Here is a 230,686-nt window from a genome sequence, read left to right as displayed (position 1 = left end):
GTTGATTTACGGAGTTGCCTGTTAGAAAATCCTCATTTTGATTTGGGGGAGTTCTCACCTTCGGGTAAATTGTTTAATCAACGCTCCATTTTATTACAAGAGCTGCGTAGAAGATTACAAAAAAAAATAGTTAAAAATGTTGATGAATGGCGTCAGTTTATTGCGGATAATGATTTAAAACGTATCCTTCATGAACATGTTTTCAACTATTATAAGGAAGAATTCCATGATAAATGTGAGCGGGTTGGTACTTTAAGATCGAATCCCGGCGAGACGAATGACGGACAATTTCAACGGGTTATGCAACGTAAGGAAGATCTTTATCAGCAACTTGTTACTCAATTGAAAATTGAATCGATTATTGCAAGAGTTATTATGGAATTGGTTAATAATCAATCTGTTGCTCCATTGAATAAAATATTTTATTCCAATGCCAAATACAACAGCAAGGAAGCATTTTGGGCCATTGTAAAGAACTATTCTGAGGATTACAAAGACCCCTACCTGACGTTTGATCCTAAAAAAGATATCGATAATGTCTCTTTATCACCGTTAGGTATCGTACACTTATTTCGACAGTATTTTTTTGAATTTGATACGTTTCTTGGCTCACCGACAGGTCATGTTTGGTTAGCCCCAGGATCCACAGTAGAGCTCATTGAAATGAGTACACGGAAAACAATTACTGAAAAAACATATGAAACTGAATATGAATCGATTACAAAGACGGAAAAAAGCACCACTGATCAAGATGAAATCAGCGAAGCTGTAAAACAGGAGAATAAAAACGATTTAAAATTAGGTTTTTCAACTACTGTTAACCAATCATGGGGAACGGGCAGTGCTTCTGCTACGGGTAGTTTAAATATGGATAGAACGCAACAGACAGCACGAGAAACAACGCATAAAAAAATGCGTGAACAAACGCAAAAACTTTCTTCAGAAATTCGGGAAAATTTCAAATCTACCTTTAAAACCATCACTGAAGAAATGAATACTTCTAGCAAACGTTATGTTCTATCCAATAATACCCCTGATTTGATTAATTATGAATTACGTAGAAAAATGCGTCAGGTGGGGGTACAGGTTCAGGATATTGGTAGTTTTTTATGTTGGGAAACTTTTGTCGATGAACCCGGTGAGGATTTAGGATTGTCTACATTAGTGCATATTGCCAAGCCTGCTGATTTAATTCCTAAACCAGTCATAACAGAAACTGTACCTCCTCCGGATACATCAACTAATTTTACTGCGCAAGCTGTTTGGGATTTTGGTGATAACAGAAAGAATAATAAAGATTTTCCTGAATTAGGATTTGTTCCCTTGACTACTTTTCAAGTTCCACCTCCTCCTGATGGTTTTGAACTGCAAAAATCAAATTATCCTGATCGTTATATTAATATTAAATATGTCTCACATAGTGGTGAAGATTCTGAAAATGCAATTTGGGCTTTTAATGGCAAATTTACTCCAGATTTTTCACAAATTGAAATAGGGGTTATCACTGCACCAGACGGATTGGAATGGGATGAGCGAATTGATTTTGTTGTAGGAGGGACACTGCATTACACTACCTCAGCAGCAAAACTTGCTGAAATTGCTGCAAGTAATGCGTCCAAAAAGGCTGCAGCCGTTGATATTGATATTGCTAATGCTGAGAAAACGCGACAAGCTTTTCTGGCCGCTGCTAAAGAACGAATCGAGATGGCGAGCAATATTACCAAACGTAAATATGAAGATTTACGAGAAGAAGAACGTATTATTGTTTATCGTCGTTTGATTAAATCCTTGATGACCGATATTCATTATCAGGTAAAAACAGAACCTAAAACCTTACATGTATTATCCGAATTAATTAATTCTATTTTTGATGTCAATAAAATGCTTTATTTTGTTGCTCCTGAATGGTGGAAACCACGTAAAAAATTCAGTCAATATTTGGGAGTAGGTGATTTTCAAAGTTTGACCGCGGACTCGGTAAATTGGTCAGATAATGTGGCAAGAGAAGATAATTATTTAATTACTGATAAGTCACAACCCGCGCCAATGGGAAGTTCTCTTGGATGGTTATTGCAATTGGATGGAGATAATTTGCGAAATGCATTTCTCAATGCGCCTTGGGTAAAGGCAGTTATCCCCATTCGTCCCGGCAAAGAACGTGCAGCGATAAATTGGTTAAAAAATGTCAATGTGGAAGGGGCTGATGGTTTGGATGCTGCATATGCCGCACCACAATCTGAATTGGACGAAATCAAAGCTAAATTATTGGCGATTGATCCGGCGGATGAAGTAGGATCCCATACCCAAGTAACTATTAATGATGCCATTCGCTTTTTGTGTACTCAAGTTGCACAAAAACATGAAGAATCCAATAAAACGGATCATTATCCTAAAGGGGCAGAAATTCATGATGATGATAAAGTTTCAGCAACCCCGATTGATAAAGTCTATGAATATGGCTTTTATCCTCTGCAAGGAAGCTTTCGTTATGATCCCGGGAATCCTGATCCCAATAATCCTGATAGAAATTTTCAGGTGTTTGATCAATGGATAGAAATACTGCCTACGGATCAGGTAGTACCCGTTAAGGTCACTTATAATCCTCTTACGGGAAGACAGGAACCTCCGGTATAAACAAGTTATTTATTTTTTGAAAGTTTTATAGAGCACAATTGAGTCGTGATTTAAGTTGATTTAAAAGAGGGGAATTCGATTATGGTCGGCCCAGTAGCACCTGCTGTTCGTCAAATGGATAATTATGGCGAGGAAGTCAGCAATGCTTTTGATGATGCTGAAAATGAGTTTTTTTCCTCGGGGAAGCATTTTATAAAAGATGATGTAATTAATCTGATTTCAAAATCAGGATATTTTAGAGTGGATTCCTATGAAAATACGTCAGCAATTGATCGCCACTATGTTGTTTTTTTCTTTAATAAGAAAAATTATGATATGACCAAAAATCCGGAAGTATTTGAAGTTCATGGTACTCTTGCTCAACGGTATATCGAACTTCATAGAAATCAGCCTAATATCACGGACTTTCCAATTGATAACGATCGTCCATTAAAAGTAGATAGCAATTATGTTATTTCAGTAGAAAGTGAATCAGCACTGGTATGGAGTAATGCCACCAATAAGGTAACGCAAAGAAAATATTCTGAATATAAACCGGCTAATGAAAATACATTGGTTGCTTTTACTGAAGAATATCCCATTACTGATACGAATATTAATTTTAAAAATTGGAAAAATTCTAACTTACAAAGCTTATCTACCAGAGGAGCCGGCAGACCTACGCAAATTCTTTTACACGAAACAGCCGGTATGAACATGGATGCTTCAGCTGCTTTCAATGTGCCCGCACACTTTTTGATTGGCAATATTAAGGATAACAAAGGAACTATCTTTCAAATGGTTGATATCGCGGCCAATGTTCCTCATGGGGAAATTACTAATAGCAGAGCCATTGGCATTGAATTTGTTAATGCGCCATTTGATATTTGGGAACAAGTTCAAGATCCGAATAATCCTCAAAGATCCATTGATAAAATACCCCGTGTTAAGTCCAATTTCGGTTTAACCAGCAGTACCCAGGGTATTTATCTTCATGTGGAGAAGATTAATATTAAAGATGTGACCATTAACAAACCGGTTCAATTTATTCCATTAGAGTTTTCTGATGTCGAGGAAAATGGGTTCTTTGAAGTTAAAATTCCTGAAGATAAGTTATTGAACAAAACAGCCTTATTGGCGTTCAAAATAAACGGCAAGGAGATCGCGATTGAGAAAGATAAAATTGTGACGATTCAATACTGCAAGCCTGGTAAATTTGAGCATTTAAAATACCTAGTTGAACTCTTGTATGGTAATGACTTAATTAAAGATGCTGATTTTGAAGAGGGAGAATTTTGGAAAGGTGTTTATTATGACCCTGAACAAGACAAGACCTTTTATATTTACCAAAAACTTTTTACAGAAACGATAACCACGACAGTAAATCCGGCAGGAAAAATGATCAAAAAAATGATCATGCATTTTACGATCAGTCTGGTAGAGCCTTGTATTTTTTGTCACGCCCAAATTGGTCACCATGTTGACGGATATTTACAAGGTTTATACTTGTATTTAAGAATTTATGAAGAATTATCGATTAAAGCAACCTTACAATACATGATATTTTATTTAACTTCAGAAAAAACAAGTGCAGAGAAGATCCCTTTGGAACTAAGCGAAGAAACTACAGTAACTAGAACTTCAGAAATCAATTCAGCAACTAATGCAGAAACTAATATTGATATTCAGTTTTCAAAGCCTGTAAGTCCAGCAATAATTAAAATTAATAATTTTCTAGAAATCGATATTGACGCTGCGAAAACCAAGTTTCCATAGATAAGAATTAATGATATATCTAAGGAAATTCAATGTCGTATTCTCATTAGGTTATGAGGGAAAATAGTATGAGAAAGATAGTTGTTTTATCATTTATAACTCTTGACGGAGTCATGCAGGCTCCTGGCGGCCCAGAAGAAGATCCCACGGGAGGATTTAAACATGGAGGCTGGGTCTTTCCTTATTTTGAGGAGTTCCTTGGCAAAGTGATGGACAAACAAATGGGACACCCCTTTGATTTATTGCTTGGCAGAAAAACCTATGAGATATTCGCTGCTTATTGGCCCTATAAAAGATGACCCGATCGCAGATAAATTCAATCGTGTAAAAAAATACGTTGTCTCGACAACGCTTGGGACTCTTAGTTGGCCGAATTCTGTACTTATCAATGAAAACATTAATGAAGAAATTAGAAGGCTTAAAGCGGAGGACGGGCCTGAATTGCAAATTTATGGTAGCGGTATTCTTATTCAAACACTTCTGGAGCAGGACCTCATCGATGAATTTTGGCTAAAAATATTTCCTATCACGCTTGGAGGTGGCAAACGTCTATTTGATAAAGGTACGCTCCCGGCTGGGTTCAAATTGTTGGAAAGTGGAGTTTCCCCAAGTGGGGTTATTGTTGCCTCTTATGCGCGAGCAGGAGAGGTTAGGGTAGGGTCTTTCGCACAGGATAAACCCTCAGAAGCAGAACTTATTCGTCGTAAAAAACTTAAAGACGAAACAAAGTAACTTGAGCATAAGAAAACAAATTGCTACGTATCAAATCGAGACAATTTGGTTGTTTTCTTCAGTCAGCGAATTTAGATCACAGGTTTTAGACCTCAGATTCAGCCGTATTAAAATGCAGAAGCTTTGCTGTAATTTTTTGAATTACTTGTGTTCTTATTTCTTTTTCTCTAATAAACAAATGTCCGCTATCAAATTGTTGAAACTCGCAACCTCCTAATGAATGCTCCGCCCACCCTAAATGGTCTTCAGGAGAGACCCAAGTGTCCTTTTTACCTAAGAATACCGTAGTCCCTAAGGTTAAGGGTGCTTCATTACGGTAAGAATAACTTTTCACAATGTTCATATCGCCGATAAAAATTGGTAATAACACTTTAATAATACTCTTATTCATTCGCTCATCGCTGTAATCAACAATACCATTTTCCTTAAACACTATGGATAAGGCGGTTAATTGTGCATCATCTAAGGCGCTGATTCGTTCTGAGTTTAAATCAAATAAATTAATATTCATTTGTTGCAGTTTATTGAGCAGATTATCCAGACTTTTGGAGGGGATGCGTGGATCTGGATAAGCCGATGCAAAAAGATGCGCAGGTTGAGGGAGATGATGACGACGTAAATATCGACTCAGTTCAAATCCAATCAGTGAACCAAAACTATGGCCAAAAAAAGCAAAGGGTAAACTAAGTTGAGGTTTGAGCTGATGGGCTAACAAAGAAACCAAGGTATGGAGATTATCAAGTGGTTGCTCTTCCAACCGATTTTCTCTGCCTGGCAATTGGATTGGACATACTTCTATGAAATCAGGGAATTCCTGTTGCCATTCGCGATAAATTGAAGCACCACCTCCACCATAAGGAAAACAAAATAAGCGTACTTGTGCATTTGTTTGTATTTTTCGATAGGCGATCCAGGCGTTATCAAAAGGGGGTTGAGATTCAGTAGTTTCTTCTTTGGAACCTATCCACTGACTCGCTAATACATACTCAGCAATCTCGCTTATGGAAGGGCCTTGCATTATCAAAGGTAAAGAATAGTTGATCCCAATGCTTGTTTCTATGACGCGAATCACCGCCAAAGCCATTAGCGAGTCCATACCTAATTCATGTAAAGACTGCAAGGGACTAATGTCAATTTCAGGCATTGAAAAAATCATGGCAAATTGCTTTGTTAAGTACTGGATCAATTCTTTTTTACATTGTTCATAGGGCAGGGATAAGTCCAGCTGGAATTGGGATTGAATTTCCATGATTTGATTGATTTGAATGGTATCATTGAGGACTGTCATACGTAGATCATGGCAGGCGGCAATCAAGCAGTGGTCTTTATCCAATAAGTACCAATCTGCAATGATGTATTCTCCTTTTGGATGCAGCTCTTTTAATTGGGTGTATACATATTTTTGGTCCTCCAGGGAACCATAAAATTCAAGAGTCCCCATATGGGATGCAATATAGGGTTTGGTGAATTGCTGCGGCAGCAATAAAAAGAGTGTCTGAATGCAGGCATCAATAATTCCGGGGTGCATTTGCGTTACAAATTGTTTCCCACGTTCTGCGGGTTTGGGCTCGCGTAACTCACAAAATAGTTCATCACTATTCGTCCAGTATTGATGGGCCCAACGAATCGTATTACCGGCAGGCATGCCCATGCTTGTTATTCGGTTATAAAACAGTTCCATAGTTCCACAGACCGGAAGTCGTTGCATGAGTTCGGTTTTGGTTTCAATTTTTTTGTAAGAATGGGTGTTATTCAGGACTAACGTACCGGTTGCATGCTCTATCCAGTTTTCTTTGCCATCATTGCTATAAAAGCGAAATGATGAATTGTCGCTTTTTTCATTGGGTTCTATGATGAGATGTACTACAACCGTTTTTTCATCTAAGACCAATATGGGTGATAAATAATTTAGGTTTTGAACCTTAAACGAAATGTGTTGCTGCAATTGTTTTGCTGCATACGCTAACATTTCCAGATAATAGCCGGCATGCAAAACATAAAAGGTATCTTGTACTTCAGGCATTACTTTTGTATCAAACACAAATTCAAATTGTCGTGCTGATAAAGGAGAGGAAAGAGATTTGCCACGCATTGGATAGGCAGTATTTTTTTCATTGAAACCTTGGTCTAGAATGGGCCAGTAAATTTTGCGTTGCCATGGATAAAACGGCATATCTAAAGGCGCATAAACCCGTCCCTCTTCATATTTTTTCCAATCGATGGGTACCTGTTCAACATAGTTTTTTGCTAAAGTGATTTCATCCATGTCGGAAAATTCAGATATTGGAGTGGAATAATTGGATTTCTTTGGTTCGTTATTAATAAAAACCCCCTCAATAGGCGCTACCGGATTTTTGCATAATTGAGCTAATTTTTGATAAAGATCAGCAATTGAATCAGTAATTATTACCAAGCGTTGAGTAAAGTGAGAGCGTCTGATATGGAGGTTATAACAAAGCTGTGCCAAATTGGTTTCGGGATGATTTTTTAAATATCCACACCAGCGGTCGATTAAATCGGTTAATGCAGCAGGTTCTTTTGTTGAAAGCGTAAATAACTCTTTATCCTTAGTAAGAGTGTTGGTACACGTGGGTTGTTCTTCAACAGAAGATTCACGTAACACCAGATGCGCATTAGCACCACCGAAACCAAAACCACTTACCCCAGCAATACTGACCTCCCCGTATCTGGGTAATGGTTCTGCTTTACAGGGAATACTCAAAGAATAGCGGTCAAACGGGATATGTGGGTTCGCATTAGCAAAGTTAAGATGAGGTGGAATTAAACGATTTTTTAGAGCTAAAGCTACTTTAATGACGCTCACAATTCCTGCGGCAGGTTCCAAATGCCCTACATTGGTTTTTACTGAGCCAATCCAACAGGGGTTTTCAACCGCACGATTTTTACCAAGTACTTCGCCTAATGCTTGAATTTCAATTGGATCTCCCAGAAATGTACCTGTTCCATGGCATTCAACATAGGAAACATGAGCTGGATCTGTTTTCGCCATTCGATAAGCAGATCGCAATAATTGTTCTTGTTGTAAACCATTCGGTGCGGTTAAACCATTCGTTTTACCATCTTGATTCATCGCGCTCCCAGTGATTACTGCATAGATCTTATCTTTATCCTGTAATGCTTTGGCAAGCGGCTTTAAAACAATAGAGCCTGCGCCTTCTCCTTGGACATAACCATCCGCCTTGGCATCAAAGGTATGGCATTGCCCGGAAGGAGAAAGCATGGTCGCTTTAGCCAAAACAGAATGGATCGACGGTAATAAATTGATATTTACTGCACTGACTAATGCAGTATCACAAAGCTTCGCTTGTAAGTTTAAGCAAGCTAATTGAATGGCAATAAGCGAAGAAGAACATGCAGTATCTAATACTAAGCTTGGTCCGCGTAAATCGAACAAATAGGATAAACGATTGGCTGCCATGCTGATGGCGCTTCCAGTTGGAATAAACAAAGCATCCATATCTGAGTCTAATTTTTGCAGATGGCTAAACTGACTTGCATATAAACTGGAGAAAACACCCATATTGGAGCCTGCTAAGGCATCAACCGTTAAACCTGCATCTTCCAGGGATTCATAGGCTACTTCCAATAAGATACGTTGTTGTGGATCCATCCGCATTGCTTCACGAGGACTAATACCGAAGAAATAAGCGTCAAATGCTTCAATTTGACGCAGATACCCTCCCCAATAAGGCAAATTAGGATCACGCTGAATGACTTCTCGGGTGCCTTGTAAAAGCTCCCAACGTTCCTCTGGAATTGGCGAAATAATGTTTTTGCTCTGACATAATAACTCCCAAAACTCTTGGGGATTATTGGCTTCAGGTAAACGACAACTCATGCCAATAATTGCAACTGGATCAAATAATTTGTCGTTTTGTTCTTGCAAAAGCTTTTTGAGCTTTTGGATCATTAATAATGATTTTTTTAAAGTCGTTGTCTCATTCATAAGCCTGCTCTAATTCTTTTAATTCCAATTCCAGTAATTCATTGAGTTGTGCTTCGTTTAATTGATCCAAATCAAGAGGTTCCTCTATTTTGAAAAGAGGGACAGGAGAAGGCTCAATATTAATTTGCACACGTTGCATGATGTAATCGGTGAGTTGTTTTAGTGTCGGGTAGCGATATAAGTCCATGGGGGCGACTACATCAGGGAAATGCTTACCCAGTTGCTCGGTATAATCGATGCCAGTAATGGAGTCCATTCCATATTGTTGAAAGGGAGATTCTCTATCAATTTCAGTCACTTCCAATCCGAGTACTGACGCAAAGAGATTCAGGACTAATGTGGTAATTTCCTCCGGGGTTAACGAAGAAACCACCGTTGTTGGCATATTAGAGGCATATTCAGCAACTAAATGTGTAAAGAAATCGAGTTGCTTGGCAGTGGTATTAACCTGTAAAAATTTCTTCCATTGTATCTTACATACGGTAATTTCAGCAGGATTTATTCTGAGAAGATTATGAAACACGGCAATGCCTTCTTTAATACTTAAAGAAGCCATCCCTACAGCATCTAAAAATGCATCATGATTGTGTCTGTGGCTCATTCCTTTTTCTGACCAGGCGACCCAGTTAATACTTGATGCTGGTAAGTTCAAACTACGACGATATAAGGATAGGCCATTCATAAATTCATTAGCTGCTGCATAAGCACTGAGGCCTGCCATGCCAAAATGAGGAACCGCCGCAATGGAAGAAAACAGCACGAAGCATGATAATGGAGCCTGCAAAAAGAGTTCATGCAATACCAAGGAACCGTGTACCTTTACACGTAACACATCCCTCCATAATGTTTCATCCATCTCGGCAATGGTGACATTATCGGTAGTGACGCCCGCTAAATGAAAAACACCATCAATGGAGTGTTGCCATGCTTTTTCGGCCTCCATAATGACCTGACGCATCTGTTCTTGATTGGCTACGTCCACTGCAGCATATCTGACTTGTGCCCCTTTAGCTTCTAACTGCTTGATCCAGTTATTTTTTTCAACTGTGTTAGAGCATAATTCTTTGGTTCCGGTAAGCAAAACAAAACGAGTTCCTTGTGTGACAATAAATTCTGCAACTTCATAACCTAAGGCTCCCAAACCTCCCGTAACCAATGCAGCAACAGGAGCCTTCCAGGCAGGAGGGATTTCATGATTTTGTGGCTCACTATGAGGAAGGAAACGAATGGTGTAACGTTCAGCGGCACGATAAGCAATATGGTTTTCTTTGACTTGATAACGTCCAATTTCCTTGACTAGGATTTTGATATTATGTTCCATCCCTTCATTTACATCCAAATCAAGCAGTAATGCTTGGTATTTTGCTTGTTCGGCGGCAAAAATACGGGTCATGGACCAGAGATAATGCTGCCAAATATTGATGCTATCTAAAGAGCTAACCTGTTGTGATGATTGCGATGCGAGACAAAAGGTTAATTGCTGCGGCCATGAATGCTGCACAATGGCCTGCAACAGATACAGTAACGCATGAGCAGGATCCTTTGAATCGTGTACAGAACATAACTGCTTGTTGCTGTCTATGTCCAGCAGCTTGTCGGCCGAATCTAACGATAATATGAGACCTGTGGATTCCGCGGACAAGCTACGGGGCGTAGTTTGTCGATGTGTAGCTATTTCAGGACATAAATAGACAACGCCTTTTAAATTGTCTTTATGCTGGGCGTGAATTGTGGCAAAGAGTTGTTCGTAATCGGATTTTTGTGACGCATTGACGGTGAATTTATTCTTCTCAATCATGGAGAATTGATCGCCAATAAAACAATAAATCCCTACATTCGTACCCAGTTCTTGTTCTAAGAAAGGTACTGACCCTGGTTCACAGAAAATAAGCCATGTTCCTTCTGTGTCGATTACCCCAAGATGGCATGTTGGTGGGTTTTTTTCCCACTTTGTATGGTAAAGCCAATCTTGAATATCAATCAGTACAGGGTTGTCATCAACAGGTTCAACTACTGGTTGTATTATAGACTGTGCCACCGGTAGGGGTTCTACTTCTTTTGTAGGTATCCAGCAGCGTCGTTTCGTAAATGGATACGTGGGTAAAGAGATAATATGCGGCAATTGTTGTGGGTATAATTGTTCCCAATCTATTTTTGTTCCATTAACCCAATGCTGGACCAACTCTTCATAGCGTGCATCACGGATTAATTGAGTCACCGATTGTGAATTACTTTGAGCATGATAATTCATCCAGGTGTTTGTACCCAGGTGATGAGGATAGTTTGCTAGAGCTACAAGTAATTCATCGGTGTTGGCTGCAATCACTGCAAATCGTGCCCCCATATGCTCACGTCCTGTTTGTAACGTAAAGCATGCATCTCTTAGCCAATTTTCATGTTCTAGATGTTTGTTTTGTTGTAAATAACGGTGCATTTGCTGTACTTTTGCTGTCAAACGGTCTTCATTTAATGCCGATAATAAAAAGATATATGGAATAGGTACCGTGTAGTGTTGTTTTATGGGGGGTATGTATTCTTCAACAATCATATGAACGTTCGCACCGCCCGCACCAAAAGAACTCACCCCTGCACGGCGAGGTACATTATGAGCAGGTTTCCAATCAGTGCATTCTTGTTGGACATAAAATGGGGAGTTTTTAAAATCAATAAATGGATTTAATTGTGTACTATGTAGTGTAGGCGCTAATTTTTTGTGGCGCATCTGTAAGAGTACTTTTGCCAATTGGGATACGCCGGCTGCAGATTCCAGATGACCAATATTGGATTTGACTGAACCCACGGCACAAAATTGTTTGTCTTCGGTATAGTATTCAAAGGCATCTTGCAAACCCCGAATCTCTATCGGATCTCCTAAGGAAGTTCCGGTGCCATGCGCTTCAATATAAGAAATGGTTCGCGCATCAATATTGGCATTTTTTAAGGCTTGTAAAATCACCGCTGCTTGGGCATTGGGATTGGGAACAGTATAACCACTGGTTTTGCCTCCATGGTTCATGCTGCTGCCTTTTATAATTCCATAAATCATATCATTATCGGCAATTGCAGCCGCTAAAGGTTTCAATAAGACTGACCCTACTCCTTCTGAGGGTACGTAACCGGTACCCCCGTCAGCAAAACTCGCGCATCGCCCTTGTTCGGACATAAAATTAAAACTACCCAGGAAGTGATACTTACTTGGATGTAATGACAAGTTAACACCGCCGGCGATTGCCATGGCACAATCACCACGCACGAGGCTTTCACACGCCAGATGAATTGCTGCCAGGGAGGAAGAACACGCTGTATCGACCACAAAACTTGGGCCGTTTACATCAAGGAAGTAAGAAATTCGGTTTGCTACTGAGAATGATTGAATATCCAAAGGCACCCGATTCCCTTTTTGCCACTCCTCTGCGATAAATAAAGGGTAAAAATTATAAGTCACTCCCGCAAAAACACCGACTGAGTTTTTGGCTTTTCGTTTTAATTTGTCGCGGGTATAACCTGCATCTTCTAGCGTGGACCATACAGATTGCATAAACAAACGTTCTTGGGGATCCATTAGTCCTGCATCGCGTGGTGAAATATTAAAAAAGAGGGGATCAAACTTATCGACATCAGGAATAAAGCCTCCATGTGGGAAATAATGTTCTTCACCTCCAACCAGGACAGGATAATCTCGATAATCCCAACGATCTGCTGGAACCTCACCCACACAATCTTGTCCAGAGCTTAAGTTGTGCCAAAATTCATCCATCGAGTTGGCCATAGGAAATGTGCCACTTAAGCCAATAATGGCAATATCCTGAGATGAAGGACTTGCGGGTTTGAAAGTAGATGATATGGGTTTAACCGCTTCCACCTCAAGAGAGGATGACGCCGGCATAACGTCGTTCGTACCTAAGAGCGTCGACAACTTGTCTTTATAATTTTTTATAAAGTATTGAGCTAAATCATTTAATCGATTACGTTCATAAAGTAATGTTTTGGGTAAAGTACCAAAGTCTTTTTCCAGACGGTTAGTAATTTCCAAACCAATTAATGAATCAACGCCATAAACTTCATAGGTCTCATCTTCTTGGATAAGTTCTGCTGAGGTATGTAATTTTTCTGCGAATATCTGTTGTAAATAAGCTAAAGTCTGACCCGAGAAATCCATTACTCCTTTAGTATTCACTGGAGCTAAGGATTGGGGACTTGCCAGAACCTTGGTTTCCTGATCATACCAATAGCGTTGTCTTATGAATGGGTAGGCGGGTAAGGAACCTACACGCTGTATTTTTTCCCCGAGATACACCTGTTGCCAGTCAATGACATAATGTTTCGTATATAAATCAGCCAGAATAAATAACTTATGACGGTATTGAGCGGAGTTTTCTGGTTGATGCAAGCCGTGGATTGCAGCCTGATACACTTCATCAAATACTGGTCCCTGGATCGTGCAGGTTTGGCCTTCATTCATCATGCAATAATCAGGTATTTCATGGTTACTTAATAAGTTTAAAGCATGACATAAAGCATCAACAGAACTCACCACCAATCCACAGCGGTACATAAAATGTGCTCGGCCCACATTTAGGGTAAAACTAAGTGAGGGTAAGGAAATCGTATCTTTATTCTGATTAAGCCATTGGTGCAGATCGACAATTTTTTGGGATAAACTTTGCTGCTGCTTCGCAGACAGGGTAATTAAATAATAGGGTTTAGCCTGATGGTTCTCCGCTATTCTTTGATGGGGGCGTCCCTCCTCAAGTACGACATGAGCATTCGTGCCACCAAATCCAAAAGAGCTGATTCCAGCGCGGAGCGGGATGTCTACCCCGGCATCATTTTTGATACGTTTCCAGGCTTGAGTTTCTTTGATAATAGTGAAGGGTGTATCGTTTAAATTGATGTACGGGTTTAATTCTTGTAAATGCAAAATACCTGGGAGCGTTTCGTGGCTCATGGCCAAAAGCAGCTTGATGATTCCTGCAATTCCGGATGCAGGTTCTAAATGACCGATATTTGTTTTTACAGAGCCTAACCCAATCCAATTTTGCTTTGTTCTCGATGTACGTAACGAGGAAAATGCCAGTTTTAAGCCTTCAACCTCAACAGGGTCACCTAAAGCGGTTCCTGTTCCATGAGTTTCAATATAGGATACAGTATCTGGATCTAAATTGGCTTGGGTGTAGGCACGTATTAATAACTCACTCTGCGCTTTAGCATTCGGTGCCGTCAAAGATTGGGCTTTGCCCCCATGATTTACTGTTGAGGCTTTAATGACTCCGTAAATATGATCCCCAGCTTCTTGAGCCTGTTTTAAAGGTTTGAGTAAAAGACTGGCGACCCCTTCTCCTTTAACATAGCCATTTGCGCTTTTATCAAAAGTCTTGCAGCGACCATCAGAAGATAAGGCGCCTAATTGGCCAGTAACTACTATGGTATCTGGACTCAAAATGAGGCTAACGCCGCCTGCAATGGCTAAATCGCATTCGCCCTGGCGGATTGCTTGTACTGCGCGATGAATGGCCACCAATGAACTTGAGCAGGCGCTATCGATGGCTTCACTCGGCCCTTGAAAATTGAAAAAGTAGGAAACACGATTAGCAATCATGCTGTGTGAGTTTCCGGTAGCAATAAATCCATGATGTTCTTTTTGCTGTTTGGCAATTAAAGTTTGATATTCACTAAATTCAACACCGGCAAAAACACCCACATTTTGTGAGGGAAGTGCAAAAGGGTCGTAGCCTGCATCTTCAATGGTTTTCCATACCGTTTCTAAAAAAAGTCGTTGTTGTGGATCCATAAGATTCGCTTCGCGGGCCGAAATGTTAAAAAATCCGGCATCGAATTGATCGAAATTGTTGATGAAAGCACCCCATTTGGAATTGCTTTGATGTGCTTCATTGCCATAATAATCCCGCCAGTCCCAACGTTCTTTAGGAATTTCAGTCACTAAATCATGGCCTTCCACTAAATGCTGCCAAAATGTGGCCAGGTCATCGGATTGGGGAAAAAGGCCTTGCATACCAATAATAGCGACTGCTTCAGTTTCGCTTGGGACAATACGTCTGGTTTTTATAGTAGGGATATTTATAGGCAGATAAGCTACTTCCTGATGTGCCTGTGCTACTGCTTGAGGAAATTGATTAATTAGGTATTCGCTAATCGCAAGTACACTACTGTGGGTAAAAAACACGGCAGGAGTGAACTCGATTTGGTAATACTCCGTAATTTTTTTTGCCAATTCAATAAAATGCACGGAATCCATCCCATATTCACCAAGATTTTTTTCCAGTGCAATTTTATGTTGGGTAATTTTTAGTATCTGGATTACTTGCCGAATAAGATAAGAATGAAGTTTATCAAGAAGTGCATTTTGAGTTAATGCCAGATTTGTTTGTTTATTATCGATAGAGGCGGGTTGTCCTTCATCAGAATACCAATAGCATTCCTTAGCGAAAGCATAAGTAGGTAGTGAGATTTTTTTCCTGGATTCACCCGCGTGAATTTGCTGCCAATTCAGATTTTGCCCTTCTACATAGAGTTTTGCCAACGAAAGTAATGTCTCTTTATATTGAGAAGGATTTGACAATTGCTGCATTATTACAGGTAAAACGCTAGAATGAATCAGCGTGTTTGCAGCATTTTGTCCTGCATTCATTTGCACGAACAATAGTGGAGAATGTTGGTGTGCTTTAAATTGTTGGATTATTTGTATTGCTTCATCAAGCGTGCTGACCACCATAGCGCAACGGCAATCAAAATGACTCCTACCTGCATTTAAGGTGTAACTCACTTGTTCTAGTTCAGCAAAAGGGTTTTGGCCTAACCAACTTAATAAATCATCGAGCCGTTGATTTAAGGCCAATTCTGTTTTGGCAGATACGGTGAGTAAATAATGCGATTTATTCCTGGTCGGGGTAGGTTGTATTTCCGGTGATTCGGATAAAATCAAATGGGCATTAGACCCTCCCGCACCAAAAGAACTGATCCCCGCAATTCTTGGTATATTGGGTCCAGGTTTTAGCCATTCACTCACATTTTGCTGCACGCGAAATGGTGTCTTAGACCAATCGATATTGGTATTTAAAATTTCTGAAAATAGGGAAGGTACTAGGGTACGATGTTGTAATTGCAACACCACTTTGGTTACTGCAGCAATTCCTGCTGCAGACTCACAATGTCCAATGTTAGATTTTACTGAGCCAAGGGCACAAGGAGATAGTCTTTGACTAAATACTTTATTTAACCCCGCAATTTCAATGGGATCGCCTAGTGCCGTTCCGGTTCCATGTGCCTCGAGATAACTCACTTCATTTGGATTAATATGAGCATTTCGGTAGGTTTCAACAAGCAATTCTGCTTGAGCGTTAGGGCTAGGTACCGTGTAACCGTTTGTTTTTCCACCATGATTAAGCTGGCTTCCTTTAATCACTGCATAAATGAGATCCCCATCGTCTAAAGCTTTATCTAAGGGTTTTAATAGGATTGCCCCCACTGCTTCACCGGGTACATAACCATCGCCGCCCTCACCAAAGCTGCGGCAATGTCCATCACGTGCCAAAAATTTCCCATGACTTAGCAACAGATATTTATTGGGATGCACAGAAAGATTCACGCCACCTGCAAGCGCCATATCACATTCCCCTTCGCGAATACTCTGGCAAGCTAAATGAATTGCGGTAAGCGAGGAGGAGCACATGGTATCCAGTGCCATGCTTGGACCATGAAAATCAAAAAAATAGGAAACTCGATTGGCGATGGAAGCAAATATTGAATTGGTTGGCACAAATGAATGAGCATCAGTCAATTCATTACCAAATAGCTGATATTGCCCATACATTACGCCGACGTAGACGCCTACTTTTTTTCCAGCTAAAGCTTCATGGGGATATCCGGCATCTTCTATCGTTTTCCAGGCTGTTTCTAAAAATAATCGTTCCTGGGGGTCCATCAATGCAGCTTCGCGTGGGGAAATATTAAAAAACAGGGGATCGAACTGTTCCACATCGGTTAAAAAACCACCCCATTTACTGTATGTTTTTCCCTGATTATTTTGATCCCCATCAAAATAATCTTCCAAAGGCCATCGTTCCTTGGGAATTTCGCGAATACAATCTTTTCCCGTATAGAGGTTATGCCAAAATGTGCTCAAATCCTTAGCTTCTGGATAACGACCGGTGATCCCAATAATGGCGATATCTTGCGATAGGGCAGTTTTTTTGGGCATCCTGGGTGAGATGACCAATGGGTGAACGGTATTTATCATTGGAGTGCCAATATCAGATGAATAGGACATTAATTGATGGGCATAATGCTCCATGAAATATTCCGCTAAATCGGCTAAGTTTCGGTATTCAAAAAATAATGTTTTAGGTAATTCACTAAATTCGCGTGCTAAGCGCTGATTGAGTTGCATGATCATCAAGGAATCAACCCCATAGCTTTCGAAAGGGGATTGGGGATCAATATGTTCTGACGAACATTTTAAGGTTTCTGCCAGTATGTTCCTTAAAAAATTTTCAGTGTGATTGCGAAAATTTGCGTTTACCACAGGGCGCTGAGTAGTTGTTGATTGGTTCAGCATTGCGTTATTTTGCAAGGCACTCATGAGTTTTTGTTGATAACCCGGGAGTACAATACAATTGGGGGTATTGTGCTGGAATGCCTGCAAAAATGCAGTGAATCCCTGTTGCGACGATAAACTGATAATGCCTAAGTTTTGCTCAAGCGCCTGTTGGTATTCAGGAGCAATGTGCAACCCTCCTTCTTCCCATAGTGGCCAGTTAATCGAAAGAGTATGTCCAAAACAATGGCCGAGTGCTCTTTGTTGTTCTCGTTCCCAGGCAAACTCATCCAGGAAACAATTAGCATAAGCATAATCACTTTGTCCGGCATTCCCGAACACGGCAGCGACAGAGGAGAACAGTACCAAGAAATCTAAAGGTTCATTAAGGGTCGCTGCATGTAAATTGCACATCCCATAAATTTTAGGAGCTAATACCTTGGCTACTTCGGAAATGGTTTTATGAACGATAAATCCATCATGGGTAAGGCCGGCAGCATGAATAATGCCATTAATTCCCCCGAAACGTTCTTTAGTACTTTGAATGAGGGCTTGGACCTCTTCGTAGGATGCTACATCCGCAGCCAGATAAACGACAGAGGCATTCTTCTTTTCTAATGCTGCAATTCGTTTTTGGTGTTGCTCCGATAGGGTTGAACGACCGGTTAATACGATTTTGGCCTGATAATGCTCTGCCAAATAGGTGGCGAACAAATAACCAAGTTCTCCCATACCTCCAGTAATCAAATATACCCCTGACTCCTTGAGAGCAGGAAACATTGTTATGGGAGAAGGAAGCGGTTCATATCGGCGAACATATCGCTGGTTGTTCCCATCGTATCGAACTTCAATTTCATTTTGAGTTAGTTCTGGTGCAAGGAGTCCAAGATCCTGCAGTTCAATAAAACGACAAGAGATTTTAGATTGTTCTTGATGCAGACTTTTTGCAAAGCCCACTAAAGCACGGGCATAAACACAAGGATTTTTACTAATACAAACCAGTTGTATTGGATTTTTGGGCTTTGATTGGCATATTTGGCGTGTTAGCGTTTGGAGAAAATAATAGGTTCGCTCTAAATTCTTTTGAATCGAATCAATTTCTGTAACTGAATAAGGCCCCTTATTGGAATCGTCCAGGGCAATAACAATACATTCCCGAGGTGAGTCGATTAATATATCTGTACTATAAGGATCAGTCACAAGTTGGCATGAGACCGTTGGAGCTGATACATGCTCCTTAATGGATTGGATTACTTGCGGGTTATTCCCTAAAATCAGGATGGATTCCGGAGACTTTGTTGAGGAACATAGGGATTGAATGCTCCATTGGGAAGAATAATAGGCTACCCTTGTCTCAGGTTTAGGAGATGCAGGCACTGCGCATAAGGTAAATCCCGTAATAACCAATAAGAGTGTTCCCTCTGTATCAGTCACTTGAATATTAAATACAGGCATGTGCTGATTATCTACAGCAGAAATCAAGTTGGCCCGTACGTAACATGTTTTGGTTAAAGCCTTGTAAATATCAATTTGTGTTATGGAAAAAGGCAGGTAGAGTAGGTCGCGATTTCTAAGTAATACCTGGGTAGTCTGTAAAATCCCATCGAACAAAGCGGGATGGAGTACAAATTCATGGTTCTTAAAAGGAAGAATTGCGGGAAGGGTAAGCTCGGCCAAAAGATTATTGTCATCAAAATTTAGGGTTTCAATAACCTGAAAAGCTGGACCGTAGACTATCCCTACCTGTTTAAAATAGGCATAAATTGCATCGGGTTCCTGAGTTTGGTCCAATGCTGATTTTAACTCCTGAATGTTAAGTCCGATGTGGGGGGCCACAGGAGCGCTCTCCGCACAATAGATAGAGCCACTCATATAGGAAATAGCGTGCTCTTTATCAGTTAACACAAACGATACCCAATCGCTTTCAGGAGCTAGATGAACATGCAGAGGATTGGACAAATCCGGAGTTTTTATCGGTTTTTTCCATATTATATTACTTAAGGTGAGTACGTGCTGATTGTTTGAAGCCAGACTTGCAGCAACACGAACCATCTCTAAACACACAGCACCAGGTAAGACCGCTTCATCATGTAACTGATGATCGTGCAAATAAAATTCATTTCCTGAAAATTGCTTACTAAAAATCGATGTCGAAAACGTAGACCTATTTTCATCGATCAATGGATGGATACTTTGATGCGTCTTACTTTTAAGCTCCACCCAATGTGATTCTCTGGCGAAGGGATAAGTAGGGAGCGATATTTTTTCCTGATAATTCCCATAGATGGTACGCCAATCGATGGGTTTGCCTTGTAAATACATACTCTGAATTTGTTTTAAATCAGCAGCCTGCTCATTGGTATTGGATTGTGCTGCTGCGAGCAGATATTGGTCGATATCTTCACTGGATGAAATAGAATTCAAATAGTCCTTTAACTCATCAATCGTCGTCACTATCACGCAAAAACGCTTGGGAAAATGTTGCCGTCCCGCATTCAAAGTGTAGCTGAGAGAAGCTAAAGAAGGAGCATTTTGTTGTCGATCCAACCATTTAAGCAGCTCAGCAGCTCGTTGCTGCAATGCAGATGTCGTGAGTGCAGATAAGCTAATTAGGTAAGCAGAGTTTTGAAATAAGCTTTGGACGCGCTGGGGACTCTCTTCAAGAATAATATGGGCGTTGGCGCCGCCAAACCCAAATGAACTTACTCCCGCTCTTCTAGGATTGTTCGCTGTTTTGGGCCATTGGGTCGGCTGATTCACGAGATAAAATGGGCTGTCCTCAATTTCAATATAAGGATTTAATTCATTTAAATGTAAATTAGCGGGTATCAGTTCATGATGCATTGCAAGTAAAGTTTTAATGATCCCCGCAATTCCTGCTGCAGATTCCAAATGACCAATGTGGGTTTTCACTGCTCCTAAACCGCAATAGTGCTTGGGTAAGGATTCAACCTGTTGTTCCACAGCCAGATGATGAAATGCTTTCTTTAAGCCATTAATTTCAATGGGATCCCCCAACGGCGTTCCGGTCCCATGGGTCTCGATGTATTGAATGCTGTGGACAGGGATTTGCGCGCGCTGACAAGCAGTGATGATCACCTCTGCTTGTGCATTGGGATTGGGCGCGGTAAGCGTATTGACATGTCCGCCATGATTGACTGCAGTTCCCTTAATTATCCCGTAAATATGGTCGCCATCCTCCAAGGCCTGAGTGAGTTTTTTCAATAAAATAGCGCCCGCTCCTTCACCACGTACATATCCATTGGCATCTTTATCAAAAGTTTTGCAACGCCCATCCTCACTTAACATTCCCGCTTGATTGGCAGCAATAAATGAAGTGGGAGTGATTAATATATTCACTCCGCCTGCAAGGGCAAGATCGCAATCACCATGTAAAAGCGCTTGGACTGCTTGATGAACAGCAACAAGGGAACTGGAACACGCTGTATCAATGGTCTCGCTCGGTCCGCGCAAATTTAAAATGTAGGAAATACGATTGGCAATCATGCTATTCATCGTACCTGTTGTAAGATAAGCATCCATAACTTCATTTTTTTGCAACAGTTCGGCGTAATCATGATTAAATACACCCACAAACAAACCTGTTTTCATTGTGGCTAGAGTTGAGGGACTGTATCCAGCATCCTCAATTGTTTTCCAAATGGTCTGGAGAAATACGCGTTGTTGTGGGTCAATTAACTCCGCTTCGCGGGGCGAGATATTAAAAAAAGTTGCATCAAATTGATCGATATGATCAATAAAACCACCCCATTGTACAGTCAAATCATGCCAGTTCCAGCGTGATAGAGGTACTTCACTGATGCAATCTTTACCCTGCAATAAATTAGCCCAAAAGGCATCAAGATCAGGCGCTTGAGGGAATACACCGCTCATTCCGATAATAGCAATATCATTCGATTCAGCAGATGCTGGTGTTTCCTTGTTAAACATGTTTACAACCCCAGGGGCTGCTAATAAATCGGTATAAAATTCTTCCAGAGTGGCATATTCATACAATGCAGCTGGAGATAAGGTTAGTTGATAGGCTTCATTGAGGATCGTAGTGAGGTGAATGATATTAATGGAATCGAAAGAATAACGGCTTAAGGGGGCATATAAGTCGATGTCGTTTTCATCTATGTTCAGTACATTGGCTACTAAAGTGATAAATTGATTTTGCTTACGATGATTTTCATTGGGGTTTGCTGAAATGTTCTGTGAAAAATTCTGAGCTAAAACTGCCAGATTGTGTTCATTATATAATGATTGAGCTTTTTTTCGTTGTAATTTGCCACTACCGGTTTTAGGAAGGGCTCCCTTAGGACTAAAAACTACTTCATGAATATCTACACCATGATGTTTGGTGATTGCATGACGAATGGCATTTTTGATCTCAGGCCATAGTGATTGAGGTGTTTCTTCTCCCAACTCCTGTACAATAATGATTTTTTCTTTGTTGGCAAGTTCTGTAGAAAAGGCGACTTGAGGAAGTGTTATTTTGAACGGGGAGAGGGCATGGGCCACCGTGATTTCCAAATCGAGAGGATAATATTTCTTGCCATACACCACGAGGACCTCTTTTAATCTGCCGGTTAAATAGATTTCATCCTCTTGAATCAACCCAAGATCACCCGTTCTGAAGTAATGGTGATCGATGCCAGGAACGGTTGCATGAAACACTGCTTGTGTTTCATCAGGACGTCTCCAGTATCCCTGAGCGAGTGATTTGCCGGATAACCAAATTTCACCCGTTTCTCCAGCTGCAACGGGACGTTGTGTTTCAGGATCCACAACAAGTGCCTGTAATCCGTGCAATAATTTACCGCTGCTGACTAATCGTCGTTGATGATTCGCATCGTTTTGCTGGATCAATGAATGCGGTTCCGAGCCAAAAGAGGTTACCGCAATTGCACCTGATAATTCGGACATCCCATATGCGGAACAAAACTGCTTTAATGAAAAACCGCAGGAGCCAAACTTAGTAGAAAAATCAATAAGGGTTTGATATTGCACAATATCGCCCCCATTAATTGCGACCTTCCAGTGTTTTAAATTGAGTGCTGCAATTTCTGTTTCTTTGATATCCCGTACGCAAATATCATAACCAAAGTTGGGGCAACCACTATGGGTAACTCGATAGGTTGAAATAGCGGATAACCAGGTAATAGGTTTATTAATGAATGCAGCTGGGGGAACGATAATTGCTTTGGTTCCGTGATATAGCGGTACTAATATTCCACATACCAGTCCATACACATGGGTATGAGGAGCCCAGGTCAAGGTGATGCTTTTTTTCGTGTAATGCCAAACTTTAATCGTTTCTTGCAAACTATGCTGTAAATTTCCATGCGTGATGATTGCGGCTTTGGGAGTCGAAGTTGACCCTGAGGTATATTGTAAGTAGGCTACGGTGTCGTCAGTAATAGGAATTGATTGATAATTTGTTACAGACTTAGTTTTAATTGTATCCGTAGTCAGTATCGGTACTTTTCTCTTTAGAATAGTTTTAATACCTGAGTGGAACGAAGATAAGCTTAAGACTGCGGCAATATCAGCATCTTCTGCAATACTGTTTAGGAATGCCTCATGTTTGGCAAATTCATCTTTTTTAGGGCAGGATACGGGCACGGCAATAATGCCAGCATACCAACACCCAAGCAAACTTGTTACAAACTCAACCCCTGTGGGGTAAAGAAGAATGACGCGTTTGCCAGTCATTTTTTTGGTTTGTAAATGGACGGCAATTATTTTTGCCTGGTAATCCAACTCCGCTAAGGTAAGTTCTGCTGTTTTATGTACACCATCTTCTAGGTAAAGAATTGCTTCTTGATGAGGATTTTTTTGCGCTCTGTTTTGTACTACATTAACAATGTTCTGCATGAGCAACTTCCATTTGCTAAGTCACAGTTGGGTTGCACCATGCTATCAATACTCGCAAATAATGTCATCCTTATCTTGAGAGATATTATTGTAGCTAGTGTGCAAGGGAGCGTAACCCAGGTTTACAACCCAAGAGAGCCCAGGTTTGGCCTCATTTTGCACTGTCGATAGATGTTTACCAATTAGTCAAAGCTTCATAGGTATTTGTGGCGTGTGCTTTTAAAAATTCAGAAAAATCTTTGACATCCAGTGGCTTACTAAAGTAATAGCCTTGCATGATGTAACAACCATTTTCTTTTAAAAATTTAATTTGTTCTAACGTTTCTACACCTTCAGCCAGACAATCAATATTCATTCGATGAGCCAAAGCAATGGTGTTTATTACAATATTTCTACTATCAATACTGACGTCAACATCTTGGATAAAGGTCTTATCAATTTTTATTTTATTGACTTTAAAGAGCTTAAGATTACCAAATTCAGAATAACCAGTACCGAAGTCATCAATGGCTAGGGAGATCCCCATTTCGGTAAATTTATTAATAATTGGGATGGCGTCGTTTTGAAATGCATTGGACTCTGTTAGTTCAAGTTCAAGAAACTTGGGGGATAGCTGCAGTTGATTTAAAATTTTCTCGATACGCTCAACCAGATCTTGTTGGACTAGCTGTTTTGCTGACAAATTAACGGACATAACTAATTTAAAGCCGCTGTCATGCCATTGTTTCAATTGATGGCATGCGGCGTTTAATACCCATTCACCAATCGGAAGAATCATACCGTTGGCCTCGGCTAAAGGGATAAACTCCAATGGGGAGAGCATTCCTAATATAGGATTTTTCCAACGTATTAAAGCCTCGGCACCACAAACTGTTCCCGTTCTTAAATCAATAAATGGTTGGTAATTTAAGATGAATTCGTTATTTTCAATAGCACGATACAGTTGATTTTCTATATTTAATTGTCTGGAGGCATCGGCAGTAATTACGGTATTGAAAATACGTACGCTATTTCCTCCACGCTCGGTAGCTAATGTTCGTGCGGCTTCTGCGTGCGTAATCAAGGTATCTACATCGCGGCCATCATTCGGAAATATACTGATACCCACACTTGCTGTTAAGTTTAATTCTTGTTGGGCAACATACACTGGATTTTCTAATACAACAAATAATTCCTGAGCACTGTCTTCTGCTTCCAGCGAATCAATGATTGGATCGATTAAAATAACAAATACATCTTTGCGTAATAGAGAAATGAAATATTTTTTATTCTTTTCTGCAAGTTGGGCAAAACGTTGGGCGATGCGGTGAATAATTGTAGCGGATGCTTGATGACCGATACTATCATTAATTTTCATCATATTGTTTAATGAAAAACAAGCAATGGCAAATTTTTGGTGTTCTCTAACCGCTCGTTCCGTTATATCCTGAATGTGATCAAAGAGAAAACGTTCATTAGGTAAATCGGTTAATAAATCATGTGTGGCTTGATAGGTTACTAATTTAAGCGATTGTTCTAATTCTTCGGTGCGTTCTTTAACTCGTTGTTCTAACAAAGTATTCATATCTTCGAGCTTATGGTTCAGTAAAGCATTCTCATAACCCAGACGAAATACTTTTAAAATGATTCTATTCCCTACAAAGCAAGCCACGAGCATAAATATCCCGAGCACGAAAAAGGAGCCCGTAACCGACATACTAATATGACTCGCCTCAGAATGAAATAAGTCAATGATTAGGAAGAAATGATATAAAATGGTAGGGGTGAGTAAACAAACAATACTGGTTACACCCATGGTTAAATCAATTGCCGTCGAGAAGGAAAAACAAATTAGAACAGCAGACAAAAAGATGATGGTGGTCATTCGTTGATCCATTCCATCATCCATAAACAAAATACCAATACTGCTCCATACCAGACAGATTAAAATAACAAGATAGAGGAATCCTTTCCGACATTTAAGAATTTCTTCGCGAGTTATATGCTTGTATTCAAAACGAAAAGCCCATAGGACATTGAGCAAGTTGGCAATCACCAAAATAGAGTACCATGAAATAATTAATACAGGTCGAGTTGTACTATAAACCGCTAAAACGTAAAGAAAAGCACCAACGATATTGGCAAATGCACCTAGCTTGACCATGCTGTGAAAGGATTTAGCTGTTTCAAATTCAATTTTTCGATCAATCTCGCGCTGTTCACTGGAAGTTAATTGCGGCGCCTCGATAAATTTATGTCCTGTAATGGGCTTTGACATATAAGCTCCTTGCTCTATCATAATATTGACAGAGTCATTTCCTAAACCCCTATATATAGTATATTACTATTTTATTTTCTTGCTTTGAGTACTCAAATTGTTAAAACATAGAGCATAACCTCCAAAATACTTTTATTTTGAACTCGTCCTGGAATTTTTTCCTGCAGGAGCAATCGAAACTGATTTTGTTCTGCTAGTTTTTTAATATAGTCAGGATGATGGCTGAAACGTGCACTCGTTTCAAGCGACCAAGGGATAGTCGAACTGATCTCAGTACTAAAGATAAAATAGCCTTTGGGTTTTAGATGGTGGTAAATAGTATGAAAGAGTCCGTCAAGTTCACCAAAATAAGGTAATACATCGGCTGCGACAATGAGATCATAAAATGCTTTATTTTGTATTAGAAATTGGTTGATTTCAGCTTTCACCAAATTGTCATAAATTTCTTTTTCTTTGGCCTGAGCCAACATTTTTTCTGCGATATCAACGCCGGTTAAGTGTTTACTTATATCTCGAAGAACGATCCCGGTTAAACCCGTGCCGCAACCTAAATCTAAAGTGTGGGTGTTCATTGGTAATTCGAGTTGATGAACTACACGTGCCACATGTTGCGGGATGGAATAATTTAGTGTCCCTTTCATATGTTGATCATAATAAAGCGCGTAGTTGTTAAATAAATTATGGGCATATTCGGGAGTAGTTTTTGCTTGCTCATCCCCAGTGATTGCGTGAAACATATGGGCACTTATTGTATCTTGTGGATTAATCGCCAGTGCACGCTCTAGATACTCTCTTGCTTTATCTCTTTGTTCTAACTTAATGTAAATTGCGGCCAGATTATTCAGCGATGAGGTATGGGTGGGTTCTAAGTCGAGTATATGGTCAAAAAGAATAACGGCTTCATTTAAATGACCTAAAGCCATTTGCGCTACGCCCGAATTATATAAGTATTCAATATTATCAGGTTCTTTTTGCAACAACACATCATAATGCATGAGCGCATTTTCAAAACGATCATGGTGCATGAATGTTGCTGCCAAATTATTACGGGCTTCAATATTCTCGTTGTCCAGGGCTAACGCTTTACTGAAATAATCGATTGCCAGTTGGTTTTGTTGTCTTTTTAAAGCAATGACGCCTAAGTTGGAAAGTGCCTCTATTTGCCTGCTATCTTGATCTAAAACATTTTGAAAAGCTTTTTCTGCTTCGACAAGTGCATTTTTTTCGAGGTGCAAAACACCGAGATAGAACAGTGCTTCCGTATGAAAAGGATTTAAAGAAACGACATTATTAAATTGAATTTTAGCCGCATCCAATTGGTTATTTTGCAACAACAATAAGCCCAAATTAAAATGAGCTGCACTAAAATCAGGTTCAGCATGAACTGCTCGAGTATAGTGTAATAATGCTTGTGGATAATTATTTTGCAAAGCATAAACTGTCCCTAAATTATTATGAGCTTGGGCATAATCGGGCTGCAGTTTTATGGCTTGTTGATAATACTCTGTTGCTTTATCAAGCTGATGTAATTTCTTGTAAGCGTTCGCTAGGTTATTGAGCAGACTGGCATTATCAGGACTTAAGGAAAGCGCTTGTAACAGATAGAGAATTGCGTTATCCATGTCACCTAGTTGAGCATAAGTGAGTCCTAAAAAATGCAGGGTATTTAGATGCTTGGGCTCCTGGGACAATATTTGTTCATAAAGGCTTATGGCTTGGGGCAGTTGACCTTCATATTGAAATTTATATGCTTGTGCAAAGAGTGCATCCGTATCCATCATCAATTCTTAAGTAGATCACGCAATTGCTTTAAGGCGTGTGCGCGGTGACTGATATTATTTTTAATTTTAGCAGGTAATTGAGCCACCGTGCATTCAAACTCAGGAATATAAAATATGGGATCATAACCAAATCCACCTTCCCCCAGAGGAATGTCCTGGATCACTCCTTTACATCGACCGGTTGCGATGATTGGAGTAGGATCTTTTGCATGTTGTACCACTGCGATGGCACAGTAAAACCAAGCTTCGCGCTGTTGTAAAGGAATATGGGCTATTTTTTCCAATAACAAATGGATATTCTCCGCATCGGTTGCATTGGCGCCTGCATAACGTGCGGAATAGATTCCTGGTTCACCGTTTAATGCAGGCACTACTAGCCCTGAATCATCAGCTAAAGCAGGTTTTCCTGCATGTAGACTAGCATGACGCGCTTTGATAAGTGCATTTTCAATAAAGCTTAAACCATTTTCAACCGCATCTGAAATTCCCAAATCGGTTTGTGGAGTACAATCAATAGGCGCTAATAAATCGCGCAATTCTTTAATTTTTCCAGGATTACTGGTAGCAAGAATAATTTCTTTCATCATTTAAACTATAAAAAGTGGAGTTACATAAACCTCTTAAGGTGAAGCACCGGAACCTTGAAAATTAGGCACTCTATGGCAGTTAAAAAGTTTTTTTTAAACTCCTTTCGAAAAGTTATCCAGTTTAACCTGATGGATTAAAAATAGAAATTAATTTTGTGATAATACCTGCCCTGTCTAACTTTATTAGCAACCAAAGTTTACTTTTTTTGATCACTTAAGTGATTAAAAATTAAACTAAACAAATAGCTTTATTACCGCATTTAGGCTAAAATATGGTTTTTGTCGGATCACTCAACAATGCCTATTTCACATCTTTTATTGGCTCTTTTAGTTGTGGTAATTTGGGGGGTAAACTTTCTTTTTGTTTCTTTTGGACTGGAAGAAATTTCACCGCTGTTGCTCTGTTCCCTCCGCTTTTTATTAGCAAGTGTTCCGGCTATATTTTTTATCAAAGTTCCTCAAGGCTCATTCAGAGTAATTGTCCTTTATGGCTTTGTTATGTTTGCTTTGCAATTTTCTTTTCTCTTTATGGGTATGAACATCGGTATGCCTGCTGGAATGGCCTCTTTACTCATGCAAACCCAGGTTTTCTTTAGTATGTTTTTTGCTGTGATTTTTTTAGGTGAGCAACCTAATATGGGGCAGATTATTGGCGCGTTAGTAGCTTCGCTTGGAATTGGCTTGGTTGCCATGCATTTTGATAGTGAAATCTCTTTGCCCGGTTTTATTTTAATTCTTGCCGCTGCTGCCACTTGGGGATTTGGGAACCTAATTACTAAGAAAATTAAAGGGACGAATGACAATATGATGGCAATTATTGTCTGGGGTAGTTTTGTTGCATGTCTACCGATGTTTGTCTTTTCTTTAATCGTTGAGGGACCTGCTAATTGGGTTTATACCTATGAACATATAAGTTGGCGAGGTGCTCTGTCATTAGCCTACATTGTATGTGCATCCACTTGGATAGGTTATGGAGTTTGGAACTGGCTCATCGCCCGTTATCCAGTTGGAGTAGTTGCTCCATTTACTTTATTGGTTCCTATTGTTGCTATCCTTAGTTCAGTTCTAGTTCTTGGGGAACCGTTTCAGTTATGGAAACTTGCTGCCGGATTATTAGTCATCGGCGGTTTGTGCATCAATATCTTGGGCGCCCGCTTTTTTACCGTTAAAGTACAATCTGAAACCGCATAGAATAAATCTGGCCATGGATGGTAATGGGACTTGGGTGCAGCAGCGATGCGCAACTTGAGTTTCACTTCTTGGCACCCAGGCTATAACTTGATTGAGAAAATGATATATTATATGCCTTTGTTATTAATATTGGCCTTCAATGATTCATTCGAAAACCATAACCTTGTGTGCAGATGATTTTGGCTTAGACTCCGGGGTTTCAGAAGGAATTCTTAAATTAATAAGCATGGGACGGTTGTCTGCTGTTAGTTGCATGGTGAATATGCCCGGTTTTATTTCTTATGCAAAACAACTTCTTGCTTTAAAAAAAAGCAAGCACATCAAAATTGGCTTACATTTCAATCTAACCGAAGGTTATTTAACCTCAATTCCGGGACAATCGAGCTTTACTTTAGCTGAATTGTTAATAAAAACACATATGCGCTCAGTGAAACTATCGTTCATTGCCAAAGAATTTTTAGCTCAATTGGAACAATTTACTAAAATCATGCAACAACCCCCTGATTTTATTGATGGCCACCAGCATGTTCATCAATTTCCTGTGATACGGAAAGTGGTGTTAGATCTTTATACTCAAGAATTGCGAAATTATGGGACTTATATTCGTTCCACTTGGCCTGCTATTAATCTGCCCCAATATCGATTTAAAGCGAAAGTGCTTCGATTTACTGGAGGAAAGGCCTTAACGAAACAATGCATTAAATTAAACATCCCACATAATCAGTATTTTTCAGGAATTTATGATTTTGCACCCAATACAAACTATAGAGAATTATTCAGAAATTGGATGCTTTTCGCGAAGAACAATACTTTGTTTATGTGTCACCCAGGCGAAAGTTTAAATAATTCCGATCCTATCGCTTTAGCGCGGATTAAAGAATTTAATTATTTTTCAAGTAATGATTTTTTAAAAGATTGCGAGGAGTTTCATATTCAGTTAGAGCAAGATGAACCTCTTGTGTATTCCTAAAGCAATTCAAGGTTAAATTTACTCGTTTACTCTTTTTATGTATGATCTTTTTAGACAATTATACTCTATTTGGAAAAAGGAAGAACCTTTGAATGACGTGTTTTGGATCTCTTGCGGGGCGATCATGGGTGCGAATTTACGTTATCTCGTGAGTCGTTTTTCCGTTAGATATTTATCAGCAGATATTCCTTTTGGAACCTTCATTGTTAATCTTACTGGAAGCTTCATTTTAGGCTTTTTTCTTGCTTGGACTTTAGAACGAGTGGAAGTCGATCCTCGATGGCGCTCCTTTGTAGCGGTTGGGTTTTGTGGTGCTTATACAACTTTTTCTAGTTACAGCTATGAAACCTATGTACTGATTGAACAAAGTGATTACGCACTTGCTGCGCTAAATTTTATTTGCAATAATCTTTTTTCATTATTGGCTGTGGTTGCGGGCATAGCGCTCGCTCGGGCAATCTAGTATGAATCATGTAAGCGTTTCTATCTATATTAATGAAGCAGATAAATGGCAACATCGTCCTTTGCACCTTGAGCTATTAAGCATGCTGGATCAGCACGAAATTGCAGGGGGAACAGTTTTACGCGCAATAGCTGGATTCACCCTTAAAAATCCTGTTGTTTCGACCTCATTGGTTGACATAGGAAGTAAGCTTCCCCTGATGGTGCAATTCATCGATACCGTCGAAAAGGTGGATGCCATTCTACCTAAAGTGAAAGAAATGGTGGGACATCGTCTTATCATTCGCGAGCCTGTTGAAGTAGTTCAGGGGATTCTCGCTGCTCCCTTTGAAAATCCATGAGCTCCAAAATCCTATAAAAAAGATAACTTTCGAGTTCTCTTCATTTCTACTAGGTGTCCACGTATAAATTGCTTGTAAAAATCTATTTATATACTATAATTATCTATAAATAGAGGGTTATGATATGAACCATTTACATTTGGCACCTTTTACCTCTCAGGATTTAACTGAAGATGTGCTGAAACGCAATACTCAGAATGTAGTTGCACTCTTTAAACATTGGCAATTGAAAAATGAAGAAGAATGTGAACTATTAGGAGGAATTAGTCCCGCGCAACTTGCCAAATTTAAAAAAGGTACTGCGCACATATCGGGCAGAGACACAATCGAGCGGGTAGGAAATCTCTTGGGAATCCACAAAAACTTGAGAATTCTTTATCCATACAATCGAGAAGTAGTCTATCAATGGATAAAAGGAAGAAATCAGAAACTTCACAATCTTCGCCCTTTGGACCTTATGCTGGAGCAAGGTTATATTGGAATTGCTCAAATAAGACGACTTACGGATTTTATGCGGGGGCAGTAGCGTGTCTTTGTTTGATACAGTCAGGGACTATTCACAAGATGTTTTTAGAAATATAAGGGGCATCAAGGTATCTCAAGATTTATTTGATGATCTCAGTGATGATCCAGTAAATTGGGATGCAGCCAATACCATAGAAAGTTATACTCATCCTGACTTAACCCACCAATCGTTAATTCAACGCGCATTTGACTACAGCAAGAATGATTTTATTGATTATCCATTTGAAAAAATAACCAGCTCCCGTTACAGCGACGGTACCATTGCGTGTTGGTATGGCTCAGAAACATTGAAAACGACGGTATATGAAACCAACTATCATTTTATTCAAGAAATAAAGGATTCCTGGGAAATTTTTCAAACCCAAGATATGATCATCATCGATAGAAGGGTGGCAAAGGTTTATTGCCAGGGACTAGGGCTTGATCTAACAGGAAAAAAAGAAGAGTTTCCTTGGCTTGTTGATTCGGATAATTATACTCAATGCCAAGAAACGGGTAGACGGGTAGCTCAAGAAGGACATCCTTTATTAATTGTTCCCTCTGCTCGTCATGTACAAGGAATTAATCTTGTCGTGTTTAATCCCAATTTACTTTCGAACCCTAGAGAGTATTGCAGACTACAATATGTTTTCGATGTAAAAAAGAGAACAATACAATGCATTCGAGGCGAAGAGGATATTATACTGAAACAAAGTGAGGTGGAAATTTGATTGGCTAGGTCAATTAGATGCAAGCTATCTCTTGATTCTACCTGTGTCCTCGAGTACTACTTTATAATCTGACGGCAAGCCCAAACTCTTGAAATGATGAAGCTGTAAACGGAAACACATCCCAAGACGAGAAATAAAGCAAACAGGTAATTTAAGGTGGTGTAACGTAGAAGTAAGAAATAAAGCATTTCATTAATTAGTCCTGCAGAAACAGCTACTAGAAAAAAATGCGGAAGGCTCAAGATTTTTTCATCATGCAATTGCGCAAAGGTTAAATATTTGTGTCCTAAGAAGCTGACATTGAAAGCAATTAAAAAAGCAAAAATGTTGGCTATTAGGGCCTGCACATGCATAAATTTCACTAAATTGAACACAGTAAAGAGGTGGATTAATGCAGCAGACCCACCAATACCTATAAAATAAATTAGTCTATACCTTAATTTTAATGGGGTTGTCATCAAAACTGGATTCCTCATCAATAACGTAATGGGGCCGGTGTTTGACTTCATCAAAAACTCGACCGATGTATTCACCCACTACCCCTAAAGCAAACAATTGTAAACCTCCAAAAAAAGTAATTGTAGTGACTATAGTGGCCCAACCCGGGGTTTCTATGCCAAAAATCATGGTACTGATAATAATCCACACGCCATAGAGTATGGCCAGGGTAGCAACGCTAATTCCACCAATAGCAATCATTCTTAAGGGGAATGCAGTAAAGGATGTAATTCCGGTGATGGCCAAATCCAAGAGCGAGTAAAAGTTCCATTGTGAAGTACCTGTTTTACGAGGTTGGACCTCAAAAGGAATGGCAATTTGTTTAAACCCCACCCAACTGTATAATCCTTTCATGAAACGATTTCGTTCAGGTAATTTTTGGAGTGCTTTTACGATCTTCCGATCCAGCAGTCTAAAATCCCCAGCATTTGCAGGGATGTTGATCCGGTTTATCCGTGAGGTAAATTGATAAAATGCCTTTGCGCACGTTCTTTTTAACCAGGATTCATCGGAACGATTTTGCCGGACGGCATAAACCATATCATAGCCTTCTTCCCATTTGGCAAGAAATTGACTTAAAAGTTCAAGGGGATGTTGGAAATCAGCATCTACTAGGATAACGGCGTCACCTTGGGCGTGATCAAGGCCTGCACTTATGGCATTTTCTTTCCCAAAATTTCGACTAAAACGGATGCAGCGAAGCACAAATTGAGATCTTAACTGCTGAATAATCAACGGGGTATTGTCCTGACTTCCATCATCCACAATAAGTATTTCATAAGCATATCCAAGTTTTTGCAAGGTATCAGTCAATGCAGCAATGAATTCGGCTATTCCTGCTTCTTCATTGTAGACTGGGACAACGCAGGAAACACGTTTTTTATGAGGTACTGATATGGACATTTTTGGGTTTAATAAGTACGGGAATGCAGTAAAGCGTCTATATTAACCCGAATCGAAAATTCTCGTAAGTGGATTTAAATTTTTTTTCTTCTTCTAAACAGAAACTGGTACTATGACATCCTGTTTTTTGCTTCAAGTGTTATGGACAAAATATGAAGTATACTGATTTTGATGTGGTATGGAAAAATAAGAGTGGCCCCATTTTCCTAGATAGTAAAGTGGCTAAATTTTTATTTAAACAAAAAGAAGGGGTAACTTTTCTACCTTCCTTGTTTAATAGTTCAATTTCAGAAAAATCGTCAAAATTAAGCCTTTTTTCGAGTGCAGCCCAATTTACTTTTAGTCATAATATAGTCCGATCAGGTGCCAATCAATGGCATATTATTGATAATACTCACAAGGGGAAAGGTGGGTTTGGCTCAGTAAATGAATCAAAATTTAAAATTGTTGTCACTCATGACTCCAAAAAAAAGGGATATTATGCCCAACTCATCCCTGTAAACGATGTCGTCAAAATACAACTGCCTAACGAGGATACACCCTATGCTGAACTTTTGTCGCGGACTTTAAAGGAAGCAGCACGGCAAAAAAAGCATGGTGTGAATGTTGTGGGTGTTGTTGGGGCAGGAGATAAAGTGCTTACAATCCTTGAAGATTGTGGGACCAGTCTTGATAAGCTATTACCTTTTACTCCTAGCTATAATTATCCGTTTCAATTCCGGTTGGAAGTGGCTGCACGCATAGCGAGTGAAAAACTTTTGTTGCAACAAAAAAATGTGGTGCATCGCGATCTTAAGCCCGCAAACATCTGCTATAAAAAATTAGAGAAGGGACAATTTCATATTATTTTTATTGATTTTGGATTAGCTGAAGACATCGACTCAAAGAATAATCTAAGACGATCAGGAACTCTGGCTTATATGGCTCCCGAGGTCATTCTAGGCCAGGGTAGTACTTATCAATCGGATATGTATGCTTTAGCAGCAATTTTTGGCGAAATTTTTGGCGCAAAGGAAATTTTAAAATTTAAGGAATTAGCATTAGATCTGAGAGATTTAGCTCGAGCCCCCTATTGTTTTGATGGTTTATTTACAGGTTATGATGTATCCAAAATTGATCCTCATCTTTTAGCAGATATTAAAACCTTACTGAGTCATCTACAAAGTGGAATCCCTGAAGAGCGTCCGACAATCGAACAAGTTAATAAATTTTTAATTACTCTGCCCGCAAGGATGGATGCTTATGAAGATTTCAATAATAAATGGGCACTCATGTCGCAACATTTTGCAGAATTTGAGGCCTATCATCAACGTATGAATTTATTAAAATCAAAGCATTCTTTACTCCCATTTAGGAATAATCAATTAAATGAAGAGAATTTATTGAGTCATGGATTTAATCGGGGAATGCTTCAGAAAAGACAGGCAATTTATAAAGAAATTTCAAAATTTGCTTTACCCCGTTCTCACTATGAATTGTCAAAAACATTGATAAAGGAAAATCGTAGAGCAGATTTTGAGGATGAAGATAATCCTTACCCTAATGTAGAAACAGTAATTCGGATGCTGCAACAGGAAAATTTGAAATTTAAAAACGCAATAGCTAGTTTTAATGAATGCGCCAAGGTGATAGTGAATGGGAACCAATTAACAAGAAAATTTATGAATACGAACAGCACCGGAATGAGAAAAATTGGGCGTATTTTAAGTTCATCCTTATCTCCTTTAGAGCAATTGGAACAATTACATCAAATTGGTCAAGCAAAAACGACAGCCGGATTCTTTTACTTCTTTAGCCATTCGAAAATTTTGGGTAAAGGCCGGCATAAGAACATGGAGAAACTGTACGAAAAGTTGGCTCAGATCGACCCGGAAAAAGAGCAAGATGAGTATTTTGCCAAAACTCAATTAGAGGAAATTACTCAATTTATTCAAACTACGGCAACATTTACGCATTAATTTTATAGGAGCCTAGTGCAGCGAGTCCGGTTACGAAAAGAAATGTGAAATAATAATTATAATCCACACAACAAGGGCATTAATAATTGTGACGAACACAGCAGCAGAGCCTAAATCTTTGGCTTTTTTTGTTAATGGATTCCAGGAGCTATCAATTCGATCCAAGGTTGCTTCGATAGCTGAATTCAATAATTCAGCTATGATAACGAGGAGTAAGGTACTGATTAATAAAGCCCGCTCAATGGAGGTTTTTCCTATAAAAATGGCAACGGGTAAAGCGATGATGCCAGCCAAAATTTCAAGGCGAAATGCAAATTCGTCTTGAAAGGCAGCTTTTAATCCATAATAAGAATAACCGCTGGCTTCTTTTAATTTCCGAATTGCTTTGACTGTGAATTTGGCCATTCCATTAGTCCTACGAAACTTTGTTTAACTTTCTTAGTTTGTCTGAGATTACTGTACTTTTCAAATAGATATTCCATAATAAATTACCCTTAAGGGTATTTATACAGTTCTCAATCAGTTCAGTCTTCATTTAGGGGTGTGGTATGGGGGAAAATTGTTACACAAGTTTGGTCGATTTACTTGAAAAAAAAGTAGAAAAAAATCCGGATTTTCCACTCTATACATTCATTCACAGAAAAATAAAGGAAACTAGGAGCCTCACCTATCGTGAGTTAGCGGAACAGGCAAAAAAAATAGCAAGCGTTTTGCACGAAGTAACCTCTCCAGGTGATCGTGTCTTACTTATTTATCCTCCCGGGCTAGAGTTTATTTCTGCTTTTTTTGGTTGTTTGTATGCAGGGACTATTGCCGTACCCTCTTATCCACCCTCTACAAAAGATTGGGCGGAGAAATCCCAACGTATTATTCAGAATTCAGGTGCACATGTAATTTTGACCACCAAAGAACTTATGCTGCATATCCAAAAATTAAGTTTAAAATATAATGAATATTCGGCGGTTCAATTCATCACAACAGAAGATTGGATTAATACCCCGGAGAACTGGAGTGCGCCTTTTCTTACTCAACATCATATTGCTTTTTTACAATACACCTCAGGCTCTACTGGAACACCAAAAGGGGTTATGGTGAGTCATGGTAATTTGCTGCATAATTTATTTGTAATCGAAAAAGCGAATCAGCTCACCGAAGAAGATATAAGCGTGTCCTGGTTACCTCATTATCATGATATGGGACTCATTGGGGGGATCTTACAGCCAGTTTTTAGCACGATTCCTGTAAAACTAATGTCACCCTTGACCTTTTTGCAGCGTCCAGCGATTTGGTTAGAAATAATCACCTATTATCAAGCCACAGCTACGGTCGCTCCCAATTTCGCTTACGATTTATGTACGTATAGAGTGACTGAAGAAGAAAAAGAACATTTGGATTTAAGTAGCTTGCAGTGTGCAATGAGTGGAGCAGAACCTATTCGCAAGGCAACCATTGAACGTTTTACAAACCGTTTTGAATCATGTGGGTTTTCGCCAAAGGTTTTTTATCCTTGCTATGGACTCGCTGAGTCGACATTGATGGTCACCGGAGGAAATCGCCAACAGGGAATAAGCTACCAATGGGTAGATAAGAAGACCCTTGAGCAGGGGGAGGTGCTTTATTGCGATGAATCCCATCCTGATGCCCGCAGTTTGATTAATTGTGGACAGCCCTTTGACAGTTGTTATCTTGCTATTGTAAACCCTGAAACCTTGCAGGAGTGTGGGCCACGGATGGTTGGAGAAATATGGGTGGCAGGTCAAAGTGTTACGCAGGGATATTGGCAATTAACTCAAGATACACAACACGCTTTTAATGCGCGTCTTAAAAGTAAAGACTTTCCTTTTTTACGCACAGGAGATTTAGGTTATTTGGATGAGGGATCACTTTATGTAACGGGTCGTTTGAATGATCTCGTGATTATTCGGGGTCGTAATTATTATCCGCATGATTTGGAAGATTCTATCCATGCATGCCATCCTCAGCTGCAGGAGTATGGTTGTGCCATTTTTTCCATAGAAGAACAGGATCGTGAATTATTGGTCATCGTTCAAGAAATTAGACAGGATGTTGAGAGGCTGGATTCAGAGGAAATAATTAAAACCATACGGAGCAATCTGCTGCAAACACATGGAATCGATGCTGACATTGTAGTTCTTGTGGCGCGTAAATCAGTTCCTAAAACAACCAGCGGAAAAACCCAACGTTTATTATGTAAGAAAAAATATCTCCAAGGGGATTTAGATATTATCTGCATCGATAAGAGTGCAAATAATGAAGCAGGGGAACCCATAAAGATCCTTCATGCAGAAGCTGTAGAGATTGCTCAGATACTCCAACCTATTTTTAATAAAAAGATTGCAGTTTTAGATAAAGATAAAAAGTTAAGCGAAATGGGGCTCAGTTCACTGAAACTGAGCGAGTTACACTACACCCTCTCCACAAGCATTGATGCAGAGCTATCCATTGAATTTCTACTCAAGGATCCAAGCTTGGGTGAAATTATGGATTTATTCACAGGTAAAACCAAAGAGCAACAGCTAACAAAAGAGAATCCAATTGATTTGGCTGCTGAGTTTAATCGATATAAAAACATCACCACCCATATTACCTCACTCCCCAAGGCTATTCCTCAACATGCTTTATTAACCGGAGCTACCGGTTTCTTAGGCGCTTATTTACTTCGCGAGCTTTTATCCCATACGGACTGGCGGATTACCTGTCTTGTTCAGGCCAATTCGCACGCCTTAGGAGTCAGCAGAGTCGTAAAAAATATGGAATACTATGGGATATGGAATCCAGCTTATCATGAGCGAATTAAAGTTGTTTTAGGCAATTTGGAAAAATCCAATTTGGGTGTTTCAAAGCATGATTGGTACTACTTGGCGGATACGGTCGATCTTATTTTTCATGGAGCCGCGGTACTTAATTTTATCTATCCTTATCAAAAAATGGCACCGAGCAATGTCTTCGGAACCAAACAACTCATTGATCTAGCTGGATACAGACAGTGCAAAGCACTGCATTATATTTCCACCGTAGGCTATTTTATGTCTGCTGACTTAAAGAATGATAGGGTAATTAGCGAGCGGACAGAACTTACACCGCAAGAGGGAATTTATGGGGGGTATAATCAAACCAAGTGGTTGGCAGAACAATTAGTATTTCATGCCCGAACCTATAACATTCCCACTGTGGTCTACAGACCGAGTCTAATTACTGGAGACCCTCATACCGGTAATTGGAATCAGGACGATATAGTTTGTCGTATTCTTAAAGGCTGTATTGAATCGGAAGCTCGCCCCCTATTGGATGTTGGATTCAATTTTGTTCCTGTCGATTACGTCGCCAAAGCAATTACTCGTTTGGCTATAGAAAAACCCCAGCAATCCGATACATATCATTTAATCAATCCACAGGAAGTCAGTGTAGATCAGTTATTTGAATATGTACGAGCCAAGGGCTTTAAAATAAAGGATCTCACATATCCTAACTGGAAACGAATGATAAAAGAGCAAAGTCAACTCTCTTCCTCCCTCTCTCCATTGCGTCCCTTTTTTACAGAAAAAGTATTGGATAAAGACAATTCATTGTTTGATTTATATCTTCACAATAATAAAGCGAAAATTGATTGTACTTATACAAAAACTCAGTTAGCTCATTATGACATTTATTGTGACAAAATAGATAAAACAGTATTCAATCAATATCTTAATTATTTGATTCAATGTGGTTATTTAACTCAATTAACTGAGGATGCTTTGGTCTAGAAGACCTATGTTAAGCCTTGTACTGATTCTAATAGCCTATGTGCTATATTTTTACAGGAATGAATGATTAGGAAAAAGCATGCAATGCATCCACTACATCACATCACTTCCTGTTGATGGAATTGATGTTAGTGAACGTGTCACAGACTATGGATTTGGTTTATATGAGACCATGGGAGCTCGCCCAAGCCAAGAAGATGCGGCTTTTGCATGTTGGTATGCTCCAAACCATTTTAATTCACTTACCCCCCAAGATATAGGTCGCCGTTTATGGACCAGTTATCATTTAATTAACATTTTAGGCCGTAATGTGATGTATGGAGGAACCACGGCGTCGACGACCGTGTATGATGGCCATGGGACCTTAATCACCGCAACCTTAGCGGATTCCCTCTCTTTTGCAGTGATTTACAATGTCTGGGATAAGTTAGCAGGTGTGGTACGGTTAAATAGTATCATTCATCACCCCGAGGTAGAGTTAGAGCGGATTCAAAGAGCGGGAGGCGTGGTCTTTTTCGATAGGATCAATGGTCAATTGGCGGTATCTCGAGCGCTAGGTGATTTTGATTTCAATGCGGAGGTAGTTTGTGCTGATGCCCATATCGACGTCAATCCTCTTGATAAAATTCATTCATCCCTGGGCATTTCTCCAGAACAGGTAGGAACGATGCAAATAATTACAACCTGCGATGGTTTTACAGAACCTTTAGCATTCCAGACCCAAAAAGAACAGGAACAATGGCTTTTTAATTGCTTAAACGAAATACCATTGGCAAATAAACTGGAAGAACACCAATTAGCAAAAATGCTTGTGAATAAAGCACTCGAAGAAGGATCTCGAGACAATATTTCAATTGCGATCCAGACGCTTTCGACTTCGCGCCCTTTTTTAATAGGGATCTATGACGGTCATGGAGGAAAGGGAGCCTCCCAGTTCACCGCGAAGAACATAGGTTCTGTGTTTGATTATCAGTGTTCTTTAACTCAAGAAGCCTACGTTCAGCAATCTCTAAGTGCGGAGAAGAACTTCATTACTTATTATCGGGATAATAAAGATTGGCAATGGTATGAATCTTTAGCTGAGGCTGTTCAACTAGAGAGAGAAGCTGAACTATCCAAATCCGCAGGAATTCGTGCCCAAATGCATTTATTGAGAGTTAAAACTAAAGAATATCTCGCTACGATGGAGGCAAGAAATAATGAATCTTCGGCACTTTTGAGCGCAGAAGTTCAAAATTTTTATGAGTGCATAAATACATTATGTAACCGCTATGTTGATTTGACGCTTAGCAAAGATGAGTTGCAAGAGTGTGTGAACTACATTCTTAATAGTAGTATGAGTCGATTTGAATGGACTAAATATTCATTTTTATCGTTAAATTTTAAAGAATGTAGGAACAATGCAGAAACAATTAAACGCAATTATTTATTGAAGCCAGTACTAGCACGCTTAACCACGGCCTTTGCCTCTATTTTTCATGTGAGTTAAATTCAGAACTTTTATACCCAGATTATCAGAAGCATCTCAAGATTGTGTTATTATTGCATTTTACGATTTTAGGGAGAATATTGTGCAAGAGTTTGTATCTATAAGTGTATTGATTATGTTAGCTGCAATTTCTCCGGGACCTGATTTTGCTTTAGTTACGAAAAATTCTTTACTTTACTCCAGAAGAGCAGGCGTTTATACCGCCTTTGGGGTTTCAGTGAGTCTTTTAATTCATGCGGGCTACTGTATTTTGGGATTGGCTCTAGTCATTTCTCAGTCATTACTTGCTTTTAGTATTATCAAATACTTGGGGGCGGCTTATTTGATATATATTGGTATCAAAAGCTTATTAGCGAAGGGTGACATGGAACAATTGGAAGTCAGCCATTCACCCTACTCCATTACAGGGTTACAAGCGTTTAATCAAGGTTTGTTGTGCAATCTGTTAAATCCAAAAGCCATTATGTTTTTACTGGCATTTTTTACTTTGGTAGTGAAGCCTGTTCATTCGGTTTTTACGGAGTTCGGTTATGCGGTTGAAATTGCTTTAATTCACATGATTTGGTTTTCTTGCCTCTCTTATATGTTTACCCATCAGTATGTCAAAACGAACCTGAATCGATTGCAATATTACATCGTGAAAATTATGGGAGGCTTACTCGTTGCTTTTGGTATCCGGATTGCCAGTTTAAGTCAAGCAGCGATGCTGCCAGTAGTCTTAGCGGAGTAGGAGTGAACGTCTAGGACTTTGAATTCCCCTACGGATTACTTTTAAATGCCTCATAATTAACCAACTTGTGGTCAATCTGCAAAAAATAAATTTCTATTGAAGACTTTCTTAAATAGGACCAATGTTTTGTAAAAGAGAAATTTTTTAATCAGAACTAAGTAAACAACCTGTATTTTGAACTAATATGATACTAAGTGAGTACTGATTTTTACGGTGCTTCATTATGGACATGAAGGATAGTTTGGACTGTAACAAGCGCATGCCATTAATCTTTATTGGTCATGGGTGTCCTATGAATGCAATTCAAACCAATAAATTTACATTGAACTTGCAGGCATTGGGGAACAAAATTCCACAACCTAAGGCAATCGTTTGTGTTTCAGCTCATTGGGTAACGGAAGGCACTTGGGTAACACATATGGAATATCCCCGAACGATTCATGATTTTTATTGTTTCCCCAAAAAGCTTTTTAATATGAACTACCCCGCAGCAGGTTCTCTCGAAACAGCAGAACTCATTAAAACTGTAGTAAGTCAAACTTCAATTAAACTAGATGACAACCAATGGGGATTGGATCACGGAACTTGGTCGGTGATGCGACATATATACCCCAAGGCAAATATTCCTATTGTCCAGCTTAGTCTAGACATCGAACAAACGGAAGAATTTCATTATCAAATAGGAAAGCAATTACAACAACTTAGAGAACAAAATATTCTTATCGTCGGTAGCGGTAATTTAGTACATAATCTTTCCAAGATCAGTTGGGAGTGCAAATCCAAACCTTATGATTGGGCAGTTGAGTTTGACCAATGGCTCAAAGATAAATTAGTATCCCGAGATTTCCCTGCATTAATTTCTGATTATCGTGATACTCTTTCAGGGAGGTTGAGCGTTCCTACTCCTGAACACTATTATCCATTGTTTTATATTTTAGGTGCTGCACATCATGAAGATGAACTGGTTTTCATTTATGAAGGAATTGAGAATAGTTCTATTTCAATGCGCTCATTTCTTTTCGGATAAAATTAAAATAATAAAGACTTAACTTTTTGATCTAATTAACAAATAATAAATAACCTGTCTTAAAAGGAATTAATTATGCAAGCTCTTATGGATAAACCACATATTCAATTAGCGATCATGTCTCGATGGTATGTTGTATCACGCGCATTACATGCGGTATCTAAATTAGGCATAGCAAATCATCTGGCTTCAGGACCAAAAAAAATCGACGAGCTGGCGCACGTCACAGAAACAAAGTCCGAATTGCTTGAGAGGGTATTAAAGTTTTTATGCAGTTATGATTTATTTAATTACGACAATGGTTTTTATTCATTGACTGAATTATCCAAACCTCTGCGTGATGAGGATCCTCATTCCATGCGAGATGTATTGGGCATGGTTGATGATACTTGGTGGCAAGCATTCTCTCAATTAGATGTCTCCCTCAAAACAGGAATACCTGCCTTTGAACTGCAACATGGTGATGATTTTTTTAGTTTTCTTAGTAAAAATGCAGAGAAACAGCAAAATTTTGATAGAGGGATGGCTAAATTATCTTCATATGATGATGTGGCAATAAGCAATGCCTACCATTTTGATGTTTTTTCGAGCTTTGTGGACATGGGAGGTGGTCGGGGAGGACTTGTAAAAGCAATTACCCATCGATATCCTCAGTTAAAGGCTATTCTTTTTGATACCCCCTCTGTGATTTGCCAATTGGATCCTAAGGCCTTTTCCAAACAAATAACCCTTCAAGAAGGTGACTTTTTTGCAGCCATCCCACAAGCAGATGCTTATATTTTCAAAGGCGTTTTGCACGATTTTAATGATGAAATGATGCATAAAATATTAAAAAACTGCGCCCAACAAATGTCCCAAAATGCGACTTTATTTATTGTAGAACAAGTAATGCCTGATGACGATAGACCTCATCCTAATAAAACGATGGATATTGTGATGATGGTATTACTAGGCGGTAGACAACGGACTTTGTCGGAGTGGCAACAATCAATTGAACCAGCGGGATTTATTTTTAAAAACAGTTATCCAACCAATAGTTTATTCACTTTAATGGAGTTTAAACCTAAGATCACTAAGTAAAATCTTCCTGCTTGGTGAAGCGAGCGGAATCAGGGTTAAAAGCACCAGTTCCCGGGGTTCCGCTTGGCTTCCTTAATTAGGATGCAAAATCGAACAAAAAACATTATGTGGGTCATAAAGTTCTTTTAATTTAATCCAATCAGTATATCGTTCAGCAAAATGATTTTGCCAAAATTCTTGATCTGGAGCGGCGCCCAAATATCCGGAAAGATAACGCTTTCCACCTTGGGGCAAAAAAAGCGCGTCCAAGTATTTGATGGTTTCTAAACAACTTGGAATCAATGAATTAGGCAAGCCTGGGTTGAGGATCATTAAAGCAAAAATATCTTTATCTTTAGGGAGTTGCAAAAAACCAGCTGGCGCAAGAGGGGCTATGCGCGCAAGATGTACCACAGTGGCATAATGTAAAGGTAACAAGGCCAATAGCTCTTCCAGATTATTTAATTGTGAGCCGGGTATGAAACATTCATACCACGGATGTTGCAAATCCCATTGCCCAGTTATTTTCATTGCATTAAAACGTGAATCATGGCGATGCAAATAAGAGTGAATGGACTCCTCTTGAGTATGGAGTAAGCGCCAAGGCTTTAATCCTAACTCACGAAAATCGGGTGGCAGCTGGTCGTACTCGACTGCTACGTGAATGGAATAAAACCATTGAGCAAAAGGGGCCCGACCTTTTGCCGATAATTTTGCACCTTGTATTGCTGGGGTACAAAATGATTCGACATAGTCTGCTCTGGTTTGACACACAAGTAGATCATTAAGCCACTCATCCTTATCTAAATAAATTAAGAAGTAAGTTCTGACGTTTTTTAAACATGGTCTTAATGAAATACATGCTTTGGTAATCAAACCAAACCTTCCTTGTCCTCCTAAACAGGCCTGCATTAACGAAGAGGGTTGTTCTGTTTGAATCAACTCGCCATTTCCTTGCACTATTTCGAGTGCTTTGACATGGGCTGTTACGCTACCGTATTTGAATGAAGATGCACCGATTCCGCCAGCAGAGAGTACGCCCCCCACGGTTAAATTACAATTATGTGGAACTACATGAGGTATCAGAGAGTGTTTTAACGTATTATCCAATAATGAAGCCCATGACACATTTGCTTCCACCCAGATGGAATTTGAGTCTGCTGGTGAAGCATGAGTGAAATGTTTCGTACTAAGAAGCATACCACCTGGCATCGCGAGCGATTGTCCGCTTTGACTCATTCCATTGCCTCGGAGGGTAATAGGAAGTTGATGTTCATGTACATATTGTACGAATGATTGTGCTTCTGCGGTGGTATGGGGTTCAAAAGCGGCAATTGGATTTGAATGAATCAATCTACCAAAATCTTCACGAAAAAAAACAAGCGAATGCTCATCGCTGAGCATTGCTTGTCCAAACTTTTTTTTACACTGCTTTATGTGAAATGAGTTCCACTGGTTCTTTGTTTGCAGCATCTTGATGATTCCTTTGTTTTGCAAGTTCGAGTCTTCGATTACAAGCAATAATCAAGCCATCGAACATCTTGTTAAATGCATCGTAGCATCGATCAATCATTTTTAGTGCTTCGCGACGAATATGAAGGGGTACTTGTCTTGAAAACAAAGACCGCTCCATTTCTTCTTCAAACAAAGCATGAGCCATTTCTACTTCTAAGTGTGAGGTGGAGAAATATTTGAGATTTTTATCTTCCCCTGTTTTTTTCACTTGTTTGGAAACTTTTTCAAAGAACACATGCCCTGATGATTCAATCGTTAAGAGGAGAACAATATTTAGAATTTCATCATTCGCTTTATAAACTTCGGCTAAAATAGCGTATGCTGCATCGCGAGTTAATTGAGTTTCTTTACTGTAGAGCCAACTTACGTCATTCGTATCATTTACTGAATCGATATTCACGGCACCCATGTATTTCTTATCATGTAGGAACCATTTTTCATGGCCTGCGTCTTCCAGTCTGTGGTGGCGAGCGACTTTTCGTAAGTAAGGATCGGTTACTCGTTCTTCATTTATTCTTAAAATATCCTGGAACGTCATCGCCCAAAAGGTTAATTCAGGAACAAAGTAGCTCAATTCTTTCAAACTTTTCAGTTGTTCTAATATTTCAAAAAAAGGATGATTCATGAATTCTTGTTGTTTGGAATCAATATAATCTTGTATGATTTTCATAGCCATCTCCATGAGAAATTTGTTGGACATTTTTAACAATGCATTTCGCATACCAACTTTTGTTCTCATGTTTGCTCAAAAACCTATGAAAAAGGTCGTTTTTACCCCTTTTTCAAGAAGGACAACTTAAGGCTGCCAATCTTAATGAGCAAAAAATAAACCATGTGTCAAATTTTTGACAAAGCAATCCCTTGAATTTTTTAGCTATTTAAAAATCCAAATCAATTATGCCAATTTTTTGTCATATTGTTTTAATTCTTTCTCTACTTTTTCCCAGTCAATCTCTTCAATTCGCTCCACGTTATCACATATTTTATTTAAAAATACCGCTTGTAATTCCCCATGTGCTTGCGCTTCTGCATAAGGGGTATTTGTAAACATCACTAAGACATGTTTTGAAACATAATATTCTGGATATCGATGCATTAATTCATGTTCCAGTTGTTTTTTTAAGTTAAATCTTCTGTCTCTGATATCGATTTGAATTTCGTGGAAGTTATCAAGAGACATTTGAGCTACAGCATCGGTATTAATTTTTCTTGAACGATAAAATTCAGGCATGACTTTTTGCCAATCATCATGATATTGGTCCAGAAGTTTATTTAAAATACGACAATCTTCAAACGCGCTATTCATTCCCTGTCCAAAAAAAGGGACCACCCCATGAGCCGCATCTCCAATTAGGAGGCATTGATCTTGGTGAAACCATGGATCGCATTTTATAGTACTCATATTCCCTGTGGGATGTTGGGTAAATTCTTCAATTACATGAGGCATTTCGGCATACGCATCTGGAAATGAATCTTTAAAAAAAGTATCTATTTTGAGTTCATCATCCAATTCAGCAAAACTATTCTTACCTTCATGCGGTAGGAATAGGGAGCCCGTAATGGATTTATCCAGATTTGGATTCCCTAATAATAGAAAGGCCTCTCTTGGCCAGAGGTGTAAATGTTCGTGAATAAGATGATTTTGACCAGGCTCTCCAATAGATAACTCTTTATACCCATAAGGTAAGAACATTCGCGATGCATGGACTAAATGCTTCGCCTGCAAGTGCTCACGAACACATGAACCTGCACCATCAGCGCCAATGAGAAGCTCATATTTATGTTCTAAAAAGGTGCCATTAGGTAATTTAAAGATGGCAATTTTATTCTCAACATCCATATCAATGAGTTTCGTATTGAAGTTGAGTTGCACCTTAGAAAATTTCTCCACTTCATAAATCAATAATTTATTGAGTTCATTACGTAGAATTGCATTTATAGATTCATCTTTATGTCGGCCAAACGATTGAAATTTAATTTGACCATCAGTTTCATGAATCGCACGAGCCCGCATAGGAACCATGAGTTTTTTCACTAGTGGCAAAATACCTACCCCTTCCAAGCCGGTAATGCCGCGGCAGGATAAAGCCAGGTTAATTGAGCGCCCCTCATTTGCATGCAGGCGTCTTAAATCGGGTCGTGCATCAAATAAATGGAGTCTATAACCTCTTTTAGCCAAATAAAGTGCAAGTAAGGTTCCTGCCAAACCTGAACCAATAATGGTTACTTCTTTCATTCCAGTCTCCTTTAGAACGATTGCCGCATTTAGTGAGAATAGGGTTTAATCGAGTGGACTTTAAATGATCACCCCCGTACCAATCCATTTCAGACGGCAATTACTACGACTGCTTATTTATTAATAATCAATTCACATGATAAATACCTAAAATTACATCATAATTTTTACCAGCAAGAATCGTACCGATTTGAGAAAATCTAGAAAAAAAATGGGAATAGTAAAGGGGTTATAAAAATTAATAGTGTTCGCGGAGGAACTCTTTTAAGTCTTCCGCTTTTTTAGGCATGGAAAAATAATAGCCCTGAGCATAGTCACAACCATGCTGCATAATGAATTCACGTTGTAAATCAGTTTCGACTCCTTCGGCTAACACCTGTAAATTTAAACTATGGCCCAAATTAATAATGGCTCGGGTAATGGCAGCATCATTTTCCCGATTGACCAACTCACTAATAAATGAACGATCTATTTTTAATTTATCTACAGGAAACTGCTTAAGATAAGCCAAACTTGAATAGCCTGTACCAAAATCATCAATGGCTAACTTTGTTCCCATGTCTTTCAGCTCATACATGGTTTCCACCGCATGTTTTACATTATCAACAAGCAGGCTTTCAGTAAGTTCTAACTCCAAAAATTTGGCAGGGAGACCTGTTTCAAGCAGAATATTCTCAATGATTTCAGGTAAATGAGCCTGACGGAATTGGCGCCCGGAAATATTCACTGCCATAGTTAATTGCTCATAACCTTGGCGATGCCAGCGTACAAGTTGACTGCATGCTTCACGCAAAACCCACAGCCCTATATCAAGAATTAAGCCATTTTCCTCGGCCATACCTATAAAATCATTAGGAGGAACATCTCCTAAAATATGGCTGTGCCAACGTAATAAGGCTTCAAAGCCAATCGTTTTATTCGTAGCTAAATCTATAAAGGGTTGATACACCAGATGAAATTCATTGCGCTTGAGTGAATCACGCAGTGCATTGTCGAGTTGCATACGATTTATGATGCGCGTATTCATTTCTTTATCATAGGTACGATAGGTGTTGCGGCCATTATCTTTCGCATGATACATCGATAAGTCAGCACACCTCATTAAGGATTCATAATCATCGCCATCTTTAGGGTAATAGCTAATTCCTATACTACCGGTAATTTTTAAATTATGTTGATCAATTTGAATCGGTTTGGCAATAGAGGCAAGTATTTCTTCTGCTTTTTGTTGTGCCTGCGACTCACTAACAACATCCTGTAGCAAAACCACAAACTCATCTCCCCCCAAGCGACAAACAGTATCAAAATCGTCAGTAGCAATTACTAAACGATTCGATACAGCTTGCAACATTCTATCCCCAATACTATGACCTAAAGTATCATTGGTCATTTTAAAGTGATCCAAATCAAGGAATAAAAAAGCCAGCATGGAGCCTTTTTTCTTGGCAAGTAAGATAGCTTGATCCACACGGTCAATTAATAAAACTCGATTGGGTAATTCAGTGAGTGAATCATGAGTAGCCTGTTGAATTAATTGTTGTTCCATTTCTCGACGTTGGGTTACGTCGTTAAGGATGCAGACATAATGCTTGACGTTATCAAATGAGTCTCTGACGGGTGCCACACTGACTTCAGCCCAAAAAACCTCACCACTACGTCGGTAACTTTCCAACTCTACAGTTTCTTCGCGTAATTCCTTAATCGCCAAAGTAATTCGTTTCTGATTCACATGCTCCACTTGACTACCATGTAAAAAGGTAAGATTTTGTCCTAATATTTGTCTTTCGCTATATCCTGTAATGCGTTCAAATGCTTTATTAACATAAATAATGGGCAAATCGGGCTTAGAAATATCAATAATTGCAACCCCATGGGTACTGGCTTCAATGGCACGCTCTCGGATACGAAGCTCATCTTCTTCGAGCAATTTTTGGGTTATATCCCTGAAACTGTATACTCTACCAACAATTTCAGAACCTATTCGTTGCGGTTGAGTAAATCGCTCAAAAATTCGGCCATCTTTAAAATGCAATACGGGTAGTTCTCCTTGCCACTCGGGATTTTCATAAAGATATTTTACATCTGCAATTACTGCTTCAGGATTACTTAATTGTTGCAAAATGTATTCAAAACCAATACTTTCGGTACCAGATTCCAACATATGGGAGGGAATGCGCCACATTTCTACGAATTTTTGATTCCAGTCAACAACTTGGCCTTTTCCGTTTACCATCATGATACCATCCGCAGTGGATTCAAGAGTGGCACGCAAAAGAGATAGGGACTTTTCCAGTTCCATATTTTTTTCAAGAATATCATGGGCCTTTATATTTATATTTTCTGAAAGCGGAGCTTTAACAGAGCGCTGAAATTCGGGTTGGGTGTGATACCATTTTTCAAGAAGCATAGATAGGTTAGAGGTAGGTGTAATGATTCCTAATTCTTCACAAACATTGATAAGAGAGGGTTCTCGGCCTTGTTTTTTAACTCGTTCCGCAGCCTCTGCTACCTCTTTGTAATTTAGTTCACGTCGTGCCATGTTCCCTCACTCATCCCCTCATTACTAGCTAATGAATTAACTTATTGTTCTAAGCCAATTCAATTTAAATTATATACTCTTAATGGATTTTTGCCTAAAAAGAAATCAAGCGATACTTATAGATAATTAAAACAGGGCTAATAGAAGAATTCCCGCGCGTGCGGGAATGATTTTTTGAACTTATTTTTTTGGAGCAGGTACGGTTACTGGCTGAACTTGCTTTCCTGCTAATTGTTGTACTTGTGTGTTCACAGTTTGTATTTGAGTTTGCAATTGACTTTGTACGGTCTTGATCTGATTTTGCAGCTGACTATTGGCTGTTTGTATTTGTTGCTGTAGATCATTTTGTATTTTTTGAATTTGTGCTTGGAGTTGGCTGTTAAGTTGCTGTATTTGTTGTTGCTGCTGGGCTTGTAGCTGCTTTAACTGACTTTGAATTTGCGTATTAAATTGTGCTATTTGATCATCAGCAAAAGCAGTATTGGCCAAAAAGACAGTACAAAAAAGTGATTTTGCTAAAATTTTCATTACTATTCCCTTAATTAAAAAAAATCGGACATAATACTTTAACCTAATAATCAATGAATTGACTAGAAACCTAGTAAATTTTTAGCATAAGAGGCGGTAGGATTAAATAGTGCTAACGTTTAAAACCGAAATAACAAAGAACGATGCCCAGGAGCAGTTCAAATCCGGCGGCACTATAGGCAATATTTTTATTTTGCATAAAGAGAAAAGTAGCTTGATCAATATAGTGAGGGTAAAAAAATATACTCGCTCCTTTGAGCAATACGACCCAACTAATCAAGGTTATTAAAAGCCGCCAATTCCATTGCCAAATATTATGACTTACAACCATAAGTAATCCAAGCATGAGAGTCCAAAGCCCTAAAACCAGCATTAATGGGGCATCCTTAAGGAGCGCTTGCACATAAATTGTAAACTGTTCTAAGTTGAGAAACATCGCCAAGCTTACAATGATTAGATAAATTCCAAGAACTTTGCTTAAAAACTTTGATTTGTCCATTTTTGATTATTCCGTGATCTATATAACTGAAGTGTAGTTCTTGATTCGAAGAACTTCTATGTCTGAGTTTCACTATGTTTCACCCAAATATAACCGGGATCCACTTATTCTTAGCAAACCAATATCTCTTGTCTTTTTTGTTCCTCCTCAGCTACATTCATTACATTGCGAGGGTTTGGAGGTGGAAATAAGCTTTGGCTTTGTGCATAAGTACGCGCTTCAAAATATTCCGTAGCGATATTTTGTGCTTCATCGATCAGTAATTTAAATTTTTCGGTCAGAATTTTGATAAATTCATCAAACTTATAGTGACTTAATTCAGTAAGCATGAGTCGATTGTCGAGCGCTTTAGATAAAGGCAGTCTACCGTGAAAAGTGGTTGGATTTTGGGTTCCAATAAGACAAAAACCTGGTTTTTTAGGCGGATTGCCTTCAAGATCATACCCTGAAAGTAGGGCATTTAGTAATTGTTCATGAATTTGAGTATTAAATTCTTCAATACAAACAACCTGACCCTTATGAAATGCATCTAAAAGTTTTGCTTGAACTTCTTGAGGATTAGTGGGAAAAATGGTTATGTATTCAATTCCCTTTGCTTTAAGTAATGTATGAACTAATTGACTTTTGCCCAGGCCGGGTTCTGCTTCAAGAATAATCCCATTAATGCCCAGTTCTTGATCCCATACCCCTTTTATTTTCTTTTCTCGAATAAGCAACAGCATTTCGATACTCAAAGCAATTTTTTTTCGTGAATCTGTCCAGATGAATTTTTTGTCGACAGTTTTTGGATGAAATTGTTGCAATGCAGTTTTGAGTTTCTTCTTCTCCTCGCTCCACATTGTTCCTTGTTTTATGTCGTAGCGAAGAGGTAGGCTCAGCTTTTTATCCAGACTTAATGTTTTGATTTCACTTAAAATGGCGTATCGGATCAAGAAATCATCCGTCATCAATTTGGTTTTTGAGTTCTCTTTTAAAATAAAATAGCGCAAACACATCATCTGAGCATTACGAGGCGTGATGTTAAGTCCGGCATCTTGTGCTTTGATATAGTAAGCTTCAATGAGTTTTAATAAGCCCTTCGGATCCTCATTGGATTCAAGGAGCGGCGCTAATATTTTTTTTAGCGGTTGTCCTTCAAAAGGCAAGTAGTTTGGGTATCGTTTAATTAAATTAGGTTCAAAACGCCCCTCGTAATGGGTAGGATTTCCCGCAAAAATGATTTTATGATTTTTTAATGGATAACAGGTGCCTTCATACCAAAACTCTTTATCGCCGCGGGCAAGTGCTTCAAACAAAGCGTAATGCTCCTGACTCAGATTGGCCTCATCAATGAATAATATAGGTTGACTTTCACCTTTGTGTTCAAGCCAATTTTTTATCGCTGCCAATTCATGGTAGATGATAATGGGCTTTTGATGTTCCTTCCCATACTTGGGCAAGATTTTTTGGACGAAATAACTTTTTCCCGTGCCGGTTTTACTGGTTAAAAATACCAATGGATGATGATCCAGATAGTTCAGCACCATTTCAGGGGTTGTTGGTTCTTCGCTTTCCGGAAGAATTCCAGCGCTCCATTTCAGTTTTCTAATTAAACCATCAAGCCATTGCGAATGCTGTGTGGTATTGGTGGGTAAATCTATGAAATGGCTATGGCATGGCGTTAATTTGAGTTGCTGATAGGTTTTTTTTAATAGTTCTGCCAATTCTGGATGTAACCGAGCGAAGTCTTTTTCAGGCTTATAATGGTGAACGGTTTTATGGATGGCCTTGAAAGGGGCTGGATTGTCACTTATTAACGTGATGTTTTGAGCCGAAACGACCTCTCCATTGACCCAAAGAGTAGGAGGATTGATGAAGAGAGTTTGTAATTGTTGAGCCAAAGTTGTTGAAAATTGGCCTTTGAGGACTACAGCCTTACCTGATTTGATGGCTTTAAGTAATTCAGTTTCTTCACCCTTAAATAATTTGTTTTTTAAAGAAACGTGGAAAAACAAACTGTTAAAATTGGTTTTTGGATCAATATTGATCGTGATAGCATCTACAGGTTTATAGTGTTCTTCGGCATCATCTAAATCATTTGTAATAATGAGTTGATTACTCTGGCCTAACCCATCAATGGGAATGATTGATTTTTTTAATGGTTCTGGAACAAACACATTAGGTGTTGTCTTAATATTTAGGGTGCATTGTGCTTTTTGAGCTTCCCTCAAAAGGCTGTACCACTGAATTTCAGTTAAGTTATCCGTCACTAGTAGTTCGAGTTGTTGGTCTAAAGCAAAAAATCCAGGAAGTGGTTTAAGTGTATGATTCTCGGTGATTTTGTATTGATTGGAAAATAAAGGAAGTGTTGTTTGATTAACAATTCGTTTTTTTCCAGCGATAGGCTTAATCACGTCGGGATAAGTACTCAAGTCAGGTTGGGCAAATTCTAGGTGAAAGTCTTTAGACAATTCATGCCATTCACCATTAAAGAAAAAACGGTTTGTTGCCATTAATTCTGTGATCAAGAAGCGAAACTTAGGATCTTCAAATGGCGCATTATGCACAGTTAATTTAGAAGTTTTATTTTTGGCGGCTTTCATCAGCGCACCGGGAAAAACACCTAAAGTTCCTTCATTAAAGGTATGTCTTCCTAGAAAAATAGATTCCCAGTTTAAAGGAGAAGGAAATAGGACGTCGTCATCCCCTACAGGTTGGTTCAGCTTAATCGCTGATAATTCGATAGGAGGTAGGTCAGGTGCTTGGCTGATGGCATTGAAACGTGAATAAAAGTCATCTCCCATTTTAAATGCAGATCGCTCATCCATTCCCACCACCACATGCACATTAGGGGGAATAGGGAGATTACCCAGATTTGGATTTTCCTTGTCGATGATACTATTTAAACTGACATGGCGCGCTTTAGGATCAGACCAGTTTATAAACCAGGTATAGGATTCATTTGGATTTAAAGTAGCATTTTTTAAAAACTGACTTATAGGGCTATCTACCTGCTGGTCCAGGCTGTGTTCCACTCGCAAATTACGGAGGACCATAGAATCTAAGTCACGTGAGAAAAAAGTGTTTTTGTATTCTGTGGATGCTTGATGAAGCGCCTCTATTCCATGGTTGTCTTTAAAAATAAGCCACTGCTTTGCATACCAATTCTTGGAAGTAAGTTTTTTTACAAGCTCACCGGCATTTAGGGCTTGGAGCGGTACGCTATTCCAGGTTTGAAAGCGGTTATCGGGTTTTAAAGGGCTAACCGTTTTTTTGGTTTTTTTATCTTCAGTGGTCTTTTCATCCTTTCTTTTTTTTAGTGGCGGCATGGGAAGATCAATCAAGTGAGCAACACCTCCCCCTAAATCCAAAGTAAAATGCGCATCCTTGTGTCGAACGAGAACGAATTGGTGGACATCGTTCTCTTTAAGGCTGGCATCAATTTGCAATGCAAATGCCAAAGCAGAAAAGAGTTGAGCTCGATGTCTGCACACTCCTGCACGTTGTTTGATTAAAGAATTCAATACGTTAATTGCATTCCCTTTTATATCCGCTGTAGCGGATTCTTCTTCAAAACGACAATATTCGGCCAGAGCTTGAATACGCTGCGTCTCATCAAGATTCAATAACTTTTGATATTCATTGTTGTTAATCAAGGCACCTGTGACATCAAAAGATAATTTGGAGATCCATTCTAAATGTTCTTTAGGTGCCTTGTTTTGAAGAGTAAAGTCAACGTTATTTCCTGGTTCAATGATGTAATTGACCAGACATGATTCAAGCTCCCTCTTAAATTTTATGAAATAATAACCGGAATTCTTACATCTTTTTAATTCAAAATCTGGATGTTCTGCAGCATAGTTGAGCAATGTATCGCAAGTGCTTAAGGCAGGTAATTGCAGCCATTGATTAATTAGAGGCTTTTCAAAAGTGATTTGCCCATAAACGAGTTTTTTTGACGTTTCGGATTGATTAAATTCTTCTTCTAACTGGTGGGTAGTGCATTTTAAAGCTTCAGGAACAGCCTCTAGATTTTTTTCTAAAGGAATGTAGGGTTTAAAGTTTTTACTGAAAGGGGACCAAAAGAAGGTATTAAGATGATAACTTGAAACATGAGGGCTCGGACCCGTTTTCGTTTTGAAAATCGTACGTGCAGGCAAGGATGGAGTATGCTCCGTTTCGCCTATATTTCCATCAAGAGATAAAGAATCCTCGGTATATCCATATTGTGGTATTTGTTTCAAGTGAGGTTCAAATAAGTTGATTTCAATTTGGGGGTAACTGTGTTGTACCCACTGTATCGCAATTAAATCCTCTTTGTTTCGTGGCGTTGGGAACGATATTGATTTGACGTTAGGTGCAACTTTGATTAATTGATTTAATTGCGAAAAGCTCAAAGCATTTAAAGAAAAAGTGATGTGCCTTAATGACGAAAGCGAGGCGGGTTCCAATGCATTTAGTAAAGTAAGAAGATCATCGGGATTATCCATTTCAATTTCATTTAAATTTCTTGCAGCCAGGAAAAAATACAGTAATTGATCTGAGGAAATATGAGTTCCTCGGGTAATAAGTTTTTTTAAATTGGGTAATGAGTTCGGTGCTATAGAAATCGATTCAAAATCAAGATAGCAGGATGATAATTCAAGATAGGTTAAATTGGGTGCGTTGGTTAATAGGCTATAAAGTTGCGCGGGAGCCATTTTTCCTTGGCCGAGGATAACTTTTTTTAAAGATTTTAGTGGCTTATCAGGTTGGATGAGCGGTTCACTATATTCTGTCCAATCAAATGAATAAATAAACAAAGTTTCGAGGTTTGGAGCAGAGTTTACAAGAATATAGACATCATCAAAAATAAAACTGGAGCTAATGGAAAGATCTTTTAAGTGGATGAGCGGGGCTTTCAGGTTCAACGAATCTTCCCAAGATAAAAATAGGTTGGCGAGAGCCAATTCTCTTAAGTTGGGTGTTGCATTAATTAATGCATTTATTTGACGTGTCGATGTTTTTACACTGTTTAATGAAAGCGTTTTTAAATTGGCCATTTTTTTAGAGAGCAAAGAGAGAGATGGAGCCTTGGTAATGGTTCCGTCGACGAGACAAAGCGACAATAAATTTGGTGAATTATTTAATAACGATGCAAGACGTTTAGAAGAAAAATTAATCTCTTGTGCTAATAGAAATCTTAATGAAGTAGTTAAAAGTGGATTTTCATTTTCTTCATCCTCAAAGTCATTCAATGATTCTAATTCACAATTTTCCAATGCCAAGGAGAGTAGACCTTCTCGTTTATTGAGAAAAGAAGGGAGGGATACGATGCTGTTTGTCAATGAAATATGAATTATTTTTTTCAGTATGTCAGGACGATTTTTTAATAAATAAGCGAAATAAAGTTTGTCGGGTTCAGGGAGGAGTGTAGGGGACGACATGCTGGATTGTAAAAATTGAGGAATTGGTTTTGTCTGGGGTTCACATTCGATCGCTTTTTCAAAATGGATGTACTTTCGACGCCAATCTATATCCATGTCTAAAGGAGTATCAAAGGACCATTGTAGTGCACCTACTAAATCTTTTCGAACTACTTCGGTGTCAATTAGATCGCTGAATAGATTGGGTAAATACAGCGTTAATGAATTGATGAAATTAAAAAATGCATCAGGGGAATTTAAAACTTTGTTACAAAACGCATCAAATTCAACAGTATCTAAAAAAGTTACCCGATCACCAATGAGATTTAATTTTTTTATCTCAGCGATTTCTTGGGAGGGATCCATCTCGCAATATTTCAGATGGATGGTATCAACTTCCTCTACATCTTCTATTTTTTTTAAACCTTCTTTAGTAGGAAAATACACAGAAAAATGATCATCGACTAACTTTTTTATAATGCATTGTTTCAGATAAATATTTTCGGTGGTTTCGCTCAAGCTGGATTTAAGAATGATGGCTTTTTTTTCGAGTTGAGCAGAATTTATAACAATCGCATCCCAGCATTCTGAATTATCCGCCAGAGCTTTATCAAGGTTCAGGACCCCGCCATTTGGCTCAACCGAAGATTCAATCGTGGGTAAAGGATTTTTTTCATATAATAAGTCGAGATCACTGAGGATTTCAGTTTGGGTTTTCATGCAAATCCTAATCTGAGTTTAATGCGCAGATCGTATTTCTAATTGATGGATTGGGCAATTATATATCTTTTGGTGGATTTTGTAGACATTAACGAGATTGCGTTGCCAAATATTTATCAATCATTTGACGTGAAAGGCTGATAGGTTTAGGGAGTTGTGGCAGTTTTTTTATAGAAAACCATTGAGCATCTTCAATTTCAGTTGCATCGATTTGAATTTCACCGCTGTCATATTCGGCAATGAACCCTAACATTAAATTACTTTGAAATGGCCAGGGTTGAGAGGAAAAATAATACAAATTTTTTATAGTCAATCCCACCTCTTCTTTTACTTCGCGCATAACCGTCTGTTCAAGCGTTTCTCCAGGTTCCACAAAGCCAGCCAGCAGACTGTAAACTCCAGGCATAAAATGAGGTGATCGCGCAAGTAAAAGCTCATTATCTCGCCAAATTAATACCAACATAGCAGGGGCAATTTGAGGAAAAATTAATGAGTGACATTCAGAACATATTTTAGCTCGTTCTTTTGTACTGTATTGAGTTGGATGACCACAATACCCACAAAACTGAGTGCTTTTATCCCAATACAAGAGTTGCTTGGCTTTGGAAACAAGTAAAAAAAGATCTTCGTCGCCTAGAAGTTCATGTGCTTGCCGGATATGTTGGAACGTAGCATCTTTGGGAAGTATCTCAGGGCGTTTCTGAATCTGTACAGCAAAACACGGGGTGTTGCCATAGATTCCAAAATAAATTTGGCGTTCAATAAGGAGATGAAGATCGTTAAGATTGAACAATTTGGGGATAGTGTGGTTCTGTAAAAGGATGTCTTCGCCATGAAAGATAAACCAGAATGCGGGTTCATTAAAGGAAGTAGGGGGATGAATTTGTGATGTAAATGGTTTTAACATAAATAATCCATAATTTTGTAATCCATAATTTTGTAATCCATAATAAGTGTATCGAATGGTTTTGTGGGTGGTCAAATAGAACCTAAATTTTAAGGAAAATACTCCATTCATTGAACGTCATTTCAAGCGCAGCATTGCTCAGATCCGTAACGAACATTTGCGTTCATCGGAAGCATTACAAGATGAAACAGGCGATCTTTTGCATGCAGTTTTTTCACTGTGCGTATTTTGCAATTTGTTGGCTGGTTTACCCCTAATTTGCTTGTGCATGACCGCAATGCAATAATACTAAATAAGATTAATTAAAAGGATTTGAACAATGGAGAAAGTTTCCACAGGGATCGTTGGTCTTGATAATATTCTTAAAGGTGGTTATCCAAAGGAAAGACCCACTCTCTTAAAAGGTGGACCAGGGTGTGGTAAGACCGTTTTTTGCCTTTTTTTTGCGTATAGCAATATTCTGAATAATCGGCACGTCACCTACCTTACGTGTGAGGAACCGCCTGAACTCATCCTAAAAAACATGGATCAATATGGATTATCCGGAAGTGACGCAAATAAAAATAAGAAACTGGCTGTTCTTGATTTTCGCCCAAACCTAACTGATACTGTGACCGGTGGTTTTGAATTAGATGCCATTCTTATGCGAATTCAATCCAGCTTATCAGGCGAAGACCCTGTGCTCATCATCGATTCACTCCAGAATCTACTGATTGGTTTAGAAACACCCAATTATAAAATTGATTTATTAAATATTTTTACATGGTGTAAAGAGCATCGAATTACCTTATTGGTTACGGCTGCAAATGAAGAAGACCGTTATTTTGAAGAATATGCAGCCGATTGCGTTATTTTACTTGAACAAGTGATTTGTAAAAAATTAATGACCCGCATTTTAAGAATAGTTAAAATGCGAAGTTCAGCTCACGAGACAAATCAATACCCCTTTTTGTTAACCGAAACAGGCGTTTCAATTTTACCTATTACGGACACTAGTCTTACCGAACAAGAAAATCTATCTTACATTTCCACCGGAATTCCAGTTTTGGATAAAATGTTTGGCGGTCAAGGTTATTTAGAATCATCCTCGATTATGATTAGTGGATCATCGGGTACTGCAAAATCACTTCTGGCAGCTACATTGGCAGCATCTGCAGCCAAGCAACAAAAAAGAGTGCTTTATGTTTCTTTTGAAGAGTCTCCCATTAATTTTATAAGAAATGTTAAATCAGCAGGTATCAATCTTAATGAACCCGTCGCAAACAATATGATAAGTATCCATTCTCTTCGCACAATAGAGATGGGTTTAGAGGAACACCTCATTAACATTATCACCCTTATTGAAGAGATAAAACCACATATATTAATTGTGGACCCCATCACATCATTTCTAGATATGGGTGATAGTTTTGAAGTTAAATCAATATTAATTCGTCTGATATCTTATGCAAAATACAAAAATATCACCTTTATTTTTAATCAATTTGTCCATGAGTATTTAGGGTACCAAGATCTTATCTCTGCTTCCAGCTTAGTAGATTCATGGATCAAATTAGGTCTGATTGAATCCAATGGTGAGTTTAATCGAGCATTGCAGATAGTGAAATCTCGAGGAAATGCAAGCTCAAATCAAATGAAAGAGTTTCATGTTACGAGTAACGGTATTGTCATTGAGGACCCTTATTTCGGGGATGGAGGCATGATTTTTGGATCAAGAAAAAAAGAAAAACAAGCTATAGACAAGAAAAAGAAAGAATCATTGGCAACTCAATTAGAATCAATTAATAAACAAATCGATTTGATACAGAAAGCCGATCAAAAAGATAAAGCACCTGAAAACATTGAACGCTCATTAGTTATCTTTAACTTGCTAGAAAAAAAACAAAAAATTGAAATGGAAATTCAATTGACAGAGTCAATCAATTTAGAAAATAAAATGGAGAAGTGATAATGGCTAAGTATAAGTTAAAACTTTATATTATCGGTTACACATCTACAGCTAAAAAAGCAGTTAAAAATCTCCAGGAAATTTGTGCGTTACCTGAACTTAAGGGTAGTTATGAAGCGGAAGTCATTAATTTATTAGAGCATCCACAGTTAGCCGAGTCTGAAAAAATTATAGCAACACCGTTATTAATAAAGGATTTACCTGAGCCAATTCGCAGAATAATTGGTGACTTGTCTGATCGAGAAAAAGTACTTGTGGGGTTAAATATCAGTGAAATCTGAGGAACTTCAAAAAGATAATTACTGGGAAACGTTTGTTGACGCTTTGTCAGAGGCGATTCTTGTTTTAGATTTGTCGGGTAAAATTCTTTATGCCAATAACGCATCCTGTATTTTATTCAATAAAGGAAGTGTTGATCTTATTGGCAGTGATTTTAGTTATCCAATTGAATTAGAAAAACCAACTAAAATAGAAATTCTAGATGTTAATAACCAAATAATATATGCGGAAGTATATATGAAGAAGACCATCTGGAAACATAATCCAGCTTGGGTTGCTACGTTACATGATATTACTGAAAGAGAAAATGCTGAAAAAAAATTACATCTATTAGCGAATGTTTTTCATTTTGCAAAAGAAGGCATTGTTGTTACAGATCCTGATCTGAATATCATTGATGTCAATACAGAATTTACTAACATTACTCAATATAAAAAAGAAGAAGTCCTCGGCAAAAAACCCAATATTTTAAAATCGGATATTCAAGGCGTTGGATTTTATAAAAAAATGTGGGCACATTTAAAAAGCCAAGGATATTGGTATGGTGAGATATGGAATAAGAAAAAAAATAATGAACCATATCCGCAATTGCTGGCGATATCAGAAGTAAAAAATGTTGATGGCGATTTAGTAAATTATGTTGGCGTTTTTTATGATATTACACAACAAGAGGAACAAAAAAAACAATTACTTCATCTCGCTTACCATGATAGCTTGACAAATTTAGCAAACAGAAAATCATTATTAGAGCAATTAGAAACTGCAATGGTAAAAACACGACGTTTAAATAATTACATAGCGCTTGTATTTTTTGATATTGATGATTTTAAGTCAGTTAATGATTTGTATAGTCACAAAACGGGGGATAATCTATTAATAGAAACTGCACAACGAGTCAAAAATCTAATACGCGAAACGGACACCTTGGCGAGAATCGGAGGTGATGAGTTTGTGTTATTATTGGAGGGACTGAGTCATCCTTATGATTTCAAACATGTGATGGATAAGATCTATGAAAATTTAAAGAAGCCAATCATTATAGATTCACATAAAATATTTATCACTATTAGCGCTGGGATTTGTTTTTATCCGCAAAAAATAGCCATCGGCCCGTCTGGTTTGCTTTCTCAAGCGGATCAGGCTATGTATAAATCTAAGATGACTGGAAAAAATAAATATTCTTTATATGATGTGGCGCTTGATTTAGAAATTAGAAAACAAGAAAGATTAATTAACGCAATTAAATCTTCAATTAAAAATAATGAATTAAAACTTTATTACCAGCCTAAAGTGAACATGAAAACAGGTAAAATATTAGGATTAGAGGGTTTGATTCGTTGGGAGCACCCTAAAAAAGGGCTCTTACTTCCAAATCAGTTTTTACCTCAAATAAAAAATGATGCGTTTTCTTTTACACTTTTAGAGTTCACCCTAAAGGAAGCACTTGAGCAAATACGATTATGGACACACATTGATGATCAGCTAACAATCAGTATCAACATCAGTGCGCGTCAACTCGAACAAGAAAATTTTTTTGAAAAATTAATGAACATCGTAAAACTTTATCCTAAAAATATATACAGTCGACTTGAATTAGAAATTTTGGAATCTAGTATTATCAATAAATTTGAATTAACCTCAGGCATTATTAAAAAATGTAATAAGATTGGTATAGAATTTTCACTGGATGATTTTGGCACCAAATATTCATCGCTTAATTATTTAGTCAATTTACCATTTCGCTATATGAAAATAGATACTGAGTTTATTAGAAATATTTTAATAAGTAAAAGGGATACTAAAATATTAAGAGCAATACTTGATATTGCAAAAGCAATAAACATCAAGGTCATTGCTGAAGGCGTAGAGACACAGGAACACATAAACCACCTGATAAACCTTGGTTGTCATTTAGGTCAAGGCTTTGCTATCAGCAAAGCAATGCCCGCGGAGCAGTTTGCAGAATGGTATCAATCATGGAACAGCAAAAGGCGGGGTAACCACAAACCTGGGGGATAATGTGGTAATCCCCCCCAAAATAAACCAGCAGGTGGGTAACCGGATCCAGTCGTACCGATCTAGTCTTCCGGACCTTTCTTATGTAAGAGTGGCCATAATTTCCCTAAAACATCCCATTACTATTCGCTGACTCAGCAGGAATAGGTTGAATAACATCCCAGTGCTCATAAATTTTATTGTGTTCCAGTCGAAAAATGTCAACGATGGCTTGTCCCCGCGTTCCCGGCTCTAAGATGGAATGGACATGGACAATCACATAATCTCCTTCTGCGAAAATTCTTCTAATTTCACTATGTGATTGTGGATAAGTACTTTTCAGATAATCAATGTAATTTTTTAAACCCTCAATCCCATCTTGAGCGATGGGATTATGTTGAATGTACCAAGCACCCAAGTAATTTTGCGCAGCATCAAAGTCCTTTTCATTCAAGGCCTTTTGATAAAATTGGGTTACAATGTGTTTGTTCGTTTCCTGTAGAGTTCCTGCAATTCCAGAAACTGAGTGAAACAACAAACCACTGGATATGAGTGATAACATTATTTTTTTCATTTATGCTCCTTATTAATCAAACAAATTGATTATAAATGGCTATTTAAATTAAAAAAGCGCATAATTTTGGCTAAATATATCTAATTTTTAGATGGATTCAGGTTGGCGCACGATGACCAAAGTAACTCTTGAACAGTGGCGTGTATTTCATACAGTGATTGACGAAGGAAGCTTTGCTAAAGCAGCAATGAAACTGCATAAAAGTCAATCGAATATCAGCTATACTATTGCAAAACTCCAAGACATGCTGGGGTTAAAATTACTCCAGATTGAAGGGCGTAAGGCTGTTTTGACAGAACAAGGCATTGAAATTCTAAAATTATCGCGCCAAATTACCAGAGCTGCAAAAAATGTAGCGAATGCAGCTGTTAATTTAAAATCAGTTTTTGAAAAATCGATTCGCTTGGCTATTGATGAGATTTTTCCACTCCCTTTATTGATGGCTGTATTGCAAGAATTTTCCCAGCAAAATCAACACACCAAATTGAGTATTACGCATGGGTTATTATCAGGTCCTAGCGATCAATTAATTAATGGCGATGCGGAGCTGGCTATTATTTCAAAAATTCCGGAAGGTTATACGGGCAATAAATTGATGGATGTTCATTTTATTCCATATGCTCATCAAGACAGCCCTTTGCATCAAAAACGACTCACCCTCGAGGATCTTTATGAAGAACGTTACCTCATTGCCCAGGATTCTGGTGTAAATAAAAAACGTAATGAAGGGTGGTTAGGTTCTGAATTTCATTGGAAAGTAAGTACTTTGGAAATGAAAATCCAATGTGTGGCACATGGAATAGGGTTTGCCTGGTTGCCGCAGAAAATGGTTGAGGGTCGAAACATACCTATTCTCCCTTTGAAAATGGAAGAAAATAATATCAGAACCTATCCTGTTTATTTGGTGCACCACCAACCTCAAGAAATGGGGCCATCAGCAAAACTCTTAATAGAGCTTTTTAAAAAACACGCCGACAAAAGTTAGATTTTGAGTTTTAGTAAAGCTTCATCTAATGACACCCACGTTAAATTGACCTATAAGTAATAAATCCCCTGTCGAAGAGAGAACTATGAATCCTTCAAAAAAATCCCTTATAAGCGGTTTAATGATTTTATTTTCAGTTTCAGCCAGCAGCATGACGGAAAAAGTTTCCCAATCCGAATCCGATGCGGCGCGAATTTCAATGTTGGAAAAGGCTTTGGCTCCCCAAAAACTGGATGAAGTGGCAACTTTGTTTGCAAAAGCCAATAAAGAGCGGAATGCTGCGGTCCAATTTATGCTGTTTTCGGAACAATTAAAAAACAAATTTAAAGATCGTTGGCCCTATTGGGTATCTGGGGTATCCAGTCCATGGATTACTTCTTATGAGATAAAAAAAATAGTTCAAAGTAAGAGCTCTTGGAAATTTAGAATAACATATCAATGGGCGACCGCAGATGGCCCATTTAATCCCCCCATGGTGCAAAATATAGTAGTAGCACCTGTACCTGAACCTATAAATTCATCCCAAAAATTTTGGATAATTGAATTTAATGAGCAATAGGTAAAAGAACCTATCGGTTATTTTGTCGTACTATAATTATTTAAAAGATCTGTTAAGGAATTAACAAATGCATAACGGAGAAGAGGTAATAACAAAAGATTTTCAAAGTATTTTACTTCGAAATGGGTTTTCTACTCAGGAATTTAAAATAACAATAAAGAATGGGTCAAGTTATGATCCGAATCAAATAGTGAGCACCCAAGTATGGATCACGATTGAAAGAGATTTTATACAAAAGAAATATGGCTTATACCGAACTAACTGGCCCTATGATTTTGAATCAGATTTAAATAATGGCTACTTTAACCCCTAATGAGATAAACAGGTAACTAAAATTAGGTATGTTGAAAATTCAACCCCCTAGTACCGCGAATAATTCGCAGTATTAGGGGGTGGGATAAATGGTCCATTGACTCTAGTTGATACCATTAGTGATTCGGGTATATCTATTTTATTTATTGCTTGCGAATCCTATTGTTGCCGCAAATGCTATAGCCATACCCACGCCAATAACCGTTGGGGTGAAAAAGCTATATCGGTTTGATGATTCACTTGCTGAAGAGGTAGTCTTTGCAGCATTTACGTGTTCCGGATTAGATTGTTTATTTGAAAACTTCCGCTCGGCGATTTGGTCTTTTGAATCATAAAAAACTGGATCGGTTATAATCACCATTCCGCTAGGTGTTTGCGCCTTTCCCACCATTGAGGATGCTTCCACTTCTGAAAACCCTTTTTTCATTAATTCAGCGATTTCTGCTTCTAATACTTCTTTGGTTGGGGATGCACTGGTGTCCACTTTGAGGAAGCTTTCCCCTATTTTTCCTTCAATTTGGCCATCATTCCAGGACACACTTTTTTTCTTTGCTTTCAGGGGGGCGTTTTCTATTTTCTCGTTCATAAAAACCTCATCAATATTAAGATTGGATAAAATTAGAACAATTTTAACAGTCAATGATTAAGGAAATATGAAGAATTTGTATTTTTTTTATTCATTATCGTGAAAATGGAAAAAATGAGGCTTGTGTGATTCTATGTTGCACTCAGGTTTTAACAAACCACCGGATGGCTTTATTCAACTATAATTAATGAGTAACATTTTTTATATTGGTTCATTTCATTTAGTTTTGTGAGGCACAGCAGAAGTATATTAAGGGGGGGATGGATGCTTATCGATAAGGGACACTATTCTGCTTATATCGCCAAGCGCTCACCTTCTTGGCGTGTTTTTTTCCCTCCTCTATTTCTATCCCTAATCTGCATCTTAATCGAATACAAAACGAGTTTTCTGGTTTTTCATGTATTAACTGAATTTGTTTCGGTATGTATTGCATTGACCGCAATGACGGTAGCGGCGACAACCACTCAATTCACTAAAAATCAGTTTGTGGTTTTTATTTCTTTAGCAGCAGGTTGGTGTGCCAGTATCGACATTGCTCATATTTTAGCTTATCAAGGAATGAACTTATTACCGCAGGGCGGTGGGAATTTTAGTACTCAACTTTGGGTTTCTGCGCGCATCCTCCAAGCTTTATCTTTTCTGTGTGCTATTTATTTCTTTAGGCATACTCTGAAAATTTGGGTAGTGAATCTTTGTTTCTTTTTTATAACGCTGGCAATTTTATCTTCCATCTTCTCGGGTTATTTTCCCACGACCTATATCAATAATTATGGAGTGACTTGGTTCAAACTCTATTGCGAATGGGGCGTTATCCTCATTCTCTGCATGACCCTTATCTTGCTGTGGTATGAGAAGGCAATGCTTTCAAAAGAGTTGTTGTTTTATATGAGCTTAAGCCTTATTTCGATGATTGGTTCCGATTTATCTTTATCAAGTTATAAAAATTTGTTTGGTATAGAGAATATGGTTGGTCATGTGTTAAGAATATTCTCATATTGGTTTATCTATATTGCGTTGGTTGTACAAACGTTACGTCATCCTTTTGCAATGTTGGCACGAGCTGCAACGACTTACGATAACATTCCCGATCCTACGTTTATTGTTCAGTCTGAAGGTACAATCAGCCAAGCGAACAGTGCTGCTGGAGAATTCACTCATAAAAAACCGGAAGAATTAGTGGGCTTATCTTCCCATAACCTCTTTCATAATAAGTCTATTGAACCAGAGCAATGTCCAGTGTGCTCTCAGCTGTCCGCTCCAAAACGTCAGTTTATTGTGGAAATTGAGACTAAAAAGAATGAATGGGTAGAATGTAGTATGTGCTCGATTAATTCTGATTTTTTTCCAAATTCTTGGGTACAAATCGTAAGGGATATTTCTTTGCGTAAGGCTCTTGAAAAAGAACACAATAAATTAAATTATAACTTGCGTGAACGGATTAAAGAAATTCGATGTCTTTATACCATTGCCAATTTGATAGCACTTAGAGACTTGAATATCGATGAATTATTTACCCAAGTTGTCAATGTATTGCCTGATGCGTTTCAATTTCCAAAGCATATGGTTGCAACAATAAAAAGTGACTGGGGCGAGTTTAGTTCAGACTCCAAAGCGCAAAAACTACCTTATCAATTGGAAAAAGAGTTTCAAACGGATCAGTCTCTAGTAAAAATAAATGTGGCATACCGATTGCAACCGTTAATATCTAAAACTCCTTTTCTACCTGAGGAATCAACACTTTTGGATTCGGTAGCCACGTTATTGCAGAACGCACTTACACGATTTCAATCAGAACAAAAAGCGAAGGAAGCCGAAAAACGATTTAAAGAAAGCGAAGAACACTTCCGTGCGTTTATTGAACAAGCCCATGTGGGCGTATATATACGTAGTAAAAAACGATTTTTGTATGTAAATCCACGCTTTTGTGAACTGGTTGGTCGCAAAGAAGAAGAATTATTATCCCTGGGGTTGCTGGATTTAATAGAGGATGAAAGCACTAAAAAATTAGCTCTCAAGTATTGGCGTCGATTAGATCGCGGCGAATCCAGTATTGCCTACAACCTCCCTTTAAAAAGAAAAAGTGATGGCGCCTCCTTAATTTTAAGGATTGATACGACGGTTATTTCCTGGAAGGGACATTTCGAATTTCTTTCCATAGTAGATGATGTTACCGAAATTCAACATGCAAAAGTGCAAATCGAACAATACGTAACTGAGTTAGAATCTGCAATAAAAGGGACGTTTCTTGCGGTTTCCAAGATGGTCGAACTTCGTGATCCCTATACAGCAGGTCATGAACGTCAAGTTGGATTAATTGCCAAAGCCATAGGGGAGGAATTGGGATGGTCATCTGAACGGTGCTCCTCGCTGGAGCTTATGGGATTGGTACATGATATAGGTAAAATTTCAATACCCGCAGAAATTCTTTCCAAACCCACCAGGCTTACTGGGACAGAGATGGAACTCATAAAGGTGCACCCCCAAGCGGGCTATGATATTTTAAAAGATGTTCCGCTTAAAAAACCGGTTGCTGAGGTGATCTTACAACATCACGAACGACTTGATGGTAGCGGTTATCCTCGAGGATTAAAAGGGTCAGAAATTTTGCCCGAAACCTTAGTGATTTCTGTAGCAGATGTCTTGGAAGCGATGACATCGCATAGACCCTACAGACCTGCATTAGGCATAGAAGCTGCAATAGCAGAAATTAAACGGGGCAGGGGTGTTCTTTATGATACAGAGGTGGTCAATGCGGCCTTAAAGTTAATTCAAGAAAATAAACTCCCGCTACACCCATAAAAATCAGAAACGTTTTCCATCGAAAAGACAATGAGTTGAAAGCATTACTTATTGTATATTAGACAAATCCTGTGCAATATTACTATATTAATGATTATACTCTTGAAGATAAAGGTTCTGTATGTTTCGAAAAACTGCTCCTTGCTTTTTCGCAGTGGTTATTGATGCTTTAGGTTTTGGTCTTGTTTATCCAGTAATGACCGCGCTCTTCACCGCGAATCATAGTCCCGTTTTAAGTGCCGATGCCAGTATGGCTGTGAAACATTTTTATTTGGGATTAAGTTATATGCTCTATCCTTTATGCATGTTTTTTGGCACTTCGTTTATGGGCGATTTATCTGATGTTTGGGGGCGGAAAAAAGTATTGCTATTATGCATGCTCGGAATAACCATCAGTTTTTTGTTAATGGGAATGGGGGTCGCCTTTTCTTGTTTAAGTTTATTACTCATTGGGCGGGCACTTTCAGGTTTGATGGCCGGTAGCCAACCCATAGCCCAAGCCTCCATTGCTGATTTGAGTACCCCTGAAACCAAGGCGTTAAACATGAGTTTAATTTCCATGAGTTTTAGTTTTGGTTCCGTTCTTGGCCCATTGCTTGGGGGTGTCATGTCCGATCAACAATTGCTGCCTTGGTTTACATTTACCACCCCGTTTTTGATGGCCGCATTGCTTGCCTTTATTGCTTGGATTTGGATAAAACTTGGATACCAAGATACTGTTTTAGTTTTGTCTCAGAAGAAAATTTCCATTTTCCGTCCAATACATATTTTTATTGAGGCATTTCAACATCAATCGGTTCGTATTCTTGCCTTAGTGTTTCTATTGATGCAAATGGGATTTAGTCTTTATTTTCAATTCATTATTGTACACATGAAGATGGTTTATCATTATACCAATTGGCAGTTAGGAGCAGTGCAGGGGATGATTGGTTTAGGCTTTGCTATAGGTATTTTAATTGGTATGCCTTTATGTGTGAAGCGATATAAAGTCCATCACATTGCTTTGTGGACGCTTGTTCTCACCGGTTTAGGTCAGCTTCTGGTTTATGTTATACCTAATTCATTATTGCAATGGCCTTTGGCCGTCGCGATTGCAACGTTTGATATTATGGCATTTGCTTGTCTACTAACTTTATTTTCCAATGCCGTGGATGCACAATCGCAAGGATGGGTAATGGGAATATCGGGTGCAGTGATGGCATTTGCTTGGATGATAACGGGGTTTGGTTCCAATTTATTATCCATTCTGTCCAGTGCGGGTTTGATTGCTGTAGGTGGGGTTTTACTGCTTGTCTCAGCGTTACTTTTACTAAAAAATAGAACCGTGTAGTAGGAATGATTGATTTTTAAATCATATTGTGGAGGCGACTTTTTTTATGTAAAATTATTATTCACTTGCAGAAGAGTAATAATCGATGTACAAACCTAATATATTAATAGTCTGGTCTAATTATTATAAAGATTTAGCAGAAAAACAATTAGACGTTTGCTTAAATAAATTAAAGCAATATGACTACAATTATCAGGTTGAAACGGTCGAAGCTGGAACCTATGAAATCCCAACCGTGATCCAACATTACCACCGTGTTAACCCCTTTGATGGTTATTTGCCATTGAGTTTGTTACTTAAAGGTAAAACCGATCATTATGAGTTTATTTGGGAACATGTTAAAGAATGTTTTATTCAATTTGCTTTAGATGGATTAACTCTAGGTAATGGAATTATTTCTGCTCCAAGTATGGATATTTTGAGCGAACGTGTTGAAAACGGAGAACGAGTGCAAGAAGCAATTAATGCAGTGGATTATTTAATCCGTTTTAAAAATAAAAAAAATAATAAAGTGGCTTATGTCTAAAATTCTCATTATTTCTTCTGGTATCCATAAAGATTTAGCATCGGAACAACTGGAGCTTTGTACTACTCTTGTGAAAAATGCAGGGTACGCTTATCAAGTGGAGTTATTACAAGCCGGTACTTATGAAATTCCGTTTGTGATTAATACGTATCACCAAAAAAATCCTTTTGATGGGTACATTGCATTAGGCTTAATTCTTAAAGCCAATCTGGATCATTATAATAATATTATGTCCCATATTCGCTACTGTTTCACGCAATTTGCTCTAAACGATATTATAGTGGGTAATGGAATTATTACGGGCGCTAGCATTGAAGAATTAAGTGAAAACATTCGCAGTGCAAACCCTTGCCATTCAGCATATCCGTCTGCGGTTAATGCGGTGGACTGTCTCATTAAACTAAAAAACAAAATAGCATAGTAATACCCCATTCGTGCATATTTATAATGGTTCAAACCCGCCTATCCTGAGGAGTTTAGGACGAAGGATCTATTCTAGTGGTTGTGCCATTTGAGACGAGTCATGCGGGAGGCGGGTTCTACGCAAATTCCTGGGTATAGCATCGCCGTTACCCAGGAACAATGTTAGGTCCCTTCACTAATAGTTGGCTACTTCAACTCGGGTACCTTCGGTACATTTTCCAATTGTTTTGTGGGTTTGCGCGAAAAAAAAGAGCCAAAATAACTGGAGAGAGAGCGATTAGAAACCGGTTCTTTTTCCTCGTTAACTTCGACGATTTTAGGTTCTGGATACAAGTTTTCCTGTACCATTCTAAAACCGGAAAAAATGCTCTTGAGGACTAGAGGTAACAAGCTCAACATAATTAACATGCTGGTTAAATTGGTGGATTCGTTAAATAAAGTATAATTGGTTAGGGATTCCAAGACCGCAATAATTAAAGCAATTCCTATTGTATTTGTAATCAAGGAAGACGCATTGATATTGCGATTATCCATAGGTAAGTCGGCACTTTGATTAATTTCATAAAACGCAATCCATAGCCACAACAAATCAAAAGCGACACTATACCAATGCTGCTGGGGCATTTCGGTGACATTGGCTCCTACTGCTTTAGCTAAATCAAAAGTCATCTTCCCACTTTTAAGTGCTAAAGCCATGCTGGGTTTTTCTTGTGAATTGGCTAAAGGAGCGAATTGCTGGATAAATAAGCTCTTGGGAAGATTAATATCAAAAAGTTCGTAAAAGGTTTTCTCAGAACCAAATAATCTTCTTAGTTGTTCTTCACTAATATTCGATAAGGCATCAACCCCAGGGGCAAAAGTACCATCATCTGAATGATGGGCAATGACCACGTCTGAATTTTTCATCATCATTAGATCATTAGTCCCATCCCCATTTGCGACCACAAAATAATGATGGTCTTTGAGATACCTTGCGAGGATACCTTTGCTCTCAGTACTCATTTCTGCAAAAATAATTACAGGCCGTTTTTCTTTATCGCGAGTCATTAATGTTTTAAAACGGGCTAATATGGCTTCATTAATCCCCGCAAAAATAACAGTGGAATCAGGGGAACAAACTTCTTCGCTTAAAAGGTTAAGGTTTTCTTCTTCAATATGGGCTGCTCGAATAGTGATAATCCTTTTTGCATGTTCTGGACATAATACTTTGGCAATATTTACTGCCGCTTTCGTGGTATCACCCGTTGCTACAAATACCGGAACCGATATTTCCCTACATTGAGCAATAAATTGATCTGCACCTTTTTTTACAGGATTATCAACAATAAATGTACCATGGTATTCCAAATTTTTAAGTAAGTCTGGATGTTCTAGAAGGAAGCGCTCTATCGCTTTTTTATCATCTATATCAAATAATTTCTTTAAAATTGTAAAGTCGTGTTCATTAAGTTTGGTTTGTGCAATACACCAATCACGCGATAAGACCGCAGTGCGACTTTGCATCTTATTATAGTCTTGCAGCAGTGGTGTTTTTTGAAACGCATCGGCTTTAGGTACGCCGCAAAAGACCAGAGCAAAATGTTCCCCATCCTGGACAAGTGTTAGGCGCCCTCCGAACGTACGATATAAACCCAAATGAAACGTCTCAATCTCTTTTTTCTTCTCCATGGTAGTAATCATCTTTCTAAAATGATTATTACCAAGAGTCGTTACTTCCAAACAGTGTGGATCCGCCAATAAGGTTTTGAATAATTCTAAAATCGCGTGTTCTTCAGGTTCTAATTCTTTTTTATTATTGGTAAAGGCATAACAAAATACTTCAAATGATTTAAGCCATTGTGCCGTTTCAGGTAGAAGCATCTCGTCTTTTTTTTCCTTGAGAAGTTGCTGAACTTCGGAGGACATGTCGGGAGTCCATAAGCCAAGCACATCCATTCGTGTGGTAGTCAAAGTTCCCGTTTTATCTGAAATAATAGCGACACCATTGGCAAACTGCTCACGATAGTATCCCCCAAGGGCATTACATAGATCCACAATTCGTAACGCATCAATAGTTTCAAAAGGTTGATCTCCTAAATTACTGTTTAGTTTTTTCATCAAGCGACTATTCACTGTTTCGCGTAAAAAGGCTTCAGAAAAGGGAATCATGGTTTGAAAAAGTGTGAACATAAGCCGGAGTGTTTCCGCAGGCATCTGGGTAATGTCTCTTTGCAAGAACGCCGCCATAATTATAGAGCCTAGAATAGAATATAAGACATTTCGTTGTTTGCGCTTTGCGATAATTTCATTTATGTAGGCTTTTTTTTCATAATTGCTATTCAACAACAACTCTTTCTCAGGTTTGATTTGAATAAAAATATTGTCCTGATTGTAGGTATTTAATTTATCACCTACAAGCACTCCGGCTTGTTTGCCGTCCCTTACCGCATATAAGTCTATTTTGTTGTAATTTGATGAAAAATCAGGTTTTGTATGATGCTCAATCCAAACATCCTCTCCATTTTGAGCTTTAAGATTGACGCTAAATTTTTTTCGTTCCAATGTTTTTGTAAAATCACCTTCCAAATTTCGTTGCAGGGCTATCAACTCTCCAGATATCGGAACACAATCCAAATTGATACGTTCATCACAAAGCACCAAATCCCCTGTTCGAAGCTGATATCTGGGAATTTCAACAAATTTTGAACCGCTCGCGGTAAATCTTAAAACCCGATGTAATTTATGATTGTATTCGTAATCATGATCCAGTTTTTCTTGCTGTAAACGCATTTTTTTTATGGTTGATGGGGCCAAATCGGCTAATAATGCGGGTAAGTTACGAAATTTTTGCACAATTCTGTCGGCGTATCGAATATTGTGAGAAATTAAACCCAATTGGAAAGCGCGTGAACTGATCATCAACTCGCTGGCGATAAAATGATTTATTTGAAAATAGAGATTAGATAAGGGAGTCAGGCCACTGGAAATAACCGCTGTGTCCGATCGCTGGGCCCCGCGATTATACTGGAAGCGGACCAACAACTCTTGTGCTTTTTGAGTAAGATAAGAAATGCCACTTGGAACAACTAATGCACTGGCTCCCAATCCGGCAATTAATGAATATTCATCAGAAATTTGTTCATTGAGTAAAAAGGTAGTTCCTTTAAAAACGGAACTATACATATAAATGATTGCGGTAATTTCATTAGCTACTGCAATAGAAAGTGCTGCTCCAGAATCAAGTTTCTTATCCGTAATTCGGTTTAACGCGCAATACCCTAATACGGTCGCCCCATAAAGAAATTTGATAATAAAATCATATTCCGGGTTTCCCATGAGGTATTCACTAAGATATGGGGTTAGATAATCCCCAAGAAGTAATGCGGCGCCTGAAGAAATTGCTGGCCACATGTATTTTTTAAAAGTACTCCAATCCATAGAGTCTAAAGAGAAAGTCCATGCCAGAGTATTGTAGAGCTCTTTAACTCGTAACGAAAAAAAATTGCTGAGTTCTGTTACCGTGCTTCTTATGTAATACGTCCGATCTGGTTCGGCGTGTTGTATTAATTGAAGTGGTAAGGCTCTGCTGTCTGTAGGATTCTTTTTTGAAACTTTTTTTGAGGAGGGTATTTTTGTTTGCATAGTAAATCCTTTTGTGTACACCAATAAACGCCATTGGATATTTAGGGCCCATCTTGATAGTTAACTTATCTCTATAAAAGTTCAAGAGGATTTGATAAAAAATAATTATGAAAATGTTGTTACTAAGGAGATTAAAATGCAAGGAAGTTGGAACGGCTAAGCGGAATTGCTAATGCTGTAAAGACAAGCATAGGTTACACCTATACTTGCCTCAGGATTATTATTTAAGGTTGCAAATTCCAGTTATGAACAGCTGCTGTAGTGGGCTTCGTTTTTTCTGAATCCGCAAAAAATCCTTTTTCTGCAGCCAAAAGCCCTTTAGTTAAGTTCGCTTTGTTTTCTGTGGGTGCAGTTGTACTAGTAAATGTGATCTCTTCCAGTTTCGATACGCTGTCCACCCGTTTTTTCACTCTGTCAATATCCGCTTTTAAAGCCCCAAATAAGTCTCCGGAAAATGGAATTTTGTAAGCACCTTTATCATCGACGCTAAACAGTTCACCTTGATGATTAAGGGCATAGCGTGAAAAAATAATCCCTTTTGATGTATCGGATACGAGAGTAAACGTAATCATTCCTGGTAATTGGGAACGACTTTCACGAATTACAAAAGGTAAATCTGTGTTATTTTTTAGAACGGTTGTAGCCTCTTCTGCATTGGCGACAAAATAAGGACTTTTTATAATGTTCAGATAAAGAGCTTGACCCTGTGAAATTTCAGCCTTAGGTTTAGTTTGAATTACAGGCTTGCGTACTTCTTGTTTCTTTCCGGTTAATAGCTGCTGCAGTTCAGGATACATTTCGAGCATCAATTCTTTAAGCACGTTCGCAACCGAGTCTAAGTCCTTAATATTTTTTTGCATTTGTTTCAAACATGCTCCATAGGAAGATAGTGGTATCCCGAGTCCCTGTATTTCCGCTTGCAAGCTGACATCTTCTCCCGCATAGGCATGTAAGCGTAAATGTACATTGATGGGAATCATATGGGGATGTTGGGTAAAATAATTTTTTAATGTATATAATATATCCAGCCGATCATCAAAAAAATCAAATATTATTTCTTCACCAGGATGATCTATTGACGCTTTTTGCATTTGTGCAAAAAGAATAGTTCGTTTGTATTCATCGACCTGTTGGATGTCTAAAGAGGCATGTTTATGAATATTATTGGTAGTATCCATCCAAGAATGATTACTGATTTCATCCATGATACGTTTGAATGAAGTGCCACTTTCCAAATCGCCCTCTAAATCTGCCAGCAACAAGGGATCAAAGTGGATGCCGAGATGGTTACAAATGGTTTCCATTGCCGGACAGCAAGAACCTTTAAAATTAAAGATAGTGCCACCATTTAGTAGATCGGTATAATAATCTTGTCTTGTAGAACCAATGAAGGCGTAGGCTGCTGAAAATTTAGCATTTTCTCTTTTAAGCCAAGCTAGGAAGTCTTTATTTGTTTCAAGAACGGCCTCACCCAGGTGCTTGCTAAAATCGTCATGTGGTAATTTACAGTATTCTTTATTAAATAAACATCCATCAAAATCAAAGGATAAATAGCGTATGGTCATTTTTGTACCTTAAAAAAGTTAGTTCGTAATTTAAAATGAAAAATAAATAAGTATTGAATTAGTCTGAAGAAATCGACTCAATTGGGATGGATATGAATGAAAAGCATGATTTAAGAAGGTGCAATAAATGGCACTCACCTATAAAGGTGTTGAGTTTTTTGTTAAATGCCACTGATATACTTAAAAAATCTATCAACAAATCCAGCTCATTGATTTAAGATCGCTTAAGTTGTACCAGTCCTCCGCTCATACAGAATTTTTTGGGGTCTTTATATCCCACAGCTGCATGAAATAGTTTTAACAATCGCTGTATTTTATAATTAAAATCTTAAGAGAATATTAAAATTAATTAACTTTTGGATATTTTTTAATCTATTGGTTGTATTTGTGCTAAATTTGTATAAATGGAATTGCCAATGCTACTCAGTATTCTGAGTTCATTATTGGGCCTCCACACACCAGAAAAGGGTGCATGTTAAAATGAATACTTTTGATACCATAGCAATCGAATTTGATCTAACCGACCACAGCGTTAAACAAGTTGCCCTTGATGAATTAAGTATTAATACTCACGAAATTAATAAAATTTATTGGGTCCATAGTAACTTAAATCAAGAGGATGCTTTTAATCAAGTAGTCGAAAAACTAAGCTTACCCAATGAGGTCATTCAGTTATGCTCTGAGGAAAATATTTTAGCCAATCTTATTGATAATGATAGTGCGCTAACATTGCAAATTAAATGTTTATCCTCGCTGGAGTTAAGTGATAAGAATGAAATTAATTTGGATACTTTAGTCATTCATCTTACTGAAAATTATTGTTTTACTGCGTCGCATGAGCCTCTGCCCGTATTATTTGAATTCTTCAATAATTGCTCAAAATCAGTTCATTATGCCAAAACTCCTGGTTTTATATTATTTTTATTTCTGGAGGGGATTATTAATGATTATGCTAAGGTTCTTTTGCATTATGAAGAAATAGCAGAGCAATTCGATGCTTTATTGCAAACCACTCCGGAGAATATTTATAAAAATGTCGCAGAGGTAAAACATCAAACCCTCCAGATCAAACGTTATATGATTGCAATAAGAGAAATTTTAATGCGAATTACCAGTCGAAATATTCTAGTCATTTCTCAAAAATGTCGTTCTTCCTTATCTAATTTATCGAATCATTGTCACCTGATCATCAACGAGGTAGATTCTATTCGTGAAATATTAAATAGCTTATTAGGGCAAATCGATAATGAGCTGATGCAAAAAATGAGTGAAACTATGGCCATACTCGCAGCATTTGCAGCTATTTTTTTGCCATTAAATTTAATTACTGGAATTTATGGAATGAATTTTGTCTGGATTCCCGAATTACATTGGCAATACGGATATTTTGGGGCGCTGGGTTTAATATTTATCTGTGCATTATTCTTGTATCTTTTGTTCAAAAAGAAGAAATGGCTGTAAATCAACTTAGGAGATATGCTCAAAACCCTGTTTAGGATGATGGAGATTTTCTGCGTGTTGTTTACAGAGTTCCTTATTTTGTAAAGAGCGACCACAATCGATGTAAGCAAATGAATGGGCAAAATCCCTGAGTTCCATAGTAAAGGTAGACCGTTTCACAGGTGAGATAGTGAGCATTGTGGTTCCATTTTCTTGCCGTTCAATAGAGTGTCGACCTCCATAAAAGAAATAATGAGAAAACCAATTGCGGTTTTCGTGATGCGGATTGCGCAGAATTACAAATTTTCGATGGGATATTTTGCTTTCTTTGATGCCAATCAAGGCATAAGTATGCTGTATGGTAATTCCTTCTGGTGGATCTTCCTTTGGACTGCAGACAATAGGCCTTTGTTCTTCATGAGCATTTTTTAATGAAAGGAATAATTTTATTTCATCATAACTGTATTTGTTTTCCTCCGGTAAAATGGCATATTCATCCAGCCATTGTTCTACAGAGGCGATTGCCTTAACGGGAGGATTAATGCTGTTACTCATTTGCTCCCTCATGAAAGTAGTAAAGGTCTTTTTCGTTAAAAAGTGATGATTTTTGAGCAATTGTTCAAAGTTTTTTTGGTTTAAATGAACCCAATTCCACCATGCATCAAATAGTTCTTGGTGATTATCAAAAACATACTGACGCATATTAGAAATACTCGCTAATTGATCATGTGGACGCAAAAGAAAAATTAAGGAATAAATATCTTTACCCGTACAGCCATAAATTACCTGTTTATATAACTCTGCAAGAGGTCCCTCAGCTTGTCTTGAGGTCGCAATAGAGTCGTTAAAACCACCCAGAAAGGCTTTTAAAGCATTCCGGCTATCGCCGCTTGTTAAAGTTTTATTGTAATTACCTCCCATAAAAGTAACATAAGCTTTTTCTAGAAAACGAACCCAGGTTGGACCAGAACTCAAAATGCCCCAGGAAGTGGGGAGTGATTTTTCAAGGATAAGCCATTGGGGCTCGTCATCCTTATAAAAACGAACATGGATTTTATTTTTGTGCTCAAACATTGATTCACGAATATATTGCTCTCCATTGGGCAAAGCAAGGATGGCATTGATAACTGAAAGAAGATAACAATCACCACTCCGAGCACCTTGAGCAACGTGTGAAATAGACAATTTTTTTGGATAAAGAGGGGCAAAACTCTGTTGGTGCTGGATCTTAAAAAAAGAATATTCTCCAGTGGGATTTGCACTGGTTTTTTGTTTTTCTATCGCTAATTGTTTATTAAACGATTCCTCGATTTTAAACTGAGCCTCCATAATATGAGTCTCCGCTTGGCGTAAGTCCTTGAGGCACATACAATTTATTCCTATTTATTGAGTGTAGAGCATTTAATCGAATTGCTCGATGAGTATGGGTAAAAATTATTGATTATAATTAAAAATCTAATTTAATTAAGCCTAGTGGCGGTCTGTTTTTTTATAAAATGTTCTAAGTGATTATTCATAGGGTATACGAATATGAGATTGGTTAATCTCTGTGCAGGAGTTCACTCCCATCAATGTCATGGCAATACTCATTTCGTTATGAATGATATCGAGCATATGTTCGACTCCTGCTTGCCCTCTTGCTGCTAAAGCATAAACGGTTGGTCGACCTATAAGCACTGCATGAGCACCTAGTGCGAGCATGCGAATAACATCAAGTCCAGAGCGGATTCCTGAATCGACGAGAACGGTGAGATCAGAGTGTACCTTATCTGCAATCTTTGGAAGGGCTTTTACTGTGGATGATACCCCATCAAGTTGTCTCCCTCCGTGATTGGATACGATAATGCCATCTGCACCGAATCTCACGGCGTCTTTTGCATCTTCAGGATCCAGTATTCCTTTAATAAGTAAAGGTCCACTCCAAAAATTACGTACCCATTCCAGATCCGACCAACTAAGGCAGGGATCAAAATTATTATTTAGCCAGGAGATGTAATCTTCTAAACCAATCTTTTTGTTTAAATAGGCTGAGATATTACCCAAATCGTGCGGACGTCCTCTTATGCCAACTTGATAAGCCCAGGAGGGTTTTAACATGGCTTGTAATAAACGAAGTTCGTGCGCAAATGGACCTGCCATTCCAGAGTGGAGATCTCGATACCGTGCACTCGGGGTTGACATATCGACTGTAAAAATGAGATTGGTCACACCACAGGCCTGGGCTCGTTCAAGAACGTTCTGCATAAAGCCCCGATCTTTTAGGATATAAAGTTGAAACCAAATGGGTTGAGTGCTTTGGCTGGACACTTCTTCCAAAGAGCATAGAGATACTGTTGAGAGTACAAAAGGCACCCCTTTTTGGGCTGCTGCTTTGGCTACTTGTACCTCACCACGTCGAGCATACATTCCTGTAAGTCCAATTGGACTTAAAATGATTGGCATTGCCAATTTTTGCCCTAATAGTTCTGTTTCAAAATGAGGGTGCCCTACATTCTTTAAAACTCGTTGCCGCAATAATATCTTTGCGAGATCTTCGGTATTTGCTTTAAGAGTTTGTTCCGTAAAGGCACCCCCTTCAATGTAATCAAAGAGAAACCGAGGTAATTTTCGTCGGGCAGCTTCCCGATAATCAGTAATGGATGAAATGATCATATTCATGTCCAATTTATGTCAGCCCCAACTATGAATTATCTTCTCCCTCTAACTCCTGAAAAACCTAAGTTTTCTATTTCAGAGCACTACGGCGAGGTGTTAAAAAAGCCAAGACCATGGCGATAATGAATAAAGCAGGAACGTCCCCATATAAATGAGCAAAATGTTGTGGGTAATAAAATGACTGAATAGCCATAATAGCCCCATGAACCACACTCGACCACACAGTAAACCAAATCAGACTTAAATGTTGAACGGGATTTCTTGCTGCCAGTAGCAAGAACACCCCTAAAGTGGCATAGACACCTAATATCATTTGTAAATAGACGTTATGTCCAGATTGGTGCCAAGCCCATCCGGATGGCCATAAAAAAGTTAATGGGTATATCGCGAAGATAAAAACTAGTCCAAAAATAATCAAGGCCATTCGAAGCAGGGTGTAGTTCTTTTTACCGTCCATGATCACTCCAGTTGAAAATGCTGGTTTCTATGTTCATTATAGCAAGACGGATTAATTCAGGATCTTTGAAAATTATTTGTGGGTAACAGAAAATTGATTTTCTGGAGGAAAATGCAGTAAAAACCCGGGTTATGTCTTTGGACCTGCACCCGGGATCCATTTATTTTGCAAGTTGGGGGAGGTTCTCTAATTGCATTTTGACAAGTTTTGTAATCGCCTCAAGCATTTGCTGGCATGATTCAGCATTTCCTGGTGATTGTTTATAAATAATATTAGCTACGAATGCAGATAATGCCTGAGATATTACATTATTATTACGAAAATGGGGTGGTAGTTTTTCCACGGATTGAACCAAAGAGGTTAATAAGTTTTGTCCGATAAAATTCATGGCTTTGGCATAATCTTCATTCGTTAACGTTTCAGCAGGGCGGGTGTTTTCATCGAGGGTCATGTTATATCCTGTAATTTTGATAAAGAGGAATTATAGAGTTTGCCTCTAAGTACTTCAATGCCTGCTGGTACGCGTCATCAACTTATGTTCGCGATAGGCCTTTATGAGGCACAACCGTTACCCACAATAATAAATTAAAATTTAAAGTTTGCTGAAAAGAAATGGATTTGTATAAGAAAAATCATCATCAGTTTCTTCAGCAATTGTTTGCTTTAATGGGTTCTCAGTAAGGTTATTCACAGGAGAATAAGCGCCATGACTCACTCTAGGATAGACGGATTCAATGCCCTGATGCAGCAGTCCGGTAGGGTCGAGTATGATTAATTCTCCTTTCCCGGTTAAATTAAAGGCGGCACTGCTGCCAAATAATGGAGTGGGCTTGGCCCCTTCTTGAGTCAATATTTTAAATGTTTGTTTGTAACATAAGCTCGGTTCATCTGTGTCACTTCCGGTTCCTACCAGAGTAACTTGACCTGCTAAGTCTGACCATAAAAGTTCTTTACCAGTAAGTTCTTGGATATCAGAAAGAATTCGATCTAATTCTTCTTGAACGGTTGTTTTGGTTGTTCGATCACCCAGAATGTGCCCCATGTAATAACAAGGAGTTCCCTTTTGATCCTTATGGACAACTAAAATTCCAGTACAGTTCAGGATGCCTTCGGTACCTAAGACATCAATATCACCTTCCTTAAAACCAGCGCCTGCATCGGCACCTACTCGATAGCAACTAAGTCCCTGCATGCTCGGAAGTTGATCCGAGTTAGGTTCAAAGAAGAGTGAGAAATCGTGGCATTGTTCTATCAGTGCGTGGATTTCAACTTCCTTTTCATCTTCTTGCCTCTTTTTCAAGTTTTTTAATAATATGGCAGCACGCCAATATTCTTTTTCATCAAGATTTGACAATAATTCTATAGCCTCGTCGAGCTTATTATACTGTAAGAGTATCGTATAATATTTTGACATTTCATGAAGTCGGATATTATCGATATCCAACAAAACTATTTTGTGCTCACCCTCAGTTACAACTATCGTCTTCATTATATTGCCTATTTACAAATTGGCCTGTAATTATACATATAAGCAATTTAATTTGCAAAAAATAAGAGCAAAATGGTTGTTTATGGGTCTTTTTATGACGTTTGGCGCTACAGGGTAAATATCTTTGCCCCCTAATTTAACTAGCATATGAATGGATCCACCGTGCCAAAGCATGAGCCCCTGCGATTAATTCCTCTTCATTTCCTCCAAATGATAAGCGGACATAACCTTCCTTTCCGAATGCAATTCCTGGCACAAGGGCAACATTTGCTTCTTCTAAGGCGTGTTTACAAAAATCTTCGGAATTCATTTTTTTAAACCCCAGACTTTCTAATGAAAGAAATAGATAAAGGGATGACGATGGTTGTTTTATAGCTAAGCCCAAAGAGTCATGCAAAGCTTTAATGAGAATATTTCTTCTGTTTTGCATGCATTGTTGGACCCAAGTACTGATTAGATTTATTTCATTTAATGCAGCAACAGCCGCCCATTGGCTTAAGGTGGTTACACCACTGGTACTTTGACTTACTAATGAAGTTAAGGGTTGGATAATGGATTGAGGGGCAAACACAAAACCGATTCGCCAACCGGTCATGGCAAAATTTTTTGAGCAACTTTGAATAATAATGACCCGCTCTTGAAACTGGGAGAAAGAGCCGCAGGATACATAGGCATGTTCATCATAGGTGAGGGCACTATAAACTTCATCTGCAATAACTAAGAGATTCTGTTCGTGAGCGATTTGTAATAATTCGATAAGTTCAGATTCCGTATACAAGGCACCTGTGGGGTTCGTTGCATTATTCAAAATCAAAATTTTGCTTTTACTACTGCATGCATTTTTGAGAGATTGCGGTGTCAATTTCCATCCTTCGGTTTCTTGGGTTTCCACGACGATGGGGACACCGCCAAATAATTTAGTTATAGCTGGATAGGAGACCCAATAGGGAGCGGGAATTATGACTTCATCGTCCTCTTCCAACAGTAATTGCATCAACAAATAGATTCCCAATTTTCCACCGTTAACCACAAGACAATGTTCTTTTTGAAATGAACAGCCATACCATTCATTCATCCATTCACATGCAAGGTGGCGCAATTTTGGGATTCCAGATATTGGTGGGTAAAGGGTATGTCCTTGTTCAAGAGCCTGCATCGTAGCAGTGACAATAGAGGGATGAGGTAGAAGTTTAGGTTCACCGGCACTTAGGTTATAAATTTTAATGCCGGCATTTATCTTTTGTTGAGCCAATGAGTTGATTACAACAGTTGCTGAATTCTCAGGTAAATGCCTCATTATTTTTGTACCTTTCTAGAATTTGCAATAATGATTTTGAATACACGATTTATAAATTCTTGTTGTAAATGGTACTCTTTGGATAAATGCCCGTAATATTCGAATAATTCTTTCTCCCGCGATCGGTCCGTTATTTTTTTCCCTTCTTTTGATTTTAAAGCCCCAATTTGTTTCGACAATTCCTGCCGTTTCGCTAATAGTTCAATGAGGTTCGCATCTGCCTGTTCAATTTGTTTTCTCAATTCATCGAGTGTATCCATGATGTTCTCCTTACTTGAGAAGAGTTGCGTTATCAGCATGTTTTTTTACTAAGATAAACGCCGTTCGATTCGGTTTGCTGTCTTGAATATCGGCGGCTATTATTTCTAAACCATAAAGTTGTGCACAACGTGCCGGTGCAATAACTGCCGAATGAGCTGGCAAAGTCCCGTCTGTCAAATCCTTTGCTGCTTTTGCGGTATCAATCCACTCTATTTGTTCAATATTATTAAATTGTTTTTGCAAAAACTGGCGACATTGAGCGAGTCCTTGAGGATGGGACACGATGTACGAAATTTGGTGGTATTGCACACCGGGTCTTACAAGCAAACATTGATTAATCTCATGCCATAATTCATCAATGGGGGTAAATAAATGCTTTCCCATTGCTAAAAATGCGGGTTTTACCAAACCGCCTATAAGATTAACCACAGGAAATATGCCCAAATCTATGGTTTCACGTTCAATCGCATCAAGAACACCTTCCATATCCAGTAAGTGAACCAACATGGGAGCTATCCCTTTCTGCTTAGCATAAACCAGTGCCGCTTCTTCAGAAAACGAGCCCGCATCCCCTGAAATACCCAATAAAGTAATCATGCAAGAGCCTCCTTCGGTAATTCTGTTTTCTCCAACGACCGCAACTCAGCTAATTCCAACAGAAAGCGCTCTGTTTGCTCCCAGCTTAAACAAGGATCAGTAATGGATAAGCCGCCTAAGTCAAGATCCTCGGGGTGAACAGAATCCACTTTTTGATTTCCCTCTTTGATAAAACTTTCAACCATGAACCCTTTGACCAATTGTTTTAAATCAGGATACTTCCTAATACTTTCTAAAACGCTTAAAGCAATTGAGGGTTGTAATTGATGATTTTTTTTGCCTTCAATCAAACAATTATCATGGCTGACATCAACGATGACCGAAGGGTTAACGATTTGATGCATATCCATGTATTGTTTTACTTCCTTAAGATGAGCAATTGAATAGTTAGGAGCATTGTTTGAACCACGTAAAACCATATGAGCATGATTATTACCGTGAGTTTGCACTTCATAACCATCAAATACTGCCACGTGAGAGTGTTGGGAGGCAATAATACTGTTCACCCCAATCGCCAAGGAACCATGGGTGGGATTTTTTAATCCTACGGCACAATCTAAAGCCGAAGCAAAAATTCGATGTTCTTGATCTTCGGAGCTGCGTGCTCCGATTGCTACCCATGAGAGAAGTTCAAGAAACCCTTTAGCATTATGAGTAAACAGTGCTTCATCGGCAATTGGAAGTCCCATCTCAATGACTTTAATCATCATATCCCGAGTATATTTTATTCCGGCTGCAATATCGGGTTCAGAAAATAGATCAGGCTGGTTTACAGGACCTGTCCATCCTTTAGTTGTACGAGGTTTTTGGATATATACCCGCATGATTAATTTTAATTCATGTTTAACTTTCTCATTCAATTTCACTAAACGGTTGGCGTACTCCAGAACAGCTTGTTTAGGCCACGCAGAACAAGGACCCACTATCATTAAAAGCCGATCATCACGGCCTTCTAAAATCGCTTTGACTTCTCTTCGATCGCGAGTAATTTGCTGGTGGGCAGAAAGGGACAAAGGAATTTCTTGAAGAATTGATTCTACAGAAGGGAGTTTTTTTAAGACTGAATAGCTCATCATACCCTCCTTAAATCAGTAAGCACTGTGGATAGAGGGGGAGAACGATGTGTTCGTGGTGGATGGCGCATGATATACACTCCTCTTTGGTTCTATCCAACGCCCATACTTTGTTGTCTGGGAATTCGGGTACCAAAAACCCCCAGACTCTGCTGGGGGTTGGAATGTTAGTTAATTCTACCGACCACCCAGCTCCGGGCTAAAAAAGCTAAAATAAAAAAAGCAAGCAAAGGTTTGTGGTAAACCTGCTTTTTCATTTAACTTGTGGTGTACAGTAGAATGGGACATTAAATTTCACAAAATTGTACTATTAATGTACAAATATACAACTTAATAAATATTATGTCAAGAGCCAAAGTGGTGAGGGGACATTCTTTAATTTGATAAATCTATGAAAATCTTTTCAATTAAAGAGATTTCTAAGGTGAGAAACATAGTTTATAACTTGCCAGCGCCACGCAATGGGGCTATATTTTTTTATTTCTATCCCAAAAAACAGTAAGAAATGACCAAAATCGCACTTTATTTAGCGGGTGGTGGAGCTCGTGGAGCCTATCAGGCAGGCGTACTCCATGCGATCAACACCATTCTTGGTGTAAGGAAAATTCCTTTCAGTATGATCACTGGCGTTAGTGTTGGCAGTATTAATGCCGCAGTAATCGCTGAAAATGCACTGGATTTTTCTGCGGGTACGAACAAGTTAAATGAATTATGGAGCAACATTACTTGCCAGCACATATTTAAGTCCAGTAACTACGCGCTCAGCGTATCAGCAATGCGCAATATGAACAGTATGCTTACTAAGCAACGCTTGTTGGGACATATTCTAGATACCTCGCCTTTGCGTCAGTTCATCACCAACATTATTAATTTTGAGACTTTGGAAGGGGTTATTAAAAATAAAAATTTGGAAATGTTAGAAATCATCAGCAACTGTTATGAAGCCCAAAAAACCATTTCCTTTTATCAACATTATGCAGAAAAGTTTGAGGATTGGGATGATCCGCTTCATAGTAGTCAACGAGTTAATCTTAAAATGGAGTATTTTCTAGCATCAACCTCATTACCGTTATTCTTTCCACCCGCAAAAATAAATGGACTTCATTATGGAGATGGGCATGTGGGATTAGCGGCTCCTCTACGAGGTGCTATTCGTAGTCAAGTCGATAAAATTTTAATAATTGGTACACGTACATTACCCAATGTTAGTGACGTAGAGAAATTACAAAGCAGTGATATTGATTTTTCCCGTGTGTTAGGGGGAATGGTCAATGGGTTGTTTTTAGATAATCTTGAACGTGATCTTGAGATGGTTGGCCATATGAATCATATGGCTCGCATGATACCTACAGAGAAGGAATATGCTCATTGGCGGCCAATTCAAACCTTGCATTTACGGCCTAGTACGGATGTAGCCGGCATGGCTCAATCTCAATACCATAACATTCCTATTTTACTACGTATGTTTCTTAATTTTCTGGGTGCGAAACGTCATTCTGGTGATCTACTCAGCTTTTTATTATTTGAAAAAGCCTTCACACGTCAATTAATGAAACTGGGTTTCGATGATACGCTGGCAGCAGAGGGTTCTGTTTTAGATTTTTTTAATAGCTAGGGTGCAAGGCGGGAATTTACTCATCAAATCATACTTACTTTATTGGTGAGAGGGAATTCCCGCCTGCGCGGGAATGACACGTTGTCTCTTAAGAGTGTTTCCTAGTGTATCACTTTATGATCATGAGCCACTTTGAGGATGGATCAATTTTTTGACTATTATTGGGGTTTCCGGCTGTGTAGTGTTTGCTCATTAATGTGCTGGTGGCACTGTCAAATTTATCATTATTAATGTGTTTGTTAAGACAACTTCCTACCGAACTTGCTCCTGAGCAGAAGGCTTGATTGAAATCATAATACTGATTGAGTCGACTTTTAGCTGCGGTAGCACCGATGAAATTATAAGTAATGTAATCGTTTAATTGCCATGGGGCTTGTGCATTAGATCTTGATAACTTCAGGGTTTTAAAAGAAGAAGCATTGCCATGATCTGATCCAATAGAAGCAGAATATATGATGGGAATGACATAACCATTTCGTTCTACTTTAATTGCATGGATTTCATCAAAGTGAGTATGCGCTGCAAGCATGCCAATAACCAGTTCCGGATACGCTTTTATAATTCTTTTAAACGAGTCTTTATAGGTTGTTTCCCAACTTTGCGGTGGGACATGCATCGCTAAAAGAACACGCTCATGGTTTGCTTTACTTATTTTAAGTTCATTTTCTAACCACTGAAGCTCTTCGGTGGCACCCTCCCGCGATGGTGAAAATCCTGGTCTTGATACAAATACCACACTGTTTAATGAAATAAGCTTGAGATGATCCCCTAGGTATGCAGAGTAATAGCCGTATTTCTGGTTTTCCTGGCTGATACAAGCCTCCCCATTAAAAGGACATTTAAGCCCTGTTGAAAGAAATCCATCATCATTTCCTGTTATCGCTTTTAACAAATCAGAAGCAGATTCATCGTTATAAGTAAATGGCCCATAATCTCGTTGCAGCGAATCATTATTACCAAAAATATAAAAATAAGGTGAAGGATTTATTTTTTCATTCAGTTGTTCAAAAACCAAGTTGATGTTGTCTTTTGTTGTTTTACGCGAATAGGCGTTGTGGGCTGGTAAGTCACCCAGCAAAAGAACGGCATGCTTTGTTTGTTGATCCAAATCAATTTGTTCGCCAATACTAGCTATTAATGTTTTAAAGCTTTCAGGGTCCAGTTCTTCGGAAGAATTGGGATAGGGATTTATGTGTGTCGGTTGTTTTTTTGTAATATCCACATGCGGATCGGATATTAGGAACACATTAAGTTGGTTTTGAGTGTTATCACTGGCTGCTGTTGCAAGGCAATTAGCCATAGAGAGTAAGAGCATGGCCAAGGCTATTGTTAATCTTTTGAACGTTATCATCTAAATTTCTCCGTCTGTGTGGATGATTTTGTAACTTTATTCAGAGAGGTTCGAGGTGCTCCACTGACACTACTATGATACCAGCAGCGGATTTAATGAAGATTACTGTGTGTACGCAAATTATGCAATTGGAATATTAATTGACCTTTTGAAGTTCTCTGCACCGAATAGGTCATTAATAGGAACCAAGCAATTAGATTGACTATTCAGGTACATTGAAGTGTTTTACATTCACTAGAGGTTATGTTCAACTGTACGTAGTGTTAGGGTATTGGTTTTTGAAATTTTGCTGCATGGATAATGACGTAATTTATTAGAATTAATTGATTAGCCTAAGGAGATAAGAGCAATGGAAGGTGTTTTAATTTGTTTAACGCTTCTTTTTTTATTGGTTATCTCTGGAGTGATAACACGCTTTATTTCTTTTCTACCCGCTCCATTAATCCAAATTACTATAGGAACAATTCTGGCAGTTTTATTTCCAACCTTTGATGTTGGATTTAATCCTGAACTTTTTATGTTATTGTTCATCCCACCGTTGTTATTTAATGACAGTTGGCATTTTCCTAAGCGTGAGTTTTTGCTCTATACCAGACCCATTATTATGCTCTCAATTGGGTTGGTTTTTTTCACCGTAGCAGGGATTGGTTATTTAGTCCATTGGTTCGTTCCACTCATTCCGTTACCCGCGGCGTTTGCATTAGCTGCAGCACTTTCTCCAACAGATGCAATATCCCTTAGATCCATGACTGCCGGAGCTCGGATACCTGAACGAATTATGCATATCTTACAAGGAGAAGCTCTTTTAAATGATGCCTCAGGCTTGGTTTCATTTAAATTAGCGGTTGCCGCGATGGTCACAGGTGTATTTTCACTTAAAGGGGCAGCATTTAGTTTATTATTTATTAGTCTAGGTGGGATTGCTGTTGGTTTTATTCTTACTTATATTTTTATTTCACTATTGGGAAAATTAACCCAACATAGCGCTCATGAGACCACTACGGAAAATCTTTTGTTATTACTTTTACCCTTTAGTGTATATCTAGTCGCAGAAAAGTTAGGATTTTCAGGAGTTCTAGCTACGGTTGCTGCTGGTTTTACGGTAGATAGAGCCGGATTTTTAGATCGAACAATGGCCAAAATGCGTATTGAAGGCCATTTTGTCTGGGGAGTGCTCGATCTCACTTTAAACGGAATCATATTTATTCTCTTGGGTTTGTATTTACCCCATTCGATTAAATTTCTTGCGACTACAGGGTACAGTTTCTCTGAATATACACAAATTGTTGTTCTTATCACGGTGACGCTAATTTTATTGCGAACCTTATGGATTTATTTAACTTTGCCTTTTGAAGCATTAATTTCTAGAAGAAAACGTAGTACATGGCGTTTCCCTAATATAAAAATAATCGGCACCTTTTCACTAGGTGGGGTACGGGGAGCGATTGCTCTGGCGGCGATCTTATCGTTACCTCATACGATTAATGGAGCTCCTTTCCCCGAACGAAAGCTTTTAATCATCCTGGTGATTGGCGTTGTTCTTTGTTCCCTTTTAATAAGTAGTTTGCTCTTGCCGTTAATAACGCCTGGATTGAAGAACTTGATGCATAGACATACTCAAAATGAGGAAAATGAAGCAGTACTGGCATTAAGCAAAGCTGCAGTTGAAGCAATCAAAATAAAAATGAAGAGTTTATGTGAAGAGATTAATGATGGAGATAAAGCTTTATGCATCGAGGTTGCAGATAAATTAATCGCGACTTTTAATCAATTTATCGCTTCCAATCATGGTTCTGAACATGAAAAGATCAAGAGTATGTTAGCGTTAACAATTGAGCGGCAATTAAGATATGCGGCTCTAGAAGGGGCTCATTTGGAATTGCGCACTTTGCGAAAAGAAAGAAAAATCAACAATACAACGATGATGAAAATTATTTCAAGACTGGATTTAAGACAAATGACTTTGCATACAGAACATCAAACACTTTCAGACTCATTTGAGAGAGCAGTCAAAGAATAAGATTTCGTGTAGTTTATAAAGCGATTTATGGAGGGAATTAAGCTCTTAACCTAACTCCCAGCTTGAATATAGTGTGCTTTTCATAATGTATTTGATAATGAAAATGTCTCCATTCCTTGCTTCTCTTCTTTTTTTTGTTTATTGAGCTGAAACAAACATAGAGAAACCAAAGAAGGAACCTTATCATGTGCTTTAAGTAAGGTATGTCTATAAAGCGCGGTTTCTTCAATCGATTTTAATGCTGCTTTTGGATTACTATGTAAACCCTCAAGCCGGAATCTTGCTGGGGTATATGCACCGTTTAATAACATGTGCCGCAAACCCCAGTTATAGGAATTTAGATTAGGTGTTATGCCCAGTTTTTCCGCCAATGCAGTTGAAAATTCTAGTTCATCGCGGTCTTTGGAGGTATGCGCGGCTTCTTCTTTCATTGTCTCGATTGGAGGTAACTTCAAGCGACCACTAAATACCCCACAAGCATAGCGTGCTTGCAATTCAACAAGAGGAAATACGGCTCCACGAGCACCGGGATACATACCTATATATGCTAGACGGTGCGTAGCGAGTGAAAAAGTATCTTCATAAAGTAACGAAGTTGGAGGAAGACGCAGATGTTCAGGGAGAAATGATAAGTCTCTTTCATAACCAGTACAAAAGATAACAACATCAAATTCAAGAGTACGACCATCTTTTAAGACGACACTGGAGTTTAGAAAATAGTCGACTTCGCCACAAATAGGTTTTAATTTCCCGCAACGCACTTCTTTGAAATAATCATCGGCTACCACAAAACCCACAGGAGAATTAGGGGACATATGCCACTCTGGGACCTCATTTTGTTCCGGGCAGTGCTGCAACATGAATTGATATTGTTCTTCTCGAGACATGGGTTTTTGTGAACTAGCATAGGTTTTTAATAAGTCTCTGGGCAGAAAAGGGCCATCATTTTGAGGATCCGAAGAGCGATATCTTTTTATTACCCAGCGTTCTTTTCTTAATAAATGGGTCACCTCGGTTATTTTGGCAACTTCTTCTGCAAGTGAAGTACCGCTTAAAGATCCCCCAAGTATTAAAACACGCTTATTTACAAAGTCCTTGGCAGACTTATATTTGGAGCTATGGAGCATGTTATCCTGTAATTGGTCTAAGCCTTTAAACTTAGGAATATAGGGATTGGTAAATTTACTTGTTGCAATAATAAGCGAATCAAACAATTCTTCTTTTAGCGTTGTTTTATTTTCTTGCCAACGAATCAGCCATTTTCCATCTTGTTCTAATACCTCTATGACGCGACACCCAAAGCGAATATAAGGTAAAAGATTAAAGTGTTTTGTATAGTTGGATAAATAATCATATACCTCTTGCGTGGTTGGAAAATCAGCGGTGTCAGTTGGCCAATTAAAATTAGAAAAAGTTCCGGTATGCCGTGAGATATTTACTTTCATTCCGGGCCAAGCCGAGCCTTGATCCGAAGGCTTACGATCATCTGGACCCCATACACCACCAACCCGGAATGACATTTCAAAAAGAGTGGGAACTATCCCTTCATCAAGAGCAGCTACAGCGGAAGTAAGACCAGAAGCACCCGCCCCAATGATGGCAATTTTGGGCATAATGAAAAACTCTCCATATTTGATATTTTTTTACTAAAGTGAATTAATCTCAGCACGCTAGGACAAGGTTGGGCTGCGTGCTGATGAGACAGTGAAGAGATTTACTTACCTCCGAAGCAAGCATCCAGAGTGACTGCATTATCAGCAGGAAGCCAGTGGCCGTATTTTTCTCCATGCCACCGACTGGTTTCTTCGAGCTTCGCGAGTACTGTTTGTTTGGTGAGTTCCTTGCGTTTTATCCAATCAGTACAACGCTTCTTAATCTGTCTACGAATTTGATCGCGCATAAAAGCGTAACGACAAGGATTATAGGCTTCATTTAGGTTATCTGAAATATAGGGTTCCAATAAGTTATACTCATTAACGTGTTTGGAAAACTCCCATTTATCCCCATTCAAAACTAGGATTGGGGGAAGTGTCTGCTCTCCAATATTCACGCTATGTGCCAGATTCATATAAAACTTCCACCCTGCATAATTGGCAGCTAAATCCGCATTGGAATACACCCCATTAATTAATGTACCTAGATAGGTCTGCTCTAGAATTTGACCGTAAGTAACAATAGCGGCATGGGCTTGTTGTGTTGTTTTTCCATGATCCAGAAAATAGTTATAAATTTTGTAATAGGTATGCCCCATCATGAAAAAATGCCCCAGTTTATCGGTACCAAAATGGTAACCATACATATTAATCGTTGGAGCAAGTCCAATCACAAATAGGGGCGATTGCGAAAAAACGAGCCAATAAACAGTTTTCCAGGGCCAGACTTCTTTATGCATCATGGGATTGGAATCTTTAGGTAAACGACGTAACCAACGTGGAAAACCCGGGCCGGTATTTGTATATATTAAATCAGCAATATAGGTATCTTTACGGCGAGCTGCTAATTGTGACGCCGCATGTCGACTCTTTTTTGCTCTGGGGAGAAGCATTTGAATTTCTGCATTGGTTTGCGCGATGGATTTTTCAAGGACCTCGTAAAGTCTGTAACTTGCTGCTGGGCCGATGTCTTGTAATTCACCAGGTGGAAGAGTAAATTGATCCGTTTCTTCAGCTTGAATGTCCTGTATGCCATAAACACTAAATAATACAATTAAAAAGAAGATCCTTGTAAAAGCCATATTCCTTTTCCTTTCCTTAATCGGTGAATCATTAGAATACAAAATGTTTCCTACTGTCTAGAAAAATTATTAAGAAATGTATTTTAAATGAGATAATTTACGTTCAAATGATATTTATGCCGGATTGGGTACATAAAAATCAAGAAATGCCCTTACCTTAGGTAGTTCCGATCCATAGGAGTGATAAAATGTAAAAATCTCATATTGTTTAAACTTTATTTCCGGCAGAATATGAATGAGTGTTTTTTCTTTCAGGGCCTGCTCAACGAGTGTGTCACCTGTTAAAAAGAGACCTATTCCTTTTTTACAAGCCTGGTTTAGCGCATTAAAGTCATCCATAAAGAGTATGGGATGGGGGCAGGATAGATAAGTTCCGTTTTCTAGTGGGAGTTCCGTAGCCGGTTTTCTCAGACTGTGGGAAATAAATGGAAAGTCCATGAGGTCGAAGGGTCGAACGGGCATTCCATATCGTTGGATTAGACTAGGTGCTGCACAAAGAATATTGTTGATTGGGCTCATTTTTCTGTATTTTAAATGGTCTGTAAATGGTGGAATTTCCGGAAAACCGACCATCACATCAATATCTTTACGCGCTAAATCATTATCTTGTTCGGAGAACAAAAATTCACATTCGATCAAGGGATACTGAGCCATAAACTCAGCAAGCCGATCGAGAATGAGTTCCTTAGCAAGAATGGTCGAAACCAAAATGGTAATTTGACCTTGAGGAATGGATTGTCTTGATTCGATAAATTGTTCAATACGTTGTGTCTCCGCAAGAAGTTTCTGAAATTTTTCCAGGAGTACTACACCAAATACCGTCAGTTGCACTTTACGAGTATCTCGGATAAAGAGTTTTTCCCCAAGTTGATCTTCCAAGTTCTTAACTTGCTTACTCACAGCGGTCGGTGTAATGCACAGCTCGGCCGCAGCACGATTGTAACTTAGATACTCTGCTACTTTTATAAAGCATCTTAATTGAGAAAAATTTAACATAATAACCGATTTAGTTATTTAATTAAGCATCAATTATAAACTAAAAGTTCATAATTGCCGAACAAATATGGATTAATATTCCCCTAATTGATAAGTACAATTGGAATAAATCAAGTAGAGAGGTAGATTATGAACTATCAATATCATCACGTTGGAATACCCGTTACACAGCCACGTGCAGGGGAGCGTTATAGTGCTGTTATGGATATGTATACTTCAGGAGGTGAACTACCCGGACGTATTCAATATCATCGATTTGGTCCGAATTGCCCTTTACATAAGCTGATTCAAACTCAACCCCATATAGCCTATAAAGTGCAATGTATTGAGGAGGCAATAAAGGGCAAACATGTTCTTTTAGAGCCTTATTTTCCCTTAAAAAATTTTCGAGTAGCAATGATCGAGGACCATGGGGCAATTATCGAATTCATTGAAACAAGCTTGTCTGAAGAGGAAATATGGGATGAATCAAAGCACCAAGATTCTATGCTCTACTCCAAAAGCGGTTAGGCAGTAAGGATTTGCCGGTTGATTAGATGCTCGGCACATCAACTGCAAATAATGTGTAAATTTTGAAAATAAATTAACCAGGCCTGTATTAATATTAAATATAATAGTAACTTGCCCACATTAAATGCAAATTAAGATGTCCGAGTCGATTCAATTTGTGGTAACTGGAGAAAGCGCCGGTATCGTTGAAGTAAAAATTGATACTTCTTCATCAGAAATCACCGCAACCTTCATCTATAAGCCAAATCCTGGGACCCCCGTTCCCAAAGAAATGTTATTAGGTTATCGTGATGCCTCAGGAAAAGGTCATATGCTTTCCATGACTCAAGAAAAAGAGGGAGAATGGAGCGCAAAACGATCAATTGCAGCCAATGAAAGCAGCGATTTTTTTATGCATCCCGATGTGCAGCCTGGGAAATTGGCTCAAAAGCCTAATATTATCCATAAAATCGCTTTATCCGATGGGAAAATTATCCGATCGGTGTATGAGAATCGTGAATTAGCCGAAGAAAATAAAGGGACTATTCAAAAACGCGTACTGAGTGCAACGGGCATTTTAAGTGAGCCTATAGAGGAGCCTTATACATTAAAGTCTGGGGATCAGTTGGTTGAAGTCTATTTTCCGGCAGGATATAAAGTTTCTGCATCTAGATCTAGAGAGTACAATATTCAGGTGATGCTCGATGGGGATATGCATTTACGTGAGGATGCCTTTGGAAACCGCATGGGCACAAAACACATTTTAGATAATTTAATTGCTGAAGGTAAAATAGAACCGGTCATTGCAGTATTTGTATCACCTTCCCCACCTACTATGGGAAAAGGGCAATGGGCTTCTATGCCAAGACTTAAAGAATATGGTTGTGATCTGCATACCGATGCGATGCTTACTAAAATTCCCAGTGCATTAAAGCGAGCAGATATCCAAGTGACAAGAGATCCTCAAAAAATAGGGATATGTGGACAAAGTATGGGGGGGCTGCAAGCTTTATATACAGCCAAAATGCACCCGGATATCTATGGACACGTGATTGCTCAATCTCCCGCGGTTTGGTGGGGACCCTCATTACTCCGCTTAAAAGGTAAAGAAGTCGATGAGCCTGTACGTTATGAAGAGGACCGAACTTGGCGTGCACCTTTGGCTAATAAGGATGAGCAACAATATTTATTGCATATGCTTAAGACAGGCTATGATGAATTGTCCAAACAAAAAGTACCTCAAGGAGGCGTTAATATTCATCTCCAGGCAGGAACCTTGGAAACAGGAGACTGTGGGTTAGGTGATGAACCATTAACTCAAGCCACTATGGCCCTAGCCCAAGAATTACAGGTTCCATGCACACTTCATGATGGGGGACATGCAGTAGAACCTTGGGCAACTGGACTTGCTGTTCTTTTACCCCAAGTCCATCCTAAGCTGAGTGCTTTGAAGGAGAGTTGGCTTGCTTCTGCGCCAAAGACTGAATCTGGCGCTATTGATTTAACCAAAGCCGAGCGTTTTGCCGAAGGGGGGACCCATGCGCTTTATCGATTTCCGGATGCCCCTTATGTTATTAAAGTAATGAAACAAAATCCCAATCCTAAGGAGCTTGAAGAGTTAGAGAAAAAATATGCTGTTTTATACGATTGTTTTGATCGGGACAATAAACAACGATGTATTCGGGAACAACATACTATCCAACACGTTTTACTCCCTGGAAAAGAACCTCAAAAGGCAGCTTTATCAATCGTTCCCTATGAAAAATGCTTCAAGTCTAAAGTGAAATTTGATTTTAAAATAGAACCCGCGGAACTCGATCCCTACTTAATGGAGCACAATAAAGTGTTGTGCGATAAAGCGAATAAAATACTTATTCATAAGGATCACTCTGATTCCAGTTTTGATTTTAATGATTACTCGAGGATTGATGAACGAATCGGCAAAATAGTACAACGTTTAGATGGCGATCCTAAACTTAAGGAGCTAATGATTGAGTTTCTAAATCATTATCGTGATTTTTATCAAAAAACGAATATCATTATGGATGCTATGGGGTTTGAAAATATTCTTTTCTTTCAAGATGAAAAGGGTGAGTGGCAATTTAAAATAGGAAGTGTCATCAAACACGATACGGGAAAATATACTAATGAGTTATTTCAAGCACTACATAGTGAAAAAGAAGTTGATTTGAATTCTTTTGTTAATTTTACCCATGCCTATTTTTCACCGGCGAATATTAGAGCGGTAAATCTCTGTGCGATGAAACTTGGTTTAGAACCTGTAATTAATGATGTGATCATCGATCCCAAAGATTTATTCAAAATATCGCAACGATTATCTATTCCTGAACGAATGCTTGCCTATGCACGACATGGCGATTTTGAACAGGTAGGTACTATGCTCGAGTCAAATAAAGGACTCCTTAGTTTTAATCTCCAAGATTTCTGGGCATATTCTTTAATTGCTGATGAATACACAAAGCATGGACAGTCACCCAAAGCACTTAAAGCTTATTTAGATGCCGTCAGTAAATTTCCAGTTATCTTGCCGGAAAATAAAGAGGATGCAAAACGGATACACGATGCGAAAACAGCCATTGTCGATCGAAAAAATATACACGATAAAAAAATAATGCTCCATCAAGAACTCACTATGTCTTTACCCTCATCCGTATTAACTAAAACTATGACTCATAATTATAAAAAGCAGCTGCAAGAAACAAAATCTGAAAACCCTTCTATTATTTCTATTTCATATAACTGATGGATCGATTTCTTTTGGGCGAGAATTAAGCTACGAAAGAAGCCATTCGAAGATTTGCAATATTCTCCAAATGAATTAAGATGGTTCAATTTGACTGATATTTTGCTCGGAGTATCTATGTTTGGTGAGTTATTTGAAAGTTCAATAGCCTTAAGTATTCAATATTACTCCAACCAAGCATATGAATATGTGACTAATATTTTGCACCAAGCAGAACAATTTGGAGTTGGCCGTACCAGAGATTTTATTCGAGATCCGAAAAAGATGATCCAAACTTTAACCTCTGAAGCCCGGAGTAGCGAAGAGGGATACAGCGTTGTGAGTTTGGGATATTTGGGAGGACACTATGCTGTTATTACGCCAAAGTCTCAAGCTCAGTTTGTTGAATTAATCACTCAATTCGATAAAGAACAATCAAGCCGAAAAGGACATGCCTCGTTTAAATTTTTTTCTGGGAATGATTTTTTTATAATTTCAGATATTGGACATGATGCACTGACATCGAGAAAAAATCTGTCTCGTTTTCTAACCCCATCCCGGCTTGCTAATCCTCTCAGCATAGAAATAGAAAAAAGGACGGTTTCTGAGATGGATATTAAAATTCGTCATTCAATATGTGGAATTGTGCGAGCGGTAATGGTCGAAAATATGCTGGGTATCAAGCAATTACCAGAAGATACCTATAATATGATGGAGTCTTATCGAAACGATGTAAAACGTTGGGGTGCATTTCCTTTCCCTGAATTGCTTAATTTTATGCCGAGCTTAAGAAAAAAACGAGATACTTACCGGACTTTTTCAAAGGGGATTTTAGAGCAGGAGTTCGAAAAAGTGGTTGCCGTGCTTCATTCCGACGATCATCCCGGAGATGCAAATTTAATTGCTGCTTCTATAGTAAGTTTGTTTAAAGATGAAAACCCAGATCTCTCAAAGAGTGAATTTTCAAATGCTTTAAAATCTTTACCTGTTTCTGAGATTAGACGCTATTTTCAAAATCCCATCGTTCAATCGCTACCGATGATCCTCAAAGCAGCAGATAATTTAACTGATGCGATTGTCTTATGCCTCGAGCAAATTGCATCCGACCCAAGCAAATTTGAGATGATTCGCGATGAAATTGATGAAGCTCATTTGACTTTCGAAGAGTTAGACATTAAAGCTCTGAAATCTTTACCCATACTCGATGCATTTTATAAGGAGTCAGTGCGGTTTGATGCTCCTATTGCAGTACCCCGATATACCCAAAATGGATATTCATCGGATTCAATGAATATTCCCCCTAACACGATGATTATATTTGATTTACATGCTTTAGCTAAAGGCGAACAATATTGGACGAATCCTGATGCGTTTGACCCTAAACGATTTTTACAACCGAAGCAGCACATGAAAGTTGGGAATGAATCCGATAACAAAAATAATCATATCCTTGGTCAATTTCCATTTGTCCCATTTTCAATAGGTCAACGCAACTGCCCAGCATTTGCGGTTACAGAAGTGTTATTTAAAGCAGCTATTGCGAAATTTGTGTCAGACTATCAACTGAGTTTTGTTAAAAAAGAGGATAATGATTCAATATTGCACGTTGCTTCCAGGGATAAATCGTTCCGTTTAACCCAATAATGACTTCAATTATTAAATTGGTCTTGCTTGAAATTGGGGTTCCACTTTCGCGAGACAACAGCTTTTAACTTAATAGCAAATGAGTCCTACGCTAGGCTTTCCAAGATATATAGTTAGCCCATAGCCGATCCCAAGCAAAATAATCTATAATGTTCCATGTGAGGACGACCTCACCCGAAATGGTTACACCCGGGACGGCCCGACTTAATGAAAAGAGGGTAATATGGCCTGGATTATATTAACTGTTGCTGGTTTACTTGAGATAGTATGGGCTTTTTTCATGAAATTGTCTCAGGGTTTTTCGAAACCGCTTCCTTCCATCGTTACAATTGTGGCAATGATTGCAAGCTTTATATTGCTAGCTCTTTCTATGAAAACCCTACCCTTGGGAACTGCTTATGCAATCTGGACTGGAATCGGTGCAGTTGGTGCGTTCCTGGTTGGACTCCTTATGCTGGGAGAACCAGTCAATATCATGCGAATTGTTGCAGCATTTCTCATCGTTTCCGGGCTTTTGATGATGAAGTTTTCTTCCTAGATGAAGGGCTCGAATTGGCTTAGAGCTTAAAAGCAAAATAACCACTTCGGGTTCAGTTCATTGCTCTAAACGATACCTCTTTAAAATTTCAATGTCCCGCGGCTTTTCTGCGGGATCCCTAGAAATACAAATTGCACTTCATTGCATTCGGGAATATCGTAGGTGCCTCCCGCGGATGTCGCGGAAGGTAGAGATAGGGAGGGTTGGTGTTTATTAAATATACATCGACGTGCGAATTTCTTCGAACTGAGCGTCATCATGCTCTTGCATTTTTTCCGCTGCCTGTAACTCCTCTTGCTCTTGTTCTTGTTGTGTTTTTAATTTCATTAACTCAATCATGTTTTGGGTTTTTAACTCGTGTAATATAGCCGCCAATAAAAAATCAGTGGTGGTTTGCAGGCTTATTTCTTGAACAGGTTGCTGGATTTCCTGTGTATTTTGTGCCTCTTGTTTTGCTGATGTGGGCATTGGTTTTGAATTAAAAAAAAGTGGCGCCTCCTGATTTGAGTAGGGTTTTTGGGCTTTATTATTTCCATTTGCTAGACGAGCATTTGTAGCTTTTTTACCCATGATGATCTCCTTTTCCTTATGAGTCCCCTTCAGATTAATCTAAATATTGATTTAAATGCAAATGTTTTTTTCAAGATTGGCAAATTTTGTGTTTTTATCATTAATATTGCTCATCAAGTCTAGATCTCATCCTTTTTTTCTTTTCCAAGTGAATAAAAAAGAACAATATTGTCTTAAATTGCTCATCCTGGGTTTCTTTTAATATTTTGTTAATTTTATCGTGTTATAGTTTTGCGCATCTTGTTAAATTTATCACCGATTCATTCTTTGTTTATTAGTCATATGAGAAAAAAATATGAAAGAACTCTTTGAGAAAAATACTTCGAAATCTGGCAGTACTACGTCTTTGACACACCCTGATATTTGTACTTGTACAATGTGTATGAAAAGCAAATTATCCACTGAGGAAGCAAGCAGGCATTTCCGTAGCTTGCAAGCTACCATGGTGGATCGAAGAAATCCCGATACACCTGGTAGCAAACCCTTAATGAAAGCCGTAGAAGCCTATGCCATTCTTAAAGCAGGCACAGAAATAAACATGATGGAAGCAATTGGACTTACGGAATATGATCTACCTGATTCAGGAACTACGATTAAAATAAGTCCCCCACAAGAATTAACCATTAAAGCAACATGGAAAAATAAAAATCAGGAACGTGCTGTTAGTGGTACGGATGCGAATGTTTTTGGTAGCTTGGGTGTATTAGCAATTCCTTCCGATGTGCAAGTAGTGAATATACCCAAAATGAATGCTCGTTCAGTACCTAGAGAATTTTTAGCTAAATACGGGGCTGAGTTAATTCCTCTAGACCAATCATTTATTTTGGATAGTGTTAAAGAGCCAGCATTAGAAAACCTATACCTGGTCGAATATCAGTGGGACTCAGATTACATCCAAGACTATGTTATGAAAAGAAAGGGCGGGGGTGGGTTATTTGTAGAAACCCATCCATTTCCCCACGTATTTACACCGTTGTCCCCGAAGTGTAGTGGTGCATTGATTCTCGGAATAGAGCAAGGTGGAGGCACATTTTCTTTTGCTGCTTTTGAAATACCCTATGGATATACAATAAAAATTGGTAGTAATGTAATCCATGGTGACTCGTTTTTTGTAGGGCCTTATGCTATCGCATTAACCGAAACTGAATTAGCTGATTCGGTTATTTTGAAGCAAGATACGCCCCAACGTGATCCGCAACAAGTAGTTCAGATACCTACCCCAACGTTTAAAATCGATTTATTTGAAGATACTCAAATACCTAAAGGTGTTTTTGAAAATCGGATGAACTTTTTTAAACAATTACCCAAGGAAGTTGCAAGTGACGTTCGTCCTTTATCTACATCTTCTCAAAAAAGGGTATGATCCACAATCTGGAGCAGTACCTCCTTTACGGTATCCAAAATAGTTCAGTCATCCTATTTGGAATACTTAGATGATGAGCATATGGAGAACTACTCAAAGTAGTTACTCCATTGGCTTTCTGGAGGAAATAAGGAGCTAACTGAAACGTTTAATCTTTCCAAAGGGAAAAATAAAGTGTATTATACAAAAAACATCCAAATTGGAAAATAATTTCCACTGAAATTTTGAATATTTGTAACTTTCCCTAGGATTTTTAAGAGGTAAATGGATATGTTTAGTAAATTCGGACCAGCAAAAAATACTTTTGAAGAAGAAATAGCATCAGAGCAACGTCAAAAGCTGCAAGAAAATTTAGAAAGGCTTGCTGTTCCAAAAATTGAACAAGAAAAAATCATGCAAATGCGAAATAATTCATCTGATGAATATCATAAGTCGCGTTGTTTTTGGTTCCTTGAAAATCAGACATTTCCTCAGAAACAAACCATGTTTAACCAGCATCACATTGACACATTTAAAAAATGTCAGCGTGAACTGAGTGACGCATTAGACAATGGGCCAGAAGAACCAAAGTCAGAGAGCATGAAGTTTAGATAGATTATGGGAAGCATCTTGGCTGTGAAGATGCCCGATTGTACCGTGGTTATCGAAATTCTGCCGGGTCGGGTAACCAAAATACCCGGTTTGATGCATTAATCACTACATCAAGATAAGGGCTTCCTGTCGCCATATCTATGAGTTTATCGGCCCATTTTGCATAGGTTTCTGCGGATTGGAATTCAAATTTTTGTTCTGAATTCATCAATGTTAATGCAATCAGGACGCCAATCATTTCATAAATGATTGGTTTTTGGTAATCATGCATGCATTTCTGGGCAATAGTAACTCGGTCCTTTTTTCCATCCATAAGGACCGGTTGAGCAATGTGTTTTAATACATTTTCTTCCATGGTTAGCCCTGTCAATGCAGCCACGCGTTGAATCAGTTCTTCTTGGGGATATACCAGGGCCGTAGCCACCTCCCGATTAATTCCAGGTTCATAGAATACAGGTTGATGCTTGAGTATATTAGGAAATTCTTCGATATAAGGCACACACTGAGTTACTTCAAAGTAATCGTCAATCGATTTAAGCATGGGTTTGAAATCAAAACCTACTTGCGTATCCAACTCAGCGTTTAAGTCATTTAAATAGCAAACGATTGCCAACCCCCCCATGATCCGAGCGCGAGCCTCGGGGGAGTTGGTATCTGCCTTACTGATTGGATATGCAATGCTGAGCCAACGATTGGGAGCTGAAGCCAACGCCTCTATTTTAGACCGGAGATTACGAGCATACATTTTTATAGTGTAGTCTATAACGAGATCACATATCTCTTGGCGTGGTCTTAAAATCATCATTTCCGTAGGCTTGGACATGCTTGATCCCTTGATTTTGGCTTCGTTCATGCTAGTTACTCATTTTAATTCAATGTGTACTCTTGCTCTTTGTTTGGCTCCAGCTGTTTTAGTAAGCTTCTCCTATTGATCATCTGAGTTAGCACCAGGTCGTGGAGTGGTAATGCATGGGGTATAACATCGATCCTTAGCATTAATAAACGCTTTTACCCCATCAAAACTACCATTAGACTTAACTAACCAGGGTTGATCCCCTTGCCAAGTAGTGATTTTTATCCGCTGCAACATACCAGGAAGTTCTCTTACACCACTTGTTGAGACGATAGCGAGCCCGTCCCCATGATTTTGATGAATACAGTGAGGAGATTGGTGATGTAACGAAAGAATATCTTCCGGGAAGAGAGGAACCGCACCACCAACTATCCGTGCCCTATTAATATTACCAAAAAGGCTTCCAGGTCCTTGAGCAAAAGCTAAGGTATGAGCTAAAGCTTGTGAATATTCGCTGTCATAAAATGAATGCTTCATTAAGGCGAACTCATCGCTTCGCATTGAATTAATATTATTTTTATATTCAGTTTTAATTTTGTGGATTATTTTGACACGTTCATCCTGGGTCAATCCCTCTCGTTTTAAAGATTCAGCGAGCTCGATAAGAAGCATACAATGACCGCCCAATTTTTCAGCAATATCTACAATTGAATCTAAATGTTGATCTTTGATAATTTGCCCACTTAAGCCAGCTACAGTTTGACCCGAAATTAAACCAAGGCCATACATTGCCGAACCCACTCCAGCCTCAAGTATTTTTTGACATTCTTTTTGAGATAGATGAGTAAGTTTAGATAACTCTTTTACATCGATACTTAATATTTTTTCAAGAGCTGCTCTTGCCTCGGGATATCGTTTGGCAAGATGTTTATGTATACTTATACGGTGTTGCATATCAATGTAGAATGCTTTGCAGGCATCAACACCTTCTTGAGCGTGTTGGTGTCTCTCATGCAACATCGAGGTATATTCTTCTAGCGTTTTTCCTTGCATTTTGGCTCGTTCCTCGAGCTGTTCATCAGGTAAGCTCAAGGCAGCCTCCATAAGCTTCATATCCGCGAAATATTTGCAGCCTTTTTCTGTGATGCACTCCATATGGTTCTGTAAAGCGATCCCACATGCCTCTACTAATTTTTTGTGCTGCTTGGGATGCTGGAACAAAGTCAAAAGACCTCCGGTAAACCCTTGGACGACTAATTCTTGAGAGCGACTCGGTGTATATGCCTCTTTTCCTGGATGAGGAATTTTTCCCACGGGTAATTGTTCGGCATAAGCTAATAATTTCTGAGGTGAGTCAAACTCAGCTTCTGCATGTTTCATTAAATGCTCTTGGTCCGCGCGATAGAGTTTTTCAGCGTCTTTGAATCGTTGTTGATCTTTGGAGTCCAAATTGTAAAGTATCACTCCTGTTCCAACTCCAGTACCAATGACAATTGCTGCTGTTTTTTTCAACTTAAAAGCATATTTATAACCCGAAGTTATTTGTCTTTGTGCTTGCTTAATAGAGATAACTTTTGACCACATAATAATTTCTCGCAAAGGTTTGTACTTGTTGTCCATTATAACATCACCTTGATTAATGAATTATTAAGTAAAGTTACTGTCCGAATTGGTGGGCAAAAAATCCTAAAATGGTTTTGCTTAATTAAATCCATAATAGGTGTAACATCTCTAAGAAAAGGGGCAACTGCAGCCTAGTTCCTAAATATTCTAAAAAATGCCAGGAGTGTTCAAATGAATCGATATACAGGTAAATGCTTATGTGGTGAATGCCGATATGTTATTAGCGGGCAAAAACCAAAAGTAATGTTCTTATGTCATTGTAGTCGTTGTCGAAAAGAAACCGGAAGTATCCATGGGGCGAATGTGTTCTTTGAATCGGCTCAATTATCGTGGGTGAGCGGAGAGAGTAATCTTGGCTATTTCAAGTTACACAACACGAGAAAGGAACGCATTTTTTGTAAGACTTGTGGCAGCCCGCTTCCTCGACAAGATGAGAGTGGGGGCGTGATTTTACCGGCAGGTTCTTTAGATCATGATGTGTTCTTAGAGCCAACAGCCCATATTTTCTATGCAAGTCGCGTCTCTTGGGAAGATAAGCTCGCGGATTTACAACGATTTGATGAATTACCACCAGCGGATTAAAGCAAGTCAATGGTAGTTATATGGTCATCGCAAGAGCTTCGCTACATGAGTGACGCAGCCAAAAGAGCCCTAGAAAGTAATAACTATCTCATTTGTACGAGTTCATAATAATACGGTGAGACAGGTTTTAGGCTTCCTTGACTATAAGACCATAGTTTTTTAGGAGGCTCTAAAACTACCGTCTTATCAGTAATCGTGGGTATAAAAAAATCATTAAGATTTGTAGAAATTAAAATGAGTGTCTTTCCAGAAACCGAATTTGGTGACCAATATCGATACATTAAACTATCCATATTAAAAATATGTCGCCCTACAATTGGATAAATGTCTTGAATGGCTCCATTTTTCAATAATTTTGCTTGATAAAATGCAAGCTCACTTCCTATGTTATATACATCTAATGGAACTAAGATTGGTTGAGTATTTCTTTTATAACTCAAATTTTTTGCTACATCATGGAATTGTTCTGTCAGATTTTCCCATGAAATCATTTTTTGAAAGAAGAGTTGCGATGCCTTTTGCGAGGGGCTGAAGGTGAGCAGTACCATCACACAAACATAGCAAAATAATAAAAAAACGGAGCCTATATGCCATAATTTATAGGAGGTATTATGTTTAGAAATAAGTATTGCAAGCCAAGGAACAATCGCTATTAGCCCTGGACCTATCCAGTCTAACTTAATACCATGATTAAAACTATATACTCCGAAAAAGATTAAAGGAAACAGGGTAAATATTTGCAAAAACCGTTTGGCTTTGACGTCAATGCTTACTATATCTGCAGATTTTTTATCTAATAAAAAATAAAGGCCCATGACTCCCGCAGGAAGTAAAAATAAGAAAATTAATCCCATGAAATGATGGAAAGAAAACCGATTAACTGACTTAAACCGACGTACGCTTTGAAAGGCAAATGAGGCCCATTCGTGCATAAAATTCCAATAGATAACTGGAGTAAAAATAAGTGCGGTAATCAATACACAAAGATAGGGCTCTTTGCGAGCAAACCAATACCGGGTTGAGGGGACGGTGATTAGATAAAGAAGTACCGCAGGCCCCAGCAATACAATGGTATATTTGGATAACATTCCAAGACCAAGCCATACACCCGCCTTGTACCAGGATTTAGATTCATCGAAAAGAAACACACGATATAAATAATAGAGTGCAGCTGCCCAACAAAGCAGGACGGGTTGATCCGGGGTGGTGAGCGTGGATTGAATAAAATAATAAGGCATGAGTGATAGTACGAGCACAGCATACAGGCCAGAGCCTCGATGAATTAATTCCGTTAATTTGAAGCTGAAATAAGCAACACCTCCCCAACATAGCAATGCCGGAATACGAATACTGAATTCACTGGTACCAAAAATTAGGGTAGAAAATTTAATTAGCAAAGCGACCATGGGGGGATGGTCCAGATAACCAAAATCTAGATGTTGTGAATAGTTCCAATAATAAGCTTCTTCTACGAATACATCGTGTGAACCCATACATAAAATTCGTAGGGCTAAAGAAACAAAAATAATCGAAAGGGTGAGTAATACACTAATATTTTGACTCAATCCATGACGAGATAGAGCAATATGTTCGGATTTAAGTATAGAAGTCATTATCCATGTACAGAAAACTTAAACAAACCACATTCTATCCTTTTTAAAGTGGCTAGCAAAGTTATTATTGCGTACTTGTTTTAGTACTCTGTCATTTTACCAGCAATTTAAAAGTTTAAGACTTGTATCTAGAAGAGCTTATAATCTTTTTTGTTTCAATTGACTTAGAATTTTTAAGCATATTGTAGTGATTTCGCAAGTATCCAGTTTAAAATGAAAAACTAATACATCACATGGAGTTCGGATTATGTATGCAGTGTTTCACCGATTAAATATGCTAGGACTCATCTGGTTGTTCACTTATATGCCTTTTTCTTATGCTGAGGAGCTTAATGCAGATCTATTAGGGGATATTAAAACAGCCCTTGTTCCCATTAAATCAGAATATCATCACAATGCGTTAGAAGATCGAGGAATAATCCAGGTTACTGATGGTTCTGCCTGCGGCGAATCCAATCGCTCCGGAAGTGAAGAGGCAATTACTTTACCAGGAAGCATTGATTTACCGGATTATGCAACTGATGCGACTGTTTTTTTGAATGGATGGGATACCCGCTACTTAAGCAGTGATCATCATATCGGACGTGTTGCCGCCATAATTAGAAACATCCAACAGGAAAATTCTCGCTTAACGTGGGAAGCGGTGGGGTTATTACGAGATAAAAATTTTGACGATGGCTATAGATGGTGTTATCGCTTTACCGTGGTTGCATGGAATCGAAATCAAATAGATGCTCGGGTTTTGGGAGTAAGAGATAACACGACGTTCTCTTTTGAAAACGAGCATGAGCAAGTCGCGCTGGTGACTGCTGCGGGTTTTCTCAATAATAATTTCCTGACACGAGGTATTAAGGCAGCTGTACTCCCTCGAGGTTTTGTTTATGGTTGGGAAGAGGGATTTAGTCAGGCTGATCATCATCTCTTGCAAATAGCGTATAACCTCGATCATAGTGAAACGTTTATTCAGGCGGGACGCAATTGGAGTGGTCCACCTCCTTCAATAACTAACAGCCAGGCATCCAACTTTGCAAGCTGGGAAACCCTTGGTATTTTTAAAGACAACAGTACGAAACGAGATTTTAGATTTGGTTCTGCAGTATCTGTGCTTGCCGGACGTGGAGTTGAGACCAAGCAACCTCCTTTTACCATTATTCCGAAAGAAGATTTTGGCAATTGTGGGGAATTAGGAGGGGAGGTTGTGACGCAAAATCTAGTAATCGAAAATGTTCCTTATGACTATGCAATCCCCGTCTTAACGGGATGGGAACTACGCTATCCTTGTAAAGATCATCATGTCAAACGACTGGGTGTTTGGTTACATGATATGAGTTATGAAAAAGTGGCGGGAAGTTCAGTAGGAACTTTGCGTTACAGTATTTCCAGTATATTGCGCGATAAGAATACGGTCCCACTCCATATTCCACGCCATAAGGTCTCGATATTGGGAATGAATATTACTCCAGCCCCTCCAGTCCCTATACCTGATAAGAAGTCGTGAACCATTAAGGTACGATGCAAGGCTGTGTTCCTTCGGGATCTGAGGTAGTCTCGGTACTTAAAAAGTGCCGATACCTCAGGTTCGAAGTAGCAATAAATTTTTCTTCCGCGCGGGTACTTCACGAATTAGAATAGGGGAAGCTATTTCAACCTCTGGCTCAACGAGCTCAGCTTTTCAGGTAACGGGTCTGTCAGTTCTTACTTATCGAGATAATTTAATATGTGGAAAAGTATCCTCATATTGCTTAGAAAATAGGTTGAGTCATTTTGACCCAACAATTCAAAGTTATTGCCAGAAAAATAAAAATATAGTCTAGTTGGTTTCGTTTGATTTATGCCACTTATTTAATTAATATTCTCGAAATTGCTCCTAGTGGTTTATTTAATTTCATGAGATTTTTTAATATATCTTTACCCTTAAGCGCTATTCAACAGATAGTTAGTTATCTACCCTCAGCCGATAAGAAGAAATTAAGTAAAGTGAATCACGGTTGGCGACATGTATTAATGCATCAGGGCTCTGAATTATGCATTGAAGCCCAGGATTTAACGGATGTTTCCGAATTACTACCACATATCCAAGCAATTTTACCCGTAATTCCCAAGGCCCCCATTTCCATAAAACAATTAACCGAAGGATTTTCTCCTTGGGCCAATAGTTATCTGTTGCAGGTGGGTTCTGAACGGTATGTATTACGTCATATAAGACATAAGGAAGGACGAACTCGTGAGGTATTTGCCTCAATTTTTTTCGCTCAGAAAAAAATTGCGCCCGAAGTAGAGTATTTTGATTTTTCTGCGGGAATAATCATCATGCGTTATGTAGAGAATAATCCCTCTATTAACAGCCGGCTGAATGATGAGCAATTAAAGCTTATTGCAAAAAAATTCGCAGTACTTCATTCCGGACCAAAGTTACCCCGACGCGCGGAAATTGAAAAATCAACCCTCATCACGGAACGTCGGGCTACTTTAAACAGTTACATTAAAGTTTCGCCTGTTTTTTTCTTGCAGCATTATGCGCTGATGCAACTTGATTATTTAACAGATTTAGTGAAACAAACCCATTATTGTCATAACGATATGAATCCTAATAATCTGTTAGCGACCCCCGAGGATTTCTATTTTATTGATTGGGAATGCGCAGGATTACTTGATCCATTTTTAGACTTAGCGATTGTAGTGGCCACGTTACGCTTAAAGCCTGACGCTGCAAATTCTCTTTTAACGCATTATTTAGGACGTAAGCCATTCCCTGAAGAAGAGTTGCATTATGGGTACATGCAACAAATCGCTTTATTGCGATTTGCGATAAGTTTTGCAGCAAATATCAGTGATCCCACTCGTGTTAATCACGTCGATATCGCTTCAATTCCAGCGTTTAACGAATACCAACCTAGTGATGGTGCGATTGATAAAAGTAGTGATGCAGGTAAGTTTTATATTAGTGTGATGCTGATCAAGCAAGCCATGCAAACCATTAATGATTATCAATTTAAACGACAGCTCAATACCAAACTATTAGGAAGTATAAATAAACCGGAAAAAGATTTTAATTTTGGAGCGCTCCAACTTCCTTATTTTATCATGGGAGGTATTTTACAATATCTTCGTAAAGAGGAGCTTCTTCCTTTACGTTTGGTATGCGGTAGCTGGCGATTGTTCCTAGATGAACAGGTAATAAAACCTAAAGGACTAATTCTTGATGGGGCAGTAGACGAACTCAGTAATTCCAAAGCAATTGCAACACGTCTCAAGTCGACATTACAGTCATTTCTACCCTGGAGGGCAGGATCTTTAAAACCCCTGAACGGGGGGTTGTCTCCTTTTTGCCAGAATTTTATAGTACACGCATACAATCAAAACTACGTAATAAAAATATTAGAAGAAGACAGTGCTCAGGGATGGATAGAATTGTATGCAGCTCAAGCTGCTTCGCGTACTGGTATTGGCCCTAAAATAATTTATTTTAATGCAGCACAAAAAGTAGCTATTTTTGAATTTGTTGCCAATGATCCGAAGTGGCCGTTGGATAAATCATGGGATCGATTGGCCTCACTAAGTTCAGTAATTAGTGCCTTGCATGCAATGAAAGTTCCCAAGAGCATAAGTAAGGAAAGCCCTAAATTTTTGCAATTAAAAAAGATTGTTACAGAACTTGTTGAAAAAGATCCGAGGTTTGAAGATTTTTCCTTAGTTTTATCACTATTTAATGATTTAGATCACCTACTTAATCTAAATCCAAAAACCAGTCTGTGTCACTATGATATGAATCCTTGGAATCTATTATTTCAAACTGAAGGAACTCAATTTTCATTAATTGATTGGGAGTTTGCACGAATAGGAAGTCCACTTTTTGACTTGGCAACTATTGCGAATTTCTTGCGTTTAAATGCGTTGGAAGAAACTTTTTTGCGTATTGCTTATGCAAAAGGACGTGTTACCCCTCTAGACGAGGCCTGCTACCAAATAACTAAAGCCTATGTTTATTTGCGATATGCTATTTGTTCACTTGGACTAAATACCAGTGCTGAGTTGAAGCTTGATTCAGACCTATTACTTGCATTACCACCCTTTAATCAATTCAATCCATTTCAATTAAAAATTGATAAAAATACGAATGAAGGACGCTATTATATCGCTTTAATGTTTGTAAAAGCAGCTATGAATTTGCTTAAGGACAAACAATTCATCATTCATTTAAAAACGTACCAGCAGGGGTTTAAAACGGACTATATTCCCTCCTTTTTTGCACATTCATCAGAAAGGTTAGATGAACTAAATGGAACAGGAATTGTTGCCAATAACTCAAAAGAATTCACATCTTGAGGATACTACACCCGTACTCATAGGTTTAAGTTTAAGGCTCCCCCAGATAGAAACGGAGGAAGCCTTGTGGCAATTTTTAATTGCGGGTCAAAAAACAAGAAGTTCTGTATCGTCTTCAAGAATGTGGCGTGGTGAAGATGAAACGACCTATGCCAATTTGTTTACCAATTGGAATTTTTTTGATCCCAGTTTGTTTAATCTGACTGCCAAAGATATTGCGCATCTCGATCCACAACAAAAATTAGCATTGTATGGTGTGCACACCTGTCTGGAAAATGCAGGCATGATGCGTTCTGAGCTGCAGCAAGCGACAACCGGTGTGTATGCCGGAGTAATGTCGGTGGATCACCTGCATTCTTATGCAACGACTACCTCCGACAGTGACAGTCGTTTTTTCTTAAATAATTGTGAGGCAAGTGTTGCCAATCGAGTTTCCTACTGTTTTAACTTTACTGGAGAAAGTAAGAGTATTAATGCCGCTTGCGCGAGTTCATTGGTTGCCTTAAAAGATGCCTGTGACAGCATTAGACTAGGTGAAAATGATTTTGCTTTTGTAATTGGCGTTAATTATATAGATAGTGCTTTGCGGCATCAGAGTTTCAAAAAAGCGGGTATGCTCTCGCGAAGTGGCTGGTGTCATACTTTTTCTATGCAAGCCGATGGGTATTTGCCTTTAGAGGGAATGATTACTTTGCTAGTTACCTCAAAAGCTAAGGCTGAGGCCTTAAATCTTTCGGTTTTAGGAGCGGTTACGGGAATTAGTTGCAATCACAATGGAACTACCAGTACGATGACTGCCCCTAGTGTGACTGCCCAATCCCAACTGATTCGCTTAGCCCAAAAACAATGTTCCTATCTGGATGTTGCATATATTGAGGCCCATGGCACGGGAACGAATCTTGGGGATCCTATTGAGCTTGAAGCCTTAAGTCACCATTATCCGGGTTGCTACATTGGCTCCATTAAAGCAAATGTAGGGCACATGGAAGCTGGGGCTGGATTACTCGGTGTGGCTAAGTGTTTGTTGATTTTAAAGAATCGGAAAATTCCTCCTCATGTACTTTCAGATAAAGCGAATGTTTTATTATCTGAAACGTTAAATATCAATACAGAACCGGTGGATTATAATCACTCGCAAATTGCAGTAAGTTCTTTTGGATTTGGTGGTACGAATGCACATGCTATTTTGCAAAGAGTCCCTGAACGTATCCCGATAAATATTAATAAGCCTTTCAAATTACCGGTATTGCTCAGTGCAAAAACCAAAGAAGATTTGGAGTCTTTGGTGGCTCTCTCTGAAGATTATGTGTTGCAGGAAGATGCGTATCATATGGCATTAAACTCAATTTATACCCAGGAGCATTGCGTTTCTTTCCGTCAAGCAGGATGGCTTTATGAGCAGCACATTACCTGGATGCCTATAAAGAATGACTATTTAGTGCTTCCTGGGGATTGTGCACCAACGAGTTCCTTGCAATTAAGATCTTATCTATCGTCTGCGTGTTTAGAGCAGTTACCCGAATACTGGGTTCATCTCATTCATGATTTTTTATCCGACATACGGTGTATTGAAGCAGAGGGCAGCGCGGTTTCTTTGGCCATCAAAGCCAATCAAAAAATCCAAACACATTTAATAGTAAATGGAACATCCTATCCAGCCCTCACTGATTTAGATGATTATGTGTTCAAACTTGTTGAGGGCTTGGTGATCGAATCGTCCCAAGTGAATCAACTTATTGTTGAAAGCATGGCCCTTTACCAGCATCAATATACATTTAGAGGATTTTTGCAAACAGTACTCCCCACAGAATTAATTGTTTTGTTTGAACAAAATGATCTACAAAAAATTCAAAATCGCTTATGCCTTTGGACCAACGAAGAAATAATGCCGAGGCATGTAGATAAAAAATTTATCCGATATGAATTGGTACTTATGCTTTTATGGGCAAGGGTACGTGTTATTAATAAATGGCAATTAAGTACGGTTAAAAATGAATTGCTCCGACGTTTCACTGCTTCTTTTGTTGAGCTTATTGCGCTGCTTGAACACCAACTGCTTCTTCCTGAGGAGATCGAATTACTGGTTCAGCTTGATGATATTTATATCGAGCTCTTTAAGAACAGATTAATTGAGCGAATCACTACACATTCTGATGCAAGTGCCTTCACTTTATTAGTTGCTTATTATAAACCAATAACGTGTATTCAGGATGTGCAAAACAGCAGTACTAATCAATGTATTGTTCATTTTAAAGCAGGTCAGCGCATTTGTATCGATCTGGATAAAGTGAGCGACAAGGATGTTTTGACCATAACTGATGAGCTGGTTTTGCAATTATGGCTTAGGGGATTTGTTATCGATTTTGAGCGTTATTTAGGATCTCTTCCTTTCCAGCGCAAGTCTTATTTTAAAGAAACAACGAAGCATTCTATAGAGAACGTAAAGCAATTTTATACTTTGCAAACCACCTTGAAATGTATTAATCAGCATGAGTTTGCTCATCTTAAAACGATGCATTGGAATGAGTATTCGGTACATGATATTTTGACGCACGACCTTTGGGTCACGATCGATTACTCAGAACAAGATCCAATTCAATGGGTATTGGAAATCATTCGGCAAATCTCGGTTAAATGCAGTAATCAGCTTAAAAAACAACGGATTATTTACTTAAAATTAGATGAAAATTATTCCTCGCAAGAAGTCGAGTTAATTACGCATTTTGTCAACGCAGTAAATTTAGAAATTAACCCACTGCTTCTAAGGGTAATTGATTTTAAGGGAAGATTTTATTTGTACCAGCAAGTCGCTTTGCAATGTTCTAAGGAGGCACGTAAAGGTTTTGCTTATCGTGGAACCTATGTTTTAGTTGGAGGTGCTGGGGGAGTGGGTTTAAAGCTTGGAAGCTATCTTCAAGAAAAATACGCAGCACAAATTTATGTAGTAGGTCGCAAACCCTATGCTCAATTACATGACCAAGTACAGATACAACTCCAGCAAAATAAGATGATTTATCATTGCTGTGATCCGGGTGCAACCAAAGATTTTTTAAACTATTTAAAACAGCTTGCTGCAGCAGAAAAAATTTCAGGTATTTTTCATTTGGCTGTGGCGCGTCATGATGAGTGGTGGGTTAAGCAAAGCGAACATTCATTATCCACTACCTTAAAGCAAGTGAGTCAACGCAACAGTTGGTTAGTGTCGGAGGAACTCGCACAATACACGAAAAATCTGTATGTTTTTACCTCTATTCAAGCATATTCTCCCAATTTAGGGGCTACGATATACAGTTTTGAAGCGGCGTTAAAGAACTATTTAATTACCCAACAAAATAGTCTTCCTTGTTTTGTCACTGCGTTGGGCGTAATTGAAGGGATTGGTTTGGCCACCTCGGCTGATTACACCAAGTATATGGCAAATAATGATTTGGCTCCTTTATCGTTTGCTGAATTGATGGAATCATTTGAACTGCAAATTGATACTCAAACTCCCTTTGCTTTAATTACTGGTCGCACGAAACCGCACAATTCTATAATTCCGGTGACAGTCAATAAAAATCAGATCTTGGAAGAGTATGTGGCATTAAGCCTTTTATTACGAATCAACCAATCTGTTCCTATCCATGGTCGAAAGCTGGAGATGATTTTTCCAGCGTTCCAAAAACATTTTCAAAAATTAGTTCGGGAATTATTTAATATCTGGCAAAAACTGCAGCTCGTGCGCATGGAAGAGAATTTTATTTTTATTGCCCAAGAGATAAACCAACTTGAAAAGTTAAAAAGCAATTATGAAGATGAATTAAACGAAGGAAATTATTCCTCCCGGCTTAAATTATTTATCGCAGTATGTGACCAATATCCTGAGATATTATCTGGTGCTTTGTTGCCACACCAAGTTATTTTCCCTCAGGGTAATACGGAATTAGTACAAGGTTTTTACGAACATCATGTGGTTGCTGACTATGCGAATCAGATAGTGGCGAGGAAACTAAGAGATTACAGTCGATTATCCCCAAAACCCATAAAAATTCTTGAGGTAGGTGCGGGCAGCGGTGCTTCAACCCGAGCTATTTTAACAGAGCTACACGATCAATCATTTACCTATTATTTCACCGATATTTCTTCTGCATTGGTCAATAAAGCAAGGCGCTGTTTTTCGGAGTATGAGCATTCCATGGAGTTCCGAGTATTTGATATGGAACAGATGGATGCGCAACATGAGTTTTATCAAGCATTTGATGTAGTGATCGCGACAAATGCCATTCATGCAACGAGTGATATTCTAAATTCACTAAAGAGTTTGAGCGAATGCTTGGCTGATAGTGGCCATTTATTATTAAATGAATTGGTTGAAAAGACCAATTATACCACTGCTATCTTTGGTTTATTTGATGGATGGTGGAATGCCAAAGACCAACATTTACGGCAAATGAATTCCCCTTTATTGAGTGCTGAACAATGGGTATCAGTGCTGCAGAAAATGAATTTAACCGATATTGAGTATCAATACTCTTGTTTAAATTTCTCTTCTGCAGAACAAATTGTTATTGATGCCAAAATAAAACGTGAACCTCAGATTAAAAAACAGCCTGCGTTGATGATGGGTGACGCAAAAGGTTCCGCGGAGCTTGTGGGAACACAAGACGTACCAGTTTATCCGGATAAAAATCCACAATGGATCATTGAACAATTGGCGCAAACACTTTATTTGGATAGCAAAACGATTCAATTAGAAGATCGATTGTCGGAGCTTGGTTTTGACTCATTAAGTTTAAGTGACTTATACCAAAAATTAAAAACTAGATTTCCTGATCTTGGTATTGCGGAATTGTTTGCGGTCGATACGGTGGATGCTCTAGTAAAACGATTCACTGACCATGAAGGCATCAAAATTCCTGATATTCATTTTGAACTAAACCATTATAATCAGGAAACAGATATTGCCATTGTGGGACTGAGTTATCAGCTTCCCCACACAGGATCCGATGATTTTATTTCTATGCTGCAACAGGGTAAAACCGCGTTTGCACCTATTCCTAAATCACGTTGGGAACATGAGTCCTTCTTTTATGCACAAAAAGGAAAGCAGGGAACCTCTTATGCCCATAGTGGCAGTTTTTTAAAGGATATCGATTGCTTCGATGAAGCTTTTTTTAAACTCTCCCCACGTGAAGCTGCTTTTATCGATCCGCAAGAACGTTTGCTGTTGCAAAATGCTTATTTTGCCCTTGAGGATGCGAAGGCTTTCCCTATCGCCTCGGACAATAAAATCTCTGTATTTGTGGGGATCAGTGGCGCTTATTATTCTTGGTTAAACGAAGATTGGACGACTCAAAAACATGCTAATTCTGCGTGCGCTTATTGGTCCGCAGCAAACCGAATTTCGTACAGTTTTAATTTGCATGGTCCCAGTATGGCGGTGGATACAGCATGTTCGTCTTCGCTATCCGCGCTTCATTTGGCATGTCAAAGTGTGCTAGCTGATGAATCGACTATGGCGGTAGTGGGTGGAGTAAATTTAATTGTACACCCACGACAAATGGTAGAGCTCTCTGATTTACACATGCTTTCAGCTCAAAGCATTAACGCCACCTTTTCGCAAAATGCAGATGGTTTTGTGTATGCTGAAGGGGTTGTGGCTTTATGCATTAAAAAATTAAATGCGGCGGTTGCAGAAGGGAATAAAATTTATGGAGTCATCAAAGGCAGTGCGCTCAATTCAGGTGGCAAAATGCATGGTTATACCGTGCCAAATTCTGAAGCCCAAAAACAGGTTATCCTTGCTGCCTTGCAAAAAGCAGGGATTAATTCCTGGCAAATCAATTATATTGAGGCACATGGTACAGGCACAATTTTAGGTGACCCTATAGAAATAAAAGCATTAGGTGAGGTCTATCAAAATAAAGCTTTCCTAGGTTCAGTTAAAAGTAATATGGGTCATAGTGAAGCATGTGCTGGTTTGGCGGGTTTGGTACGAATCTTATTGCAGTATCATCATGAGGAAATCTTCGCTGGAGTAAATGCTTGGCCGTTGAATGAACATTGTCATTTTGAAAAGACACAGTTCATTATCCCAGAACAAAATATTCCGTGGGAACACAATAGGGGAGCACGTTTTAGTGCACTCAGTTCTTTTGGTGCGGGTGGTTCAAATGCCCACATTATTTTACAAGATTATCCTCTTATTCCTGAAATGTGCACCCAACATCATACGTTTAAAAAACAAGCCCATTGGAGTATTCCTAAGAATTATTCGGCAATAATTGAAGAATATCCCTTAATTCTGGAAACTAAAGCCTATTATTTTGAACAACATCGATTACATCAACGTCCAATATTACCTGGTGTGGCGCATATTTATTTTTGTTATCAAGCCTATCTACGGAATAAAGAAAAGGCGTCGCTTCGAATCAGCATTCGCGACATAAAATGGCTTAATCCTATTTATGCGGATCATGAAACAGATACCCATTCACTCATAGTTCGTTTTAAACCGGAAGACACCCATCTTCTTTGTGAATTAACCGGGACCCTATTGTATTCAAGCAGTACTTATCATTCTTTAAATGAAGTTACAGTGCTCAGCGAATATGCTTCATTTGCTAAAGAGTGCACTCACGAGCTGTTAACGGCGACAATGTATGCACAATTTCGCCGTAATAATTGGTATCATGGTGAAGCATTTCAATCCGTACACACTCTTCGCGTAAATCCACAACAAAATAAAGCGGTTGCCACATTAATACTCGCAGAAGCTCAAGAAGTGCCTACCTTGGATCCCCGTTTATTTGATGGTGTTTTGCAATGTGTTTCAGTGTTACAAGCAGAGTTGCCAAGAGATCAGGTATACATTCCTCAAAAGATTGAGGTGTTAAATTTAGTTCACGACTGGACTACTAAAATTTATGTAGCTGTGGAAGACAAATCTCTCCGTGAATTTTCTCCTCGCTATAATATTTCTATTTTTGATGAGCAGTATCGTTTGGTAAGCCATATTAGTGGTTTTTGCATGATTCCTATTCACAAACAACAAATTATTCCGCAGATAGATTCTTCTGCCGAATCCAGAAATTTAGCTGCATTATCCGCTTCTGAGCTCATGTCCTTCGAAGTCAAAGTGAGTCAAAAACCAATTCATTATTTTAAGCCCTTTTGGCAGCGCATTGATTGTGAAAAGGCAAAAGAAAGAACGATTGAGTGGTTGACTGCCACCCAAACACCCAGCATTGATTCGGCTTGTTCTATAATGCGGGTAAATCAATTACACAATACAACTCAATTTATAAGCCTCCTACAGAATGTACAACATGCTGTGCAAACACGAAAAAAATTACAGCTGATTTTATGTTTTGAGGATTCGGGAGAAACTGCTGTTTACGCCCAGGCAATCCATGCTTATTTACGTACAGCACAACGTGAGTTTCCTGAACTCCGTTACAGCGTAGTCCTTTTGCCTTGGGAATTGAGCGCTCAACTCTTGTCACAGGTAGCCGAGAAGGAATTGCCTACCTGGGTTAAAGTGAACCGGGAGGGTGCTTTTCATACTCAATATTACCATGCGGTTACTCCAGAGCAAAAAGAAGCCCGTTTGTTATTTAAAAAAAATGGGGTATACGTTATTGCGGGAGGACTGGGTGCGATTCCGCAAATTATTGCTCAATACCTGGTGCATCAATATCAAGCCCATATTCTACTTCTGGGACGACGTAATCCATCCATTGACAACATGCATTGGTTAGGCCAAAACAACATCAGCTACAAGCAAGTGGATCTCGGTGACCGTGAGACCCTGCACGCTTTGATCGCTCAGTTTGTTTCAGAACATGGGGGTGTCTTGAATGGTTGTATTCAGGCAGCTGGTGTTCAACAAGATAGTCTTATTATTAATCAGTCAGCGGCAGCAATTGAAACGGCTTTGACCGCAAAAGTAATTGGGACTTTAAATTTTGATAAAGCGACCAGGGGCTATCATCTGGATTTTTTTCTTTTGTTGTCTTCCTACTCTTCGATACTCGCTAATGTTGGGCAGTCTATTTATGCAGCTGCTAATGGATTTTTAGATGGTTTTTCCGTTTTACGAGAATCCTGGCGTATCCAAGGAAGGTGCTCAGGATTTACTTACAGCATTAATTTGCCTTTTTGGGAACAAGGAGGCATGCAGGTCAGTGAGTCAGTATTAGCACGCATGCAAAAAGAATGGGGAATGGAGGCAATTAGCAATGCTACGGGATGTCACATTTTTGAAACATTATCCGCTTTACCTTGGCCGCAAATTATGGCGCATCAAGGTGAGCCAGGAATCATTTTACAGCACTTAAATGATTTGAAATCGACGCAACAATACAGGTCTGAAGTGAATATGGAATTTAAACTCTTCGTGGTCAACACGATTAAAAAAGTATTAGAACTTAAGGAGCATTTTGAGCTGACAGCCTCTTTTGGCGATCTTGGTTTTAACTCAATTTTATTTACTGAGTTGGCCAATTATTTGAATGATACCTATGATTTGGCCATCACCCCGGCTACTTTTTTTGGTTATAAAACCGTTGCCGAATTCATTAGCCATTATGAGCAGGCTATATCTCCTGCGGCGGGGAGGATTCAATCCGAAGAGGTAAAATCATTTACCCCTCATCATGTGCCTAGAGAAGATGTGCCGGTGATTATCGGGTTCAGTGCGCTCTTACCAGGATGTGGAAGTTTACACGATTTTTGGCAATTGTTAGTGAATCAAAACCATGTCTTTAGCCAAACTCCTGCAAATAGGTTGCATTACATGCAACAACATCCGGGGACATTTATTGAGGGTGTTGAGGCATTTGATGCGGCTTTTTTTAATCTGTCACCATTGGAGGCCATGGTGATGGATCCCCAGCAACGACTGTTATTGCAGGAGGTATGGCATGCCTTAGAAATGGGGGGAATCAACCCCTTACACTTAAAAGGATCCGCAACAGGGGTTTATGTGGGGGCGTCCACTTTTGATTATGCTAAACAATTAACGCGAAACCAAGTGAACAATCCCTACATTCCAGTTGCAACCGTACATAGTTTACTCGCGAATCGAATATCTCATTTTTTTGATTTAAGTGGCCCTAGTGAAGCATTAGATACGGCCTGTTCCAGTAGTTTATATGCCCTAGATCGCGCCGTAAAAGCCATCAAGCAAGGGGAGATTGAGCAAGCAATTGTATGTGGAGTGAATCTGTTACTAGATGATGAATTCTTTAATGCGTTCACTCAATCAGGAATGCTGTCCTCTACGAACATCTGCAAACCCTTTGATAAGCAAGCAGATGGATACATTAGAGGGGAAGGAATTATTGTCGTTATTCTCCAGAACCAAGCGCGAGCACAGTCACAAAATAATACGATTTATGCCAGGATTCTTGGAAGCGGGGTCAATCATACGGGTAAAGCTAATACCCTCACTTCACCCAGCTCAATAGCGCAACAAAAACTGTACGAACATATCTATAGTTCGATTGATATAGAACGCATTAGTTATATTGAAGCCCATGGGACAGGCACGTCACTAGGTGATCCTATTGAGTTGGAAGGTTTGAAAAGTTTTGTGGCTGATAAAAATGTAGCGATTGAAGTGGGCTCAGTCAAAGGCAATATTGGCCATCTAGAACCTGCTTCAGGGTTGGCTGGATTAATAAAAATTTTGTTGATGTTTCAATATCAAATGATTCCAGGACAAGCGAATTTATCTGAAATCAATCCATACCTTAAATTGCAGCAATCGGGCCTGTCGATCAGTGAAGAATCTCATGCATGGCAACAAAAGCATCTTCATGGAGCATTGATTCCTCGATGTGCGGCGGTAAGCTCTTTTGGTTTTGGCGGGGTTAATGTGCATGTTGTTTTAGAGCAGGGTACTCTAAATCAACGACCTCGAATCGACTCTTTTGTACCGTTAATCCCTCTTTCGGCAGCCAATGAAAAAAGCTTGTATGACTTGGTAAAAAATTACATTACCTGGTTGCAAGAAACGCCTCATTTGGAACCGCAAAGTTTCTGTTTTACCCTACAAAAAAGACGTCTTCATCATCGCTATCGAGTGATTTTCCAATGGCATAATCAGCAACAATTAATTCAGCAGATGCAGGATTGGCTTGATTCATCAGTATTTCCTTATATTAGCGATAACTATCAATCCATTGCCCAAGCTTATCTGAATGGGGAGGTTGCTTTTAGTCCTCCAGAAAACGCGGATGAAATGATGCCTGTTCATGGGACTCCAGCTTATCCTTTTATCCGTAAAAAACTCTGGTTTAAAACTCCAGAAAATCACTTAGTTTATGTGAATAAAGAGCTGCCGGCGGAAATGATACATCAACCGTTATGTAACCAAAATATTGTAATCATACATGAGGATTGTTGTGCCGGGCTACTTAAACCAATTAGCTCACAACTCGAAAAAAATAATAAGGTTTATAGTTATAACTTGAGTGAGTTTAATCTGGATGAATTTAAGATATTTTTAGAGGTTCGCCCTGATATAGATCACTTTATTATTTATCCGCAGTATCCTGACTTTAATTTAAAGATTAATTTATTTCAACAGGATCCTCTCGGTCTAGTTCAGCCTTTATTTGATTTATTGAAAACGACGTTAGGCTCCAATTTGTTTACAAAAAAAATTACTATTGGGTGGTATTCTTATACTGCTCAGGCCAATCATCCACAAGTAGCAATGGTTAGCGGGTTATTAGGATCTTTAGCTAAAGAAATGCCCCATTGGCACGTGCACCATTTAATTATGGATACCCCTTTAGAGCAGTCGATGTTGGATCTGGTAGCTCCAGGACCCTCTCAAACCATTGAGTATCGAAAAAAACAGTACTGGTTTCCTTCTCTGGAGTTAGCTCCAGAGGGTGAGGAAAAGGATTTTTTAATATCGCATAAGACGTATTTGATCCTTGGAGGTATGGGTGGTATCGGTCGTCGTTTGACGCAATTTTTGATTGAATCATACAAAGCTAAGGTTATTCTTGTAGGGCGTAGTGCTTTAGATGAAGAGGCACGACAATTTATCCAAGCATATGGGGAGCAAGTTGAGTTTATTCAAACCGACGTAACTCATGAAGCAGAATGCGCGTTGCTCATTAAGTATCTGCAGGTGAAATATCCCATAATCCATGCAGTATTTAATTTAATTATGCAATTGCAAGACAGCACGGTTGATTCGATGACTTGGCAACAATTTAGCCACGTGATTCATGCCAAATTATTCAGTGCTTATTTTATTTATCAGTTGCATCAACAAATACAAATTAACGCTGCAGTGATTTTTTCCTCCATGCAAAGCAGTGCGTGTCTTGCAGGCCAGGCCAACTATGCCGCGGCGAGCAATGCCTTGGATGCCTATTGTTTGCGCTTGGAACAGGAAGCCGCATTACCTGTTAAAATTATCAATTGGAGTATTTGGCAAGAAGTTGGCGCAGTCACTGATTCGTTTTATCTCGAACGAGCGCGCGATTTAGGTTTTATTCCTTTGACCACACAACAAGCATTGGAAGCGATGCAACTAGGTTTAAATAGCCCCTATGCCCAGTTTGCAATTCAAAATAAAAGTGCGGCGCACAGTCTGCAGACGCGAACCGTTTTACCCATTAAAGCAGGACTAAATGGCGTGAACCAATTCGTTTATTGCTTGGCTTCTGATTTGCGAAAAAGGCAGATTTTTCACGACAATATACTCCCCAAATACACCCGATTGGTTACCTATTTAACTGGATTACCTGAAGTTTCTGCCACTGCCGAATCATTGCATGATTTGCTTGAGCGCTGTTGCCAAGAGCATACGGCTTATGAGGCATATTATCGTTTGGCATATCTTTGTTATTTGAACTACAAACTAATCCTTGAGGGAAACAAAGCCGCCGCAGAGATCATTTTTTCAGAAGAGGGACTTAAATTATTGTTCGCTCTTTATGCTCAAAGTCCTGAGTCAAAAATGTGTAATCAATCCATCGCACGACATATTGCCGAATATCTTAAGAACAGTACGCAACGGGTAAAAATTTTGGAGCTAGGTGCCGGAGTAGGTGCAACCACAAAAACATTGATGCATGTACTAAATGACTATGAGCAGCTCGATTATTATTATACGGATGTCTCTTCCTTTTTCCTGAATCAAGGTAAAAAATTACAGCAACACGTACATTTTAATTTGCACTGCGAACACTTAGATATGAATCACTTAGCACAAGTGGCTGATGATTCCTACGATGTGGTGCTCGCTTCGAACGTAATTCATTTGGCAAATGATTTAGAGTATACGCTTAAAGAAATGCAACGTATTCTTAAGCCACAAGGGATATTTTTACTTAATGAGGCAGTGCAAGAACAAGCGTATTTAAATTTTATTTTTGGTTTATTTGATGGTTGGTGGCAAGCGAGCGGCGCCGAGCGCTTAAATGCTTCTCCTTTGTTAAGCCAGGATCTTTGGCTGCAAAAATTAACCGCAGCAGGTTTTGATCTTTCAGAACAACATTTCCGCGAGCAAGTAACCGTGCAAAAGGTATTTTGTTGTCACAGGAAGCAGTCTAATTCCAACTCATCGGTTTCTTGGACACCGTCTCCTCCATTTTGTGAGGAAGGAATGATTACACAGAAAATTGCGGAATTCGTTCTTGAAGCACTTCATTTCCCTAAAAACGAGACTGTTGAATTAGACCGTCCTTTGGCAGAAATGGGGCTTGATTCAATTACGGGCGTCAGTTTAGTAACCCATATTAATAAAGCATTTAATTTATCATTACGCACGGCTGTCATTTTTGATTATCCTACTTTGCAGCGTTTAGCCGCCTTTGTTCAGTCTCAGTTAAAGGAAAAAGAACCTATCATTCCAGAAAGACAGCCGGTAGATTTATTTGCAGGGGAATTGATTAATGATTAAGCAACGACGTAAATATACTTACAGTCCCCAAAGTAATTTGTACTGGTTAGCGCACCAGATTGATGGTCATTATGTGTTCCCGCTCGATAATTTACTCATGATGATCTACTCCACTCTGAAGCCTTTAGCTACAGCACAAGTCATGCAATTAACCGAGCTTGAATTAAAGAAATTATTAATTGCCGAAGAAGAACAAACGATTAATTTAGTTCTCGAAATCGATCCCATAAATCATTATTGCAGCATTGAGCAATTGCATGATGATGGCAGTAAGGAAATCGTTTTACGAAGTAATTATCAATTTAAATTAGAAAGCGAAATAGATAAAGTACGAGAATTTTTGTCTACAACCTTAGGCGACATGTCTGTGGTATCCATGGATCCTAAGGTCCACCCAACAAGTTCATCGGGAAGACGGGAATTTCGTTTTGATGACACTATAGCGAAGAGTGATTTTTATCAGAAGGATTCATTACACTACTTAGGGGATTGTTATCGGATTATTGAACAATATCATTTGAATGATTCATTTTTTGCAGTCCTAAATCCTAAGGCCAGTTATCCTGCGGTTTTGGGGAGCATGTTGCATTCTTTGATTTATCTTGATGATCCTTGTTTTCAGAAAAATCCTCGTCCCGGATTACCTAAAAAAATCAAAAGAGTGTTATTTCATGTTCGGAATCAGCCTAATGAATTTTTATATGCTAAAGACCAAGACGCTACGGTTTGTGATGCGCAGGGAAATTGGCAAGTCATTATGGAAGGAGTTGAGTTCACGCGATCTAAAACACCTGAAATTAAAGCGCTTAAAGAGTCTTTAGATATTGCTGTAATTGGTATGGCGGGGCAATTTCCACAAGCTAAAAATCTGGAAGAATTATGGCGTGGTTTATGTGAAGGATTTAATGCGATTACCCCCTTAGAGAAACGAGGAGAACACTATTTTCGTGAGCCCAATTATGCTGGGTGGTTAACTGATGTCTTTGCCTTTGATCCCGAATATTTCCATATACCAAAAATTGAAGCGCAAGCAATGGATCCGCAACAGCGTTTATTTTTAGAAACAGCAGCAACTGCGCTAATGGATGCGGGTTATTCCCCCATGGAACTTCCTGATAAATTCTGCGGTGTTTTTGTGGGGGCAAGCCAGAATAATTATTTGATACACAGTTTACAAAAACCTATTGCCCAAAGTTTTTGGGGAAATGCCCCATCAGTTATTGCTGGACGAGTTTCTTATACTTTTAATCTAACGGGACCGGCAATTACTTTTGATACCGCATGTTCTTCTTCCTTGGTTGCCATACATCAAGCGTGCCAGGCGATTAAAAATGGTGAATGCTCGAGTGCTCTTGCAGGCGGGGTGTTTATTATGAGCAATGATAATTTTCTCCAGCAAGCACATCATGCCAAAATGCTCTCTCCAGATCATGCTTGTCAAACCTTTGGTGATAAAGCGAATGGATTTATTCCCGGCGAAGCGGTTGGCTGTGTTTATTTAAAGCCTTTAGCGCAGGCGCTTCAAGATCACGATCCCATTTATGCCGTAATTAAGGCTAGTGGAGTGAATCAAGATGGACAATCAAATGGCATTACCGCACCTAATGGTTTAGCACAGACGTCACTAATGCAACAGATATACACTTCCTATGGCTTATCAACGAAGGATCTCGCATACATTGAAACTCATGGAACAGGTACCGAGCTGGGTGATCCTATTGAAGTACATGCGTTGCAGCGATTATTTACAACACAGTCTACGAATCCTGAACAATCATGTGGCCTGGGAAGCATAAAATCCAATATTGGTCATACAGTCCATGCCGCCGGGGTGTGTGGTTTTATCAAAACTATTTTATGCAGCTATTTCCAACAAATTCCAGCAACACTTCATTGTGAACGTGAAAATCCACAAATTGATTTTGCCAGTACCTCCTTTTATCCCGTCAAAGAATTAAGCCCATGGCCTAAAAATAAATCGCTTGCAGCAGTAAGTTCATTTGGATTTTCTGGTACCAATGCCCATGTGGTCATCCAACAGTTTGCCAATCAGAATAGACCTCAGTTTCCAGTATACCCATTCAAAAAAATTCAGTGTTATTGGGAGTACACTTCAGAATATACCTTATCCGCGGATCAGACTTATTTCAGTCAGCATCTCGTAAATCATCAGGCCATTTTACCAGGGGTAGTGAGTCTGGCCTTAACTCAGTATTTCCTTAATGAACTACCCTTAAATTGTGTGAATGTGCATTGGCTCAAAGCATTGCCTGCACTTAATCCATTGTTGAAGGTTAATATAAATAGAACTCATAGCGCCCTTGAACTCCTTCATGATGGAGATTCGTTTTTTAGAGCAGAATTTGCAGAACATGAAAAAGACGTAGTTCCTTTTAATTTGCATGAGTTCAAACGTATCTCCCAAACAATTGACTGCGCTGAATTTTATCGCTGTTTTGAACAAGCAGGGATTAACTATGGTCCGGATTTAAAAAACATCAAGCAACTTTTTGCCTTAGAAGACCGGGTTTTTGCTCCGATTCAATTTAATGGAGATTTTAGCGAGTTTTTGTTTAATCCTTACCTCCTAGACGCTGCGTTACAAACCGTTGGCTATTTCACTTTGTATCAACAACAACCGCTTTCTTTACCGGTAAGCGCTAAAAAAATGATACTTCTTAAAAAGTTAGGGAATCATGCTTTAGTGTGCACAAAAAAAATAGGCCCGCTTAGTTTTCATATTCAAATTTTTGATGAAGAGGAGACACTGTGTGTCGTAATTGAAGAATTAAAAGCGCATTATCTTATAACATCTTATCGTCCTACTACGCCCGGTTATTTATCTGCAGGATCCAGAAATATTGAGACCTCATTGGATCCCGCGGATAAGCCGCGGGACGTAGGAGTACATGCACAAGTACTGAATACATCAGCAAACCTACCGCTTGCATCCCAGGGGTTGTCCACCGATGTAGATAATGCAGGAGTAGATACAAAATCGACTCAAGAATTAGTCTATTCTATTTTTTCCCATCGCCTAAACATGACCTCTGATGAGCTAAAAAGAGTGGGCCAATTTAGTAAGCTAGGTTTAGATTCTTTATTGGCTATGGATATTATTTTTGATTTAGAATCTCATTTTGGCAGTCAACCCAAAACGCTGTTATTTGACCATACAACGTTTGATGAATTAATAGCACATTTCAGCATTCATACTCCTCGAAGACGCGAAGAGCAAAAGCCACAGCCTTGGTCCGTCCCAATTTCTTCTGCAGCGGATATGGCAATTATTGGCATGGCTGTTAATTTTCCTCAAGCTTCTGATTTCCCCTCATTCATCGAGATTTTGGAAAACGAGAAAAATTGCATTCAGCCAATTGATAGTCGAAGTTATGGTTTTGGCGCATTGCTCGAAAATGCCAATGATTTTGATGCCCTTTTTTTTAATATTGCGCCTAACGATGCATTGATAATGTGTCCGCAAGAACGAATTATGCTGCAAAACGCATGGCATTGCTTAGAAGATGCGGGAATTCGTCTTGACAATCAACCTCAATCCGTTGGGGTGTTTATTGGTGCTATGAATAATTTTTATCAATTAACGGGTTTTGAAAAAAGCTTAAAAGAACAAAAAACAGTTTTAGCGAATTCAACCGCTGCAAGTATTGCCAATCGAATTTCCAGTGTGCTTAATTTTACTGGACCGAGTCTTACGCTTGACAGTATGTGCTCCTCTTCATTAACCGCATTACATTTAGCAATGCAAGCCATTCTTGCCAATGATGCATCCATGGCTTTAGTGGGAGGGGTAAATCTCATTAGTCATGATTATAAATATCAAGAACTCTTGCATCGAAATATGTTATCGCTTCAGGGACATTGTGCCAGTTTTGGAGAACACGCCGATGGCTATGTACCAAGTGAAGGAGTCGTGAGCATTTTAATCAAACCCCTCCACGCAGCAATCCGTGATGGGGATCGTATCCATGCCGTGATTAAAGGCAGTAGTGTCGCTCATAATGGGACCAGTTCAGGTTATACCGTTCCTAATGCAAATGCCCAAGCAGAAGTAATTAAAAAAGCAATCGTAAACGCAGGGTTAAAACCCGAAGACATCAGTTATGTGGAGTGCCATGGTACTGGAACCCAATTAGGGGATCCGATTGAAATAAAAGGTTTAAGCAAAGTATTTACCGAGCGGGATTCGCCATGCTTTATTGGTTCCTTAAAATCAAATTTAGGCCATATGGAAGCAGCAGCAGGGCTTGCAGGTATGGTCAAAGTAATCGCACAAATGCAACAAAAAAAGCTTTATACAAGTCTGCACGCGAGCAGTCTGAACCCTAATATTCAATTGCCTAAATCATTAATTCTATGTCAAAACCCATCCAGTTGGTCTGTTCATCCTAAGGACCAGTGTTATTATGCGGGTGTGTCTAGCTTTGGTGCAGGTGGCAGTAATGCGCATGTGATTTTACAAAGCTATGAGCATACGATTCAGCCTAAAGTTAGTCCCCTGCCGCGAACCGTATTTCAAAATCGTCGCTATGCTCATGAAGTTGAAAATAGCACGACTCCAGATCGATTTTATGAATATGTATGGCAGCAACAGGAACATACGAATAAACCGCTGGTGCCCTCATCATGTAAATGGGTGGTGCTAAGCACTAAAAGTAATGAAGCAGAGATAAGAAAACATTTGGCTCAAGATGTTATCCACTTTATTTATACCTCTCAAAGTGAATGGCACTTCCCTCAAGAGCAGAGCGCAGTAACGTCAAAACAAATAATCGAGTTATTGCCTGATGAGTTTATATTGCTTGATTGCTGCAATGATGAGCTTGAGTTAATTGAACATTTAAGTTTTTTACAACAGATTGCTCTCGCCACTAAAAAAGGAACGATACTGCAGATTAACGAAAGCCATTCACCTAACTTGGAGGTGATCGCTTATTTTCTGAGGTGCATGAATGAACAAACTATAGGATTAAAAACAGCTACCCTAGTGCTGGAGCCTCCATTTTTTACCTACGAGCTCATTCAAGAGGAATTAAGGCAAATAAACCTTAGTTATCATAAAATTCGTTATACTCAAGCACAGCGCTTTATCCAAGTATTACAAGAGCGGGAATATAAGAAATCAGCCTCTATTGCCATAGACTCGGAAAAGGTTTACTTAATTACAGGCGGTACGAGTGGTATCGGTGCGGAAGTTGCAAAGTGGCTCGTTGCGCGCGGTGTTCGTAAATTAATTTTAACTGGAATTACCCCTTTACCCCAAGAAAATTTATGGGAGCATTATCTGAAGTCGTCCTGTAAGGCAGGAAAAACCGTTCAATTGATTCACCAATTAAAAAAGCAAGGTTGTGTAGTTTTTTACTACATCGGAGATTTAGCTCAAGAGGAATTATTAGCCACTTTTTTAAAAATAGTCATGAAGGAAAAAAGTCATTTTGGTTGGATTTTCCATTGTGCAGGCGTTACCCCAAAGCAAACCAAGTCCCTCACTGAGCTTACCAAAAATGAGTTCGCTCAAATGTTCCATCCTAAAAAAGCAGCACTTGATGCGTTATGGCCGGTAGTAAACTCTTATGGATTCGAACGATTAGTTCTTTTTTCTTCTGTATCAGGGGTTCTTCCAGAACTTGCAATGGGGGTCGTTGATTATGCTTTGAGTAATCATTATTTAAACGCATTTGCCCAACTGCATCCGGGAAAAGTATTGAGTATTGCATGGCCTGCATGGAATGAGTTCAGTAAAAACGCGGAGCGAAGTAGCAGTTATCAACGAAGCCAACTTGGAAGTTATAAAACCCATGAAGCCCTGGCATTACTTACAACGTTATTAGCTTCTGCAACAAGTTCTTCAGTGATCATGCCAAGTAAGAATGGCCGTTCTCTAAATGCTCCTTTGTCAGAGCAGAATTTATCAATTCCAAGCAATGCATTAGAGGTGTTAAAGCGGATCCTTATGGAGGTGGTCGGTGTTACTGAAGACGAGATTAAGCTGGATAGGAGTTTTGCCGAATATGGAATTGATTCGGTTCTTTTAATGGCTTTGTTAAAGAAAATAGAAGCGGTAATGGGCTTAATGCTTGCTGCAGAAGTGATCTTTGAACACAATACGCTTGGCCGCTTAGCGTCTCATATCCAACAAATTAATGGCTTCGAACCCGAGACATTGAGCAAGCCAATGATAACTCTAAAACAACGAAACAATCCGAAGAAAATTGCAGTAATTGGTATCGGATGCCAGTTCCCTGGTGCCCATAATGTGGAACAATTTTGGGATAATTTACTGGATGCTAAAATCTCAATTACCCCCATTCCTAAAGACCGCGTTGATCGAATTGAATATGTTGCTTTTCACGGTGGATTTATTGAGGAACATGCATGGGCATCTGCACTTGATTTTGGATTTTCTAAAGCGCATCAACGGCAAATTAATCCTTTAGTTACGCGTGCATTGACGTTAAGTCAGCACGCTATTTTTGATGCCGGTTTTACCAAGGAAACAATCAAAGGGATGAATGCCGGGGTCTTCGTAGGTGCACGTGCAGATTTTAGTGCGCAACAAGAGATTAACCAGTTTACCATTATTGGTCAGGGGCAAAATTTTATTGCGGCTCATATCAATCATTTTTTTGATTTGAGCGGTACTGCGGAAGTCGTAGATACGGCTTGTTCATCTTCTTTGGTTGCATTGTATCATGCAGTTTCTGCGCTAAGAGCAGGTGATATTGAACTGGCTTTAGTCGGGGGTATTGATGGATTAGTCAATACTCGGCCTTTTGCTTTGATGGATGCAGCTAAAGCGTTATCACCGGATTTTAGATGTCGTCCTTTTGATGTTCGTGCGAATGGCATTGTTCTCAGTGAAGGCGGTGGTTTTGTCGTTTTAAAACCTTTAGAACAAGCAATCGCAGATGGAAATAAGATCTATTGTGTGATTGAAGGCATTGCGGTCAATAATGATGGGAGTACTATGGGGTATACGACTCCCAATCCTAAAGCTCAGCAAAAAGTGATTCAAAAGGCATTAGCCAATGCCGGTTTGACAGCACAGCATTTGGACTATGTTGAAATGCATGCTACCGGCACAGAATTGGGTGATCCTATGGAATTACAGGCCTTAACTCATGTTTTAGGCCACTCATCCATTAAAAAATGTGTAGTCGGTGGTGTGAAAGCAAATATTGGTCACACATTAAGTGCTGCTGGCATGGCTGGGTTCATTAAGACGGCTTTATGCAGTTACCATCATTGTTTGTTGCCTCAGCCTGAAAAAATAACTCCCAATCCTCGTTATGATTTTGCCCATTCTCCGTTGTGTTTGCTTGATGAACCCAAAATCTTAGATGCGACTCGCACTCATTATTTTGGGGTGAGTGCATTTGGTTTTGGAGGAACAAATGCCCATGTAATTCTTTCGAGTAGTATCCCAAAGCACCAATCAATAAAGCGAGCCGTTTCACAACGGAAAGAACCAAATTCCGAAATAATGGATGAATTTTTTAATGTTGAACGAATTTAAAATTAAATTAAATGCAGATAATTATCTGGTTGCGGATCACCGAATCGATGGCACCCGGGTGCTACCTGGCATTGCGTATTTAGACATTATTGCACGCTGCTTTCAGTCTGAATGTTTTGAGCTCACCCAAGTGAGCTATCCTCATGCGGCTAAAGTGGAACCAGGTGAGACCCTTATTTTATGTATGGTTTATAATTCCCAAGATCATTCTCTAGAAATCTATCATCAAGAACAAAGTCAAAATATCGTTCATTTCAAATCAGTCGTTGAGTTTAAGAAACCGAATTTACCTGTCTTGATGCACCTGTCAAAAGAAAATGAACAAATTCATTCAATGAGCACGATATATAGTTTGGCACGTGCTTCATTTATTGAGCATGGTGAATTTATGCAGGTCAGTGGTACCACGGGCATCAATGATTCAAAAATCACTATGAACTTGACTTTAGGGAGCAAAGCCCAAGCTTATTTATCCTCTTTTTATTTACATCCTGCGCTATTGGATGGTGCTACCTTTGCCATAGCTGCGTTGCATTTTGATGAAGTAGCGCATGCAGGTCCGGACATAGGTTATTTACCATTAGGAATTGATAAGGTAAGCGTCTTTGGACGGGTTACAACATCAACATTGATAGTCAAAGCTGAAATAATGCCAACGCAACATGAGTCGTTAATCAAAAGTCGTATTCATATATTTACACCGACAGGCGATTTAGTAGTTGCTCTTGAGGGCTTAACAAATAAGCGATTTCAGCGTCGGCAATTTAGGCAGCAAGATGTAATACAGTCCGTAAACCCGTTGCCAACCGTTCATGGGGATACATACAAAAAAATTGCAGCATTGATAAGAAATCATATACAGGATGCCCCTGATTTTTTAGAGCCTCAGGTCTCTTTTTTTGATTTAGGTTTTGATTCCAGCAGCCTAATCGCTTTGGTCGATGTACTCGAACAACAATTCAATTTGGAGCTTTACCCCACGTTATTGTTCGAACAAAATACCATGGAAAAATTAACTGCATATATTAATTCGCGGGGTTCATCTTCCATAACAAGAAATCTCACACAAAAAATAAGTACTCTTCGCTCGTCGACGTCCATGAACATAGCCACATCGATGGATCCTACGATCAATCCGCCAAAGGCTGGCTGTGTAGAGCAGGCAGAACACTTATCGGCACCCTTAGAATATGCTGATTATGCACTTTATATTCCTACAAAAACCAAAATAAAGGAGCGTTTAGATAATAAGCAGGTATTGATCATTAATGACCGCTTAACCTATGACCAAGCATTGAAACTTTATCAAAAACACCCTAAAGAAGATTGGGTGATTTATGATGGACGCTATCATCAGACGGATCTTGATTTGCACACTGTTTTGTCTCGTTTAGTAGAAACATTTGCCAAGCTTCTATCCGGTGGTCAAGGAACCTTGCCTCCAATAGTTTTGGGGTTATCTCCTAAGCAAGTACTTTTAATCCCTTCCGTTTCTGCATTCTTTTCGTGTCTTGCTAAAGAATACCCTCAACAGCAATTCTCGATTCTCGTAAGTGATGAATGTGTTAACGAAACTACTAGGTATTTATCGAGTAGGCAGAGATGTATTTACCTTCATCAAGATGCGCTTTATGCGGTAAGTTACCTGCAACCACAATTGAATTATGCGATATCCCATTCCAGTTTTAAAACTGGAGGAAGCTATTTGATTGTTGGTGGTCATGGAGGCTTAGGCCGATTGCTCGCCAGTTATCTGCGTAGACAATACAACGCGAAAATTCATGTTATTGGACGAAGTCAAAAGATTGAATCTGATGAGAATATTACCTATTACTCCTTGGATGTAGCCGATGCGGATGCAGTAAACGATTTTTTCGCAACGCATGATTTTCCTATCGATGGATTATTTTATTTAGCGGGTGAAAAGCATGACCGGTTGCTGATGAATATTAGTAACAATGATATTACCAAAACGCTACGTTCTAAATTAGACGGTTTGAGGGTAATTCATCATGCACTACAATATAAGCAACTTGATTTTTATTGTATTTATTCGTCTTTATCCGCCGAGATTGGCAATCTTGGACAAAGCATTTATGCTGCTGCTAATGCTGCTGTAAATGGCTATGCCTGCGAACAAGAACAATTACGGCTTGCGGGAAAACAGTATTCCCGATTTATTAGTATCAGTTGGCCTTATTGGTTAGATGGCGGGATGGAAATTAACCCGCATCAATTGCAAAAACTGCAAGAGGAATATGGGACCTTACCTTTAGGCGCGCCACGTGCTTTTGCATTGTTAGAACATGCATTTGCAACAAATGTACCTCATGTGGTGATTGCTAACCCTAAATTGCTCCAACATCGGTTATTAAAGTCACAAACAAGGCAGCTTAAGTTCCCTACCCAACTGGAGGCGCCTGAAGTTAATGAACACGACATTGCGATTATTGGAATGTCATTTCAATTACCTGATGCCGCCAATCTGGAAGAACTCTGGAATAATTTAGCTGCCGGCAAAAATTCAATTAAAATGGTGCAACGAAATTGGCATTATACCCCTTATCCTTGGGGAGGTTATTTGGATGATATTTCCAGTTTTGATCCTTTATTTTTTAATATCTCACCCCGAGATGCAACGCTAATTGATCCCCAAGAACGATTGTTTTTAGCGAATGCCTGGCATTGTTTAGAAGACGCGGGTTATGCACAGATTCAAGAGAAAAATATGGGGGTGGTTGCGGCGTCCATGTTTCATCTTTATCAGAACTATGGAGTGGAGCAATACCAAGAGTGTTCTGAGGTTAAATGTCCGCAATCTTCAGGGGCAAGTATAGCGAATCGTGTGTCTTATGCGTTGAATTTGACCGGTCCTAGTTTCTCTCTAGATTCTATGTGCTCCTCTTCACTTACTGCCATTGAATTAGCTTGTCGTTATTTAACAACGGATGAAGTGGATGCGATGTTAGTGGGGGGCGTAAACCTTTGTTCCCATCCTTATAAATTAGCCTCATTGGTGCAAAATAAATTCTTATCACCAACTGGGAAAAGCGCTCCATTTCATGAGCAAGCCGATGGCTATGTCCCTGGCGAAGGCGTTGTTGTGCTGCTTTTGAAAAAGGCAAACAAAGCACTGGCTGACGGGGATTCGATTTATGCATTGATTAAGGGTTTAGCATTAAATCATGGAGGGATGGGCAGTGGATTTACTGTTCCTAATGCGGCTGCCCAAGCAAAGGTGATGCAGCACGCTTTAACCAAAGCGCGAATTAAACCTGAGCAAATCGATTACATTGAGGCACACGGAACAGGAACCTCTTTAGGTGATCCAATTGAACTTGCTGCATTAAAGCAGGTATTTGGTACGCGTTCAGTGCAAAAACCATTGTACGTGGGTTCGATTAAAAGTAATTTTGGGCATTTGGAAGCAGCTGCCGGTATGGCTGGGATTGTGAAATTGATTGCCCAATTCCAAGCGCAAGCATTAGCACCGTCCATCAATGCATTGCCTTTAAACCCGGGGTTAAATATCAATGCGGCACCCATTCAAATATGTACCCATTACTTGCCGCAACAAACACTTCACTTTGCTGGACTGAGTAGTTTCGGGGCCGGTGGCAGTAATGCACATTTAATTTTACAAAATTATTCACACAATCTCATTGCACGACCCAAAACTCAATACAACAAACAAAATTATTGGTTGCCTGATGCAGAAATAGCGACTCATCATTGTTATCGAATGGATCGGATTATGTGTAACGTGGAGCCTGTTTCAATTTTTGAAGAGCTCTACCAGCTGGATAATGGAGTCCAGCAAATGTATTTCAAACGGGCTACCACAGAAACACGAGTGAAAAAAGTAGTCATTGTTTTTGGGGAAGCACGCTTTACCTCAGAACAGCTTATTGCCTGGATAAGCCAATGTATTGTGGTAAATCCGGAGGTTCAATTTATATTTATCCATCAAAGTCGGACTCAATGGATGGAGTCGCATGCATTGATGATGTCTTTGCCGAATCAAGTAAAATATTATCATAAGAATATTTTAATTCCTCATTTATTTTCTTTGTCTCCTTCTGAGGTAGCCAATATAGTGAGTAATGAAGCGCAACAGCTCGATCATCGCTTGGTGGTATATGATACAACCCGCCAGGCAATTAGTTTAAGTTTAGTAACCACGCCACTTCACCCAATACGACTCCAATCGGAACTGCGGGTAGTCGTATTGGGTGGTTTGGGCGCTATTGGATACCAATTTTGCCACACATTAATAGCTGCCGGAATTTATCAATTTGATGTTATTGGACGCAGTGCCCTGGATGTGAAACGACAGCAGATGCTTGCTGATTTAGGAGGCGAAATTCAGTACATCCAACATGATTTTTCTAGTCCCTATCATCGTTCTTTTACTTACGATTTTATCATTAATTGTTTAGGAGTGATGCCTGGTAAAAACAAAAATGAAGTGGCACAACGAAAAAAAATACAACCTCACTTAAGTCGATTTATTCAACTAAATCATCCCCATAAACTAATCAGTATTTCTTCTTTATCTGCATTAGCTGGATTTAGTAACCAAGAGGATTATGCAATTTATAATGCTGCTTTGATTGCACATTCTGACTATTGCCAAGAACATGTGTGTGTCTACTTACCTTTTGTCATGACGGAAACCTCAGCATCATCTGCTGAGTTAAATTGGTTGAAATGGAGTAAAAATACTCAGGGTTTAGAACCGTTAACGACGGACAACATACAAAGTATTTGTCGCCAGCTACTTACTTTAGAAGCAGGTGAGTACATTCCGTTTAAGGGGGATCCTCAACAATTTCATAAATATTTAACCCAAGAGTGTTTGACGGTTCAAGTTAAGAAATTGCAGGAACATATAAGCCTCAATCAAGGGAATTCATTATATGAATTAATTGAATCCATTTTGGGAATTTCTGCTCAGCAAATTAAAGCAGAGAATACTTTTTATCAATTGGGATTTAATTCATTGACGCTTAGTGAATTCGCCGAAGCAATCGCCAAACAGTATCATATACACATTGATCCCAACCAGTTTTTTGAATTCCATACGCTACAGAAACTACATGAATATTTACAGAATAATACCAAAAATTTTCCTCTCCCGTTGTCCGAAAAACTGGATTCAACCTCAGTCGGTGTGGTTATTTGTGGTTATCATTGTTCTTTCCCTCAATGTCCTACCCCCGAAGAATACTGGCACGCTTTATTGACTGGTAAAGATTGTACTCAGATGCCTTTAAAGATCCGTTTTAAGGATGAGCACGATGAATCACGTAAGATAGGCTTTATTGACCATTATGCGGATTTTGATTTTCACTTTTTTGAGTTGGGTTTGGAACAAGCAAAATATATGGATCCCCAACAGCGCAAGCTATTAGAACTATCCTGGCATGTATTCGAGCAAGGGGGCGTTTCACCTGCCACATTGAAAGGAAAAAATATCGGGGTATTTGTTGCTATCCAATTTGATGATTATGCACGTCTATTGGATCGGAGTCAGATAAATAGTCTTTATCAAATTACCGGGTGTGCAAAGACTTTCGCTGCAAACCGCATTTCCCATTTTTTTGATTTCCATGGTCCGAGTGAGACCATTGATACAGCTTGCTCGAGCAGTTTTACCGCCTTGAACCGTGCTGTTGCGGCAATTAAGAACGGTGAATGTGAGTCCGCACTGGTTCTAGGTGTGAGTTTGCTTTGTGATATAAAAACACTTGAATTGACGACCCAATTAAATGTTCTCTCACCCACGAATTATTGCCGTCCTTTTGATGCCCAAGCGGATGGGTATGTAAAAGGTGAAGGGGTTGCTGGTCTATGGTTGGTGGGGGATACTTTGGCGGCCGCGCAAAAGTTACGTATTGAAGCCACAATAAAAGCGATTCAAGTCAATCATGGAGGGCAATCACAATCATTAACTGCTCCGAATCCGCTGGCACAAAAACAATTATTATCACAAGTGTATCAGGGTGGAATATCGATTGATGAAATCGATTATTTTGAAGCACATGCGACCGCAACTCGTCTAGGGGATCCTATCGAGTTCTCGGTCTTACAGGAGTTATTTGCGCCACGAATAAAGCCGCTTTATATCGGTTCGGTAAAGAGTAATATAGGTCATACCGAACCTGTGGCAGGCCTTGCGGGGGTGATTAAAGGATTGTTGATGTTGAAACACCAAATAATTCCGCCGCAGGCAAATTTTCAGGAAGTGAATCCCCTCATTCGACTTGCTGAAAGCCCGTTTCGAATTGCAAAAAAAGCGGAGGTTACTCGATTAACAACGATTGCGATTAATAGTTTTGGTTTTGGGGGCAGTAATGGTCATTGTATTTTGACGCGCGATGAGACCTCCTCAGAACAATTACCGAAGCTGCCTTATGTTCCGATCAAATTATCCGCCAAGAGCAATGAAGCGTTGGTAAGAATTTCAGAACAGCTACTGGATTATGTATGTACTGTAACCGATAGTGTTTGTCTGACTCAATTAAGTTATACCTTAAACGTAGGACGTGCTGATTTTGAATGCCGCAAGTTATTGATTGTGGAAGACCTTGACGATTTGTGTGAACAATTAAAAAGGGAGGGTAAATCATCTAATTGGTTACATGAGAATTACTCCCAGGAACAGACTCTTCTTGGGTTGCAGCATATTCCTCATCAATTGAAGGATTATTTAGAAAGGCTTGCCCTTGCCTATCAAGAGGGTCGTTCAATTGATTGGCAACGTGTTTATGAGGGTATTAATGCCATTCCATTGGTATTACCTGTTTATCCTTTTGCAACCCATTATTGTTGGTTTGACGCTCCAGAGACATCTAAAGCTATTAATAAAGAGATTGAAGCGTATGAGCCAATTTGGAGAAAAAAAAATGTTCGTTCGCTGGAGTTGCATCGTTATCAGCACCGGGCTCTATTTTTAACGCGAATGCAGGAGCAACAGGTAAAAGAAGCGCTGCAGCAAATTCCCTATAAAGGGATGAGTTGTTTTATCTTTGTTGAAGAGCAGGATTCAGTAGAACAGGGCATGCGATGGCTGCACGAACACCCTTGTGAATTGATTTATTATTTTGCGGGGATGTGTCAAGAGCCCATAAACACGATATCTCTTCTGGACTCCCAGCGCTTGGGAATGGCGGGCTTTTTAGATTTAATTAAAAGGCTGGAAGAACTGGCCTATCGTGAAAAATCCTTAACCCTTTATATTTTTAGCAATAATGCTTATGGATTAAAGGAATCGGTTATTAATCCTTATGCGGCAAGCATGCATGGTTTAGCCCAATCATTAAAAAAGGAACATCCATTTTGGTTGATTGAGTGCATTGATCTTGCGGACAATAGGATTAGTGCTCAAGCGCTTGTTTTATCAAATCAAGGCCAAGCTTTTCCTTTGGTTTTGGCGCATGACGGAGTGTGGCACCGGCAACTTAAAGCTGTGAATCATACATTAAATCCCTGCCTACGTACTGATGAGGTCATCGTGCTTATTGGTGGTGATGGGCACGTAGGAAGGCTTTTGGTGCCCAAGTTTATTGAACGTAATCCTCGCGCACTCATTATTGTTGGTCGCTCTATCAAAACACGAACCGAAGGAGTCCTTCATTGGAAAACAATGGATTGCACGGTAGCGGTTGAAGTTGACTCTTTGCTAGATGAGGTGATTCAACGCTATGGGACAATTGATTGGCTCTATCATTTAGGCGCTTGTTATAGTGAATCTCCGGTGACTTCATTGAATTATGAAGATTATTTGTCGCAAATGAGTGTGAAGGTATTAGGTACTTATCATTTAATCAAAGCATGTCATCGTAGGGAAGTGAAACACGTTATCATCACTTCTTCAGTACAAATTTATACGCAAAATAAAAATAGAGGTGCTTACTCTGCAACCTGTTATTATGCGGATGCATTAATTAAGGCGTTGCGTTCTGAGAAAGCGAAATTGGTTCATTGGGGTTTTTGGCAACAAGACGATGAGGTTGCAAACCAATTGATGCTCTCCTCAGGGATTTCTCCGATTACTCCAGAGCAAGGTTATCATTCCTTACAATTGACAGCTTCTTTGCCTCAGTCTGATCTAAGTTTTTTCAATGTTTCAGAATCAGTAAAAACCATGATGCCAATTTGCACGGATTCCCTAACCCAAGAAATTGAGGATTTGCTTCTCTTTAATCGAGGATTATTTGAGTTAGAGTATTTTTGTTTTCACTTAATGAAACATCATTTGCAGACCCAAGGATTAGTTTGGAGTCAAAATTATTCAAGACCAGAAGTGCAAAAGGACTATGAACCTTATTATTTAGCATTAATCAACATGCTCAAAGATTTTGAACGAAATCATGTTTCTCAAAACCCACATCAAATTAAATCCCACATTGAATTACTTCACGATCAATTGCAATTAATAAGGAAGTACCCTCAAATTAAACCGTTTGTTCAATTACTTAAGGTGTGTGGACTGCATTTTACTGAGGTAGTTACAGGACAAAAAACCATCCAGCAGATTATGTTCCCTTTTGGCCGAGATGATTTAGTTCGTGGTATTTATCAAAAGAATCTTTTGGCACATTATTACAATCAAACCATTGCCTCTTTAGTCAAGGACATTAGTGATGCCCGTGATACTCAGGTTGATATTCTTGAGTTAGGAGGGGGTACGGGGGCCACAACAGAAGCAATACTCACGCAATGTGCACATAAGGTTCATTTCACATTCAGTGACATTAATCCTCAATTTGTAGCGCGGGCTAAAGAATACTTCTCTAAGTATGCTGAAGTGGAAACATGTATTCTAGATATTAACAAGCCCATGATGAACAAACAATTTGATCTCATTATTGCAAGTAATGTATTGCATACTACTGATAATATTCGTCAATGCCTGCTGAACATTATTCCATTACTTCGTAAGGATGGCGTATTGATTATCAATGAAGCAACAGCGAATAGCTTATTTCTTGCTTGTACCTTCGGCTTATTTAAGCAATGGCATACCAATAAAGATGAATATCGTATCCCCGCAAGCGCGTTACTCCATGCAGAAACTTGGGAAAAACTACTGCAAGAAATTGGTTTTTCAGTGGAGATGTTGGCGATGCCTAAAGAGGTAGATCAATCAATTTTTGTGGCACGCTTAAAAATAGGACCTCGCCCTCATACTTTGGTACAAAAGGCGATGGTCTCTCAAAAAGAGAGGGAATTGATGCCTGCAAAAACTGCGAATTCAGATGAGTTATTGACACTTTTTGCAAGACATGTACATTGTGCAACAACCACCTTGGATTTAAATCAATCATTAGTCCATTATGGCTTGGATTCATTGGCAGCAATTCATTTGGCAGAGCAAATTAAATGTGAGTTAAAACTTAATATTTCACCCACTGTATTACTTGAGCCTGTTTCTATATCACAACTCATTAATTCTATTGCGAAGAAGAAGGAAGAACTTTTATGTTAAGTAATGAAGAATATACTGAAGTGAGAAAATCACTGAATTTTAAGCGTCAACTTACAAAGAGTCTTGGTTTTTTAATTGCTGATATCGCTTTGCTTTATGCTGCAGTTATTTTGTTGGGAAAAAACAACTTACTATTCTATTGCCTGGGTGAACTTTTTTTGGCGATTTTATTTCTGCATAATTTTATTTTACTGCATGAGTGTGGTCATAATACTTTATCGAATAAATCCTGGCTCAATGTGGTTCTGGGTCATTACATGAGTATTTTTTGTTGTATGCCATTTTATCCATGGAAAATCATTCATGAAGAGCACCATAAGTGGACTGGGCATATCGATAAAGATCCGGTATTTGAATTACTGAAGCAGGCCAAAATAAGTAAGAAGTTACCGTGGATCTTTCATGTAGGCTGGAGAACCTTTATTCCCTTAAATGTGTTGTTCTTACATCTGGTTTATTGGACTTATCCTCTTAAATTGCTCAAACAAAAAAAACTATCCCGAATCAGGTTTCGACAATGTTTGTTTTCGGTACTCTTTTTATTTTTTGCTTATGTATTTTTAAAATGGTGTTTCCCCAGTTTTGTAACGTTTAAAAACCTAGTTCCAGCGATTTTGATTTATGGAGTCCTCTGGGAAACTTTGTCTACTCCGCAGCATTTAGGTTTAGAACCTACTCAACATCGACCTACCCTAAAAGAACATACTTTAACGACGCGAAGTACCTGGTTTCCACGATGGTTACAGCATTATTTATTTTTAAACTTTGGTTATCACGTGGAGCATCACTTTTTTCCAGCTTTACCTTGGCATGAATTGGAAAAAGCACATTACAAAATTAAGCCCTTGTTAAGTAATGAATATCAAATGGTCACAGGTGGAATATGGAATATTCAAATGCGTAGCCAAAACATGGAGAAGGCGATTGGAGTGCGTGATGATTAAGATTTCGAATGTGACTCATTTTGAGCCCGTAACATGTGAAGCGGCATTGTGTTTGGAAAAACAAATAATCGTTAGTGAGTTTCAAGCCGGAAAAGGTTCTAAAAGTCACTATATTGATTATCTCGATTTAACAACTTCTTATGTCATGCTCATTGCAGAGCGAGATGCGCAACTTTTGCTATGGGAAAGTGAAGCATTGCTAGAACATTGTCAGGAAAATTATATTATAAAGATTCATTTCAAATTGTCTGCTAATGAGCTTGCACTATTTGAGGGAGCGAAAGCATTAGAATCTTGGTGTGCGCGAAACCGTATGGTTTTACGGAAACTCAAAGATGAGGCCCATATATCGTATTATTTTACGTTGTTTGATTCTCATAAAATCACCGGTGAGCTGCTGGTTTCTCCAGTACTTTATTTTGATAAAAATCCAGTCTTTACCCTGCAAACGGAAGAGGATGTAGTATCGCGGTTGGTTAAGGTAAAACCTGTTGGTTTAGAAGTCAAAAAAAATCAGATTATTTGCTTTGATAAGTACCATTATCAAATGATGTATCACCCTGATTTTAATTTTATACGAGTTCATGATGTACATCGAAATCATTAAAACCCAGCGATTCAAATTTATAAATTACTGTCCTGTTGTTGTCGATACAGAAAATAAAACGTGCATTTTTATCGATCCTTCATGGGAAAAAAGAAAATTTCAGGATTTTGTAACGCGCAATGAATTAAGGGTTGTCGCAATTTTGTTGACCCATCATCATCTCGATCATTCGCATTTGGCGAATTATTTTGCCAAATATTATGAGTGTCCTGTGTTTATGAGTAGTTCTGAAATAGAGTATTATGGATTTCAATGTCATAATCTTAAAGCGATTTATCCTTTTCAAAACCTCCTTAATTTAGAGCATCTTCCCAGCATCATCATCCATCAAACCCCGGGACATACTTTCGGCGGTCTTTGCTTTCAAATTGATAACGTTTTATTTACAGGGGATACTTTGTTTAATGAGGGGTGTGGGTTTTGCCATAGCAAAGGTGGAGATGCGGGCATGATGTTTGATTCCCTGAATTATCTAAAAAAAATGATACCTGATGAAGTGTTGGTGTATCCAGGCCACCGTTATCATCATGATCTGGGGCAGTGTTTTTCGGAAGTGAAAAAAATGAATATTTATCTAAATATTGAAGATCGCAACGATTTTATCCAGTTTCGTACTCGAAAAACAAAAGGGTTATTAAATTTTAGGTGAGCTATGAGTGTATTATTATTTCCAGGACAAGGATCTCAACACAAAGGGATGGGAAAGGAGTTATTTACATTATTTCCCGAGATGGTGGAGCAAGCAAATCAAATCCTCGGTTATGACATTAAGCAAGCTGTATTCAGCGAAGTAATAAATCAAACACGATACACTCAACCACTCATTTACTGTATTTCGGTTATGGCTTGGCTTGAGAGAAAAGCTGATTTAAAAGTGGATATGGTGTTGGGACATAGTTTAGGGGAATATGCAGCACTGTATGCCTCTGAAGTTTTCGATTTTGCGACGGGATTAAACATCGTTAAACGCCGCGCAGAATTGATGAGTGAGGCTAAAGAAGGGGCCATGGCGGCAATTGTAGGAATAAGTCCGACACAAATCCAGGAGATTATCGAAAAAAAACAACTGTCGGTTGTAATTGCTAATTATAATTCCCCAATGCAAACCGTAATTGCAGGAACCAAGCAATCAATTGATGCCAGTTCCAAATTATTCGTTGAAGGACGCTTTATTCCCTTAAAGGTAAGCGGTGCATTCCATTCACCCTTGATGCATGAGGCTGCTGAAACCTTTTATTCTTATCTCAAGGAATTCAAATTGAATCCACCGCGATATCCCATCATCTTCAATGCAACCGCACGGGCACATGTTGATTGTCCAATAGAGATGGCGAAACTACTTAGCCAGCAGTTAGTGAGTCCTGTATTTTGGCATCAAAGCATAGAATATTGTTTAGCTTTGGGATATTTGGATTTTGTTGAGCTGGGACCAGGTCAGATCTTAACTTCCTTGGTGGATGCGATTCTTCACGATCCAGTAATAACAAGTGCCGTCAACTGACTCCAGGGGCTCAGTAATCTGATGTTGTTTGCGATACTCATCCACCGCTCTTTGGCATTCAGTAAAGCCACCATAATCATCAATAATGCAAATACCATTTTGCGCGAGCTTGGGATATAAGGTGTTAAGCACATCCAACGTGGATTGATAAAAATCAGCGTCAATCCGCAAAAGAGCAATCTGTTCAATTTGCTCTTGCATTTGCGGCAAGGTGTCTTTAAACCAGCCTGGCATTAATTTGATGGTGTCATCATACAAATCATATCGTTTGAACGCCTCTAAAAGATCCTGATGAGAAGTTGAAATTAATGATTCTTTTTTAATATAGGTCAATGAATTGGCGAGAGCAAAAATCTTACTTAAAGTAGTTTTATCATATTGTTCATTAGGAAAGGCTTCCATCACATAGTTCGCCAAACGTTGTTGAGATTTTTTGGGCAAAAGCCTTCTGATTTTTAATAAACTTTTAAGACGAATTAATTTAGAATAAGAAGTCACCAAGGAGCTTGATTCAGGGAATAAATCAGCACCCCAAACATTCCTTTTGGGTACGTCCTGATCACCATAAACATTCAGACAAGCTTTTAAATACAATAAAGCACCGCCTCGCCAGCATCCTGCTTCAACAACATCCCCCACTACACGGTTACTCGTTATATGTTTGATTGATTGTTCTATATTATCTAAGCGCTTAGGACCGATAAGTGTTCTTACTTGTCCGTTCGTCATAAATGACCTAAAGGCTTTGGTGGAAGCAATGTTAAATTGCCAGTGGTCTGGTTGAGAAGTGTCTAATGAACCAGTAAGTGATTTTTTAATTACAGTGAGATACTTTTCTGCGATTTTATGTAGTGAATTCATTGTATATTATAAGTAGCAAACAGATTAAATGGATTAAGAATGAAACGACTCATTGAATATTCCGCCCAGTTTTCCGGGAATTATTATACAGATTAACTTATTGTTTTGTATCAATTAATATGAGGTTTGATTGAAAAAAATTAGATACCGCGCATAAAGCGCGGTATCTGGAAATCCAGTCTTGGCCTAAAATTGATACGCAGTACTTTGTTCGTATGGGGTATTGATGTCTACACCGTAGGTAGCCTGGCCAAATTTTCTTAATGTTTCCCATGAGTTGGGAAATTTATAAGGATCAAAATAGTGAAAGAAACGATATACCGCTGAACCATAGCCGATAACATCTCCCTTGGTGTTGGTTGTTACATTGAAATGAAGTTGTAATGGTTTTTTTAAGCCTTCTACTTTCGCTAAAAAGTCTTCTAATGATGTGGTTTCTTTGACGTGCTCCACAAGCGTATTTTTTAGTTCTTGCCACTCCTTTTGATTTTGTTGGGCTCGGGCATTGATTAATTGAACTTCAAATTGTTTCGGATCGAGATCATCTATAACGGGGACGGGGACGGATTTTACCCGGGATTTAGCCTCCTCAACTGAGTGTTGCTTTTTTAACGCTGCGGTTTCCATTTTCCCACAATTAGGTAGACCCGCGTATGGCAAAGGTTTTTCTCCGGATAAAACGCGTTCCAGATTTCTAAAATTGTGGAATTTTTTGTGCAGTCTTGTTTGTTCTTCTTTGGATTTATAGTCTATATGCTTTAAAAATTCATTCTCATCGCGATAGGTCTTAATCAGAAAACCATCAGAGTTCCAATAATCTCTACTGACGATTTTATCGGCGATTTTCTTAGCATATTCAGACGCGGTAAGTTCAAGATGGGTTTGGACTTCTTTAGTCCTAGAATATGAGGTCTCATCCTTTACCTCTTCAGTTAAAACAAATGTGGCTTTCGCATGAGGATCTACTCCATGTGCGATTAAAGCTTGAATTATTGCAAGATGTTTATCGATCGATTGCATCGAATCATCAGTCCGAGTCATCTTATCCAGGTAGAAATGCAACAAAGTCATATTTTTTGCCGATACTTTTATCTTACTACTATAAGCATTACTGCTGAACGGATCAGTATAAAAAGTACGCTCAATGGTTTTATCAAACTCCGCTCCTTTCTCTTTGAGAGTCGATAGGAGTTTTAGAATATCGAGTTGTCTTAATTTGTTATCTTCTTCAAATAACTGAAAAATTAAATAGAAGGGAGAATGTTTCGCACGATGGTTTAATGTCGCTGTACCTGCTTTCTCCAATAAGAAATAAAATAGATTTTTAAACCCCAAATTCATCGCAGCCATCAAGGGGACGTGTCCATTATTCGGGTTCGTTACATCAAGGGTAGCCCCGTGATCAAGCAGTGTTTTTACGATTTCGAATATGGCTGCTTCTCGTGCATTATGACGATATAACACTGGAGCTGATATCACTTGCATGATTGCAGGTAAATTAAGCGCATCAGAAGTTTGAGGATTGGCTCCTTGTTGCATTAAATAGTTTAGTATCTGTAATGAATTTTCTCGGCCATCAAGAACAGCCATAATTGCTGGATTAAGAACACTCATTCGGCTGATGTCACCTGCTTTTTGAATGCTACCTGCAGCAAGGATTATATTTCGAACTAAATCTATGCGACCAGCGGCAATTGCAACATGAAGAGGAAGCTCATTTAAATACTGCTTTTTAGGAATTAATTTTGCGGTTTTAAATTCTTCAAACAACTTTGGATGTTGAATGAGCTTTTCCCAAGTGAATATGGGACTCTCTTTATCGGTCATAACCCATTTAAATATTGATACTTTATCCTTAGAAGAAAATGGAGAAAAATAATCATTTGCGAGAAGATCCAGTACAGAAGGCAGGTCCGGTTTGGGTTTGAAAAAAGGGCTGGCTCCAAGCTTTACTAACAATTGGAACACTTCAACAGAACCTGAATTTATTGCTGCTTCCAGAGGTGTGTATCCTAAATAAGAAGACTCATCAAATAAATCGAGTGTTTTGGATTCTTTAAGAATTTTCTGTGCTTGATCTTCAATGGCTTTTAATTGCTTCTTTAGTTTTTTCTCGGTTCTAGCATTTTTACTTATTGTTTTTAACAATTCTCTTAAGGACTTGCCCATGAATTTTCCTAACCCTTCAAGTTTATAAAAATTTAAAATTAAAAATCATTTTTTAATCTTCATGCGCAGTTTATCACCGAGAATAGGGTTCCTCAACCGACCATTGAATTGCAAATAAGTCAACAGTTTTTGGGTATCTTCATTGAATGATTAGTAGGAATTTTAGAGCAGGGCTAATACCTAAGTCGCTTTACTTTTAAAGGGGTTCCCGTCTTACATCGCTATATTTTTAGCAGTTTCTGAAAAATCGGGGACCACGATGCTCTCATCGCTGCAGACCGCTTCCATTTTGGCTTGAAGTTCCTTCTTCCAGTCAGTTGGATTATCACCTTGGATGCCAAAAACTTTTCTTAAACCTTCATCCTTAGAGATTTCATTAATTAAATTTATAGCGGATGTTGTTGATGTAGAATAGGATTGCATAATATTGGTTCTTGTTTTACATACAGTCTTAAGTAGGAGGTTAATGGCCTCTTCTAGTTTTTGTTCGTCTCCTTTCATGTAATAAACACTTATTTTTATTAAATTTTGTTTAATATAATTCTCTTTTTTATCTTTAAACTTTCCTTCTTCCTTATTCACCAACTCCTTTTGAAGATGAATAGGATTAAGTTCAGGATTTTTTTGCAACATCATGCGAATTTCGTCTTCCGATAAATTTGCGTAGGGATTTTCTGGAGATTTACTCACTAATACTCTTTGTTCAACCGGGGACAAACTAGCGACCGGGGCATGGACAAATTGCTCTTTTTGTTTGGCATACGCTTCCATCATTTTTTGCCAGCCTTCCTGATATCTTGAGGCAAATTGTGGATCTAAGTTCATTTGTTGTTGATAAAATTGATGAAAATTAGGTGGATTAGCAACAGTGTCTTTACTCGGAGGTGATACCTGATAACCAGGGATCAGATCCAATGCGTATTGAGCTGGTCCAAGCACCTCATGCAAGCTATGAAGCCCTCCGCTTACCATATACGCAGATACCGCGGATAAATAGTGTTGCTTTGCTTCAACACTTGTAAAATTCCCATAGTTTTCCATGATCCCCATAAATAAACTGGTCATCCCGGATGGCCCTGCGGCATAGATTGCATCATTTTCAATTAAGTCGCGAGTAAAGGGTGCATCTAGATTTGGTTCTTGATACTTTGAATCAGGAGTCCAGCTAGAGCGGTCTACATCCAGTCCCTCTTGATTTTGCCCTACACGCATAAGCCCCATTTGGCTTGAGAACGTATTAGGTAGACCTCCTTCGCGCCCTCTTGTTGGATCCGCTCTAAATAATTCGGAACCATATATCTGGATATCAGAAATAAATTTTAATTTCATGCCATCGAATTCTTGAAAAAATGCTTGGGGATTATCTCGATATTCTCCATTGTTGTATTCTTTGACTAATTCAAGCATTTTCCCTGTCGGCGCATTCCTATTAGGAGGTAGTATCGACTCGGGTAGTTTTCTCATCCACTTTTGCGCAAAGAGAAATTGGATAAACATGATTTGATTAAAATCATTAGGGTCATTTCTTTGTAAAATTTGTTTCACTTGATCTAGATTAATTTGTACTGGCTGGGAGCCAAACCCAGTCTGCTCTTTTCCGCTTGTCAAATTTTCTGCAAATTCATCCAAAATATCCCCGTAGCCCTGGTGTTCTATTTGTTCAAAAACATTTAATAAGGCTTGGGATACATGGTTAACGGATTCCATCATTTTATCCGTCGGATTCTTGAGTAATGCGATTTGCATTTCTGATTCAAAACGCCTTGCTAATGGATTTTCATATTTTTCTTGTAGTGTTTGTTGATAGGCACTATGTTCAATAGTTGAAGCAATGTCACGAAGCAATGTTTGGTGTTCCTCATTTGTAATTTTTTCTGCAAGAGTAGTTAGAAGAGTAGCAGCTTTCTTTGGATCCTGTTCATGATTTTCAATTAGGATTTTCATCTCTTCTATAGTGTTCATTTCTTTCATTGCGTCACGGGCATTACTATCGTTTTTTTCAAGCTCCATCAAGTTGTACAAAGCAAAAAAATAGGCTTCAGATTTTGATTTGAAGGGCGATTTTTCTACTTTGATATCATGTGCAATAGCTTGTAATCTTTCTTTTGCCTGCTGTACACTGAAACGTTGATCGGCATCAGGATGAGTTAAACCGAGAACCAGCGCTTTAAATTTTTGACCTTTGGGGGATTGAAATACGTCCTCATCACACTTCAGAAAATCTGGATGATCTTTAGCTTCTTTAGGAACATGGTTAATCTCTCTTCCTGTTAAATAACAATACAAGCTAAGACCCATAAGATAGGAATGTTCTTTCTCTGCAGAAAAGGATAATGCTCCAGCATGATCCGCCTGTTCAAATTGTAAGGAACGAAATCCCAATGTATATTGTAAATAACCTTCTCGTTGTATTTTAACCGGATCGACAAGTCCATTTTCGGTATTTATGAACGATTTTGTATCCGCGATAAGCACCTGATCAAATTCGGTCACTAAAAAATTTGTGGGCTTCGCATCCGGAAAAAAAGCATTATTTGCTTGAAAATTTAAAAAAGTATCAGCCATTTGGCCATAAATATTGACTGCATTCAAAATTTGGATTTCTTTTAGCTGAGCAAGTATTTTTTGTTTTTCATCCACTAAAACTTCAGCTTCAACTGAAACTTCATCTGCATCTGTGAGTTTAAATTCATCGTATAATTTTTGTAATTCTATCTGGTCTGTCTCTTCAATGGTGCCTGCAATATCTTTTTCAATGAGTGCAATTTTTGCTTGGATTTTCATGCCATGAGATAATACATCCCCTTTAGCGCAAAACTGCGTCAGCTCAAGACTATACATGTAATCACTAAAATACTGCTGTATGGCTTGTTGACCCGCATATACTTCTGCAATATTGTCCCTAACAGAGGTTTCTTTAAGACGTTCATATGCTTTTCGGTAATTTCCTTTATGGGGGGTAATTTTTAATACTTGTCTCAAGCCGGTTTCATTGTCTGTAAGCAAATAATTTTTAGAATTTTCACCACCTAAAAATTTTATTTCATATTTTTCTATTCCTGGGATTATTGGGTCAAATTCTTGATGAAATGTTTCAGCATCAAACTCACCGGGGTTAATAAGCATCGTGGTAATTTTTTTTACGTGCTCAAAGCTTAAATTGTCAATGGTTTGAGCCAAATCGATATCTTCAGGGGGGTAAACTTTAGAACGTAATTGAGGATTATTTTTTACTATGTTAAACAAGCGGTTATTTATTCTACCTATAAGATCATTTAATTTTTCTCTATCTGAGGTAGAAATGGTTTCCGATGCAATTAAATCACGAAGAGATCGTTTTAATCTAGAAAGTTGGTAATAATTTTCTTCGGTATTTTCAGAAACGATTCTAGGATCGAGTTCTTTCAATAAACGAGTTGCTTTTCCTATTGCTGGTGATGTTTGTGTACCGAAAATTTGTGAAAAGAAATCTGGCTTGTTTTCTTTTTCAAATAATCCAGCTGAAGGGATACTATCAGTCTTTTTACACGTTTCAATGTCCCATTGATTAATTTGTTTCGCACTGAACCCAGGACACCCTAAAGTATTCAACTCATTGCGAATTTCTCTGGATAAATCTTGATAAAATTTAGTGTAAGGAAAGTTTGTAGCGATTATTACAACGGCTATGGTACCCCCAATATTCGCATCAATTTTCAGTAATTGTTGGCGCACCTGTAATAACGCTTCCGCTTTTTGGGCATGTGCAGCTAAGTTATAAACATCAATTAAACGATTTAATTTTTCTATATCCCGATTAATATCGTCTATATAAGTATCCTCATCATCTTCTTTTTTAAATAACTTGGCTTTATTTATCATAGGGCACCACGCAGTGTAAATTAGGTGAGTGTACTCACAACAGGCCGATCCCATTTGCTATTAATATAGCTTTGTAGGGATTGATCCATTTTATCCGTTAGCTCGAGCTGGGCTCCCGCTTCGAGAAGAGTATTAACTAATGTCTCAACTTTATGGAAGTTGGGCTCCTCTTTGTCTACTTCGCGGAATTCATGTAATAAATTCATTAGAGCGGTTCGTCCCGATTTATCTTGTTGATTCACATTGATCCCTTCAACATTAGTAAGCAGCCAGTTGACCAATTCAGCGTTGAGTGACATCAATGCATAATGAAGAACATCCTTTCCATATTGATCCTGCAATGTCACATTTGCACCTTTTTGAATGAGTAGCTTAACCTGTTCCGTATGTCCTTGTTCGGCTGCTAACATTAATGGGGTTTTTAAATTAAGGTCTTGAGCGTCGAGATAAGGATTCCTCGCAAATTGCCCTAGCATGGATCCTTTGCTGTACATCGCGGCATAATGAATCGGCAATCGACCATTTTTATCAGGTATAGCTAATAAAGCTTCATCTTTGATTAGAACGTCTACACATTCGCTTTGGTTATTTAAAATTGCAGAATGAAGTGGAGTATGAGTAGCTGAATTCTTCATCTTAAGAAGGCTTGGATAATCAAGGAAATCTTTAAGAATGTCAGTAAATCCATTTTCAGCCGCAATATGTGCTAAGGTATTATCACTGTCATCAGTTGCATTGATACTTCTTGGATTATCAACCCATAGGTCATAAAAAATGGTTTGCTTTCTTTTTAAGAGACACGGTTTATCTTTAGCTAAAATAGACGGTGGCATGGTCAGGGCTAAATGAGCTGGGGTTTGATGAAGTCGAGTCGGTAAATTAGATTTGGCGCCGTGCTCAAGTAATACTGTTGTGGTAAGTGGGTAGCCATAAAGTGCAGCAAGATGCAAGGGAGATAATTGGCCATTTGTGACAACATTAACTGCACTTCTATCTTGTTCTAATATCTTATTCAAGTAGAGATCATATCCCTTCTTACTGGCGTATTGTATCGCATTCATACCACCTAAATGATCAAATTTTTCAGAACACTTGACGACGGGAATGTCAACAACTGTATCAAGAAAATGAGAAATCTCTTGTTTTAAGAGCGTTAGTTTCTTATCCGCCGTAGTCGAATTTTCATAAAGAGGTTGTTTACTAACATTCTGTAAATACCATAGCTCAACTTTGCTTACGTCGCGCGGAGCAAGCTTTTGAGGATTTAAGGATAAAGATTTAAGTAGCTCTTCCCATTTTGACACGTTATTCTCCAAATAAATTTAAATGAATTAGTATTTATATCATTATAAAAATATTGAGGTTAATTTATAATCAAAAACTTTTTTATAAGTATAATACAATCTAAGCACATTGTTTGTTTATTAAGCAGCAGCCTATCTTGGATAGAGAAGAAATTCTCTTGTTCTTTAAGCAGGGCCTTTGTTTAGGAACAACAAAAGAATATAGAATTTAATTGTTCTAAAAATGTAGCAGCCTCTTTGGGCTCCGGGTAATTTTGAATGGGTATTAGCTCAGGATATTGTTCAACCATCCAACTCATTGTACTTTCCCAAGCACGATTAATATTTCTTGATATTACTTGATCGTTCCTAAATAATTTAAAGAAATCGCTATAGTTTCCTGCATGAGGTCCATCCGTTTTGTAGTTAGGTAATAAGCCTAAGCGCTCATGAATCACAGTGAGGGTTTCATGAATACTATGGAGCCCTCCACCTACCATAAACACGATAATTGCTAAAATATAATGGTAGTGCTCTTCCAGGGTTTGAAATTGCCCCATGAATAACATACTGGCACTTAACAAAGAGGTCATTCCAGATGGGCCTGCAACATAAGGGATGCCACGATGAATAAGAGACTGAGTGTACTTTGAATCCAAATCTGCTTCCTGACAAATGCAATCAGGATTCCATGTCGTTTCAAATGAGGGGAATTGTTTACGATCCTCTTGATTGATACAGATACCTAGCTTTTTGGAACTACAATATTTAAATTCGCCTCTACCCCTATCATGATATAAGGGAAATGAAGAATAATTCCAGAAAAAAGTACCAATATCCGTCTTATTTTCTAAAATAAATTGTCTCAGACTCCCTTCATATCTAAAGCCTTTGATATGCATTTGAGATTGTAGAGGGAGCTCAAAATGAAAATAAACATCTCGCATAAACATAAAATGAATTAACATGATTCTTGCGAAATTTCTTCGTTCTTTAAGCGTTTCTATAATCTCCTTAATATCTGGAGTCATTGAATAGCGTCCAAAAGCCAAAGCGAGCTTTGGCTTTTGTGGTTCACCAGGATCAGGACCTAAATTTTCCAGAAAAACGTCGAAGATTTTTTGATCATAGTTTGATTCTATAAATTGAATGATGTTGTTACTTACTTTATTCATACAATCCCAGGTTGTTTTGCTGAGATTTTGCAACATGACTGTTGCGATATTGGATTCAAAAATACGAGCTATTCGGCATTCAAGATCTTCAGTATGGATCTTCGGCTTTTTAAAGTAATTTAGAAAATCAGAATTATTCGTTGTTTCAATCACATGGGTAATAAAATATTTAAGAGGTTCTGAAATGTTTGGATGTTGGCTTAAATGGTGTTTTAAAGTGAATGCCAGGGTCACAAAAGATTGCTCATGATCAAGAAAAGAATTTTTTAGATCAGAAATTATTGACCGAATAAATTGGTTATCCTGGGCCACTGCTGCCTTATGCAAAGAGAGCTTTGTGATGATCAAAGCAAGTACGTTAAGTTTTTCTTTGCCAGGCAATTGGCGCACTTCCTGAAAAAAATCTCGCATAAGTTTTCAAAATAGCAGTCAGATTTCCAAATGGTACCACAATTCACTTCGATTATAGATTCATAAATCAACACAAGGCATCAAACTCAACTATACTAACTGCAGAGATGTACTATTAACGACCATCATTGGTAATATATAACTGTGGAGTGTCAAATGTTAGTAAAAAATATTCAAAAGATTTTAATGATTTTCATTATGAGCAGTTTTGTATCGAGCTCTTTTGCTGCTTGGGGATATCATAAAAGCTCTACGAAGTGCTATAACGGTACATGTTATCATAAAAGCGTTAATAAAGGTTGTGCTAACGGTAAATGCGGTAAAGTACGGGCGGGGACTATCTGGCACAGATAATAGAGAAATTCTTATTCTTCGTTTGGAAAAAAGTCAATTTGGCGCACCAAATGATGATTTGATTTGTTTACACAACTCTTTATAGTACTAACTCTGCTACTACGGCACAAAACAAGACCACAATCCAGGCTTGAACACGCCAAAATTGCAGCAAGAGAAATGCAGTCATGGCTAACAAATAATCATTTAATGAGAAAATTGCACTGGTCCAGACGGGTTGGTAAAAAGCAGTGAATAAAAGACCCACTACGGCGGCATTAATTCCTAATATTGCTCGTTGCATGGATGGATGTTGACGCAAATTATCCCATAAAGGCAATGCTCCGATTATCAATAAAAACGAAGGCAAGAAAATAGCAATTAAAGCAACCAAGGCTCCAACCCATCCATTCGGGGTATTGGTTGATACAGCACCAAGGAAGGCTGCGAATGAAAAAAGGGGGCCAGGTAAGGCTTGTGCTGCACCATAACCAGCAAGAAAAATAGAATTATCAACCCATCCAGTAGGGACAACTTTCGCTTGTAGTAAAGGCAAAACTACATGCCCTCCACCAAAAACCAAAGAACCTGCCTGATAAAAGGCATTAAATAGTTGCAAAGGGTAATTTGCGAGGTAAGAAGATAACCAGGGTAATAAAGTGAGTACAATAAAAAAAACAAGCAATACAATGATTCCAGTGCGTTTACTGAGATTAACTGTTAATTCACTAGGAGGGAGTGATTTTTTGGGAGAAAGAAAAAATAAGCCAAAAAAGCCACCAATTAGGATCATGAGTATTTGTCCGCTGGCATGTGGAATCATGCTTGAGCCGATGCAGGTCAATACTGCAAGACTTGCTCTGGTTTTATCAGGGCATAAAGCAAGGCTCATTCCCCAAAGTGCTTGGGCAACAACCGCCACCGCCACAACTTTTAGGCCATGTAGCCATGAAGGGTTATCATGAATGCCTATCTGGATCAGAGCAAAACCGAACATTACCATCAATAAAGCCGAGGGTAGAGTAAATCCAAGCCAAGCCGCAGCTGCACCCCGAATACCGCCTTTGGATAGTCCAAGAGCAATACCCACTTGGCTACTCGCAGGTCCAGGCAAAAATTGACATAATGCGACTAAATCGGCATATGCATGGTCGCTTAACCATTTTAACCGACCCACAAATTCATCGCGGAAATAACCCAGATGAGCTATTGGGCCACCGAAGCTAATGCATCCTAGCTTCAGAAAAATTAGGAATATTTCTAATATTGGGAGGTGTTCTTTTTTATACTTTTGGTTAATCAAAGACCTCTCCATAAGTATATAGTTTTTGTGAATTTCAGAGAGAAGCCTAACATTAAATGATGAGGCTCCACAACAAACAGGATCTCCTAAATGTATAGTGGCCTACTTTAAATAGATAGGCATGAATTATGTATGGAAAAAGAAAACTTAGCTTGCATTAAAAATTTTTATAGCTAGGGCGTTGCTAGGATACTGTGTTCTTTTGCGCATATCTTCCAAACTGGTGAAGAAATTAAATGTCCAATTGCAATCTTGATAAGCACCTGTATGTCGTCCAGATGTTGTCCCTGCGTCTCGCTCAAGAAATCCTTTTTCAGAATCTGAATCTGCAATATTTACCAAGGCATGAATGGGATTAGATGCATCCCTCTTAACCAGGCAGATACCCTGATTTAAGCCAATATCTTTAAAAGAACAATCAACAATTTTATATTTTTTTACACTTCTTAACGCACGAACAAGTAATTGAATATCTGCTACTTGTGTACTCGCCTTAATTGTAAAAACAGATGTTTTTTTAGTATATGAAATCCTGACATTGTTCTTATTCAGGGTATTATCATATTTGTGAAGGAGACTCAAAATCGCTTTTTTTTCATCTCGAGCATTCATTTTTTTTGTACCACAGGATAATGGAATTAGATACATCACATTCTGTTTGGATTTAGGTTCAGATTCTGATTTAAAATTCGCAACTTTATCCTGCATAGCGATTACATGCTCTGTTGATGCCAAGCAAGAAACCGGCAAAGTAGGGGATTTAGATGTTCTTGAAATAATATAGTGAGTTTTATCGATCTTTTGTTTTTTTACCATAGAAGTATTCACTGCCACGCTACTCCCTTGAAACATATAGGATGAATAACCGGATTCCCGGGAAGTATGTGGAGGGGGGGTGGAGTGCCGCTCCATAAATTGGTCAATTTTTCTTTGTTCTTCTTCATCTTCTATGCAAACAAGGCTCGTGCCCACTTCTTTATAATAATGCTGTTCCTGTTCACTTGGGGGGAATTTTCTTTTCATGGTTATCTTGGTAAAAAAAAATCAAAACGATTAATTATAACCCAATATTATATGGAAATTAAGTTAAGAACAATAAAAAGAGCATTTTTTAAACACTTTATCGGTCTTTATAGGCTCAATTTGTTCTATAATGAATCCCAGGAGGTGATTGCTATGATTTTGAATATTACTGCAACGCAATTTCCTGATATGACGCTTAATGATATTGAATACAGTCGAAATATCTATAAAAGCATTGATTTCAACTTCGGTAAAGATGCCAGCATTGCATTAAATGAAGCCAATCTGGAGAGATTTACAAGTCGATTTAAGGCGATTCATAGTACTCATGCTAAACCGCTTGATGGAATCATTACTCTAGGAAGAATGAAAAATGTTTCTCCAGATACCATAAAATTGCTCTTAACTATGGATGATTTTTCAGACATGCTGGATTATCGAAGTTTTTTAAAGCTAGTAGTAAGCTCTGATGAAATAGCGCAATTTGTACTCGATAATCCTAAACTTAAAGCAAAACTCGATAGTATTGAACCTTCGATAGACACCCAAAAATTTAAAAACTCGTGTACAGCAAGGGCGATAATGAAAATACTTTTGGAGCGAGGGAAGATTGAACCAAGTGATTACACACCAAGCAAAGAATTGGAAATATATAAAGAAATTTGGCTAGAACCGGGAAAAGTCGCCTCACCCGAAAAGATCGTGGATTACTTCCGCAAACATAACCTGGATGCAATTGGAGTTGAAATTCGAGAGCTATCTAAAGCTTCACTCAATAAATACTCAAAAAACACACTTATAACCTCACTCTATTCATTGTTTAAGACCGATGTTTCCACAAGAAAAAAAGTAACTCTTGTAGGAATGAGCGAAGCTGATTTTCCTGACGGAATGACCGCGCTAATTGTCATCAATACTGGAGTACTCCATACCTTATTAGGTAAGAAATGCGATGGGCAGTTTGAAGTGGTCGATCCTCAATTTGGCGACAAAAAAATATATAAGGGATTTATGGATTTTCTTGAAAAAGAGAGAAGAAGTCTCGGTGTTTTTTTTGAAATTTCTTCGGAGCCTGGGGAAACTTTTAGGCCTTAAGGTTCCCGCAATATAAAACCCTGGTTTCGCTGGAAAAATCAGAGCTGTCTTCCTTAAAAATCGTTCTTTGTATAACTCTCTTAATAATACGATTGCGAGCTACTTCAGGGTCATGCTCCCACAGCCACTTTTCTTTCAAAAGAAAAAGGCTGGTACTTCATAGGTGCATACTACATTCAGCAACAAGGTCAAGATGGAATTCGATTATCCAGGTTGTGGTCAATTCTTTTAAATGATGTTCTTGACAAGGACATTGTGAATTACAATAATTTCGTTTGATTTTTTGATAATCATATTGCTGCAGGGATTGCCGGCCCTAACTAGGAAAAAAAATGAACAATAAAATAGTTATGTTGGCTCTGACCTCCTTATCTTTTACGTATTCGCTCCCTACCTATGCTGCTGATTACAATTTGAATGGCTTATCATTAAGTACCTCCGTAGGAATACTTTCCGGAACGGCTCACGAATATGTTTATTATCCAAAAACAAATACTAAGCTAAGCCAGCTCGATTGGCGCATAAAAAATGCTGCAATAATTAATGGGGAATTAAATTATGATTTACTCGGGTGGCTTAGCATGAATGGACGAGGCTGGACCACAATAGCAAAAAATAAGGCGGCTATGGATGATTATGATTGGTTCAACCCTAATCAAGAAGCGTGGACCCATTGGTCGCATCATGACGATACTCATCTAAATTATGCCAATCAATTTGATTTAAGTTTAAGAGCATGGCTCATGCAAAAATCAGATTATCAATTGGGCTTGGCTGCTGGGTATCAATGGGATTCTTTCCGTTGGCGAGCGATTGGTGGTTGTTATCAATACAATAACGGAACCGAGATTGGTTGTTTTCCTAGTACTCAAGCTGGAATTGGCTACCAACAAAAATTTAGAACTCCTTATGTGGGTGTAGCTGGAAAATATTTCATTCATAATTTTGAATTTAATGCACTTTTAAAATTTAGTAATTGGGTTTCAGCGCGGGATCACGACGAGCATTATGCTCGCAACATCACGTTTGACGAGCATGGAACTAACTTTAGATATTATGCGGCAACGATTAATTCTGGTTATTTTGTAACACCTAACGCGAAAGTTTTTGTTGAGGCTTCCTACAACCATTATTCGAATGGCCGCGCCGATACCGAAATAACAGATAATGATACGGGTGAAAACGGTTATGAACTTAATTCCGCGGGTTTATCCAATAAAAACTATTCTCTAGCACTTGGTTTACAGTATCTTTTTTAACAATAAGCATAGCAAGGTAGGTGAGTTGTTTGACTCAACCTACTTACTGCGCTTTAACTCCTAGCACAAGTGCTATTAGTCATAAATTGGTTTCGCCCAATCATCATCGTAATAGGTTACTGCTTCTTTGGCTCGATGGGATATAAGCTCATCAAGTGATTGAGTGTAATAGTGTTTTTTGAATAAATCATCAGAAGCAATAACAGCACGGTCTTTCATCAAATCCGCTTTGGGTTCTTGCGGATTTGATTGGAAAAAATAGCCCATAAATTCTGGATGGAGTTCAACCAATTTTTGAAGTGTGTTGTTAAAAGGATTGTCAATTCCACTGTGCTTGGCATAAAACTCAAGATAAGCGGTAACATATTCTCGGAGCGCTAATTGTTCATCGTGATGGTCTATTTTCTGCGCGTATTTATTTCTTAAAAGTGAAACAAACTGGCAGTAGAGACCATGGAATTCTTTTATCGCTTCTTGATTATCACTAGAAATAGCTACATAGAACGGATTATTGACTTCTTTTTTGTTGATTGTAATTTTTTTTATACTGCAATAGGGTACAGCTAAGGCCACATGCTCTGTTTCCCGCTCCATCCGCCCAGGAAGGTTGAGGTTATTGTGACGATATGTTGCATGAAGATCTACAGCAAAAGTACGGAACAAAGTAGGGTCAATTGTAATAAAACATCCTTGTCCCCAATCTAGTGCAACTTGAGGATTTTCAGACATACTTACCATGTGAAAATCATTGGAAAGATTTGTTAATTTGTGCTGTTTAATCTCTTCAATAGTTATAACTTCGGGGTAAACTCTTCCAAAAATACCCATAAGAAGGGTGGGAATTCCAAAAATGACAGAGGGGAGATTCTCCTCCCCTCGATACAAATTGGAAATATCGGGCGATGTTTTTATAACATTTGAAAACTTAATACCTGAACTTGAGTTTTCTTTTTCATTTTGAAAAAATTGGGGATATTTACTGTACATAGAATGACTTTGCGATTCAAATTTGGAAAAAATAATAACATATATTGCTATTTTTTTACAGAAAAGGGTGGGTACTTTATTAAATAACGAAAAATGAAATCAAACTGTACTATTTTAGGGTAAGGTTCGAGCTGGGTAGGGTTGGCATTTCTTCAAAAACTTTACGCACAAAATTATTCATTAATGCGGATTCGGCTTTTTTTCGAAATAACATATTAACGAACTCTGCGGCTTCGGTAGGCCAATAATCTTCAGGGTTTGATTCCTTGCTATTTTCTTCAGTGATTAGGCTATCATTTTCTTTTAAATGGGCTTTTATTGCTTCTTCATCGTATGCTACAAGAGCTCCATAACGTATACTTAAAAATCCACCCTTGGGGATTACTTTGTATTCTTTTTTATCGGCCATATGGATGTATTTATTTTTATTCGAGTCATAGGCATAAAATTCATCATCGGTAGGAACTGGGATAATAAAAAGTTTTAGTCCTCTCTTTTTCAACAACTGATGCACTTGAAAGGGTTCAAATCCAGACTCACGGATCGTATTGAGGGGCAAATAACCCAATGCTTTTGTTTTGCCAACTTGTGCCAAATCCTTCATTTCTGGATGTGAGAAAAAGTCATAAGTGGGTTTTGTTGGTGTAAATAGAGGCTTACTTGTGCTGAGAGGTTCGTCATCGGAAGACTTCGTGGTTAATTTATTTTGTTTTCCCGATGATTTCTTTTTAAAAAGTTCTTTTAATGATTTCATGTTGAGCAAATAAAGAAACGTTTGTATAAATTATATGCAATTAATGGAGATTCATCAAAGCTCGTGACAGTAAGGGGAATCAAAAACCTGTACTAAATTTATGTTTGTTGAATTTTGTTATTCAATTTTGACAAGGGCGGGTGATTTTGCTTTGAGTTTTTTTGGGGGAATTATTCTATACTCTTAGATAAGTCAAACACGAGGTCATAAAAATGGACTATAAAAGGCCCGAAACTGAGTCTCTAGATGGTGCTATCCTAAAAATTCTAAATACATTATTAGAGTTGGAGATGGCAGGTGTAGTACGTTATACCCATTATTCCTTTATGGTCTTTGGCTTTAATCGCATTCCTATCTGTAAATGGATGCGTGAGCAGGCCCAAGAAAGTTTAACTCATGCTCATTTGTTAGGCGAGCTTATCACGCATTTTTCCCAGCATCCCTCGCTTAAAATTGGCAAATTATTAGAAACTCATCAGCATAATATTGGGAATATTTTAGAAGAGGCTCTGGAGCACGAAAAACAGGGTTTGGATTTGTATTATCAATTATTGCAGCATGCAGAAAAAAAATCGGTATTGATTGAAGAGTTTGCCAGAAAAATGATTCAGGAAGAAGAAATGCATATTGGTGAAATTCAAAAAATGTTAACTCCTCCTGGCATGTTAAAAAATTAGAATATTCCTCTAATACATACATTTATGGTGATACTACCCGGATTTATTTGATAAAAAATCAAATTTGATGAGACCTATTTTAAAAATTATGAGCATAAGGTAGTCTGCAAAAAATAGACTTAAATTGTAACTTATTGTATGGCGAGATATAAATTTGAAGTAACTTACTTGCAAAACGAAGATATCCGTATATCAGCCCGAGATAGAGTAACAAATGAACTATATGGATATGTGCAAATCAGCTCTTCGTTGAACTTGGAAAATAAAGAATTAATAGAAATAGCGCAGCTCTATGTTATCTCCAATAAAAGAGGTTCTGGGTTAGGAAGTATACTTACATCCAGAGCCATTGAGTATGCTCTAAAAATAAATAAGGGCATTCATATGTTGATCCAACCTGGCTCTGAAGGATTTTGGAAAAAATATTTTAATGCTCGTTTTAATGGAAAAAGAATGACCTTATTGGGTGGAGAGACCTTAAATTCAAAACTCTATGAAGGAGCTGTATTCGAAATATCAATGATGAGTTTAATTCGAAACTATAAGTTTCCTCTGGATAAAGAGTTACGTTTACCTGGAGTTGAGCGAGCATGTCGGATTGTGTGATAAAAATGCAAAATGGGGGAGATAATTTCTTTATGGGTTTCTGATTTGCTATTCGCATTAATCAGACTACTCTATAAATATTAGACACAAAAGAAGTCCATCTTGGAGGGAACCAAATGAAAAAATTACTGATTTCTACATGCCTCACTGCATTAAGTACGGTTGCCACCGCAGACAGTGTGATTGTGACGCAAACCCAATCCTGGCAAAGTGTGCCTATTGTAGTAAATACGGAGAAACATATTTATACCATTGAAAAACCCGTACCTGAAGGTAATTTTTATTATACCTATTCGGGTTATCGATGTTTAAGAGAGCAAACTAATATTGTGGGTGTCAATGCAGTGGTTCTACATGCAGGGGTTGCTGGTGAAGGTGATATATATTGTTACCCCGAGTAATTTAGGAAAAAAAATTCTCCTTTTGACTGGGTAGCTGGCTTGTTTTGCAGACAAACTCCCACTATCTAATGTAGTGGGGTTGCTTTTATGGGATTTTATTCCGTTGCAACCTCCGGACAAGCAAGTCTGACTGTCAGATTCACTACGCTGTCCTCCTGTTAGGACCGTAAGGTAGAATTAAGTTGTATAATTCCTAGCTCACCATTGCTCTTCCGACCTATAGTTAAATCAATCTTAAGTAATTGCGTTACATTACCATTTTCAAATTGATAATTAATCTTTAAAGGAAGGGTGAGTGTCCATTGATTATATCTCGAGTCAATGAGTTGAGGTGGCCCGTCTATTTGACTTATTGCACTTAGTTTTTTGGTCTTAAATGCCTGTATGTTTCCTGATTTTTCAAGGGCATTTATAAATTCATTCCATCCCTGTTCCGTATAGCAAGATTGCAGTTTCTGCAATTGGTTATCTATGGCCTCCGAATCAAAATTAAATGATTTAGTGGTAGCATATTCAGCCCAAGCTAAAATTGTGGCTTGATTAATATCTCCTACACCATTAGGACTTTTATAATCACAATCGATAAAGTCTGCTGTTTTTTGTGGTGCTAGAGCAGATGAATGCATATTGTTTAAGCTGGGTTGATTAGATTGAGCTACTGGAGATTGATTGTTTGTTGCGGTATTGTTATTTACCGAGTCTTTGAGCGCGGCAACAATTCGCATAATTCCAAATTCACCACTCAGTTTACGTACCATCGTTAAATTAACATTCAGGAATTGAGTTACGTTGATTTGTTTGTTTTGATAAACAACTTTTAAGGGAAGCTCTATATTCCATTGATTATTTTTCGTCTTAATGAGTTTAATTTGGCCATCAACCTTGCTGGTCATAGTAAAATTTTGTGATTGAATCGCCTCAATATTTCCTGATTTCTCTAAAGCACTTTTAAAATTTTCCCAGCCAGTTGCAGTATAACAGGACTCTAATTTCTTTAATTGAGAGGGTATCGATAAGGAATTAAAATCAAAAGATTGAGTTGTGGCATATTCTGCCCACTTTATTATCAGATCTTCATCAACCTTGGTCATCTCCTCAGGAATTTTATAATCACAATTAATTATCTCTGATCCTTTTAATTCCTCAGAGGGTTTATTATAGGTCATTTGAGGGATTTTAGAGGATTTCGAAGGTGTCCCATTTTGAGCGAGTTGTATTTTATTATCTTGCAGTAGTTTTTGAGTCGGAGCTCTTCGATTAGAAAATAAATTCATATTGGATGCCAAAGGCGAAGCACGATTGGAGGATAAAGGAAGTACACTCGGAATGGTTTTCATTTGTAAAATGACAAGCTCCCCACTCATTTTCTTCCCTAAAGTTAAATTAATATTAAATAGCTGGTTAATTTGATTCTTATTATTTGGATGAGCTATGTGTAATGGTAAGGAAGTCCCTGCTTGATTTTTAAGAGGGGATTCTTTTTTTCTTTGCTGATTGACTGGGTTTTGAGTTTTAATCATTTTTAAATTATCTAAATCACTCAATGCGGAATAAAATTGGGCGGATTCGATTTTTTTAAAATAGGCGAGTAATTGAGGCCATTTCGTATCAAAAATATCTGATTTATTAGCGCTAAAGTGATTATTAAACCATTCATATCCATATGCAAGGACAGGTGTGGCAATAGATTCCTCTTCAACATCTTTTTTATAATTTTCGGAAGTTAATTGTGCTACCTGAATATGGTTTACTCTACCCTCATCGAAGCCTTGATCATTTGGTGCTTCAATAATATTCTGAAAAAATTTGATATTACTGTGTTCTGATTTTAAACACAAACCGGGCTGATTTAAGGCTCTATCCATCTCAGAAAAGATGATGTTTGGATCAGATATGAATAAAGAACTTAGAAATGCAGCCCCCCTTTTTTTTAGGTTTTCCAAAGTGTTTATTTGATCAGTCACGCCCCAAGAAAGACTTCTCATCGCCTCTCTAAGTGATGAAGCTTTTATGGATATTGAGGCGGAACGTGGGGTGGTGATCATTTGCACAATTCCAAGTTTAAATGCATTTCTCCAGCTAATGATGATGTACACATTGAGAAAATGAGTTACCTCTTCTTGATCATTCTTGTAAAAAACTTTAATAGGAACCGTTATTTTCCATTGATTTTCCTGATCATCAATGACTTGGACTTCTCCATCCAAAGTACTGCTCACTGTTAGATTTTGGGTTTTAATTGAATTAATATTTCCTGATTCTTTTAATGCATTAGTAAAACCAATCCATCCATTTTCTGTATAACATGCTCTTAAATTTTTCATCTGCGCATCAAAGGATGGAAAATCAAAATTAAAAGAATGAAGTACAGCATATTTTGCCCAATTTATGATTAAGTTTTTATCAATTTTTTGAGTGTCCCCAGAAATTCGATAATCACAATTGATTTCAAGTGACAGGGGTTTTGTTATAGCGTTTGTTTTTTGGGACTGAGCCGACTTTGCACGGGTAGATATTTTTTCGGAAATCGTATCTGAAGTTTGAACAGCATATACTTGAGTACAGATTAAATTAAATAATGCTGCGCAAACTATATTTTTTTTCATGTGATAACATCCTTATTAATATCTAGTAGGTTCTTGCTAACATCCTGTAATTATAGTTAATATTTTTAATAATTTTCTTATTAAGTGTATTCAATAGTACGGGAATTTCAACACAGAACGGATGAATCTTTTACTAAAAGTAATTTTGTTAATTGTTCCGGGGCGGGGCCTATAGGAGCTCGGAAAAATGACGCGTAATCCGGGAAATTCAGCAAAAAAAACCGGGGTTCAGGCTTACGCCTTCACCCTGGATACAATTAGTTGTAGATAAGCAAATATGCAGTGCTTAATTGCTATACTGAACTCAATTTCATTGACGTTAAAGTTTGCTCTTCCAGCTCCTTACCTTCTTTCTTTAAATTTGAGAGCTGTTTTCCTAAATCATCTTGTTTGACTTTATTGTTCCAAATGAGCAAATGAGTTTTTTTCGATATTTCTTCTTTAATCGTAGCAATTTGCTTAGGGGTAAGTTCCTGTGTATGACGATAATAAGCATAAAGTTGAGCACATATTTCTTCGATTTTTGCTTCTTCGCTTAAACTATCGTTCTCCGGTTTTAGATGAAAATCGATCACGGAGCACAATGTAGCTCGTACATTGTTCATGTGAAACGCAGACATAAATGCCCGGTAATATGCGCTATTACGAACAAATAAAGGAATGACTGGATTTTGCAAACTCCAAAAACCATCAAGTCGAATCACATGAATAGGTACTTTATTCATCAATGCAAGTCGGGCTGCACCCGTGTAGACTCTAGGTGGTTCTTGACCTAATCGTGAAAAATTCCCTTGGGGAAACAGCGCGACGCAGCCATTTTCATTAAGCGCTTTACTCGCCTCCTCTAACGCACCGGCATTAGCAGGACGTCCAGCCTGACTTTTAGTAGCTTTTGACTCTACGGGTATTGCATGAAACATTTTTAAAAATCCCTTCACCCCGGGTATATTATTATAAGCATCTGTTGCAAAAAAACGTGGGGGTGTGCCTTTTATTTTTGAGGCAACAACAACTGCTTCCCAGCCCGTTCTATGTGGGCCTACTGCAATGAGTTGTTTTTGGGTATCAGTAAGTTCTAAGTCTCCCCCTTTGGTATGCATCATTCGCGTCATAAGCAATAAAAAACCAGCTAATATCCGCGCAAAACGATTTTCATAGTTTAGGTGATTGTTAGATTCAGCGATTCTTGCAATCGCATAGGTCATCATCGTAAGGCCAGCAAGTAAGAACAATAGGGTAAAGGTACTTGATCCAGACTCATCATTATTATTAAGTTGTTCTAAATTGGAATACATATTGATTACTCCTTGTAAAGACTAGATATATTAAGCGCTAGCCATCCAAAATCTGTTATAGTACCTTTAAAATTAATGTTGTCAATTAAATACCCAAAAAGAAAGAATGAAATATTTTGGGGCACTTTTAGTAAATAGTGATTAGTATTTAGGGGTGTGGTGGGAGAGTGAATCGATCCTGGTTTGTGCAATAAATAGAAGAATATTGCTGCACACTCGTCCTATAATTAGTGCTATAGAGGCGCTGAGCAGCCCATTCATTGGATAAAAATTATAGAATAAAACGAGTGGGAGAACTAACCCAATTAATTCCGCAAAAACAGACCATGTTAATACATGGGTTTTCAGTTGATGAATTATTACAGAACGCTGCCAAATAACGAGTAATGTCAATAGAGGATAGATGATTAATATTTTTAATGGTAGAACTGCAGCTTGAGACAGATCAGATTGCAGTACGTTGATCTTTGTTAAATAAATATTTAATAGAGGGGTAAAAATAATTCCAAATAAAACTGCAAACATAATAAGAGTGATAAGAGCAAAAAACTTTTTTAACTGTAACTTGTTTTCCTCACTAAGATTTAAAAAATAAATAACTACGTTCTGCAACGACATTGCAGTTGATTTAAAAATCATAATAAACCCATTGATAACCGGAAAGACAGCTAGTGACAGGGTTGGGTTCAGGCCATAATTCAGAAAAATGGTAATAATAGGAGTGGTTATAATACTGGCTACGGTGGTTATAATTAACGGATAATAGAAATGTGAAATTCTATAATAGGAAAGCTTATAAGAGGATTTCACCTCAAAGATTCCATGGATGGGTTTTCTGGCAAACACACGAGTTATTGTCGCTTCAACGAACAAACCAATCGAGAACCCAATTGCCGCCACATAAGCACTGTTTAAAGAGCTAAAATTTGCCAGACACACCGCAGTAACTACACTCGATATAAATCGAAAAATAATCGCATAAAATATGATGGGCTGCTTATCTCGAGAAATTAATATTCCTTGATAAAAAGCTTTAAATCCCGCAATAGCAAAAGCAGGAAGAAGAATTGTAACTACATGTTGGCTAATAACTGCAATAGTTCTATCGAATGATAATCTTGTGATGAATAAATATTGATACAGAGGCGTCAATACAAACAGCATCATGCAAATTAATAAAAAACTTACTACGTAAATGAAGAAATTTCTAACTTTTTCATAAGACTGTTTATTTTTTATAAGCTTTATAGCCACTGTATTGAACATTAATAATGGTGATTCTGCGAGCAAGAATAAGGAGTAGGCAAGACCGAATGCAGCTAAATTAAGTTGTTTATCGGGCAGGTACGTAATTATTATGGTTAATAGAGGAAATTCAAAAGCGAGCACCAGCCATAAAAATAACAAAGGGGCCCAAAAAATAAAGATTGTTTTATTGCTAAGCACTTGTGCTGTCATGAAGTTATTATTCGCTCAATTGCTTCTAAAAAATGATCAATTTCTTCACTTGTATTCGAATAGCCCAGACTTACTCTCACAGTACCATTTGGAAATGTTTTTAATGCCTTATGGATCAGTGGAGCACAATGCAACCCTGTTCTAACAATAATATTATAATTATCGGAAAGCAACGCGCCAATGTGTGAAGGCAACATGTTATTCACGGAAAATGATATAAGGGGTATTTTCTTTTCAGAGTCCTCAGTGCCATAAATTTTTATTCGATCAAATCGTTTCAAACCAGCGAGGCATTTGCTATTTAACGCTTGTTTATGAGCAAACATGGTTTGAAGATTTTGTTGCTTGATATATTCAATTCCTGCGGCTAAGCCAGCGATTCCGATATAATTTGGAGTTCCTGCCTCAAATTTTTCTGGCGCCACAATGGGATGAAAGAAGGGGGCTGAATTTGTGCCCGTCCCGCCAGTGATCACTGAATCGACACATTTCGTATCTCGAATGTAGGCCAGACCAATGCCAAAAGGCCCCAGTAAACTTTTATGACCGGTTACAAATAAAAAATCGCAATTTATTTGCTCCACATCAATGGGTAAAATTCCGGCAGATTGTGACGCATCAACTGCAACTTTTACATTAAATTGCTGCGCTATTTTTATGACGTCCTCAATTGGATTAATATTCCCGGTGACATTCGATACATGATTAACGATAATTAACTTGGTATTACTTTTTATAAGTTGCGGTAACACATCCAATTGTAACTCGCCCTTGAGATCACAAGGAATACGGCTCAATTCGATATGCCGGCAATCTTGCAAATAATGTAATGGACGAATGACTGAATTATGCTCCGTATCCGTGTAAATTACATGATCTTCATTTTTAATAAACCCTAGTAGCACTTGGTTTATTGCAAAAGTAGCATTCAAGGTGAAAATAATATGATCCACACTAGGGATATTGAAAAATTCGGCAATGTTTTCCCGGGCATGTGCAATCCCTTTATCCGGTTTGATCTGATGCTCGCTGCTGGCCCGTTTTGCACAGCTATCCATGGTCTGCATTAATTCTACAATAGCATTGATCACTTCTGGGGGCTTCGGAAATGAAGTTGAACCATGATTTAAATAAATAATGTCTTTATTCATTTGGCTAACCTATTAAGAATAGGCATGTAATTTTCAATGGCTTTATTTACTAAATCTAAATTGGTATGTGTTTCCCAATTTGAGCGCTCAGGATAGCCAATTTTATTGCAAATTAAAGTTCGCAATAAATGTGACTCTACTTGGCTGTCAGAAGCTGGGTATATATTGATATGACCTGAAAAATCCTCGAAATATAAATAACTCCCGTATCGCTCAAAAAATTGAAAAATTTGCGAATATTGTTCTAATTCCATTTGGATAAATAATTTTTCCAACTCAGAATTAATGGATACTTTTAGGGGGAGTACATGCAAATGAAAATGATCACATTTTATTGCGGTATTGACTATGGTTGAACAATGGCCAGCTCGACCATGCTCGTAATACGCCGCAGCACCATAAGCTGTTTGTACAATCTCACCTGCGACTTTTTTTAAGATTAAATATTCCTCACGAAGCATAGGATCGATTTCTCCGGAACACCCAATGTGGGTATTAGAGGTAATCATTAAATGTCCGTCTACAATCGGTGAAATATCACAAATCAGTGAGAAATTAGCAGTGCGAGCAAGAATTTCGGTTTCCGAATCAGGTTTACATAAAAAGCATCCATGAATGAGTTCCGGAACCTGTTGCATGTAACTTGGCACAATTTTATGTAGAGATATAACTTCGTGATTATTTAACATGGTAACCACACTTATGAAACAACTTAATTGAATTATAGTTAAAAAATTATGATTTTGGGCGATAGCAAAAGATTTGAATGTGTTTTATAGCAAACGCTATGATCAATATTTTGTGTCTAAACTCCTCTCATCGGGCCAGCGGTTATCCCTCTACATAACACGCTTCATTCGCGGTATGTCGGTTTATACCTCATCTAGATCAAGTAGCAATCACGGGTGTTGAACTTTGCAGATAGGGGCGGTTTGTAGTTAAAAGTTCATCCCGTTGTCAACATGCCACAAGATATACCTGTGACTGTTTTTCTTAAAAGAGGTAAATCATTTCTTTTCATCGCCTCAATCTGGATAAGGTTCAAAGGATGAACCAAGGTTGATCTTAATTGAATACTTTCCCCAAGCCAGGGTTGATGAAAACAAAAATCAGTTTCACCAGTTATTTGCTGGAAGAATTGAACGGTTGATTCCAGTTCTGATTGAAATGGTTTGAGATATTTATTAGAGCCAGTTAATTGACATAAGTACTGTTCCCAGATTGGGAGGTATACTTTGGAAAGGGTTACGCCTAATTGTTTTATAAAAGCAGCGAAAAGAGAGTTTTCTGTATAAAGCACCTTAAGCTTATTTTTTTCAAGGTTATTAAGCTCTAGCCAGGTTGAGCCAAGACCCCACCACGTTGGGAAAAGAAGTCGCGTTTGAGTCCAACATAAAATCCAAGGGATGGCTCGAAGCTTTCTTTGATCGGGTCCTGATTTACGTCTGGTTGGCCGTGAACCAATTTTCAACTCAGTCAAAAAATGATATGGAGAGGCCTGTTCAATTGTGGGCCAAAACCATTCGCTTTGAATCAGGTCTTTATATTTCTGACTGACTTTGTTCGAAAATACCACCAACTCCTCGGGATAACCCTTATCTATGTTGTTTTCTTTTTGTGAATAGATATCAATAAATTTGTCAACCTGACTTTTGAGTATGGAACTCGAACCAAAGAGTCTTGCAACCATCTCTCCTTGTATCGTCACTTTATAATGAGTCATCATTTCTTTAGACCAGGAGGCCGTTTGTTCTTTGATATCCCCGCCTCCTCGCTCAATACTGCCGCCCGATCCATGAAAAAAAATAGGCTTAAGGTTTTTTCTTTCTAGGGTAGACTGAATACTTTTTAAACTTTTAGCAATCATAACCCGGGAAGGTAAAACGCCATTTTCTTTTGACGAGTCTGAATAGCCCAGCATGACTTCATAATTTCCACCCCACTGTTGAAGATGCTTCTGTCTAATATCTTCAGTAATCGAGTGATTTAAGATTGTATCAGCGCTGGTCAGCGCAAGTTGGTTTTCAAACAAGGGGACGACAGGTAAGGCGTAACTTTTAAAAACATGTTTCACTAGGTTAATGCCATTTTTTATATCTTCAGCAGATTCAACCATGCTGAGAATAAAACCGCGGATGTAATTTTTGGGCTCTGCCCCTTGGGTAATCGAGTAAACCTGCTCCAGCATCTTGATAATCGTGGTTTTTTTTATACAGGTTAAACTTTCTTTTACAACCCCTGAATCTTCCCTGAGTTCTAGGGGTATAACCAGTCCGGGATAAAGTTGAAAAATACTGAAAATAATGGAAAATTGTTCGGGTTTGAAATTCAAAAATTGTAAAGTATTTTTTTGTAACGAAGCTAATTCTTCTTTGAATACAGATACTTTTTCGTGATCCCGTGGTTTTATTTTCCTGAGTTCCTGCGCTTTTTGAGCACTCTGTTTGATTTGATTTGTCAAAGTTTTGTCTTTGTCTAAAGCGGTGGAGAGTTTGACAATTTCTAGTACTTCTTGCAGAGATTCTTGAATGTAGGTTATAAAAAAAGAGCGAGAAAGTTCGAGACTCCTAACCATGATTTTTTCATTAACACCAGAGTGTCCATCTTTATCCCCGCCTACCCAAGTACGTAATTGGATAGGAATGCCTTGAGTTAAAAAGGAATGATACAGTTCAACATTAAGAGGATTAAGAGCGTATTGATAGATATAGCGCGCCTCGTCTTCTACGCTTGGTTTTTCGTGATAGGAAATATTAATTTGCAGTGAGATTTTAAGCATTTGATCTAAATGAGTCTCATTCATTAGATAGGGGGATTTAAGTACTTCAACCAGATAATCCCTAATTGCTTTAAACAGTTTTAAAAATTCATTAGTTCGCGCTTCTGTGGGATGTGCAGTTAAGACATAATGAATACCTTGAGGCTTCTCAGAAAAGACTTTTTCCTTTCTTTGATTAATACGAAAAATCCGGTAGGCACTCTCACAAGCATTGATGAGCTCCATCATGAGGGAAAACCCATGTGCAATTTGATAAAGCTGCTTTCCTTTTAGCTTGGAAAGCTCCATTTGCAGACTGTGAAGTGCCTTTCTTAGTGCACCGGTTCCACTGCCAATCGTATCTTGCATGGACAGTCGAATTTGTTCAATTTGTTCATAGGTCTCCTTCCCATAAACTTCTGCAATGGATTTTCCCAACCGAGTAAGGGACCATGAAACCATGTGGCTCAGTTCCCTTGGCAAATGGGAGACATTTTGTTTCATCGGTAACTCCGTGTAATAAAAGGATCTAAATAGTTCCATTCTGCAATCCGTCACGCATCGCCATTAAAAGAGCTTCCTCAACTGGTTAAAACACGTTTGATCATAATGCCCATTAAAGAAAAATCTTAACATGATTAAAATATACTTATACTGGAAAATAGTTTGTTTTACTAATCTCTCTGTCAAAGAAATGCAATTACCCAAAGCAAATTACCTATCAATTTTTTACGTTTTTATGAGTGTCTGGTGAGTTTATTTGAATGGCTTGGGCAGAAGTGATGGTACTGCCCCTTTTAAATCCTTAATTTTAATTTAAATGCTCGCAACCCGAGTCTGGGCTGTTAAAGCCCGGACTTAGCGCACCTCGGTCATTGCATCAGTTATTTCTGAATTTATTTTAGCTAGCTCCATCAATAAAAGAGGTTGCAATTTTTTCTGATAAAGCTTTTTCACAAAAAAAATTCAAAAGTAAATTAACTTTTTGTTCATCCGCCAGGGACTTGGGAAAAATTGCGTAAAGATTAATATCGGGAGACGATTCGTGAGGTAACACTGGGATTAAGGTTTCATTTTTTATTTCTTCATAAACTGAAAAATAAGGGGCCCATAGAAGCCCTACATCTGCAACGGCCGCCTGTTTTAAAACGGCTGCATTATTGCTTTTAAAATTTCCGGAGACAGGAATAATTTTTTTATTAAAAACCCATTTATTTTGAAGACCATAAAGCGAATTAATCAAACAATTATGCTTTGGTAAGTCATCGATCGTTTGAGGTGTTCCATGTTGCGCAAGATAACCCGGTGCGGCAAAGACACTCCGTTGGATCGAAAATAATTTTTTGCAAACCAGTTTAGAATGCTTCAGATCTTCGAATGAAATAGCTAGATCAAATGTAGAGGAATAAAGTTCTTTTATATCAGAGCCTACAATAACATCTAGCTCAATCTTAGGAAATTGTCGCATGAATTCAATAGATAATGAGGTTAAATAGGGAATGGCCGGGGTAACGGTAAGATAGAGTTTAATTGTGCCGATTAGTTCGACCTGATCCGATGTCGCAATTCCCTTTACTAACTCTAACTGCTCGAAAAGTTTCAATGCCTTTTCATACAGCTGATGCCCCGATTCAGTGACAACTAAGCGTGTTGTAGAACGAATCAAGAGGGTAACTTTTAATTCCTCCTCCAACCAAGTTATTTGCTTACTCAATTTAGAGGGAGATATATATAATTTCTGAGCGGCTTTTGAAAAACTTTTACAGTCAACTGTTGCAATAAAGCCTTTCAAACACGATAAGATATTCATATTTAATTTAATTTAATTTAATTTAATTTAATTTAATTTAAAATTTAATTCTTTCTAAGTGTATAGACCTATATGATTGTTTTGTAAATTCACATCTAATAACTCAGCGAGGGGAAGCTCCTATTGCTTCTGAAAATGATTAAAGATATCAATATGATATAATTTTGCCCCCGTAACTATTTTTATATTTATTGTGTAAAAGCTATGCCTAATCCTATTTGTTTTATTAATCCAACTTTAACCAAAAATATCCCTACTGTTGAAGCACTTATGAATTCAGTACATGGGGGATCTAGGATTAGTAGAGGCATATAAAGTTTATTGTGTGCCCAGTCAACTGGTGAGGATATACGCTTCGTACTTTCACCTGTTTTTTATTCAAACAGTCGCTCCAGCGAATGGTTTTATCTTCATAAATTATAAAGAAGGACGTAATAATCAGAAATCTCAAGTTTACAAAAACGTAGAATAATTGTATTTTCCGCTGGGATTCTTACGTAACACGATTTGAATCGAAGGATCCTATACGCATCCATGAAAAAGTGGGTCACAAAGCGTATTTCTTTATTTTTATTCTTGAGGTTTAATATGAAATTGTTTCGAATGATATTGCTAAGCTTTTTATTTTCTACTGCCCTAATTACTCATGCTGCGGCTGTTCCGACGGAAGATTATGATTTTCAACAAGAGCGAATGAAGCTTACGCCTGATTCTGTGATGGTTATTTCAACGTTTGATAGTCAAGATCATGTTACTGCCTATACCTATGCTGGAGTCCGTTTATGGAATGTCCCTTTCCACGCTAAAATATTATCATGGCAAATTGCAGGAGATTACGTTTTTGTTTTTTCTAAAGATCGTAAAGGAACAAAAACTTATATTACCTGCCTAAACCGACATACTGGAGCCCCAATTTGGCAAAAGCCTTAAGGCTTTAGTTCACCTGCTCTTTAATGTACCTTTTGAGAAAGTAATGGCAAATGCTCTGTTTATAAATCCTTATTTCTATAGAGCCCATTGTTCCATTCATTGCTCTCTATAGTCATGGTTTTCTTGAGTGTCATTCCCGCTTAGGCGGGAATACGTCCCTCCAATTAATTTCCTATTTGAGCTACGGATTCCGGCTGCGCAGGAATGCCTTAAATTTATGGAGGGTAAGAGATAGATGATGCTCGTTAGAGTAAAATAGGTTTGTATTTATTTAAAGATTTATGTATAAGCATTTCTTTTTTAACGTAAACAAGAGAAATAATATGCCAAAAACAATAAAAAATAATTGTCCTGGAGATGAAAACGCTTATGTTGAATTTGACAGTGGTTCAAAGATTTTTCGCGCAGTAGTACAAGATGTGGAATTTTTTGACACTCCAACAGGCTTAACTCATGTGAAAGTGGATTTTAATCGCGATGAAGCGAGGGTGGAGTTAAGTTTTGTTATTTCAGATAATCAATCCGTAGCAAAAAATCAAGCAAGTGAATTTCAAAATTTAGTAGGAAAATTAAACGCTACAAGCTTTTTTAATCAATTTTACCTTTCTCGAACCGACTTTTTTCAAAAACAATGCAAACATTTTGTCGGCTTGACTTCTAATGCCTCCAGTGAGAAGAAAAGCTCCATCACAAATCCCCATGAAAGCAATGGCCACAATGGAAATTTTGCATTTTAATTTTAAATTAGAATAGGTTGTTTTGACCAACGTTAGAATTTTGACAATAGTGGTTGAGTCAAGCGACTCAACCACTAATGAGCCATTACTTTCTTGGTGGAATCATTTTCAATAACTAAGTTTTGAGTATAAAGACTAGGTTTTCGGGTTAATATAGCAAAACCAAACACCAGCAGGCTAAAGAGTAATAAATAAACTAAATCCCAATACGGAGGGATAATATGTTTGCCCCCGTAATTACCAAGATAAGAGAAAATACCTAGACCAACAAGATACAATATAAACCACAGGCCTTGTTTAACATCCAATTCACGGTTCTCTTTCTTTTTTATAAAACAATAAAAAACGGTCCATCCTAAGCCCAGGAGCGTGATTACCAATAGTTTTCGCACGCTGTTGAACCCGGCCCAATAAACACCAACTGTGCAAACATAAAACCCCATAAAAGCAATAAGGTTGCAACTCGGTAATTGAAAAGGTCGTTTATAGTTTGGTAATTGTTTACGTAAACAAATAAGTGCGATAGGCCCGATGGAATAACTAACCATTAATACCGCCACAAGAAAAGCGGACATTTCCTGCCATCCATGTAATACAAGTGACATTATCGCAGCAAGAACAAAGTTCACGCCTAAACTCACCCACGGTACTTGGTACTTATTGCGTTTGGCAAGGAGTTGAGGTGTATGCACAACCGAGCTCATACTGCTTAACATATGAGCTGCTGTCGTTGAATACACCAGGCCAGTCGAATAAGGTGATATGAACGCATCAACGTACAATAAAATACTCAACCATACTATGCCGGCTAGAGCAGCCAGAGCCGCGAATGGTCCTGCGTCTCCTATAAACGATAAATTCATCCAGCCCTTTGCAAGTGAAGGACCACTAACACTGCCTATAAAAGCCCATTGTAAGCCTGTGTAAAGTAACGTTGTAAATAACAATGAACCACACAAAATCAACGGAATGTATTGGCCTGGTTTCTCAAGCTCGCCCATCATGATCACCACTTGCCTAAATCCCAATAAAGAGAAAAGTACACCACCACTTGACATCGCAGCCATAATCCCCTGCCAACCGTAAGGCATGAAACCACCATATTGAAAAAAATTACCTGGGTGATAACTCATGGTTACTAAGCTTGCGATGGTGAGTACGGGGATTATTATCTTCCAGACCGTAAATGCTGCATTAATGCGGGCAAATAAACCAATTCCAAAATAATTGAACAAAACAAAACTCATTAATACTATTAAGGACAGTAGATAGCCTAAGGGAGTATTTTTATAATTAACCCCATGCTGCATTACTAGACCTGGGATATAATTACTGGCGTATTGAATGACTCCTTGGGTTTCAATTACCGGCAGGATGGCTAACGAAAACCAGGTCATGCTGTTCACGAGCGCACTTGTTAAACGCCCATGAGTATATAAAGACAAGCAGGCCAAGCTATCGGACTGCGGAAACATCGTTCCTAACTCAGCATAGGATAAGGCCACAAATAAAAGTAAAAACCCTGCAATTGGCCAAGCTATAATGGCAGCCGGGCCAGCAAAATGAGCTGAATATAAAGAACCAAACAACCATCCAGAACCTACCATGCTGGTAATAGAAATCCAAAGTAAACTCAGTGGGGTTAAATTATTCTTCATCTGAATTTCCATGTCCTTATAGTTGATGCAAGCAACTTCAGCTCTGCGAGCATAAATAATTAATTGTAAACAGAAATTTCCAGGTTACCAACTATAAAAATAAACGAGAGTGCCTTTCGTTCGTTATAAAGCTCTGAGAGGGGACCTTGTGATGATGATCACCCAAGGCTCAAACGAGTTAGCTGAAAAAACTTTATGAAAGATGGAACAGAGAAATACGGAATGTGAGCCCAAATCAAGACTAAAACATGCACGAGAATTTTAGTGAAACAGTCAAAAAAACAAAGAGTCCTTATTTGCACTATCCACTCATTTGGAAATTATCACTTTCCAAATGAGGACGTTCTCAAAAAATTACACATTGTTTAAAATAAGAACATTTGGTAATGAATTAGGATTTGGATATGAGAAATCGGACAGCGGCGCAAAACTTTCTTACTCGAGTGGAACAATTTATTACCCCTCAATCAAATCCGCAAATTATGAAACAAATATTCTCTGCACTTGGTCTAAATGAACTGACCACGACCAATGAAGAATATAAATTTTTTATTCAAACAATTAAAAAACGAGTAATTGATTTGAATCCCCTGATTTCAAAAATCAAAGAAGGTATTTTAAATAACGAGTCCGTATGTAGATTACTGGCCTATATCGAAAAACATGAATTAATCAATGATGCAGAACTCCAAAACGCGGCTTCGACGATCCAGTTACAGATCAATTTACTATGCCTTTTAGAAGCGATCACCATTACTATGGCTAATAGTAACGATTTTGCTCATGACATGTATAACCATATGATGAAGCAGAGGGGAAGCGGGCCTACAGGTAATCCTTTTTACAACCTATTAATTGGAATCCCTTCACGGGCAACTTTATTCGAACGTTTAAAACTGATTTCGATAGATCCTGGTGTAACAAGTATCATATTTCATCGACTGATGGAAACCAATCCTGAAACTCCCGAAGATCTCCAGGATTTTGTAAATCAAAAGCATTTGTCTGGATGGAATGCCGATATCGAACTTGCTAATTTGGATGTTGCATCAACCAGCACACTCCCCGCAATGGCTGTTAATATTTTAGAAGCAGTATGGGAAGACGCTACAGGCCACAACAAAAATACCAGTGGTATGTTGAATGCCCAAGCAGGTTTAGGACTAATTGGTTTAATGGAAGAAAAAGAATACACAACTTCTTTTAAACTTGCTGAAACCACCTTACCTCAAGGAACTACGATTGCATCAGATTTAAGCTATTCACTGATACCCGAACTGAAAGTAGATAACTCAGTAAAAAAAGTATCCCAGTTTCATATCGATAAGGAATGGATGAATTTATACAATAGCTGGAATTTATTGTTTGTAATTGCAAATATTGATCCTGTATTCGTACCCATTAAATTGTTAATACCTAGTGTTTTTTCTGCGGAAGCATCCAATTATAAAGAAACAAGAGTACTCGCGCTATTTCTAGTGGCGAATCTCTTTTTAAATGAGCAGACTTCAAACAATCCGCTTTTTACTAATAATTATATTTTTCAAAATGGATCTGCAATTCTGAAAAAATGGGGTGAAATCAATAAAAATCATTCGAATGAATTATTACAACAGTTATCTCCCCAAGAGGGCAAAGACTCTCAGGTCTTATACAATCAAGTTCTAGGCGAGCATCCTACTGTAAACTTTGGATTAAAACTTCTATCTTACTTTCAAGATTCACATCAGTTTAGACTCACTAAAGCAAAAGAAAATAAATTAAATAATTTTTCTTTTTTCTTAGGTAATGCAGAGTCTAGGAATCCTGTAAAACCTGTGAGTTTAGATACTCCGAAGCGGGTGCTGGGATAAATTTATTAAGATTAATTAGTAAGGATTAAAAAGAGGAATTATTGTGTATAGCCCATGCGAATATGTTGCGCCCTCCTTGGATAAAACAAAAGACAACAAATACAAAAAATTTGTGCGAGAAATAACAGAAAATTATAACTCTCGTTCTTTTGCGGAAAAATTAGAGAAGTTTTTTGCTGCTTCCACAGAAAGAAATCCACCGCGAGTAGCCTCGCTTCCTGATTTGTTAAAGACGAACTTTATTGTAGGCGAAACCCACCATGATCGCGCTCCTAAGAATTTTTTAATTGAAAATATGCGCATTCTAAAGGCAGCAGGTTATACTACTTTATTCCTGGAACATCTATATTACGATGATCAGCAAGAGCTTGATGAGTACGATCCGGACTGGTTCTGTAACTCAGAAAAATATCAGCGAACTGAAGCTCGTATCGAACGTTTAAATGATGATTTTTCCTACCCTCTGGAAGTAAGAGATATTCATGATGAATCTTGCCATTGCCGACAATGTACTTATTTGGAAAAGAATCATTTTTTACAACTGGTCAAGGCGGCCAAACGTTGTGGAATCCGTGTGGTAGGAATTGATACGGAGTATACTTATTCGGAACAGTATAATGAGCGGCATAAAAAATATGCTTATGGCGGTCCAACAACTGTAAATAAGGATTCGTTTCGCGAAAGAAGTATGAATTATACTGCCGCCAAAATTATAGAGAAAGAAACCCAAGAGCATCCTGGGAAATGGTTCGCTTTAATGGGAGAATATCACTGCTATTCATCAGAAGAATTTAGTGGTGTACCCCAGCTTACAGGAGCTACAACGGCTCTTGTAAGTACGGACAAAAAATTGGATAAAATAAAAGTACAATTTGATGGAGTTGCGTCTTCCGAGGAGTCCATAGAATTTGGGAGTAATTTGACGCGAATAGTAAAGGTTCCTTACGGTGTCAATATTCAGACACCTCTTTTCAAATCCATTCCAGCTATTAAAAACCCGGTAGTTCAGACTATGGATTCCCGAAAGGAAGAAGAAAAAGAGCAATTACGAAGAGAGTTTCCTCGCCGCTGTGCAGCTCAAATTGAACGTTTGGATTCCATCTCAAAAATATTTAACAATTCCCATGCGAGGGAGAAAAAGAGAGTTCTTGAATTAGCGCAAAAAATCTTGAATGATGAGAACTTAAGTGTAAGCGATAGATTCACTGCATTTCATAAAATCATTAATGACCACCGGGCTACTTTAACAAGGCCTCATAGTACGATCCCCAAAGATGTTATGAAGGGATTGCTGGTTTTTGTTGCTTCCACACTTTTAGTGGTTCCTGGTATTTTGCTTGGCATGCGCTTTTTTAGTTCGCATCGCTCCACTACTATAGAAGAAGAAATAGTAAAACCATTAAATGATCTGATGCCATAGAAGATGTAAGTCATTGTAAGCGACCCCAACGAGCGCATTTTTTTGAGCATTGATATCCAAAATATTTAAGATTTTGAGGAATCCACTGTTTTGCCATTAGATTCCTCCCAATTAAATTATCCCCTCTCCTCAACTTTATAGAATCATGATATGATCTCAATTTAACCAAATTGCTTTTTTAGAGGGTTGATGTGCAAGGTAAACGAGAACCACAAGCTTATATTGATGCTTTAAGAAAGGGTGATTACGTCTTTGCAGCTATCGGTTTAAGCAAACTAATGTATGCTAAATATCAGTCATTAAGTAAAAGGGTTCTGTTTGCGGATGATGTGACCCCTTTATTGAGAAATTTATTTGCGGAAACAGACCTTTCTATTAACGACTTACCACTTATCCAATTCGGAATATTATATAATCAGGCATCCAATGAGTCAGAGGTTACCTATTATTTGACTCAAATGATGGCATCTGCCGCAGAGCTATTAAGTCATGAAGAATGGTTAAGAGAACAAGAAGGTAATCGAAATAAATCACCTAAAGATATCCGTCAATTGGTTAGGGATGAAATAACTGAAGCTTTTAAAAAACAAAATGGACTTCAGGAAGCTGAACGAATAACTGAAGGAAAAATGGGTATGGATCCGGGTGTTTTGGTTGCAAAAGAAACAACGTACAAAAAGACATGGGCATACGCTGTTAATCATTTAATAAATGAAAATAATGTTCTAATACGAGAAACCGGAAAAATACTACTTGATCGTCTCGACGAAGTAGGAGCTAAAATAGAAGAATTAGATCGAAAAGCTGTTTCCAAAGAAGGCGATAAAGAAATAGTAAGATTATGGCGAGAAACGCGGAAACATCAAAGAGAAGTAGAGGATCAACTTTCGATACTGATGGTTCAGCCGAAAGAGTTCCATGCAAACAAAGCTTTATCTTGGGTGATGGATCAAGATTTTTTGTACGAGGTAAAACAGCAAACTGAAGCCTATTTAAACTTTTTAAATAACAATCCTGTTGACGAACCAGAGAAACATAAAGGATTGTTAAAAACTTATGATGCGCGTAAATATGCTACAGCAATGATGCTTACAGCCATTAAAACAGCTTTTTTAAGACCACCTCAAGCAACATTGGCCATTTTACAAGATAATGCTAAAAAAATTGAAAATAACCGTCCTGGCTTTTGGGAATTAGGTATTGTTGCTTGGATAATTGATCATTTCATTAAAAAATCCGAGATGACAAAAATAACCGACATGACTTTAAAGTTAACTAAAGATGAGATAAAAAAACTAGGAACTAATAATTTTTTTTACAAAAAAGCGCATCATGAAACCATATCTGAAAGGAGCGGACATGAAGTCGTGATGAGGAGACTCCAAGGTTAATAACAAGCATTTTTAAAAAACCAGTCTTCAATAAAATAACTCAACTCGCTTTAAGTAAATTCAAAACTTTTAATCTGCTCATTAAGATTCGGTTTTCCCTTCACAGTTATTTCCTTTTCCTGAAAAAAATGGTGAACGTTTTTTTTTGCAAATTGGCTTTTTAGGAAGGACTCTATACTTGAAAAGAATGCTTCTGGAACATCTGATTCCATTGAATGGTCGGCTTGGGGAAATATAATAAATTGATTGTCTGGGATCTTGCTTGCCATGAGTTCGGAATGTTTTTTGTCGGTAATCCAATCTTCTTCGCCCACAAGGATGAGTGTTTTACAGGCTATTTCATGTAAGCGATCTTCATAATCAAATGTCCTTAAAAAACCTCCAAATCCTTGATTCAAAGGTTCATGAGCAAAAATATAATCAGGAGCTGGTCGAGTCACGGGGATATGGTGTCTTTTTTTCCAGGAATACATAGAATCCATAATATCAAAAAATTTATCTAATTCTTCATCACTGCTAAAACTGCCTTCCCATAACTGTTCACAGGCTTTTTGTTGCTCTAAGTTTCCTCTATTTTTGACATTTAAGCGTGCTGTATCAAGGTTTCTAAAACTTGGAGAGCCTGCTGCCAGCACCAGATTGGAAACATGGCTGGGGTAGGCAAGTGTATATCCTAATGCACACATTGCTCCATAAGATTTACCCAATAAAACGATTTTATCCAGCTTGAGATAGGTACGAATTTCTTCAACATCCCGAATATAATTTTCCATAGTATATAAGGAAGGGTCGTGTTTATCGCTTAATCCACATCCTCTAGGATCGATAAAAACCATTGTTCCAGTGGTGGCAAGACATTCATAATCTTTGTAATGAGAGTGATTCGCACCTGGTCCACCAGGCAGCATAAAAATGTAGGGCTTTTTATCGAGATGGTTTTCATTTTCACTCACTATCTTGATATGCAAACGAGTTGGGGGTGCATTATCTCGTGCAGGAATATCAATAAATAAATCCTTACTCCACATGTATTTCTCCTGAGTATTTTTTACAGACCATCTTTAATTAATTTGTAATCGGATTTCAAACAGCCCACATAGATTTAGGCTGTAGACCCAAGCTATTTCTTAGAAAAAATACCATAGAACAATCAGAAAGTAATCTTGTATTTACTATAGTTTGTCGGGCAACGACCCCGACAAACTCGGTAAAAATATGAGACAGAAAACTAGTTGTATAGTGGTCCTAAAACATTTCAGTCTTCAAACAAACCTCTTTTGAACTCCTTTAGAATCTGATTCCTTACTTATCTCTACCTCTTCTTTTGATGTCTTAGTTAGTTCTTCTTTATTATTCCCCTTAAATATAGAGAAGTTCATAAGGCTGCTTTCTTCTTTAGGATTTTTCTTGTCTGTGATGACATCTTTAATAAGGCTGGCTATTTGCTCATTATTTTTTAAAATATCCCATGCTTCACTATCATTGTAGAGTGCTTGAGCTAATTGAGGATAGTTTGGAAGGAATTCTAAAGTAAAGGAATGAAACAAGGACTTATCATCAGTTGCTGCTCGTTCAATGAAAAGAGTGGCTAGTGTTCTTAGTAAAGAATGGTGTTCTGGCGACAATAATCCTGTTCTCTTGATTGCGAATAAAACAGCTATCAATTCGTCAGAACCAATTAAAGTTCTTAAATCACGAAGTATAAGAAAAAGAAGGTGAAAATAGGATTCTGATTTCTTAAAAAACGTATGAGCTAGGGATTCCACGAACTTATTCAAAGCTTCTTTCGATAAATCCTGTTTGGAATGATAGTGTAGAAGAAGCGTTGTTAAATGCTCTGGGGCAATATATTGTGAGATCTCAAAATTCCGAATAATGGGTAGAAGAGTTTGTTTGTTATCTTCTGCATAACTAGGACTACTAATAAGTAATTGATTGAGTTCATCAATCGCAGGAGGAAAACCCACTTTTGCTGCACACAGGACTGAAGACAGGTCACTTTTTTTCCCTTTGCATTTTACTTGATACTGATTTTGATACCATGCAACAAGGTTAGAATTTTCTATTGCCGCAAATTCCAACAATAGAGGAGATAATTTAGTTATCTCTTTCTCATGCCAATAGACTACCGCCGCTAAAGCGACTGCAGGCACCTTCATAATTAATTCTTCGAATACATCAAAAGCCGCTCGATCATTTGTGCGAACCAGCTGCATGAGTGTCTCAATGGCTTCCTTTTGCTTTTCACCAGTGTGTTCTAAAATCATCGTTTTGACTTGCAGTACCTGCAATTCTTTTTGGAGCCCTTGAATTTCCTTATTTCGTATACCCGAAGCAATATCTAAATAATGGTGCGCTTTACTAAAGTTTCCTGTATTAGAATAATAAGAAGCAAGCTCCTTTGCTACTTCAATCATATTTTCTATGTGCTTATCCGTATCATTTTGGCTACATAGTGCATCCAAAGTTTCAACTGCCTCAGGCATCCTTTGTTTCACCGCCTGCAAAAGATAATTAACCCCTCGTCTCAAATAAAAACTAACTTCCTGCCGGGCACCAGGTTTTGCATCAGGACGCATCGCTTTGATTTTCAATGCCATTGCGTAATGACAAGTTAACTTACCTAATTCACTTAGAAAAACCGAATTTTTCTTGCCTATGAGTTCCTCCGCTTTTTGTTTGCATGGGCCTTCTGTGAGAAAAAAATATCGATAAATTTTTATAAAATCATCAGGCTTATTGGAAATAAAATGCATTAAATTAAATGTTTCAGGCATGTGTTCATTATCATTAGGGGTAATCCCAAGGGCTTCAAAAATTTTGAGGTACACGCGTGCTTGTAGAGTGGGTGAGGTTGCACCACTACCACTCAATAATAAGAAAAGGTACATTAGTTCAAGACGACTTAATGATTCCGACTTTTCTTGCTTATTGTTATTGTTGGTAACTTTATCTCCTTCAATATCAAAAAATTGGTGCCCTTGATCATATAAAAATTGTGTCAGTATGGTCGCACCTTTCAAATAACACTTAAGGGACAAGGAATCGGGGTGGGTTATTTGACACCCATAATATGCCTCAATCAATGCCTTTAAAAGGACATTAAATTTTTTATAAGGACTAATTTTTTTTAGATGAGTGACTTTGGAGTCTACAGGATTTAAGTTTTGAATCGCTTTGATTAAATCTTTTTGACTTAGTTCTAGATTTTGCTTTAACGTGGAGAGCATGTTATGAAGAGAAGTCTGGCCATCTGGCTTTAATAGTTTCATGCTATTTTCAAGCATCTCAATCTCAGCTTGCAATTCGTTAACTATTTTTTTAAGAGTAGTTACCTGCCCATTTGTAATCTCGTTGATTTGCGTTCCTTGTATAAAAGAAAGGAGTTGTGGTTTAGGGTCCCTTTCTAATTCAGCGAATTCTGCAAGGACATCAAAATCAGAAATAGATAACTTTTCGAACTCTTGAATCAGTAACTCAAGTTGCTTGATAAACACATCGGGTTTTTCTTGTAAGAAAGTCTGTAAGAAATTAGTCAAAGATTCAGTAGTATACTGGCCAGCTCCCTTTAGTAAAGTCATTAAATCAGGAGAAGAAATACGTTCAAAAGGGATATCAAATCCCAACGCTTTATTTAACGCGTTTTTTACTTCTGGAGGATAATTCGTATCTTGGCTTTTACTAAATCCATCAGAACTGAATATGTTTTCATAAATGTTGTCCCAATAAGTTGGACCGCTATCCCCATCAATCCAAAACCATATATATCCATTAGATACACCAATAACTGTTGCGAGTCCTTTTGGAGACATAACCCTATCTAAAAAATAGGTTCCAAAAGGTTCGGTTGCTATCTGGCTAATCTCGAAAGAAATTAGTTTCTTGGATTTAGAAGAGATTATGATCGTTGATACAGGCTTAATAGAATTTAAAATTTCAATTTTTTTCTGCACAATTTCACCTTGATTACTAAGATTTAGGAAAGGACATTTTTTTGCATATTAAAACAAAAAATTCAAAACGAGAACAGATACTTTATATAGAAATCATATTGATCAACAAATCCTCAGAAGGGTTTTAAATTGAAAGTAAATTATGAAGAAAAAATGGTAATTTTCGCGCACGATGGAGTGTGCGCGCGAAAAAAAATTTTACTTGACTGGGAAGCGGTGATTTACTTGTTCTGAAAGGTTATCATGGAGTACGTTTCTGCTGTATAATACGGTTCTTCATCCACTTTGTATTCTTTAGCTAACTCTGCTGCTGTTTTATGATCAATGCATTCTATCCCAAGTTTTTTACATAGAAGCACAATCTCACCTGGCTCAAAAAATGTCTTGAAAGGGGATTTTTTATTAGCAAACTCATCTAAAGTTTTTTCTAAGCATTGTTCTTTCGCAGTGGAGTCTAATTGTTTTGCGCCAGTTTGCATCAGAGTATGCATGTAGTCGAAGGTAATGGTTAAATGGCTAAATTTACTTGATAAATCACGTAAAATTCGTATTACTTCTTCTTTTTCGAGATAAAAAGTATTTCCTTCCCATAAAATTAAAGTTGGCTTTGTGAATTCAATATCATTGTTTGCTAACTCAGCGATTAAATCTCCCTTAACATAGTCTAAACCAATATACGTGGCATTTTTATTAATACTTTGTTCGGAATAAAGTTGTTCCTTGCATTTTAAAATTTGCGGATGGTCAATTTCAAAAAATCGTGCACCGAATTGTTGAGTATATTTGATTTTACGAGCGGGTAGGGTATCAAAGCCGCTTCCTAAAATGATGATTTGCGTAACCTCTTTGTTTTTGACTGCATCGGATACGGTACGTCTAAAAAAACGGGTGCGGGTAGCTAACGGCAACCACATTCTTTTATCTAACCGTTGTTCGGCTTCTTCTTTAACTTGCTCGCTCACGAAGTTTTGCATCAGAGAATCTTTAAATAAATCGTTTTCTCTTGTGCCTTGTTTTTGGGTTAATGCCGGCCAATTTTCTTTAGATTTAGCCTCTTTTTTCCAATAATTAGCTAATAGGGAAGTGGTTGCAACATTATTATCTTTTAAGATTTTTTCACGCATAAATGACTTTCTCTTATTTTAATAATTCATCTATAATCGGGCGCACGCCTGAATAATAAGCGGCATGATCGGCGTCTAAATATACAATATTATCGGTAACCTCTCTACTCATCCTTAGCTGATCACTGAGGAGTAAAACCTTATCATTTCGGCAAACTAAAGAACGTTTCGGAATACAATTAAAGTGTGCACCAACATGGACTGGTTCGGTAAACGGATGTAAAGGTTGAGGTTGTAGCCGAACCATTGCTTTTTGGGCATCCTGCGGGCGACAACAGTTAAACATTATATTGACTAAATTCGAGGAATACTGAAGGCGAATTTCTTGTAATGTTTCATCAATGATCAAAAAAGGAGTAAGATTATTTGATTCAGATTCTTGCGCCAATGAAAACAGAGATTTATGGTTTTGCGGAACATAGGCTGCGACAAAAATGAGTTCACGAATAGCATTAGGAATAATCTCAGCAACCGCTGCAATGACTAAACCTGCCATACTGTGGCCAACCAAAGTGACCCGTTCGGGTTGTTGCCGAATCAAACTAACAACACTTTGCACATAGTGATTAAAATATATAGAGCTGCTTAGTTGATTGTTTATACCATGACCCGGCAAATCTGGCATCAATACCTTATGCCCTTTGGAGAAGAGCTCTTTTGCAATAGGCCTCCAACACCAAGAAGCATGCCAGGCACCATGGATAAAGATAAAAGTTTGTGAACGTCGCATAAAACGGGACTTAGTTAATGATGATCAATTTAATGGCCATTTTATGAAAATTGAATTAATAAATAAAAGCTTTATTTCGAATTAATGAAGTAACCTTAGATTTTGAAATTTAAATTCTCTAGCCTAGGCCCAAAACTATTAATAATAAATTAATGTTGAACTGATATAATAAAATGGTAGCGATATCTCCTAGGTTATAAATCAAATTTCTATCGCTACACCCTCCCTATTTTCATACCAACTAAATCCCGCATAATTTTTTTATTCTAATCACCCAAAAAAAGATTTATTTTTTAAAGACCTATGCTATTTTACTTAACCGTTGAGTACTATATTTTCAGAACAGGATATCTACCTCGCTGTACAATTCTGACTTTAAAAATCGATATCGGGAACAATAAATCTCCTAGCAATTTTGCTAAGAAACGTTTTATTTATAATTTGACACATACTATTCGTAAATGAGAAGACCTATGCTCGAACATACAAAAAAAAATCCAATAAGTGAGGAGCCTACTCTTTCGTCAACTAATCCATCCTATCCGTCGCAAACATCCCCAGAACTAGCGGTAACTCAAGGTCAAACCGGTGAAAAGGATCTGCGGAAAACATCGGACGAAGCCCCTCCACTTAATAGCAAGCCGACTCTCGATAGCTCTCTTTCCGAAAATAAGGTACCCTTACCCACAGTAAAAAAAGAACTTAAATTCACAAAGTCTTTAAAAGTAAATGATATGCGCCTATTTCTTAAAGATGAAATGCCCCTTGGAGCGCTTTATACTGATCCAGAAAAAAAACCTTCTGGACCAAAGGTATTAAAAATCAATACGACTTGGGAAAAAAATACAAAGCAAATTCAGCTACTTGCAAACAAACAGCGAAGAATACAACACGATAAATTACTCAAGAAATTATTAATACTCATTGAAACCCTTCTTGAACAACCAATGGTATTCCGCTACCTCGATCATTTAGAAAAATTTTCTGTGAAACCTCCTAATAATCTTACGAGATTTATTAATTTTTTAATCTTTTAGAGGAAATTCGTTTCGCCATTCAGGATGCTACGATAGAAACTAAAACGGCGACTTGGTTTGCAATGAATTTAGACGGGCCCTCATTAAAGGATGATCTATTTTTAGAAGAAATCCGTTACTTTCCCGAGCGGATATCTAGTTTGATAGAAAAATTTTTTACGACTCTTGTAATTGAAGAAAAACTAAATAAGGATGTATTAACAGCAAAATTCAATGAAATTTTTTCAAAGGCTCCTCCCAATAAGGAGCATATTTTTCATAATATTAACCAAAGTGTGCTTGACGCTGCCAAAGAGCTATTTTTGCAGCAAGTCAAAGAGGATTTAATTGCTCTGCGAAATAGCATTGATCACAGTTTTGATTCTTCAACATTTAAGCAAGAAAGATTCCTTTCAATTAATTCTTCTCCAGACAAGTTAACTCCCTGCAATACCTCTGCATCCAAATTACAGGATGAGAAATTTTCAGATCTATTTGGCATGCTAAGAGCGATGGAATTTTCTAACTTGAAAGGAATAGTGATCCATGATTTTAGTGACTTTCAGAATAAATCAAAACTTACTCAGTTATTGTTCTTTATTGAAAAAAATCAACAAACCTTACAGAAAGTAACGATTATTAAGGGAGGTACTAGAGAGGATATCGTCAGTTTTCGTAGCAAATTGGAATCTTTTTCGAACATCACTTTAAATATTGAAGAAAGTCCTGCTTCTCCGCCTCAATCAGAAAAAAAAGGCTTTAAGTTCTTTAAGCGTCCAATTTTCCGACATGATGAAAGCAATGCTCATTCTGTTGGCTCCAAGGTTCAGCCAGTCTAATTACTAGCATAAGGCAAAAATAGGTTGGATCATTTGATCCAACACTCTTGCCAGGGGAATCAAATTGTAACTACATGATCAATCTATCCATTTCTACTTCATTATGTTCCGCTCTTTTTTTAGGAGCATGAAAAATACTGTTTCTCGGTTTAGAAGGATGTGGCATAACTAACTGTGTTTTAGAGTTGTCTAATGTAGTTAAAATTTTTATAGCCTGCGTTTGTGTAAATCTTCGAAACAATTGAGTATTAATAAAGACCATAGCCCTTTTTTCAATCTGAGGATATTCTTTCTTAAATTCGATAGGACCTCGGAGCATTAAAGTGAGAGTTTCTCTTTTATAAGTACTAAAATAAAGATTTTTAATAGTATTTTGACTCTCCTGGATCAGAGCACAGGCATTATTAAATTCCACAATAGCTTTGGGAATTTTATTATTTTCTCTAAGTCTTTTATATTGTTTTTTCGTAGGTACAATACTTTGTTCAGCTAGTATTTTCATAGCATGGGTATAATTGCTTAGTACATTACTTGAGTGTCTTTTAGGTGATGCGTCTCGGGGGTGATTTCTAGGTTGAACTAATAGTTGTCGCAGATGTTTTTCGAGTGTTCTCAAAGTTGGCCGATGTTCTGGCTGGTGGACGAGACATAATTGAATGAGACGATTGAGATCCACGGAGGGTTTTAAAATGGATTGCATCATAGCGCCTAGAGCATAAACATCCATACTTTTTTGGGCAGTTATCGGCTTTTGAGACCAGCACTCGGGTGCAATTTGCGTATATTTCTTTTTATTTAATATCCGCTCCTCGTTCGTTGTTACACAAAAGATATCCGGGTTGAGTGGCATCCCTTTTTTTACAGATATACCTCCATCAAGCAAATAACTTTTTCCCGAGTTTTTGTCAAAATGGATATTATCCGCTTTTAAATCCAGAACAATATAACCTTTATTATGGCAGTCTTTTAATGCTTCAATTGCAGAAAGAAAAAGCTTTATTTGTTGCCTTTCATTAGTCAAGTGCAATTTTTCATAGGGTACACCAACAATATAGGGAAGCACCAATCGATAAGTGTCATCGCGCTCTATTAATGCATTATTTTGTTTCGGGTAGAGCGTCTTAAAAAATGTGTATTTATTATAAGCCTCGATAAAATCAATATCGTCTTTATCCACAGGTTTAAGCACGGCAAGTGAGCGTTGACCATCAGTAGATTGGAATTTTCGTGCTCTGGCGTAAGTTCCAGAACCAATATTTTTTTGGGGATAATATTTCGTTTCTCCGTCACTTTCATAACAAGATTCTTCAGAAGTATCATCATCATGGAATTTATAGTTTTTTGGCATATCCTTGCCCTCTCATCCCTGAATTCTTTAAATCCATTTTGCTTATTTTATATGATAAAGTCCATTATTAAAAATTCACTGATTTAAAAAATTGGGCAATTAAATCAAACAGTTAAACGCCAAAGACGCGCGCCGGACATAAAGAATGGGACTTTATCTGACGCATTTTGAACCATCCAATTGGTTTGTTTTTTTAATAATATTTTGGTGCTGAATTATCGGATTTTTCTGAATTAGATTGCTCCGATTCCTGCAGTTTTTTCGTTTTACTTATACTTTGGATAACAGCAACACTAGAAGCTCTTCCTTTGCCTTTAAAATCACTTCGTTTATGAGAAACGTTCTCTTTTTTGTCTTCTTCTATCTGTTTTGTTTCTCTTGTTGTTTGCGGCGTTTTATCTCTAAACATTAAATGCTTTTCTAAATCACGATGTGAATATTGGCTTGATTTAAGGTTCAACTTCGGAATGGATTTTTTTTCTTGCTTCGGTGTTGTTTGTTCCAATTCTGGATCTACGGCATATGAAGCAGAAGAAGAGGCTAATTCCTGTTCTGGCAACATTTTAATGGAAGCTTTTTTCTTGGCCTTATGTTTCTTCTTCTCTGGGGCACAGGCTCTTGGGACATCTAATGGCGGGGAAGATAGCTCTGAATTTGGATTAGCAGTTGATGAAATAACATGCTTCTTCGTAGCTAGCTTTAGAATTAATAAAGCTTGGGAAAACTCCAGCCGTTTACTTGATTCCTCATGAGTTAAGCCGCGGATAACCTGTCGTACACTCTTGCCTAAGGGAGAGTTAAAGGCGGGATGGTTAAAATCGAGTCGTGTAGCGGGTCCTTGCATACCGAGTTGATCTACATAAGCCGATAAATTGGTAACAGCCAACTGAATGGTCTGTATATCCAATCCCAGGGTGGGTATGTCTTTTTTTAATTCATACTGTTGTTTGCTCATGAAGTTAAATAACGATTTCTTTGAGTTCCCAAAATTACTGGCAACCCGGATCCCTGTTATCACTTCATAAATACTAATTCCCATTTTATATCGGGATTTATAATCAATTTCCGAAATTGAATATTCATTAGTATTATCTAGGTTGGGTGTTACGCTGAGTGATGTGGGTCTGGAACGATAGATAGGGGTTTGAGCCACTTCCATCTTCGGAATAGAGCTTTCTGTGTATACATTCAATAAAGACTTAATATCAGAAAGGACTAAACGTCCATCATCAGCAATAATAAAATTACTCGGTTTAATATCGGTATAACGAAAGCCAGCCCTCTCTATATCTACCATTTGCTGTAACATTTTCATGGAATAATCCAAAGAAGTATCGAAATCCTCTGCATCTTGCTCAAGACTTCCCTTGGCACAATATTCTATTAGCTCAAGGTAATAACTACTTTTGCGATTTTTGAAAGGAAGTAAAAGATATCGTTCGGGAAAGTGCTTAGCAACCTCTGGATTTACTCGCAGGACATCATAGGCTGCGACATATTTTTCTTCAGCGGATAACACGCGAAATATAACACTAATATCTTTATATGTTGCTGAAAAAAGAGAAATCGCTGATCCACCTAGGAATTTGATTGTAACCGGTTTTTTATCAATTGTAATCAGTAAAACTTGCGGATTATCACCAGCATTAATAAGTGCTGCTAATGGAGCTTTTGCCTGGCCATTCTCGGTCACCAGTTTCTTAAAGGCAGTAGTTAGTTTCTCAATAATTTTGTTTCTCATTTCCGCAGTTTTGCTAACCTTCCCCATGAGTAAAACCTATACCAAAAAGGAATAGTATTATCCATTCCAGTGATTTAAAGTCAACGAGTCCGCCTAGATTTTAAACACGCCTGAATCGATATTGATTAGGCTCCTTTTTAAAACAATTTTTCAATCAAGTAGGGAATCACTGGCTTTTTGTGGTCCATCCAACTACTCTAAAAGACACGCAAAATTATTTTATGGATATGGAACTAATACAAAAGGGAGGTAGTATGAAACGTCCAGCAAAAATTGCCTTGGTTTTTACTTCTATTTGTTTTTTTAGCATGCCCACCGCTTATGCCATGCAGTTTAATATTCATGGTACGCAAGCAAAAAAACTATACAATATGCTCACAGGGCCTGGGGTTCAAGAAGAAGGTGCAGCGGGACATTCTTATCGTAAAGGAAAAAGCATCCTTTGCCGTTATACCAATGCTGATATGAGTAAGAATGGAAAAGAAGTTCCTAAGAAGTCCCCATCTCGTTACGCGTGTTCCATTTATTTTAACCACAATGGATTAGCTACTCCGGGACAAAATCCAAAATAAACTCCTAGAAAATCTAAGTTGGGTCATTTGACCCAGCAGACGTGTTGGTTTGTCCTATAATTAAACATCATTTAAAATTACGAGATTTTTATGGAAAAAAATCCATTTAATATAGGTACTTCAGGATGGAGCTATTCAGGATGGTTGGGTAATTTCTATCCTGAAAAGATCAAACCTCATCTAATACTTCCTTATTATGCTGAGCTGTTGAATAGTGTGGAGCTTAATAACAGTTTTTATCAAATTCCTAAAGAAAAAAATATAAGGAACTGGGTAGAGATAACACCACCCGATTTTACTTTTTCATGTAAAGCAAATCGATATATCACCCATTTTCAAAAGTTAAAAGACAGCACTGAAAGTTTAGATAAATTACTTAAAGCCTTTAGTAATTTTGAAGAAAAGTTAGGACCTATACTATTTCAATTTCCTCCTTGGTGGAAAATAGAAATTCCTACTTTGAAGACATTTATACAGCACCTTCCTAAAAATTATTTTTACACCTTTGAATTCAGACATAAGAGCTGGTTTTGCGAAGAACTGTATGAGCTGTTAGATAAAAACCAAATGTCACTGTGTTTTTATGATCATAAAATGTATCGTTCACCGGAAATAATCACTAGTTCCTTTATCTATATCCGCATGCATGGACCTAATATAGAGGCATATAAAGGAGCTTATGAAGAAACTACTTTAGCGGAATATGTGGAGAAATTTGTTAATTGGCATAAAGAGGGGAAAAGAATTTATTGCTATTTTGACAATGATGAAAAAGCCAATGCGCCTAAAGATGCACAACGCATTAATCAATTATTGAAAAATAAAACTGCTTTAATAAGGGCGAATTAGCTTAGTCAGGAATTAACGGTTCCCATCCAAAAACACTCCTGCCACCATACATAGGAGAGACCTTTTTTTCATGAGCCATTATTTCTTCTACAGAGGGACCAGAAATAATATGTTGTTCTAATTCGCGTGCTTGATTATCAAGTCGTTTAATGGCATCCAATTTATCGCTTTGACCTAAATTTGCTTTTTGTATTGCAGTTTTCAACACCCGAATGGTTTCGTCATAGACTTTAACTGGAACAGGGAAGGGGTGACGATCTTTTCCACCATGAGCTAAAGAAAAGCGGGCAGGATCGGAAAATCTGTAGGGAGCCCCGTGAATGACTTCAGCTACAAAGGCCAAAGCGAGAATAGTTCTTGCCCCAACGCCAGGTGTTAAAAGAAGCTCGGTAAAATCTTCTGGGCCTCGATTGATGGCTGCAGCAATATTGGCATGTAAACGGGTAATGGAAATATTTTCGGCTCGAACATCATGATGTGCAGGTAAGTCGAGATGGGGTAAAGGAAGTTGTGCTGTTGAGTCATTTACTGACTTTAGGTCATTCTTTTTTTGCTTGGATATCTCTGCAAGAATACGCTCAGGAGAACACGTTTTCAAAAGCTCAATTTGCTTAAATCGTGATAATTGAGCCCGTTGATCGGTAAGATTGATTATATTACCTTGATGAAATCCTTCTATGGCAGTATGAGGTGCCTCAATAAAACTAGTCAATCCTTCAGATAACCAGTGATATCGTCGCGCTTGTTTATTAAGCGTATTCATGCCTTGTTGAATAATTGTCCACTTGCCATCATCAGTAACGATGAAACCATGCAAGTATAGATCGAATCCATCCTGGACCGCCGCACTATCCACTTTAGCTACCAGACGGCTGCATTGCGCTAACTGCTGTCCGTCAAAACCGACTTTGCTTCCAATACTAAGAAGCTCCTGCGGAGTTTGTCGTGAATATTTGCCTCTGCCACCACAAACATGAACCCCAAGTTCTTGCGCGAGTGGGGTTAAACCACGCTTCAGGGCACCAATAACACTCGTGGTAATCCCCGAAGAATGCCAATCCATGCCCATAACTGCTCCAAAGGATTGGAACCAAAAGGGGTTTGATAAACGGCGAAGAATTTCATCTCGGCCGTAATGATGAATGATAGCTTGACATATGATCGCACCTAATTTTGCCATACGCTCCGCAAGCCAAGTAGGCACACGACCATAATGCAAAGGTAAATTGGCGCTGCCCGTTTTCTGAGCCATAGAGTCATTTTTAATGAATTGGAAGTTAATAAAATTATAGCAAATTGCTGTATCAAGAAGCATTAAAATAAATAAGCTAGGTCATCTAACTTGTTTTGTCATTCCCCCGCGGGCGAAGAATCAATTTCACAGACACGTAAGAATTAATTTGAGGGATCGATTCCCGCCTACGCGGGAATGACACTATACAGGCATGAGCTTATGTGTGAAATTGTGATAAGAAGTGTGAAGCGAAAGGTTTGATGGAAAAGATTAAACCTCATATTGCGCCGAACGCCATCCTGCTTGGTGGTCAAGCTTGCTGTGTTATAAGAATTAAGTCTAGATGAACTTTCGGAATGGGATGGGGCTAGAAACTCAACTACTGGAGCTAATCATGTTTAGAGTCACTCGTCAAACGAAACTCCTGAATGCATGCCTTAAAATCCCCTACATTAATTTCCTTAGCCAACATAGGTGCATCACCTTTGTTTCGATAACTGGTATAATCTATTTGAGGTATCGACTTCGATATATACCAATAATCCGGATTGATATTCTGACTACAAGGACCCTTAGAGGTTAGAGTTGCTCGTTTCGTCAAGATGCAACGGTTGGGTGTTTCAATAAATGATAAATCTTGTTTAATTGTATCCCCTTTGTAACCATAAGTAATTATTAGTGTTACAGTAGAGTAGCCTTGCCCAAGCTCACCGATAGGGCTCTCTATGTCAATTGACCGATTGGGTTTATTTAATAAGTCAGCTTGCATCAGAATAAATTTATCGCAGTGTGTCATTCCATAGTTATGAAACTGCTTTAGTAATTGCTCATTATCACTTAGTGCAACAACCTTAAACGATTGTAAGCTCAAAACAAGAAAGAGGGCGTAAAATTTTTTGTTCATTAAAAAGTTCATCTCATTAAATCGGGAATCATTGAAAACGTTAAATTTGAATCTCTAGAAAGGACCATAATGATGTTTACATTACATGATTTTTTGTTATTTTTCTAAAACTTTCGGAGTATTACATTGTAAATTTTTTTAAAAAATTGCTCAAAGGTCCTTCGGCTTCCTCGTATTTTTTTGACCAGACCTCAAGTACACTGGATATTTGAGTTTGTTCTGCTTTTGAATCTTCATCAAATTTTTGCATTTCGCGCTCTATATCACCTTGCGGATCAGAGCTTTCGAGTGCAGCTCTTTTGAGGGCTTTCAATTTATCTTCTCTCTCAAAAGGTTGATAAAAACCTAAATTACCATATCTGAATTCCTTGGCTAATCCATTATTTAGTTGTTCATAATCTCTTAACATTTCTTCCTGGTGTTCTATCAGATATTCAAATCGGAGAATTCCTTTTTTAATTTCTTTTATCCTCTGCTCTTTACTATAAAGGTCGATTCGATTTGGATTATATAAAATTGTCCATTTTATGCCATTTGATATCAATAATAAGTTAATCAATAAATAATTCGTCCGAAGATTTACATCATAATATAAGTGTAGAATCTCTAATTCATGGGTTAGTTTATCAATGGCTTTTATTTTATCATCCACTGTAATGGCTTCTTTAATTTCTTTATTATATGTATTAACCGCATCTAAAGCATATTCATAAGCTAACTTAGGCTCTGGAGTTAGTATATAAACAGGTACCCCTTTTTTGATTTTTTGATAAATGTTTTGAGCGAGCGCTTCTATTTCATCATCCTTAAAATTTTTAATGTTCGTACTGGTGGCTGAAGAAGTTTCACCAGCACATGCGAGTGCATTTTTCCTCGCATCTCTAATTACATCAATTAACTCTTTTTTATTTGAAAATTCCAATTTAGAAGGACTGCCAAGCATAAATCCCTCTGCGTTGTCGTCATTTCTAATTCGGAATAATAATTCTGTAATTCCTTCTATCGTTGCTGTATCTTTGAAAATTGGAAATCCGTTGTAAATAGTGCGGTATTCTGTAAGAGATTCTCCTTCCGCTTCCATTTGTGACAAACCTTGACTCAGTTGAAGATGCAATCTGTTTATTATCTCAAGTGTTATATGGGTTTTAATTTTTGGATCAAATTTATATAGTTCGAGAATTGTGGTAGTGGTTTCAAACAAATTTTTAACACAATTTCGCTCCCTAAACTCATAATCTATCCAATTTTCCTTGCCATGGTGAAATAATTCGAAGTCAACAAATAATAAATATCGTAATTTAGGAGGGATTGCAGAAATATCTTTTATAATAGAGTGGGTTTTAAATCGTTCTTCCCCAACATCGTCCTTATACGATATATATTCCTCTTCTTCTTGTTCGTGTTTTAGTGGATCGAGTTCTGCTCGAGTTATGATTATTCCACTCGTATGAGTGATGGATTCTAGCCCCTTTATAAATTGTTCTTGGTTTAATTCTTCTCCCATGGTTGTTCCATCTATTTTAACCTTTGCAATCCCAGTATGATATAATTTATGGGGATGACCATGTCGCTGTAAGTCAATTCCTGTTTTTTTATATAATTTTTTCGATGCGTGTGCGGCTTTTTTGAAGTCTGGGTAAGTTTTTACAGGAGTTTCTGAAATGGATTGATGTTCTGTAAAAGTTATATGGGCAATACTTTCTAAGGTTTCTCCTGCTCTTAACAACCTAGGAAAATCATTTACAAGAACATAAACATACTTGTGTTTAAGAGTGCTCTTCTCTTCCATATATATTCCTCTAAACCAAAATACCTTTTAATATTAATAATAATAGATTATTTTTTGATCGGTTTGGTCGTTAATTGTTGATTATGCAAGTAACAGTTTTGAAGATGTGAAAACGATTAACTCATCACAGGCGCAAGGTGAGACTTGCTTCGAGATTGGAAGAAAACAAACAGAGTTAATAGAGTCCAGGGTCTTTAACCCTGGGCTCCCCGATGGGCAACAAATTCCGGTTTATAAAAATGTTCGATTAAATCGATGTATTCGGCAGTTTTATTGCCTAACCGAGATGTAGTGAGTGCACTAAATTCTTTGTCCTCTAATGGCTTGGTATCCGGTTTTTGTTCAAGAAGGTCTATTAAATGACGAGCAGCATTTATTTTTTCTTCAACGCTCGATTCAAATTTGACTTCAATTAGTTTGGTTTTGTATTGTTTGGATGACTCAATATCTTTTTCCAACTCATCTTTTTTTGTCTGTATGTAATGGGATAAGATATTAATTAGCTTTAAGGTTCGTTCAGATTCGGATACCTGCAGAGGTACATCCGCTTCATTTGGGTGAATTCCAGTGGTATCCAGTAAGGAATCGTCAACAACGGTTTGAACGTGTAGTTTTTCAATGGAATTTTTATCCAGTCGTTCTTTTGAAATGTCTGGGAGACCCTGGGTATTTTCTTTTATATTTTCCTGAGGAATGCTTGCTAAAAGTCTTTGAATGGCTGGATGCAAATCATGCGCTTTCACACGGTGTTCGATTTGGAAATTAAGTTCTTGCAATGCAAAATCTGCATGAGTTTGAGTGTATTGAGGTGCTGGGACTTTAGAAATTATTTCTTTATAAGTTCTATCCAGCAAAGCAACGTTGTTAATATCGTGTTCATATCTATTTAATGCCTGATCAATAAAAACAAATGTACTTTCATTTTAACTCTTCAACGAACTTTGGAACACTAATAAGCAGTATAGTAATTGACTTAAAAATGAGCAGACTTTGGCACTACACATTCTTTGTTGGAGTCCCTGGTTAAGTGATCAAAATCTGTAAATTCGCTATCAGTTAAGTTGGGTCGTTTGCGACCCAACTTCGGTACCACCTACAACAGGTTATTTTTAAAAAACCGTACCTGAGCTCAATATTTCATTTATAGTGAGAAGCAGCTCCGGGCTGTTTTTCGCTCTAAATTAGGGCTGCCACGGTGCTCTTCCTTCGAGCTTTCATCAAAAAATCTTAGGCCCGCTTGCTTACCTTTAGAATTATTTGATTGGGGGGATTGTTCGGAGGGTGGAGTTAGAGGGTTGTTTTGAAGTGATTGAGAAATAGGGCTTTGATTCATTTTTTTTATCAATGATTGTTCCATCTGTGAAGGATTTCGAGCCGATTCTTTCCTATGAAAAACGGTTGGCCAAGTAAAAGCGACGGATACGAATACTAATATGATTGGAGACAAGATTGCCATGGTAATGGTTAAGGCAAGTTTTGCCCCTATGGCCTCACCCAGTGTTTCCCCAACATGAATTCCGCTTCGGATTCCACCGGCCACAGAATACGCAAGGGAATCACCAATCAAAGCTAATAATTTGAGCATATTGAGGGCTCCATATTTTATCTTTTCTGCTTTTGTTTGGCCTTCTTCCAGGGGTTGATATATTGATTCAAATTTCTCTTTAAGGTCGACATAGGTTTTCGGGTTAAAAACTTTATAAACTTGTGAAAAAGTATTAACAACCATGGTTGTCGAAGTACATATCATGGCAATCATATGTGCTAACAAGGTATTAGAGTTCGCCCCTATCGCATTAAAAAGCTTATTAACTCCGGATACCGTAGTAAACCAGGTTAGTGTTGCATAAACAGCTAAAAAAATCGTACTCACAACTCCTAATAAGACACATCGCAACAGACCATAGGGTTTTTGGTAATCTTCAATAAAAAGATTTTTGAATTTTGTATAATTTTCACGTATCCCTACAGCTTGAAACGAATAGAAAGAAACCGCTGCAATAAGAGATAGTCCAATCGTAACTGCCAAAACCAGAGGGTTAGAAGCCATCATACCTGCCCCTAAAAAAGTGAGCAGTCCTACGAGACCAGCATATCCGGAAATGCCCGCAGAAATACAGGCTAATAAGGTTACGATACCAAAAAATAATTTCTGACCTCTATCCAATACCGTTTTTTCTTTAATATTTTCTTCAAGAATCTTAAAGGTTTTTTGCTTTTGAGGTTGAAAGCCAGCACTATCAAGCATGGCTTGGCCACGGCTTAATAAACACACGATGCCGTTACAAAAAGACAGAACTATCGCCAAAGCGAGGCTCAACCCAAAGGGGGCTCCTAAAGTACTTAATAATCCCAGGCAAAACACCATACAAAGTGCCATGGAAGTAACGACTTTACCGGTGACTAATGGCACTCCCTTTAACAGTCTATTTCTATTTTGAGTGGGAGTTCTTGCAAATTCCTGGCCATTGCTAGAGTAGGTTGCGATTTGTAAGACTTCTTGCTTGGATAGTCTTTTTCCACCTGAAAGTATTTCCCCCCACTTAAAGGTGAGGAAACTCCAAAAATGGTGATAAAACGGACGCTCCAGGAGATCGGTTATTCGCAGATCGCCATTTAAAATAGCTTTTTGGACTTGTTGCGATTCTTTTTCGGTAAATTGATATTGGTTGAACGAAGTAATAATCCAGTCTTTTTGCGTATTGAATTTTCTCTTTAAAACCATTAGGACATCAGGACGTTTATAATTAACAAAACTGGATGGCTCTTGTTTTAATAAACTTATTATTTCTTTCATTACGACAAATCCCTTGAATGCAAATCGTGTAGCTTATTTATAATTTCACAAGAATTCCATTCAAATTTTTAATTAGTTATTAATAGATATGAGCTGCTATCATTTAAATTAGAAATGATTTGACATACTTTGCGAGTTACATTCTAATCTTATTTTTTTATCATGATGATGGATAATCATGGCATTTGTGAATTTTTTAAAACCAGCTCCATATCTTGATGAAATTCAGGATAAAACCGTTGTTAAACAGCAATATCGTTATTGGCGTATCCGCACCTTTTATGCCATGTATCTAGGATATGTTTTGTTTTATTTTACGCGAAAAAGTTTTATCTTCGCGATGCCTGCGTTGCAAAGCACCCTAGGAATGACCAAAACTGAACTCGGAATGATCGCTAGCATTTTGAGCTTAAGTTATGGCATCAGCAAATTTTTGAGTGGAATTCTGGGCGATAAGTCAAATCCCCGTTACTTAATGGCGATTGGACTAATTTTGACAGGTGTTTTTAATATTTTGTTTGGTTTGTCTTCTACTTGGTGGTTATTTGCAATCTTTTGGGGATTGAATGGTTGGTTCCAAGGCTGGGGATGGCCAGGATGTACTAAATTATTAACGCATTGGTATTCACAATCAGAACGTGGTCGTTGGTGGAGCATTTGGAATACATCACATAACGTGGGGGGTGCATTAATTCCCTTGATTGTTGCGATGTGCGCGCAATATTTCGGTTGGCGTTCAGCCATGTTTGTGCCGGGAGTAATCTGCATTTTTGGAGGCGTTTTTTTAATCAATCGTTTAAGGGATACCCCGCAATCGCTGGGTTTACCTGCGATAGAGCAATATAATAACGATTTTTCTGGTTCAGCAAATCACCACCCAGAAAAAACAGAATTTTCAGTTAAAGAAATTCTTTGGAAGTATGTATTAAGCAACCCATATATTTGGATTCTTTCTATTTCTTACTTGTTTATTTATGTAGTTCGAACTGCCATTAATGATTGGAGCATGCTGTACTTAACCGAAGCGAAGGATTATTCATTAATCACAGCAGGTAGTTGTGTCATATGGTTTGAGGTAGGTGGTTTTTTTGGAAGTCTGGCCGCGGGCTGGCTGTCGGATAAAATATTTCAAGGTAAACGCAATCCGATAAATGTGCTCTTTACTGCAGGTGTATTTGTCACTTTGTTGCTCTTTACATTCACTCGAGGATATACACCATTTCTCGATTCATTGTTTCTTTTTTTCTTTGGTTTTTTTATCTTTGGACCACAAATGATGATTGGTATGGCATGTGCGGAGTTAGCACACAAAAAAGCAGCGGCAACCGCAACTGGCTTTGCCGGATTTTTTGCTTATTGTTTAGGTGCTGTTCTGGCTGGTGCTCCTTTGGGTGCAATTATCAAAAATTACGGCTGGGATAATTTCTTCCTCACGCTGTTAATTTGTTGCTTGATTCCATTATTTTTGATGTTGCCACTCTGGCATGTGAAAGCCAATACAAGAGAGGATAAATCAGAATTTTCAGGCAATTCTGAATTTGCTTAGTTTACGTAGAATGAGTAGCCCTCTAGCAAAAGCCGCATAGGGGTAACGCTGCTATATATTCTTGTTTTACAAAAATGAGGATATTAGTGAGCTGCGAATTCAATTATGTAAAGAATAGGAAAAAAGTTTCAGAGATGTTATACAAAAGCTCTGGACTATCCTGACATAATCATGTGTAGGTGATATTTATTTACATTCAACAATATATCTTCCTACAAGCTGAGAAATAAATATAGCTAAATTTCGCTTCGCTAATTCGGGCTCCCTATTTGAACCTGACCTATAATGCTAAATTACCCTGGTTGTTCTAGATTATGTTTCAAGACCGCTGAAAGCTTGCTCTTGGGAAAGGCGACAATCCCGTTCAAATTGTTCTATGGCTTGCAACGTTTTCGTTTCTAATACTTTAGCCGTCCTAATAATCTCTTGTCTTATATCTATTAATGAGGTGATGCTGGTCTCTTTTCCTATTTTCAAAAGAGTTGATGAGAGACGATTTAATTCACTTAGGGGAGTGTGCAAGCTAATTTCCAAAATTTGTTTTTTTAGTTCGCGATGCGCATCACTTATGGTTCTAATCTCTTGTAATAAACAACAATATGTTTCAAAAAATTTAAGCTTCAACATGCCGTTTTCGAGAATCAACATGTGGGTTTGATAAGTTTCTGGGGCGTAAAAACGCATGTTTTCTAAGGTGTTGCGTGCCGCTGGGAATAAACCGTTATAAGTGCATCGGAATAAAAGCGCCATATCGCAGTTCAGTGCTTTGAAAACACACTGGTATACTTCATCAATTGTTCCACAAAATGCCGGGTCATCTGAATTTAAAGAAATCATTTCTTCTTTAAATAAAGCTTGGAATTGAGTATGGGCTTGTAAATCTGGAATGGATTTCGGAAAAAATGCAACATCACTTAAAGGGCATATTTCAAGAGTCATCCCCGAAGTTTTAAGTGTTTTTTTGAGCTGGGGATAATCTGCAATATTCCTACCATGGGCAAACCAATCCAAATAATTTCTTGCAACTTCTAGGGTACGTTCAGGGGACTCCGGCTCCACATGGGCAGTAAGAAAATACCAGGGATTGCCCATTTTTTGTCTAAAATGATTGAGTGATTCAAAAAATTCAAAAAAATTATCCAATGGAAAACCATCTTCTGATCCGGCAAGGCCTATCGTTGTTACCATAGGATTAGGATATTGTTGAATCATGTCCCATATTTTTTGAAATTCTTCTGAATTTATATGTCGTTCTTGATAATAGCGTAACCTCAATGTAGTGGTGTCACCAAAATCCTTGATACCTCGGGCAAGACCCCGATTATAGGCTTGGTTAAATTCAAGGAAAGTCATTTGTTCTTTACATTGTATCCAAGAAATTCCTGGTAAAGCGAAGATGACATGATGTTCATAACAGTGTTTATAAAATGCGTAAATAATGTCTTCAATATCTTGCGGCGTTTGCAAAATATTTGAAATACGTCGAAAGTCTTTGATAAATTGATCAAGATTATCCGAACCAGTAAATTTCCATTGCTGAGTTTGGTCGTCGACCAAGTCATCGGGAAATGGGATATTATTGCGGGCTGCTATTATTTTGGCTAATTTGGTATCGATCAAAATGCCCGCTTCAGCGTGAACATGCAAATCTGTTTTTGGCATTTTGTGAATAAGCAGGGTATTTATATCAATCCCTTCATCACATAAAGTCTGTAAATGATCCAAATCTTCTGAACTGAGCAAAGGTAATGAAATTGAAAATTCAGAGCGGGTTTCTTTAAAAAATCGTTCTTGCATATCATCCTCTTTAAAATATGAGCCACATCCATCTCGCTGGATATGTTCCCACAGCAACTTATTGTTTTCAAATGAAAAATATTTAGATTACTTTTTTCAGCGGATAATTTAGCTTGCTGACTGCATGTAAACATGATCAGCTATGAAAATTGGTTGTTTGTAACAGTATATTAAGATAAAGACGTCCTCTTGAGTAAAAAACATGGCAGTAAAGCGTAAACTGGTTGCATGCAGCCAGGGACTTATCTGTTGAGTCTAAAATCTACTGTATCGTAGAAAACCTACATGTAATCCAATAGGATATTTAAACTTTCCTATGTGTAGTAAATTTATATTAACCCAAAAGACGATCCAAGAAATAGCAATATAACCCATGAGACTATGTAATTTATTAGAAACTGTAGGAGCAAGCTCCATTGCCTTTTGCTCCTCAAAGTTCTTTCATTTCGCTTCAGGGATAACATGCACATATGGGCTTCAGACAACACACCTAAAAAACGGACCACATTACCTCGTTGAGTAAGAGGCTTTTTCAAGAGGAAGAGAGTGTGACAGGGGGAGATTTTCTTGTTTTCCAGGTAATGGGGTAATAATAAACTAGGAAGAGATTCTTAAAGTTCTTCCTGGTGTATACAAGTTAATTTAATCGGATTGCCCACAAACGCTCTTGGAGATGTTTTGCTACGAGGATCCGCCCCATCGTAAAGTGCTATATACTCAGCACGATACCCGTGGGTAGTTTTTGTATATTTAACCGTTTCTGGTAGCGCATAAAAATATCCCATAAAAAGTTCACCATTATCAGTAGGTTCAACAAAATAAATGGTAAATACTTTTTTATTTAGCGCTTCAACTATGTAGAGGTCTCCATATTTCTCTCTCTTTGAGCAGTTTATATCACTACATTTATCCACATAACGCAGTACATGATCATTTATTTTTATTTTTAAATCATAGCCTTCACCTCGGGGATAACCTGAAATGACCATATGTTCGGATAAAGATTTACAATCAAGATTAAGTTGTGGGACACCTGCAAGGAGAGGTACAGAATAGTTTACTAAAATTAAATTGACTAAAATAATAATTAATTTTCTCACAATGTACACTCCATTATTTATGGTTTTTGCAGTGCTCTCGTTAAGTTAGTCAATAATCCATGATTCATACATGGCCTTAGCAATAGGGAGATTTATATCATATTGATCTGAAGGGGCAGTATACGCCCAAGTATAAAAAGCCAATTCATCATCTCTGGAAATGATAAATTCCAGTTGTTTAAACGTTTTGCCCTTAAAAGTATAAGTAAAAACAAGGTATTCCCCATGAAATCTCTTGGGATTTTTAGGTAACTCTCCCTCACCTTGAGACAAAATTTTCGCATTAGATGCTTGCGTGGAAAGTTGTTTTTTTAAATCATCCACTATTTCTTTGATACTTGAATACTTACCTCCGGATTTTTTTGAAAGTATTGTTTGAATATTAACATTAACATGATAAGCAGCGGTTCCTTTTTTACCCATGAACACAATAGTCCCCTTTGAAGGAGAAACATAGGACCAATCGTCAGGATATCTGATTGAATATTTATTGCCCTTAGCTTCAAATAACTTGGGTAAAGAATTTTCTTGAGATGGTGTAGTACTGGGGGGCTCACTAGTTTTATTATTTATCATTATCGATGCACCAGTAGGAACCACCTTAATATTTAAGATTTTCCAAGTATCATCTTCTTTTATTAAGCGATATTCGATTGGTGTTTTAGCACCATCTTTTGCAGTTAAAGTTCCCTTCACAAATCCTAAATTATTCTCAATTTCTCTTGTGTTAAAAAAATAGCTTTCATTATTTTTTATTGAGGGATATTGGTCTAAAAATTTTTTGAAATCATTTATAGAGGTGGTTTTTTGAAAATCTTTCGATGTATATGAGTACGCTTTTTCAATATTGCCAGATTGCAGAGCATTCAGCTGATGCTCAATGGTATAAACCAGCCCACTAGTAAAGTAAAATACGAGTGCAAATACCATAAGTACATACAATAGCAACCATGCTAAAACTGTACTAATCACTATTGCAGTTTTGAATGGTGAAGAGTTTTGGGTTAACTCCAATAAACCTCCTTGCTTGTCTTCAAACTTATTAGTCACAATAAGAATCAAATCAACCAAAACCCAAATACCAAACCCACCTATTGTAACGAGCATTAATAATCCAGTGCCTATTTTACCGACATATAACCGGTGTGCACCCAACACTCCTAAAAAAAAGTTGAGTAGAAGTGCTGTGGTTGCTGATTTTGGGCTTATATGTTTAGAGAATTGGATTGTTTCTTTTGGAGCTTGATCGTGTGATAAATTAGACTCATTTTTCGCACCACATTTACTACAAAATTGATCAACTGATTCAAGAGGGTTTCCGCATTGTTTACAAAAACTAGCACCGTCCATGATTTTCCTTTTTGGACACCTACTCGGCCATGACACCGAAAAATATAAGCATCACATTTATTTTATTAAATTAATATGCATTATTTTTATAATAGGCTAAAAAACGATAATATCAACGCAAATAGATCGTAAGAGGCAAAGCGATTTCTTCTTTTGTGTTTTTCTGACTTTTCGGGTATTTGTTTATTATAAATTCCTAAAAAATGCATTGCTTCACTCATAGTCAGCTTTCATAGGGTGACTAATTGATTTATTGATATACGAGTACTCTTTTCTACCTATAAAAGAGTACTCGTATATTTCCCGACACGATTAAATCGTGGCACCACTATATCAAATCAAAACGATCTGCATTCATAACTTTCGCCCAGGCAGCAACAAAGTCCTGCACGAATTTTTCTTTGTTATCATCCTGAGCATACAATTCCGCATAGGCGCGAAGAATTGAATTAGAACCAAAAACAAGATCCACTCGAGTGGCGGTCCACTTTAATGCTCCAGTTTTACGGTCACGAATTTCATACAAATTATTGCTTATAGGATTCCAGGTGTTGGCCATATCGGTCAGGTTGACAAAGAAGTCATTTGTTAGAACTTCTTCACGTTCAGTAAACACTCCATGCTTCGTACCGCCGTGGTTAGACCCTAACACACGCATGCCGCCAACAAGAACGGTCATCTCTGGGGCAGTCAGTCCCATAAGTTGGGTGCGATCGAGCATAAGCTCTTCGGCACTGACAGCATAATCTTCTTTAAGCCAGTTACGATAACCATCATAAAGTGGTTCTAGCACAGCAAAAGAAGCAGCATCAGTCATCTCGTCAGTCGCATCACCACGTCCTGGAGTGAAAGGAACGGTGATGTCAAATCCAGCTTTTTTGGCAGCCTGCTCGACTCCGACATTACCTGAAAGCACAATCACATCGGCCACACTGGCGCCTGTCTCAGCGGCGATAGACTCTAGAATCTGCAATACTTTTGCAAGACGTTGCGGCTCATTACCTTCCCAATTCTTTTGCGGTAACAGTCGGATACGTGCTCCATTAGCACCGCCTCGCATATCAGAACCACGGAAAGTTCTCGCACTATCCCATGCGGTAGAAACCATTTCACTAATACTCAGATTGCTGGAAGTGATCTTGGCTTTGACAGCAGCAACATCATAATCTTTCTTACCTACAGGTACTGGATCCTGCCAAATCAAATCTTCCTTCGGTACATCAGGCCCAATGTAGCGTGCTTTTGGCCCCATGTCTCGGTGGGTGAGTTTGAACCAGGCTCGCGCAAAAACTTCTGCAAAATATTCAGGGTCTTTGTAAAATCGCTCAGCAATTTTGCGATAAACGGGATCCATCTTCATTGCCATGTCAGCATCGGTCATGATGGGATTGTAACGGATGGAAGGGTCTTCGACATCCACCGGCTTATCGTCTTCCTTGATATTAATCGGCTCCCATTGGTTGGCGCCGGCCGGGCTTTTCTTCTGTTCCCAATCATAATTGAGAAGCATATAAAAATAGCCATTATCCCACTTTGTGGGATGGGTCGTCCACGCACCTTCAATACCGCTCGTAACCGTGTTACGACCAAAGCCTCGACTGGTTTTGTTAATCCAACCAAGGCCCTGATCTTCAATATCCGCCGCTTCAGGAGCAGGTCCTAAAAGGTTTGTGTCGCCATTACCATGACATTTGCCAATAGTATGACCACCAGCAGTCAGTGCGACTGTTTCCTCATCATTCATAGCCATGCGTCCAAAGGTCACACGGATATCCTGAGCTGTGTGAAGCGGATCAGGGTGACCATTCACTCCCTCAGGGTTCACATAGATCAATCCCATTTGTACCGCGGCTAGCGGGTTTTCCAGCGATTCACGACTGTCGTCATCGTAACGCGTGGCGCCCAACCATTCTTTTTCTGAGCCCCAATAAACATCTTTTTCAGGATGCCAAATATCTTCGCGGCCAAAACCAAAACCAAAGGTTTTAAGCCCCATTGATTCATAAGCGATGGTACCTGCCAACGCAATCAAGTCCGCCCAACTAATCTTGTTGCCATATTTTTTCTTAATCGGCCATAACAAGCGGCGAGCCTTGTCTAAGTTCACATTGTCAGGCCAGGAATTCAAGGGCGCAAAACGCTGATTACCTGTACCAGCACCACCACGACCATCGGCCACACGATATGAACCAGCAGCATGCCAGGACAGACGAACCATCAAACCGCCATAATGTCCCCAATCAGCAGGCCACCATGCCTGACTGTCGGTCATTAAAGCATGCAAATCGTTTTTAAGTGCCGCAAAATCAAGTTTTTTGACTTCTTCACGGTAGTTGAACTCCTTTCCCATTGGATTAGTCTTGCTATCATGCTGATTCAATATATCGAAGTTCAAAGCATTGGGCCAAAAGTCCCTGGTCGAATCGCCTGTCACCGTTATACCACCATGCATCACTGGGCATTTAGCAGCTGCGTTCCTATCTTTTCCATCCTTAGCCATTTCATCACACCTTAATTTAAATTTGAACTATAGCTTAACAGGATGGTCTGAGCAATCGAAGCAGGTCTTATTAAATATCTATAAAAATCGCGCGCCGGATTATGAATTACCGTAATATAAACGCAGTATGATTTCTAATTATCTTGATAGGTCGAAGAGGATCCAATTTGGGCGAAATCATACCGTATAGACTTCAAAAGCAAGTGAGTTGGATAAGCTAGTTCACTAATGATGCTTTACCCTCAGTCGAACATTTCTTATCAGGATAAACCATTGGTAACTATTACCCGCGGAGATGATTGCAAACGAGATTGCACACATGCCATCCAGTTGTGATTTAAAATCGAAACCATCACCTTGCAAGTTAGCAAAACAGACAATATCCAAATATCAAATTATTAAGGGAGTTTTATGCCAAAGAAGTGAAAGGGCGACATCAAATTTAAGAATGCTGGAGTTGGTTGCATCATCGTTGTTTTGTCTTTAGGCCAGTATTATAAGTTTGGGTATTTACTTCACAAAAGGTTTGGGGTAAAGGATATGCATCAGATGCGTGATGTTTCTTATAGGGTTGGCTAAGGAGAACATTCGAACGGATTATATTATTGCATTTGCTTCGGTCGAACATGTTGCTTCAGTTCTGGTTATGCCAAAATGTGGCATGTTGTCTTTATAGAATTAGAAATATTTAGCTTATAGAGAACACAATGAATTTTTTTAAAAAATTGTCTTTTGAGGATGAGTCTGAATTAGAATCATTTCTTAGTCGCTATCCAGAAACCTCAATGTTTTTACGCTCGAATTTACGTAATTCAGGTATAGAATATAAAAGTAATACCCCATATCACGGGGAGTATTTTTCGTGCTGCAATTCTTTGGGTGAGATTCAAGGCGTTATAGCTCATTATTGGAATGGAAATATTATGATGCAGTGCCCAGATCTAACTGCATTAAAGAAGTTATTCCATTATTTTAAATCGCATTGCTCTAGACCTATTTGTGGGATCTTAGGAGATGAAAGGCAAGCTAAAATTGTGATTGATTTGCTGGAGATTAATTCGTCATCTTTTGCTTTAAACGCAACGGATGGCTTGTATCAGTTGTTAGTATCAGAAATGAAGGTGCCCGATTCTGTTTATCAATTAAAAAAAGCAAAGTACTGTGCTCCAGATATTTTAAAAAGATGGTTAACTGATTACCACGTTGAAGCTTTAGGTGCCGATTTAAGCAACCTATCTGATGTAGAATCAATAAATAATGCAATAAAAGAAGCCTCTAATCGTGATGATCTGTGGATCTTAGAGGATGATGGATTACCACTTTCTTTATGCGGGTTTAATGCCTCATTACCAGATATTGTGCAAATAGGACCTGTTTGGACGCCTGTTGAATATCGTAATCACGGTTATGCTAGAGCCGTCGTTGCTTTATGCTTGTTGGAGGCACAAAAAAATGGGGTGAAGCAAGCGATACTATTCACAAATAATCTGGCAGCAGAACGCGCATATTTTTCAATTGGATTTAAGAAAATAGGAGAATATAGGCTAGCGATATTGAGAGATAAATATCAAATTAATAAGGTGTAAAAATGAATCGAATTATTGAGACAGAGCGAATTTTCTTAAGACCTTTTTGCATCGAAGATATTGAGCGATTTGCTGAAATTTGCGCAAATCCAAATGTGATGCGTTATATTGGTGATGGCAAACCTGTTAGTCGCGATGTTATTGCGGAAAAAATACCCGAGTGGATTGAATTGTATAAAAAACAAAAATACGGTTTGATGGGGCTTGTTATGAAGGAAACCGATGAACTTATTGGTTTTTGTGGCTTTATTCATCAAGCAGTCGATGAGAGCGAATATATTGAATTGGGCTACCGTTTAGATGAAGCATACTGGGGAAAAGGTATTGCAACAGAAGCTGCTGTGGCGGTTAGAGATTACGCTTTTAATGTGCTTGGGATTCCTATGTTGATTTCGATTATTAACCATAAAAATGAGGCTTCGAAGCGTGTTGCAAAAAAGGTTGGCATGCAATTGATGAAACAAACGAATTTCAAAAATGTTTTGGTTGATGTATTTTGTCTCAAAAGAGAAGAGATCAGTTAACTGTATGAAAAGCATTATTATTCGTGAGCCTAAAATTAAAGATAAAGAGAGTTTTTACAAGCGTAGTTATATTCCATCACCTAATTGAGAATATAAAAATCACAGAAAATATTATCAATATTACAATGAATTAAGTGCTACTTTGCAAATTCGCTTGAAGAAAAGAATGCAAAAGCAACTCAAAGCGGGCTGGCTAAGAGCTGGCAAAGATGGCAATCCTAGCCATAAGAATACCGGGAGTTGGCACGCCAGGCTGTATGTTTCTTCGCGCAAGATACGGAATAATGAATAAAATAGTTGGGACAGAGAAAATTCATTATTAACTGAGGGCTCACTGTATTTGATTGATTATTGTCCATTATGGTATGATTTTGATTTTTAGCATAATTGGAGATATGAATGTTTTATAAAGTAGAGTTTCCAAAAATATCTGAGCAAAAGATGAAAGAATATGAATCTAAGTGGGGTTGTTTTAAACAATGGGAAGCAGATGAACGTAAATTATTCTTTGGAACTGAAGGAAAAAAAATGAATCAAAATGCTTTCTTCTATCAACCAGAGCCTACTTATGAGGGGCCAAGTCGTATCAGTGAAGATCCTCGTTTTAAATAGTGTCCCAAATTTTAAAATGGTTTGGGACAAGTTGCGACATATAAACTTCAGTATTTACAATGTGTCTCGGATGTCCCAATTGCCCCAGTAATTATTTCTTCAAGTTCAGCTTATTCCGAGATTTTATTTTTTATTACACTTATCCCACGGCATTGAGAAAAATGAATTAGCTCTTTGCGTCGCTGGGAGATATTGAGCTCAAACCCAAAACCCATTACCTTGCAAGATACTAAGAACCACGAAATCCACCCCCTGCTTATATCTGATTTTGTTTATGAGTTAATGGGGCGAGGAAGCCGGAATAAAATTTAGTGAGTTTGTATGCCAGCAGAAAGTAAAACGGGTTATATCTATCCAACCTATACGGGTCAGACCCGTGGGGTCAGGCCTTGAATTTTGAATTACAACCACGTGCCAATAAAAAACCGGTACAATTCACAATTCAAGGCCTGACCCTATTGATGCGCGCGAAGATATTTCTGAAGCATTGGAAAAAGGGTGGTCGATAACTGTCATATGGGAAACGCTTAAGGATGAGGGGAGCTTCACCGCAACTTACAATACGTTCCGGCATACGTATTGAAGTACCTGAATGGCCAAAAATCCGGGTATTCAAAAAAGGATACCGACGATCAGCAACCGAAGGGACTGACCTTAAATCAGGACAAAGAGAAAAAGCCAACCGCTATGCCTTCATTTACCTTTAATTCAAAACCCAATTTAAAGGAATTATTATAATTGAATGAATTTTTATTCGTGGGTATAGGTTTCAATAAGTCCCACATGCCACCTCCATGGCACAGGGTGGGGACGGCTAAAACCTAGTAGTGACGTGCCTGCCCCAAATGTCCCTTTTGTCCCTGAGACATTGGAAAACATGTTTGTGTGTATGTATTTTCGTGAAGATAAAATTTTAATCAATCTACCTCGGGGGATTCAACTTTACATCCTTTTAGCTTTTCGAATTAATGAGTTTTTATTTGTTCTCATTTTATTTGGCGTCTCTTTAATTCAAAAAAACAGTTTTATCAATTGGATTGATTGAGACTTGTTAATTGTGAATAGAGATGGATCCCAAATAAACGCACACTTTTTGTCAAGTCAATGACATCATTTTTAGTTATAACTAATATATTCCTATCTTTATCTTTTCCGCCTCGATGGACAAGATCGTGCCTCATATGTATTGCATATAATATAGGCTGCTTATTGTCTAAAAAGTGTAAATTAAATGCCGCCAAATAGAGCTTTTCAATTTTTTCTAATCTGTGCCAAAGAAGGTCAGATAAGTATTGTTTTATATAATCATCTATTGCTTCATATTGCTTATATATATTTGATATAGGGAATTTACGCTCATTAAAATCTTTATTTTTTTCTAGAAACTGTCTTTTATATATTGGATTAGAATTAATGAGTGTAGTAAAAGCCTCTGAAAGGTAAGTTTCTAGGGTAGTGATAACATTTATATATAGTAGTTTTAAAGTATGCAATCGAACATCATTGTCAAATTGCAAATCCGCGATTTTTTCTATCATATTTAAGTTATTTATGAAATCCTCATAGTATTCAGGGTTAGGTTCTATATAATCGAAAATCTTTGAAGAAACTTCTTTTCCTGACCAATTATAACACTCCAATGACAACTTATCCGCTAGCTGAGTAATAAGTCTCTCTGGTACTTCGTCTGAAAATTGCCCTTCAAGTTCTTCATAAGCGTCATAAGGCCCACCATAGATATAGATATACTCGCCCTCTGCATAGGGGCATTCTTGAGCAGGATCTTCATAATTATCACGAAACCAGTCTTCCATGTACGATATTTGTTCTTCTTCTGACATATCTGATAAGGATTGGTCTAAATTTTGACTCATATTATTAACCTATTTCATGCTCCCATTATGAAAAATATAGCAGAATCTAGATATTTGATTTTGTTAAGGTCTTATAAATCGCCCCTTTTACTCTTTAAAAGAAAAGCAGGGCTTTAACCAAAGAAATAATATCGTTAATTCCAATTATTAGACCGTATCTATCGATGTATAAAAAAGGGATTGATAGAGCATGTTTGAGTGTTTAGAAGGAGTTGCGTAATCTCGACTATGCACGCTCTGCAGTGGCGCAATTAATATTTTAAATATTCTATAATTATGGAATTGAGGATAAAGGTGCTTGGTATGGATATATTTATAAAGATATACAATAGATTATGCAAATTCTTCTTAAAATCTTTGCCTTATCTGACTGTAATTATCATTGGTTTTTTATTTATTTGGATATCTAATTTATATCCTAATTATAAAGATTTGTTCATAGGTATTAGCTCAACATCATTTTCTATACTATTTGTTATTTTTATTTTTGAATCGGTTCAATATTTTTCAAACAAAAAATTAAGTAAAGAAATTCACGATTATGTGAACTTCAAATCTGGCAGGGTCATTATGGATATGCTTCATAGATTACAACGTCTTATCTATTTAGATAATCTGAAACCAACAGAATTGAAAGATTTCAAAAAAATGAGCGATTACACTGAAACTATATTGGAAGAAATTATTTTAAATAAAGAGTTTTTAGGATTTGATATTTTTATATCTTGGGATAAATATATTCAAGAAATTGAGCTTATTTTGGATAATTCTCTTATTTCTAAGAATCTTACTTCTGAGCAAACGATTTGGTTGTTAAGTATCTATAAGAGGATTAAAACTTTTGGTAGGATTATAGATGACGGATATGACAATATTTTTATTTTAGTGAAGCGAAATAATAACCCGGATATTGAGATAGCCAAAAACAAAGATTTTGCATATTACCTAAAATATAAAGGAAATTTAATTCAGTCAGCATATTGTGATTCTCAACGAGAAGATAAATTAACAAATATATATAAAGTTAATTCAGAAGCAGCATTAGCATTGGCAAGAACAATCATAAAAATGATAAATTATTTTGATAAAAATCCCTTGTTTAAGAAAGAACTTATTTTAGATCCTCAGGCGGTAAAGATTGTTAAAAAAAGCGCTATTGAATCAAGGTAATCTGTTACCAAAAGTTACGTAACGGATAGACTAGAGAAGGACTTCAACTAAAGTGAATATTAGGGTGTCTACAGCTACAATATTTTTATTTAAGAAAATAGTTAGTCAAAATTAAACGTGATTCAACTTATTTAAGTATGTTTTTTTTGAGAAGGGCAGATTTCATGTTTAGGGTCCCACCAGATAACTCTTAAAACATTTTCTTGCCGAATTCCCCATATTCGCTTGAGTCCATTTAACCTTAAGGAGAAAAGCTCGTTTACATCATCCATATTAAGAGATCTTAAACGATCTTGGGCTTCTTTTATTAGTTTATAACTTTCTACGTGGTGGCTCTTGGCACTTTGTAAATCATTCCAGCTCAAGTGCTCTTTCAAGACCAATTCATTAAAAATTAGATCGTGGAGCTGAGTATCGTTTAGTTTTTTAAAACTCCATGCCCCATCATTATCAGCTAAAGCAAAACTCCATACTACTTGACCTGTGTCATCATTTGAGAGATTTAGTCTTGAAGGTTTTTTAGTGGGTGTTATTTTAATATTTTGGTTTACTTGTTTTTTCTTATTTCCAGACATATTATTCGCTCGGAATATTTGCATAATAATTGGTCATACTACCTATTGTAATTTCCTGATTTCCTCGTTCATTTGGAGCTAATCCTTCTCTCGCTTTCCTCCATGGCTCTTCAGCATGTGTTAAATCACTTAACCATTGAGAGTTCTTGTCTCCATAGTAATGAATAACACTATCTATACTTTCTTTTTCATCTTTAGTAAGGTTAGTGCTATTACCATCTTCAATATCAATTTTTGATATTTCAAAACGTCCCTGGAAAGGAAAAAAGAGAGATGGGCAAATTGGACCGTTGATCCAAGCCTCTATACGTTCAGGAAATAATCGTTTGTCATCCCAAGTTGCATGCCATGCTTGTGAATAATAGACAAGTTTTTGCAATTTCATGGTAGTCAAACTACCGGTTTGCTCGAGAATGTACTTTGCTACATCAAAAACATTTGCCATTGAATATCCTAAATTAATTTTAAGTATTGGTTCTTTTTACCCATATTTAAAATACTATATATAACAATAGTACAAGAGTTTGAACTTAAGCAAGTTATTGAGGTTACATCTCAAATGTTGTTAAGGTGAATTCTTCAATTATTCTGTCTACATTGCGTCTACATGACTTTTTATAACTTTCTAAAAACCACTGTAACTACTTGATTTTATTGGTGGGCCCACTAGGACTTGAACCTAGGACCAACGGATTATGAGTCCGCTGCTCTGACCAACTGAGCTATGGGCCCGGAGAGGGGGTCATTTTAAACTTAATTTGCTTAATGTTCTAGTTTTTTTTGTGATTTTTTTAGAGTGTTTTTCCTCTCCCATTAGGGAGAGGGGAGGGAAGGGAAAGAGGTATCACAAATTCCTTTTTCCTTCCCCTTAATTTGGATCACTAACCTTCATCGCCTTCTAAGAAGCTTCTCAGCTTTTCTGAACGAGATGGGTGGCGTAGTTTGCGGAGCGCTTTGGCTTCGATCTGACGAATCCGCTCGCGGGTTACGTCAAATTGTTTGCCTACTTCTTCCAAAGTATGGTCGGTATTCATTTCAATACCAAAACGCATGCGGAGTACTTTAGCTTCTCTTGGCGTTAAAGTTTCCAAGATTTCTAAAGTGGCTTCACGCAGACCTTCGGCAGTTGCCATGTCGATTGGCGATTCGATGTTATTGTCTTCAATAAAATCACCTAAGTGCGAATCATCATCGTCACCGACTGGGGTTTCCATGGAAATAGGTTCTTTGGCAATTTTTAACACTTTACGAATCTTGTCTTCGCTTAATTCCATTTTTTCAGCCAATTCTTCAGGTGTGGCTTCACGGCCAGTTTCCTGCAGAATTTGTCGGGAAATACGGTTCAGCTTGTTAATCGTTTCGATCATGTGTACCGGAATACGGATGGTACGGGCCTGATCGGCAATCGAACGAGTAATTGCCTGTCTAATCCACCATGTTGCATAAGTAGAGAATTTGTACCCTCGGCGGTATTCAAATTTATCTACTGCTTTCATCAAACCGATGTTGCCTTCTTGAATTAAATCAAGGAATTGCAAGCCACGATTGGTGTATTTTTTAGCAATGGAAATTACCAAACGTAAGTTTGCTTCAACCATTTCTTTTTTGGCGCGTCGTGCTTTGGCTTCGCCAATCGACATTTTACGATTGATGTCTTTAATTTCACCAATAGTTAAGCCGTATTCGATTTCGAACGCGACCAATCGAGATTGGATGCGCAAAATTTCCTCGGTATATTCCTCGATACGGACCATATCAAGTTTTTTGCCGTGTTTGCTGATAATGGAATTGAGCCATTCCATATCGGTTTCCTGACCTGGAAATGTATCAATAAATAGTTTTCGTGGAATACGCGCTTTTTCTATGCAAAGACGCATAATGCTGCGCTCAAATTCTCGAATGTGGTTACGCAACTGACGGAAATGACGTGTTAAGCGATCTACCTGTCTTGACGTTAGCTTGAGCTTTAAGAATGACTCAGACATGGATTCCAATGCTTTTTCGCTTTTAGCATGTTCTCTGCCAAATTCTTTTAAAGCAGCGGCAGCAACTTCATAAGTTTCACGTAATTCATCAAAATAAATTTTAGCTTGCTCTGGGTTTGGACCATCATCGACTTCTCCCAAACCGCCACCTTCGCCTTCTTCATCTTCTTCATCAGACAGCAGTAATTCACTCACTTGCTCTTCATCAAGCATAGAGCCAATACTCGAAGCAGGAGCTATTTCATCTTCAACATCAGAGAAACCACTGATAATTTCATTCAAACGAATTTCTTGAGCATTGAAACGATCGTAATCGTCAAGCACTAACTGGACTGTTTCTGGGTAATGAGCTAAAGACTTAAGGACTTGATAAATACCTTCTTCAATGCGTTTCGCAATGCGGATTTCACCTTCACGGGTCAACAGCTCGACGGTGCCCATTTCACGCATGTACATACGAACTGGATCGGTAGTACGACCCGTTTCTTTGTCGACAGAGGCCAGCACCATTGCGGCTTCTTCGATATCAGGTACTTCTTCAGTATTCAGCAGAAGTGCCAATTCATCATCACCGGGCGGCAATTCAAAGACTTTGATGTTCATGCCTTCAAGCATGCTGATAATTACATCAAAATGTTCTGTATCGACGATATTAGGCAGCAAGTCATTGATTTGACTGTAAGTCAAATAACCTTGCTCCTTGCCTAGGCTGATGACTTTGGTTATCTGTGAGCTTTGCTGTTCTTGATCATTCATGGTCATAGGCACTTCTCTAGGGACAATTGGATATTTCCTAAAAAACAATGGAATCTACAGTATCTATAACACTAATTGGATTTAGATTGCTTCTTTAGGGTTACAAAACCTTACAATTATAAACCTTGATACTGCAACATACCAGTAGTTTTTCATCGCTTTTTTCTGAACACCTTCTTTACAAGATTTTAGCACATTATGAACAACTCCAAGAGTTGGGGTTAATACCAATTGCAAATCAATAAACTTATTCAAGCTAAATACCACTTCAAATATGGCGTTCTTTTAACATTTCTTGTAATTTTATTCGTTCTATTTCACTCAATCCTTGCTGACGTGATTTATTAATTAACTGACGTATGGTTAATTCGCGATTTTGCTTTTGTAAAAAAAGCATAATATCGATAAATTCTTTAACTAATTCTGGTTCTGGAACCAGATGTTCCCAAGCTGCTAGCTTGTTCATTGAGTCAAAGTAAGGATGATTACGCCAGGATTCAATAAGGGTTGCGGTAGTCGCCTGGGGATTGTTTGCCAATTGCTGTAACACCTGCAAGAGGATCTCATGTTCTTGCGGATCGAAAAGCTCAAGGTTGATTTTGGGTTTAATCTGAGCATAAATTTCTGGATGTTGGAGTAGCAATGCCACCGCGATACGCATCGGCGTACGCGCAATAGTCATCACCTGTTCCTGTTGAGGGGATTTAGACTCCTCAGTAATTAATTGATTCAGTCGATGCGTTTCGATATGGGTTAAACGTGCCAAATCTTCAATGAGCAATTGTTTGTATGACCCTTCATCCATCTTTTGTAAGAACGGCTTGGCCAAATTAATGAGTTGCGTTTTTCCTGAGGGGCGAAGTAGATTGAGATCTTTGGCTAAGCTGTCAAAAAGAAAACGATGTAATGGGGTGGCTTGCTTGATACGATTTAAAAAATTTTCTTTGCCTTCCTGGCGAACCAAGCTGTCCGGATCCTGACTATCTGGCAAAAACATAAAACTGGCATCGAGCCCTAAGTTCAAGTGAGGCAAGCTACTTTCTAGCGCGCGCCATGCGGCTTGTCTTCCTGCATTATCCCCATCAAAACAAAAAATCAGTGATTTGGTGTGTTTGGCCAGCAGCTGAATATGATAAGTACTGGTTGCTGTGCCTAAGGTGGCTACTGCATTCATAATTCCGTGTTGGGCTAAAGCAATCACATCCATATAGCCTTCAACCACAATGATGTATTCAATGGTCTTTTGCTGGCTTAGAATTTGATGCAAGCCATATAATTCCCTGCTTTTTTGAAAAATCACCGTTTCAGGAGAATTGAGGTATTTGGGTTTTTGGTCCTTGTCGAGGACGCGTCCGCCAAAGCCTATAATTCGCCCATGGCGGTCATGAATGGGGAACATGATCCGGTTACGATACCGATCATAGATTTTTCCATCATCGTTTTTAATCAACATCCCAGTAGTCAGAAGTTCGCGTTGATTGCGAGGAAACGCTTTTTCGAGGTTATGCCAACCTTCGCTTGCATAACCTAACTGGTACAGCTTTGCAATTTCTCCGCTTAAACCTCTTCCTCGTAAATAATCAATTGCCGGTTGCCCTTCATGTTTTAATTTTTTTTGATAATAAAGACTGACATTCGCCAGGAGTTTATAAAGATCCTGAGAGGAATTATTTTTCTCGTTTTGTTTGTCTCGAGGAATAGTTAAACCCACGCGGGTAGCTAGAGTTTCAACTGCATCAACAAATCCCTGATTAAGGTAATTCATGACAAAGCTGATCGCATTGCCTGATGCACCACAGCCAAAGCAGTGATAAAACTGTTTTTTAGCAACAACGTTAAACGAAGGGGATTTTTCGTTATGAAAAGGACAGCAAGCAATATGACTGTTCCCTCTTTTTTTCAAGGGAACATAGCTGTCAATTAGTTCAACCAGATCCGTTCGGTGGAGGAGATCATCAATGAATGGCTGCGGGATTAAGCCAGACATGTTGCTCCTTAGCTTAATTGAGCCTTAATCATGGCACTAACTTGAGCCATATCAGCACGTCCTTGCAAGCTAGGCTTTAAGATTGCCATTACTTTACCCATGTCAGCCATTTTTTCAGCTCCAGTTGAAGCAATAGCATCTTGAACCATTTGTTTAATTTCTGCTTCAGATAAAGGCTCTGGTAAGTATTTTTTAATAATATCCAATTCAAATTGTTCTTGGGCAACTAAATCATTACGATTCGCTTTTTCGTATTGCGCTATAGATTCTTTGCGTTGTTTGCTCATTTTATCCAGAATTACCAACATACGCTCATCATCCACTTCAATGCGCTCGTCCACTTCGACTTGCTTTACTGCTGCAGTAATTAAACGAAGTGTAGATAAAAGCTCTTTATCCTTAGCCCGCATTGCATCTTTGACATCGTTATTGAGACGTTCTTTAATTGTCATTTGTTATTCCTTAAAATCTAACGAGCAGCTCGCCCTAATTCTGGAACGGCTTTCTGACCGAACCGTTTCTCAAGATTTTTATATATTTTGAAAAGCTAAAGGCCACTAGATACGACATCATAATCATAATTATTTGTGACTATGCGCTGTATATGTGGCCTTAGTAAAAAATACAGGACAGAGAATCCTATTTACGTCGGCGTTTTCCGCCTTGTTGTTTTGCTGTCATATCACGAGAAATTTTCTTCAGATGACGTTTTACCGCAGCTGCTTGTTTGCGTTTACGCTCAGCAGTTGGTTTTTCATAAAATTCACGACGGCGTAATTCGGTTAAAATACCGGCTTTTTCACAAGAGCGCTTGAAACGGCGCAATGCATATTCTGGATTTTCGCCTTCTTTGACGCGAACGGTAGGCATTAAACTAGTCCTCTGGTTATTTGATCTTAATAGGTGGGCAATTCTAGTGCTAGTTGAAGCACTCGTCAAGTTTTAAGTAGATAAATTTTATTTTTAACTCATTTAGAGCTCTTTTGAAACTGAGGGGAAAGAGGGATTGTTTCGTCGAAACGGTGCTTAAATATGTGATACAATGGTTGAATTTTTTTATCAGGCTCTAATTTATGTTGGTTTTAGGTATTGAATCCTCCTGTGATGAAACCGGAGTAGCGATTTACGATTCAGAGGCAGGTTTATTAGCGCATGCCTTGCATTCGCAAATCGATACTCATCGTGTGCATGGCGGGGTAGTTCCAGAGCTGGCTTCACGTGATCATATTAATTATTTGGTGCCTTTGCTTGATAAAGTATTACAACAAGCAGGGCTAGATAAAAAAGCACTGGATGGAGTTGCTTATACTGCGGGTCCGGGTTTAATTGGCGCATTATTAGTTGGATCCTGTTTTGCCAAAAGTCTGGCTTATGCCTTACACATTCCTGCTTTAGCCATTCATCATTTAGAAGCCCATCTCTTGGCCGCCAAAATGGAAACGCCTTCCCTCGAATTTCCCTTTATTGCCCTTTTAGTTTCTGGCGGTCATTGTCAATTGGTTGAAGTCAAGGAGTTGGGGGATTATCGAATCCTCGGCGATACTTTAGATGATGCTGTGGGCGAAGCTTTTGATAAAACGGCCAAACTGATGGGAATACCTTATCCAGGAGGGCCGGTACTTGCCGCTTTGGCGGATCAATGCGAATCCACTCCTTATCGATTTCCGCGTCCAATGACGGACAGGCCTGGTCTTGATTTTAGTTTCAGTGGCTTAAAAACCTTTGCATTAAATACCTGGAACCAAAGTACTAAAGATGAGCGTGCCTGTGCTGAGATTGCCAAAGCATTTCAGCAAGCAGTGGTTGATACCCTAATGATTAAATGCAAACGAGCCGTCCAGGAGTCGGGATGCAAACGATTAGTGGTTGCTGGGGGAGTCGGTGCAAATAAAGCCTTACGCTTGGGCTTGCGTGAATGGATTGAGAGCATTGGGGGTATGATTTATTTTCCGGCTTTAGAATATTGTACCGATAATGGCGCTATGATTGCTTATGCGGGATGTTTGCGGATGTTACGTGGAGAAAAAGATTCAAGTCTGGGTGTTGATGTAAGAGCAAGATGGCCTTTAGCTTGATATTGTCCTGGTCTAACCTAATGTAAATTAGGAGAGAGAAGAAGTGGTATCAAATAATAATAATTTATTGAATACCACGTGTGTTAATGAGTCGAACTATATTAATATGGACAGGAAAAATAAGATGAGATCTCTTGTTTCTCAATACTCTCACCCTCGTCACCTAGGCCCTGGGAGAGATCTCTAATTTTGCTAGATTCCATATGAAAGAGTTTTCTTGCAGCATCAATAAATAGTGCCCACCAACCTCTAGTGTCTAATAGTTTTTTTGCTTGTGCGCTGCCATAATTAATTCCGCAATTGGTTACGGTTGCTTTCGCTGATACTTTATCTTCATGTGCTCTTAAATCGACATTTATAGTCATCAACGCTTGATAAACGTATGGCTTTTCACCGTTTGGGTCATCCGGAGAAATTTTAAATCGCTCTGCCCCCCCAATTACAAATAAAGCTTTTTGAGTTACTACTTCTTGGAGAATGAATCCTTTTTCAGTGGTAATGAAATTGAGCGCTCTTTTTTGGCAAACAGGGTCGGATATCGTATCTGGATCTATTGCGGGCACTGTGATTTGAGGTTTACTTTCTTGATGCTCAGGGTTGTTGAAAAATGTTGTTCCAACAGTTCCTTTTTTATTAATAACACCGAAAGCTCGATCGGCAGCGGTAGTGGCGGGGCGAAGCCCTCCTTCGCTCAAGAGAATCATTACTTGGTGAAGAGCATCCTCTCGCTCTTGCTCAGGCATACGACATACAAGATGCTTCTCAAAAAAATCTCTTAGTTCTTTCTTTGAAGTAAAATAACTTCCATCATTATATTTTGCAAATTTTCGGTCGTTTTTGAGTAACTGCTCTAAGCTCATACCGTCAATTGTAATTGAGGCGTGCTCGGTAAATCTGGACCAATCTATAGTTTCAGATCTTGGTTTTATTTCAAACTCATGAAAAGGGCTGGCTGTTGTTGTATCAAAAGAATAATACTCTTCCTTCGGGTTCTTTTCGAACACATAGTTTTGATCTTTATATGCCATAAGTCACCACAAAATTTGAACTTAATGGGTGTTATTATACACAAGTGAAAAACTAATGTACATGTTGTTGCTTTCTTTCTTGAGTTTGATTTATTAACTAAATGAATGTTCTATTCTAACTAATAAAAGGGCGGGGGTTAGCCGTATATTAATTATAGATATGGGTACAGAATCTATACCCATATAGTTTGGCTAAAAATTAAAGAAAATTTCTAGGTTAAAGCAACTAAACTTGTGGTAATTGCTGAAATACAACGCCTTTCGATAAATTAGTTATTCTTTCTTTTCTTTCTTTTCTTTCTTTATTTTAGGTTTTACAGGGGCGGATTTTTTAGCCGCTTTGGTTTTCTTTTCAGGTTCCTCAGTTTTTTTAGAAGTTGTTTTTTTTACTTTAGGTTTAGTCACCACAGTTTCAGTGATAATAACCTCTTCTACTTCAATGACTGTCTCTGTAGGTATGGTTTCATTTTTGGTGGAGGTAGGGGCGGGCTCCGTTTTGCCCTCCATCATGCTGTCCAGAACATCATTTTTCAATTTTATTTTCGGTTCTTTCTTATCAATAAGACGAATAATATTCTCTTTATGCTTGTAAAGAATTAAGAGCGCCATAATGAAAATGGGGGGAAAAATATCCAGGCGTTGAATCAACAGTAGGGAATAAAATGGAGCGAAACCAACTGCAGTTATGGATGCTAAAGAGGAATAGCGTGAAAATTTGGCAACCAGCAACCACGTTGCTGCCACTGAAATACCCACCAAAAACTGGAAGCCTAAGAGTGCGCCAATTGCTGTTGCAACTCCTTTTCCTCCTTTGAAGTCAAAGAAAACAGGGTACATATGACCAATAACAGCAGCTAGAGCGGTAAATCCAATGGTTACTGGGTCAGCACCTAAGAGTTTGGCAATGAGTACTGGAATAGTACCTTTGAGAAGGTCGGCCACCATAACCAAAGCCGCATATTGTTTTCCGGCAATGCGTAATACATTGGTGGCACCGGGATTTTTTGAACCCTCTGTACGTGGATCAGGTAAGGAGCAAGCCCTGCAAACAATCACCGCCGAACAGATAGATCCCATTAAATAGGCAAGAACTACCAAAAATATGAATAACATCACCGATTGCTCCTTATCCGGAAAGTAACTTATTATTAATTAATCTTTATTGGGTAGCAAGTACTTGTGCCGTAACTTGAATTTTGAACTTGAAACGCGTTATCCGGGTTTCGATACGCTGCATACAGGCTACAATTTTTATTATAAAAATAGTGCTTGTAAGTCATTGGTATAACGTCTGCCAAAAGCCGTGACTTGCCAATGAGCATCGGTTAGCGTGATGAGCTTTTTTTGTTCGGCTATTTTGAGCTTAGAGAGTAAAGCGCTCAGTGGTCTTCCTGTAGTCTGGGCGAACAGTTCTAATGGAATCGGTTGTTCTAGGCGGGTGGTGTTGAGCATAAACTCAAATAGCAGATCTTGGGGTGTCACTAGATCCCTACTGGCCAAAAAAGGTTTATTTGAGTCGAGATATTCTTTAGGTTGACGATGCTTACGCGTTCTTAGGATACCTTCTGAGGTTGTTATTTTGCCATGAGCTCCGGCCCCTATACCTAAGTAATCCCCAAATAACCAGTAATTCAAGTTATGCCGAGCTTGTCGAGTAGATTGCGCAAATGCAGAAATTTCATAGCGTTCAAAACCAGATTCCTTAAGTAAGGCGAGTCCTTCTTCTTCTAAGTGCCAAGCATCATCTTCGGAAGGTAAGGGAGGTTTTTCTTTGTAAAATACCGTATTTGGTTCTATGGTTAACTGGTACCAAGACAAATGTTCGGGTTGATGGGCAATCGCCGTCTTTAAATCTTCGATTCCTTGGGCTACGCTTTGCTTGGGTAAACCATGCATAATATCCAGATTTAGATTGTTAAATCCGGCATTTCTTGCGGATTCGATGGCCCGATGCGCCTGTTGGGCATCATGAATACGGCCCAAAGTATTTAGATGTTCCGGATTGAAGCTTTGAATCCCTAAGGATAGTCGATTAATCCCAATGTGTCGGTACTCAGTAAAGCGTTGTTGCTCTACAGTGCCAGGATTGGCTTCCAGAGTAATTTCAATATCTTCAGCAAAGGATAAAAGCCGTCTTAATTCGGTAAATAAGGTATCGTATGCTTGTGCGGAAAAAAGGCTAGGAGTGCCACCGCCAATAAAAATAGAGCAAATATCACCTGCTTCAAAGTGTTCCAGATCAGTTTTTAAGTCAGCAATAAGTGCCTGGACATAATTTTGTTCCGGTAAACTCTCAGGACTTTTATGGGAATTAAAATCGCAATAAGGGCACTTGCGAATGCACCATGGAATATGAATATACAACGATAAAGGGATCATTACTCTTTTTAAGACTGGCTTGTTTGGGAATGCAATAGTATCATGTTGCGAGTTTTCTAACAAAAAATGTAATCATGCAAGTTGCTTTCTTTCCTGCTTAGCGAGAGAGAATTTGTGTTGATTACCGCTAAATAAGAGGAAATCACATGGCAAATAAACGAGTTAGAGTGGCTGTTACTGGAGCAGCTGGACAAATTGGTTATGCATTATTGTTTCGAATCGCTTCTGGACAAATGTTTGGTGCAAACACTGAAGTAGAATTAAATTTACTTGAGCTAGAAGCAGCACTGCCTTCTCTAGAAGGGGTTGCAATGGAACTGGATGATTGTGCCTTTCCTTTATTGAAGCGTGTGGTTTGTACTTCCGAATTGAATAAGGCAATGGATGGAGTGAATTGGGCTTTGTTGGTTGGCTCTGTACCTCGCAAGCAAGGTATGGAACGTTCTGACTTATTGCAAATTAACGGAGGCATATTCACCAAGCAAGGGCAAGCAATTAATGATTACGCAAGTGATGATGTACGTGTCTTTGTGGTGGGTAATCCATGCAATACAAACTGCTTGATCGCAATGAATAATGCGAAAGACATCCCAAATGATCGTTTTTATGCTATGACCAGTTTGGATGAATTAAGAGCACGCAGTCAATTGGCTAAGAAAGCTGGGGTTGATATTACCGCAATCACTGAAATGACCATTTGGGGTAACCATTCGTCTACCCAATATCCTGATTTTTATAATGCGAAAATTAATGGGGTTTCTGCAGCTAAAGTGATTGATGAGTCTTGGTTAAAAGACACATTTGTTTCTACTGTACAACAACGGGGTGCTGCAGTAATTAAAGCGCGCGGTTCTTCTTCTGCTGCCTCAGCTGCCAATGCCGTGATTACTGGTGTTAATCGTTTAGTGACTGATACTCCTGCTGGTGAATCATTCTCTATGTGCCGTAGCTCTCAAGGCGAATATGGGGTCGATGAAGGTTTAATCTTCTCATTCCCATGCCGACGTGAAAACGGAGAATTGAAGGTTGTAGAAGGCTTAAGCTTCAATGACTATGGTCGTGATATGTTCCACAAAACCTTAGATGAGTTAAAGCAAGAGCATGATACAGTAAAAGATTTGGGTTTGCTGGGTTAAGAATAGTTTTTTAATGCTGCTTGAATGCTGCAAAATTCTTGTCTATATGTCATTCCCGCGAAGGCGGGAAATGACATAAGATTTTTTTCAACAAAACTCCCTAAGAAAAGTTGTTGACATAAAAATCAAATCTAGGGAAAAATTCTTTCTCAACAATGAATAAAATCGTAGTTATAGATGTATCTCTCAACCTAAATGCCGTTATTTCAAACAAATCGAGGCTTAAATTCCTCGTGTTCTACTACTGAAGGGTGCTCTTGACGGTTTTTATATTCTTCACTTTGATATATTTGGAACAATTCTGAGCCATCCAAAACTTCTTTGGCTTTAGAATTACGTAAAAGCGTAGAAATAGAACGTCCATTGGATAATATTCCATTCAATTTATCCACCAGCTGTTCTACCTGTACTAAAGGATTGGGATGGTCCTGTAGCATATCAGGCAAATATTTAATTATTGCTTTGGCAATTTGTTCGTCAGTTAAGTAAAAAATTAAGCGTGTACTCGCTATTTGAATGAACTTCTCTTTAGACTCCATAATCAAATGCAATAAAAATTCTGGCTCTTTTTGTAAGTGAGAAATGAGTCTTTGACTAAACCCAAGCTGATCTCGGTGAGCGATTAATTTGGTATGTAAGCTTGATTCTTGCTGAGCATGAATTTTTTCGTACATGGCGTTTAACCATGGGACAAACTCAACATCTTGTTGTGTGTCGTTAAATTGGAACCTTTGGGATCTTTTAGGATGAGCAAGATACTTATCCCAGTTTATAGCTGGCATTTGATGTTGTGCAGCCAAAGAATCAATTGCATCTTTTATAGGTGCAAAATTAATACGCCATTTTTCTAAATGGTGTAACGTTGCACCTAAAGCTTTTACCAGCTCAACAAATGTTGCTTTTTCATCAGGCTGATAACGTTCAATTACGTCCTTTAGTTGCTGGATTTCAGGATAAGTATATTTTCCGTTTCTCATCGGTATTAAATGAAAAACAGATTTAACAGCTTCTATTAAAGCAGAAAAAGGGTCATCCATATTCATCCTCAGCAGGAGCAGGCCCTTCTATAAAGGTAGTTTATAAAAAAAGAAAATGCCAAGCTTTTTTACATATTGCCAGTAATAAAGGTGGATTTTCTAAAAAACACGCTTAAAATCGAGTATTTTTATTGCATTGCAGCATATTCTGTACTTAAATTGTCCATCTTTCCATACTTCGAAAGGTATAGGTAAACGGGGTCCTTTGAGGTGATTGTTTAGATTAATTCTGATACAATAAGTCCTTTATTTTTTCTGGGGTGGTGAGGTATGCAGTCTTTAAAAATAAACTGTATCATGATTATTGCCATTGTTTTATGGGCTTCAGCATACGTTGGAATACGCATTGGATTGACTGGTTATTCCCCAGGCGCACTTGCTCTTTTACGCTTTATGGTCGCTTCACTCTGTATGATGGTTATCTACTACGGTCTAGGAATCAAAAAACGAGTACTATGGAAAGATCGTCTTCAATTACTGGTTGCCGGCATGGCGGGCATTGGAATTTATAATATTTGTTTGAATTATGGAGAGTTGAGTGTCTCTGCGGGCATAGCCAGTTTTGTCATGGGTTTAATGCCGGCAATGACCATTCTTTTATCCCTGGTTTTTTTACGCGAGAAACTGGCGCGTGGGGTTTGGTTCGGGATTATAATTAGTCTATTGGGTTTGGCTTTATTAACGATTGGTGAGAACACAGAACCTGGAATACAACAAGGTATCACGGCGATTTTGGTTTCTGCTTTAATGGGCGCAATTTTAACGATTATTCAGAAGCGATTCGTGAGTGTTTATCATCCGGTTGCGATTATTGCCTGGGTAATGTGGGGAGGAACCTTATTGTTATCTATATTTCTTCCCGATATGCTGCAGCAAATTAGGATAGCTGAGGTGCAAACTACAGCAGCGGTTGTGTATATGGGTATTTTCCCAGCCACTCTGGCTTATTTAGCATGGGGTTATGTATTAAAATATTTATCGGCCTCCAATGCATCCATCTCTTTATATGCTCTACCCATAGTATCCACATTAATGGGATTTCTTTTGTTAAACGAACAACCTTCATTACTTTCTCTTGTGGGTTGCAGTGTTACTTTACTCGGTGCTTTTATTGCCAATCGTTTTCAAATGCGCCTTACTTTTACTCAAGAAAGACAATTACCTAATTAGTCTAGGTGAAGGCATAGTTCGGTAACCTGATTCGGCAAGCTTGCATAGCATAAATTACACTTCAATGCCCTAGGCTATAGAGACTATTAAGTTTCTTATTTATTCTCTGTGAAAAGAGACGAACAGGGTTTATACTCTTGATTTTGATGTTATTTTGTGAGAATGCTCATGGAATTGAGAATTGATAATACGCCCTTTAAAGCTTTATTTCAGCCCTTAGATTTAGGTTTCACTCAACTAAAAAATCGATTGTTGATGGGATCTATGCATACCGGCCTTGAAGAAGATAAAGAGAGTCTGAATCGTTTAGCACAATTTTATCGAGAAAGAGCGCTTGGAGGAGTTGGACTTATCACAACAGGGGGATTTGCTCCCGATCGTGCTGGGCGTTTAGCTCCGTTTGCTGCCAAACTAACGAACAGCAAAGAGCAGAGTCGACATGAATTAATCACTCATACAGTACATGAAGCAGGCGGTAAAATCCTCCTGCAAGCCTTGCATGCAGGCCGCTATGGCTTTCATCCATTTATTGTTGCTCCCAGCGGTATCAAATCACCTATTAGCCCTTTTAAACCCTGGGTAATGAGTCAATATCGCATAAAAAAAACCATCAAACATTTTGCTCGTTGTGCGCGTCTTGCTCAAATGGCCGGTTATGACGGTATTGAGATTATGGGCAGTGAAGGGTACTTAATTAATCAATTTATTGTGACACACACCAATCAGCGTCAGGATGAATGGGGTGGAAGTTATACAAATCGTATTCGCTTTCCTGTTGAAGTAGTTCGGAGTGTACGAGAAGCGGTAGGCGAAAAGTTTATTATTATTTTTCGTTTATCAATGCTTGATTTGATTGCTGATGGCAGTAATTGGGAAGAGGTAGTCATTCTTGCCAAAGCGATTGAAGAAGCAGGTGCTACCTTGATTAATACAGGTATAGGTTGGCATGAGGCACGCATTCCAACGATCGCTACTATGGTACCTGCAGCAGCATTTACCCATATAACCAAGCATTTGAAACCTGAAATAAAAATTCCGGTGATTACCTCCAATCGCATCAATACCCCTGAATTGGCTAATCAATTAATCGAGTCTGGGGTGGCTGATATGGTTTCAATGGCTAGGCCTTTTTTGGCGGATCCATTGTTTGCTGAAAAAGCCAGAATAGGTGAAAGCGAAGCAATAAATGTATGTATTGCCTGCAACCAGGCATGTCTTGATCGAGTTTTTGTAAACAAAACCGCCTCCTGTTTGGTGAATCCACGTGCATGTAATGAAACGGAATTGATTTATGAGGTCACTGCAAAACCAAAATCTATCGCGGTCGTGGGATCGGGGCCTGCCGGGCTTGCTTTTGCCACGGTGGCTGCAGAACGCGGGCATAAAATCACGTTATTTGAAAAAAGCAACCAAATTGGTGGACAATTTAATCTCGCTAAAAAAATTCCAGGTAAGGAAATTTTTCAACAAACTTTGGATTATTTTAATTATCAATTGCAAAAATATAAGGTGACTATCCTGCTCGATACCGAAGCAACAGCCGAGTTATTACAAGATTTTGATGAGGTTGTTTTAGCAAGCGGAATTAAACCACGTGTTCCTGAGATCAAAGGCATTGACCATCCTAAAGTTGTTAGTTACATCGATGTGGTTACTGGAAAAAAAGAAGTAGGTCAACGAGTGGCTATTATTGGCGCGGGTGGAATTGGCTTTGATGTGGCTGAATTTTTAACTCATGAGCATCCAGTTCCAAAGGATCAATTTTATAATGAGTGGGGGATTGATATCCAAGGAAAATATCGTGGTGGCATCAAACCTCCGGAAGTAACTCCAAGTCCTCGTGACGTTTATTTGTTACAACGTAAAAAGGAAAAAATGGGCCAACGTCTTGGCAAAACAACAGGTTGGATTCATCGTTTAAGCCTGAAGCATAAGCAAGTCAAAATGATTTCTGGTGTACATTATGAAAGGATTGATGATGAAGGTTTGCATGTAAATATCAATGACAAAGCGCAGATTTTACCCGTAGATACAGTGGTTATATGCGCTGGACAAATCGAATTCGCTGAATTGTATACCCCTTTGAAAGAGGCAGGAAAACTCGTGCATCTAGTGGGAGGTGCCTATAAAGCATTGGAGTTGGATGCACGCCATGCCATAGATCAGGCCTGTCGATTAGCAGCATTGATTTAATTTAAAGCTTGGCGCGAAGGGGTAGTCGGAACTCAGGATTTTTTGATAATTATACAAATTATGTGCTGATCTTTTACAAGTAAACTATAATAGCAACAGAACAATTAATACGGATTTACCCTAATCAATTCATAAATATAGTGCATTATTTTGTTTATTTTGTTATTATACTGTTCAATTTTTATATCACTTAGCCTATTAGAGGTTATGTTTTAATCGATCAGGATTTTTATGTCTCAAGAAATCACAAGCTTCGCGTCCTTTAATTTTTCAGATGCTTTAAACAAAGCACTAGAGGACATGAAGTTTACTACACCATCTCCAATTCAAGTACAAACAATTCCCTTATTGCTGGAAGGTCGTGATGCGATTGCTCTGGCACAAACCGGAACAGGGAAAACTGCAGCTTTTGCTTTGCCTATATTGCAGAATTTATCTCCTAAGGTGCAAGGTACTCAAGCCTTAATTTTGGCTCCAACTCGCGAATTAGCAATACAAGTTGCTGAGCAGTTTGAGCTATTAAGTGCGAACCAACGTGGTATTACTGTTGCTGTTTTATGTGGCGGGCAAGATTACAGTCGTCAATTAAAGCAATTGAAAGCAGGGGCTCAGGTTGTGGTGGGAACTCCAGGCCGTATTTTAGATCATATCGATAGGCGTACTTTGCAATTAGAGAATTTGCGTACGTT

Annotated in this window: 149 protein-coding genes, 1 tRNA gene and 1 pseudogene (2 of these 151 only partly in view); 70 read left to right on the top strand and 81 right to left on the bottom strand. The window is 38.3% G+C overall.

Annotation, left to right across the window (positions count from 1 at the left end; translation table 11 throughout):
• The 4 genes from ACWTE2_RS12495 to ACWTE2_RS12480 all read left to right on the top strand — a co-directional run.
• Positions 1 to 2,634, top strand: partial view of a peptidoglycan-binding protein gene (locus tag ACWTE2_RS12495; RefSeq protein ID WP_454785598.1) — the 3' portion only. It extends 198 nt beyond the left edge of the window; 2,634 of the gene's 2,832 nt are visible here — the last part of the coding sequence; the start codon falls outside the window, past its left edge; it ends in the stop codon at positions 2,632 to 2,634.
• Between the two features lie 81 nt (positions 2,635 to 2,715).
• Positions 2,716 to 4,389, top strand: coding sequence for an N-acetylmuramoyl-L-alanine amidase (locus ACWTE2_RS12490; RefSeq protein ID WP_454785597.1), 1,674 nt, complete (start codon positions 2,716 to 2,718; stop codon positions 4,387 to 4,389).
• Between the two features lie 68 nt (positions 4,390 to 4,457).
• Positions 4,458 to 4,688 (top strand): dihydrofolate reductase family protein, encoded by a 231-nt coding sequence (locus tag ACWTE2_RS12485; RefSeq protein WP_454785596.1) that lies wholly within the window; start codon positions 4,458 to 4,460, stop codon positions 4,686 to 4,688.
• On the top strand, positions 4,651 to 5,121 hold the full coding sequence (locus tag ACWTE2_RS12480; RefSeq protein ID WP_454785595.1) for a dihydrofolate reductase family protein: 471 nt from the start codon (positions 4,651 to 4,653) through the stop codon (positions 5,119 to 5,121). Before ACWTE2_RS12485 ends, ACWTE2_RS12480 begins: the two co-directional genes overlap by 38 nt.
• Positions 5,122 to 5,206: 85 nt before the next feature.
• On the opposite strand, the gene ACWTE2_RS12475 is transcribed toward ACWTE2_RS12480, so the two are convergent.
• The 5 genes from ACWTE2_RS12475 to rdgB all read right to left on the bottom strand — a co-directional run bounded on the left by ACWTE2_RS12475 (position 5,207) and on the right by rdgB (position 28,144).
• Complete coding sequence (locus tag ACWTE2_RS12475; protein ID WP_454785594.1) at positions 5,207 to 9,088, bottom strand: beta-ketoacyl synthase N-terminal-like domain-containing protein; 3,882 nt, start codon at positions 9,086 to 9,088, stop codon at positions 5,207 to 5,209.
• Positions 9,081 to 23,522, bottom strand: coding sequence for an SDR family NAD(P)-dependent oxidoreductase (locus tag ACWTE2_RS12470; RefSeq protein ID WP_454785593.1), 14,442 nt, complete (start codon positions 23,520 to 23,522; stop codon positions 9,081 to 9,083). Before ACWTE2_RS12470 ends, ACWTE2_RS12475 begins: the two co-directional genes overlap by 8 nt.
• Positions 23,523 to 23,697: 175 nt before the next feature.
• Complete coding sequence (locus ACWTE2_RS12465; protein WP_454785592.1) at positions 23,698 to 25,779, bottom strand: putative bifunctional diguanylate cyclase/phosphodiesterase; 2,082 nt, start codon at positions 25,777 to 25,779, stop codon at positions 23,698 to 23,700.
• A gap of 92 nt (positions 25,780 to 25,871) precedes the next feature.
• Positions 25,872 to 27,557 carry a tetratricopeptide repeat protein gene (locus ACWTE2_RS12460; RefSeq protein ID WP_454785695.1) on the bottom strand — a complete coding sequence of 562 codons (1,686 nt, stop codon included), beginning with the start codon at positions 27,555 to 27,557 and terminating at the stop codon, positions 25,872 to 25,874.
• Positions 27,558 to 27,559: 2 nt separating this feature from the next.
• Positions 27,560 to 28,144, bottom strand: a complete 585-nt coding sequence (gene rdgB, locus ACWTE2_RS12455) for an RdgB/HAM1 family non-canonical purine NTP pyrophosphatase (protein ID WP_454785694.1) — start codon at positions 28,142 to 28,144, stop codon at positions 27,560 to 27,562.
• A 300-nt stretch (positions 28,145 to 28,444) separates the two neighbouring features.
• On the opposite strand from rdgB, the gene ACWTE2_RS12450 reads away from it, so the two are divergent.
• From ACWTE2_RS12450 to ACWTE2_RS12425, 6 genes are all read left to right on the top strand, one after another.
• A complete protein-coding gene (locus ACWTE2_RS12450; RefSeq protein WP_454785591.1) occupies positions 28,445 to 29,338 on the top strand; it encodes an EamA family transporter in 894 nt (297 codons plus the stop codon).
• Between the two features lie 139 nt (positions 29,339 to 29,477).
• On the top strand, positions 29,478 to 30,308 hold the full coding sequence (locus tag ACWTE2_RS12445; protein ID WP_454785590.1) for a ChbG/HpnK family deacetylase: 831 nt from the start codon (positions 29,478 to 29,480) through the stop codon (positions 30,306 to 30,308).
• Positions 30,309 to 30,405: 97 nt separating this feature from the next.
• Positions 30,406 to 30,771 (top strand): fluoride efflux transporter CrcB, encoded by a 366-nt coding sequence (crcB, locus tag ACWTE2_RS12440; RefSeq protein WP_255464402.1) that lies wholly within the window; start codon positions 30,406 to 30,408, stop codon positions 30,769 to 30,771.
• Position 30,772: 1 nt separating this feature from the next.
• Positions 30,773 to 31,111: a DUF190 domain-containing protein gene (locus ACWTE2_RS12435; protein ID WP_182392496.1), complete on the top strand. Its 339-nt coding sequence runs from the start codon at positions 30,773 to 30,775 to the stop codon at positions 31,109 to 31,111.
• Between the two features lie 124 nt (positions 31,112 to 31,235).
• Positions 31,236 to 31,637, top strand: a complete 402-nt coding sequence (locus tag ACWTE2_RS12430) for a hypothetical protein (protein WP_182392497.1) — start codon at positions 31,236 to 31,238, stop codon at positions 31,635 to 31,637.
• Between the two features lies 1 nt (position 31,638).
• Positions 31,639 to 32,346 carry an RES family NAD+ phosphorylase gene (locus tag ACWTE2_RS12425; protein WP_182392498.1) on the top strand — a complete coding sequence of 236 codons (708 nt, stop codon included), beginning with the start codon at positions 31,639 to 31,641 and terminating at the stop codon, positions 32,344 to 32,346.
• Positions 32,347 to 32,402: 56 nt separating this feature from the next.
• On the opposite strand, the gene ACWTE2_RS12420 is transcribed toward ACWTE2_RS12425, so the two are convergent.
• Together ACWTE2_RS12420 and ACWTE2_RS12415 are read right to left on the bottom strand one after the other, a co-directional pair.
• Entirely contained in the window at positions 32,403 to 32,804 is a 402-nt protein-coding gene (locus tag ACWTE2_RS12420) for a GtrA family protein (RefSeq protein WP_454785589.1), read from the bottom strand.
• Positions 32,776 to 33,747 carry a glycosyltransferase family 2 protein gene (locus ACWTE2_RS12415; RefSeq protein ID WP_454785588.1) on the bottom strand — a complete coding sequence of 324 codons (972 nt, stop codon included), beginning with the start codon at positions 33,745 to 33,747 and terminating at the stop codon, positions 32,776 to 32,778. Before ACWTE2_RS12415 ends, ACWTE2_RS12420 begins: the two co-directional genes overlap by 29 nt.
• Before the next feature lie 152 nt (positions 33,748 to 33,899).
• Between ACWTE2_RS12415 and ACWTE2_RS12410 the strand changes: the two genes are divergently transcribed.
• Positions 33,900 to 35,705, top strand: coding sequence for a protein kinase domain-containing protein (locus tag ACWTE2_RS12410; RefSeq protein WP_454785587.1), 1,806 nt, complete (start codon positions 33,900 to 33,902; stop codon positions 35,703 to 35,705).
• A gap of 30 nt (positions 35,706 to 35,735) precedes the next feature.
• On the opposite strand, the gene ACWTE2_RS12405 is transcribed toward ACWTE2_RS12410, so the two are convergent.
• Positions 35,736 to 36,110, bottom strand: a complete 375-nt coding sequence (locus ACWTE2_RS12405; RefSeq protein WP_454785586.1) for a diacylglycerol kinase — start codon at positions 36,108 to 36,110, stop codon at positions 35,736 to 35,738.
• A 143-nt stretch (positions 36,111 to 36,253) separates the two neighbouring features.
• Between ACWTE2_RS12405 and ACWTE2_RS12400 the strand changes: the two genes are divergently transcribed.
• From ACWTE2_RS12400 to ACWTE2_RS12380, 5 genes are all read left to right on the top strand, one after another.
• Entirely contained in the window at positions 36,254 to 39,472 is a 3,219-nt protein-coding gene (locus ACWTE2_RS12400; protein ID WP_454785585.1) for a thioester reductase domain-containing protein, read from the top strand.
• 79 nt (positions 39,473 to 39,551) lie between these two features.
• Complete coding sequence (locus tag ACWTE2_RS12395; RefSeq protein WP_454785584.1) at positions 39,552 to 40,961, top strand: PP2C family serine/threonine-protein phosphatase; 1,410 nt, start codon at positions 39,552 to 39,554, stop codon at positions 40,959 to 40,961.
• An 82-nt stretch (positions 40,962 to 41,043) separates the two neighbouring features.
• Positions 41,044 to 41,691: a LysE family transporter gene (locus ACWTE2_RS12390; protein WP_454785583.1), complete on the top strand. Its 648-nt coding sequence runs from the start codon at positions 41,044 to 41,046 to the stop codon at positions 41,689 to 41,691.
• Positions 41,692 to 41,914: 223 nt separating this feature from the next.
• On the top strand, positions 41,915 to 42,718 hold the full coding sequence (ygiD, locus tag ACWTE2_RS12385; protein ID WP_255464306.1) for a 4,5-DOPA-extradiol-dioxygenase: 804 nt from the start codon (positions 41,915 to 41,917) through the stop codon (positions 42,716 to 42,718).
• A gap of 75 nt (positions 42,719 to 42,793) precedes the next feature.
• Positions 42,794 to 43,798, top strand: coding sequence for a methyltransferase (locus ACWTE2_RS12380; protein ID WP_454785582.1), 1,005 nt, complete (start codon positions 42,794 to 42,796; stop codon positions 43,796 to 43,798).
• A gap of 72 nt (positions 43,799 to 43,870) precedes the next feature.
• On the opposite strand, the gene ACWTE2_RS12375 is transcribed toward ACWTE2_RS12380, so the two are convergent.
• The 8 genes from ACWTE2_RS12375 to nudC all read right to left on the bottom strand — a co-directional run bounded on the left by ACWTE2_RS12375 (position 43,871) and on the right by nudC (position 58,105).
• Complete coding sequence (locus tag ACWTE2_RS12375) at positions 43,871 to 45,250, bottom strand: FAD-binding protein (RefSeq protein WP_454785581.1); 1,380 nt, start codon at positions 45,248 to 45,250, stop codon at positions 43,871 to 43,873.
• Positions 45,201 to 45,962, bottom strand: a complete 762-nt coding sequence (locus ACWTE2_RS12370) for a hypothetical protein (RefSeq protein WP_182392508.1) — start codon at positions 45,960 to 45,962, stop codon at positions 45,201 to 45,203. Before ACWTE2_RS12370 ends, ACWTE2_RS12375 begins: the two co-directional genes overlap by 50 nt.
• 225 nt (positions 45,963 to 46,187) lie before the next feature.
• The gene (locus ACWTE2_RS12365; RefSeq protein ID WP_454785580.1) at positions 46,188 to 47,528 is read right to left on the bottom strand and encodes an FAD-dependent oxidoreductase; all 1,341 of its coding nucleotides are present in this window, start codon (positions 47,526 to 47,528) and stop codon (positions 46,188 to 46,190) included.
• A 238-nt stretch (positions 47,529 to 47,766) separates the two neighbouring features.
• Positions 47,767 to 50,067: a sensor domain-containing protein gene (locus tag ACWTE2_RS12360; RefSeq protein WP_454785579.1), complete on the bottom strand. Its 2,301-nt coding sequence runs from the start codon at positions 50,065 to 50,067 to the stop codon at positions 47,767 to 47,769.
• A gap of 180 nt (positions 50,068 to 50,247) precedes the next feature.
• Positions 50,248 to 50,595 (bottom strand): hypothetical protein, encoded by a 348-nt coding sequence (locus tag ACWTE2_RS12355; protein WP_454785578.1) that lies wholly within the window; start codon positions 50,593 to 50,595, stop codon positions 50,248 to 50,250.
• 112 nt (positions 50,596 to 50,707) lie between these two features.
• On the bottom strand, positions 50,708 to 51,094 hold the full coding sequence (locus ACWTE2_RS12350) for a hypothetical protein (RefSeq protein ID WP_182392512.1): 387 nt from the start codon (positions 51,092 to 51,094) through the stop codon (positions 50,708 to 50,710).
• Between the two features lie 110 nt (positions 51,095 to 51,204).
• Complete coding sequence (locus ACWTE2_RS12345; protein WP_454785577.1) at positions 51,205 to 57,198, bottom strand: hypothetical protein; 5,994 nt, start codon at positions 57,196 to 57,198, stop codon at positions 51,205 to 51,207.
• A gap of 88 nt (positions 57,199 to 57,286) precedes the next feature.
• On the bottom strand, positions 57,287 to 58,105 hold the full coding sequence (gene nudC / locus ACWTE2_RS12340; protein ID WP_454785576.1) for an NAD(+) diphosphatase: 819 nt from the start codon (positions 58,103 to 58,105) through the stop codon (positions 57,287 to 57,289).
• A 319-nt stretch (positions 58,106 to 58,424) separates the two neighbouring features.
• Here nudC and kaiC point away from each other — a divergent pair, with 319 nt between their 5' ends.
• Genes kaiC through ACWTE2_RS12325 form a run of 3 tightly spaced genes read left to right on the top strand, consistent with a single transcriptional unit; the run spans position 58,425 to position 62,351 of the window.
• Positions 58,425 to 60,053, top strand: a complete 1,629-nt coding sequence (gene kaiC, locus ACWTE2_RS12335) for a circadian clock protein KaiC (RefSeq protein ID WP_454785575.1) — start codon at positions 58,425 to 58,427, stop codon at positions 60,051 to 60,053.
• 2 nt (positions 60,054 to 60,055) lie between these two features.
• Positions 60,056 to 60,334: a circadian clock KaiB family protein gene (locus tag ACWTE2_RS12330; RefSeq protein ID WP_454785574.1), complete on the top strand. Its 279-nt coding sequence runs from the start codon at positions 60,056 to 60,058 to the stop codon at positions 60,332 to 60,334.
• Positions 60,324 to 62,351 (top strand): putative bifunctional diguanylate cyclase/phosphodiesterase, encoded by a 2,028-nt coding sequence (locus ACWTE2_RS12325; RefSeq protein ID WP_454785573.1) that lies wholly within the window; start codon positions 60,324 to 60,326, stop codon positions 62,349 to 62,351. Before ACWTE2_RS12330 ends, ACWTE2_RS12325 begins: the two co-directional genes overlap by 11 nt.
• Before the next feature lie 103 nt (positions 62,352 to 62,454).
• On the opposite strand, the gene ACWTE2_RS12320 is transcribed toward ACWTE2_RS12325, so the two are convergent.
• The gene (locus tag ACWTE2_RS12320) at positions 62,455 to 62,901 is read right to left on the bottom strand and encodes a nuclear transport factor 2 family protein (RefSeq protein WP_454785572.1); all 447 of its coding nucleotides are present in this window, start codon (positions 62,899 to 62,901) and stop codon (positions 62,455 to 62,457) included.
• Between the two features lie 112 nt (positions 62,902 to 63,013).
• Between ACWTE2_RS12320 and ACWTE2_RS12315 the strand changes: the two genes are divergently transcribed.
• The 3 genes from ACWTE2_RS12315 to ACWTE2_RS12305 all read left to right on the top strand — a co-directional run bounded on the left by ACWTE2_RS12315 (position 63,014) and on the right by ACWTE2_RS12305 (position 64,758).
• Positions 63,014 to 63,886 (top strand): LysR family transcriptional regulator, encoded by an 873-nt coding sequence (locus ACWTE2_RS12315; RefSeq protein WP_454785571.1) that lies wholly within the window; start codon positions 63,014 to 63,016, stop codon positions 63,884 to 63,886.
• Between the two features lie 85 nt (positions 63,887 to 63,971).
• The gene (locus ACWTE2_RS12310; protein ID WP_454785570.1) at positions 63,972 to 64,445 is read left to right on the top strand and encodes a hypothetical protein; all 474 of its coding nucleotides are present in this window, start codon (positions 63,972 to 63,974) and stop codon (positions 64,443 to 64,445) included.
• Positions 64,446 to 64,512: 67 nt separating this feature from the next.
• On the top strand, positions 64,513 to 64,758 hold the full coding sequence (locus ACWTE2_RS12305) for a hypothetical protein (protein ID WP_454785569.1): 246 nt from the start codon (positions 64,513 to 64,515) through the stop codon (positions 64,756 to 64,758).
• Positions 64,759 to 64,896: 138 nt separating this feature from the next.
• On the opposite strand, the gene ACWTE2_RS12300 is transcribed toward ACWTE2_RS12305, so the two are convergent.
• Complete coding sequence (locus tag ACWTE2_RS12300) at positions 64,897 to 65,343, bottom strand: hypothetical protein (RefSeq protein ID WP_454785568.1); 447 nt, start codon at positions 65,341 to 65,343, stop codon at positions 64,897 to 64,899.
• Positions 65,344 to 65,607: 264 nt separating this feature from the next.
• Here ACWTE2_RS12300 and ACWTE2_RS12295 point away from each other — a divergent pair, with 264 nt between their 5' ends.
• The 4 genes from ACWTE2_RS12295 (at position 65,608) to ACWTE2_RS12280 (ending at position 70,419) form a co-directional block, all read left to right on the top strand.
• Complete coding sequence (locus ACWTE2_RS12295; protein WP_454785567.1) at positions 65,608 to 68,142, top strand: MASE3 domain-containing protein; 2,535 nt, start codon at positions 65,608 to 65,610, stop codon at positions 68,140 to 68,142.
• A gap of 121 nt (positions 68,143 to 68,263) precedes the next feature.
• Positions 68,264 to 69,472, top strand: a complete 1,209-nt coding sequence (locus ACWTE2_RS12290; RefSeq protein ID WP_454785566.1) for an MFS transporter — start codon at positions 68,264 to 68,266, stop codon at positions 69,470 to 69,472.
• 85 nt (positions 69,473 to 69,557) lie between these two features.
• Positions 69,558 to 69,998 (top strand): 6,7-dimethyl-8-ribityllumazine synthase, encoded by a 441-nt coding sequence (locus ACWTE2_RS12285; protein WP_182392524.1) that lies wholly within the window; start codon positions 69,558 to 69,560, stop codon positions 69,996 to 69,998.
• A complete protein-coding gene (locus ACWTE2_RS12280; protein ID WP_182392525.1) occupies positions 69,991 to 70,419 on the top strand; it encodes a 6,7-dimethyl-8-ribityllumazine synthase in 429 nt (142 codons plus the stop codon). The genes ACWTE2_RS12285 and ACWTE2_RS12280 overlap by 8 nt, the downstream gene beginning before the upstream one ends.
• A 188-nt stretch (positions 70,420 to 70,607) precedes the next feature.
• On the opposite strand, the gene ACWTE2_RS12275 is transcribed toward ACWTE2_RS12280, so the two are convergent.
• A complete protein-coding gene (locus ACWTE2_RS12275; protein WP_454785565.1) occupies positions 70,608 to 74,042 on the bottom strand; it encodes a cation-translocating P-type ATPase in 3,435 nt (1,144 codons plus the stop codon).
• 224 nt (positions 74,043 to 74,266) lie between these two features.
• Complete coding sequence (locus tag ACWTE2_RS12270) at positions 74,267 to 75,607, bottom strand: hypothetical protein (RefSeq protein WP_454785564.1); 1,341 nt, start codon at positions 75,605 to 75,607, stop codon at positions 74,267 to 74,269.
• 480 nt (positions 75,608 to 76,087) lie between these two features.
• Here ACWTE2_RS12270 and ACWTE2_RS12265 point away from each other — a divergent pair, with 480 nt between their 5' ends.
• Positions 76,088 to 77,068 (top strand): magnesium transporter CorA family protein, encoded by a 981-nt coding sequence (locus ACWTE2_RS12265; RefSeq protein ID WP_454785563.1) that lies wholly within the window; start codon positions 76,088 to 76,090, stop codon positions 77,066 to 77,068.
• Positions 77,069 to 77,074: 6 nt separating this feature from the next.
• On the opposite strand, the gene ACWTE2_RS12260 is transcribed toward ACWTE2_RS12265, so the two are convergent.
• The 9 genes from ACWTE2_RS12260 to ACWTE2_RS12220 all read right to left on the bottom strand — a co-directional run bounded on the left by ACWTE2_RS12260 (position 77,075) and on the right by ACWTE2_RS12220 (position 84,876).
• The gene (locus tag ACWTE2_RS12260; protein WP_454785562.1) at positions 77,075 to 78,415 is read right to left on the bottom strand and encodes a C2 family cysteine protease; all 1,341 of its coding nucleotides are present in this window, start codon (positions 78,413 to 78,415) and stop codon (positions 77,075 to 77,077) included.
• 141 nt (positions 78,416 to 78,556) lie between these two features.
• Positions 78,557 to 79,699 (bottom strand): FMN-dependent L-lactate dehydrogenase LldD, encoded by a 1,143-nt coding sequence (lldD, locus tag ACWTE2_RS12255; protein WP_454785561.1) that lies wholly within the window; start codon positions 79,697 to 79,699, stop codon positions 78,557 to 78,559.
• Positions 79,700 to 79,772: 73 nt separating this feature from the next.
• Positions 79,773 to 80,159, bottom strand: coding sequence for a DUF6632 domain-containing protein (locus ACWTE2_RS12250; protein WP_454785560.1), 387 nt, complete (start codon positions 80,157 to 80,159; stop codon positions 79,773 to 79,775).
• Positions 80,160 to 80,319: 160 nt separating this feature from the next.
• Positions 80,320 to 80,610 carry a hypothetical protein gene (locus tag ACWTE2_RS12245; RefSeq protein WP_454785559.1) on the bottom strand — a complete coding sequence of 97 codons (291 nt, stop codon included), beginning with the start codon at positions 80,608 to 80,610 and terminating at the stop codon, positions 80,320 to 80,322.
• 141 nt (positions 80,611 to 80,751) lie between these two features.
• On the bottom strand, positions 80,752 to 81,648 hold the full coding sequence (locus ACWTE2_RS12240; protein ID WP_454785558.1) for a hypothetical protein: 897 nt from the start codon (positions 81,646 to 81,648) through the stop codon (positions 80,752 to 80,754).
• Between the two features lie 136 nt (positions 81,649 to 81,784).
• Positions 81,785 to 82,945, bottom strand: coding sequence for a pyridoxal phosphate-dependent aminotransferase (locus tag ACWTE2_RS12235; RefSeq protein WP_454785557.1), 1,161 nt, complete (start codon positions 82,943 to 82,945; stop codon positions 81,785 to 81,787).
• Positions 82,945 to 83,205 (bottom strand): chorismate mutase, encoded by a 261-nt coding sequence (locus ACWTE2_RS12230; protein WP_454785556.1) that lies wholly within the window; start codon positions 83,203 to 83,205, stop codon positions 82,945 to 82,947. Before ACWTE2_RS12230 ends, ACWTE2_RS12235 begins: the two co-directional genes overlap by 1 nt.
• A 10-nt stretch (positions 83,206 to 83,215) precedes the next feature.
• Positions 83,216 to 83,803: a prephenate dehydratase domain-containing protein gene (locus ACWTE2_RS12225; protein WP_454785555.1), complete on the bottom strand. Its 588-nt coding sequence runs from the start codon at positions 83,801 to 83,803 to the stop codon at positions 83,216 to 83,218.
• On the bottom strand, positions 83,800 to 84,876 hold the full coding sequence (locus ACWTE2_RS12220) for a 3-deoxy-7-phosphoheptulonate synthase (protein WP_454785693.1): 1,077 nt from the start codon (positions 84,874 to 84,876) through the stop codon (positions 83,800 to 83,802). The genes ACWTE2_RS12225 and ACWTE2_RS12220 overlap by 4 nt, the downstream gene beginning before the upstream one ends.
• A 505-nt stretch (positions 84,877 to 85,381) precedes the next feature.
• On the opposite strand from ACWTE2_RS12220, the gene ACWTE2_RS12215 reads away from it, so the two are divergent.
• Complete coding sequence (locus ACWTE2_RS12215; RefSeq protein ID WP_454785554.1) at positions 85,382 to 86,491, top strand: patatin-like phospholipase family protein; 1,110 nt, start codon at positions 85,382 to 85,384, stop codon at positions 86,489 to 86,491.
• A gap of 109 nt (positions 86,492 to 86,600) precedes the next feature.
• Here the strand turns inward: ACWTE2_RS12215 and ACWTE2_RS12210 are convergent, their stop codons facing one another.
• Complete coding sequence (locus tag ACWTE2_RS12210; protein ID WP_454785553.1) at positions 86,601 to 87,842, bottom strand: metallophosphoesterase; 1,242 nt, start codon at positions 87,840 to 87,842, stop codon at positions 86,601 to 86,603.
• Positions 87,843 to 88,191: 349 nt separating this feature from the next.
• On the opposite strand from ACWTE2_RS12210, the gene ACWTE2_RS12205 reads away from it, so the two are divergent.
• The gene (locus ACWTE2_RS12205) at positions 88,192 to 89,862 is read left to right on the top strand and encodes a Na+/H+ antiporter (protein WP_454785552.1); all 1,671 of its coding nucleotides are present in this window, start codon (positions 88,192 to 88,194) and stop codon (positions 89,860 to 89,862) included.
• 80 nt (positions 89,863 to 89,942) lie between these two features.
• On the opposite strand, the gene ACWTE2_RS12200 is transcribed toward ACWTE2_RS12205, so the two are convergent.
• From ACWTE2_RS12200 to ACWTE2_RS12190, 3 genes are all read right to left on the bottom strand, one after another.
• Positions 89,943 to 91,475, bottom strand: coding sequence for a flavin-containing monooxygenase (locus ACWTE2_RS12200; RefSeq protein WP_454785551.1), 1,533 nt, complete (start codon positions 91,473 to 91,475; stop codon positions 89,943 to 89,945).
• Between the two features lie 101 nt (positions 91,476 to 91,576).
• Complete coding sequence (locus ACWTE2_RS12195) at positions 91,577 to 92,596, bottom strand: hypothetical protein (protein ID WP_454785550.1); 1,020 nt, start codon at positions 92,594 to 92,596, stop codon at positions 91,577 to 91,579.
• Between the two features lie 114 nt (positions 92,597 to 92,710).
• Complete coding sequence (locus ACWTE2_RS12190; protein ID WP_454785549.1) at positions 92,711 to 93,592, bottom strand: LysR family transcriptional regulator; 882 nt, start codon at positions 93,590 to 93,592, stop codon at positions 92,711 to 92,713.
• Between the two features lie 129 nt (positions 93,593 to 93,721).
• Here ACWTE2_RS12190 and ACWTE2_RS12185 point away from each other — a divergent pair, with 129 nt between their 5' ends.
• The 4 genes from ACWTE2_RS12185 (at position 93,722) to ACWTE2_RS12170 (ending at position 99,006) form a co-directional block, all read left to right on the top strand.
• On the top strand, positions 93,722 to 94,102 hold the full coding sequence (locus ACWTE2_RS12185; RefSeq protein WP_454785548.1) for a helicase: 381 nt from the start codon (positions 93,722 to 93,724) through the stop codon (positions 94,100 to 94,102).
• Positions 94,103 to 94,238: 136 nt separating this feature from the next.
• On the top strand, positions 94,239 to 96,845 hold the full coding sequence (locus tag ACWTE2_RS12180) for an alpha/beta hydrolase (protein ID WP_454785547.1): 2,607 nt from the start codon (positions 94,239 to 94,241) through the stop codon (positions 96,843 to 96,845).
• A 117-nt stretch (positions 96,846 to 96,962) separates the two neighbouring features.
• Positions 96,963 to 98,468 carry a cytochrome P450 gene (locus ACWTE2_RS12175; protein ID WP_454785546.1) on the top strand — a complete coding sequence of 502 codons (1,506 nt, stop codon included), beginning with the start codon at positions 96,963 to 96,965 and terminating at the stop codon, positions 98,466 to 98,468.
• A 223-nt stretch (positions 98,469 to 98,691) separates the two neighbouring features.
• Positions 98,692 to 99,006: a DMT family transporter gene (locus ACWTE2_RS12170; RefSeq protein WP_454785545.1), complete on the top strand. Its 315-nt coding sequence runs from the start codon at positions 98,692 to 98,694 to the stop codon at positions 99,004 to 99,006.
• Between the two features lie 213 nt (positions 99,007 to 99,219).
• On the opposite strand, the gene ACWTE2_RS12165 is transcribed toward ACWTE2_RS12170, so the two are convergent.
• Complete coding sequence (locus ACWTE2_RS12165; RefSeq protein ID WP_454785544.1) at positions 99,220 to 99,576, bottom strand: hypothetical protein; 357 nt, start codon at positions 99,574 to 99,576, stop codon at positions 99,220 to 99,222.
• Between the two features lie 295 nt (positions 99,577 to 99,871).
• Here ACWTE2_RS12165 and ACWTE2_RS12160 point away from each other — a divergent pair, with 295 nt between their 5' ends.
• Together ACWTE2_RS12160 and ACWTE2_RS12155 are read left to right on the top strand one after the other, a co-directional pair.
• Positions 99,872 to 100,939, top strand: coding sequence for a hypothetical protein (locus ACWTE2_RS12160; protein ID WP_454785543.1), 1,068 nt, complete (start codon positions 99,872 to 99,874; stop codon positions 100,937 to 100,939).
• 264 nt (positions 100,940 to 101,203) lie between these two features.
• Positions 101,204 to 101,533: a hypothetical protein gene (locus ACWTE2_RS12155; RefSeq protein WP_454785542.1), complete on the top strand. Its 330-nt coding sequence runs from the start codon at positions 101,204 to 101,206 to the stop codon at positions 101,531 to 101,533.
• A gap of 46 nt (positions 101,534 to 101,579) precedes the next feature.
• On the opposite strand, the gene ACWTE2_RS12150 is transcribed toward ACWTE2_RS12155, so the two are convergent.
• A complete protein-coding gene (locus ACWTE2_RS12150; protein ID WP_454785541.1) occupies positions 101,580 to 102,353 on the bottom strand; it encodes a hypothetical protein in 774 nt (257 codons plus the stop codon).
• A gap of 102 nt (positions 102,354 to 102,455) precedes the next feature.
• Positions 102,456 to 103,943 (bottom strand): hypothetical protein, encoded by a 1,488-nt coding sequence (locus ACWTE2_RS12145; protein WP_454785540.1) that lies wholly within the window; start codon positions 103,941 to 103,943, stop codon positions 102,456 to 102,458.
• A 174-nt stretch (positions 103,944 to 104,117) separates the two neighbouring features.
• Here ACWTE2_RS12145 and ACWTE2_RS12140 point away from each other — a divergent pair, with 174 nt between their 5' ends.
• Entirely contained in the window at positions 104,118 to 104,528 is a 411-nt protein-coding gene (locus ACWTE2_RS12140) for a GFA family protein (RefSeq protein ID WP_454785539.1), read from the top strand.
• An 83-nt stretch (positions 104,529 to 104,611) separates the two neighbouring features.
• Here the strand turns inward: ACWTE2_RS12140 and ACWTE2_RS12135 are convergent, their stop codons facing one another.
• Entirely contained in the window at positions 104,612 to 106,141 is a 1,530-nt protein-coding gene (locus tag ACWTE2_RS12135; RefSeq protein ID WP_454785538.1) for a glycosyltransferase family 39 protein, read from the bottom strand.
• 247 nt (positions 106,142 to 106,388) lie between these two features.
• Between ACWTE2_RS12135 and ACWTE2_RS12130 the strand changes: the two genes are divergently transcribed.
• From ACWTE2_RS12130 to fabD, 9 genes are all read left to right on the top strand, one after another.
• Positions 106,389 to 107,639: a hypothetical protein gene (locus tag ACWTE2_RS12130; protein WP_454785537.1), complete on the top strand. Its 1,251-nt coding sequence runs from the start codon at positions 106,389 to 106,391 to the stop codon at positions 107,637 to 107,639.
• A gap of 389 nt (positions 107,640 to 108,028) precedes the next feature.
• Complete coding sequence (locus ACWTE2_RS12125; RefSeq protein WP_454785536.1) at positions 108,029 to 110,467, top strand: phosphotransferase; 2,439 nt, start codon at positions 108,029 to 108,031, stop codon at positions 110,465 to 110,467.
• Entirely contained in the window at positions 110,421 to 123,377 is a 12,957-nt protein-coding gene (locus tag ACWTE2_RS12120; protein ID WP_454785535.1) for an SDR family NAD(P)-dependent oxidoreductase, read from the top strand. Before ACWTE2_RS12125 ends, ACWTE2_RS12120 begins: the two co-directional genes overlap by 47 nt.
• Positions 123,370 to 130,911: a beta-ketoacyl synthase N-terminal-like domain-containing protein gene (locus ACWTE2_RS12115; protein WP_454785534.1), complete on the top strand. Its 7,542-nt coding sequence runs from the start codon at positions 123,370 to 123,372 to the stop codon at positions 130,909 to 130,911. Before ACWTE2_RS12120 ends, ACWTE2_RS12115 begins: the two co-directional genes overlap by 8 nt.
• Positions 130,895 to 140,404 (top strand): SDR family NAD(P)-dependent oxidoreductase, encoded by a 9,510-nt coding sequence (locus ACWTE2_RS12110; RefSeq protein WP_454785533.1) that lies wholly within the window; start codon positions 130,895 to 130,897, stop codon positions 140,402 to 140,404. The genes ACWTE2_RS12115 and ACWTE2_RS12110 overlap by 17 nt, the downstream gene beginning before the upstream one ends.
• Positions 140,398 to 141,348, top strand: coding sequence for a fatty acid desaturase family protein (locus ACWTE2_RS12105; protein ID WP_454785532.1), 951 nt, complete (start codon positions 140,398 to 140,400; stop codon positions 141,346 to 141,348). Before ACWTE2_RS12110 ends, ACWTE2_RS12105 begins: the two co-directional genes overlap by 7 nt.
• Positions 141,341 to 141,955 (top strand): hypothetical protein, encoded by a 615-nt coding sequence (locus ACWTE2_RS12100; RefSeq protein WP_454785531.1) that lies wholly within the window; start codon positions 141,341 to 141,343, stop codon positions 141,953 to 141,955. Before ACWTE2_RS12105 ends, ACWTE2_RS12100 begins: the two co-directional genes overlap by 8 nt.
• On the top strand, positions 141,933 to 142,604 hold the full coding sequence (locus ACWTE2_RS12095; protein WP_454785530.1) for an MBL fold metallo-hydrolase: 672 nt from the start codon (positions 141,933 to 141,935) through the stop codon (positions 142,602 to 142,604). The genes ACWTE2_RS12100 and ACWTE2_RS12095 overlap by 23 nt, the downstream gene beginning before the upstream one ends.
• Positions 142,605 to 142,607: 3 nt before the next feature.
• On the top strand, positions 142,608 to 143,456 hold the full coding sequence (gene fabD / locus ACWTE2_RS12090) for an ACP S-malonyltransferase (RefSeq protein ID WP_454785529.1): 849 nt from the start codon (positions 142,608 to 142,610) through the stop codon (positions 143,454 to 143,456).
• On the opposite strand, the gene ACWTE2_RS12085 is transcribed toward fabD, so the two are convergent.
• From ACWTE2_RS12085 to ACWTE2_RS12055, 7 genes are all read right to left on the bottom strand, one after another.
• Positions 143,397 to 144,317, bottom strand: a complete 921-nt coding sequence (locus ACWTE2_RS12085) for a TylF/MycF/NovP-related O-methyltransferase (protein WP_454785528.1) — start codon at positions 144,315 to 144,317, stop codon at positions 143,397 to 143,399. The genes fabD and ACWTE2_RS12085 overlap by 60 nt on opposite strands.
• A gap of 186 nt (positions 144,318 to 144,503) precedes the next feature.
• Positions 144,504 to 146,486 carry an ankyrin repeat domain-containing protein gene (locus tag ACWTE2_RS12080; RefSeq protein ID WP_454785527.1) on the bottom strand — a complete coding sequence of 661 codons (1,983 nt, stop codon included), beginning with the start codon at positions 146,484 to 146,486 and terminating at the stop codon, positions 144,504 to 144,506.
• Between the two features lie 213 nt (positions 146,487 to 146,699).
• Entirely contained in the window at positions 146,700 to 150,347 is a 3,648-nt protein-coding gene (locus ACWTE2_RS12075; protein ID WP_454785526.1) for a hypothetical protein, read from the bottom strand.
• Positions 150,348 to 150,367: 20 nt separating this feature from the next.
• Positions 150,368 to 151,651 (bottom strand): ankyrin repeat domain-containing protein, encoded by a 1,284-nt coding sequence (locus tag ACWTE2_RS12070; protein ID WP_454785525.1) that lies wholly within the window; start codon positions 151,649 to 151,651, stop codon positions 150,368 to 150,370.
• 182 nt (positions 151,652 to 151,833) lie between these two features.
• Entirely contained in the window at positions 151,834 to 153,216 is a 1,383-nt protein-coding gene (locus ACWTE2_RS12065) for a hypothetical protein (protein WP_454785524.1), read from the bottom strand.
• A 433-nt stretch (positions 153,217 to 153,649) separates the two neighbouring features.
• A complete protein-coding gene (chrA, locus tag ACWTE2_RS12060) occupies positions 153,650 to 154,852 on the bottom strand; it encodes a chromate efflux transporter (RefSeq protein WP_454785523.1) in 1,203 nt (400 codons plus the stop codon).
• Between the two features lie 147 nt (positions 154,853 to 154,999).
• Positions 155,000 to 155,875 carry a hypothetical protein gene (locus ACWTE2_RS12055; RefSeq protein WP_454785522.1) on the bottom strand — a complete coding sequence of 292 codons (876 nt, stop codon included), beginning with the start codon at positions 155,873 to 155,875 and terminating at the stop codon, positions 155,000 to 155,002.
• 153 nt (positions 155,876 to 156,028) lie between these two features.
• Here ACWTE2_RS12055 and ACWTE2_RS12050 point away from each other — a divergent pair, with 153 nt between their 5' ends.
• Together ACWTE2_RS12050 and ACWTE2_RS12045 are read left to right on the top strand one after the other, a co-directional pair.
• A complete protein-coding gene (locus ACWTE2_RS12050; RefSeq protein ID WP_454785521.1) occupies positions 156,029 to 156,970 on the top strand; it encodes a dehydrogenase in 942 nt (313 codons plus the stop codon).
• A 332-nt stretch (positions 156,971 to 157,302) separates the two neighbouring features.
• The gene (locus ACWTE2_RS12045; protein WP_454785520.1) at positions 157,303 to 158,229 is read left to right on the top strand and encodes an omptin family outer membrane protease; all 927 of its coding nucleotides are present in this window, start codon (positions 157,303 to 157,305) and stop codon (positions 158,227 to 158,229) included.
• A gap of 75 nt (positions 158,230 to 158,304) precedes the next feature.
• Here the strand turns inward: ACWTE2_RS12045 and lart1 are convergent, their stop codons facing one another.
• Together lart1 and ACWTE2_RS12035 are read right to left on the bottom strand one after the other, a co-directional pair.
• Complete coding sequence (lart1, locus tag ACWTE2_RS12040; protein WP_454785519.1) at positions 158,305 to 159,216, bottom strand: NAD(+)--arginine ADP-ribosyltransferase Lart1; 912 nt, start codon at positions 159,214 to 159,216, stop codon at positions 158,305 to 158,307.
• Positions 159,217 to 159,325: 109 nt separating this feature from the next.
• Positions 159,326 to 159,970 carry a hypothetical protein gene (locus tag ACWTE2_RS12035; RefSeq protein WP_454785518.1) on the bottom strand — a complete coding sequence of 215 codons (645 nt, stop codon included), beginning with the start codon at positions 159,968 to 159,970 and terminating at the stop codon, positions 159,326 to 159,328.
• A gap of 212 nt (positions 159,971 to 160,182) precedes the next feature.
• Here ACWTE2_RS12035 and ACWTE2_RS12030 point away from each other — a divergent pair, with 212 nt between their 5' ends.
• The 3 genes from ACWTE2_RS12030 (at position 160,183) to ACWTE2_RS12020 (ending at position 161,654) form a co-directional block, all read left to right on the top strand.
• On the top strand, positions 160,183 to 160,647 hold the full coding sequence (locus ACWTE2_RS12030) for a ferritin-like domain-containing protein (RefSeq protein WP_454785517.1): 465 nt from the start codon (positions 160,183 to 160,185) through the stop codon (positions 160,645 to 160,647).
• A 138-nt stretch (positions 160,648 to 160,785) separates the two neighbouring features.
• A complete protein-coding gene (locus tag ACWTE2_RS12025) occupies positions 160,786 to 161,253 on the top strand; it encodes a GNAT family N-acetyltransferase (protein ID WP_454785516.1) in 468 nt (155 codons plus the stop codon).
• Positions 161,254 to 161,369: 116 nt separating this feature from the next.
• A complete protein-coding gene (locus ACWTE2_RS12020; RefSeq protein WP_454785515.1) occupies positions 161,370 to 161,654 on the top strand; it encodes a hypothetical protein in 285 nt (94 codons plus the stop codon).
• A gap of 158 nt (positions 161,655 to 161,812) precedes the next feature.
• Here the strand turns inward: ACWTE2_RS12020 and ACWTE2_RS12015 are convergent, their stop codons facing one another.
• The 7 genes from ACWTE2_RS12015 to ACWTE2_RS11985 form a co-directional block, all read right to left on the bottom strand.
• The gene (locus ACWTE2_RS12015; protein WP_454785514.1) at positions 161,813 to 164,260 is read right to left on the bottom strand and encodes a DotI/IcmL family type IV secretion protein; all 2,448 of its coding nucleotides are present in this window, start codon (positions 164,258 to 164,260) and stop codon (positions 161,813 to 161,815) included.
• 293 nt (positions 164,261 to 164,553) lie between these two features.
• On the bottom strand, positions 164,554 to 165,555 hold the full coding sequence (locus tag ACWTE2_RS12010; RefSeq protein WP_454785513.1) for a lysophospholipid acyltransferase family protein: 1,002 nt from the start codon (positions 165,553 to 165,555) through the stop codon (positions 164,554 to 164,556).
• Positions 165,556 to 165,696: 141 nt separating this feature from the next.
• Positions 165,697 to 167,013 carry a hypothetical protein gene (locus ACWTE2_RS12005; RefSeq protein WP_454785512.1) on the bottom strand — a complete coding sequence of 439 codons (1,317 nt, stop codon included), beginning with the start codon at positions 167,011 to 167,013 and terminating at the stop codon, positions 165,697 to 165,699.
• On the bottom strand, positions 167,010 to 168,164 hold the full coding sequence (locus ACWTE2_RS12000; RefSeq protein WP_182392577.1) for an aminotransferase class V-fold PLP-dependent enzyme: 1,155 nt from the start codon (positions 168,162 to 168,164) through the stop codon (positions 167,010 to 167,012). Before ACWTE2_RS12000 ends, ACWTE2_RS12005 begins: the two co-directional genes overlap by 4 nt.
• On the bottom strand, positions 168,161 to 168,853 hold the full coding sequence (locus ACWTE2_RS11995) for an HIT family protein (protein WP_454785511.1): 693 nt from the start codon (positions 168,851 to 168,853) through the stop codon (positions 168,161 to 168,163). Before ACWTE2_RS11995 ends, ACWTE2_RS12000 begins: the two co-directional genes overlap by 4 nt.
• A gap of 257 nt (positions 168,854 to 169,110) precedes the next feature.
• Entirely contained in the window at positions 169,111 to 171,426 is a 2,316-nt protein-coding gene (locus ACWTE2_RS11990) for a phosphoenolpyruvate carboxylase (protein ID WP_454785510.1), read from the bottom strand.
• A 397-nt stretch (positions 171,427 to 171,823) separates the two neighbouring features.
• On the bottom strand, positions 171,824 to 172,732 hold the full coding sequence (locus ACWTE2_RS11985; RefSeq protein WP_454785509.1) for a LysR family transcriptional regulator: 909 nt from the start codon (positions 172,730 to 172,732) through the stop codon (positions 171,824 to 171,826).
• A 588-nt stretch (positions 172,733 to 173,320) separates the two neighbouring features.
• On the opposite strand from ACWTE2_RS11985, the gene ACWTE2_RS11980 reads away from it, so the two are divergent.
• Positions 173,321 to 173,662, top strand: coding sequence for a hypothetical protein (locus tag ACWTE2_RS11980; RefSeq protein WP_454785508.1), 342 nt, complete (start codon positions 173,321 to 173,323; stop codon positions 173,660 to 173,662).
• A gap of 323 nt (positions 173,663 to 173,985) precedes the next feature.
• Positions 173,986 to 174,399, top strand: coding sequence for a hypothetical protein (locus ACWTE2_RS11975; protein ID WP_454785507.1), 414 nt, complete (start codon positions 173,986 to 173,988; stop codon positions 174,397 to 174,399).
• 74 nt (positions 174,400 to 174,473) lie between these two features.
• Here ACWTE2_RS11975 and ACWTE2_RS11970 read toward each other — a convergent pair whose 3' ends face one another.
• The gene (locus ACWTE2_RS11970) at positions 174,474 to 176,057 is read right to left on the bottom strand and encodes an APC family permease (protein ID WP_454785506.1); all 1,584 of its coding nucleotides are present in this window, start codon (positions 176,055 to 176,057) and stop codon (positions 174,474 to 174,476) included.
• A gap of 404 nt (positions 176,058 to 176,461) precedes the next feature.
• Here ACWTE2_RS11970 and ACWTE2_RS11965 point away from each other — a divergent pair, with 404 nt between their 5' ends.
• From ACWTE2_RS11965 to ACWTE2_RS11955, 3 genes are all read left to right on the top strand, one after another.
• Complete coding sequence (locus ACWTE2_RS11965) at positions 176,462 to 177,910, top strand: symporter (RefSeq protein ID WP_454785505.1); 1,449 nt, start codon at positions 176,462 to 176,464, stop codon at positions 177,908 to 177,910.
• Between the two features lie 43 nt (positions 177,911 to 177,953).
• The gene (locus tag ACWTE2_RS11960; RefSeq protein WP_454785504.1) at positions 177,954 to 179,330 is read left to right on the top strand and encodes a membrane-targeted effector domain-containing toxin; all 1,377 of its coding nucleotides are present in this window, start codon (positions 177,954 to 177,956) and stop codon (positions 179,328 to 179,330) included.
• 191 nt (positions 179,331 to 179,521) lie between these two features.
• Positions 179,522 to 180,721 (top strand): hypothetical protein, encoded by a 1,200-nt coding sequence (locus tag ACWTE2_RS11955; protein ID WP_454785503.1) that lies wholly within the window; start codon positions 179,522 to 179,524, stop codon positions 180,719 to 180,721.
• A gap of 50 nt (positions 180,722 to 180,771) precedes the next feature.
• Here the strand turns inward: ACWTE2_RS11955 and ACWTE2_RS11950 are convergent, their stop codons facing one another.
• The 4 genes from ACWTE2_RS11950 to ACWTE2_RS11935 form a co-directional block, all read right to left on the bottom strand.
• Entirely contained in the window at positions 180,772 to 181,749 is a 978-nt protein-coding gene (locus ACWTE2_RS11950; RefSeq protein ID WP_454785502.1) for an alpha/beta fold hydrolase, read from the bottom strand.
• Between the two features lie 234 nt (positions 181,750 to 181,983).
• Positions 181,984 to 184,674: a hypothetical protein gene (locus ACWTE2_RS11945; protein WP_454785501.1), complete on the bottom strand. Its 2,691-nt coding sequence runs from the start codon at positions 184,672 to 184,674 to the stop codon at positions 181,984 to 181,986.
• A 221-nt stretch (positions 184,675 to 184,895) separates the two neighbouring features.
• The gene (locus ACWTE2_RS11940; protein ID WP_454785500.1) at positions 184,896 to 185,798 is read right to left on the bottom strand and encodes a class I SAM-dependent methyltransferase; all 903 of its coding nucleotides are present in this window, start codon (positions 185,796 to 185,798) and stop codon (positions 184,896 to 184,898) included.
• Positions 185,799 to 185,811: 13 nt separating this feature from the next.
• Complete coding sequence (locus ACWTE2_RS11935; protein WP_454785499.1) at positions 185,812 to 186,528, bottom strand: alpha/beta fold hydrolase; 717 nt, start codon at positions 186,526 to 186,528, stop codon at positions 185,812 to 185,814.
• A gap of 473 nt (positions 186,529 to 187,001) precedes the next feature.
• Here ACWTE2_RS11935 and ACWTE2_RS11930 point away from each other — a divergent pair, with 473 nt between their 5' ends.
• Together ACWTE2_RS11930 and ACWTE2_RS11925 are read left to right on the top strand one after the other, a co-directional pair.
• Positions 187,002 to 187,565, top strand: a complete 564-nt coding sequence (locus ACWTE2_RS11930) for a hypothetical protein (RefSeq protein ID WP_454785498.1) — start codon at positions 187,002 to 187,004, stop codon at positions 187,563 to 187,565.
• A 140-nt stretch (positions 187,566 to 187,705) separates the two neighbouring features.
• Positions 187,706 to 188,383 (top strand): hypothetical protein, encoded by a 678-nt coding sequence (locus ACWTE2_RS11925; protein ID WP_454785497.1) that lies wholly within the window; start codon positions 187,706 to 187,708, stop codon positions 188,381 to 188,383.
• Between the two features lie 70 nt (positions 188,384 to 188,453).
• On the opposite strand, the gene ACWTE2_RS11920 is transcribed toward ACWTE2_RS11925, so the two are convergent.
• The gene (locus ACWTE2_RS11920; RefSeq protein ID WP_454785496.1) at positions 188,454 to 189,731 is read right to left on the bottom strand and encodes a protein kinase domain-containing protein; all 1,278 of its coding nucleotides are present in this window, start codon (positions 189,729 to 189,731) and stop codon (positions 188,454 to 188,456) included.
• Positions 189,732 to 189,924: 193 nt separating this feature from the next.
• A complete protein-coding gene (locus ACWTE2_RS11915; RefSeq protein ID WP_454785495.1) occupies positions 189,925 to 191,499 on the bottom strand; it encodes a protein kinase family protein in 1,575 nt (524 codons plus the stop codon).
• A gap of 227 nt (positions 191,500 to 191,726) precedes the next feature.
• Here ACWTE2_RS11915 and ACWTE2_RS11910 point away from each other — a divergent pair, with 227 nt between their 5' ends.
• Both ACWTE2_RS11910 and ACWTE2_RS11905 read left to right on the top strand, forming a co-directional pair.
• Positions 191,727 to 192,044, top strand: a complete 318-nt coding sequence (locus ACWTE2_RS11910; RefSeq protein ID WP_454785494.1) for a hypothetical protein — start codon at positions 191,727 to 191,729, stop codon at positions 192,042 to 192,044.
• Between the two features lie 90 nt (positions 192,045 to 192,134).
• Positions 192,135 to 192,893 (top strand): DUF72 domain-containing protein, encoded by a 759-nt coding sequence (locus ACWTE2_RS11905; protein WP_454785493.1) that lies wholly within the window; start codon positions 192,135 to 192,137, stop codon positions 192,891 to 192,893.
• 1 nt (position 192,894) lies between these two features.
• On the opposite strand, the gene ACWTE2_RS11900 is transcribed toward ACWTE2_RS11905, so the two are convergent.
• From ACWTE2_RS11900 to ACWTE2_RS11880, 5 genes are all read right to left on the bottom strand, one after another.
• On the bottom strand, positions 192,895 to 194,145 hold the full coding sequence (locus ACWTE2_RS11900; RefSeq protein WP_454785492.1) for a DUF763 domain-containing protein: 1,251 nt from the start codon (positions 194,143 to 194,145) through the stop codon (positions 192,895 to 192,897).
• A gap of 370 nt (positions 194,146 to 194,515) precedes the next feature.
• Entirely contained in the window at positions 194,516 to 195,031 is a 516-nt protein-coding gene (locus ACWTE2_RS11895; protein ID WP_182392597.1) for a hypothetical protein, read from the bottom strand.
• A 121-nt stretch (positions 195,032 to 195,152) separates the two neighbouring features.
• Complete coding sequence (locus ACWTE2_RS11890) at positions 195,153 to 196,820, bottom strand: hypothetical protein (RefSeq protein ID WP_454785491.1); 1,668 nt, start codon at positions 196,818 to 196,820, stop codon at positions 195,153 to 195,155.
• 194 nt (positions 196,821 to 197,014) lie between these two features.
• Positions 197,015 to 197,674 (bottom strand): hypothetical protein, encoded by a 660-nt coding sequence (locus tag ACWTE2_RS11885; RefSeq protein ID WP_454785490.1) that lies wholly within the window; start codon positions 197,672 to 197,674, stop codon positions 197,015 to 197,017.
• A gap of 287 nt (positions 197,675 to 197,961) precedes the next feature.
• Positions 197,962 to 199,617 carry a hypothetical protein gene (locus tag ACWTE2_RS11880; RefSeq protein ID WP_454785489.1) on the bottom strand — a complete coding sequence of 552 codons (1,656 nt, stop codon included), beginning with the start codon at positions 199,615 to 199,617 and terminating at the stop codon, positions 197,962 to 197,964.
• 178 nt (positions 199,618 to 199,795) lie between these two features.
• Here ACWTE2_RS11880 and pgtP point away from each other — a divergent pair, with 178 nt between their 5' ends.
• A complete protein-coding gene (gene pgtP / locus ACWTE2_RS11875) occupies positions 199,796 to 201,163 on the top strand; it encodes a phosphoglycerate transporter protein PgtP (protein WP_454785488.1) in 1,368 nt (455 codons plus the stop codon).
• Positions 201,164 to 201,475: 312 nt separating this feature from the next.
• On the opposite strand, the gene ACWTE2_RS11870 is transcribed toward pgtP, so the two are convergent.
• The 4 genes from ACWTE2_RS11870 to katG all read right to left on the bottom strand — a co-directional run bounded on the left by ACWTE2_RS11870 (position 201,476) and on the right by katG (position 207,910).
• Entirely contained in the window at positions 201,476 to 202,960 is a 1,485-nt protein-coding gene (locus tag ACWTE2_RS11870) for a hypothetical protein (RefSeq protein WP_454785487.1), read from the bottom strand.
• Positions 202,961 to 203,571: 611 nt separating this feature from the next.
• Positions 203,572 to 204,060, bottom strand: coding sequence for a hypothetical protein (locus tag ACWTE2_RS11865; RefSeq protein WP_454785486.1), 489 nt, complete (start codon positions 204,058 to 204,060; stop codon positions 203,572 to 203,574).
• A 45-nt stretch (positions 204,061 to 204,105) separates the two neighbouring features.
• Entirely contained in the window at positions 204,106 to 205,410 is a 1,305-nt protein-coding gene (locus ACWTE2_RS11860) for a DUF4864 domain-containing protein (protein WP_454785485.1), read from the bottom strand.
• Between the two features lie 328 nt (positions 205,411 to 205,738).
• On the bottom strand, positions 205,739 to 207,910 hold the full coding sequence (gene katG / locus ACWTE2_RS11855) for a catalase/peroxidase HPI (protein ID WP_454785484.1): 2,172 nt from the start codon (positions 207,908 to 207,910) through the stop codon (positions 205,739 to 205,741).
• A 707-nt stretch (positions 207,911 to 208,617) separates the two neighbouring features.
• On the opposite strand from katG, the gene ACWTE2_RS11850 reads away from it, so the two are divergent.
• The 4 genes and pseudogenes from ACWTE2_RS11850 to ACWTE2_RS11835 form a co-directional block, all read left to right on the top strand.
• A complete protein-coding gene (locus ACWTE2_RS11850; RefSeq protein ID WP_454785483.1) occupies positions 208,618 to 209,496 on the top strand; it encodes a GNAT family N-acetyltransferase in 879 nt (292 codons plus the stop codon).
• Positions 209,497 to 209,498: 2 nt separating this feature from the next.
• Positions 209,499 to 210,020 carry a GNAT family N-acetyltransferase gene (locus ACWTE2_RS11845; protein ID WP_454785482.1) on the top strand — a complete coding sequence of 174 codons (522 nt, stop codon included), beginning with the start codon at positions 209,499 to 209,501 and terminating at the stop codon, positions 210,018 to 210,020.
• 399 nt (positions 210,021 to 210,419) lie between these two features.
• Positions 210,420 to 210,632: a hypothetical protein gene (locus tag ACWTE2_RS11840; RefSeq protein WP_454785481.1), complete on the top strand. Its 213-nt coding sequence runs from the start codon at positions 210,420 to 210,422 to the stop codon at positions 210,630 to 210,632.
• A gap of 466 nt (positions 210,633 to 211,098) precedes the next feature.
• Positions 211,099 to 211,370: pseudogene (locus tag ACWTE2_RS11835) on the top strand (TraK family protein); the annotation flags it as partial.
• Between the two features lie 290 nt (positions 211,371 to 211,660).
• Here the strand turns inward: ACWTE2_RS11835 and ACWTE2_RS11830 are convergent.
• A complete protein-coding gene (locus ACWTE2_RS11830; protein WP_454785480.1) occupies positions 211,661 to 212,506 on the bottom strand; it encodes a hypothetical protein in 846 nt (281 codons plus the stop codon).
• A gap of 303 nt (positions 212,507 to 212,809) precedes the next feature.
• On the opposite strand from ACWTE2_RS11830, the gene ACWTE2_RS11825 reads away from it, so the two are divergent.
• Positions 212,810 to 213,676, top strand: coding sequence for a hypothetical protein (locus tag ACWTE2_RS11825; RefSeq protein WP_454785479.1), 867 nt, complete (start codon positions 212,810 to 212,812; stop codon positions 213,674 to 213,676).
• Between the two features lie 131 nt (positions 213,677 to 213,807).
• Here ACWTE2_RS11825 and ACWTE2_RS11820 read toward each other — a convergent pair whose 3' ends face one another.
• From ACWTE2_RS11820 to rpsU, 7 genes are all read right to left on the bottom strand, one after another.
• Positions 213,808 to 214,251: a hypothetical protein gene (locus ACWTE2_RS11820; RefSeq protein WP_454785478.1), complete on the bottom strand. Its 444-nt coding sequence runs from the start codon at positions 214,249 to 214,251 to the stop codon at positions 213,808 to 213,810.
• Between the two features lies 1 nt (position 214,252).
• Complete coding sequence (locus ACWTE2_RS11815; RefSeq protein ID WP_454785477.1) at positions 214,253 to 214,696, bottom strand: Panacea domain-containing protein; 444 nt, start codon at positions 214,694 to 214,696, stop codon at positions 214,253 to 214,255.
• A 210-nt stretch (positions 214,697 to 214,906) separates the two neighbouring features.
• A tRNA-Ile gene (locus ACWTE2_RS11810) sits at positions 214,907 to 214,983 on the bottom strand.
• Between the two features lie 149 nt (positions 214,984 to 215,132).
• Entirely contained in the window at positions 215,133 to 216,998 is a 1,866-nt protein-coding gene (rpoD, locus tag ACWTE2_RS11805; RefSeq protein WP_182392626.1) for an RNA polymerase sigma factor RpoD, read from the bottom strand.
• 262 nt (positions 216,999 to 217,260) lie between these two features.
• The gene (dnaG, locus tag ACWTE2_RS11800) at positions 217,261 to 218,979 is read right to left on the bottom strand and encodes a DNA primase (protein WP_454785476.1); all 1,719 of its coding nucleotides are present in this window, start codon (positions 218,977 to 218,979) and stop codon (positions 217,261 to 217,263) included.
• A gap of 8 nt (positions 218,980 to 218,987) precedes the next feature.
• The gene (locus ACWTE2_RS11795; protein ID WP_454785475.1) at positions 218,988 to 219,431 is read right to left on the bottom strand and encodes a GatB/YqeY domain-containing protein; all 444 of its coding nucleotides are present in this window, start codon (positions 219,429 to 219,431) and stop codon (positions 218,988 to 218,990) included.
• A gap of 187 nt (positions 219,432 to 219,618) precedes the next feature.
• Positions 219,619 to 219,849, bottom strand: a complete 231-nt coding sequence (rpsU, locus tag ACWTE2_RS11790) for a 30S ribosomal protein S21 (RefSeq protein ID WP_010652681.1) — start codon at positions 219,847 to 219,849, stop codon at positions 219,619 to 219,621.
• 203 nt (positions 219,850 to 220,052) lie between these two features.
• On the opposite strand from rpsU, the gene tsaD reads away from it, so the two are divergent.
• Entirely contained in the window at positions 220,053 to 221,054 is a 1,002-nt protein-coding gene (tsaD, locus tag ACWTE2_RS11785; protein ID WP_454785474.1) for a tRNA (adenosine(37)-N6)-threonylcarbamoyltransferase complex transferase subunit TsaD, read from the top strand.
• A gap of 101 nt (positions 221,055 to 221,155) precedes the next feature.
• Here the strand turns inward: tsaD and ACWTE2_RS11780 are convergent, their stop codons facing one another.
• The 3 genes from ACWTE2_RS11780 to hemW all read right to left on the bottom strand — a co-directional run bounded on the left by ACWTE2_RS11780 (position 221,156) and on the right by hemW (position 224,461).
• Positions 221,156 to 222,082 (bottom strand): hypothetical protein, encoded by a 927-nt coding sequence (locus tag ACWTE2_RS11780; RefSeq protein WP_454785473.1) that lies wholly within the window; start codon positions 222,080 to 222,082, stop codon positions 221,156 to 221,158.
• A 273-nt stretch (positions 222,083 to 222,355) separates the two neighbouring features.
• Positions 222,356 to 223,198 carry a glycerol-3-phosphate 1-O-acyltransferase PlsY gene (gene plsY, locus ACWTE2_RS11775; RefSeq protein ID WP_454785472.1) on the bottom strand — a complete coding sequence of 281 codons (843 nt, stop codon included), beginning with the start codon at positions 223,196 to 223,198 and terminating at the stop codon, positions 222,356 to 222,358.
• A gap of 138 nt (positions 223,199 to 223,336) precedes the next feature.
• Complete coding sequence (gene hemW, locus ACWTE2_RS11770) at positions 223,337 to 224,461, bottom strand: radical SAM family heme chaperone HemW (protein WP_454785471.1); 1,125 nt, start codon at positions 224,459 to 224,461, stop codon at positions 223,337 to 223,339.
• Positions 224,462 to 224,607: 146 nt separating this feature from the next.
• Here hemW and ACWTE2_RS11765 point away from each other — a divergent pair, with 146 nt between their 5' ends.
• Positions 224,608 to 225,597, top strand: a complete 990-nt coding sequence (locus tag ACWTE2_RS11765; RefSeq protein WP_182392633.1) for a malate dehydrogenase — start codon at positions 224,608 to 224,610, stop codon at positions 225,595 to 225,597.
• 206 nt (positions 225,598 to 225,803) lie between these two features.
• On the opposite strand, the gene ACWTE2_RS11760 is transcribed toward ACWTE2_RS11765, so the two are convergent.
• Positions 225,804 to 226,634: a hypothetical protein gene (locus tag ACWTE2_RS11760; protein ID WP_454785470.1), complete on the bottom strand. Its 831-nt coding sequence runs from the start codon at positions 226,632 to 226,634 to the stop codon at positions 225,804 to 225,806.
• A 270-nt stretch (positions 226,635 to 226,904) separates the two neighbouring features.
• Here ACWTE2_RS11760 and ACWTE2_RS11755 point away from each other — a divergent pair, with 270 nt between their 5' ends.
• From ACWTE2_RS11755 to ACWTE2_RS11745, 3 genes are all read left to right on the top strand, one after another.
• Positions 226,905 to 227,804, top strand: a complete 900-nt coding sequence (locus ACWTE2_RS11755) for a DMT family transporter (RefSeq protein WP_454785469.1) — start codon at positions 226,905 to 226,907, stop codon at positions 227,802 to 227,804.
• Between the two features lie 168 nt (positions 227,805 to 227,972).
• On the top strand, positions 227,973 to 229,997 hold the full coding sequence (locus tag ACWTE2_RS11750) for an oxidoreductase (RefSeq protein WP_454785468.1): 2,025 nt from the start codon (positions 227,973 to 227,975) through the stop codon (positions 229,995 to 229,997).
• Positions 229,998 to 230,228: 231 nt separating this feature from the next.
• A protein-coding gene (locus ACWTE2_RS11745) for a DEAD/DEAH box helicase (protein WP_454785467.1) crosses the window boundary here: on the top strand, positions 230,229 to 230,686 show its 5' portion. It continues 1,258 nt past the right edge of the window; the window shows 458 of its 1,716 coding nt (coding positions 1–458); the start codon lies at positions 230,229 to 230,231; the stop codon falls past the right edge of the window.

The sequence above is a fragment of the Legionella nigrisilvae genome (assembly GCF_977063395.2).
This window is presented reverse-complemented; position numbering and strand designations above follow the sequence as displayed.

What these genes read in the sequence shown, in the direction of transcription:
- ACWTE2_RS12490 (WP_454785597.1), top strand. Translation starts at nt 2,716, where the DNA reads ATGGTCGGCCCAGTAGCACCTGCTGTTCGTCAAATGGATAATTATGGC.
- ACWTE2_RS12485 (WP_454785596.1), top strand. Translation starts at nt 4,458, where the DNA reads ATGAGAAAGATAGTTGTTTTATCATTTATAACTCTTGACGGAGTCATG.
- ACWTE2_RS12480 (WP_454785595.1), top strand. Translation starts at nt 4,651, where the DNA reads ATGAGATATTCGCTGCTTATTGGCCCTATAAAAGATGACCCGATCGCA.
- ACWTE2_RS12475 (WP_454785594.1), bottom strand. Translation starts at nt 9,088, where the DNA reads ATGAATGAGACAACGACTTTAAAAAAATCATTATTAATGATCCAAAAG.
- ACWTE2_RS12470 (WP_454785593.1), bottom strand. Translation starts at nt 23,522, where the DNA reads ATGCAGAACATTGTTAATGTAGTACAAAACAGAGCGCAAAAAAATCCT.
- ACWTE2_RS12465 (WP_454785592.1), bottom strand. Translation starts at nt 25,779, where the DNA reads ATGTCAAAGCCCATTACAGGACATAAATTTATCGAGGCGCCGCAATTA.
- ACWTE2_RS12460 (WP_454785695.1), bottom strand. Translation starts at nt 27,557, where the DNA reads ATGGATACGGATGCACTCTTTGCACAAGCATATAAATTTCAATATGAA.
- rdgB (WP_454785694.1), bottom strand. Translation starts at nt 28,144, where the DNA reads ATGAAAGAAATTATTCTTGCTACCAGTAATCCTGGAAAAATTAAAGAA.
- ACWTE2_RS12450 (WP_454785591.1), top strand. Translation starts at nt 28,445, where the DNA reads ATGCCTATTTCACATCTTTTATTGGCTCTTTTAGTTGTGGTAATTTGG.
- ACWTE2_RS12445 (WP_454785590.1), top strand. Translation starts at nt 29,478, where the DNA reads ATGATTCATTCGAAAACCATAACCTTGTGTGCAGATGATTTTGGCTTA.
- ACWTE2_RS12435 (WP_182392496.1), top strand. Translation starts at nt 30,773, where the DNA reads ATGAATCATGTAAGCGTTTCTATCTATATTAATGAAGCAGATAAATGG.
- ACWTE2_RS12430 (WP_182392497.1), top strand. Translation starts at nt 31,236, where the DNA reads ATGAACCATTTACATTTGGCACCTTTTACCTCTCAGGATTTAACTGAA.
- ACWTE2_RS12420 (WP_454785589.1), bottom strand. Translation starts at nt 32,804, where the DNA reads ATGACAACCCCATTAAAATTAAGGTATAGACTAATTTATTTTATAGGT.
- ACWTE2_RS12415 (WP_454785588.1), bottom strand. Translation starts at nt 33,747, where the DNA reads ATGTCCATATCAGTACCTCATAAAAAACGTGTTTCCTGCGTTGTCCCA.
- ACWTE2_RS12410 (WP_454785587.1), top strand. Translation starts at nt 33,900, where the DNA reads ATGAAGTATACTGATTTTGATGTGGTATGGAAAAATAAGAGTGGCCCC.
- ACWTE2_RS12405 (WP_454785586.1), bottom strand. Translation starts at nt 36,110, where the DNA reads ATGGCCAAATTCACAGTCAAAGCAATTCGGAAATTAAAAGAAGCCAGC.
- ACWTE2_RS12400 (WP_454785585.1), top strand. Translation starts at nt 36,254, where the DNA reads ATGGGGGAAAATTGTTACACAAGTTTGGTCGATTTACTTGAAAAAAAA.
- ACWTE2_RS12395 (WP_454785584.1), top strand. Translation starts at nt 39,552, where the DNA reads ATGCAATGCATCCACTACATCACATCACTTCCTGTTGATGGAATTGAT.
- ygiD (WP_255464306.1), top strand. Translation starts at nt 41,915, where the DNA reads ATGGACATGAAGGATAGTTTGGACTGTAACAAGCGCATGCCATTAATC.
- ACWTE2_RS12380 (WP_454785582.1), top strand. Translation starts at nt 42,794, where the DNA reads ATGCAAGCTCTTATGGATAAACCACATATTCAATTAGCGATCATGTCT.
- ACWTE2_RS12375 (WP_454785581.1), bottom strand. Translation starts at nt 45,250, where the DNA reads ATGCTGCAAACAAAGAACCAGTGGAACTCATTTCACATAAAGCAGTGT.
- ACWTE2_RS12370 (WP_182392508.1), bottom strand. Translation starts at nt 45,962, where the DNA reads ATGAAAATCATACAAGATTATATTGATTCCAAACAACAAGAATTCATG.
- ACWTE2_RS12365 (WP_454785580.1), bottom strand. Translation starts at nt 47,528, where the DNA reads ATGAAAGAAGTAACCATTATTGGTTCAGGTTTGGCAGGAACCTTACTT.
- ACWTE2_RS12360 (WP_454785579.1), bottom strand. Translation starts at nt 50,067, where the DNA reads ATGGCACGACGTGAACTAAATTACAAAGAGGTAGCAGAGGCTGCGGAA.
- ACWTE2_RS12355 (WP_454785578.1), bottom strand. Translation starts at nt 50,595, where the DNA reads ATGAAAATTTTAGCAAAATCACTTTTTTGTACTGTCTTTTTGGCCAAT.
- ACWTE2_RS12350 (WP_182392512.1), bottom strand. Translation starts at nt 51,094, where the DNA reads ATGGACAAATCAAAGTTTTTAAGCAAAGTTCTTGGAATTTATCTAATC.
- ACWTE2_RS12345 (WP_454785577.1), bottom strand. Translation starts at nt 57,198, where the DNA reads ATGAAAACCCAAACTGAAATCCTCAGTGATCTCGACTTATTATATGAA.
- nudC (WP_454785576.1), bottom strand. Translation starts at nt 58,105, where the DNA reads ATGTTAAAACCATTTACATCACAAATTCATCCCCCTACTTCCTTTAAT.
- kaiC (WP_454785575.1), top strand. Translation starts at nt 58,425, where the DNA reads ATGGAGAAAGTTTCCACAGGGATCGTTGGTCTTGATAATATTCTTAAA.
- ACWTE2_RS12330 (WP_454785574.1), top strand. Translation starts at nt 60,056, where the DNA reads ATGGCTAAGTATAAGTTAAAACTTTATATTATCGGTTACACATCTACA.
- ACWTE2_RS12320 (WP_454785572.1), bottom strand. Translation starts at nt 62,901, where the DNA reads ATGAAAAAAATAATGTTATCACTCATATCCAGTGGTTTGTTGTTTCAC.
- ACWTE2_RS12315 (WP_454785571.1), top strand. Translation starts at nt 63,014, where the DNA reads ATGACCAAAGTAACTCTTGAACAGTGGCGTGTATTTCATACAGTGATT.
- ACWTE2_RS12310 (WP_454785570.1), top strand. Translation starts at nt 63,972, where the DNA reads ATGAATCCTTCAAAAAAATCCCTTATAAGCGGTTTAATGATTTTATTT.
- ACWTE2_RS12305 (WP_454785569.1), top strand. Translation starts at nt 64,513, where the DNA reads ATGCATAACGGAGAAGAGGTAATAACAAAAGATTTTCAAAGTATTTTA.
- ACWTE2_RS12300 (WP_454785568.1), bottom strand. Translation starts at nt 65,343, where the DNA reads ATGAACGAGAAAATAGAAAACGCCCCCCTGAAAGCAAAGAAAAAAAGT.
- ACWTE2_RS12295 (WP_454785567.1), top strand. Translation starts at nt 65,608, where the DNA reads ATGCTTATCGATAAGGGACACTATTCTGCTTATATCGCCAAGCGCTCA.
- ACWTE2_RS12290 (WP_454785566.1), top strand. Translation starts at nt 68,264, where the DNA reads ATGTTTCGAAAAACTGCTCCTTGCTTTTTCGCAGTGGTTATTGATGCT.
- ACWTE2_RS12285 (WP_182392524.1), top strand. Translation starts at nt 69,558, where the DNA reads ATGTACAAACCTAATATATTAATAGTCTGGTCTAATTATTATAAAGAT.
- ACWTE2_RS12280 (WP_182392525.1), top strand. Translation starts at nt 69,991, where the DNA reads ATGTCTAAAATTCTCATTATTTCTTCTGGTATCCATAAAGATTTAGCA.
- ACWTE2_RS12275 (WP_454785565.1), bottom strand. Translation starts at nt 74,042, where the DNA reads ATGCAAACAAAAATACCCTCCTCAAAAAAAGTTTCAAAAAAGAATCCT.
- ACWTE2_RS12270 (WP_454785564.1), bottom strand. Translation starts at nt 75,607, where the DNA reads ATGACCATACGCTATTTATCCTTTGATTTTGATGGATGTTTATTTAAT.
- ACWTE2_RS12265 (WP_454785563.1), top strand. Translation starts at nt 76,088, where the DNA reads ATGAATACTTTTGATACCATAGCAATCGAATTTGATCTAACCGACCAC.
- ACWTE2_RS12260 (WP_454785562.1), bottom strand. Translation starts at nt 78,415, where the DNA reads ATGTGCCTCAAGGACTTACGCCAAGCGGAGACTCATATTATGGAGGCT.
- lldD (WP_454785561.1), bottom strand. Translation starts at nt 79,699, where the DNA reads ATGATCATTTCATCCATTACTGATTATCGGGAAGCTGCCCGACGAAAA.
- ACWTE2_RS12250 (WP_454785560.1), bottom strand. Translation starts at nt 80,159, where the DNA reads ATGGACGGTAAAAAGAACTACACCCTGCTTCGAATGGCCTTGATTATT.
- ACWTE2_RS12245 (WP_454785559.1), bottom strand. Translation starts at nt 80,610, where the DNA reads ATGACCCTCGATGAAAACACCCGCCCTGCTGAAACGTTAACGAATGAA.
- ACWTE2_RS12240 (WP_454785558.1), bottom strand. Translation starts at nt 81,648, where the DNA reads ATGAAGACGATAGTTGTAACTGAGGGTGAGCACAAAATAGTTTTGTTG.
- ACWTE2_RS12235 (WP_454785557.1), bottom strand. Translation starts at nt 82,945, where the DNA reads ATGAGGCATTTACCTGAGAATTCAGCAACTGTTGTAATCAACTCATTG.
- ACWTE2_RS12230 (WP_454785556.1), bottom strand. Translation starts at nt 83,205, where the DNA reads ATGGATACACTCGATGAATTGAGAAAACAAATTGAACAGGCAGATGCG.
- ACWTE2_RS12225 (WP_454785555.1), bottom strand. Translation starts at nt 83,803, where the DNA reads ATGATTACTTTATTGGGTATTTCAGGGGATGCGGGCTCGTTTTCTGAA.
- ACWTE2_RS12220 (WP_454785693.1), bottom strand. Translation starts at nt 84,876, where the DNA reads ATGAGCTATTCAGTCTTAAAAAAACTCCCTTCTGTAGAATCAATTCTT.
- ACWTE2_RS12215 (WP_454785554.1), top strand. Translation starts at nt 85,382, where the DNA reads ATGACCAAAATCGCACTTTATTTAGCGGGTGGTGGAGCTCGTGGAGCC.
- ACWTE2_RS12210 (WP_454785553.1), bottom strand. Translation starts at nt 87,842, where the DNA reads ATGATAACGTTCAAAAGATTAACAATAGCCTTGGCCATGCTCTTACTC.
- ACWTE2_RS12205 (WP_454785552.1), top strand. Translation starts at nt 88,192, where the DNA reads ATGGAAGGTGTTTTAATTTGTTTAACGCTTCTTTTTTTATTGGTTATC.
- ACWTE2_RS12200 (WP_454785551.1), bottom strand. Translation starts at nt 91,475, where the DNA reads ATGCCCAAAATTGCCATCATTGGGGCGGGTGCTTCTGGTCTTACTTCC.
- ACWTE2_RS12195 (WP_454785550.1), bottom strand. Translation starts at nt 92,596, where the DNA reads ATGGCTTTTACAAGGATCTTCTTTTTAATTGTATTATTTAGTGTTTAT.
- ACWTE2_RS12190 (WP_454785549.1), bottom strand. Translation starts at nt 93,592, where the DNA reads ATGTTAAATTTTTCTCAATTAAGATGCTTTATAAAAGTAGCAGAGTAT.
- ACWTE2_RS12185 (WP_454785548.1), top strand. Translation starts at nt 93,722, where the DNA reads ATGAACTATCAATATCATCACGTTGGAATACCCGTTACACAGCCACGT.
- ACWTE2_RS12180 (WP_454785547.1), top strand. Translation starts at nt 94,239, where the DNA reads ATGTCCGAGTCGATTCAATTTGTGGTAACTGGAGAAAGCGCCGGTATC.
- ACWTE2_RS12175 (WP_454785546.1), top strand. Translation starts at nt 96,963, where the DNA reads ATGTTTGGTGAGTTATTTGAAAGTTCAATAGCCTTAAGTATTCAATAT.
- ACWTE2_RS12170 (WP_454785545.1), top strand. Translation starts at nt 98,692, where the DNA reads ATGGCCTGGATTATATTAACTGTTGCTGGTTTACTTGAGATAGTATGG.
- ACWTE2_RS12165 (WP_454785544.1), bottom strand. Translation starts at nt 99,576, where the DNA reads ATGGGTAAAAAAGCTACAAATGCTCGTCTAGCAAATGGAAATAATAAA.
- ACWTE2_RS12160 (WP_454785543.1), top strand. Translation starts at nt 99,872, where the DNA reads ATGAAAGAACTCTTTGAGAAAAATACTTCGAAATCTGGCAGTACTACG.
- ACWTE2_RS12155 (WP_454785542.1), top strand. Translation starts at nt 101,204, where the DNA reads ATGGATATGTTTAGTAAATTCGGACCAGCAAAAAATACTTTTGAAGAA.
- ACWTE2_RS12150 (WP_454785541.1), bottom strand. Translation starts at nt 102,353, where the DNA reads ATGTCCAAGCCTACGGAAATGATGATTTTAAGACCACGCCAAGAGATA.
- ACWTE2_RS12145 (WP_454785540.1), bottom strand. Translation starts at nt 103,943, where the DNA reads ATGGACAACAAGTACAAACCTTTGCGAGAAATTATTATGTGGTCAAAA.
- ACWTE2_RS12140 (WP_454785539.1), top strand. Translation starts at nt 104,118, where the DNA reads ATGAATCGATATACAGGTAAATGCTTATGTGGTGAATGCCGATATGTT.
- ACWTE2_RS12135 (WP_454785538.1), bottom strand. Translation starts at nt 106,141, where the DNA reads ATGACTTCTATACTTAAATCCGAACATATTGCTCTATCTCGTCATGGA.
- ACWTE2_RS12130 (WP_454785537.1), top strand. Translation starts at nt 106,389, where the DNA reads ATGTATGCAGTGTTTCACCGATTAAATATGCTAGGACTCATCTGGTTG.
- ACWTE2_RS12125 (WP_454785536.1), top strand. Translation starts at nt 108,029, where the DNA reads ATGAGATTTTTTAATATATCTTTACCCTTAAGCGCTATTCAACAGATA.
- ACWTE2_RS12120 (WP_454785535.1), top strand. Translation starts at nt 110,421, where the DNA reads ATGGAACAGGAATTGTTGCCAATAACTCAAAAGAATTCACATCTTGAG.
- ACWTE2_RS12115 (WP_454785534.1), top strand. Translation starts at nt 123,370, where the DNA reads ATGATTAAGCAACGACGTAAATATACTTACAGTCCCCAAAGTAATTTG.
- ACWTE2_RS12110 (WP_454785533.1), top strand. Translation starts at nt 130,895, where the DNA reads ATGTTGAACGAATTTAAAATTAAATTAAATGCAGATAATTATCTGGTT.
- ACWTE2_RS12105 (WP_454785532.1), top strand. Translation starts at nt 140,398, where the DNA reads ATGTTAAGTAATGAAGAATATACTGAAGTGAGAAAATCACTGAATTTT.
- ACWTE2_RS12100 (WP_454785531.1), top strand. Translation starts at nt 141,341, where the DNA reads ATGATTAAGATTTCGAATGTGACTCATTTTGAGCCCGTAACATGTGAA.
- ACWTE2_RS12095 (WP_454785530.1), top strand. Translation starts at nt 141,933, where the DNA reads ATGATGTACATCGAAATCATTAAAACCCAGCGATTCAAATTTATAAAT.
- fabD (WP_454785529.1), top strand. Translation starts at nt 142,608, where the DNA reads ATGAGTGTATTATTATTTCCAGGACAAGGATCTCAACACAAAGGGATG.
- ACWTE2_RS12085 (WP_454785528.1), bottom strand. Translation starts at nt 144,317, where the DNA reads ATGAATTCACTACATAAAATCGCAGAAAAGTATCTCACTGTAATTAAA.
- ACWTE2_RS12080 (WP_454785527.1), bottom strand. Translation starts at nt 146,486, where the DNA reads ATGGGCAAGTCCTTAAGAGAATTGTTAAAAACAATAAGTAAAAATGCT.
- ACWTE2_RS12075 (WP_454785526.1), bottom strand. Translation starts at nt 150,347, where the DNA reads ATGATAAATAAAGCCAAGTTATTTAAAAAAGAAGATGATGAGGATACT.
- ACWTE2_RS12065 (WP_454785524.1), bottom strand. Translation starts at nt 153,216, where the DNA reads ATGCGAGATTTTTTTCAGGAAGTGCGCCAATTGCCTGGCAAAGAAAAA.
- ACWTE2_RS12055 (WP_454785522.1), bottom strand. Translation starts at nt 155,875, where the DNA reads ATGAAAAGAAAATTCCCCCCAAGTGAACAGGAACAGCATTATTATAAA.
- ACWTE2_RS12050 (WP_454785521.1), top strand. Translation starts at nt 156,029, where the DNA reads ATGATTTTGAATATTACTGCAACGCAATTTCCTGATATGACGCTTAAT.
- ACWTE2_RS12045 (WP_454785520.1), top strand. Translation starts at nt 157,303, where the DNA reads ATGAACAATAAAATAGTTATGTTGGCTCTGACCTCCTTATCTTTTACG.
- lart1 (WP_454785519.1), bottom strand. Translation starts at nt 159,216, where the DNA reads ATGTACAGTAAATATCCCCAATTTTTTCAAAATGAAAAAGAAAACTCA.
- ACWTE2_RS12035 (WP_454785518.1), bottom strand. Translation starts at nt 159,970, where the DNA reads ATGAAATCATTAAAAGAACTTTTTAAAAAGAAATCATCGGGAAAACAA.
- ACWTE2_RS12030 (WP_454785517.1), top strand. Translation starts at nt 160,183, where the DNA reads ATGGACTATAAAAGGCCCGAAACTGAGTCTCTAGATGGTGCTATCCTA.
- ACWTE2_RS12025 (WP_454785516.1), top strand. Translation starts at nt 160,786, where the DNA reads ATGGCGAGATATAAATTTGAAGTAACTTACTTGCAAAACGAAGATATC.
- ACWTE2_RS12020 (WP_454785515.1), top strand. Translation starts at nt 161,370, where the DNA reads ATGAAAAAATTACTGATTTCTACATGCCTCACTGCATTAAGTACGGTT.
- ACWTE2_RS12015 (WP_454785514.1), bottom strand. Translation starts at nt 164,260, where the DNA reads ATGAAAAAAAATATAGTTTGCGCAGCATTATTTAATTTAATCTGTACT.
- ACWTE2_RS12010 (WP_454785513.1), bottom strand. Translation starts at nt 165,555, where the DNA reads ATGTATTCCAATTTAGAACAACTTAATAATAATGATGAGTCTGGATCA.
- ACWTE2_RS12005 (WP_454785512.1), bottom strand. Translation starts at nt 167,013, where the DNA reads ATGACAGCACAAGTGCTTAGCAATAAAACAATCTTTATTTTTTGGGCC.
- ACWTE2_RS12000 (WP_182392577.1), bottom strand. Translation starts at nt 168,164, where the DNA reads ATGAATAAAGACATTATTTATTTAAATCATGGTTCAACTTCATTTCCG.
- ACWTE2_RS11995 (WP_454785511.1), bottom strand. Translation starts at nt 168,853, where the DNA reads ATGTTAAATAATCACGAAGTTATATCTCTACATAAAATTGTGCCAAGT.
- ACWTE2_RS11990 (WP_454785510.1), bottom strand. Translation starts at nt 171,426, where the DNA reads ATGAAACAAAATGTCTCCCATTTGCCAAGGGAACTGAGCCACATGGTT.
- ACWTE2_RS11985 (WP_454785509.1), bottom strand. Translation starts at nt 172,732, where the DNA reads ATGAATATCTTATCGTGTTTGAAAGGCTTTATTGCAACAGTTGACTGT.
- ACWTE2_RS11980 (WP_454785508.1), top strand. Translation starts at nt 173,321, where the DNA reads ATGAAATTGTTTCGAATGATATTGCTAAGCTTTTTATTTTCTACTGCC.
- ACWTE2_RS11975 (WP_454785507.1), top strand. Translation starts at nt 173,986, where the DNA reads ATGCCAAAAACAATAAAAAATAATTGTCCTGGAGATGAAAACGCTTAT.
- ACWTE2_RS11970 (WP_454785506.1), bottom strand. Translation starts at nt 176,057, where the DNA reads ATGAAGAATAATTTAACCCCACTGAGTTTACTTTGGATTTCTATTACC.
- ACWTE2_RS11965 (WP_454785505.1), top strand. Translation starts at nt 176,462, where the DNA reads ATGAGAAATCGGACAGCGGCGCAAAACTTTCTTACTCGAGTGGAACAA.
- ACWTE2_RS11950 (WP_454785502.1), bottom strand. Translation starts at nt 181,749, where the DNA reads ATGTGGAGTAAGGATTTATTTATTGATATTCCTGCACGAGATAATGCA.
- ACWTE2_RS11940 (WP_454785500.1), bottom strand. Translation starts at nt 185,798, where the DNA reads ATGCGTGAAAAAATCTTAAAAGATAATAATGTTGCAACCACTTCCCTA.
- ACWTE2_RS11935 (WP_454785499.1), bottom strand. Translation starts at nt 186,528, where the DNA reads ATGCGACGTTCACAAACTTTTATCTTTATCCATGGTGCCTGGCATGCT.
- ACWTE2_RS11930 (WP_454785498.1), top strand. Translation starts at nt 187,002, where the DNA reads ATGCTCGAACATACAAAAAAAAATCCAATAAGTGAGGAGCCTACTCTT.
- ACWTE2_RS11920 (WP_454785496.1), bottom strand. Translation starts at nt 189,731, where the DNA reads ATGCCAAAAAACTATAAATTCCATGATGATGATACTTCTGAAGAATCT.
- ACWTE2_RS11915 (WP_454785495.1), bottom strand. Translation starts at nt 191,499, where the DNA reads ATGGGGAAGGTTAGCAAAACTGCGGAAATGAGAAACAAAATTATTGAG.
- ACWTE2_RS11910 (WP_454785494.1), top strand. Translation starts at nt 191,727, where the DNA reads ATGAAACGTCCAGCAAAAATTGCCTTGGTTTTTACTTCTATTTGTTTT.
- ACWTE2_RS11905 (WP_454785493.1), top strand. Translation starts at nt 192,135, where the DNA reads ATGGAAAAAAATCCATTTAATATAGGTACTTCAGGATGGAGCTATTCA.
- ACWTE2_RS11900 (WP_454785492.1), bottom strand. Translation starts at nt 194,145, where the DNA reads ATGGCTCAGAAAACGGGCAGCGCCAATTTACCTTTGCATTATGGTCGT.
- ACWTE2_RS11895 (WP_182392597.1), bottom strand. Translation starts at nt 195,031, where the DNA reads ATGAACAAAAAATTTTACGCCCTCTTTCTTGTTTTGAGCTTACAATCG.
- ACWTE2_RS11890 (WP_454785491.1), bottom strand. Translation starts at nt 196,820, where the DNA reads ATGGAAGAGAAGAGCACTCTTAAACACAAGTATGTTTATGTTCTTGTA.
- ACWTE2_RS11880 (WP_454785489.1), bottom strand. Translation starts at nt 199,617, where the DNA reads ATGAAAGAAATAATAAGTTTATTAAAACAAGAGCCATCCAGTTTTGTT.
- pgtP (WP_454785488.1), top strand. Translation starts at nt 199,796, where the DNA reads ATGGCATTTGTGAATTTTTTAAAACCAGCTCCATATCTTGATGAAATT.
- ACWTE2_RS11870 (WP_454785487.1), bottom strand. Translation starts at nt 202,960, where the DNA reads ATGCAAGAACGATTTTTTAAAGAAACCCGCTCTGAATTTTCAATTTCA.
- ACWTE2_RS11860 (WP_454785485.1), bottom strand. Translation starts at nt 205,410, where the DNA reads ATGGACGGTGCTAGTTTTTGTAAACAATGCGGAAACCCTCTTGAATCA.
- katG (WP_454785484.1), bottom strand. Translation starts at nt 207,910, where the DNA reads ATGGCTAAGGATGGAAAAGATAGGAACGCAGCTGCTAAATGCCCAGTG.
- ACWTE2_RS11850 (WP_454785483.1), top strand. Translation starts at nt 208,618, where the DNA reads ATGAATTTTTTTAAAAAATTGTCTTTTGAGGATGAGTCTGAATTAGAA.
- ACWTE2_RS11845 (WP_454785482.1), top strand. Translation starts at nt 209,499, where the DNA reads ATGAATCGAATTATTGAGACAGAGCGAATTTTCTTAAGACCTTTTTGC.
- ACWTE2_RS11840 (WP_454785481.1), top strand. Translation starts at nt 210,420, where the DNA reads ATGTTTTATAAAGTAGAGTTTCCAAAAATATCTGAGCAAAAGATGAAA.
- ACWTE2_RS11830 (WP_454785480.1), bottom strand. Translation starts at nt 212,506, where the DNA reads ATGAGTCAAAATTTAGACCAATCCTTATCAGATATGTCAGAAGAAGAA.
- ACWTE2_RS11825 (WP_454785479.1), top strand. Translation starts at nt 212,810, where the DNA reads ATGGATATATTTATAAAGATATACAATAGATTATGCAAATTCTTCTTA.
- ACWTE2_RS11820 (WP_454785478.1), bottom strand. Translation starts at nt 214,251, where the DNA reads ATGTCTGGAAATAAGAAAAAACAAGTAAACCAAAATATTAAAATAACA.
- ACWTE2_RS11815 (WP_454785477.1), bottom strand. Translation starts at nt 214,696, where the DNA reads ATGGCAAATGTTTTTGATGTAGCAAAGTACATTCTCGAGCAAACCGGT.
- rpoD (WP_182392626.1), bottom strand. Translation starts at nt 216,998, where the DNA reads ATGACCATGAATGATCAAGAACAGCAAAGCTCACAGATAACCAAAGTC.
- dnaG (WP_454785476.1), bottom strand. Translation starts at nt 218,979, where the DNA reads ATGTCTGGCTTAATCCCGCAGCCATTCATTGATGATCTCCTCCACCGA.
- ACWTE2_RS11795 (WP_454785475.1), bottom strand. Translation starts at nt 219,431, where the DNA reads ATGACAATTAAAGAACGTCTCAATAACGATGTCAAAGATGCAATGCGG.
- rpsU (WP_010652681.1), bottom strand. Translation starts at nt 219,849, where the DNA reads ATGCCTACCGTTCGCGTCAAAGAAGGCGAAAATCCAGAATATGCATTG.
- tsaD (WP_454785474.1), top strand. Translation starts at nt 220,053, where the DNA reads ATGTTGGTTTTAGGTATTGAATCCTCCTGTGATGAAACCGGAGTAGCG.
- ACWTE2_RS11780 (WP_454785473.1), bottom strand. Translation starts at nt 222,082, where the DNA reads ATGGCATATAAAGATCAAAACTATGTGTTCGAAAAGAACCCGAAGGAA.
- hemW (WP_454785471.1), bottom strand. Translation starts at nt 224,461, where the DNA reads ATGATCCCTTTATCGTTGTATATTCATATTCCATGGTGCATTCGCAAG.
- ACWTE2_RS11765 (WP_182392633.1), top strand. Translation starts at nt 224,608, where the DNA reads ATGGCAAATAAACGAGTTAGAGTGGCTGTTACTGGAGCAGCTGGACAA.
- ACWTE2_RS11760 (WP_454785470.1), bottom strand. Translation starts at nt 226,634, where the DNA reads ATGGATGACCCTTTTTCTGCTTTAATAGAAGCTGTTAAATCTGTTTTT.
- ACWTE2_RS11755 (WP_454785469.1), top strand. Translation starts at nt 226,905, where the DNA reads ATGCAGTCTTTAAAAATAAACTGTATCATGATTATTGCCATTGTTTTA.
- ACWTE2_RS11750 (WP_454785468.1), top strand. Translation starts at nt 227,973, where the DNA reads ATGGAATTGAGAATTGATAATACGCCCTTTAAAGCTTTATTTCAGCCC.